This is a genomic window from Plantactinospora sp. B6F1 (assembly GCF_040120695.1).
Taxonomy (GTDB): domain Bacteria; phylum Actinomycetota; class Actinomycetes; order Mycobacteriales; family Micromonosporaceae; genus Plantactinospora.
Genome location: NZ_JBEEAC010000004.1, coordinates 171,128 through 385,351 on the forward strand (window position 1 = coordinate 171,128; position 214,224 = coordinate 385,351).

The 214,224-nt window shown below is 71.8% G+C and carries 190 protein-coding genes, 1 tRNA gene, 3 pseudogenes and 1 riboswitch (1 of these 195 running past the window's edge); of the genes and pseudogenes, 102 read left to right on the plus strand and 92 right to left on the minus strand.

What is annotated here, in order from left to right; all coding sequences use genetic code 11:
* A protein-coding gene (locus tag ABNF97_RS08230; RefSeq protein WP_130462252.1) for a hypothetical protein crosses the window boundary here: on the plus strand, positions 1-200 show its 3' end. Its footprint begins 1,063 nt before the window's first position; only the last 200 of its 1,263 coding nucleotides appear in the window; its start codon lies off the left edge, out of view; it ends in the stop codon at positions 198-200.
* Positions 193-426 (plus strand): hypothetical protein, encoded by a 234-nt coding sequence (locus tag ABNF97_RS08235; RefSeq protein WP_130462253.1) that lies wholly within the window; start codon positions 193-195, stop codon positions 424-426. Before ABNF97_RS08230 ends, ABNF97_RS08235 begins: the two co-directional genes overlap by 8 nt.
* A gap of 63 nt (positions 427-489) precedes the next feature.
* Here the strand turns inward: ABNF97_RS08235 and ABNF97_RS08240 are convergent, their stop codons facing one another.
* The 4 genes from ABNF97_RS08240 to ABNF97_RS08255 all read right to left on the minus strand — a co-directional run bounded on the left by ABNF97_RS08240 (position 490) and on the right by ABNF97_RS08255 (position 6,935).
* Positions 490-1,728, minus strand: a complete 1,239-nt coding sequence (locus ABNF97_RS08240; protein WP_502930469.1) for an AI-2E family transporter — start codon at positions 1,726-1,728, stop codon at positions 490-492.
* Between the two features lie 160 nt (positions 1,729-1,888).
* A complete protein-coding gene (locus ABNF97_RS08245; protein ID WP_349338138.1) occupies positions 1,889-4,114 on the minus strand; it encodes a coiled-coil domain-containing protein in 2,226 nt (741 codons plus the stop codon).
* 194 nt (positions 4,115-4,308) lie between these two features.
* On the minus strand, positions 4,309-5,589 hold the full coding sequence (locus ABNF97_RS08250) for a coiled-coil domain-containing protein (protein ID WP_349338139.1): 1,281 nt from the start codon (positions 5,587-5,589) through the stop codon (positions 4,309-4,311).
* A 263-nt stretch (positions 5,590-5,852) separates the two neighbouring features.
* Complete coding sequence (locus ABNF97_RS08255) at positions 5,853-6,935, minus strand: TIGR03621 family F420-dependent LLM class oxidoreductase (RefSeq protein WP_349338140.1); 1,083 nt, start codon at positions 6,933-6,935, stop codon at positions 5,853-5,855.
* 201 nt (positions 6,936-7,136) lie between these two features.
* On the opposite strand from ABNF97_RS08255, the gene ABNF97_RS08260 reads away from it, so the two are divergent.
* A complete protein-coding gene (locus ABNF97_RS08260) occupies positions 7,137-8,018 on the plus strand; it encodes a phytanoyl-CoA dioxygenase family protein (RefSeq protein WP_130462257.1) in 882 nt (293 codons plus the stop codon).
* A gap of 54 nt (positions 8,019-8,072) precedes the next feature.
* On the opposite strand, the gene mce is transcribed toward ABNF97_RS08260, so the two are convergent.
* A complete protein-coding gene (gene mce / locus ABNF97_RS08265; RefSeq protein WP_349338141.1) occupies positions 8,073-8,537 on the minus strand; it encodes a methylmalonyl-CoA epimerase in 465 nt (154 codons plus the stop codon).
* Between the two features lie 64 nt (positions 8,538-8,601).
* Between mce and ABNF97_RS08270 the strand changes: the two genes are divergently transcribed.
* The 8 genes and pseudogenes from ABNF97_RS08270 to ABNF97_RS08305 all read left to right on the plus strand — a co-directional run bounded on the left by ABNF97_RS08270 (position 8,602) and on the right by ABNF97_RS08305 (position 23,007).
* Positions 8,602-9,801 carry an acetyl-CoA C-acyltransferase gene (locus ABNF97_RS08270; protein WP_130462259.1) on the plus strand — a complete coding sequence of 400 codons (1,200 nt, stop codon included), beginning with the start codon at positions 8,602-8,604 and terminating at the stop codon, positions 9,799-9,801.
* Between the two features lie 50 nt (positions 9,802-9,851).
* On the plus strand, positions 9,852-10,796 hold the full coding sequence (gene meaB, locus ABNF97_RS08275) for a methylmalonyl Co-A mutase-associated GTPase MeaB (protein WP_130465864.1): 945 nt from the start codon (positions 9,852-9,854) through the stop codon (positions 10,794-10,796).
* Between the two features lie 167 nt (positions 10,797-10,963).
* A complete protein-coding gene (locus ABNF97_RS08280) occupies positions 10,964-11,386 on the plus strand; it encodes an Asp23/Gls24 family envelope stress response protein (protein ID WP_130462260.1) in 423 nt (140 codons plus the stop codon).
* Between the two features lie 193 nt (positions 11,387-11,579).
* Positions 11,580-13,268, plus strand: coding sequence for a coenzyme B12-dependent isobutyryl-CoA mutase large subunit (gene icmA / locus ABNF97_RS08285; protein WP_130462261.1), 1,689 nt, complete (start codon positions 11,580-11,582; stop codon positions 13,266-13,268).
* Between the two features lie 121 nt (positions 13,269-13,389).
* On the plus strand, positions 13,390-14,328 hold the full coding sequence (locus tag ABNF97_RS08290) for a tetratricopeptide repeat protein (protein ID WP_349338142.1): 939 nt from the start codon (positions 13,390-13,392) through the stop codon (positions 14,326-14,328).
* Between the two features lie 65 nt (positions 14,329-14,393).
* Positions 14,394-15,330: pseudogene (locus ABNF97_RS08295) on the plus strand (arginase family protein); the annotation flags it as partial.
* A 492-nt stretch (positions 15,331-15,822) separates the two neighbouring features.
* Entirely contained in the window at positions 15,823-18,687 is a 2,865-nt protein-coding gene (locus tag ABNF97_RS08300) for a helix-turn-helix transcriptional regulator (protein WP_349338144.1), read from the plus strand.
* A gap of 357 nt (positions 18,688-19,044) precedes the next feature.
* Positions 19,045-23,007, plus strand: a complete 3,963-nt coding sequence (locus ABNF97_RS08305) for a S8 family serine peptidase (protein WP_349338145.1) — start codon at positions 19,045-19,047, stop codon at positions 23,005-23,007.
* 57 nt (positions 23,008-23,064) lie between these two features.
* Here the strand turns inward: ABNF97_RS08305 and ABNF97_RS08310 are convergent, their stop codons facing one another.
* From ABNF97_RS08310 to ABNF97_RS08325, 4 genes are all read right to left on the minus strand, one after another.
* Positions 23,065-23,322 carry a hypothetical protein gene (locus ABNF97_RS08310; protein WP_349338146.1) on the minus strand — a complete coding sequence of 86 codons (258 nt, stop codon included), beginning with the start codon at positions 23,320-23,322 and terminating at the stop codon, positions 23,065-23,067.
* Positions 23,323-24,404: 1,082 nt separating this feature from the next.
* Positions 24,405-24,671 (minus strand): hypothetical protein, encoded by a 267-nt coding sequence (locus ABNF97_RS08315; protein WP_349338147.1) that lies wholly within the window; start codon positions 24,669-24,671, stop codon positions 24,405-24,407.
* Positions 24,668-24,931: a DivIVA domain-containing protein gene (locus tag ABNF97_RS08320; RefSeq protein WP_349338148.1), complete on the minus strand. Its 264-nt coding sequence runs from the start codon at positions 24,929-24,931 to the stop codon at positions 24,668-24,670. The genes ABNF97_RS08315 and ABNF97_RS08320 overlap by 4 nt, the downstream gene beginning before the upstream one ends.
* Positions 24,932-25,555: 624 nt before the next feature.
* Positions 25,556-26,122, minus strand: coding sequence for a Uma2 family endonuclease (locus tag ABNF97_RS08325; protein ID WP_349338149.1), 567 nt, complete (start codon positions 26,120-26,122; stop codon positions 25,556-25,558).
* Between the two features lie 152 nt (positions 26,123-26,274).
* On the opposite strand from ABNF97_RS08325, the gene ABNF97_RS08330 reads away from it, so the two are divergent.
* A complete protein-coding gene (locus ABNF97_RS08330) occupies positions 26,275-26,832 on the plus strand; it encodes a TetR/AcrR family transcriptional regulator (protein ID WP_349338150.1) in 558 nt (185 codons plus the stop codon).
* A gap of 111 nt (positions 26,833-26,943) precedes the next feature.
* Here ABNF97_RS08330 and ABNF97_RS08335 read toward each other — a convergent pair whose 3' ends face one another.
* A complete protein-coding gene (locus ABNF97_RS08335; protein ID WP_349338151.1) occupies positions 26,944-27,345 on the minus strand; it encodes a type II toxin-antitoxin system HicB family antitoxin in 402 nt (133 codons plus the stop codon).
* Positions 27,336-27,548: a hypothetical protein gene (locus ABNF97_RS08340; RefSeq protein ID WP_349338152.1), complete on the minus strand. Its 213-nt coding sequence runs from the start codon at positions 27,546-27,548 to the stop codon at positions 27,336-27,338. Before ABNF97_RS08340 ends, ABNF97_RS08335 begins: the two co-directional genes overlap by 10 nt.
* A 98-nt stretch (positions 27,549-27,646) precedes the next feature.
* Between ABNF97_RS08340 and ABNF97_RS08345 the strand changes: the two genes are divergently transcribed.
* Together ABNF97_RS08345 and ABNF97_RS08350 are read left to right on the plus strand one after the other, a co-directional pair.
* A complete protein-coding gene (locus tag ABNF97_RS08345) occupies positions 27,647-27,967 on the plus strand; it encodes a TetR-like C-terminal domain-containing protein (RefSeq protein WP_349338153.1) in 321 nt (106 codons plus the stop codon).
* A gap of 105 nt (positions 27,968-28,072) precedes the next feature.
* On the plus strand, positions 28,073-28,306 hold the full coding sequence (locus tag ABNF97_RS08350) for an NINE protein (RefSeq protein WP_130462264.1): 234 nt from the start codon (positions 28,073-28,075) through the stop codon (positions 28,304-28,306).
* A gap of 90 nt (positions 28,307-28,396) precedes the next feature.
* Here the strand turns inward: ABNF97_RS08350 and ABNF97_RS08355 are convergent, their stop codons facing one another.
* On the minus strand, positions 28,397-30,361 hold the full coding sequence (locus ABNF97_RS08355) for a penicillin-binding transpeptidase domain-containing protein (RefSeq protein WP_349338154.1): 1,965 nt from the start codon (positions 30,359-30,361) through the stop codon (positions 28,397-28,399).
* A 336-nt stretch (positions 30,362-30,697) separates the two neighbouring features.
* Between ABNF97_RS08355 and ABNF97_RS08360 the strand changes: the two genes are divergently transcribed.
* A complete protein-coding gene (locus ABNF97_RS08360; protein ID WP_349338155.1) occupies positions 30,698-35,755 on the plus strand; it encodes an NAD-glutamate dehydrogenase in 5,058 nt (1,685 codons plus the stop codon).
* A gap of 109 nt (positions 35,756-35,864) precedes the next feature.
* Here ABNF97_RS08360 and ABNF97_RS08365 read toward each other — a convergent pair whose 3' ends face one another.
* The 4 genes from ABNF97_RS08365 to ABNF97_RS08380 all read right to left on the minus strand — a co-directional run bounded on the left by ABNF97_RS08365 (position 35,865) and on the right by ABNF97_RS08380 (position 39,438).
* The gene (locus ABNF97_RS08365) at positions 35,865-36,617 is read right to left on the minus strand and encodes a class F sortase (protein ID WP_130462267.1); all 753 of its coding nucleotides are present in this window, start codon (positions 36,615-36,617) and stop codon (positions 35,865-35,867) included.
* On the minus strand, positions 36,601-37,350 hold the full coding sequence (locus ABNF97_RS08370) for a hypothetical protein (RefSeq protein WP_349338156.1): 750 nt from the start codon (positions 37,348-37,350) through the stop codon (positions 36,601-36,603). Before ABNF97_RS08370 ends, ABNF97_RS08365 begins: the two co-directional genes overlap by 17 nt.
* Positions 37,351-37,586: 236 nt before the next feature.
* A complete protein-coding gene (locus ABNF97_RS08375) occupies positions 37,587-38,348 on the minus strand; it encodes a class F sortase (RefSeq protein ID WP_349338157.1) in 762 nt (253 codons plus the stop codon).
* The gene (locus tag ABNF97_RS08380; RefSeq protein WP_349338158.1) at positions 38,332-39,438 is read right to left on the minus strand and encodes a hypothetical protein; all 1,107 of its coding nucleotides are present in this window, start codon (positions 39,436-39,438) and stop codon (positions 38,332-38,334) included. Before ABNF97_RS08380 ends, ABNF97_RS08375 begins: the two co-directional genes overlap by 17 nt.
* A 746-nt stretch (positions 39,439-40,184) precedes the next feature.
* Here ABNF97_RS08380 and ABNF97_RS08385 point away from each other — a divergent pair.
* A complete protein-coding gene (locus ABNF97_RS08385; RefSeq protein WP_349338159.1) occupies positions 40,185-41,951 on the plus strand; it encodes a glycoside hydrolase family 6 protein in 1,767 nt (588 codons plus the stop codon).
* A gap of 111 nt (positions 41,952-42,062) precedes the next feature.
* Here the strand turns inward: ABNF97_RS08385 and ABNF97_RS08390 are convergent, their stop codons facing one another.
* Both ABNF97_RS08390 and ABNF97_RS08395 read right to left on the minus strand, forming a co-directional pair.
* Positions 42,063-42,431, minus strand: a complete 369-nt coding sequence (locus ABNF97_RS08390; RefSeq protein ID WP_349338160.1) for a hypothetical protein — start codon at positions 42,429-42,431, stop codon at positions 42,063-42,065.
* Positions 42,432-43,673: 1,242 nt separating this feature from the next.
* Positions 43,674-44,264, minus strand: coding sequence for a hypothetical protein (locus tag ABNF97_RS08395; RefSeq protein ID WP_349338161.1), 591 nt, complete (start codon positions 44,262-44,264; stop codon positions 43,674-43,676).
* A 569-nt stretch (positions 44,265-44,833) separates the two neighbouring features.
* Here ABNF97_RS08395 and ABNF97_RS08400 point away from each other — a divergent pair.
* The 6 genes from ABNF97_RS08400 to ABNF97_RS08425 all read left to right on the plus strand — a co-directional run bounded on the left by ABNF97_RS08400 (position 44,834) and on the right by ABNF97_RS08425 (position 52,396).
* Positions 44,834-46,324, plus strand: a complete 1,491-nt coding sequence (locus tag ABNF97_RS08400; protein WP_349338162.1) for a catalase — start codon at positions 44,834-44,836, stop codon at positions 46,322-46,324.
* 261 nt (positions 46,325-46,585) lie between these two features.
* Entirely contained in the window at positions 46,586-47,917 is a 1,332-nt protein-coding gene (locus ABNF97_RS08405) for an MFS transporter (protein ID WP_349338163.1), read from the plus strand.
* 280 nt (positions 47,918-48,197) lie between these two features.
* Positions 48,198-51,008: a nitrate- and nitrite sensing domain-containing protein gene (locus ABNF97_RS08410; RefSeq protein ID WP_349338164.1), complete on the plus strand. Its 2,811-nt coding sequence runs from the start codon at positions 48,198-48,200 to the stop codon at positions 51,006-51,008.
* Complete coding sequence (locus ABNF97_RS08415) at positions 51,009-51,431, plus strand: roadblock/LC7 domain-containing protein (protein ID WP_130462277.1); 423 nt, start codon at positions 51,009-51,011, stop codon at positions 51,429-51,431.
* Positions 51,421-51,813, plus strand: coding sequence for a DUF742 domain-containing protein (locus ABNF97_RS08420; RefSeq protein WP_130462278.1), 393 nt, complete (start codon positions 51,421-51,423; stop codon positions 51,811-51,813). The genes ABNF97_RS08415 and ABNF97_RS08420 overlap by 11 nt, the downstream gene beginning before the upstream one ends.
* Positions 51,794-52,396 carry an ATP/GTP-binding protein gene (locus tag ABNF97_RS08425; RefSeq protein ID WP_130462279.1) on the plus strand — a complete coding sequence of 201 codons (603 nt, stop codon included), beginning with the start codon at positions 51,794-51,796 and terminating at the stop codon, positions 52,394-52,396. The genes ABNF97_RS08420 and ABNF97_RS08425 overlap by 20 nt, the downstream gene beginning before the upstream one ends.
* 49 nt (positions 52,397-52,445) lie before the next feature.
* Here ABNF97_RS08425 and ABNF97_RS08430 read toward each other — a convergent pair whose 3' ends face one another.
* Genes ABNF97_RS08430 through ABNF97_RS08445 form a run of 4 tightly spaced genes read right to left on the minus strand, consistent with a single transcriptional unit; the run spans position 52,446 to position 56,110 of the window.
* Positions 52,446-53,126: an LUD domain-containing protein gene (locus tag ABNF97_RS08430; RefSeq protein WP_130462280.1), complete on the minus strand. Its 681-nt coding sequence runs from the start codon at positions 53,124-53,126 to the stop codon at positions 52,446-52,448.
* On the minus strand, positions 53,113-54,594 hold the full coding sequence (locus ABNF97_RS08435; RefSeq protein ID WP_349338165.1) for a lactate utilization protein B: 1,482 nt from the start codon (positions 54,592-54,594) through the stop codon (positions 53,113-53,115). Before ABNF97_RS08435 ends, ABNF97_RS08430 begins: the two co-directional genes overlap by 14 nt.
* The gene (locus ABNF97_RS08440; protein ID WP_349338166.1) at positions 54,591-55,322 is read right to left on the minus strand and encodes a (Fe-S)-binding protein; all 732 of its coding nucleotides are present in this window, start codon (positions 55,320-55,322) and stop codon (positions 54,591-54,593) included. The genes ABNF97_RS08435 and ABNF97_RS08440 overlap by 4 nt, the downstream gene beginning before the upstream one ends.
* The gene (locus ABNF97_RS08445; RefSeq protein ID WP_349338167.1) at positions 55,313-56,110 is read right to left on the minus strand and encodes a GntR family transcriptional regulator; all 798 of its coding nucleotides are present in this window, start codon (positions 56,108-56,110) and stop codon (positions 55,313-55,315) included. The genes ABNF97_RS08440 and ABNF97_RS08445 overlap by 10 nt, the downstream gene beginning before the upstream one ends.
* 200 nt (positions 56,111-56,310) lie before the next feature.
* On the opposite strand from ABNF97_RS08445, the gene ABNF97_RS08450 reads away from it, so the two are divergent.
* From ABNF97_RS08450 to ABNF97_RS08460, 3 genes are all read left to right on the plus strand, one after another.
* Positions 56,311-57,363 (plus strand): lactonase family protein, encoded by a 1,053-nt coding sequence (locus ABNF97_RS08450; protein WP_349338168.1) that lies wholly within the window; start codon positions 56,311-56,313, stop codon positions 57,361-57,363.
* 198 nt (positions 57,364-57,561) lie between these two features.
* A complete protein-coding gene (locus ABNF97_RS08455; RefSeq protein ID WP_349338169.1) occupies positions 57,562-59,313 on the plus strand; it encodes a substrate-binding domain-containing protein in 1,752 nt (583 codons plus the stop codon).
* Positions 59,314-59,588: 275 nt separating this feature from the next.
* Positions 59,589-61,073 (plus strand): sugar transferase, encoded by a 1,485-nt coding sequence (locus ABNF97_RS08460; RefSeq protein ID WP_502930465.1) that lies wholly within the window; start codon positions 59,589-59,591, stop codon positions 61,071-61,073.
* 40 nt (positions 61,074-61,113) lie between these two features.
* On the opposite strand, the gene ABNF97_RS08465 is transcribed toward ABNF97_RS08460, so the two are convergent.
* Positions 61,114-62,238: a PP2C family protein-serine/threonine phosphatase gene (locus ABNF97_RS08465; protein ID WP_349338170.1), complete on the minus strand. Its 1,125-nt coding sequence runs from the start codon at positions 62,236-62,238 to the stop codon at positions 61,114-61,116.
* A 107-nt stretch (positions 62,239-62,345) separates the two neighbouring features.
* Here ABNF97_RS08465 and ABNF97_RS08470 point away from each other — a divergent pair, with 107 nt between their 5' ends.
* A complete protein-coding gene (locus tag ABNF97_RS08470; protein ID WP_130462286.1) occupies positions 62,346-62,822 on the plus strand; it encodes a MarR family transcriptional regulator in 477 nt (158 codons plus the stop codon).
* Positions 62,823-63,178: 356 nt separating this feature from the next.
* Here the strand turns inward: ABNF97_RS08470 and ABNF97_RS08475 are convergent, their stop codons facing one another.
* Positions 63,179-64,474: an ROK family protein gene (locus ABNF97_RS08475; RefSeq protein WP_349338171.1), complete on the minus strand. Its 1,296-nt coding sequence runs from the start codon at positions 64,472-64,474 to the stop codon at positions 63,179-63,181.
* 137 nt (positions 64,475-64,611) lie between these two features.
* Between ABNF97_RS08475 and xylA the strand changes: the two genes are divergently transcribed.
* The 5 genes from xylA to ABNF97_RS08500 all read left to right on the plus strand — a co-directional run bounded on the left by xylA (position 64,612) and on the right by ABNF97_RS08500 (position 71,132).
* Positions 64,612-65,799, plus strand: a complete 1,188-nt coding sequence (gene xylA, locus ABNF97_RS08480) for a xylose isomerase (protein ID WP_130462287.1) — start codon at positions 64,612-64,614, stop codon at positions 65,797-65,799.
* 106 nt (positions 65,800-65,905) lie between these two features.
* Complete coding sequence (gene xylB / locus ABNF97_RS08485) at positions 65,906-67,321, plus strand: xylulokinase (RefSeq protein WP_349338172.1); 1,416 nt, start codon at positions 65,906-65,908, stop codon at positions 67,319-67,321.
* Positions 67,322-67,455: 134 nt separating this feature from the next.
* A complete protein-coding gene (locus ABNF97_RS08490) occupies positions 67,456-68,946 on the plus strand; it encodes a hypothetical protein (protein ID WP_349338173.1) in 1,491 nt (496 codons plus the stop codon).
* Positions 68,947-69,092: 146 nt separating this feature from the next.
* Complete coding sequence (locus ABNF97_RS08495) at positions 69,093-70,151, plus strand: hypothetical protein (protein WP_130462290.1); 1,059 nt, start codon at positions 69,093-69,095, stop codon at positions 70,149-70,151.
* Positions 70,152-70,856: 705 nt separating this feature from the next.
* Entirely contained in the window at positions 70,857-71,132 is a 276-nt protein-coding gene (locus tag ABNF97_RS08500) for a DUF6458 family protein (RefSeq protein WP_130462291.1), read from the plus strand.
* A 321-nt stretch (positions 71,133-71,453) separates the two neighbouring features.
* On the opposite strand, the gene ABNF97_RS08505 is transcribed toward ABNF97_RS08500, so the two are convergent.
* The 3 genes from ABNF97_RS08505 to ABNF97_RS08515 are packed head-to-tail and all read right to left on the minus strand — an operon-like array spanning position 71,454 to position 72,681.
* Complete coding sequence (locus ABNF97_RS08505; RefSeq protein WP_130462292.1) at positions 71,454-71,747, minus strand: hypothetical protein; 294 nt, start codon at positions 71,745-71,747, stop codon at positions 71,454-71,456.
* A gap of 2 nt (positions 71,748-71,749) precedes the next feature.
* Positions 71,750-72,352, minus strand: coding sequence for a hypothetical protein (locus ABNF97_RS08510; RefSeq protein ID WP_130462293.1), 603 nt, complete (start codon positions 72,350-72,352; stop codon positions 71,750-71,752).
* Complete coding sequence (locus tag ABNF97_RS08515; protein WP_349338174.1) at positions 72,349-72,681, minus strand: PadR family transcriptional regulator; 333 nt, start codon at positions 72,679-72,681, stop codon at positions 72,349-72,351. The genes ABNF97_RS08510 and ABNF97_RS08515 overlap by 4 nt, the downstream gene beginning before the upstream one ends.
* Before the next feature lie 130 nt (positions 72,682-72,811).
* Between ABNF97_RS08515 and ABNF97_RS08520 the strand changes: the two genes are divergently transcribed.
* The gene (locus ABNF97_RS08520) at positions 72,812-74,299 is read left to right on the plus strand and encodes an MFS transporter (RefSeq protein WP_130465870.1); all 1,488 of its coding nucleotides are present in this window, start codon (positions 72,812-72,814) and stop codon (positions 74,297-74,299) included.
* A 90-nt stretch (positions 74,300-74,389) separates the two neighbouring features.
* Here ABNF97_RS08520 and ABNF97_RS08525 read toward each other — a convergent pair whose 3' ends face one another.
* The 6 genes from ABNF97_RS08525 to ABNF97_RS08550 form a co-directional block, all read right to left on the minus strand.
* Positions 74,390-76,069, minus strand: coding sequence for a glycoside hydrolase family 13 protein (locus ABNF97_RS08525; RefSeq protein ID WP_349338175.1), 1,680 nt, complete (start codon positions 76,067-76,069; stop codon positions 74,390-74,392).
* 64 nt (positions 76,070-76,133) lie between these two features.
* Positions 76,134-77,156, minus strand: coding sequence for a LacI family DNA-binding transcriptional regulator (locus tag ABNF97_RS08530; protein ID WP_349338176.1), 1,023 nt, complete (start codon positions 77,154-77,156; stop codon positions 76,134-76,136).
* 103 nt (positions 77,157-77,259) lie between these two features.
* Positions 77,260-78,228, minus strand: a complete 969-nt coding sequence (locus ABNF97_RS08535) for an ABC transporter permease subunit (protein WP_130462296.1) — start codon at positions 78,226-78,228, stop codon at positions 77,260-77,262.
* A gap of 1 nt (position 78,229) precedes the next feature.
* Positions 78,230-79,297, minus strand: coding sequence for a carbohydrate ABC transporter permease (locus ABNF97_RS08540; protein WP_349338243.1), 1,068 nt, complete (start codon positions 79,295-79,297; stop codon positions 78,230-78,232).
* A gap of 75 nt (positions 79,298-79,372) precedes the next feature.
* Positions 79,373-80,716, minus strand: coding sequence for an ABC transporter substrate-binding protein (locus tag ABNF97_RS08545; protein ID WP_349338177.1), 1,344 nt, complete (start codon positions 80,714-80,716; stop codon positions 79,373-79,375).
* 169 nt (positions 80,717-80,885) lie between these two features.
* Positions 80,886-81,641, minus strand: coding sequence for an HD domain-containing protein (locus tag ABNF97_RS08550; protein ID WP_130465872.1), 756 nt, complete (start codon positions 81,639-81,641; stop codon positions 80,886-80,888).
* A gap of 150 nt (positions 81,642-81,791) precedes the next feature.
* Between ABNF97_RS08550 and ABNF97_RS08555 the strand changes: the two genes are divergently transcribed.
* Complete coding sequence (locus ABNF97_RS08555; RefSeq protein ID WP_349338178.1) at positions 81,792-82,121, plus strand: hypothetical protein; 330 nt, start codon at positions 81,792-81,794, stop codon at positions 82,119-82,121.
* Between the two features lie 223 nt (positions 82,122-82,344).
* Here the strand turns inward: ABNF97_RS08555 and ABNF97_RS08560 are convergent, their stop codons facing one another.
* The 4 genes and pseudogenes from ABNF97_RS08560 to ABNF97_RS08575 all read right to left on the minus strand — a co-directional run.
* The gene (locus tag ABNF97_RS08560) at positions 82,345-82,488 is read right to left on the minus strand and encodes a GPGG-motif small membrane protein (RefSeq protein WP_165436674.1); all 144 of its coding nucleotides are present in this window, start codon (positions 82,486-82,488) and stop codon (positions 82,345-82,347) included.
* A gap of 3 nt (positions 82,489-82,491) precedes the next feature.
* The gene (locus ABNF97_RS08565) at positions 82,492-83,265 is read right to left on the minus strand and encodes a metallophosphoesterase family protein (protein ID WP_349338179.1); all 774 of its coding nucleotides are present in this window, start codon (positions 83,263-83,265) and stop codon (positions 82,492-82,494) included.
* A gap of 13 nt (positions 83,266-83,278) precedes the next feature.
* The gene (locus ABNF97_RS08570) at positions 83,279-83,554 is read right to left on the minus strand and encodes a hypothetical protein (protein WP_130462300.1); all 276 of its coding nucleotides are present in this window, start codon (positions 83,552-83,554) and stop codon (positions 83,279-83,281) included.
* A gap of 71 nt (positions 83,555-83,625) precedes the next feature.
* Positions 83,626-84,192, minus strand: a pseudogene (locus ABNF97_RS08575) (nucleotidyltransferase); the annotation flags it as partial.
* Positions 84,193-84,455: 263 nt separating this feature from the next.
* Between ABNF97_RS08575 and ABNF97_RS08580 the strand changes: the two are divergent.
* A pseudogene (locus ABNF97_RS08580) lies at positions 84,456-85,103 on the plus strand (dTMP kinase); the annotation flags it as partial.
* 166 nt (positions 85,104-85,269) lie between these two features.
* Here the strand turns inward: ABNF97_RS08580 and ABNF97_RS08585 are convergent.
* Positions 85,270-85,998, minus strand: a complete 729-nt coding sequence (locus ABNF97_RS08585) for an SDR family oxidoreductase (protein WP_349338180.1) — start codon at positions 85,996-85,998, stop codon at positions 85,270-85,272.
* Positions 85,999-86,433: 435 nt separating this feature from the next.
* Here ABNF97_RS08585 and ABNF97_RS08590 point away from each other — a divergent pair, with 435 nt between their 5' ends.
* The 6 genes from ABNF97_RS08590 to ABNF97_RS08615 all read left to right on the plus strand — a co-directional run bounded on the left by ABNF97_RS08590 (position 86,434) and on the right by ABNF97_RS08615 (position 91,797).
* Complete coding sequence (locus tag ABNF97_RS08590; protein WP_130462303.1) at positions 86,434-87,342, plus strand: SIS domain-containing protein; 909 nt, start codon at positions 86,434-86,436, stop codon at positions 87,340-87,342.
* Positions 87,343-87,639: 297 nt separating this feature from the next.
* Positions 87,640-88,539 (plus strand): N-acetylmuramic acid 6-phosphate etherase, encoded by a 900-nt coding sequence (locus ABNF97_RS08595; RefSeq protein WP_349338181.1) that lies wholly within the window; start codon positions 87,640-87,642, stop codon positions 88,537-88,539.
* A 508-nt stretch (positions 88,540-89,047) separates the two neighbouring features.
* Positions 89,048-90,046 carry a sigma-70 family RNA polymerase sigma factor gene (locus ABNF97_RS08600; RefSeq protein WP_349338182.1) on the plus strand — a complete coding sequence of 333 codons (999 nt, stop codon included), beginning with the start codon at positions 89,048-89,050 and terminating at the stop codon, positions 90,044-90,046.
* Between the two features lie 258 nt (positions 90,047-90,304).
* Positions 90,305-91,159, plus strand: coding sequence for a helix-turn-helix domain-containing protein (locus ABNF97_RS08605; RefSeq protein ID WP_349338183.1), 855 nt, complete (start codon positions 90,305-90,307; stop codon positions 91,157-91,159).
* Between the two features lie 34 nt (positions 91,160-91,193).
* Complete coding sequence (locus ABNF97_RS08610; RefSeq protein WP_349338184.1) at positions 91,194-91,391, plus strand: DUF397 domain-containing protein; 198 nt, start codon at positions 91,194-91,196, stop codon at positions 91,389-91,391.
* Positions 91,392-91,437: 46 nt separating this feature from the next.
* Entirely contained in the window at positions 91,438-91,797 is a 360-nt protein-coding gene (locus tag ABNF97_RS08615) for a hypothetical protein (protein ID WP_130462308.1), read from the plus strand.
* A gap of 24 nt (positions 91,798-91,821) precedes the next feature.
* On the opposite strand, the gene ABNF97_RS08620 is transcribed toward ABNF97_RS08615, so the two are convergent.
* Together ABNF97_RS08620 and ABNF97_RS08625 are read right to left on the minus strand one after the other, a co-directional pair.
* A complete protein-coding gene (locus tag ABNF97_RS08620; protein WP_349338185.1) occupies positions 91,822-92,511 on the minus strand; it encodes a hypothetical protein in 690 nt (229 codons plus the stop codon).
* A 128-nt stretch (positions 92,512-92,639) separates the two neighbouring features.
* The gene (locus ABNF97_RS08625; RefSeq protein WP_349338186.1) at positions 92,640-93,602 is read right to left on the minus strand and encodes a C40 family peptidase; all 963 of its coding nucleotides are present in this window, start codon (positions 93,600-93,602) and stop codon (positions 92,640-92,642) included.
* 727 nt (positions 93,603-94,329) lie between these two features.
* Here ABNF97_RS08625 and ABNF97_RS08630 point away from each other — a divergent pair.
* Positions 94,330-94,869 carry a DUF6232 family protein gene (locus ABNF97_RS08630; protein ID WP_486484596.1) on the plus strand — a complete coding sequence of 180 codons (540 nt, stop codon included), beginning with the start codon at positions 94,330-94,332 and terminating at the stop codon, positions 94,867-94,869.
* Between the two features lie 164 nt (positions 94,870-95,033).
* Here the strand turns inward: ABNF97_RS08630 and ABNF97_RS08635 are convergent, their stop codons facing one another.
* A complete protein-coding gene (locus tag ABNF97_RS08635) occupies positions 95,034-95,897 on the minus strand; it encodes a Scr1 family TA system antitoxin-like transcriptional regulator (protein ID WP_130462311.1) in 864 nt (287 codons plus the stop codon).
* Between the two features lie 275 nt (positions 95,898-96,172).
* Here ABNF97_RS08635 and ABNF97_RS08640 point away from each other — a divergent pair, with 275 nt between their 5' ends.
* Complete coding sequence (locus ABNF97_RS08640) at positions 96,173-96,358, plus strand: DUF397 domain-containing protein (protein WP_130462312.1); 186 nt, start codon at positions 96,173-96,175, stop codon at positions 96,356-96,358.
* A 160-nt stretch (positions 96,359-96,518) separates the two neighbouring features.
* Here the strand turns inward: ABNF97_RS08640 and ABNF97_RS08645 are convergent, their stop codons facing one another.
* Positions 96,519-96,830 carry a DUF3817 domain-containing protein gene (locus ABNF97_RS08645; RefSeq protein ID WP_130462313.1) on the minus strand — a complete coding sequence of 104 codons (312 nt, stop codon included), beginning with the start codon at positions 96,828-96,830 and terminating at the stop codon, positions 96,519-96,521.
* A gap of 3 nt (positions 96,831-96,833) precedes the next feature.
* Positions 96,834-97,259, minus strand: coding sequence for a hypothetical protein (locus ABNF97_RS08650; RefSeq protein ID WP_349338187.1), 426 nt, complete (start codon positions 97,257-97,259; stop codon positions 96,834-96,836).
* Between the two features lie 143 nt (positions 97,260-97,402).
* Here ABNF97_RS08650 and ABNF97_RS08655 point away from each other — a divergent pair, with 143 nt between their 5' ends.
* The 3 genes from ABNF97_RS08655 (at position 97,403) to ABNF97_RS08665 (ending at position 98,729) form a co-directional block, all read left to right on the plus strand.
* Complete coding sequence (locus tag ABNF97_RS08655) at positions 97,403-97,759, plus strand: DUF6158 family protein (RefSeq protein ID WP_130462315.1); 357 nt, start codon at positions 97,403-97,405, stop codon at positions 97,757-97,759.
* Positions 97,756-98,094 carry an SRPBCC family protein gene (locus tag ABNF97_RS08660; RefSeq protein WP_130465874.1) on the plus strand — a complete coding sequence of 113 codons (339 nt, stop codon included), beginning with the start codon at positions 97,756-97,758 and terminating at the stop codon, positions 98,092-98,094. The genes ABNF97_RS08655 and ABNF97_RS08660 overlap by 4 nt, the downstream gene beginning before the upstream one ends.
* A gap of 116 nt (positions 98,095-98,210) precedes the next feature.
* Positions 98,211-98,729 (plus strand): DUF1360 domain-containing protein, encoded by a 519-nt coding sequence (locus tag ABNF97_RS08665; protein WP_130462316.1) that lies wholly within the window; start codon positions 98,211-98,213, stop codon positions 98,727-98,729.
* Positions 98,730-98,837: 108 nt separating this feature from the next.
* Here the strand turns inward: ABNF97_RS08665 and ABNF97_RS08670 are convergent, their stop codons facing one another.
* The 8 genes from ABNF97_RS08670 to ABNF97_RS08705 form a co-directional block, all read right to left on the minus strand.
* Positions 98,838-99,032, minus strand: a complete 195-nt coding sequence (locus ABNF97_RS08670) for a hypothetical protein (RefSeq protein WP_349338188.1) — start codon at positions 99,030-99,032, stop codon at positions 98,838-98,840.
* Positions 99,033-99,094: 62 nt separating this feature from the next.
* On the minus strand, positions 99,095-99,316 hold the full coding sequence (locus ABNF97_RS08675) for a hypothetical protein (RefSeq protein ID WP_130462318.1): 222 nt from the start codon (positions 99,314-99,316) through the stop codon (positions 99,095-99,097).
* Between the two features lie 303 nt (positions 99,317-99,619).
* Entirely contained in the window at positions 99,620-102,082 is a 2,463-nt protein-coding gene (locus ABNF97_RS08680) for a transglycosylase domain-containing protein (RefSeq protein WP_130462319.1), read from the minus strand.
* A gap of 205 nt (positions 102,083-102,287) precedes the next feature.
* The gene (locus tag ABNF97_RS08685; protein ID WP_130462320.1) at positions 102,288-103,382 is read right to left on the minus strand and encodes a 3-deoxy-7-phosphoheptulonate synthase; all 1,095 of its coding nucleotides are present in this window, start codon (positions 103,380-103,382) and stop codon (positions 102,288-102,290) included.
* 317 nt (positions 103,383-103,699) lie between these two features.
* Positions 103,700-104,173, minus strand: a complete 474-nt coding sequence (locus ABNF97_RS08690; RefSeq protein WP_349338189.1) for a TspO/MBR family protein — start codon at positions 104,171-104,173, stop codon at positions 103,700-103,702.
* A 90-nt stretch (positions 104,174-104,263) separates the two neighbouring features.
* On the minus strand, positions 104,264-104,464 hold the full coding sequence (locus ABNF97_RS08695) for a DUF397 domain-containing protein (RefSeq protein ID WP_349338190.1): 201 nt from the start codon (positions 104,462-104,464) through the stop codon (positions 104,264-104,266).
* Complete coding sequence (locus ABNF97_RS08700; RefSeq protein WP_130462323.1) at positions 104,457-105,326, minus strand: Scr1 family TA system antitoxin-like transcriptional regulator; 870 nt, start codon at positions 105,324-105,326, stop codon at positions 104,457-104,459. The genes ABNF97_RS08695 and ABNF97_RS08700 overlap by 8 nt, the downstream gene beginning before the upstream one ends.
* A gap of 338 nt (positions 105,327-105,664) precedes the next feature.
* Positions 105,665-105,802: a hypothetical protein gene (locus tag ABNF97_RS08705; protein WP_165436677.1), complete on the minus strand. Its 138-nt coding sequence runs from the start codon at positions 105,800-105,802 to the stop codon at positions 105,665-105,667.
* A 162-nt stretch (positions 105,803-105,964) separates the two neighbouring features.
* Between ABNF97_RS08705 and ABNF97_RS08710 the strand changes: the two genes are divergently transcribed.
* Positions 105,965-106,213 carry a flavin reductase gene (locus tag ABNF97_RS08710; protein WP_130462324.1) on the plus strand — a complete coding sequence of 83 codons (249 nt, stop codon included), beginning with the start codon at positions 105,965-105,967 and terminating at the stop codon, positions 106,211-106,213.
* 131 nt (positions 106,214-106,344) lie between these two features.
* Here the strand turns inward: ABNF97_RS08710 and ABNF97_RS08715 are convergent, their stop codons facing one another.
* The 4 genes from ABNF97_RS08715 to ABNF97_RS08730 all read right to left on the minus strand — a co-directional run bounded on the left by ABNF97_RS08715 (position 106,345) and on the right by ABNF97_RS08730 (position 109,607).
* Entirely contained in the window at positions 106,345-106,881 is a 537-nt protein-coding gene (locus ABNF97_RS08715; protein WP_349338191.1) for an isochorismatase family protein, read from the minus strand.
* Between the two features lie 88 nt (positions 106,882-106,969).
* Positions 106,970-107,797: an alpha/beta fold hydrolase gene (locus ABNF97_RS08720; RefSeq protein ID WP_349338192.1), complete on the minus strand. Its 828-nt coding sequence runs from the start codon at positions 107,795-107,797 to the stop codon at positions 106,970-106,972.
* 100 nt (positions 107,798-107,897) lie between these two features.
* Positions 107,898-108,260, minus strand: a complete 363-nt coding sequence (locus ABNF97_RS08725) for a hypothetical protein (RefSeq protein ID WP_349338193.1) — start codon at positions 108,258-108,260, stop codon at positions 107,898-107,900.
* Positions 108,261-108,602: 342 nt separating this feature from the next.
* Positions 108,603-109,607 (minus strand): GNAT family N-acetyltransferase, encoded by a 1,005-nt coding sequence (locus ABNF97_RS08730; RefSeq protein WP_349338194.1) that lies wholly within the window; start codon positions 109,605-109,607, stop codon positions 108,603-108,605.
* Between the two features lie 187 nt (positions 109,608-109,794).
* Here ABNF97_RS08730 and ABNF97_RS08735 point away from each other — a divergent pair, with 187 nt between their 5' ends.
* Positions 109,795-110,382 (plus strand): GIY-YIG nuclease family protein, encoded by a 588-nt coding sequence (locus ABNF97_RS08735; protein ID WP_349338195.1) that lies wholly within the window; start codon positions 109,795-109,797, stop codon positions 110,380-110,382.
* A gap of 141 nt (positions 110,383-110,523) precedes the next feature.
* Here the strand turns inward: ABNF97_RS08735 and ABNF97_RS08740 are convergent, their stop codons facing one another.
* Positions 110,524-111,942, minus strand: a complete 1,419-nt coding sequence (locus ABNF97_RS08740; RefSeq protein ID WP_349338196.1) for a tetratricopeptide repeat protein — start codon at positions 111,940-111,942, stop codon at positions 110,524-110,526.
* 155 nt (positions 111,943-112,097) lie between these two features.
* On the opposite strand from ABNF97_RS08740, the gene ABNF97_RS08745 reads away from it, so the two are divergent.
* The 9 genes from ABNF97_RS08745 (at position 112,098) to ABNF97_RS08785 (ending at position 122,400) form a co-directional block, all read left to right on the plus strand.
* The gene (locus ABNF97_RS08745; RefSeq protein ID WP_349338197.1) at positions 112,098-112,844 is read left to right on the plus strand and encodes a phosphotransferase family protein; all 747 of its coding nucleotides are present in this window, start codon (positions 112,098-112,100) and stop codon (positions 112,842-112,844) included.
* Between the two features lie 90 nt (positions 112,845-112,934).
* Positions 112,935-114,230, plus strand: a complete 1,296-nt coding sequence (locus ABNF97_RS08750) for an insulinase family protein (protein ID WP_130462332.1) — start codon at positions 112,935-112,937, stop codon at positions 114,228-114,230.
* Positions 114,230-115,591, plus strand: coding sequence for a M16 family metallopeptidase (locus tag ABNF97_RS08755; RefSeq protein WP_349338198.1), 1,362 nt, complete (start codon positions 114,230-114,232; stop codon positions 115,589-115,591). Before ABNF97_RS08750 ends, ABNF97_RS08755 begins: the two co-directional genes overlap by 1 nt.
* Positions 115,592-115,701: 110 nt before the next feature.
* A complete protein-coding gene (locus tag ABNF97_RS08760) occupies positions 115,702-116,733 on the plus strand; it encodes an aspartate-semialdehyde dehydrogenase (protein ID WP_130462334.1) in 1,032 nt (343 codons plus the stop codon).
* A 97-nt stretch (positions 116,734-116,830) separates the two neighbouring features.
* Positions 116,831-117,247: a CBS domain-containing protein gene (locus ABNF97_RS08765; RefSeq protein WP_130462335.1), complete on the plus strand. Its 417-nt coding sequence runs from the start codon at positions 116,831-116,833 to the stop codon at positions 117,245-117,247.
* 194 nt (positions 117,248-117,441) lie between these two features.
* A complete protein-coding gene (locus ABNF97_RS08770) occupies positions 117,442-117,813 on the plus strand; it encodes an SCP2 sterol-binding domain-containing protein (protein WP_349338199.1) in 372 nt (123 codons plus the stop codon).
* On the plus strand, positions 117,810-119,864 hold the full coding sequence (locus tag ABNF97_RS08775; RefSeq protein ID WP_349338200.1) for an amylo-alpha-1,6-glucosidase: 2,055 nt from the start codon (positions 117,810-117,812) through the stop codon (positions 119,862-119,864). The genes ABNF97_RS08770 and ABNF97_RS08775 overlap by 4 nt, the downstream gene beginning before the upstream one ends.
* Positions 119,865-119,956: 92 nt before the next feature.
* Positions 119,957-120,364 carry an SCP2 sterol-binding domain-containing protein gene (locus ABNF97_RS08780; RefSeq protein WP_165436678.1) on the plus strand — a complete coding sequence of 136 codons (408 nt, stop codon included), beginning with the start codon at positions 119,957-119,959 and terminating at the stop codon, positions 120,362-120,364.
* Positions 120,361-122,400 carry an amylo-alpha-1,6-glucosidase gene (locus tag ABNF97_RS08785; RefSeq protein ID WP_349338201.1) on the plus strand — a complete coding sequence of 680 codons (2,040 nt, stop codon included), beginning with the start codon at positions 120,361-120,363 and terminating at the stop codon, positions 122,398-122,400. Before ABNF97_RS08780 ends, ABNF97_RS08785 begins: the two co-directional genes overlap by 4 nt.
* 39 nt (positions 122,401-122,439) lie before the next feature.
* Here ABNF97_RS08785 and ABNF97_RS08790 read toward each other — a convergent pair whose 3' ends face one another.
* The 4 genes from ABNF97_RS08790 to ABNF97_RS08805 form a co-directional block, all read right to left on the minus strand.
* Positions 122,440-123,123, minus strand: a complete 684-nt coding sequence (locus ABNF97_RS08790) for an ABC transporter permease (RefSeq protein WP_130462340.1) — start codon at positions 123,121-123,123, stop codon at positions 122,440-122,442.
* Positions 123,120-123,983 carry an ATP-binding cassette domain-containing protein gene (locus tag ABNF97_RS08795; RefSeq protein ID WP_349338202.1) on the minus strand — a complete coding sequence of 288 codons (864 nt, stop codon included), beginning with the start codon at positions 123,981-123,983 and terminating at the stop codon, positions 123,120-123,122. Before ABNF97_RS08795 ends, ABNF97_RS08790 begins: the two co-directional genes overlap by 4 nt.
* Positions 123,980-124,318 carry a PadR family transcriptional regulator gene (locus ABNF97_RS08800; RefSeq protein WP_349338203.1) on the minus strand — a complete coding sequence of 113 codons (339 nt, stop codon included), beginning with the start codon at positions 124,316-124,318 and terminating at the stop codon, positions 123,980-123,982. The genes ABNF97_RS08795 and ABNF97_RS08800 overlap by 4 nt, the downstream gene beginning before the upstream one ends.
* Positions 124,319-124,433: 115 nt before the next feature.
* Positions 124,434-125,084, minus strand: coding sequence for an alpha/beta hydrolase fold domain-containing protein (locus ABNF97_RS08805; RefSeq protein ID WP_349338204.1), 651 nt, complete (start codon positions 125,082-125,084; stop codon positions 124,434-124,436).
* 171 nt (positions 125,085-125,255) lie between these two features.
* On the opposite strand from ABNF97_RS08805, the gene ABNF97_RS08810 reads away from it, so the two are divergent.
* Both ABNF97_RS08810 and ABNF97_RS08815 read left to right on the plus strand, forming a co-directional pair.
* On the plus strand, positions 125,256-125,657 hold the full coding sequence (locus ABNF97_RS08810; protein ID WP_349338205.1) for a hypothetical protein: 402 nt from the start codon (positions 125,256-125,258) through the stop codon (positions 125,655-125,657).
* Between the two features lie 78 nt (positions 125,658-125,735).
* Positions 125,736-126,554: a hypothetical protein gene (locus tag ABNF97_RS08815; protein ID WP_130462345.1), complete on the plus strand. Its 819-nt coding sequence runs from the start codon at positions 125,736-125,738 to the stop codon at positions 126,552-126,554.
* A gap of 49 nt (positions 126,555-126,603) precedes the next feature.
* On the opposite strand, the gene ABNF97_RS08820 is transcribed toward ABNF97_RS08815, so the two are convergent.
* Positions 126,604-127,275, minus strand: coding sequence for a response regulator (locus ABNF97_RS08820; protein ID WP_130462346.1), 672 nt, complete (start codon positions 127,273-127,275; stop codon positions 126,604-126,606).
* Positions 127,251-128,588 carry a sensor domain-containing protein gene (locus ABNF97_RS08825; RefSeq protein ID WP_130462347.1) on the minus strand — a complete coding sequence of 446 codons (1,338 nt, stop codon included), beginning with the start codon at positions 128,586-128,588 and terminating at the stop codon, positions 127,251-127,253. Before ABNF97_RS08825 ends, ABNF97_RS08820 begins: the two co-directional genes overlap by 25 nt.
* Before the next feature lie 190 nt (positions 128,589-128,778).
* Here ABNF97_RS08825 and ABNF97_RS08830 point away from each other — a divergent pair, with 190 nt between their 5' ends.
* The 6 genes from ABNF97_RS08830 to ABNF97_RS08855 all read left to right on the plus strand — a co-directional run bounded on the left by ABNF97_RS08830 (position 128,779) and on the right by ABNF97_RS08855 (position 135,087).
* The gene (locus ABNF97_RS08830) at positions 128,779-129,672 is read left to right on the plus strand and encodes an ATP-binding cassette domain-containing protein (protein WP_130462348.1); all 894 of its coding nucleotides are present in this window, start codon (positions 128,779-128,781) and stop codon (positions 129,670-129,672) included.
* Positions 129,669-131,444, plus strand: a complete 1,776-nt coding sequence (locus tag ABNF97_RS08835; protein ID WP_349338206.1) for an ABC transporter permease — start codon at positions 129,669-129,671, stop codon at positions 131,442-131,444. The genes ABNF97_RS08830 and ABNF97_RS08835 overlap by 4 nt, the downstream gene beginning before the upstream one ends.
* Positions 131,445-131,577: 133 nt before the next feature.
* Positions 131,578-132,006 (plus strand): hypothetical protein, encoded by a 429-nt coding sequence (locus ABNF97_RS08840; protein ID WP_130462349.1) that lies wholly within the window; start codon positions 131,578-131,580, stop codon positions 132,004-132,006.
* A gap of 62 nt (positions 132,007-132,068) precedes the next feature.
* Entirely contained in the window at positions 132,069-132,845 is a 777-nt protein-coding gene (locus ABNF97_RS08845; protein ID WP_130462350.1) for a Clp protease N-terminal domain-containing protein, read from the plus strand.
* Positions 132,846-132,969: 124 nt separating this feature from the next.
* The gene (locus ABNF97_RS08850) at positions 132,970-133,974 is read left to right on the plus strand and encodes an asparaginase domain-containing protein (RefSeq protein WP_130462351.1); all 1,005 of its coding nucleotides are present in this window, start codon (positions 132,970-132,972) and stop codon (positions 133,972-133,974) included.
* A 72-nt stretch (positions 133,975-134,046) separates the two neighbouring features.
* Positions 134,047-135,087, plus strand: coding sequence for a substrate-binding domain-containing protein (locus ABNF97_RS08855; protein ID WP_130462352.1), 1,041 nt, complete (start codon positions 134,047-134,049; stop codon positions 135,085-135,087).
* A 187-nt stretch (positions 135,088-135,274) separates the two neighbouring features.
* On the opposite strand, the gene ABNF97_RS08860 is transcribed toward ABNF97_RS08855, so the two are convergent.
* The 3 genes from ABNF97_RS08860 to ABNF97_RS08870 all read right to left on the minus strand — a co-directional run bounded on the left by ABNF97_RS08860 (position 135,275) and on the right by ABNF97_RS08870 (position 137,423).
* On the minus strand, positions 135,275-136,696 hold the full coding sequence (locus ABNF97_RS08860) for a prolyl oligopeptidase family serine peptidase (protein ID WP_130462353.1): 1,422 nt from the start codon (positions 136,694-136,696) through the stop codon (positions 135,275-135,277).
* A 125-nt stretch (positions 136,697-136,821) separates the two neighbouring features.
* Complete coding sequence (locus ABNF97_RS08865; RefSeq protein WP_130462354.1) at positions 136,822-137,076, minus strand: hypothetical protein; 255 nt, start codon at positions 137,074-137,076, stop codon at positions 136,822-136,824.
* Positions 137,076-137,423 (minus strand): ArsR family transcriptional regulator, encoded by a 348-nt coding sequence (locus tag ABNF97_RS08870; RefSeq protein WP_207230742.1) that lies wholly within the window; start codon positions 137,421-137,423, stop codon positions 137,076-137,078. The genes ABNF97_RS08865 and ABNF97_RS08870 overlap by 1 nt, the downstream gene beginning before the upstream one ends.
* 249 nt (positions 137,424-137,672) lie before the next feature.
* On the opposite strand from ABNF97_RS08870, the gene ABNF97_RS08875 reads away from it, so the two are divergent.
* Positions 137,673-139,022 (plus strand): extracellular catalytic domain type 1 short-chain-length polyhydroxyalkanoate depolymerase, encoded by a 1,350-nt coding sequence (locus ABNF97_RS08875; RefSeq protein ID WP_130462356.1) that lies wholly within the window; start codon positions 137,673-137,675, stop codon positions 139,020-139,022.
* Positions 139,023-139,210: 188 nt separating this feature from the next.
* Here the strand turns inward: ABNF97_RS08875 and ABNF97_RS08880 are convergent, their stop codons facing one another.
* From ABNF97_RS08880 to ABNF97_RS08900, 5 genes are all read right to left on the minus strand, one after another.
* Positions 139,211-140,179, minus strand: coding sequence for a non-homologous end-joining DNA ligase LigD (locus ABNF97_RS08880; protein WP_130462357.1), 969 nt, complete (start codon positions 140,177-140,179; stop codon positions 139,211-139,213).
* Between the two features lie 59 nt (positions 140,180-140,238).
* Positions 140,239-140,766 (minus strand): GNAT family N-acetyltransferase, encoded by a 528-nt coding sequence (locus ABNF97_RS08885; protein WP_349338207.1) that lies wholly within the window; start codon positions 140,764-140,766, stop codon positions 140,239-140,241.
* Between the two features lie 171 nt (positions 140,767-140,937).
* Positions 140,938-144,846 (minus strand): S8 family peptidase, encoded by a 3,909-nt coding sequence (locus ABNF97_RS08890; protein ID WP_349338208.1) that lies wholly within the window; start codon positions 144,844-144,846, stop codon positions 140,938-140,940.
* A 374-nt stretch (positions 144,847-145,220) separates the two neighbouring features.
* A complete protein-coding gene (locus ABNF97_RS08895; RefSeq protein WP_349338209.1) occupies positions 145,221-148,169 on the minus strand; it encodes a helix-turn-helix transcriptional regulator in 2,949 nt (982 codons plus the stop codon).
* 242 nt (positions 148,170-148,411) lie between these two features.
* Positions 148,412-148,484, minus strand: a tRNA-Arg gene (locus tag ABNF97_RS08900).
* A 112-nt stretch (positions 148,485-148,596) separates the two neighbouring features.
* Here ABNF97_RS08900 and ABNF97_RS08905 point away from each other — a divergent pair.
* Both ABNF97_RS08905 and ssb read left to right on the plus strand, forming a co-directional pair.
* Positions 148,597-149,607 (plus strand): DUF1444 domain-containing protein, encoded by a 1,011-nt coding sequence (locus ABNF97_RS08905; RefSeq protein ID WP_349338210.1) that lies wholly within the window; start codon positions 148,597-148,599, stop codon positions 149,605-149,607.
* Between the two features lie 201 nt (positions 149,608-149,808).
* Positions 149,809-150,663: a single-stranded DNA-binding protein gene (ssb, locus tag ABNF97_RS08910; protein WP_349338211.1), complete on the plus strand. Its 855-nt coding sequence runs from the start codon at positions 149,809-149,811 to the stop codon at positions 150,661-150,663.
* A 262-nt stretch (positions 150,664-150,925) separates the two neighbouring features.
* Here the strand turns inward: ssb and ABNF97_RS08915 are convergent, their stop codons facing one another.
* A complete protein-coding gene (locus ABNF97_RS08915) occupies positions 150,926-152,254 on the minus strand; it encodes an acyltransferase family protein (protein WP_130462362.1) in 1,329 nt (442 codons plus the stop codon).
* A gap of 485 nt (positions 152,255-152,739) precedes the next feature.
* On the opposite strand from ABNF97_RS08915, the gene ABNF97_RS08920 reads away from it, so the two are divergent.
* Complete coding sequence (locus ABNF97_RS08920; RefSeq protein WP_349338244.1) at positions 152,740-153,726, plus strand: cobalamin biosynthesis protein; 987 nt, start codon at positions 152,740-152,742, stop codon at positions 153,724-153,726.
* A gap of 5 nt (positions 153,727-153,731) precedes the next feature.
* Positions 153,732-155,324 carry a cobyric acid synthase gene (locus ABNF97_RS08925; RefSeq protein ID WP_349338245.1) on the plus strand — a complete coding sequence of 531 codons (1,593 nt, stop codon included), beginning with the start codon at positions 153,732-153,734 and terminating at the stop codon, positions 155,322-155,324.
* A 118-nt stretch (positions 155,325-155,442) separates the two neighbouring features.
* On the opposite strand, the gene ABNF97_RS08930 is transcribed toward ABNF97_RS08925, so the two are convergent.
* The gene (locus tag ABNF97_RS08930; RefSeq protein WP_130462363.1) at positions 155,443-155,853 is read right to left on the minus strand and encodes a rhodanese-like domain-containing protein; all 411 of its coding nucleotides are present in this window, start codon (positions 155,851-155,853) and stop codon (positions 155,443-155,445) included.
* Between the two features lie 48 nt (positions 155,854-155,901).
* On the opposite strand from ABNF97_RS08930, the gene ABNF97_RS08935 reads away from it, so the two are divergent.
* The 3 genes from ABNF97_RS08935 (at position 155,902) to ABNF97_RS08945 (ending at position 159,238) form a co-directional block, all read left to right on the plus strand.
* Positions 155,902-156,504, plus strand: coding sequence for a hypothetical protein (locus tag ABNF97_RS08935; protein WP_130462364.1), 603 nt, complete (start codon positions 155,902-155,904; stop codon positions 156,502-156,504).
* A 91-nt stretch (positions 156,505-156,595) separates the two neighbouring features.
* The gene (locus tag ABNF97_RS08940; RefSeq protein WP_349338212.1) at positions 156,596-157,765 is read left to right on the plus strand and encodes a M48 family metallopeptidase; all 1,170 of its coding nucleotides are present in this window, start codon (positions 156,596-156,598) and stop codon (positions 157,763-157,765) included.
* 108 nt (positions 157,766-157,873) lie between these two features.
* Positions 157,874-159,238, plus strand: coding sequence for a dipeptidase (locus ABNF97_RS08945; RefSeq protein WP_349338213.1), 1,365 nt, complete (start codon positions 157,874-157,876; stop codon positions 159,236-159,238).
* 123 nt (positions 159,239-159,361) lie between these two features.
* Here the strand turns inward: ABNF97_RS08945 and ABNF97_RS08950 are convergent, their stop codons facing one another.
* Positions 159,362-161,056: a hypothetical protein gene (locus tag ABNF97_RS08950; protein ID WP_349338214.1), complete on the minus strand. Its 1,695-nt coding sequence runs from the start codon at positions 161,054-161,056 to the stop codon at positions 159,362-159,364.
* Positions 161,057-161,241: 185 nt separating this feature from the next.
* On the opposite strand from ABNF97_RS08950, the gene ABNF97_RS08955 reads away from it, so the two are divergent.
* Together ABNF97_RS08955 and ABNF97_RS08960 are read left to right on the plus strand one after the other, a co-directional pair.
* On the plus strand, positions 161,242-161,448 hold the full coding sequence (locus tag ABNF97_RS08955; protein WP_130462368.1) for a hypothetical protein: 207 nt from the start codon (positions 161,242-161,244) through the stop codon (positions 161,446-161,448).
* A gap of 78 nt (positions 161,449-161,526) precedes the next feature.
* Positions 161,527-163,434 (plus strand): ATP-dependent DNA ligase, encoded by a 1,908-nt coding sequence (locus ABNF97_RS08960; RefSeq protein ID WP_349338215.1) that lies wholly within the window; start codon positions 161,527-161,529, stop codon positions 163,432-163,434.
* A 67-nt stretch (positions 163,435-163,501) separates the two neighbouring features.
* On the opposite strand, the gene ABNF97_RS08965 is transcribed toward ABNF97_RS08960, so the two are convergent.
* Both ABNF97_RS08965 and ABNF97_RS08970 read right to left on the minus strand, forming a co-directional pair.
* Positions 163,502-163,987, minus strand: a complete 486-nt coding sequence (locus ABNF97_RS08965; protein WP_130462370.1) for a hypothetical protein — start codon at positions 163,985-163,987, stop codon at positions 163,502-163,504.
* Between the two features lie 145 nt (positions 163,988-164,132).
* Entirely contained in the window at positions 164,133-164,963 is an 831-nt protein-coding gene (locus ABNF97_RS08970) for an SURF1 family cytochrome oxidase biogenesis protein (protein ID WP_349338216.1), read from the minus strand.
* Positions 164,964-165,158: 195 nt separating this feature from the next.
* Between ABNF97_RS08970 and ABNF97_RS08975 the strand changes: the two genes are divergently transcribed.
* Positions 165,159-167,189 (plus strand): cobyrinic acid a,c-diamide synthase CobB, encoded by a 2,031-nt coding sequence (locus ABNF97_RS08975; RefSeq protein WP_349338217.1) that lies wholly within the window; start codon positions 165,159-165,161, stop codon positions 167,187-167,189.
* A gap of 105 nt (positions 167,190-167,294) precedes the next feature.
* Positions 167,295-167,876: a GNAT family N-acetyltransferase gene (locus tag ABNF97_RS08980; protein ID WP_130462373.1), complete on the plus strand. Its 582-nt coding sequence runs from the start codon at positions 167,295-167,297 to the stop codon at positions 167,874-167,876.
* Between the two features lie 109 nt (positions 167,877-167,985).
* Here ABNF97_RS08980 and ABNF97_RS08985 read toward each other — a convergent pair whose 3' ends face one another.
* Positions 167,986-170,151, minus strand: coding sequence for a transglycosylase domain-containing protein (locus ABNF97_RS08985; RefSeq protein WP_130462374.1), 2,166 nt, complete (start codon positions 170,149-170,151; stop codon positions 167,986-167,988).
* Between the two features lie 138 nt (positions 170,152-170,289).
* Between ABNF97_RS08985 and cobC the strand changes: the two genes are divergently transcribed.
* Positions 170,290-171,423, plus strand: a complete 1,134-nt coding sequence (cobC, locus tag ABNF97_RS08990) for an Rv2231c family histidinol phosphate aminotransferase CobC (RefSeq protein WP_502930466.1) — start codon at positions 170,290-170,292, stop codon at positions 171,421-171,423.
* A complete protein-coding gene (cobT, locus tag ABNF97_RS08995; protein WP_349338246.1) occupies positions 171,423-172,505 on the plus strand; it encodes a nicotinate-nucleotide--dimethylbenzimidazole phosphoribosyltransferase in 1,083 nt (360 codons plus the stop codon). The genes cobC and cobT overlap by 1 nt, the downstream gene beginning before the upstream one ends.
* Here the strand turns inward: cobT and ABNF97_RS09000 are convergent.
* Positions 172,502-173,707: an RNA-guided endonuclease InsQ/TnpB family protein gene (locus tag ABNF97_RS09000; RefSeq protein WP_349338219.1), complete on the minus strand. Its 1,206-nt coding sequence runs from the start codon at positions 173,705-173,707 to the stop codon at positions 172,502-172,504. The genes cobT and ABNF97_RS09000 overlap by 4 nt on opposite strands.
* Before the next feature lie 114 nt (positions 173,708-173,821).
* On the opposite strand from ABNF97_RS09000, the gene cobA reads away from it, so the two are divergent.
* Both cobA and ABNF97_RS09010 read left to right on the plus strand, forming a co-directional pair.
* Positions 173,822-175,162 (plus strand): uroporphyrinogen-III C-methyltransferase, encoded by a 1,341-nt coding sequence (gene cobA / locus ABNF97_RS09005; RefSeq protein ID WP_349338220.1) that lies wholly within the window; start codon positions 173,822-173,824, stop codon positions 175,160-175,162.
* A gap of 210 nt (positions 175,163-175,372) precedes the next feature.
* Entirely contained in the window at positions 175,373-177,040 is a 1,668-nt protein-coding gene (locus ABNF97_RS09010; protein WP_349338221.1) for a glycoside hydrolase family 10-like protein, read from the plus strand.
* Positions 177,041-177,144: 104 nt separating this feature from the next.
* On the opposite strand, the gene otsB is transcribed toward ABNF97_RS09010, so the two are convergent.
* Together otsB and ABNF97_RS09020 are read right to left on the minus strand one after the other, a co-directional pair.
* Positions 177,145-179,739 (minus strand): trehalose-phosphatase, encoded by a 2,595-nt coding sequence (gene otsB / locus ABNF97_RS09015; protein WP_349338247.1) that lies wholly within the window; start codon positions 179,737-179,739, stop codon positions 177,145-177,147.
* 11 nt (positions 179,740-179,750) lie between these two features.
* Positions 179,751-181,151, minus strand: a complete 1,401-nt coding sequence (locus ABNF97_RS09020) for a trehalose-6-phosphate synthase (protein ID WP_130462379.1) — start codon at positions 181,149-181,151, stop codon at positions 179,751-179,753.
* 448 nt (positions 181,152-181,599) lie between these two features.
* Between ABNF97_RS09020 and ettA the strand changes: the two genes are divergently transcribed.
* The 4 genes from ettA to ABNF97_RS09040 all read left to right on the plus strand — a co-directional run bounded on the left by ettA (position 181,600) and on the right by ABNF97_RS09040 (position 185,357).
* Positions 181,600-183,276 (plus strand): energy-dependent translational throttle protein EttA, encoded by a 1,677-nt coding sequence (gene ettA, locus ABNF97_RS09025; protein WP_130462380.1) that lies wholly within the window; start codon positions 181,600-181,602, stop codon positions 183,274-183,276.
* Between the two features lie 34 nt (positions 183,277-183,310).
* Positions 183,311-183,772 (plus strand): thioesterase family protein, encoded by a 462-nt coding sequence (locus tag ABNF97_RS09030; RefSeq protein ID WP_130465882.1) that lies wholly within the window; start codon positions 183,311-183,313, stop codon positions 183,770-183,772.
* Between the two features lie 47 nt (positions 183,773-183,819).
* Positions 183,820-184,623 carry a DUF8185 domain-containing protein gene (locus ABNF97_RS09035; RefSeq protein ID WP_130462381.1) on the plus strand — a complete coding sequence of 268 codons (804 nt, stop codon included), beginning with the start codon at positions 183,820-183,822 and terminating at the stop codon, positions 184,621-184,623.
* Between the two features lie 131 nt (positions 184,624-184,754).
* The gene (locus ABNF97_RS09040) at positions 184,755-185,357 is read left to right on the plus strand and encodes a YbjN domain-containing protein (RefSeq protein WP_130462382.1); all 603 of its coding nucleotides are present in this window, start codon (positions 184,755-184,757) and stop codon (positions 185,355-185,357) included.
* Between the two features lie 26 nt (positions 185,358-185,383).
* Here ABNF97_RS09040 and ABNF97_RS09045 read toward each other — a convergent pair whose 3' ends face one another.
* The 3 genes from ABNF97_RS09045 to ABNF97_RS09055 all read right to left on the minus strand — a co-directional run bounded on the left by ABNF97_RS09045 (position 185,384) and on the right by ABNF97_RS09055 (position 188,739).
* A complete protein-coding gene (locus ABNF97_RS09045; RefSeq protein ID WP_130462383.1) occupies positions 185,384-185,815 on the minus strand; it encodes a globin domain-containing protein in 432 nt (143 codons plus the stop codon).
* Between the two features lie 171 nt (positions 185,816-185,986).
* Positions 185,987-187,357: an MFS transporter gene (locus ABNF97_RS09050; RefSeq protein ID WP_349338222.1), complete on the minus strand. Its 1,371-nt coding sequence runs from the start codon at positions 187,355-187,357 to the stop codon at positions 185,987-185,989.
* 347 nt (positions 187,358-187,704) lie between these two features.
* Entirely contained in the window at positions 187,705-188,739 is a 1,035-nt protein-coding gene (locus tag ABNF97_RS09055; RefSeq protein ID WP_130465883.1) for a mechanosensitive ion channel domain-containing protein, read from the minus strand.
* Between the two features lie 383 nt (positions 188,740-189,122).
* Between ABNF97_RS09055 and ABNF97_RS09060 the strand changes: the two genes are divergently transcribed.
* Positions 189,123-189,656 carry an HNH endonuclease gene (locus ABNF97_RS09060; RefSeq protein ID WP_130462385.1) on the plus strand — a complete coding sequence of 178 codons (534 nt, stop codon included), beginning with the start codon at positions 189,123-189,125 and terminating at the stop codon, positions 189,654-189,656.
* 38 nt (positions 189,657-189,694) lie between these two features.
* Here the strand turns inward: ABNF97_RS09060 and ABNF97_RS09065 are convergent, their stop codons facing one another.
* The 3 genes from ABNF97_RS09065 to ABNF97_RS09075 all read right to left on the minus strand — a co-directional run bounded on the left by ABNF97_RS09065 (position 189,695) and on the right by ABNF97_RS09075 (position 191,657).
* Positions 189,695-190,522 carry a class F sortase gene (locus tag ABNF97_RS09065; protein WP_349338223.1) on the minus strand — a complete coding sequence of 276 codons (828 nt, stop codon included), beginning with the start codon at positions 190,520-190,522 and terminating at the stop codon, positions 189,695-189,697.
* A gap of 13 nt (positions 190,523-190,535) precedes the next feature.
* A complete protein-coding gene (locus tag ABNF97_RS09070) occupies positions 190,536-191,057 on the minus strand; it encodes a hypothetical protein (protein ID WP_349338224.1) in 522 nt (173 codons plus the stop codon).
* A 147-nt stretch (positions 191,058-191,204) separates the two neighbouring features.
* Entirely contained in the window at positions 191,205-191,657 is a 453-nt protein-coding gene (locus ABNF97_RS09075; protein WP_130465885.1) for an AsnC family transcriptional regulator, read from the minus strand.
* Between the two features lie 275 nt (positions 191,658-191,932).
* Here ABNF97_RS09075 and ABNF97_RS09080 point away from each other — a divergent pair, with 275 nt between their 5' ends.
* From ABNF97_RS09080 to ABNF97_RS09095, 4 genes are all read left to right on the plus strand, one after another.
* Positions 191,933-192,826 (plus strand): tryptophan 2,3-dioxygenase, encoded by an 894-nt coding sequence (locus ABNF97_RS09080; RefSeq protein WP_349338248.1) that lies wholly within the window; start codon positions 191,933-191,935, stop codon positions 192,824-192,826.
* 142 nt (positions 192,827-192,968) lie between these two features.
* Entirely contained in the window at positions 192,969-194,249 is a 1,281-nt protein-coding gene (gene kynU / locus ABNF97_RS09085) for a kynureninase (RefSeq protein WP_130462388.1), read from the plus strand.
* A 194-nt stretch (positions 194,250-194,443) separates the two neighbouring features.
* Positions 194,444-194,746, plus strand: a complete 303-nt coding sequence (gene ctaJ / locus ABNF97_RS09090) for an aa3-type cytochrome oxidase subunit CtaJ (RefSeq protein WP_502930467.1) — start codon at positions 194,444-194,446, stop codon at positions 194,744-194,746.
* A gap of 4 nt (positions 194,747-194,750) precedes the next feature.
* Positions 194,751-195,179, plus strand: a complete 429-nt coding sequence (locus ABNF97_RS09095; protein ID WP_130465887.1) for a DUF5130 family protein — start codon at positions 194,751-194,753, stop codon at positions 195,177-195,179.
* Positions 195,180-195,293: 114 nt separating this feature from the next.
* Here ABNF97_RS09095 and ABNF97_RS09100 read toward each other — a convergent pair whose 3' ends face one another.
* Positions 195,294-195,857 (minus strand): Uma2 family endonuclease, encoded by a 564-nt coding sequence (locus tag ABNF97_RS09100; protein WP_349338225.1) that lies wholly within the window; start codon positions 195,855-195,857, stop codon positions 195,294-195,296.
* A gap of 103 nt (positions 195,858-195,960) precedes the next feature.
* Positions 195,961-198,513, minus strand: coding sequence for an aminopeptidase N (pepN, locus tag ABNF97_RS09105; RefSeq protein WP_349338250.1), 2,553 nt, complete (start codon positions 198,511-198,513; stop codon positions 195,961-195,963).
* Between the two features lie 219 nt (positions 198,514-198,732).
* Here pepN and ABNF97_RS09110 point away from each other — a divergent pair, with 219 nt between their 5' ends.
* The 3 genes from ABNF97_RS09110 (at position 198,733) to ABNF97_RS09120 (ending at position 201,400) form a co-directional block, all read left to right on the plus strand.
* Entirely contained in the window at positions 198,733-199,362 is a 630-nt protein-coding gene (locus tag ABNF97_RS09110; RefSeq protein ID WP_349338226.1) for a mycothiol-dependent nitroreductase Rv2466c family protein, read from the plus strand.
* A gap of 139 nt (positions 199,363-199,501) precedes the next feature.
* Positions 199,502-200,767 (plus strand): DUF1015 family protein, encoded by a 1,266-nt coding sequence (locus tag ABNF97_RS09115; protein WP_349338227.1) that lies wholly within the window; start codon positions 199,502-199,504, stop codon positions 200,765-200,767.
* 159 nt (positions 200,768-200,926) lie between these two features.
* The gene (locus tag ABNF97_RS09120; RefSeq protein WP_130462391.1) at positions 200,927-201,400 is read left to right on the plus strand and encodes a ribose-5-phosphate isomerase; all 474 of its coding nucleotides are present in this window, start codon (positions 200,927-200,929) and stop codon (positions 201,398-201,400) included.
* Between the two features lie 16 nt (positions 201,401-201,416).
* Here the strand turns inward: ABNF97_RS09120 and ABNF97_RS09125 are convergent, their stop codons facing one another.
* Both ABNF97_RS09125 and ABNF97_RS09130 read right to left on the minus strand, forming a co-directional pair.
* Complete coding sequence (locus ABNF97_RS09125; RefSeq protein WP_130462392.1) at positions 201,417-201,740, minus strand: hypothetical protein; 324 nt, start codon at positions 201,738-201,740, stop codon at positions 201,417-201,419.
* Between the two features lie 38 nt (positions 201,741-201,778).
* Entirely contained in the window at positions 201,779-203,029 is a 1,251-nt protein-coding gene (locus tag ABNF97_RS09130; protein WP_130462393.1) for a GNAT family N-acetyltransferase, read from the minus strand.
* A gap of 107 nt (positions 203,030-203,136) precedes the next feature.
* Between ABNF97_RS09130 and ABNF97_RS09135 the strand changes: the two genes are divergently transcribed.
* Both ABNF97_RS09135 and ABNF97_RS09140 read left to right on the plus strand, forming a co-directional pair.
* Positions 203,137-203,685: a hypothetical protein gene (locus ABNF97_RS09135; protein ID WP_130462394.1), complete on the plus strand. Its 549-nt coding sequence runs from the start codon at positions 203,137-203,139 to the stop codon at positions 203,683-203,685.
* A gap of 98 nt (positions 203,686-203,783) precedes the next feature.
* Entirely contained in the window at positions 203,784-204,905 is a 1,122-nt protein-coding gene (locus ABNF97_RS09140) for a glycosyltransferase (RefSeq protein WP_165436680.1), read from the plus strand.
* 27 nt (positions 204,906-204,932) lie between these two features.
* Here ABNF97_RS09140 and ABNF97_RS09145 read toward each other — a convergent pair whose 3' ends face one another.
* On the minus strand, positions 204,933-205,643 hold the full coding sequence (locus tag ABNF97_RS09145; RefSeq protein ID WP_349338228.1) for a polysaccharide deacetylase family protein: 711 nt from the start codon (positions 205,641-205,643) through the stop codon (positions 204,933-204,935).
* Between the two features lie 589 nt (positions 205,644-206,232).
* A riboswitch (cyclic di-AMP (ydaO/yuaA leader) is annotated at positions 206,233-206,366 on the plus strand.
* Between the two features lie 3 nt (positions 206,367-206,369).
* Between ABNF97_RS09145 and ABNF97_RS09150 the strand changes: the two genes are divergently transcribed.
* Complete coding sequence (locus tag ABNF97_RS09150) at positions 206,370-207,392, plus strand: VldE C-terminal domain-containing protein (protein ID WP_130462397.1); 1,023 nt, start codon at positions 206,370-206,372, stop codon at positions 207,390-207,392.
* A gap of 116 nt (positions 207,393-207,508) precedes the next feature.
* A complete protein-coding gene (locus ABNF97_RS09155) occupies positions 207,509-208,036 on the plus strand; it encodes an O-acetyl-ADP-ribose deacetylase (RefSeq protein WP_349338229.1) in 528 nt (175 codons plus the stop codon).
* Between the two features lie 434 nt (positions 208,037-208,470).
* Here ABNF97_RS09155 and ABNF97_RS09160 read toward each other — a convergent pair whose 3' ends face one another.
* Positions 208,471-208,953 (minus strand): hypothetical protein, encoded by a 483-nt coding sequence (locus ABNF97_RS09160; protein ID WP_349338230.1) that lies wholly within the window; start codon positions 208,951-208,953, stop codon positions 208,471-208,473.
* 68 nt (positions 208,954-209,021) lie between these two features.
* Between ABNF97_RS09160 and ABNF97_RS09165 the strand changes: the two genes are divergently transcribed.
* From ABNF97_RS09165 to ABNF97_RS09175, 3 genes are read left to right on the plus strand one after another with little or no spacing between them, the layout of a single operon-like run.
* Positions 209,022-209,309, plus strand: coding sequence for a hypothetical protein (locus tag ABNF97_RS09165; RefSeq protein WP_349338231.1), 288 nt, complete (start codon positions 209,022-209,024; stop codon positions 209,307-209,309).
* On the plus strand, positions 209,306-210,580 hold the full coding sequence (locus tag ABNF97_RS09170; RefSeq protein ID WP_349338232.1) for a glycosyltransferase family protein: 1,275 nt from the start codon (positions 209,306-209,308) through the stop codon (positions 210,578-210,580). Before ABNF97_RS09165 ends, ABNF97_RS09170 begins: the two co-directional genes overlap by 4 nt.
* Positions 210,540-211,445 (plus strand): glycosyltransferase family 2 protein, encoded by a 906-nt coding sequence (locus ABNF97_RS09175; protein ID WP_349338233.1) that lies wholly within the window; start codon positions 210,540-210,542, stop codon positions 211,443-211,445. Before ABNF97_RS09170 ends, ABNF97_RS09175 begins: the two co-directional genes overlap by 41 nt.
* Here the strand turns inward: ABNF97_RS09175 and ABNF97_RS09180 are convergent.
* Positions 211,382-211,882, minus strand: a complete 501-nt coding sequence (locus tag ABNF97_RS09180) for a P-loop nucleotide/nucleoside kinase family protein (protein WP_349338234.1) — start codon at positions 211,880-211,882, stop codon at positions 211,382-211,384. The two genes, ABNF97_RS09175 and ABNF97_RS09180, sit on opposite strands and share 64 nt — an antisense overlap.
* A 76-nt stretch (positions 211,883-211,958) precedes the next feature.
* Between ABNF97_RS09180 and ABNF97_RS09185 the strand changes: the two genes are divergently transcribed.
* From ABNF97_RS09185 to ABNF97_RS09195, 3 genes are all read left to right on the plus strand, one after another.
* Positions 211,959-212,861 (plus strand): FkbM family methyltransferase, encoded by a 903-nt coding sequence (locus ABNF97_RS09185; protein ID WP_349338235.1) that lies wholly within the window; start codon positions 211,959-211,961, stop codon positions 212,859-212,861.
* A 112-nt stretch (positions 212,862-212,973) separates the two neighbouring features.
* Positions 212,974-213,486 (plus strand): hypothetical protein, encoded by a 513-nt coding sequence (locus ABNF97_RS09190; RefSeq protein ID WP_349338236.1) that lies wholly within the window; start codon positions 212,974-212,976, stop codon positions 213,484-213,486.
* A gap of 433 nt (positions 213,487-213,919) precedes the next feature.
* Complete coding sequence (locus ABNF97_RS09195; protein ID WP_349338237.1) at positions 213,920-214,084, plus strand: hypothetical protein; 165 nt, start codon at positions 213,920-213,922, stop codon at positions 214,082-214,084.
* Positions 214,085-214,224: the final 140 nt, after the last annotated feature.

Genomic DNA, 214,224 nt, shown 5'->3' on the forward strand with positions numbered 1-214,224 from the left:
AGGCGCCCCCGCCAGTGGCCGACCCGGTCCGACTGACCGTCCTCCAGACCCTGCTGCTGGTGGACCTGCTCGGCGACGAACGCCTCACCCGTTGCGGCCGGACGGCGTTCCGGGCCGAGGCGGTCGACGTCGCCCTGACCGCCGGTCCGGCCCGGCTGACGGTCGAGCCCACCGACCGGGACCGCAACTGCGATGGCTGACCATCCCGGACCGGACGACCGGCCGCCGCCGGATCCACCCCAGGACGTGTACGCGCTGCTGCGCGCCTTCGCCGCCGAACGCGACGAGCTGTATCGCGCGATCGGCGCGGCCCGGGGCGAGGCGGACCGGCTCCGGGCGACGCTACGGCGCTGGCAGGCCCAGCACCGTCACTGCTTCCGACGCGGCCCGGCCAACCGGGGCCGCTGGGACGGCGTGCCCTGGTGAGTTGGCCACGCTTCGGTCGAGTATCCCGGAGAGCCAACCCCGGATCGGGTGCGGCGGCCGGGATCAGCGGTGTTGCTGCCGGGGGAGCACCACCTCGCGGAGCAGCAGTTGGATGGCGGCCACCGCGGGGATCGCCACCAGGGCGCCGATCACCCCGAACAGGGCCACCCCGAGCAGCGCCGCGACGATCGCCGCCAGGTCGTTGACCTGCACCGAGCGGCGCATCACCCGGGGGTAGACGAGGTAGTTCTCCAGTTGCTGGTAGACCAGGAAGAAGACCACGCAGGTGATCCCGGTCGGCACGTCGGTGGCGAAGCCGACCAGGCTGGCCACCACCGCGCCGATGGTCGCGCCGATCTGCGGGATGAGGTCGCAGATCGCCACCACCACGGCAAGCGCGAACGGGTACGCCAGGCCGACGATGACGGCGAAGACAAACGTGCTCACCCCGGCCAGCAGGGCGATCGCCAGCGCACCCACCATGTACGCGCCGACCTTGGCGAGGATCTCGTCGCCGATCAGCCGTACCCGGTCCCGCCGGCTCGCCGGGACCAGGCCGTAGCCGAGGGCGCGGAGCCGATCGAAGGTGGCCATGAAATAGATGGTCAGCACGATCACGGCGACGACGTTGAAGACCGCGCCGAAGATGAACCCGGCGGCCCCGAAGACCCCGCCCAGGGCCCGGGTGAGGTTCTCGGTGGTAACCGCCGATTCGATCTTGCCTGCCAGGTCGTACTGCTCGATCAAATCGTTGACGGTGCCGTTGCGGCGCAGCTGGGTGATGTAGTCGGGCACCTGCCCGATCAGCTCGCCGGTCTGGCTGACGATCGGCGGGACCAGCGCGTACACCGCACCGGTGATGATCGCGAGCAGGGTCAGGGTCACCGCCGCCACGGCGAGGCCACGGGGCAGTCCCCAGGACCGCAGCCGGACCACCGCCGGGTGCAGGCCGATCGCCAGGAAGAGCGCGATGAAGACCAGCACCAGCACCGAGCCCGCGTTGCGGACCGCGAGGAAGATCGTGTACGCGAGCAGCACGCCCAGCCCGCCGGTGAGTCCGACCAGGAACGGGCTGAGCCGCAGGGGCTGACCGGGCCGACCGAACCGGCCACCGGCGGCCGAGGGCCCCGCCGTGCCGGAAGCGGAATCGTGGCCGCTGCCGGGATCAGGGACAGAACCGACATCCGGGCCGGGGTCGGGATTCGGGCCGGTGCCGGAATCAGGGTCGGCGCCGGCGCGGGCAGGCGCCGGGTCCTCTTCGGTTCCGGCAGAGGCGTCGACCGGCCCGGCCGGCCGAGGCACGTTCCCCTGGGCGTCGCCGTCGCGCCGCTCGTCCTGCACCGATGGCTGTTCGCTGCTCACCCCTGACCTCCCCCGACGCCTCGTCTGGGCGAAGGTTAACGGCTCCGGGCAACGCCCGTGACGCGGCCGGCCGGCCTGGGTGTCGCTACTCCGAGGGCGGCTACTCCGAGTCGACGGTGACCTTGTTCGACTTGGTGCCCTGGTCCTCGACCTTCGGCTTGCCGCTGCGCTTGCCGGAGTCGCCGGTGCTGGTGATCCGGGTCGGCATCGGCTCCCGGCCACCGGTGCCGGGCACCGCGGCGACGGTCGGCTCCCCGTCGATGCCGCTGCCGTCGGCTCCGGCGGTCACCGGCTCGCTCACCCGGTTCGCGGACTTCCCGCCGTCCGCCGATCCGGCCTGCTGGTCGGCGGCGACCTGCTCGGCGGCGGCCTCGACGATCTGCTGCATGTCCGCCTCGGCCAGCGCCAGCTGCTGCTCGGCCTGCTGGGCCGACTGCTCCGTGCCGGTCAGCCGGTCCCGCTCACCGGCGAGCTGGTCCCGGGCGGCGGCGAGCTGTCGCTGGATCCGGTCGGACTCCTGGCGGGAGGCGACGGTCTCCTGGCGGATGTCGGCGAGCGCCTGCTGTGCCTCGGCGAGCTCCTGCATCACCTCGGCCAGCTGCTGCCGGCCGGCTGCCGCCTCCTGCTGGGTACCGGCCAGGTGCTGCTGCGTGGTGGCCAGGTGCTGCTGGGCGGTCGCCATGTACTCCTCGAACTGGCGCCGGGACGTGGCGGCCTGCTCGTCGGCCTGCCGCTGCAACTCGGCGAGGCGCTCCTCGGCCTCCCGCCGGACCTCCACGGCGTGCTCGTCGGCCTCCCGGCGCACCCGTTCGGCGTACTCGTCGGCCTCCTGGCGGACCCGGTCGACGCCGCCCTCGATCTCCGCCCGGCGGGTCTCGTACGACTCCTCCAGCTCCGAGCGCCGCTGCTCCACCTGCTGCTCCAGCTCGGCCTGCCGTTCCTGGAACTGCTGTTCCAGCTCCGACCTGCGCTGCTCGAACTCGCGATCGGCCCCGGTCCGGTAGGCGGCGAGTTCCTCCTCCAGCGCGGCCCGGCCGGCGGCGAGTTCCTGCTCGGCCGCGCTCCGCAGGGCGGCGATCTCCGTCTCTGCGGTGGTGCGGCGCCGGTTCACCTCCTGCTCGACGCCCGACCGCCAGGCGCCCAGCTCCTGCTGCGTCTCCGCCCGCACCTTCTGGGCGTAGTCCTCGACGTCGGCCCGGGACTTGCGGACGTACTCGGCGGTCTCCTCGTTGATCCGGGTCGCCTCCTGCTGGGCCTTGGCGTGCGCCGCCTGCCCGGCCTCGCGGAGCTGGGTGGCCTCGTGCTTGGCCTTCGCGTGCAGCCCCTGGCCGGCCTCGCGCAGCCGGGTGGCCTCCTGCTTGGCGATCTCGATCATGCGGTCGGCCTCCTGGCTCGCCGCGTCGGTCAGCCGCTGCGCCTCCTGCTGGGCCTGGAGGTGCGCCGCCTGTCCGGCCTCGCGCAGCCGGGTCGCCTCCTGCTGCGCGGCGTCACGCAGCCGGTTGGCCTCGTGCTGGGCCGCGTGCCGCAGCCGCGCCGACTCCTGGCGGGCCCGCTCGACGACCTGCTGGCTCTCCCGCTCGGTCCGCTCGGTCAGCTCCCGGGCCTGCTGGTTGGTCAGCTCGGTGAGCCGGTTCGCCTCCTGCTCGGCGGTGTCCCGGAGCTCCTTCGCCTCCTGTACGGCCTTGGCGTGCGCCGCCTGGCTCGCCTCGCGCAGCCGGTTCGCCTCCTCGGCGGCCCGGTTGCGCAGCTCGGAACCCTCCTGCTTGGCCTTCTCGAAGGCGGCCTGCGCGGCCTCGCGGAGCCGGGTGGCCTCCTCGGCGGCGGCGGTGACGGCGGCGTCCGCCTCCGCCCGGCGGGCCGTGTTGACCTTCTCCTCCTCGGCGCGGCGGGCGGCGAGCGCGAGTTCGAAGTCGCGCAGCGCGTCGGCGGCCTGCGCTCGGGCGTCCTCGAGCACCTGTTCCGCCTCGGCCCGGCGGGCCTCGATCTCCTGGAGGGTGTCCCGGTGGATGATCTCGGCCTGCTCCTCGGCGAGCGCCAGGATCTGTTCGACCACCGGACCGAGGTGCCGGAATGACGCCCGGTCGACCATGCCGACCTGCCGGCGTACCGCCGCGAGGTCGCGTTGCAGCACCTCGACCTGGCCGGCCAGGTTGTGGATCTGGGTGTACGCGTGCTCACGCTGGGCGGCCAGGGTGGCGATGTCGTTCTCGGCGCGAGCGACGTACCGGTCCACCTGCCCCTTGTCGTAGCCCCGAAAGGCCGGCTCGAAGCTCGGCTCCGTAGCCACGTCTCCGTTCAGGGCAAACAGTTCCTCGCCGTGCGACATGCTCCCATCCTCACACGAGGTGGCCGGTTCTGCGGCGATACCCGGCGGGGCTGATGGGACGAAGCTCACCGGTCATGACATTGGCCGATCTGTCGACCCGTACGCCGCGCACCACTCGGGGCCGTACCGGAAATTCCGGTACGGCCCCGGCCGTGCTGCTGCCCCGCAGTCCGACCCGCGATCCGCCCTCGGGGTCAGCTCGTGGCTTCGGCGGGAACCCGCTCCTCCGACTCGGCCTTCTCGGCGGTGGCCGCCGCCGGCGTCGTCGGCGCCGCCTCCGGCTTGGCGGCTGCCCCACCGACGCCCGGCACGATGCCGGCCAGGCCGGAGAGCATCTGCCCGAGCTGCGAGGTGACGGCGTCCTTCTGCCGGGTGAGGTCCTCGACCTCGCGGCGGGCCGCCTGCGTGGTCAGGTCGGCCTCGGTGCGTGCCTCGGTGAGCAGGCGGTGTGCCTCGGCACGGGCCTCGTTGAGGGTCTTGTCGGCGAGCGCCTTCGCCTTGTCGATGGTCTCGGCGGCGTTCCGCTCCGACTCCACCCGGCGGGCCTCGGCACGCTGCTCGATCTCCTTGGCGCGGTCCTGCGCGGCCCGGGCCCGCTGCTCGGCCTCGGCGACCAGCTTCTGGGTCTGGGCGACCTGGGCGGCGTGCCGCTCGGACTCCTCGCGCTCGGCCTTCTCGCGGCGCTCGGCGAGCTGGAGTTCCAGCGCCTGGAGGTCCTTGTCGCGCTTGTCCCGGGCGTCGGTGAGCAGCTTGGTCGCCTCGGCGCGCTTTTCCTCGGCCTCCCGGGCCGCCTTGGCGCGCTGCTGGGTGATCTCCCGCTCGGCGGTCGCCCGGAGGGTGGCGACCTCCCGCTCGACGGTGGACTTCAGCTCGGCCACCTCGTGCGCGGTCACCGTGCGGAGCTGCTTGGTCTCCCGCTCGGCGTCGGCGCGCAGGGTGTCCGCCTCCCGGCGGGCCTGCACCCGGACCTCGGCGGCCTCCCGCTCGGCGGCGGTGCGGACGCTGCCCGCCTCCCGCTCGGCGGAGGCCTTCATCGCGGCGGCCTCGGCGCGGGCCTTGTCGGTGATCTCCCGGGCCTCCAGCCGGGCGGCCGAGAGGATGCCCTCCGACTCGCGCTTGGCCTCGCCGCGGTGGTCGTTCGCCTGCTCCTCGGCGAGGCGCAGGATCTGCTCTACCCGGGTGCCCAGGCCGGAGAGGGTGGGGCGGTTGTTCTCCTCGAGCTGCTTGTTGGTGTCGGTGAGCTTCTGCTCGACCGACGCGAGCCGCTGCTCGGCCTGGCGGAGTCGGCGCTGTGCGTCGTTCATCCGCTGCTCGGCCTCGGCACGGGCCTGCTCGGACTGGTTCAGAGCGGCGTTCAACCGGCCCAGGTGGCTGTTGACCTGCTCACGGTCGTAGCCGCGCAGGGCAACCGTGAAGTCTGGCTGCGAGTTCGCGTTGTCGAAGAACGCGAGAGGGGAGGACTGCTGCTGGGGCATTGGGACATACTTGCAGACTTACCGGGGTGCTTCGCAAGGGCCGAGCCGTACTATCGCGCCCAGTTCACAAGGTCAACTCAACCCGCCGTACGGCGATTCTCTTTGCCGGATCTACTGTGCTCGGAGGACCTCCGGACGAGTGCCGTCGATGCCGGTTCCGAAACCCCTCGGGCGGACGGGCTCCGGGGTGGTCGTCGTGCCGTCGGCCGGGGTAGCCGTCGTGCCGTCGGCCGGGGGTAGCCGTCCTGCCATCGGCCGGGTGGTCACCGTCCAGCCAGCCGGGCGACGATCGGGGCGGCGGCGTCGAGATTGCCGCCGAGGTGCAGATAACTGACCCCGTACCGGTCGCGGAGCGCGAGGAGCTTGTCGACGCACTCGTCCACGCTGCCGTGCAGCACCGACGGCGAGCCGGCCAGCGCGGCCGGGTCGACGAGCCGGGCGTGGCTGGAGGAGGCGCGGTGCTCGACACCCCGGTGCACCACCCGTACGTCGAACATCCGGGACTGGAACTCCAGACCGGCCGGATCCCGCCCGGCCGCCGTCGCCGCGTTCCTGGCCCAGGCCACCTTCCGGGCGAAGCGCTCCGGACTCATCTCGGCGACCGCGGCCAGCGGGTCGACGTCCGGGGCGAGCCGCGGGTTGATCCCGACGATGTCGGCGCACCGGCCGGCCAGTTCGAGGATTTGCCGGCTGCCGCCGCCGACCAGTAGCGGGGGATGCGGACGCTGCACCGGCTCCGGCAGCCCGAGCAGCCCGGTGATCCGGTAGTGCCGGCCGGTGAAGTCGACCGGCTCGTCGCCGAAGAGCCGGAGCAGGATCTCGACGGACTCGGCCAGCCGGGCGACCCGTACCGCCGGGGGGTCGAACGGCAGCCCGGCGGCGTCGTGGTCGTCGCGCAGCCACCCGGCGCCGAGGCCGATCTCCACCCGGCCGCCGGAGAAGACGTCGAGGTTGGCCAGCGCCTTGTGCAGGAGTACCGGATGCCGGAAGTCGTTGCAGAAGACCATGCCCAGCACCCGGAGCCGGCTGGTCGCCTCGGCGGCCACCGTCATCGTCACCAGCGGATCCATCGCCCAGCCGCCGGTGAAGTGGTCGGAGACCGAGACGGAGTGGAAGCCTAGGTCCTCGATCCGGCGGATCTCGTCGCGCCACCGCGCCGCCGGCCGGTCCAGTCCGGGCATCGCGGCGGTGAACCGGAACGGGCGTACCCCGGCGGGACCGGACCCGGCCGGGGTGGCGGACGACCCGGTGCGCGGCGCCGGGCTCGCCGGGGTGGTGGACGACCCGGTGCGCGGCGCCGGGCTCGCCGGGGTGGCGACGGGCGCGGCGGGATGCGCGGGCGGCATCGCCCGACTCTATGTGCCGGCGGGCAGCACACCCGGCGTTCCGCCCGGGTACCCGAGGTGAAGTCGGATTGTCGACACCGGTCCCGGCCCGACCGGACGGCGCATTCCGGGCCGCCGTCCGGCGGCCTACCGTGACCGCTGCGCGACCCGGCGTGACCCGCCGGGCGCCGGACCTACCGGGAGCTACCGCAGGAGGCCGCCGTGACGGTGCTGCACTTCGACTCGCCGATCTCCGACGACGAGCGCCGGGAACGGCTCTTCGCCGGGGATTTGTTCGTCTACTCGCCGACGCCGCACTCGATGGCGCTGGTCGCGTTCGCCCGGCAGATGACCGAGACCGCGTTCGCGCCGCACTTCCCGCCGGAGGCGCAGCACCACCTGGCCGCCCCGGACTACGTCTCGGTGCTGGCCGAGCTGAAACCCGGCTTCATCAACCACCCGCGCAGCGCCGACCTGGTCCGGGGACTCCTGACGGACCTCGGTGCCGACCCGGCGCGGACCTACTTCGACGTACCCCGGCTGCGCTCGATGACCAGCGAATACCTGAACGCCGGGCTGACGCTGCAGTTCGAGCCGCACCGGGACACCTGGTTCTCCGCGCCGATGTGCCAGCTCAACTTCTGGATTCCGGTGTACGAGCTGACCGAGACGAACGTGATGGCCTTCCACCCGAGATACTTCGACACCGGAGTCCGGAACAGTTCCCGGGACTACAACTACGCGCAGTGGGTGGCACACGGCAGGAGCGCCGCCGCCGCCCAGGTGCACGCCGAGACCCGCCGGCAGCCGGAGTTGGAGCAGGAGCTGGAGCGGGAGCCCGACCTGCGGGTGATCACACCGCCCGGCGGGGTGCTGGTCTTCTCCGGTGCCCAGTTGCACACGACCGTGCCGAACACCTCCGGCCGGACCAGGTTCTCCATCGACTTCCGGGCGGTCAACCTGGGTGACGTCCGGACCCGGGCCGGCGCCCGCAACGTCGACTCGGAGTGCACCGGTACCACCCTCGGCGACTTCCGTCGGGCCACCGACCTGGCGCCGATGCCGCCCGAGCTGGTCGAGTCGTACGACAGCGTGCCGGCCTGACGTGTCAGGGAGGGCCCCGGCTACAACCGGAAACGATAAGAGGTGGACCCTTCCCTACGCGGGTTCGACGAGTTCCACCAGTACGCCGCCGGCGTCGCGGGGGTGCACGAAGTTGACCCGGGAGCCGGCGGTACCGCGTTTCGGCGTCTCGTAGAGCACCCGTACACCCCGGTCGCGCAGGGCCGCGCAGGCGGCGTCGACGTCGGCAACCCGGTACGCGACCTGCTGCACGCCCGGCCCGCTGCGGTCCAGGAACTTGGCGATCGTGGAGTCCGGGGTCAGCGGCGCCAGCAGTTGCACGCAGCCGCCGTCCGGCGCCGGGCCGACCTGGAGCATCGCCTCCCGGACCCCCTGCTCGGGGTTGGTCTCGGTGTGCACGCAGCGCATCCCGAAGACCCGCTGGTAGAACTCGATCGCGGTGTCGAGGTCGGCCACCGCCACCCCGACGTGATCGATGCCGAGCAGGCCGATGCCTGTGAGATAGTCGGCAGCGGGGGTGTCCCGGTTGTCGTCGTCCACCAGGCTAGTCTGACCTAACCGACGTTAAGGCGCTCCGCCAGGTCCCCCGGAGGCGACAGTTCCCATGGCATCCGTGATCGTCAACGGCGCCCGTACCCCGATGGGTCGGCTGCTCGGCAACCTCAAGGACTTCTCGGCGACCAGGCTCGGTGGCATCGCCATCCGGGCCGCCCTGGAACGTTCCGGGGTCTCCGCCGACCAGGTGCAGTACGTGATCATGGGGCAGGTGCTCCAGGCCGGCGCCGGACAGATCCCGGCCCGGCAGGCGGCGGTGGAGGCGGGCGTGCCGATGTCCGTACCGGCGCTGACCATCAACAAGGTCTGCCTCTCCGGCCTGGACGCGATCGCCCTGGCCGACCAGCTCATCCGGGCGGGCGAGTTCGACATCGTGGTGGCCGGCGGCATGGAGTCGATGACCAACGCCCCGCACCTGCTGCTCGGTCAGCGGGCCGGCTACAAGTACGGCGACGTGACCGTGAAGGACCACATGGCGCTGGACGGGCTCACCGACCCGTGGGACTGCTGCGCGATGGGCGAGTCCACCGAGCGGCACAACGCACGGCACGGGATCAGCCGGGCCGACCAGGACGCCTTCGCCGCCGCCAGCCACCAGCGGGCCGCCGCGGCGCAGAAGAACGGCGCCTTCGCCGAGGAGATCGTTCCGGTGTCGGTGCCGCAGCGCAAGGGCGACCCGCTGGTGATCGACGAGGACGAGGGCGTACGCCCGGACACCACCGCCGAGTCGCTGGCCCGGTTGCGCCCGGCGTTCACCCCGGACGGGACGATCACCGCGGGTAGCTCCTCGCCGATCTCCGACGGTGCCTGCGCGGTGGTGGTGATGAGCAGGGCCAAGGCGGAGGAACTGGGGCTGACCTGGCTGGCCGAGATCGGCCCGCACGGCAACGTGGCCGGCCCGGACAACTCGCTGCACTCGCAGCCGGCGAACGCCATCGAGCACGCGCTGCGCAAGGCGGGGCTCGGCGTCGGCGACCTCGACCTGATCGAAATCAACGAGGCGTTCGCGCAGGTGGGCATCAAGTCGATCCGGGATCTCGGCGTCTCGGACGAGATCGTCAACGTCAACGGCGGCGCCATCGCGCTGGGCCACCCGATCGGGATGTCCGGGGCCCGGCTGGTGCTCACCCTGGCGATGGAACTGCGCCGCCGGGGTGGCGGTACCGGCGCGGCCGCGCTCTGCGGCGGCGGTGGCCAGGGCGATGCGCTGATCGTGCACGTGCCGGGACAGGCCGGCGGGCGGGAGTGACCGCGGCGTCGGCCGCCAACCGGTCCGTGCGGCGCAGCCGGGACGTGCCGATGTTGGTCGACCGGGCCCGCCGGGGCGATGCCCGGGCGGTGGCCCGGCTGATCACCCTGGTCGAGTCCGGTGACGAACTGCTGCCGCAGGTCGCGGCGGCGCTCGCGCCACACACCGGGCGGGCCCAGGTGATCGGGCTGACCGGTTCGCCCGGGGTGGGGAAGTCGACCACCACCAACGAGCTGGTCCGGGCGCTGCGGGCCCGGGACCACCGGGTCGGGGTGCTCGCGGTGGACCCGTCCAGCCCGTTCACCGGCGGGGCGATCCTCGGCGACCGGGTCCGGATGCAGGACCACGCCACCGACCCCGGCGTCTACATCCGGTCCATGTCCAGCCGGGGACACCTGGGCGGGCTGGCGGCGGCCACCCCGCAGGCGGTCCGGGTGCTGGAGGGGGCCGGCTGCGACGTCGTACTGGTGGAGACCGTCGGGGTCGGCCAGGCCGAGGTCGACGTCGCCTCGCTGGCCGACACCACCCTGGTGCTGCTGGCGCCGGGGATGGGTGACGCGATCCAGGCGGTCAAGGCCGGCATCCTGGAGATCGCCGACGTCTTCGTGGTGAACAAGGCCGACCGGGACGGTGCCGACGCCACCGTGCGGGACATCAACGGCATGATCGCGCTGGGCGAGCGTGGCCCCGGTCAGTGGCGACCGCGCGTGGTGCGCGCGGTGGCGGCCCGGGGCGAGGGGATCGACGACGTGGTCACGGCGGTGGAGAAGCACCGCGGCTGGCTGGTCGAGCACGGCGAGCTGCGCCGTCGCCGCCAGGCCCGGGCCGCCGCCGAGGTCGAGGCGATCGCGCTCGGCACCCTCCGGGACCGGATCGGCTCGCTCCGCGCGGGTACGTCGCTGGCGGCGCTCGCCGACCGGGTGGCCGACGGCGCACTCGACCCGTACGCGGCAGCCGGCGAACTGCTCGATCAGCTCGGCCGAGTCACCGGCTGAACCCCGCGGGTCCGGTACCTTCCGTGCGCCGCGCCACCCCTCCGGGCCTCCCGGCCGGACTCGACAGAGCCGAGAATGTGTCAGTTCCGTCGTCGGTTCGCCGGCGGCGGATAGGCTCCGTCAACGCCGACGGCGCCGTGCAGGCCGTCGAGACCAGGGGAGAGAGAATGACCGAGCTTCAGAACGATTCCGGCCAGGCTCCGGTGACCGCACCGGCGGCGGCGCCGAGGGGTGGCACCGAAGTGTCCGAAGAGGTCGTCGAGAAGATCGCCGGTACGGCGGCCCGCTCGGTGCCCGGTGTCGCCGATCTCGGTGGCGATGTCGCCCGGTTCTTCAACAGCGTGCTGGACAGGGTCGGTCTGGACGAGGTGGGTGACGCCGGGCGGGGCGTCTCGGCCGAGGTGAAGGGGACCAGCGCGACCATCAGGATCGTGCTGGTGATCGAGGCCGGGCACGTCGTACAGGAGGTGACCGAGGCGGTCCGGGCCAAGGTCATCGAGGCGGTGGAGAAGTACGGCCTGACGGTCGCCGAGGTGAACGTCAAGGTCGACGACATCGAACTGAACAGCCCGCCGGCCCCCGGGGCCTAATCTGGCCGGTGGACGTCCGCCCCGGCCGCGATCACCGTGATCAGGGATCTTCCGCCCGGTAGGCACCCGCCCCGGTGCCGGAAGGTCCCTTGATCGCGGGACATTCCGGCCTTGATCGCGGGCTACCTTAGCGATCGTTCAGGGTCCCCTCTACACTCGGGCTCAGTCGAGGAGCGCGAGGAGGCCCCCACCGATGAACGCCGAGGAGATCGCCGCCGGTCGAGCCCGCTGGCAGGCCCGGTACGACGCGGCACGCAAGCGGGAGGCGGACTTCACCACCCTCTCCGGGATGCCCGTCGACCCGGTCTACGGCCCGCCGGAGGGGAGCGCCGACCCCCGGTTCGCCCGGATCGGCTGGCCGGGCGAGTATCCGTACACCCGGGGGTTGTATCCGACCGGCTACCGGGGACGGACCTGGACGATCCGGCAGTTCGCCGGCTTCGGCAACGCCCGGCAGACCAACGAGCGCTACCGGATGATCCTCGGCGCGGGCGGTGGCGGGCTCTCCGTCGCCTTCGACATGCCGACCCTGATGGGCCGGGACTCCGACGACCCGCAGGCGCTCGGCGAGGTCGGGCACTGCGGCGTCGCCATCGACTCGGCCGCCGACATGGAGGTGCTCTTCGACGGCATCGACCTGGCCGCCGTCACCACCTCGATGACCATCTCCGGGCCGGCGGTGCCGGTCTTCTGCATGTACCTGGTCGCCGCCGAGCGGCAGGGCGCCGACCTCTCCACCCTGGACGGCACCCTGCAGACCGACATCTTCAAGGAGTACATCGCGCAGAAGGAGTGGCTCTTCGACCCCGAGCCGCACCTGCGACTGATCGGCGACCTGATGGAGTACTGCGCCGGGGAGATCCCCCGCTACAAGCCGCTGTCGGTCTCCGGCTACCACATCCGGGAGGCCGGCTCGACCGCCGCGCAGGAGCTGGCGTACACCCTGGCGGACGGGTTCGGCTATGTGGAGCTGGGCCTTTCCCGGGGACTGGACGTCAACCGCTTCGCGCCGGGGCTGAGCTTCTTCTTCGACTCGCACGTCGACTTCTTCGAGGAGATCGCCAAGTTCCGGGCCGCCCGCCGGATCTGGGCCCGCTGGCTGCGCGAGGTGTACGGCGCCACCGACGAGCGGGCCCTCTGGCTGCGCTTCCACACCCAGACCGCCGGTGTCTCGCTGACCGCGCAGCAGCCGGTCAACAACGTGGTGCGGACCGCCGTCGAGGCGCTGGCCGCGGTGCTCGGCGGTACCAACTCGCTGCACACCAACGCGCTGGACGAGACCCTGGCGCTGCCCAGCGACTCGTCCGCGGAGATCGCGCTGCGCACCCAGCAGGTGCTGATGGAGGAGACCGGGGTCACCAACGTGGCCGACCCGCTCGGCGGCTCCTGGTACGTCGAGGCGCTGACCGACAGGATCGAGGCGGAGGCGGAGGAGATCTTCGCCCGGATCCGGCAGCTCGGCGGTGACGGCCCGCACCAGATCGGCCCGATGACCTCCGGCATCCTGCGCGGCATCGAGGACGGCTGGTTCACCGGCCAGATCGCCGAGGCGGCCTTCGCCTACCAGCAGGCACTGGAGAAGGGCGACAAGAAGATCGTCGGAGTCAACTGCCACACCGGCACGGTCGCCAAGGAGTTGGAGATCCTGCGCGTCTCGCACGAGGTGGAGGTGGAGCAGCGGCGGGTGCTCGCCGACCGCAAGGCCGGCCGGGACGCGGCGGCGGTCACCGAGGCGCTGGCCCGGATGGTCGAGGTCGCCCGGACCGGCGAGAACCTGATCCCGCCGATGCTGGCCGCCGTACGCGCCGAGGCCACCCTCGGGGAGATCTGCGACGCGCTCCGCGCCGAGTGGGGCGTCTACCGCGAGCCGGCCCGGTTCTGATCGCGGGCCGACTTCTGATCGCGGGCCGGCTTCTGATCGCGGGCCGACTCGCGGGGCCGGCAACTGTCGGGCACCGGCGGTTGGTCGGGGTTCGCGACGTCGCGTGCGAGACTAGGGAACCATGAGCGACCCACGGATCACCTCGTCGATCTTCACCCGCGGCGCGGTCGACCTCGGCGCACTGCGCGCCGCACAGACCCCCGCGAAGCCGGCGGCGCCAGCGACCCCGTCGGCCGGTCCCGGCGTCCCCGGCGGGATGCCGCCGAGCGCACCTCCCGGGGGCGGGGGCGGAGTCGCGGTGATCGACGTCACCGAAGCCACGTTCCAGTCCGAGGTGCTGGAACGCTCCCTCACCACCCCGGTGGTGGTCGACTTCTGGGCCGAGTGGTGCGAGCCCTGCAAGCAGCTCTCCCCGGTGCTGGAACGGTTGGCCGTCGAGGGCGGCGGCGCCTGGATTCTGGCCAAGGTCGACGTCGACGCCAACCCCCGGCTCGCGCAGATGTTCCGGATCCAGAGCATCCCGATGGTCTACGCGGTGGTGGGCGGCCAGCCGGTCGACGCCTTCGCCGGAGTGGTGCCCGAGGCACAGTTGCGGCAGTGGATCGACGCCGTGCTCAAGGCCGGTGGGGTCTCGGTGGAGGCGCCGGAGGACCCCCGGCTCAGCGAGGCGGACGAGGCACTGATCAGCGGTGACCTGGACGCGGCGGAGCGGGCGTACAAGAAGATCCTTTCGGACGCGCCGGCGGACACGGCGGCCGAGGCCGGCCTGGCGCACGTCGCGCTGGCCCGCCGGGTCAGCGGGGCGGATCCGGCGGCGGCGCTGGCCGCGGCCGAGGCGAGCCCCGACGACGTACCGGCGCAGCTGCTCGCCGCCGACATCGAGGTGCTCAGCGGTCAGGCCGAGCAGGCGTACGCCCGGCTGGTCGAACTGGTCCGTCGGACGGCCGGCGATGACCGGGAGGCGGCCCGGCAGCACCTGGTGTCCCTGTTCACCATCGCCGGTCCGGACGATCCTGCGGTGGCCAGCGCCCGGAGGGCCCTTTCGCGTGCGCTCTTCTAGACAATAGGCAGTACGAGCAGCGCGCATGCCGGCCTGGCAGCCGCGATACCGGACGGGAGCACAGTATGCGCCGGATCGCCGTCCTGGACGCCCCGTCCAACCTGGGCCTGCGTCCGCCGACTCCCACCTCGGTGCCGGGCTGCACCAAGGCGCCGGGCGCGCTGCGTGACCACGACCTGATCGCCCGGCTCGCGGCCCGGGACGCCGGCTGCCTCACCCCGCCCCGGTACGACCCGGGCGACTGGCGTCCCGGGGACGGGGTGTGCCACGCCGGCTCGATCGCGCACTACTCGATGGAGCTGGCCGAGCGGATCGGCGGCATCATCGACCAGGGTGAGTTCCCGCTGGTGCTCGGCGGGGACTGCTCGATCCTGCTCGGCTCGGCGCTCGCCATGCACCGGCTCGGCGAGGCGGTCGGCGGACGGATCGGGCTGGTCTTCGTCGACGGCCACTCCGACTTCCGGCACCCCGGCAACGCCTCCTACGTCGGCGCGGCGGCCGGTGAGGACCTGGCCCTGGTCACCGGGCGGGGCCAGGCCGACCTGGCGGCGATCGAGGGTCGCCGGCCGTACTTCCGGGACATCGACGTGGTGGTGCTCGGTATCCGCGCCCACGACGAGTACCGGCTCGACCTCCAGGCGGCCGGCATCGTCACCCGGCCGGTGCCGGAGCTGCGGGTCGAGGGGGCGGCCCGGACCGCCCAGTGGGCGCACGACCAGTTGACCGACTGCGCCGGCTACTGGGTGCACATCGACGTCGACGTGCTCGACCCGGCGGTGATGCCGGCGGTGGACGCGCCCGACCCGGGCGGGATCGCCTTCGCCGAGCTGGAGCTGCTGCTGGCCGGGTTGGTCGACACCCCGCACTGCCTCGGGGTGGAGGTCACCGTCTTCGACCCGGACTACGACCCGGACGGGGTCTACGCGGCCGAGATCGTCGACACCCTGGTCGCGGGCCTGGCCCCGGTCTCCGCCCCCGAGGCGGTCCCGCCCCGGTTGCCCCCGAGCCGGCCGGTCGACCCGGAGAGCGGCCCGACGGTCCCGGGGCCTCGAACGGTCCCGCCCGCCATGCCGTCGGCACCGGCCCGGCAGCCGTCGGCACCGACTCGGCCCTCGACGGAACAGGCCCGGCAGTCGTCGGAGCCGCCGATCGGTGGGGCGGACGAGCCGGCGGCCAACGGTGCCCAGGTCCGGGTGCCCGAGCTGGCCGCCCACTGGTCGGAGCCGGTCGGCCCACCCGTCTCGGCCGGACCGGGGCGACTCCGTCGCACCCCGCCAGCGCCGGCCGAGGAACCGGTCGACGATGCTGCGCAGCCCGTCCGCGCCACCGACGGCGAGCATGGGGCGTCGACGGCGGCGCAGACCCGGAACTCCGAGCCGGGCTCGGCGGAGATCGCCTGAACCTCGTCGCACCCGAACGTCCGGTCGGAGGGTGGTCGTTCCGGCAATATCGCGGCGTTGACCAGGAGCGTTGGCTCGGGAATGATCACGGACTGTGCACTTCGATCACGGGATCGTCGGCCGGGACGCAGAGCTGACTGCGTCCGTACGGGCACTCGCGCGCCCACCGGCGGTCCTGCTGGTCGAGGGTGAGGCCGGGATCGGCAAGAGCCGGCTGGTCCGCGAACTGCTCGCCTCGCCCGAAGGCCAGCGGCACCGCTGCCTGACCCTGGTGTGTCCGCCGTTCCGGGTGCCGTTCACCCTGGGACCGGTCGTCGACGCGATCCGCCAGGCCACCGACCATGTCGCCGGGCTGCGGCTCTCCGCGCTGGCCGGGACCCTGCGGCCACTGTTCCCGGAGTGGGCCGACGACCTGCCTCCCGTTCCCGAACCGCTTGAGGACGCGCGGGCGTCCCGGCACCGGTTGTTCCGGGCGCTCGCCGAGGTGCTCGACAGGCTGGGTGTGACGGTCCTGGTGGCCGAGGACGCGCACTGGGCGGACGAGGCCACGATCGAGTTCCTGCTCTTCCTGGCCACCCAGCCGGCCCGGCCGATGAGCCTGGTGGTCACCTACCGGCCCGAGGACGTGCCCGCCGAATCGCTGCTGCCCAGGCTGGCATCCCGGGCACCGGCCGGTGCCACGTTCACCCGGCTGAGCCTGTCCCGGCTGGACGCTGCCGGGACGGGCGCACTCGTGTCGTCGATGCTCGGTGGGCAACGCGTCTCCGGAGAGTTCACCGAGCTGGTGTGTCAGCGGACCGGGGGGATCCCGTTCGTCATCGAACAACTCGTCGGCCTGCTGTACGACCGTGCCGACCTGATCGACCAGGACGGCCGGTGGATGCGCCGAGAGCTGGACCTGATCGAGGTGCCGCCCACGGTCCGCGACGCCGTGCTGGAACGGGTCAGCCGACTGCCGCCGGAGGTCGGTGAACTCCTACGGGCCGCCGCGGTGCTGGGTGACCCGGTCGACGAGACCACGTTGCTGGCCGTGGCCAACCTGCCCGACGCCGGACACCGGGTGGCGGAGGCCGTGGAGTCCGGGCTGCTCGTCGTCGAGCGTGACACGATCGGCCCACGGCACGCGCTGGCGGCGACCGCGATCTACGACACGATCCCGGCGAGCCGGCGTCGGGAGCTGCACCTGCGCGCCGGTCGGCTACTCGAAGCGCTCCCGGGCCAGTCGGTGGCCCGGCTCGCACACCACTTCCGCGCCGCCGGTGAAGTGAACGAGTGGTACCGGTACGCCGAGCTGGCCGCGCTGCGGGCGCTGGAGGCCGGCGACCACACCTCCGCGGTGGCGCCGCTGCGGGACCTGCTGGCCGCTGCCGACCGGCCGGACCGATCCGTGCTGCGGCTGGTCAACACCATCGAGGTGACCAGCCTGCGCCGACCGGGCCGATACGCGGAACTGACCGAGGCGCTGCGGTCGATGCTGGACCGTCTGGATCTTTCACCCGGTCAGCGGGCCAGGGTCCGGTTTTCGTTGGCCCGGTTGCTGATACTCGCCGGACGCAACGAGGAGGGCCGGGCCGAGATGCTGCGGGTCATCCCGGACCTGGACGATGACGCGGTGACCGCCAGCCGGGCGATGCTCGGCCTGGGCATCCCCATCGACGCTTCCGCGTCGGTTGCCGAGCACCTGCGGTGGTTGCGCCGTGCCACCGAGCTTCCCGGGCCCGCCGATCGGGCCGGCCGGGTGGCGTACCAGGCGAACCAGGTCAGCGCGCTGCTCCGGCTCGGGTTGGACGAGGGCTGGGTGGCGGCCGGTGACCTGCCCGACAGCGCGACGACCGCGGCGGAGCGGCACGCTCTGGCGTCGGCGAGGGTGAACATGGCGGACGCGGCGATGTGCTGGGGCTGGTACGACCGGGCCACCGAGTACCTGTCCACCGCCAAGGCGTTGGCCGACCGCGTCCAGGATCCGGGAATCCACGACATGATCGGCTCGACAGGCTGCCACATCGACTGGTTCACCGGGCGTTGGAAAGGGCTGGCCGAACGGGCCCGATCGATCGACGCCGACGACGACGCACTACGACCGGGTCGGGTGGAGGCGAGGCTGGTCGCCGGACTGATGGCGCGGGTCACCGGCGCGGACGCGCGGGCCGCCGAGGCGTTCGAATCGATTCTGGCTGAGCGGCACTCAGGACCCTGGCTGGCCATCGAGACCGCAGCGAATCTCGGCCGGTGCCTACTGGAACGAGGGAGCGTCGACCAGGCGATACGAATCACCGAGCAACCCGTCGCCGTGCTGCGCAGCAAGCGTCTGTGGCTGTGGGCGACCGAACTGGTCCCGATCCGGGTGGCCGCGCTGCTGAGTGCCGGCCGCGAAGCGGACGCGGCAGACCTGGTGGCCTGGTTGGATCGGGGGCTGCGCGGCCGGGACATGCCGGCGCCTCGAACGGCGCTTGGGTGGTGCCGGGCGGCTCTGGCCGAGCATCACGGGGACCTGACCGGTGCCGACCGCTGGTACGCGCGGGTCGCCGCCGCCTGGCGGGAGATGCCCCGCCCGTACGACGCCCTGTTGGCCGAGGAACGCCGAGCCGGGTGCCTGCTCGCCTCCGGCCGCGAGGCCGACGGCCTGGACCTGCTGCGACGGGTCGCCGAAGGGCTCTCCACGCTGGGTGCTTCCGGAGACGCCAACCGGGTGGTCCGGCGGTTGCGCGAGCACGGGGTGAGCATCCGACCGAACCGGCGGCGCGGCTATGGCGACCAGCTCTCCCCACGCGAGCTGGACGTCGTACGGCTGGTCGTCACCGGCAGGACAAACCGCGAGATCGGTCTCGAACTGCACCGATCACCCCGGACCGTCTCCACCCAGTTGTACTCGGCCATGCGCAAACTCCGGGTGTCGTCCCGGACCGAACTGGCGGTCCGGCTGTTCGGTGCGGACGGGGACAACGCGCCGGTCAAATGAGTAGCCGGTCGCAGCTTTACGTCATTGATTGCGTCATCCGTCGGGTCACAGCATCGTGCCGGTCGGTCCAGACTCGGGTCGTCCCCGACGCCTCGCGGAGATCGACCGATGACCGACTCACCAGGCAAGCGCCCCGATACGGACGCTTCCGAAGTGCCAACCGTATCTGAACCGCCCGCGGTTCCCCCCGATGGCGGCTCCGATCCGGCGTCCGAGGAGCCCGAGCCGGCCGACCGCGAGACAGGTGGCGGATACGTGCCCGTGTAGGCCGTGCGATCCCCCCGGTATGGAGGTTCCATGTACCACCCGAGAAGTGCATTACGAAGAGCGCCACTCGCGGCTCTCACGGTCGCCGCCGTGGCTATCGCTCTGCTGCCTGGTCCGGCCGCGTTCGCTGACCCGCCCGATGCGGCCTCGGCGGTCGGAGAGGGCGGCGGGCAGCCGGCGGTCGTCAGACTGGACGGCGTCGATCCGAGACCGAAGACGATCACCCTGATCACCGGTGACAAGGTCACGCTCACCAGCGCCGGTACGGGGCCGGGCGCGTTCTCCGTCAAGGTCGACCCGGCGCCCCGCCCGGACGGGCGCATACCGGTGTTCCACGGCACGGGCGACGAGGACGCATTCTTCCTGTTCCCGGACGACGCCCAGCCGGCGGTGCAGTCGGGGATGGTGGACCGGGATCTGTTCAACCTGACCTACCTGGCCGAGCAGGGGTACACCGACGGGGACATCGACAGCCTGCCGTTGATCGCGCAGTACCCGCAGGGCCAGGCCGCACGGTCGCTGTCGGCGTCGGCTGCGGCGCTGCCGGCCAGCGAGCCCGGGTTCGAACTGTCCAGTATCCACGCGGCCGGCCTCAAGGTGTCCAAGGGCGAGGCGTCCGGCTTCTGGACGGCGATCCGGCCGACGACGGCCGGCCCGGCTAACCGGACCAAGGGGCTGTCGACCGGGATCGGCAAGCTGTGGTTGGACCGCAAGGTGACGGTGAGCCTGGACGAGAGCGTCGGAATGATCGGCGCTCCGGAAGCCTGGGGGCTCGGTCTGGACGGCACCGGGGTCACCGTGGCGGTCCTGGACAGCGGGTACGACAAGAACCACCCGGACCTGGCCGGCAAAGTGGTCGCCGCCAAGGGGTTCGACCTGTTCGGGAACACGACCACGCACGACGGCAACGGGCACGGCACCCATGTGGCGTCCACCGTCGCCGGGTCCGGCGCCGCGTCGGGCGGCCGGTACGAGGGGGTGGCTCCCGGCACCGACCTGATGATCGGAAAGGTCCTCAACGACGCGGGTCAGGGCTTCATGTCGTCGGTGATCGAGGGCATGGAGTGGGCCGCGAACAACGGCGCGGACATCATCAGCATGAGTCTGGGCGGCACGCCGACCGCCGACGACCCGTCGGCCCAGGCAGTCGACGAGCTCACCGAGTCCACCGGCGCGCTCTTCGTGATCGCCGCAGGCAACGACGGCCCGCGCGAGGTCAAGATCGGCGCGCCAGGTATCGCGGACGCGGCGTTGACCGTGGCCGCGGTCGACAAGTCCGACCAGCTTGCCAACTTCTCCAGCCGCGGACCCCGGGCCGACGGAGCGCTCAAGCCGGACATCGCCGCGCCGGGTGTGGCGATCACCGCTGCCCGGTCGGCCGGCACCGACATGGGCGGTGGCGGCGTACCGGTGGACGATCACTACATAACCGCCAACGGTACGTCCATGGCCACCCCACACGTCGCCGGAGCTGCGGCGATCCTGGTCCAGCAACACCCCGACTGGACACCGGCCCAGCTCAAGGCCGCGTTGATGAGCACCAGCGCCGACGTCGGGCACTCGGTCTACGAGCGGGGTGCCGGGCGGGTGGACATCGCCCGCGCGGTCGAGCAGACCGTCGTCGCCACCACGGCGAGCGCGGACTTCCGGATCGTCCCCCACGAGTCCGGGCCGATCGACCGGCAGATCACCTATCGCAACACCGGTGACACCGACCTGACCCTCACCCTGACCACCAACCTGCGGCGGATCGGTGGCGACGCGGCACCGGACGGCACGCTGACCGTCGACCGTCAGCTGACCGTCCCGGCCGGTGGCGCCGCCACGGCCACGGTCACCCTGAACTCCACCGGCCTGGCCCACGGCAGGTACACCGGTGCGGTGGTAGCCACCAACCAGACGGCCGGGGTCCGCCTGAGCACGCCGGTCGGGTTCCGCCACCAGCCGCCCCTGCACAGGTTGACGGTCAAGGTCCTGGACCGCGACGGCCGACCGACGATGACGGAGTACGTCGAGGCGATCGACGTGACCAACGAACTGGGCAACTTCGGCGTCCTGGGCCGCTGGGTCTCCACCGGCGTGTTCGAGACGCTCGTGCCGGAGGGAGCGATTCACGTCGCCACGGCGACCGAGTGGATCGACGAGGCCCGTCGGCAGAACATCGGGTACCTGCTCGCTCCCGAGGTGAAGGTGACCGGCGACACCGAGGTCACCCTGGATGCCAGGGATCTGCAGAGGTTCACGTTCCGCACGTCCCGGCCGGCCGAGGTGCCCGCCAGCGGGGACACCATCACGATGGGCTGGCAACGGACGCTGGCCGGCGGGTTGCGGGTCGGCGCCTACTCGAACGCGATGTACTCGTACCAGTTCTGGGCCACACCGACCCCGCCGGTGAAGGTGGGGGAACTGCAGGTGTACGCGATGATGTCACTGGCCGCGCCCGAGGTCACCCTGCGGGTCAAGGGCGCAGCCAAGCTGAGACTGCACCCGATGATGTGGCCGCACGAGGGAACCACGTTCAACGGTGGTTTCACCGGGGAACTGTTCACCGGGACGCAGACCCTGCGGCTGGTCGACGCCGGGCTGGGGCGACCCGAGGACTTCGCCGGGCGCGACCTGACCGGCACACTCGCGCTGCTTGAGGTGAACAGCACGTGCGACGTCGGTATCGACCGCTTGCACCACCTCCGGGACGCTGGCGCGGCCGGCGTGCTGGCCTGGCCCTCCCACGAGGTCAACGGACCCACCTGCGCCGGCGGGCCGCACGTTCCGATGGGGGTCCGGCTCACGCCGGAGGACAGCGACCGCGACATCGGCATCCCCTACGTGTCGATCGCACCGGGTGAGGCACGGGCCCTGCGCGAGCGGCTCAGCCGGCACAGGGTCGAGATCGAGGTCACCGGCACACCGGAGTCCTCCTACCTCTACGAGGCAACGCCGATCGAGATCGGCCGGGTGTCCGACTCGTTGACCTACGATCTGACCGACCGGCGCGTGGCCACGGTGGACACCGAGTACCACGCCACCGGTCCCACCGCCTTCACCACGCAATGGAGGGCGTTCACGGCCAACATGTTCCTGATCCATTCGGTGTACCCGCCTCCGGTGATCGGACCGGCCACCCGCACCCGCTACGTGGGGCCGCTTTCCGACCAGGTCATCCACCAGAGTCTGGTGTACGACACCCACAACACCGATCGTTCCTTCTTCAAGGCGGACCTCCACGACAGGCCGGTCCGGACCCGCGAAGTGTGGAACGGGGCCGCCGGGGTGCCGGGATCGCTCACCTACCCTGCGGCGATCGCGCGGATGGAGCCGGAGAGTCCGCAACTGCAGCACCCGAACTTCGGCATGTGCGCGATGTGCCGGGAGGGTGACGAGTTCTACCCCGTCTTCCATCGCACCTTCGGCGGGCGGGAGTACCAGATCCAGTACTTCGCGCCCGGCCTGACCCACCTCTACCAGGGGGACCGGGAGATACCGCTGAAGACCGACCGGGACGTCCCGTCGTTCACGCTGCCAGCCGAACCCGGGAAGTACCGGCTGACCCTGCACGATCCCGCGTTGCGCACCCGGACGGAATGGACGTTCCGCTCCCAGGGCAGCGTAACCAAGGAGGAGCCGCCGAACGGCCTGTACTGCCCGTCCGCTCTCACCAGCGGGGATCCCGCCTGCCGTCCGGAGCCGTTGGTGTACGCCAGCTACGACCTGGGTGACCAGCTCGGGTTGGACAACACGGTCAAGGCTCCGGGAGCGCACCGGTTCACCGTGCACGCCTACCACGCGCCGTCCCGGGCGAAGTCGCCGGAGATCGCCGGGTTGCGGTTGTGGTACAGCCAGGACGACGGGAAGACCTGGCGATCCGCGCAGGTCAAGAAGAACCGCAACGGCGAGTTCGAGGTCAGGGCGGTGTACGCGCCCAAGGGCGGCACCGGCGCGGTGAGCCTGAAACTCAAGGCATGGGACAAGGCGGGTAACACCTTGACCCAGACCACCACCCGCGCGTTCGAACTGCGGCACCATAACCCCCGCCTGCACCGCGGGGTCGAGTAGACGACCGCAGGGGAGTGGGCGGCGGGCCACGCGCTCCGCCGCCCACTCCGGGCATCCTCAGAGTGCGGCGACCGCGTGGCGCAGGGTGGCAGCCTTGGCCAGCATCCGGGTCGCGCCGTACTCGTGCAGGTGGATCGTGCAGCCGGTTCGGTCCAGGCGTACCGTCACGGGCGTGCCCGGGTGGCGCTGGCCGAGCCGCGCGATCAGCCGGGCCGGGTCGTCGACCGGGCGTGGTCGGGGCGTCTGCGGCACCGGGGTCGGCTGGCGCGGGTCGGCCGGCACCGTCGCGGCGAGCGCGACTTCGAGGTACGTCACGCAGTCCGCGACCGCCGCCGGCAGGCTCCGGTGCAGCGGCCGGCGGGTGAGCGGGGCGGCCGGGTCGGCGGCGACGATCTCGACATGCCAGCCTTCCCCGTGTACCCGCAGCGGGTTGTCGGCGTTGCACCGGTGGTCCTGGACAGTGATCGCGATGGCCAGGTGCAGGCCGAGGGCGATCCCGATCAGCTCGGTCAGCGGCGGTGCGTCGGCGGGCCGGGCCGCCAGCCGGATCGCAGTCGGGGCAGTCGTGGAACGGGATCGGCTCGCCGAGCCAGTCCGGCGCGGGTGGTTCCCAGCCGCGTACCAGCGGGGTCGTGACCCGCCGGCGCACCTGGCCGGTCGGTTCCTCGTGCAGGGTCTCGACGGCCGGACCAGGCCGCAGCGAGGTGTGCCACCAGCGGCCGTCGCGCCAGATCGCCTGTGCGCCGGGTCGGCCCGCGCAGTCCCGGAGCATCCGCCGTTCCACCTGGTCGAGGTCGACGGGCTCGGGGAGTTCGGGTGGCGCCGCACCTGCCCGTAGGTAGTGCGCGGGGGCGGCGCGGCCGTGTGCCTCGAACCCGTCGAAGGCGTCGGCGACGGTGGCGGCGGCGACTGCGGAGGGCAGGTCGTCGCCGCGTACCCGATGGGTCGTCGGCACGGCGGCGCCGGGAGTCTCGTAGCGGATGTCCCAGTCCAGCCGGCCGTACCCGGAATCCCGCGCCTCGACCACCAGATCGAGCAGGAGTTGGTCGGCGAGGCGGCAGAGGTCGGCGAGCCGGCGGTCGAGGTCGGGCGGCGGGGCGGCGATGCTCCGGCGGTTGGTCGTGGGGCGAGCGCTCCGGCGGTGACGCTCGCCGAAGCGACCGCGCCGGTGTCGGCGTTGACAACGGTGAGCACGAGCTGTGCGCGGAGTTTCCCGCGCTGGTCACACCGGAGGCAAGGCTCGGCCACCATGCCGTCACCCCGGCAGAGCAGGCAGTCCCGGTACGCCTCGCCACCCGATCGCCGCTCGTCCACGACGAACCGGTCACCGCCCCGGGTACACCGGCAGGCGGCGACGGTGAAGGTCAACCCGGCACACTCGGGGCAGGTGAGCACGGTCATATCGACCGCCGTCGCACCCGCCGGGTGCACGGAATCTCATGGTCGGCCCGTAGCCCACAGCGCCGGCCGTCGGGCAAGAGCCGATCACAGAAGACCCGATGGTGTACGTCCGGCGTCGCCGCCTCCGACACCGTGGTCTCCTGCACGTCGACACAGAGGAAGGCCAGCGCCCGAGCGGCGGTCCGGGCCAGGACACGCGCCCGGGACAGGTCGGTCGTGACGATGGGCAGGTGGATCACGAACCGGCTCACCCGCACGGTCATCGGCGGGCCAACTCGCGCATGCTCGGCGCCTGGCTCGACTGCCAGCGACGCAGCGCGTCCTTGATCCGGGCCGTCTCCGCCCGGCTGCGGTCCAGTTCGGCGTAGACGCCGCCGAGTTCGTCGGCCACCCGGTCGAGGAACGCGGAGACCTCCGCCGGGTCCAGCCCGCGCCGGGTGACCGCGAACCGCCGGCTCCGCACCTCCGAGGGCCACATCGGCCGGTACGACGCGGAGCGGTAGACGCCGCCGGCCGGTGGCATCCGGTCGGGTGTACGTGATCGTGCCAGGATGCGCCGAAGGAGTTGCCGCACGTCGCTACGTCCCTTCTGCCTGATGGTTCTCTTCCGGAGATCTCGTGTGGAAGGGGTGGCCGGCCGTCTCGGGCCCGACCGGACCACCCCATCCCCACCACCGCAGCCCAGCTTGGCGGTACGGCAACGGAGGTGACCGCTCAATAGCGACCAGTGAGGGCGATCCATCGCCGGCCCGGTCGGACGACGTTTCGTCGTATCTCGACCGGGCATGCTCAGCACTTCCGACCGCTATTGGCAACTAGTCAACCCCTGGGTAGGCAAGCTGTCAACCCCTCCAGACGGATGGTGCGCCGAATGCACGTCATGGCGCTCGCAGAAGTGGCCGACTACCTCGGGGTCAGTCGCCAACGCGCTGCGGTCTTGGTGGACAGGCCAGACTTCCCGGCGCCTCTGGACACGCTGACCGTCGGCCGGATCTGGTCCGCCGCTGAAGTCAGGGAGTACGCAGCGCGGCGTCGTGAGCGCCTGGACAGTGGTCGGGACGAATAGCTATCGCAGTCCGGATCGAGCCACCGCTAAGGCGACGATGCCCATGCGTAGCTCCCGTCGCCACGCGGGGTGGGACAGAAGTCAGATCTGGCCGAGATCGACCTCGACGAAGAAGGGTGCGGTCAACTTCACGACGCCGGTAAAGATTTCGCCATCGCGGTAGCGTCCGGTCGCCGGGTCGAGAAGGTACGTGTAAACGAGAGGCGCCCCAGTGGCAGCCTGCTCAACGCGCCAATAGAACTGGATGCCAGCCCTCGCGTACTGATTAGCCTTGACGATCCGGTCGGTCGTCTCCGACCCGGGAGAGACCACCTCGACCACAAGAAGCACATGCTCGGGCCGTGTCGGAGTGACGTCGATGGTCTCCGCCCGGTAGACCGTCACGTCAGGACGGCGGTTGTTCAGTGGCACGTCCTGGAGCCGGACATCGAAGTCGGTGTCAGCGTTCCAATCCGGCCCCGCGGCAACATCCAGGGCGTTCGCCAGGAGCCTGGCCAGCCGGTTGTGCCGCTTGGAGGCGCTCGGACTCACGAGGACCATCCCGTCCACGATCTCGATACCCGCACATTGCTCTTCTGTCCACGTCGCGTATTGCTCGGCCGTGACCTGCTCATGCATCCAGGCCGGCGCGACCATCTCGACAGTCATGCACGCCTCCTGAATCGTGACCGGCTACCGACCTCAAGATACCGTGGCTCCGGCGACAACCAGGTTGACAGAGCGGGCTAGCGTTACTAGCTTTTTGGCTATTGTGACTAGCGAACACTCGGGTCGACGAGGAGCATCCTGCGGGCGGTGCGGTGGCTAGGGCTGGGCTCTCGACCTCGGCCGTGGTCGACGCGGCGCTCGCCGTCATCGACGAGCAGGGCGTCGAAGCCCTCACCCTGGCGGCCGTGGCCGCACGCACCGGGGTCGCCCCGCCCTCGCTCTACAAGCACGTCGCCGGCCTCGCCGAGCTGCGCACCCTGGTGGGCGTCCGGGTAATCACCGAGCTGACCGACCGGTCCGTGGCGGCCGTACTGGGCCGCAGTGGCGACGAGGCGGTGGCGGCGCTGCTGCGTACTTACCGCGACTACGTCCGGGAACACCCGGCCCGGTATGCGGCGATGCCGCCCGATCCGCTGCACGAGCCGGCGATGGCCGAGGCCGGCACCCGGATGTTGCAGGTCTTCCTCGCCACGCTGCGCGGGTACGGGCTGACCGACTCGGCGGCGATCCACGCCACCCGGTGCGGCCGGGCCATCGCGCACGGGTTCTCCTCGCTGGAGGCCAGCGGCGGCTTCGGGCTCCCGGAGGACCTGGACCAGACCTACGAGCAACTCATCGCGATGTTCGTGGCCAGTCTGCCGCGCCGGTGACTTTCGGCCGCCCGGAGTGCCCGTGAACTGGTCGATTCGTCCAGCCCTGCGGGAGATGGGCAGCCGGCCGTTCGCGGATCATCGGAGCAGGGATGTGCGGTGTACGCGGCCCTACGCAGCAGTTGACGTGGGTGCGGTGGTGTGCCGCGATGCGATCTGCGAGATGCGTTGGGGCGACAGTCCGAGAAGCGCGCCCGCATCCCGCACGGTGTAGCCGTCGCGCAAGAGGGCTCGTACGGCCGTTGCGGTCGCTTGCTCGGCCTTCTTGTCAGCGTCCCGGGCGGCTTGCCGGGCACTCAGGGCCTGCGTGACTGTACCGGGAAGCTCTGGATGTACCTCGACGTTCACAGCGGCCGGGTCGATGTCCAGCAGCAACGCAATCGCCTCTTGAGCCATCGGAGCGACTTGGTCGAGTCGGCGGGCCTGGGTGTGTAGGCCTCTTAGCTCAGGCACGCTGATGGCCCACCAGTTGCCGATCCGCTGGCAGACCACGGAGTAGGTAGTCACTTCCACCAGTCCTCCCCGAGTTGGTTGTCGAGGTCTCTCATGATGCCTCGTGCGGTGTGTTCGTTGATCTCCCTGTGCCGGGGTATGACGATATTCTGGCTACCGCATCGAAAGATCGAGTGGCTCCCACCTTCCCGAAGCAGAGCGAATTCCTTGCCTGCATGGGCTGCCGCTGCGCCGATCTTCTTGATGAGGTCAACCCGCTTCATGAGGCTAGCCTAGTGCGCTAGATAGATCAAGTAAATCATACTAGACGATGACTCTGGGTGGCCGCCTGCACTGTCGATCGGCCACTTGGACGGCGGCCGTGGTCGATGCGGCGCTGCTGCCTACTTACCGCGACTACGTCCGGGAACACCCGGCCCGGTATGCGGCGATGCCGCCCGATCCGCTGCACGAGCCGGCGATGGCCGAGGCCGGCACCCGGATGTTGCAGGTCTTCCTCGCCACGCTGCGCGGGTACGGGCTGACCGACTCGGCGGCGATCCACGCCACCCGGTGCGGCCGGGCCATCGCGCACGGGTTCTCCTCGCTGGAGGCCAGCGGCGGCTTCGGGCTCCCGGAGGACCTGGACCAGACCTACGAGCAACTCATCGCGATGTTCGTGGCCAGTCTGCCGCGCCGGTGACTTTCGGCTGATCAGACAGTAGACCGGGATAGCGGGGTGGGTCGGATTCCGGTAGCCTGCGCGGACGCTGTGCACTTCCTGAGAATGTCCTGAAAGGAACAAATCATGTCCACAACCGCCGCCGGTCCGGCCGTCGGGCAGAAGTCCTGGATCGCCGCGCTGCTGCTCTGCCTCTTCCTCGGCACCATCGGCGTGCACCGGTTCTACGTCGGCAAGGTCGGCACCGGCATCCTGATGCTCCTGACGTTCGGCGCGTTCGGCATCTGGACCCTGATCGACCTGATCATGATCGCGGTCGGCAAGTTCACCGACAAGCAGGGCCAGGCGCTCGCCCGCTGAGGCGACCCGCACCCCGGTGGCCGGGGCGGTCCGGGGAGAACTCCCCGTCGACCGCCCCGGCCGACGCGTATCCGGGCCGCCCGGCCGCACTCAGCGGAGGCCGCGGAGGAACCTCTCGGCGATCGGCACGGCGGTGGCCGTACTCGATCCGCCCTTCTCGACGAAGACCGCGAACGCGATGTCCCCCTGCCAGCCCACGAACCAGGCGTGGGTGTGCGCCGGGTTGTTGTCGTACTCGGCGGTGCCGGTCTTGCCGTACACCGGGTCGCCCGGCACGTCGGCCAGCGCGCTGCCGGTCCCCTTGGTGACCACCTCCCGCATCATCGTGCGGAGCGGCTCGACCGAGCCGGCCTTCAGTTGCGGGCCGGGTGGGGCGGCCTCACCGGGCGCCGGCTCCAGCACCAGCTTCGGCTGTTGCCACTGGCCACGGGCGACCCCGGCGGTCGCCGCCGCCATCGCCACCGGACTGACCACCGTGGTGCCCTGGCCGAACGAGGCGGCCGCCCGTTCGGCCGCCGAGCCGCCGGCCGACACCTTCCCGGTGAACGCGTCGATCCCGAGCTTCCAGTCGGCCTCCAGGCCCAGGCTCCGGCCGGCGTTGGCCAGCCCGTCCGGTCCCAGCTTCGGAGCCAGCGCGGCGAACGCAGTGTTGCAGGACTTCGCGAAGTCGGTCCGGAACGGGACCGTGCCGAGGGCGAAGTTGTCGGAGTTCTTGAACGAGCGCCCGTCCACGGTGAACGTCTTCGGACACGCGACCGGCCCGTCCAGGGTGACCGCCCCGGCGTCGAGCAGGCCGAGCGCGCTGACCATCTTGAAGGTCGAGCCCGGCGGGACCTGGGCGGTGAAGGCGAGGTTCTCGGCGCTGGCGCCGTTCGCCACGGCCAGTACCGCGCCGTCGCTGATCCGTACCGCGACCAGGGCGCTCCGCTGCCGGGACCCGCGTACCGCGTCGTCGGCGGCGTTCTGCGTCGCCACGTCGAGGGTGGTCTTCACCGCAACGCCGGCCTGCGGCTCGTGCCGGAACACCTCGGTGCCGGTCGGGGTGACCGAACCGTCCGGGCGCTTGCTGGCGATGATGACGCTCAGCCCGACCCCGCCGCGCAACTGCTTGTCGTAGCGGCCCTGGAGGCCACCGTGCCCGACCAGGTCACCTTCGGTGAAGAGGCCCGGGTTGGCCGTCATGTCGTCGGCCTGCACCGGGTCGACCGAGCCGAGTAGGGCCCGGGCGAAATCCCTGGTCGGAGCGAGATCCCGGGTGTCCTCGCGGAACTTCGTCCCCGGCAGGTGGTAGATGCGCGGTTTGATCTGGAGGTACGCATCCCGGCGCAGCGTCACGACGTCGACGAAGGCGTCCGGCTTCGCCTCCCGCATCCGGCCGGGCAGGTCGGTCAGGTCGACCGGTGGGACGATCGGCGGTCGGATCGCCCTGAACGCCGCGTCGAGCTTTCGCACCAGTCCGGGGACGTCGGTGACCTCGCCGGGCTGCACGCCGACCAGTACCACCGGCCGGGGCGCCACGATGGGCTTGCCGGCCCCGTCGGTGACCGCCGCCCGTTTCGCGGGAAGCCGGCGTACCGCCAACTCGTCCCCACGGGTGAGGCGCGGCTCGACGACCTTCGGTTCCCAGATCACCTGCCACGCGTCGTCGCCGCCACGCTTGAGATGGATCTCCGACGGGTACGTCCAGTGGGTGTCCCCGGGCAGTGTCCAGTCCACCCGTACCGTCGCGGTCGCGGTGTCTTCGGTGATCTTCGTCTCGCCCTCCCGGCGGAGCTTCGGTGGCGTCCTGGCCAGCTCACCGGAGAGCTGCTTGATCTCCTCGGTCACCTCGTTGGCCGCTACCCGCTCGCCCGCCGGGTTGCGGAATCCGACCTCGTTCAGGTCGCCACTCAGCCAACCGGCCAGGAAGGCGTCGACCGTGCGGTCGGGGCCGTCGGAGTCCGAGCAGCCGGCCAGGGCTCCCGCGGCGAGCAGCACGCTGGTCAGCGCGGCTACCGCCCCTTTGCGGGTGGTTTGCCGGAAAAGGGGGCGTTGGAGGGGTTTGCGAGAGCGCATGCCGCGGTTACCTTCCAGGTCGGCGCACCGCCGGGGGTCGGTCCGGCGGCAGCCTGACGGTAGTACGCAATGCCTACTCGGAGTTGCCCCGGTGCGGCGCGCGAGAGCCCGACCACGTCCGCTTCTGACCGCCTCGACGCGCTCCTATGCAGGTCAGAGCGGGTGGGCTGCCCGGTGTGCGGGCGGGGCGCGGCTCCGCGAGGCGGATCGGGTGAAGGCTGAGCGTGCGTGGGTACTCCCATCCGGCCGCCGGTCCACCGGCAGAGGGGCTTATCGGTAGGGCCTAGTCTGGGCGGAGAGTGACCCACGGCGTGGTGGGTCGAGGGGAGTGGCACGATGGACCGGCGTCCGGCTATCACACCGGAACCCGTTCTTCGGCCGGCGGATGCCAGCCGAGGCGACAGCTATGACGCGGCGATCGACGACGACGGGGTGGGCTCTCGACTCACCACCGGCGCGACCGGCGTACCAGGAGCCAGTATCGACACCCTCTACGATCTCGGACTGCCCCCGGAGGCCCTCGCCGACGACGTCGAGGACGCGGATCTGGACGAGTCGGTACCCAACGCCGAGCGGCTGGTGGCCCAGGCGGTGGCGCTGGCCGGTGACGACCACGACGCGGCGACGCTCGTCGACCGGTTCTGGCGGTTCGCCCCGGACGAGGAGCTGATCGGCTTCACCCCGGCGGAGATGCTCGCCGCCGCCAAGGCGCACCGGGAGCTGGCCCAGCAGCGCGTGCCGGGCGAACTCAAGCTGCGGATCCACGAGCCCGACGAGGACCAGCAGCGAACCGTCATCGAGATAGTCACCGACGACATGCCGTTCCTGGTGGATTCCACCACGGCGCTGCTGACCGGGCACCACCTCGACGTGCACATGCTGGTCCACCCGTTGGTGGTGGTCCGGCGCGAGCCGCTCGGCAGGTTGACCGAGGTCGCCGCCGACGTCGAGCCGGACGACGCGATCGACGGCGACATCGTCGAGAGCTGGATGCGGATCGAGATCGACCCGGTACGCGGCGCCGCCGACCGGGACCGGTTGCGCGCCGAGTTGCAGCGGGTCCTCACCGACGTGCGGGAGGCGGTGGAGGACTGGCCCAAGATGCGCCAGCGCGCGCTCTCGCTCGCCGACGAGCTGGCCGCCGCACGGACCTCGGAGAACCGCCCACCCGTACCGGAGAAGGACATCACCGACTCGGTGGAACTGCTCCGCTGGCTGGCGCACGATCACTTCACCTTCCTCGGCTACCGGGAGTACCGGCTGACCGAGACCGAAGACAGGCAGAGCCCGGCGCTGGAGGCGATCCTCGGCACCGGGCTGGGCATCCTGCGTCAGGACTCGACCACGCCCCGGGCACTGAGCTCGATGACCCCCGAGGCACACCAGAAGGTGCGGGAGAAACGCCTGCTGATCATCACCAAGGCGAACTCCCGGGCCACGGTGCACCGGTCGGCCTATCTGGACTACATCGGCTTCAAGGTCTTTGACGAGCGCGGCGAGGTGGTGGGGGAGCGCCGCTTCCTCGGCCTGCTCGCCACGGCCGCGTACCGGACCAGCGTCCGCGAGCTGCCGGTGATCCGGCGCAAGGTCGCCGAGGTGCTGGACCGGTCCGGGCTCAGCCCGCGCAGCCACTCCGGCAAGGACCTGTTGCAGATCCTGGAGACCTATCCCCGGGACGAGCTCTTCCAGATCAAGACCGACGACCTCTACCACGCCGTCGTCGGGGTGCTGCGGATGGCGGGCCGTCGGCAGCTGCGGGTCTTCCTGCGCCGCGACGGGTACGGCCGGTTCATCTCCTGCCTGATCTACCTGCCCCGGGACCGGTTCACCACGCAGAACCGGCTGCGGATGCAGGAGATCCTGCTTCGCGAGCTGAACGGGATCGGGGTCGACTACACCACGCGGGTCACCGAGTCGATGCTGGCCCGGGTGCACTTCATAGTCCGGACCGATCCGGCCAGCCCGCCCGGCGAGGTGGACGCGGACCTGCTCGCCGAGGAACTCGCCGACGCGACCCGGCTCTGGGACGACGACTACCGGCTGGTGCTGGAGCGCAAGCTCGGCGACGAGCAGGCCAAGTGGCTCTTCACCCGGTACGCCGACGCGTTCCCGGAGGGCTACAAGGACGGGCACACCCCGTACGAGGCGATGAAGGACCTCGCCAAGCTGGAGCTGCTGGAAGAGCCCGGCCAGCTCGAGATGCACATGTTCCGCAAGCAGCAGCCGGTCCGGCCGGGCGGGACGACCCCGGCCACCGCGGTCGAGGACGTCCGGTTCAAGGTCTACCGGTACGGCGAGCCGATGGTGCTCTCCGCCGTCCTTCCGGTGCTGCACTCCCTCGGCGTACGGGTGGTCGACGAGCACCCGTACGAGGTGGACCGGATCGACGGCCGGATATACCTGTACGACTTCGGCCTGGAGCTGCCGGACGGTGCCCGGGAGCTGGCCGAGGTACGGCCACACGTGGAGAATGCGTTCTCCGCCACCTGGCGGGGCGAGGCCGAGGTCGACGGCTTCAACGAACTGGTGCTGCGCGGCGGGCTCACCTGGCGGCAGGTGGTAGTGCTGCGGGCGTACGCGAAGTACCTGCGGCAGGCCGGCACGGTCTTCTCGCAGGACTACATGGAGGCCACCTTCATCGCGTACCCGCAGATCGCCGCGCTGCTGGTGGAGCTCTTCGAGGTGCGGTTCTCGCCGACGCTGGGGCTCGGCTCCGAGGAGCGCAGCCTGCGGAGCAAGGAGCTGCTCACCTCGATAAACCAGCAGCTCGACGAGGTGAGCAGCCTGGACCAGGACCGGATCCTGCGGTCGTACCTGACACTGATCCAGGCGACCCTGCGGACCAGCTTCTACCAGCGGCGCACCGACGGGCGGCCCAAGCCGTACGTGGCGTTCAAGCTCGACCCGCAGATGGTGCCGGACCTGCCGGAGCCCCGGCCGAAGTACGAGATCTTCGTCTACTCGCCGCGCTTCGAGGGCGTACACCTGCGGTTCGGGCCGGTGGCCCGGGGCGGTCTGCGCTGGTCGGACCGGCGGGAGGACTTCCGGACCGAGGTGCTCGGCCTGGTCAAGGCGCAGATGGTGAAGAACGCCGTGATCGTGCCGGTGGGCGCGAAGGGCGGCTTCGTGCTCAAGCAGAAGCCCGGTGACCGGGACGAGGCGGTCGCCTGCTACCAGGGGTTCATCTCGGCCATGCTGGACGTGACCGACAATCTGGTCGGCGGGCAGGTCGTGCCGCCGGCCGACGTGGTCCGGCACGACGGCGACGACCCCTACCTGGTGGTGGCGGCGGACAAGGGCACCGCCAGCTTCTCCGACATCGCCAACGAGATCTCGGTACGCAACGGCTTCTGGCTGGCCGACGCGTTCGCCTCCGGCGGCTCCGCCGGCTACGACCACAAGAAGATGGGGATTACCGCCCGGGGTGCCTGGGAGTCGGTGAAGCGGCACTTCCGGGACATGGGGATCGACACCCAGACCCAGGACTTCACCGTGGTCGGTGTCGGCGACATGTCCGGGGACGTCTTCGGCAACGGGATGCTGCTCTCCCAGCACATCAAGCTGGTGGCCGCCTTCGACCACCGGCACGTCTTCCTGGACCCGGACCCCGACCCGGCCGCCTCCTATGTGGAGCGTCGCCGGCTCTTCGACACGCCCCGCTCCTCCTGGGCGGACTACAACGCGGAGCTGATCAGCGCCGGTGGCGGGGTCTACCCGCGGACCGCGAAGTCGATTCCGATCAGCCCGCAGGTCCGCGCGGTGCTCGGCCTCGGCGACGGCGTCGAGTCGATGTCACCGCAGGAGCTGATGAAGGCGATCCTCTGCGCCCCGGTCGACCTGTTCTGGAACGGCGGGATCGGCACCTACGTCAAGGCGTCGTCGGAGTCGAACGCGCAGGTCGGGGACAAGTCCAACGACGCGATCCGGGTGGACGGCCGGGACCTGCGCACCCGGGTGGTCGGCGAGGGCGGCAACCTGGGCTTCACCCAGGTCGGCCGGATCGAGTACGCCCTGGCCGGTGGCCGGATCTTCACCGACTTCATCGACAACGCGGCCGGGGTGAACACCTCGGACCACGAGGTCAACATCAAGATCCTGCTCGGTTCGGCGGTGGCCGACGGCGAGCTGAGCGTGCCGGACCGGGACGCGCTGCTGGCCGGGATGACCGACGAGATCGCCCAGCTGGTGCTCCGGGACAACTACGACCAGGCCCGGGCGATCGGCAGCGCGCTGGCCCAGGCGCCGTCGCTGCTGCCGGTGCACCGACGGATGATCTCGGATCTGGAACGGGCCGGGCACCTCAACCGGGCGTTGGAGGCGCTGCCGCCGGACGAGGAGCTGGCCGGCCGCACCGACATCGGGCTGACGGCGCCGGAGTTCGCGGTGCTGCTGGCGTACGCCAAGATCGTGCTGGAGCGGGAGATCCTCGCCGACCGGGTGCCGGACGAGGAGTGGACCGGCGAGGTACTCACCGGCTACTTCCCGACCCCGCTGCGCGAGCGGTACGCCGACCGGATGCCGGAACACCGGCTGCACCGGGACATCGTCACCACCGTACTGGTCAACGAGGTGGTGAACCGGGGTGGCATCTCGTTCATCTACCGGGTGGTGGAGGAGACCGGCGCGACCCCGGCCGACGTGATCCGGGCGTACGTGGTGGTCCGCGAGGTGTTCGGGCTGCGGCAGGTCTGGGCCGACATCGAGGCGCTGGACAACCGGGTGCCGACCGAGGTGCAGACCTCGGTCTACCTGGACACCCGGCGGCTGCTCGACCGGGCCGTCCGGTGGCTGGTGACCAACCGCCGGTCACCTATCGACGTGCCGGCCGAGACGGCCCGGCTGCGCGACGGGGTCTCCCGGCTCCTGCCCGAACTCGGCACCCTGTTCTACGGCAGCGAGCGCGAGGCGTTGGAGGCGCACGTCGCGACGAGCGTCGAGCGCGGGCTGCCCCGGGACCTGGCCGAGCGTGCCACCCGGCTGATGTACAGCTTCGGCCTGCTCGACGTGGTGGAGACGGCGAGGGTGACCGGGCGGGACGTCGGCGAGGTGGCGGCGGTCTACTTCGTGCTCTCCGACCGGTTCCGGGTCGACTCGCTGCTGTCGAAGATCTCGCTGCTGCCTCGGGAGGACCGCTGGCAGACGCTGGCCCGGATGGCCCTGCGCTACGACCTCTACGCCGCGCTGGCCGCACTCACCGCCGAGGTGCTCGGCGGGACCTCCGCCGACCTGTCGCCGGACGAGCGGGTGCAGGAGTGGGAGCGGTCGAATTCGATCTCGATCGGTCGTACCCGCAAGGCGATGGGGGAGTTCGACGAGTCCCGGGCCGACCTGGCCGCGCTCTCCGTACTGCTGCGGCAGATCCGTACCCTCGTCCGGACCTCCGCGGCCGGCTGACCGACCTGCGCGGCCGGCCGCGAGCACCGCGCGGCGGCGGCGTGCCGGGTCCTGCTCCGCTGGCCCGGCGGGCCGCCGCACCGGCCGCCGCCGCGACCCGGGTCCCGACTCAGGGGATCCGGGTCGCGGAGACGATCACGTTGTTGCGGTAGCTGCGTTTCTTGCGGTCGAAGGTGCCACCGCAGGTCACCACCTGGAGCCGCGCCGTGTCCGCCGGCCCGTAGACCAGTTCGGACGGGAACGACGTCTTCGGGTACGACTTCACCGCGTCCACCGTGAACCGGACGACCTTGCCGTCCTTGCGGGTGACCTCGATCCGGTCGCCGCGCTTCAGAGCGCCGAGCCGGAAGAAGACCGCCGGCCCCATCGCGGCCGAGTCGACGTGCCCGACCACCACCGCGTTGCCCACCTCGCCGGGGCTGGCCCCGGCGTTGTACCAGCCGGCCAGCTGGGCCTGCTTGAGCGGCGGCACCTGCACGGTCCCGTCGTCGTTCACCCCGAGCGAGATGATCTTCGCGTTCACCTTGATCTTCGGAATGGTGATCCTGACCGGCTCCGAGCGCGGCAGCTCCACCGGCTGGGCCGGCACGTCGGCCCGGCCGCCCGGCTGGCCGTACGGGCTGCCCGGGGCCGGCGACGACGACGGCGGTGCCTCCGGTCTCCACTCCGGCTGCGGCGGTGCCTCGCCGGCCTCGGTCTCGGCCGGCTGCGGCGGCTGCGCGGGCGCCGGCCGCAGACCGGCGGTGAGCAGGGCGGTTCCGCCGAGTGCGAGCAGGACGACCAGGACGACGCCGGCGGCACGCCACGGTTGCCCGTGCCGGCCGCCGGTGCGCCTGGTCGAGCCGTCAGGCCGCTGAACCATCGGTACGACGCCGGCGGATCATCAGGAAGCCACCGAGCGCGGCCGCTCCCAGCAGGCCGGCCCCGGCTGCCGTCCGACCCTGGTCGGTGCTGGTGGCACCGCCGTCACCACCGGCTACGGGGCCCCGGGGCAGCACCACGATGTTGCCCGTGGCGTCGCACGCCCCCCAGGCCCGGTAGTGCCCAGGCTTGGTCTTGTGCGGCACCTTGGCCCAGGCCCAGTAGACGGCCTCGTCGCCGTACGCGGCCTGGCCGCCCTGGCCGCCGTCGCCCTGCTCGTCGTCGCTCTCCGCGTTCGCGTCGGCGGGCGGCGGTTGCGGCTGACCCCCGTCGGTCGGCGACGTGTCGTCCCCGGGCTGGCTGCCCTGCGGCAGTCCCGGCTGTCCGTCCTCCGGCGGGAGCGGCGGCTGGCCGTCGCCGTCCGGCTGGTCGCCGTCCGCGGGTGGGCGGGGCCGCTCCGGTACTCGGACACCGTCCTCCGCTAAGGGCTTGAGCCAGAGCTTGCCGGTGACCTTCGACGAGACCCAGGCCCGCTCCACCGGGTGGTCGCACTTCAGGATGATCTTGAATTTGTGGCCCGGCTTCACCCCCTTCGGCACGGTGTGGATGTGCCCCTCGCGCTCCCACCCGTTCGGGGCGTCGTCCGCCAGAGCGGTCCCGGGCGCGCAGATCAGCAGAGACGCCGCACCGATACCGGCGCCGGCCAACACCTTCCCCAGCAACTTCCTACTCATGACTCGTAGTCACTCCTTCCCCGTTGGTTGCTCGGCGACCAGCCGAGCCAGGACCGACGCTAACCAGTTTGTGAGCGGATGTCGTGATTACGCGTGTTCTTTCGGAAAGCTCGCTTCTGGGTGGTAGAGGGGGCCTCGCATCTGTGGTGTCCGGTTCGCCGACCGGTTCGCCCAACGCACAGAGGGGGACAGCGGTACGCCGCTGTCCCCCTGGCCCGTGCCGGGCGCCGTCGCCGCTACCCGGCGAGCCGGGCGAAGGCGATGATGTTGTCCGGATAGGAGCCGGCCAACTCGTCGAAGTCCCCGCCGCAGGTCACCAGGCGCAACCCCGGCTCGTCGGTCGGGCCGTAGACGAGGTCGGTGGGAAAGGCGGTCTTCGGGTACGACTTCACGCCGTCCACCACGAAGGTGGCCAGACTGCCGTCCCTGCGGATCACCTCGACGCGGTCCCCGGGCAGCAGGGCGCCGAGCCGGAAGAAGACGGCCGGTCCGACCTTCTGCGAGTCGACGTGGCCGACGATCACGGCATTGCCGGCCTCGCCCGGACTTGGACCAGGTGCGTACCAGCCGGCCAGCTCCGCCTTGGCCAGCGGTGGCACCTGCACCATGCCGGTCGGGGTGAGCCCCACGGGCATGACGGTCGCGTCCACGCCGATCTTCGGAATCGTGACCTTGATCGGTTCCGACCTGGTCAGCACCCGTGTGGTCACGGGCGCGGGCGAGGCGTCACCCCCGTTCTCCGGAGCCGCCGGGGATGCCGGTGCGGTCCGAAGGTCCGTCCCGGCCGCCGCGTCGCGGGCCGCCCGGTCCGGGTGGTCCGGGGCGGCACCGGCGCTCGGCTGCGGCGGCGAGGTCGGATCCGGCGTGTTCAGGGCGGCCCCGATCAGGCCGGCCCCCAGCAGGGCCAGCAGGGCGACGAGTACGGTGCCGGCGGCACGCCACGGTCTCCCGTGCCGGCCGCCGGCACCGCTCGCCGTCGTGTCAGACGGCTGACTCATCGGTACGGCGCTGCCGCATCAGCACCAGTCCGCCGAGTCCGGCCAACCCGAGCATCCCGACCCCGGCGACCGCGAGGTTGTCGCTGTTTCCGGAGGTCGGCCCGCCGTCACCCCCGTCGACCCAGCCCTTCGGCAGGATGATCAGCTTGCCCTCGCCGCAGGAGCCCTTGAGGTCGTACGACCCCGGCTTGGCGTCCCAGGGGATCGTGACGCTGGCCCGGTACTCGTGGCCGGCCTTCTTCTCCTCGGCGCCGCCGTGCCAGTCCGACTTGGCCTCTTCCTCGGCTTCCCAGCCGTCCTTGCTCTGCTCGGCTTCCCAGCCGTCCTTGCTCTGCCCGGCCCGTTCCCAGCCGTGCCTGGAGTCCTCGGCCTTCCCGCTCTCCGTCCAGCCGTGCCCACCGTCGTCCAGCGCCATCCCGCCGGTGCCGCCCGGTGGCTGCTGACCCTCGGCGGGCTGCTGCTGGGGCTGACCACTCGCCGAGGGGGCCGGTGCCGGCACCCCGTCGGCCGACGGACCGGGTGCCGCCGGTGCCTGCTCGGCGGTCGACGGAGCGGATTCGGCCCGGGGCGCCCCGTTCTCCGCCGGGGCCGCCCCGTGCTTCTTTTCCTTGTAGCGGCGGTACTCCTGGTACTCCTGGTACTCCTTGTACCGGAGGTACTCCTGGTACTCACTCTCCTTCTTGTAGTCCTCCCCGCCGCTGTAGTCCTCCCCGTCCTGGTAGGCGTCCCCGCCACCGTTCTCCTTGCCGCCGTACTCCCCGGAACCCTTCTCCGCGCCGCCGGGGTACTCGGGCTTCGTGTCGGTCCTGTGGTCGTCCCGGTGCTTCTCGTGGGCCAGGTCCACCTTCCCGGTGACCTTCGACCACAACCAGGCGTGCTTCTGCGCGTCGGGGCAGACCTCGATGAGTTCGACCTTCTGCCCGGGCTTCGCCGCGTGCGGCTTCGCGAAGACCTTCCCGGAGCTGTCGTTGTGGTACCCCTCCGGGTGGTAGCCGCCGTCCGCCAGGGCGGCCGCAGGGGAGAAAGCGAGTAGGGAGGCGCCGCCGAGGGCGGCTCCTGCGATCATCTTGCCGAGGAACTTCTTGGACATGACTTTCGTCATCCTTCCCTCTTGCCTCAGCTCGTCGGCAGACGAGCCATGACCGAGATTAGCGAATTCGCGAGCTTTCATCGGATTTTCTCGTCTTTTCCACGAACGGGTGGAGAAGGCGTCCGGCGGCCCGAACGGGCGCCGCGCGGCTGGTTGCGCCGTGATCGAGCCGATCCGGGGGATCGGGGGCGGTCGTCCGGTTCGTGCCCGCCCGGTCCGGTGAGCCCCGGACGCCCTCCGCCGAGGGCTCGCTCCAACGTGGACACATCGAGGAACCTGATCTTCGTTCGATGTCGAGCGACCGGTCCCGGACATGGGGTTTCCGTACCGCAACCGGGCCGGGTTCGCGCGGTAGGCTCCGGTCCGAGGTGGTCCACTGTGCCCGGCTCTGGCCGCGCCGCCGCAGGTCGTGGCGGTCCCTGCCGGCGGCCGGCGCGAGCAGGGAATCGTCAGCCATCAGTATCGGGGTGTTGTGGTGGAAGCGCTCCCATGCAAGAATTCATCCACTGTGCCGGGGGAGCCACACCGCGCAGCAGGCGTCGAGGGCAACCGGTTCACCGGACGGCGTCGTCGCACCACGGCCGCTGACCGCGGCCGGCACCACCACCAGTTGCGCCCGTCCGGGTCGGGCATACCGCAGTCCCCCATGGCGTACCACGGACGTAATCCACACCTGACGCGACGTCCGCGTGACCGCCGCGCCGGTTCCGCCTGACGTGACCGGCTGGCTCAAGGAGATCAGTGGCATGAATTTACGGAGTAGATTGTCCATTCGGCAGAAAGCCGTCGCGGTGGCCGGTGCGAGCGCTTTGGTCGCCGCCGGTCTGGTCACCATCCCGGCGTCGGTGGCGCAGGCGGCCCCCGGGTGCAGCGTCACCTACAGTGCCAACCAGTGGCAGGGTGGTTTCAGCGCCAACATCACCATCCGGAACGTCGGTGACGCGATCAACGGCTGGACCCTCCGCTTCACCTTCCCGGACAGCAGCCAGCGGGTGACCCAGGGCTGGTCGGCGAACTGGACCCAGTCCGGCAGCCAGGTGACGGCCACGAACATGTCCTGGAACGGCAACCTGGCCACCGGCGCGTCCACCGGCATCGGGTTCAACGGTTCCTGGAGCGGCAGCAACCCGGCACCGACGTCCTTCAGCATCAACGGGACGACCTGCAACGGCACCGCGCCGACCACGCCGCCGACCAGTGGACCGACCGGCAACCCGACCAACCCGCCGACCACCCCGCCGACCACCGGACCGACCGGCAACCCCGGCCCCGGCCGAGTGGACAACCCGTACGCCGGCGCCCAGGGCTACGTGAACCCGGAGTGGAAGGCCAAGGCGGAGAGCGTCTCCGGCGGCAGCCGGATCTCCAACAACCCGACCGGTGTCTGGCTCGACCGGATCGCCGCGATCACCGGCACCCCGGACAGCAGCTCCAACGGCCCGATGGGCCTGCGGGACCACCTGGACGAGGCGCTGGCGCAGAACGCCGGCTACATCCAGATCGTCATCTACAACCTGCCGGGCCGGGACTGCGCGGCGCTGGCCTCGAACGGTGAACTCGCGGCGGACGAGCTGCCCAAGTACAAGACCGAGTACATCGACCCGATCGCCGCGATCATGTCGGATTCGGCCTACCGGAACCTGCGGATCATCGCGATCATCGAGATCGACTCGCTGCCGAACCTGGTCACCAACGTGGCGCCGCGGGAGACCGCGACCGACAACTGCAACACGATGAAGGCCAACGGCAACTACGTCAAGGGTGTCGGCTACGCCCTGGCCAAGCTCGGTGCGATCCCGAACGTCTACAACTACATCGACGCCGGCCACCACGGCTGGATCGGGTGGGACGACAACTTCCGGCCCTCCGCGCAGATCTTCGCCGAGGCCGCCCGCGCCGAGGGCAGCACCGTGGCCAACGTGCACGGCTTCATCGCCAACACCGCCAACTACTCGGCCACCGTCGAGCCGTACCTCAACGTGACCGAGCAGAACCGGCTGTCGAAGTGGATCGACTACAACCGGTACGTGGACGAGCAGCGCTTCGCCCAGGCCCTCCGGACCGAGCTGATCTCGCAGGGCTTCTCCAGCAGCATCGGCATGCTGATCGACACCTCGCGTAACGGTTGGGGCGGCTCGGCCCGGCCCACCGGCCCGGTCACCTCGGGCACCGTCGACGAGCAGGTCGACGGCTCCCGCATCGACCGCCGGATCCACCTCGGCAACTGGTGCAACCAGAGCGGTGCCGGTCTGGGTGAGCGGCCGCGGGCCAACCCGGCGACCGGGATCGACGCGTACGTCTGGATCAAGCCCCCGGGCGAGTCGGACGGCTCCAGCACCCAGATCGACAACGACGAGGGCAAGGGCTTCGACCGGATGTGCGACCCGACCTACGGCGGCAACCCGCGGAACAACAACAACATGAGCGGCGCGCTTTCCGGTGCCCCGATCTCGGGTGCCTGGTTCCCGGCGCAGCTCACCGAGCTGATGCAGAACGCCTACCCGGCGCTCTGATCGGCTGGTAGCAACTGGCCCAGCAGGGCAGCACCACCAGGGCGGTCCCCGTCCGGCGCGGCAACGCACCGGACGGGGACCGCCCCCGGTTCCGTTCCGGTGGTACCCCGATCAGGGCACCGTCTTCTCCACCGTGGCCGCGGTGCCCTCCCGGTCCAGCTCCTCGCCGGCCCGCCGCACGTTCTCCGGCGTCGGGTCGCGGCCCTGCGCCACCGCCAGGTCCTCCGGGTCCCACGGCTGCTCGGCACCGGTACGCGTCTCACCGGCACCGCCCGCGCCCTGCCCGTACGCATCGCCGAGCAGGTTCTCGGTGGGCGGGAAGTCGCCGGGAACGTCCTCCGGGTCCACGAAGTCCGGATTCTCCGCACCCCGGCCACCGTCGGCGGCGAGCTGCGGTACGGCGACGTCGTCCTCGATCGCGGCAGCCACCTCCGGGCTTTCCTCCAACGGCCGGTTGCGGGTCGGATCGCGCTCCGTCATGCTTGCTGCCCTCCTGTCCGGATGCGACTAGTCCTCCGATTCGGCTACCCCGGACGACCCGCGCCATGCCTCTCCGCGCCCGCCCCGACCCACCGGCCCACGCCGACCGGCCCGCACCGGGTGCCGGACGGCCGAGTAGGCGGTCCAGGAAGTCCCGGTGCCGGCGGACCACCATCCGCAACCGCTCGGTGTCGGTGCCGTCCTCGTTCTGCCAGCCGCCGAGTTCGTCACTCTGCCGGGTCAGGGCGGCGGTGACCGCCTCCACGGACTCCCGTACCAGCCGGTGGGCCTGCTCGGTGGCGCCCGGCGGATCGTCGACGAACCGGAGCTGCACATCCCGCCAGCGGTCCCGGAAGCCCTGCACCGCCTCCTGGTCGAGGAGCGCGACGATCGGCTCGGCCGGCTCGGCACCGGGCGGCAGCCCACCGTCCGCCGTCCCGCCACCATCCGTCGTGGTGGTCGCGTCGTCGCTGGCGGTCGCGTCGTCCGTAGTGAACTCGTCGTCCGTTGTGGCCGGCTCGTTCCGGTCGCCGGCCGGCGTCGGCGAGCGGGTCTCCCCGGCCAGCGCGTCGGTGTCGCCCGTGCTGGCCGCGTCCCCGTTCACCGGATGCGCCACCCCGACCGCCGAGCCCTCCGGCAAGGTCCGGCCGGATGGGTCCACCGGCCGATCCGGCTCGTCGCCGTCGGCCGGTACGCCGGCCCGGGTGGCATCGCCGACCCCGTCGATCCGGTCGTCGGCCGGGCCGTCCCCGGAGCGGATCGTGTCTTCGCTGCGCGGGTCGCGGTGACTGCCGGCCAGTGCCGAGGCGGCCACCGCGCCGCCGACGGTGCTGGCACCGAAGGCGGTGGGTAGCGGCGCCGGCTCGTGGAACTCCGGTGTGTCGGAGCGCTGGCGGGCATCGCTCCGGGCCTCGTCGGCGCCGTCCGCTTCGGCGGTGGCGTAGACCGTGCCGGTGTTTCCGGCGGCCTCGCCGGTCGGCCCGTCGCTGCCGGCCCGGCCGGCGTCGGCCAGGTCACCCCGGTCACCGGTGCTTTCGGTGACGCCGTCGAGGTCACCTCGGTCGCCAGCGCTCCCGGTGGCGCCGTCGAGGTCTCCGGTGCGGTCCGTCGACGAGCGCTCGGCGAAGCGGTCGTCGTCCAGTGCCCCGTCCTCGGAGCGGGTCACGTCGGCGTCGGAGCGGGTCACGTCGGCGTCGTCGTTGTCGATCTGCTGTTCCTGTTGACGCATGGCAGGGTGCCTCCTCACCGGCTCGGTACGTCCTGCGGGGTGTCCGGACGGGTCTCGTCCGAGGACTGGCGTACGGGGTCCTCACCGAGCAGGTCGGCGAAGAGCGCGCGGTAGTGCACGACGGCCTGGCGGAGCTGCTCGGTGCTGGCCTCGCCACGCTCGTTGCGCAGTTGGATGTCGTGCGCGTCCCGGTAGTGGGTCAGGGTGCGGGCGTGCTCGACGGAGAGGCGGGCGAGCTGGTCGTCGTACTCGCCGATCGGATAGCCGCGCTCGGCGATCAGCCGGGTGACCAGTTCGTCCGCCGCACCCACCGCCTCGGCGGGGGAGTCGACGAACCGGGCCTGGATCTCCTCCCAGTCGGCCGCGTACTGCCGGCGCGAGTCGGCGGAGAGCGGAGTGAGCGTCAGCTCGGCGTGCCGGCGTTCCCGCTCCCGGAGTTCGTGCTCGGCTGCGGACCGGCTCTGCCGCTCGGCGACCACCCGGTCGTACTCCGGGCCGAACCGGCTGCGCAGGGCGCGGCGGCGGCTTACCACCCAGATGGCCGGTACGGCTGCGGCGACGACGAGGACCACAAGGACGATGAGGACGACTTCTATGGGCGACATGGTTCCTCCTTCGTCTCCTGGTATTCCCGCTGCACCCTGATCGCCAATCCAGATCTGGCACACACATTCCTGCCCGCTGACGGGAACCGGCGCGGAGCGTAAGGAACCGGTCGTAGGGTGTCCGATTGGGAAAATCGGCCGGAACAACTGGTGCGGGGAGACGCGCCGCCCCGACGAGGTGAGGCGGTCAGCTACGTCCTCAGGCCGCCGCGGCCACCTCGGGACCGGCGCGGCGAGGTCGGCGGGGCCGGAGTGGGATGTACGACATAACTTGACTCATTCCAGAAAACGCGGTTGGCTGGTCTGGTGCCGGGCGGAGCCGCACCGGCCACGACCGGCCCATGACCGGCCAGTACGGCCGGTTCCGGCGACCGGCACCCGGCAGGCCCGGCCCGAGGCGGGCACTGCTCGGCGACGAACTCCACCCGGCCGCGGTGGATCACCCGGTGATCGGGTCGCAGGTCGTCGCCCTCCGTTGGACTGGGCGGAACATCCGCTTTCCGAGCGGGATCAGGATCACGTCCCGGCACTGCCCGACTGCCAGGAAGAGCATGGACAGGAGGAGACCGATGAGCGATCCCCAGGTGAAGAAGCCGACGCTCACGACCCGACAGGGTCACCCCGTACACAACAACCAGCAGCAGCGGACGGTGGGCTCGCGCGGCCCGGCCACGCTGGAGAACTACCACTTTCTGGAGAAGATCAGCCACTTCGACCGGGAACGCATCCCGGAGCGGGTGGTGCACGCGCGCGGCTTCGTCGCGCACGGCGAGTTCGAGGCGTACGGGACGATCGGCGACGAGCCGGCGTCGACGTACACCCGGGCCAAGCTATTCCAGAGCAGGGGGAAGAAGACCCCGGTCTCGATCCGGTTCTCCACAGTGATCGGTGGCCGGGACTCCTCCGAGGCGACCCGCGACCCGCGCGGCTTCGCGGTCAAGTTCCGCACCGACGACGGCAACTGGGACCTGGTCGGCAACAACCTGCCGGTCTTCTTCATCCGGGACGCGATCAAGTTTCCGGACGTGATCCACGCCCTGAAGCCGGACCCCGTCACCTTCCGGCAGGAGCCGAACCGGATCTTCGACTTCATGTCCAACGCCCCCGAGTCGATGCACATGCTGACCTGGCTGTTCAGCCCGCGCGGCATCCCGGCCAACTACCGGACCCAGGACGGCTTCGGGGTGAACACCTACCGGATGGTCAACGCGGCCGGCGAGGGCGTACTGGTCAAGTACCACTGGAAGTCGCAGCAGGGCATCGAGTCGCTGACCGAGGAGCAGGCCGCGGCCATCCAGGCGACCGAGCTGGGGCACGCGTCCAAGGACCTCTACGAGGCGATCGAGCGCGGCGAGTACCCGAGGTGGGAGCTGAACGTCCAGATCATGAGCGACGACGAGCACCCGGAGCTGGACTTCGACCCGCTCGACGACACCAAGACCTGGCCGGAGGACGTCTTCCCGCTGCGCCCGGTCGGGATGATGACCCTGAACCGCAACGTCAGCAACTTCCACAACGAGAACGAGCAGATCGCGTTCGGCACCGGTGTGCTGGTCGACGGGCTGGACTTCAGCGACGACAAGATGCTGGTCGGTCGGACCTTCTCCTACTCCGACACCCAGCGGTACCGGGTGGGTCCGAACTACCTCCAGTTGCCGGTCAACGCGCCCCGGCAGGACGTCCAGGTCAACACCAACCAGGATGGCGGGCAGATGGCGTACGGGGTGGACAACCGGGGCGGCAACCCGCACATCAACTACGAGCCGTCCTCCGCCGCGGGGCTGGCCGAGGCCGACGGGTCGTACCGGGAGTACCGGCCGCACGTCTCCGGGCAGGTGATGCGGGCTCCGATCGAGCGGGAGAACAACTACGCCCAGGCGGGCGAGCGGTTCCGCACCATGCCGGCGTGGGAGCGGGACGACCTGGTGAAAAACATGATCAATCAGCTCGGCCAGTGCGACAAGCACATCCAGGAGCAGATGGTCCGGCACCTGCACCAGTGCGACGAGGCGTACGGGCGACGGGTCGCCGAGGGGCTGGGGCTGGCGGCGGGCGCCTGATCCGGCGTCCCCCGGAAATGAGCCCGGTTCCCGGGCAGAACGAGCCCGGCTCCCGGCAGTCGGACGGGGCGTCCCTCGGCGTGAGCGCGCCGAGGGACGCCCCGTCCCGTTCTCCGGCGAGCCCACCGACCGCTTAGACTGCCGGCATGACGCACCGACATTGATTCCCCGCCGGAGGCCGGCCCGGACCGCGCTGCCGGGGCCCGCCCGGGACGTTCGTGACCCGATTCCGAGTCCGATTCGTCCCCGTGGGAAGGCCTCATGCCCGTCACCTCGTCGTCCGCGCCGGCAGCTCGTGCGCGGCGGTTGATCACCACCTTCTACCTGTACGCATTCCTGGACGACTTCGTCCTGCTCTACCCGGTGTACGCGCTGCTGTTCACCGACACCGGGCTTTCGGTCGCGCAGATCTCCTCGCTCTTCGTCATCTGGTCGCTGACCGGGATCGTCCTTGAGGTCCCGTCGGGGGTCTGGGCCGACGCCGTCTCCCGGCGTCTGCTGCTCGCCGGTGGCCCGCTGCTCGGCGCGGTCGGCTTCGGGCTCTGGGTCGCGGCACCCTCCTACTGGGTCTTCGCGCTCGGCTTCGTGCTCTGGGGCGCGCGGGGTGCCCTCCAGTCCGGCGCCTCCGAGGCCCTGCTCTACGACGAACTCGACCGGCTCGGTCTGGCCGACCGCTACGGCCGGGTGATCGGACGGGCCAGCACCGTGAGCCTGCTCGGCGCGCTGCTGGCGATCGCGGTCGCCAGTCCGGTCTTCGCGGTCGGCGGTTACCCCGCGGTCGGGGTCGCCAGCGTGCTGGCCAGCCTGCTCTGTGCGGCGGTGGGGCTGGCACTGCCGGAACACCGGGCACCGGCACCGCCCGCCGCCCCGTCCGCCGACCCCGTCCCGGAGGGAGGGGGCGTCGTCGCGTCGGGCGGTGGGACCCGAGTGCCGTCCGGGGATCTCGTCCAGCTCGCCCCGGCGCCGGTGGTCGAGGCGGGGGCATCCGGTCCGCTCGCGATCCTGCGCGGGGCGTTGGCCGAGGCCCGGCAGAGCCGGACGGTACGCCGGGCGCTGCTGATCCTGCCGGCGATGCTCGGCATCTGGGGCGGGCTGGAGGAGTACGTGCCGTTGCTGGCCGGTGAGGTCGCCCCGGCCGCCGACGTGCCGCTGCTGGTGTTGCTGGTCTGGGCCGGGGTGATGCTCGGCGGCCTGCTCACCCCGTTCGGGCAGCGGCTGCCGGCGCGGTGGTTCGCCGTGGTGGTGGGGGCGGCCTCGATCACCCTGGCCCTGGGTGCGCTGACCGGCCGGCCGGCGGGCTTCGTACTGGTGGCGGCGGCGTTCTGCGCCCTGCAGATGGCAAGCCTGGTGGCCGACGTACGCCTCCAGGAGAGCATCGCCGGACCGGCCAGGGCCACGGTGACGTCGTTGGCCGGACTCGGCACCGAACTGGTCACCATCGCGGTGTACGGCGGGTACGCCCTCGCCTCGACGGTTGCCGGGCACGGCGTGGTCTTCGGGCTGCTCGCCCTGCCCTACCTGGTGCTGGCGATCGGGTTGGGCCGGACCACGGCGGAGCGGGACCGGCGGCGGACGGCCCGCGGACGCCGGTGACGGCCGTCGCGGAGGGGGATGCCGGCAGAAACGGTCGGTGGGGTGGGCCGGTCGGCGCTCCGGCCCACCCCGGCGAGCAGGGTCGGAGCCATTTGAGAAAGATAGTTGTCAATTTAATTGTCGGATTGGATCAACTGGAAGCCTCTCGTCCGGTAGTGCACACGGCGCCGATTACGTATCCTGCCGAAGGCACGCGCGCCCGTGACCCTCGACTCTGTCCGGAGCCGCGGGCCGCCGGTGCGGGTGTCGCCCCTGACATATCCCCTTCCGGCGAGGTCTGATGGAAACCCAGAACTGGCCGATCCGCTCGAAGATCGTCGCGCTGGTCGCCGTGCCGATCGTCGCGTTGTCGGCGCTCTGGATCTTCGCGACCACGCTCACCGTCGGGCCCGCGTCGAAGCTACTCGCCGCCCAGACCCTGCTCGACGAGGTGGGGCGGCCCGGTGCGGTGCTCGTGGTGGAGTTGCAGCAGGAGCGCCGCCTCTCGGTGCGACACCTGGTCGACCCGAGCGTCCGCGCCGCCCTCGCCGACCAGCGGACCCGGACCGACCAGGCAATTGCCGAGTTCCGCCGCCGGACCACCGACGCAGACCTGCGGGACACCACCGGTGCGCTGATCGACGCCCGGATCGACCAGCTGCTCACCGCGATCGACGCACTGCGGTCCGGACGCGTCTTCATCGACCGGCGCACCGTCGACGCCAGCGGTGCGCTCGGCCTCTACAGCGGAATCATCGACGCCACGTTCCGGACGTTCTCCGCGCTGAACACGCTGCCGGACGACGCCCTCGCCCGGGAGGCCCGGAGCCTGACCGAACTCGGCCGGGCCCGCGAGGTCGGGGCCCAGGCCGACGCGCTGCTCGCCGGTGCGTTCAGCGCCGGGCGCTTCGGGGCGGGCGAGCACGCCCAGTTCGTTCAGATCGTCGGCACCCAGCGATTCCTCTACGCGTCGACCACAGCGGAGCTGCCGGACGCCGACCGGATGGCGTACCAGCAGCTCACCGAGGGGGACGCATACGTCCGGCTGCGCCGGATGGAGGACGACCTGATCAGCCGTGGCGGCGGCAGCACGCTGCCGGTCGACGCCCGGGCGTGGCAGAACAGCTACGAGGCGGTCCAGCGGGAACTGCGCGACTTCGAGCTGAGTGGCGCGGAATCGCTCACCGAGCGGAGCCGACCGGTGGCCGTCGGCATCCTGCTCCGGTTGGGTCTCGCCGGCCTGCTCGGCTTCGTCGCCGTACTCCTCTCGGCGGTCATCGCGCTGCGGATCGGCCGGTCCCTGGTGCGGCGGCTGACCAGCCTGCGCGCCGACGCACTGAACATGGCGGACGAACGGCTGCCGGATGTCGTCGGACGGCTGCGCAGGGGCGAGGAGGTGGACGTCGAGGCCGAGGCGCCGCCGCTCGACTACGGGCAGGACGAGATCGGCCAGCTCGGCCACGCGTTCAGCGAGGTGCAGCGTACCGCCATCGCGTCGGCGATCGACGAGGCCGCGCTGCGCCGCGGTCTGCGGGACGTCTTCCTCAACATCGCCCGGCGCAGCCAGACCCTGCTGCACCGCCAGCTCGCGCTGCTTGACCGGATGGAGCGGCGGGCGTCCCAGCCGGACGAGTTGGAGGACCTCTTCCGGCTCGACCACATGGCGACCCGGATGCGGCGGCACGCCGAGGACCTGGTCGTGCTCGCCGGATCCGCGCCGGGCCGGGGCTGGCGCAACCCGGTCTCCATGGTGGACGTGATCCGGGGGGCGATCTCCGAGGTCGAGGACTACGCCCGGGTCGACCTGGCCACCGTGGCGCCGGCCGCCACCGCCGGCCGGGCGGTCGGTGACGTCATCCACCTGCTCGCCGAGCTGATCGAGAACGCCACCTCGTTCTCCCCGCCGCACACCCGGGTGCAGGTCACCGGGCAGGTGGTCGCCAACGGGTACGCGATCGAGATCGAGGATCGCGGCCTGGGCATGACCGCCGAGGCGATCGAGCAGGCCAACCGCCGGCTCGCCGACCCACCGGACTTCGACCCGGCGAACAGCGCCCGGCTCGGGCTCTTCGTGGTCGCTCTGCTCGGCGCCAGGCACGGCGTACGGGTCCAGTTGCTGTCCTCTCCGTACGGCGGAGTGACGGCGGTCACGCTGATCCCCAGTGATCTCGTGGTACCCGACACCTCCACCTCGACGCGCGACCGCGGTGCCGGATCCGGCGCGAAGTCGGACGGTACGCCCCGGAGCACCGGTCCCGGCCCGATCGCCGGTGATGCGGACGGCTCGGATCCGACTCGACCGCCGGCCCGCTCCGACCGGCCCGGGCTAGACCTCACGAACGGTGACGAGCCGGCCGCGAAGCCCGGCTCGACCGCCGGGCTCGGTCCCCGGCGCAAGGCGGGCGCCGCCCTGGCCGCCCTGGTCAGCGCCAACGACCCGGATGCACCGCAGTCGCCGCCGGCTGCGGGGAGTCACCCGGATGCACCGCAGTCACCGCCGGCTGCGGGGAGTCGCCCGGGGACAGCGCAATCGTTCCCGACCAGGTCGGCTGGCACGCCTCCGGCGACCGTGCCCCGAGTCGGCGCCGCCGGCACGCCTCCGGCGACCGCCGCCCCGGCGGAAGCCGCCAGCCCGGTTACGCCCGCCAGCCGGCCGCGACCGGCAATGGACGACGACACCGTGGTCCTCCCGGCGGTTCCGGCCGGCGCCGGCCCGGTACCTCCGACTCCCGGCCCGGTCGACGCCGGTCCGGTACGCCCGACCGCCGGCCCGGTGGGCGCGGACGGCCTGCCCCGGCGGGTCCGGCAGACGAGTCTCGCCCCGCAACTGCGCGCCGGACCGGTGACCGGCCCGGACCGGTCCGCCGGCTCCGCTGCCGCTGCCGGCTCCGCTGCCGCGGGCCCTGTTGACGCGGCGGGCGCTACCGCCGACGTCGGGTCGGACGAGCCGCAGCCGCGTACCCCGGAGCAGGTCCGGGCGGTGATGGCCGCGTTGCAGTCCGGTACGGCGCGGGGGCGGCGGGACGCCGAGGAGCTGACGCCGCCCGGCGCCGCCGATGCCACCTCCCGGGTCGCCGATCCGGGTGTAACGAATTCTGAAGGGGACGGGTGAGTGGTGCACACGACGAAGCCGGGCGCGGATCTCGGTTGGCTGCTCGACGATCTCGTGGAGCGCGTACCCTCCGCGCAGCAGGCCGTGCTGCTCTCCGCGGACGGCCTGCTGATGGCCGCGTCGCGGGACCTGGGCCGGGAGGCAGCCGAACACATGGCGGCGATGGCGGCCGGCTTCCAGAGCCTGGCGAAGGGAGCCAGCCGGCACTTCCAGGCGGGACCGGTCCGGCAGACCGTGATCGAGATGGAGTCCGCCTTCCTCTTCGTCACCGCCGCCGGTCAGGGTGCCTGCCTCGCCGTACTGGCCAGTGCCGCGTCGGACATCGGCGTCATCGCGTACGAGATGGCGATGCTGGTGACCCGGGTGGGGCAGAACCTGTCCGCGTCGAACCGATCACCGCGGGCGCCGGCAGATGCGCAGTGAGGCACCGGGCCCGCACCACGACTGGTTGGACGACGACGCCGGGCCGGTGGTCCGGCCGTACACGGTGACCGGTGGCCGGGTCCAACCGTCGGCGGGCCGGTTCGACCTGGTCGCGTTCGTGGTCGCCGGGCCACCGGAGGAGGACCGCGACGGCGTTCCTCAGCTGCAGCCGGAACAGCGGGCGATCATCGCCCGGGCGCAGCGACCGATCACCGTCGCCGATCTCGCCGCCGACCTCAACCTACCGGTGGGGGTGATCCGGGTGCTCCTCGGCGACCTGCTCAGCAGCGGCCGGATCTCGATGTACGACCCGCCCACCTCACGCCAGTTCCCCGACGACGACATCCTCAAGGCGGTGGTCGATGGACTCCGAGCTCTCTGACCAGCCGACGGCGAAGCGGCGGGTTCCGCTCGCCCTGAAGATCCTGATCGCCGGTGGCTTCGGGGTCGGCAAGACGACCCTGGTGGGCGCGGTGAGCGAGATCCGTCCCTTGCAGACCGAGGAGGTGCTCACCGACGCCGGGGCCGGCACCGACGATCTGTCCGGGGTGGAGGGGAAGCAGACCACCACCGTCGCGATGGACTTCGGCCGGATCACGATCAACTCCGATCTCCAGGTCTATCTCTTCGGTACCCCGGGGCAGGACCGGTTCTGGTTCCTCTGGGACGAGCTGGCGTTCGGCGCGCTCGGTGCGGTGGTGCTCGCCGACACCCGTCGACTCGCCGACTGCTTCCCGTCGGTCGACTACTTCGAACGCCGGGGCATCCCGTTCGTGGTCGGGGTCAACTGCTTCGACGGTGCCAAGCGGTTCGGCGCCGAGGCGGTGCGCGGCGCGCTCGACCTGGATCCGGACGTGCCGGTCGTACTCTGCGACGCGCGCAGCCGGCAGTCCGGCAAGGTCGTGCTGGTTGCCCTGGTGGAGCACGTCGCCGCCCGCCGCGCCGAGCGAGTCTCGGCGAACTGACCCGGGTCCAGGCGACTGACCGCCGGCCGATCCGTCGACCGGCCGGGGATCAGCCGGCGACCAGCAGCACGTCCAACCGGCGGGGTCCGTGCACGCCCTCCACCCGGTCGAGTTCGATGTCGCTGGTCGCCGACGGCCCGGAGATCAGGGTGAGCGGCCGGGTCGGGTCGGCGAGCCGGGCGAGCGCCTCCGGCACCCCGTCGACCACCTGCGCGGCCCGGACCACGCAGAGATGGTGGTCGGGTACCAGGCTGAGCAGCCGGCGCCCCTGGTCCGGACCGCCGTCCAGCAGCAGCGTGCCGGTCTGTGCGATCGCCACCGCGCAGCCGGTGACCACCGCCACGCCCGGCGCGTCGAGGTCGGCCACCGTCAGCGGGTCCGGGTCGCCGTCCCGGCGGATCCGGCCGAGGTACGTCGAGAGCCACCGCGCCGGCGCCTGCCCGGGTACGACCACGGTCGACACCTCGCCCAGTAACTGGGCGAGCGCCTCTGGCAGTTCCCGCGCCCCGCAGCGGCGTACCGTGGCCCGGTAGTCCACCAGCCGGTCGACCAGCAGGTCGATCAGTTCCCCGCTCGCCGGTTCGGCCGGCCCCGTGCCGGGCGGCGGTGCGGTGCGGTAGTCCCGGGACACCGGCACCGGCCCGCTGGGCCGGGCGGCCCGGATCCGGGCCAGGATCTCCGCCCGGGCCGAACCCGGCACCGTCCCCCGGGCCGGGCTAGGCACGGTCATCACCGCTCCTTCCGCCGCTCGTCCGATCCCGCCCCGCCCACCAGTCCCGGAACGTCTCCTTCGCCGGCAGCGGGGCGTCCCGGCTCGCGGTCCAGGCCGAGAGCGGCCAGGGCAGTCGGCGTACCTGTCCGCGACTCCCGGTGACCAGGCGCAGCGGGGCGGCGCCGCGTCGGGCTGCCCGCAGCGCTGCCGCGTACCGACGGCGGTCCCGCATCGCCCAGGACAGCGCCCGCATCGCCGTGCGCTCCGCCGACGGCCGGCCCCGGAGCGCGTCCACGCCACGCTGGCGCAGGTGCACCAGTACCTCGGGGATGTCGATCCGGACCGGGCAGGCGTCGAAGCAGGCGCCGCAGAGCGTCGAGGCGTACGGCAGGGTGCGGTTCGCGCCCGAGTCCGGGCCGGTCATCTGCGGCGAGAGGATCGCGCCGATCGGGCCCGGGTAGACCGACCCGTACGCGTGCCCGCCGACCCGCTCGTAGACCGGGCAGACGTTCAGGCAGGCGGAGCAGCGGATGCAGCGCAGCGCCTGCCGGCCCACCGGGTCGGCCAGGGTTCGGGTGCGCCCGTTGTCGACCAGCACGATGTGCAGCGTGGCCGGACCGTCTCCCGGGGTGACTCCGGTCCAGAGCGAGGTGTACGGGTTCATCCGCTCGCCGGTAGAGGAGCGGGGCAGCAGTTGCAGGAAGACCTCCAGGTCGCGGAAGGTCGGCAGCAGCTTCTCCACCCCCACCACGGAGATCAGCGTCTCGGGCAGGGTCAGGCACATCCGGCCGTTGCCCTCGGACTCCACCACCGCCAGGGTTCCGGTCTCGGCGACCGCGAAGTTCGCGCCGGAGATCGCCACCCGGGCGCTGAGGAACTTCGCCCGCAGGTGCCGGCGGGCCGCGTCGGCGAGCGCGGGCGGGTCGTCGGTGAGCGCGTCGAGATCGACCCCGGGCATCCGGCTGGCGAAGATGTCCCGGATCTGCCGCCGGTTGTAGTGGATCGCCGGTACCAGGATGTGTGACGGGGTGTCGTCGGCGAGCTGCACGATGAGCTCGGCCAGGTCGGTCTCGACCGCCGCGATGCCGGCCTCGGCGAGCGCCTCGTTGAGCCCGATCTCCTGGGTGACCATCGACTTGACCTTGACTACCTCTGTGCTGCCGGTCCGCCGGACCAGTTCGGTGACGACGGCGCACGCCTCGGCCGAGTTCCGGGCCCAGTGCACGGTGGCCCCGGCGGCGGTGGCGGCGGCCTCGAACTGTTCCAGTAGCTCCGGCAGGCGGGCCAGGACGTCGTCCTTGATCGCCGCGCCGGAGCGGCGCAGCGCCTCCCAGTCCGGTACCTCGTCGACGACCCGGAGCCGCTTGTCCCGGATGGTGTGGGTGGCCCGGCGCAGGTTGGCCCGGAGTTGCCCGTCGGCCAGTTCACGCCGGGCCGCCGTCGGAAACGGCAGCGGCGCGACGATGTTCCCGGTACCCGCGCTCATGTGTGCTCCAGGATTTCGGCGTAGTGGATGGCGCGGGGTGTTTCCGGCTCCGTCCCGGTGCGCCGGGACAGGCCGCCACCGATGTGCGCCAGGCAGGAGTTGTCCGCCGCCGCCACGTACGCCGCCCCGGTGTCGCGTACCGCCGCGCACTTGTCGGCCAGCATCGCGGCGGAGACGTCGGCGTTCTTCACCGCGAACGTGCCGCCGAAGCCACAGCATTCCTCGGCGCCGGGCAGCGTCACCAGGTCCAGCCCGCGTACCGCGCGCAGCAGCCGGAGCGGACGGTCACCGAGCCGCAGCATCCGCAGGCCGTGACAGGTGGGGTGGTAGGTCACCCGGTGCGGGAAGGCGGCGCCGACGTCGGTCACCCCGAGCACGTCGACCAGCAGCTCGGAGAGTTCGTGCACCCGGGGCGCGAGGTCGGCGACCGCCGCCGCCAGGCCGGGGTCCGGGGCGGCGAGCCGGGGGTACGACTCCCGCACCATCGCCACGCACGAGCCGGAGGGGGCCACCACGGCGTCGTACCGGCCGAAGGTGTCGACGAAGCCGCGCACCAGCGGCAGTGCCTCGGCCCGGTATCCGCTGTTGGCGTGCATCTGCCCGCAGCAGGACTGCTCGACCGGAAACTCGACGGTGTGGCCGAGCCGCTCCAGTATGCGTACCACGGCCCGGCCGGTGCCCGGGTACACCAGGTCGTTGACGCAGGTCACGAAGAGGGCTATCCGCATCGGGTTCCTTCGAAGAACGGCAGGTGCCGGTCGGCGGCGGCGAGCAGGTGGTCGCGGATGGCGGCGCCGGCGGCGTCCGGGTCGCCGGCGCCGACCGCGTCGACGATCCGCAGGTGCTCCCGGGTGCTGGTCCCGTGGTGCGCGGCGGGGAAGTGCAGCCGGAACAGGTGCAGGTGGGCGCGGAGCCGGACCACGGCCGAGTGCAGCATCCGGTTGCCGGAGCGTTCGGCGAGCAGGTGGTGGAAGCGGGCGTCCTGGGCGGTGAAGGCGGCGATCGCGGCGAAGCCCTCGGTCCCGGGCGTCGGGTCGGGCAGCTCGGCCTCGCGGCGGAGCTCGGCGAGTTCTCCGGCGAGCCCGGCCGGCGCCTCCGCCGGGGCAACCGTCGACGCCTGGGCATACCCCTCGGCGGCCCCCTCGGTGGATCTGGCCCGGTGCGGGTCGCGGTGGCCGTCGCAGGTGGGTTGCCCGGCGAACCGTTGCGCCACCCGCCGGGCCGAGGCGGTCTCCAGGATCAGCCGCATCTCCACCAGTTCGTCGAACTCGGTCCGGGTGAGCAGTGGCGCGGCGGTGTAGCCGGCGAGCGGCCGTTTCCGGACCAGCCCGTCGGACTCCAGCCGGGCCAGGGCCTCGCGGACCGGGGTCGGCGACACCTCAAGCCGGCGGGCCAGCCCGTCGATGTTGATCCGCTCGCCCGGGGCCACGGCGTGGTCCATCACAAGGGCCCGCACCGACTCGTACACGTCGTCGGCGAGGGTGGTCCGGCGAGCCGGCCGGAGCAGTCCGTGCACAATCGAAGATCCTATAGGGTTCGCCTCCCGGCCGGAAGATTGCCCACCCGACCTCTGCGCGGGGAGCGTCGCGCCGACGTCGGCGAGGGGAACGTGCCGCCCGGCCGGACGTGGTTTGCCGGGACGGGGCGGGGCCGGCTCTGGTTGGATCGTGCCGGAGCGGCTCGGCCGAGGGCGGTCGGCCGGGAACGGGAGCTGATATGTCGGGCGGCGCGGAAATCGTCTACATCGGCTGTTACACGGCGCAGGGCGGGGGCAGGGGCACCGGCATCGTGGCCGCCCGCCGGGACGCCGGGACCGGCCGGCTCGACCTGCTCGGCGTGGTGGCGGGTACGCCGTCGCCGTCGTTCCTGGCCCGGCATCCCCGGCTGCCCGTGCTCTACGCGGTCAACGAGCTGCCGGAGGGTACGGTCAGCGCCTGGACGATCCACCCCGACGGCGCGCTGAGCCCGCTCGGGGTCCGGTCGACAGGTGGCGCCGAGCCGTGCCACCTCGCCGCCGACCCGGCCGGGGAGTTCCTCTTCGTGGCGAACTACGGCAGCGGCAGTGTCGCCGTACTCCCGTTGGACCCGACCGGGGCGCCGGGTGACCGGACCGACCTGGTCAGGCACGACGGACACGGTCCCGTGCCGGACCGGCAGGCCGGACCACACGCGCACATGGTCTCGCCGGACCCGGCCGGCACCGGGCTGCTCGCGGTCGACCTCGGCGTCGACTCGATCTACCGGTACGACCGGGACCCGGACGGCCGCCTGCGCACCATCGCCCGGGTCGCGACCCGTCCGGGCACCGGCCCCCGGCACCTGGCCCGGCACCCGGACGGCCGTCGCTGTTTCCTCGCCGGCGAGCTGGACGCCTCCGTCACCGCGTACGCCCTCGACGGCGCCGGCCGGCTGGTCGAGCGGGGTCGGGTCCAGGCCAGCCGGCGGCCGGGGCACGTCCAGCCCTCGGAGATCGCGGTCGGGCCGGACGGCCGGTTCCTCTACCTGGCGAACCGGGGTGTCGGCACGGTCACGGTCTTCGCGCTCGACGACGAGTCGCCCCGATACCTGGCGGAGGTCTCCGGGATCGGTGACTGGCCCCGGCACCTGGCGTTGCTCGGCGGGCATCTCTACGTCGCGCAGGAGCGGGCCGACGCGGTGGCGGTCTTCCGGGTCGATCCCGGTTCGGGGATCCCGGCGGGTCCGCCCGACCGGGTAGCGGTGCCGAGTCCGACGTGCGTGCTCGGCGATCCCTCCTTAATTCTTGGATAAATCTGCATAAGATCTTTTTGGCTGCCGCTGGACCGATGGCGCCCCGTTGGGCGGTATTGTTGACGTTCCGAGGCCGAGCGGTTACCTAAGGTGAATCTTCCTCGGAAAGTCTTTGCCGCCTCGGTAACATTCGGCCTTTCGCCCCTGGCACCACCTGGCAGAAGCCCTCAAGATGGTCACGTGCCTGGCCGCCATCGCATGCGTAGACCTATCCGAGGGGCGGGCGCCATCGCCAGCGCGATGGTGCTCGTCCTCGTCGTGGTTGGAGGGTGGTTCGGCTATCAGCGGTGGGCGGGCCCCGACTGCTCGGGTGAGCTGAAGCTGACCGTCGCCGCGGCGCCGGAGATCGCTCCGGCCGTCGAGCAGGCCGCGGCCGACCTGGTCGCCGCCGAAACCGCGGTCGACGGCCTCTGCCTCGCCGTCGAGGTCACCGCCAGTCAGTCCGTGGACGTCGCCGCCGCCGTCGCCGGGCAGCACGGTGTGTCGCTCTCCGGGGTCGGGCAGGCCAGCGGCAACACCGTACTGCCCAACGTCTGGCTGCCCGACTCCTCCACCTGGCTGCTGCGGCTGCGGCAGCAGGCTCCCGCGTTCGCACCGCAGAACAACACCTCGGTGGCCCGCAGCCCGGTGGTGGTGGCCATGCCGGAGCCGCTCGCCACCACGATCGGCTGGCCGGAGAAGAAGCTGGGCTGGAAGGACCTGCTCGGCAAGATCACCACCGGTACCCAGCTCAAGACCGGTCTCGTCGAGCCGAGCCGGGACGCGGCCGGGCTGGCCGGACTGGTCTCGCTGGCCACCGCCGCCCAGTCCGCCGGTGGGGCCCGGGCCGAGCAGACGACCACGGCCGCCCTGCGGGCCCTGGCCACCGGTGTCTCGGCGGTCCGCGAGGAGTTGATCGCCCGGTTCCCCAAGGCGCCCGACCAGACGTCCCTCGCCCGCGGGCTGGGTGCCGCGGCCCTCTCCGAAGAGGACGTCATCGAGTACAACGCGACGGAGCCGCCGGTGCCGCTCGCCGCCCTCTACCTGGAACCCGCACCGATCTCGCTCGACTACCCGTACGCGGTGATGCCCGGCATCGAGCCGGCCAGGACCGGGGCGGCGGAGAAGCTCTTCGCCGCCCTCGACTCCGGGGCCTTCCGCCGCCAGCTGGCCGGGCAGGGGCTCCGGGCCCCGGACGGCACCTGGGCGGACGGCTTCGTGCCGCCCCGGGGCGCGCCCAGTCCGGCGGGCACCCAGCCGACGCCGACCACCGAGGCAGCCAACCCCGGCGGCACCGCCGGCGGCGGGGACGGTGCGACGATCGAGCGGGTGCTCTCCAGTTGGGCCGTCGCCACCCAGTCCGGCCGGATGCTGGCGATCATCGACATCTCCGGCTCGATGTTCGCGCGGGTGCCGACCGCCAACAACGCGACCCGGATGCAGGTGACCCTGGAGGCGGCCAGGCGGGGCCTGGCGCTCTTCGACGACAACTGGGCACTCGGCCTGTGGGTCTTCTCCACGGAGCTGGACGGTTCCCGTGACTACCGCTCTCTGGTGCCGATCGGCCCGATGTCCGCCCAGCGGGAGCGGCTGGAGAGCCGACTCGCCGGCATCACCCCGAAGCGGGGCGGCGACACCGGGCTCTACGACACGATCCTGGCCGGCTACAAGGCCGTGCAGGACGACTGGCAGCCCGGCCGGGTGAACTCGGTGGTCATGCTCACCGACGGCAAGAACGAGGACGCCAACGGGATCAGCCAGTCGCAACTGCTCGCCGAGCTGAAGCGGCTCAACGACCCCGACCGGCCGATCCAGGTGATCATCATCGGCATCAGTGCCGAGGTCAGCAAGGCCGAACTGGACTCCATCCCCAAGGTGACCGGCGGGGCCGCCTTCGTCACCGAGGACCCGGCGAAGATCGGCGACATCTTCCTCCAGGCGATCGCCAGCCGGCCGACCGCTCCGCGCTGACCCGCCCCGGCCGCGCCGACCCGCGACCCCGCTCGGCCACGCCCGCCGTACCGGCCATCCGTGCCGGTACGGCGGGCGCCGTACTTTCCGGTCGCCGGTCGCCCGGTCGCCGCGGTACGTGAGCAGCCTGGTCGCGGCGACGCAAACAAGTGACGGTAATCCGTCGGAAACTCTCGGTGATGCCCCCGGTAGGTGAAGATGTCGAAGTGCCTCCGGGTCGCTCCGCCAAGGCAGCGGGCGGCTGATCGGGTGCCCCCTGGAGCGAGGGAGGGCCGGTGACGTCGGCGACTTTGCTGAGCCCCATCACGATGCCTCCGGAGCCGAGCTCGGGGGCATCCGCTTCGTCGTCCCGGGCGCGCCAGCGCGGCTACATCCGCGCACTGCTCCTGCTCGACACCGTCATCCTGGTGCTGGCGGTGATCGGCGGATACTTCGCGCGGTTCGGCGGGGACGAGGCGAGCGGCTCCGACATTCCGTACGTGATCGTCGGCCCGGCCCTGGTGGTCGCCTGGCTGGTCTCGCTGAAGGCACTGCGCTGCTACGACCACCGGGTGCTCGGCTACGGCGCCGACGAGTACCGCCGGATGACCTCGGCCAGCCTGCGGCTCGCCGGTGGGGTCGCGATCGCCGGCTACCTCGCCGACGTCGGAGTCTCCCGGGGATTCCTCGGCATCTCGTTCGCGGTCGGGACGGTCGGGCTGGTGGTCGCCCGGTTCGCCGCCCGGAAACGACTGCACCGGTCCCGGTCCCGGGGGGCCGGCTGGTCCCGCCGGGTGCTGGCGGTCGGCGACACCGCGCACGTACTGGAACTGGTGCACACACTGCGCCGCGAGCCGTACGCCGGCTACCAGGTGGTCGGCGCGTGCATCCCGGACGCGCTGCTCGCGCCGGTGCCGCAGCGCCTCGGCGACGTACCCGTGCTCGGCTCGTTCCGGACGATCGTCGACGCCGCCGGGGCGATCAACGCCGACACGGTCGCGGTGACCGCCTCCAACGAGCTGACCGCGACCCGGCTGCGCCGGCTCGGCTGGCAGTTGGAGGGCACCGGGATCGACCTGGTGCTCGCCCCGGCGCTGACCGACGTCGCCGGGCCGCGGATCCACACCCAGCCGGTCGCCGGACTGCCCCTCATCCACGTCGAGGCGCCCGAGTTCCGGGGCGCCCGGAAGATCGTCAAGGCGTTCGTTGACCGGGCCCTGGCCGCCACGGCGCTCGCGTTCGCACTGCCGCTGCTCGCCCTCATCGCGCTCGCCATCAAGCTGGACAGTCGGGGGCCGGTGATCTTCCGGCAGATCCGGGTCGGCCAGGGCGGCCGAAAGTTCGGGGTGTACAAGTTCCGGACCATGGTGGTGAACGCCGACGCCCTGCTGGCCGAGCTGGCCGCGAAGAACGAGACCGACGGCCTGATGTTCAAGATGCGGGTGGACCCCCGGGTCACCCGGGTCGGCCGGATACTCCGCAAGTGGTCCCTCGACGAGCTGCCGCAGCTCGCCAACGTGCTGTTCGGGCACATGAGCCTGGTCGGGCCGCGTCCGCCGCTGCCGTCCGAGGTGGCCCGCTACGACGGTGACGTCGCCCGCCGGCTGCTGGTGAAGCCGGGCATGACCGGCCTCTGGCAGATCAGCGGCCGATCCGACCTCAGCTGGGAGGACGGCATCCGACTCGACCTCTACTACGTGGAGAACTGGTCGCTCGCCGCCGACCTCACCATCCTGTGGAAGACCTTCGGCGCGGTGGTCCGGACCCGGGGGGCGTACTGACCCCGGGTCCGAGAAGCCTGCCGCCGGGCGGCGGCACGGGTCAGCTCCCGTACCAGTCCAGGCAGACCACCACGGCGTCGTCGACCGGGTCGCTGCCGACGAACGCCCGCAGGTCGCCGAGGAGCGACCGTACCGCCTCTAGTGGCGCCATCGACCTGGTCCGCCGGACGGACCGGTAGAGCGCGGTGTCGCCGTACCGGCCGGTGGGGGAACTCGCGTCGAGGACGCCGTCGCTGACCACGAAGAGCCGGTCCCGGGGCGACAGTTGGAAGTTCTGCGACTGGTAGATGGTGCCGTCGAACATGCCGAGCGGGAACTGGTCGTCCAGCGGCTGCTCGATCACCTCACCCGCCCGCAGTACGAGCAGCCGGGGTGAGCCGGCGTCCACCGCCGTCACCACCCCGCTGTGCAGGTCCAGCTCCAGCAGCAGCGCCGAGAGGTGCTGGATGCCCTGGTGGTAGGCGTAGATCGCCTGGTCGGCCAGGGCGGCCTGGTCGGCGAGATCGAGACCGGCCCGGCGGGCGTTGCGCAGCGCGTTGGTGCCCAGGCAGGTGAGCATCGCCGCACTCACCCCCTCACCCATGCCATTGACCGTGGAGAGCCAGAGCCGCTGGCCGTCGTCGGCCCAGTCGAAGCTGTCGCCGCGCACCGCGTACGCCGGTTCGAGCTGACCGGCGAGGCTGAACGAGGGACGGATCCGGCTCCGGCCGGGGAGCAGCTCCCACTGCATCTCGGCGGCCAGTGTGAGCCGGCGGGTCCGGGCGCCGACCGTGTACCTGTCGGTGCCCGGCCGCACCGTGACCAGTTCGTGTGCCAGCGCCGTCGCCGCCTGCGCCAGCTCGTCGCGCCGGTCCGGGTCCTCGGGCGCCGGGGTGAGCCGGAGTACCCCGAGTCGCTCGCCGCGCATCGAGACCGGGAGGTGGAGGGCGCCGTCCTGGAGTACCTCGGTCTGGTGGTCGAAGCAACGCCAGGCGGGGGTGCCGGCCCCGACGACCGGGTCGCCACCGTGCAGCGGCACCAGGACGGCCAGTCGGTAGTCGACCTGGAACAGCTCGGTCCCCACCGTCCCGTAAACCCTGGTCAGCTCCGCGCCGAGCCGCTCGACGACGAGATCCGCGGGTGCCTCGGCCAGGATCCGGCGCAGCTCGACCAACCGGCCGGTCATCCGTGGCCCGCCGCTCGGACGGGCGTACCGGGGTGGCGGTCCGGACGGGCGGTGTGGCCCCGCACCGGTGCGGCCGGCGGTGTGGCGGCGGTAGGGTCAGGATCACCATGGCTGAATCCGGCGGTCCTGGCGGACCGGATCCGACCCTCGCCACCGCGGTGGACACCGCCGCGGCGGCGCTGCTGTCGGTCTGGGACGCCGCCCGGGAGCAGACGAGCGGGCGGCTGTCCAGCTCCCAGCTGCGGGCCCTGATGGTGGTCGAGCAGTTCGACGGGATCAACCTGCGGGGCCTGGCCGGGATCCTCGGCATGCTGCTCTCCTCGGCGAGCCGGCTCTGCGACCGGCTCGTCGCGGCCGGGCTGCTCGAACGTGAACCGGGCCGGGCGGATCGTCGGGAGATCTCGCTGCATCTGACCACGGTCGGGCAGAAGCTGCTCGTCGAGATCCGCGCCGATCGTCGGGCACGGCTGGCCGAGACGCTCGCCGGGATGAGCCCCGCGGGCCGGCAGGCGCTGCTGCGTGGGCTGGTCGAGTTCGACCGGGCGTTCCGGGCCAACGTCGAGCCGACCGAACGGTCGGCCTGAGCCGGCCGTCGGCCGTTCGTCGCGGCGGTCCGGACGTCGGGCGGCGGTGTCCGCCGCCCGTCCGCCGGATCGTCGAGGTGTGCGCATCGGCGCTGGCACTCCTGTCGGCACAACGTCCATTGAACCTTTTTCAACCTCCCCCCTGCGGTCCGACGGACTGCAGGGCCGGACGCGGTGCATGAGCGCCGCGCGGTTCAGGTTGAAAGAGGCCCATTGGTTGATGATCGGAATAGTTGTTCAAGGGCAACAATAGCGATCGGTCGCGCGGCCTCGCTGTCGCGGTCTTCCCGGTTGTCGCCGACGACTCCATGATGCCCGCCGGGTGACGGTCCGTAGGTCGGACCGGCACCCGGCGGCTACCGGCCGGGCCGGCCGAGCCACCGGGCGGGGTGCTCCAGCACCGTGCGGACGACCGAGCCGGCGGCGCCCAGCGCGGCGGCGTCCCCACCGAGCAGTGCGGCCCGGACGGTCACCGGCGACCAGGCGGCGGTCAGCACCCGGCGGCGGATCTCGGCCTCCACCGTCGGGGCCAGCCAGCGGGCCAGTGGCGCGTAGACGCCGCCGAGCACCACCGTGTCCACGTCCAGCAGGTTGATCACCCCGGCGACGGCGACCCCGAGCGCGGTCGCGGCGTCGACCAGTGCCCGGTGCGCGTTCGGGTCGTCCCCGGCCGCCGCCTCGACCAGCCGGGCGACCGCCGCGCCCGGGGTCGGGACCGCCGGCCGGTCCCGGTCGGTCCCGGCGGTGGTCGGGCCGGTGTCGACGGCGGGTGGCACGGCCAGGCGGGCGGCGGCCAGGATGGCTTCCTGACCGGCGTACTGCTCCAGGCAGCCGCGGCCGCCGCACCGGCAGGGCCGGCCCTCCGGGTGTACGGGCACGTGGCCGAGCTCGCCGCTCCACCCGCGGGCACCCCGGAACAGGGCACCGTGCAGCACGATCCCGGCGCCGATGCCGACCTCGCCGGAGATGTAGATGAAGTTGCCCGAGTCGGGCGGGCCGGCGTGCAGTTCGCCGAGTGCGGCGAGGTTGGCCTCGTTGTCCACCCCCAACCCGCACCCGTCGAGCACCGGATGCCCGCCGAGCAGCGCCGGCACGTCCACGTCCCGCCAGCCGAGGTTCGGCGCGAGCCGGACCAGCCCGGTGGCGGTGACCAGGCCGGGCACCGCGAGCGCCGTACCGGCCAGTGCCAGGTCCTGCCGGTCCGCCTCGGCTCCGGCCTCGGTGATCAGGTCGCCGACCAGCGCCATCGCCTCGGCGGGGGGTACCGGCCGGAGGTCGACCCGGTGCACCGCGCGGTGCCGTACCGCCCCGGTGAGGTCGACCAGGACGGCGGCCAGGTAGTCGACGTTGATCTCCAGCCCGAGTCCGACCGGGCCGTGCCCGGCGAGCGTGAGCCCGACCGCGGGCCGGCCGGCGCCGGACCGGGGAGCCGGGGCGACCTCGGTGAGCAGCCGTCCGGTGATCAGGTCGTCGACCAGTGCGGAGACGGTGGCCCGGGTCAGGCCGGTGGCGGTGGCCAGGTCGGCCCGGGACGGCGGGCGTGCGGCGGTGGCGATCTGCCGCAGCACCAGGGCCAGGTTGTGCTCGCGCAGGCTCGCCTGGCGGACGGCGGTCACCGCCGAGCCGACCGGCACCGCCGCAGGTTGCGTCACGGTATTGACAATGCCACAGCGCAGCCAAATAATTCAACCGATAAACAAATCACCCCCGGGTTGCCGGGGCGTCAACCCGGGGTCAACCACCCGCGCCCCTCACCTCAACGTCGAGTCGGTTCCACTGGAGGTCAGTCATGGCACCCCAACCAACCCCCGCCGACAAGTTCTCCTTCGGCCTCTGGACGGTGGGCTGGCAGGCCCGGGATCCGTTCGGTGACGCCACCCGGGAGGCCCTGGACCCGGTCGAGGCGGTCAACCGGCTCGCCGAGCTGGGCGCGTACGGGATCACCTTCCACGACGACGACCTGGTCCCGTTCGGCTCCGACGACGCCGCCCGGGAGCAGCACATCGCCCGGTTCCGCAAGGCGCTGGAGGCGACCGGGGTCGTGGTGCCGATGGTCACCACCAACCTCTTCACCCACCCGGTCTTCAAGGACGGCGGCTTCACCAGCAACGACCGCGACGTACGCCGGTACGCGCTGCGCAAGGTGCTGCGCAACCTCGACCTCGCGGCCGAGCTGGGCGCGCAGACCTTCGTGATGTGGGGCGGCCGGGAAGGCGCGGAGTACGACGCCGCCAAGGACATCCGGGCGGCGCTCGACCGCTACCGCGAGGCGGTCAACCTGCTCGCCCAGTACGTCATCGACCGGGGCTACGGGCTGAAGTTCGCGATCGAGCCGAAGCCGAACGAGCCGCGCGGCGACATCCTGCTGCCGACGGTCGGGCACGCGCTCGCCTTCATCAACGAGCTGGAGCACCCGGAACTGGTCGGGTTGAACCCCGAGGTCGGGCACGAACAGATGGCCGGGCTCAACTTCATGCACGGGATCGCGCAGGCACTCTGGGCCGGCAAGCTCTTCCACATCGACCTGAACGGGCAGCGGGGGATCAAGTACGACCAGGACCTGGTCTTCGGCCACGGCGACCTGCTTAACGCGTTCGCCCTGGTGGACCTGCTGGAGAACGGCGGGCCGGAGGGCGGGCCCGCCTACACCGGTCCCCGGCACTTCGACTACAAGCCGTCCCGGACCGAGGACTACACCGGGGTGTGGGCGTCGGCGGCGGCGAACATGCGGACGTACCTGCTGCTCAAGGAGCGGGCGGCGGCGTTCCGGGCCGACCCGGAGGTGCAGGAGGCGCTGGCCGCCAGCAAGGTGGGTGAGCTGTCGACGCCGACGTTGAACCCGGGGGAGACCTACTCGGACCTGCTGGCGGACCGGAGTGCGTTCGAGGACCTCGACGTGGACGCGGTCGCGGCCCGCGGGTTCGGGTTCGTGCGGTTGAACCAGCTCGCGGTGGAGCACCTGCTCGGGGCTCGCTGAGCCTCCTGGCTCGCTGGCCTGGTCGGGGCGCGCGGCCAGAGCGCGCTCCGACCTCTCCGAGCCGTCCTGTGACAACCGTCGGTGAAGCCCAGAAGGAGGGCGTGAGATGGCGCTCGTTGCCGGGGTCGACTCGTCGACCCAGTCGTGCAAGGTGGTGATCCGGGACGTCGAGACCGGTGCCCTGGTCCGCAGTGGCCGGGCGGCGCATCCGGACGGGACCGAGGTCGATCCCCGGGCCTGGTGGGACGCGTTGCAGCAGGCGATCACCGAGGCGGGTGGGCTCGACGACGTGGCGGCGGTCGCCGTCGCCGGGCAGCAGCACGGGATGGTCTGCCTCGATGAGGCGGGTGAGGTCGTCCGGCCCGCGCTGCTCTGGAACGACACCCGGTCGGCGGGGGCGGCGAACGACCTGATCGAGGAGTCGGGTGGCGGCGAGGTCGGGCGGCGGACCTGGGCCGAGGCGGTCGGCAGCGTGCCGGTGGCGAGCTTCACCATCACCAAGCTGCGCTGGCTGGCCCGGCACGAGCCGGAGAACGCGGCGCGGGTGGCGGCGGTCTGCCTGCCGCACGACTGGCTGACCTGGCGGCTCGGTGGCGCGGCCGGGCTGGACGCGCTGCGTACCGACCGCGGGGACGCGAGCGGGACCGGATACTGGTCACCGGCGACCGGCGAGTACCGGCCGGACCTGCTGGAGCAGGCGTTCGGCCGGACCCTGGAGGTGCCGACCGTGCTCGGGCCGGCGGAGGTGGCCGGGCAGTTGGCCTGCGGTGCGGCCCTGGGGCCGGGGACCGGGGACAACGCGGCCGCCGCGCTGGGGGTCGGCGCGGTCGCCGGGGATGTGGTCGTCTCGATCGGTACCTCGGGGACGGTGTTCAGCGTCGCGGACACTCCAGCGGCGGACTCGTCGGGCACGGTGGCCGGGTTCGCGGACGCGACCGGGCGGTTCCTGCCGCTGGTCTGCACCCTCAACGCGGCCCGGGTGCTGGACGCGGCGGCGGCGATGCTGGGCGTCAGCCTGGACGAGCTGGCCAAGCTGGCGTTGGGCACACCGGCCGGCGCGGACGGGCTGGTGGCGGTCCCCTACCTGGAGGGCGAGCGGACGCCGAACCGGCCGCTGGCGACCGGGGCGGTGCACGGGCTGACCCTGCGGACGTCGACGCCGGGGCACCTGGCCCGGGCGGCCGTGGAGGGCATGCTCTGTGCGCTGGCGGACGGGCTGGACGCGCTGCTCGCCGAGGGGGCGAAGGCGAACCGGATCATCCTGGTGGGCGGCGGGGCCCGCTCCGAGGCGGTACGCCGGATCGCGCCGCAGGTCTTCGGGTGCCCGGTGCTGGTGCCCGAGCCGGGCGAGTACGTCGCGGACGGCGCGGCCCGGCAGGCCGCCTGGGTCGTCCAGGGCGGCGCCGAGCCACCCGCCTGGTCGGCCGGCGAGTCCCAGGAGTACGTCACCGCCGGCGTCCCGGCCATCCGTGAGCAGTACGCCCGGGCCCGTGACCTGATCCTGGACCGGCCGGCGGGTTAGCGACCACGTCCGTCCCCGATCCACGGTCCTATGGGCATCCACGATTGCCTATAGGACCGTGGATCGATGTTTGACACACTTCCTCTGGTCGGACTTCCGGCCCGACCAGGTGTGCGAGCGTGAGGGGACCGTGGATGGACGTGCCGACGACCGGCGAGGTGCGGGCGGATTCGGGGGAGCCGGCGGACCCCGCGGAGCCCGCGGACGAGCCCCGGGAGCCGCCGGGGCGGACGGACGACCCCCGGGAGCCGCCGGGGCGGACCGAGTCGGCTGGCGTCGCGGAGAAGCGGTCGTGGCATGCGGTCGCGGCGGTGCTGGAGTGGGGCCTGCTCTGGGCCGGAATGCTGCTGTTGGCGGTCTATCCCCGCCCGCCGATGATGGGCGACGGCCTGGCCCGCTACCAGGCCTTGCTCCAGTTGCTGGAGCAACGGCAGGTACCGGAGACGCCGTACTCGATGATCGGCCCGCTGTTCGCGGCTCCGCTGTGGGTCGTCGGCCGGTGGTACGACAACCCGCAGCCGATACTGGCGCAGTACAACGTGCTGCTCTTCGGGCTCGGGCTGGTCGCCCTGCACCTGCTGCTGCGCGACCGGACCGACCGCCGGTTGCTCCGCCGCTTCCTGCTGGTGCTGGTCGCCGGGAGCATGGCCGCCGTGCACGTGCAGGACTTCTACGGCGAGATGTTCACCGCGACGACCGTCGGGGTCGGGCTGCTCGCCGCCACACTGCCCGGGACGGGACGGTCGACCCGGCTCGTCGGCTGGCTCGCGGTGGTGCTCGGGGTCGCCAACACGCCCGCCTCGGTGGCGGCGCTCGGTCTCGTCGCCGGGCTGCTCTGCTTCCGGGAACGGCGCTGGCGCTACCTGCTGGTGCCGCTGGCGGCCGGGATGCTGATCGCCGGTGAGGCGTGGCTGCGCTTCGGCGACCCGCTGCACCGGGCGTACGCGGGCACCGGCGGCGGCCGGACCGTGATGCCGTACTCGGGGGAGACGGGTTTCTCCTATCCGCTGCTGCTCGGGGTGGTGGCGATCCTCTTCTCGTTCGGCAAAGGGCTGCTCTGGTTCACGCCCGGGCTGTTCCTGCCGGCCCGGCGGTGGTTGGCGGACCGGGCCGGTCGCGGCGTGGCCGGGGTCTGGCTGCTCTGGGTGGTCTTCGTGGCCGGCCTGGTACTGGTCTATGCCCCGTGGTGGGCCTGGTACGGCGGGCTGTACTGGGGGCCGAGGTTCTTCCTGATCGCCGTCCTGCCGGCCAGCCTGGCACTCGCGGTACGGCTGGGGGCGGCCCAGGCCGGCCCCTGGGCGAACCTGGCCACCCTCGCCGCAGTGCTGCTCTCGGTCTGGGGGGCCGCGAGCAGCCTGCTCTACGGGCAGCTCTGGCCCTGGACCTGCTACGACAACAACTACTACCTGGAAGCGCTCTGCCACTTCACCCCGGAGTTCAGTCCGCTGTGGTACCCCCTGGTGGTGGAACCGGCCCTGACCGGGTTGCAGCGGATCGCCCTCACCGGCTACGCCGTCGTGCTGCTCTGGCTGACCGCGCCGCTGGTCGGCCGGATCGTCCGGCAGGCGGGTACGGCGGTCCGGGGCGGTTGGTCGCGGTGGTCGCCGTGGGGTTGGCGCTGGTAGCCGCCGGCGAGATCCGCCGCCCCCGACAGCCCGGCCCACCCCTGCCGGCGCGGCCGGACACAGGGAACAGACACGGTGGGTAGTCGGATCGCCGCGAGGTGTGTAACTTCCTTACGGGCGGGTGGAACTGTCCGAGGAGGCCACTGATGGAGGAAGCCGAACGCGTCCGGCGGGCGGCGGTGTGCCGGGACGCATTCGAGTTGTTGCTGACCGGCGAGCCGGAGTCGGCCGCCGCACAGCTCAAGGGGCTCACCGAGGCGGCACCCGGCGCCCCGTACCGGACCGAGGCGGCGTTCCTCCTCGCGCTGGCGAAGGCGGTGCCGTACACGCACCGGCAACTGGCCGGTGGCGTGGACGCGCTGCGGATCGCCGCCGAGGCCGAGCATCCGGTCTACACCCCTGCGGCGAAACTGTTGCTCGCCGGGCACGCCACCCGGGTCGAGGACCACGAGCTGGCGAACCGGCTCTGGAACCAGCTCGCCGGGCCGTACCGGCTCGGGTACAGCGGGGTGGCGTGGTTCCACATCGCACTCGACCACGAGCGGGCCGGCGAGCTCGACCGGGCCCGCGACGCCATGGCCAAGGCGCGGGCCACCAGCGATCCGCAGTACGCCCCGAAGGCGATGAGCTGGATGATCACCTACTACAACGACCGGGGCCGGCACGACCGGGTACAGGCGCTGGCCGAGATCGCGTTCGACTTCCCGGACGATCCACTGGGGCTGGACCGGTACATGCAGCGGAACCACCAGGCGGTGCTCGGCCGGCAGAAGCTGCTCGACCTGGCCAAGCCGGCCGGGGTACTGGCCGGTGCCCAGATGCTCGCCCAGGCCAACGGGATCGAACACGATCCGCTGCCGGTGGCGCTCGCCGGCGATCTCCAGTGTCAGCCCACCCCGATGGCCGGGGTCGACCTGCCGTGGTTCGAGCCGTACCTGCGGCACCAGCCCGGCACCGAGGCGCTCTACACCGCGGCGCACCAGGCGCTCGCGTACGCCGACTACGTCTGCACCCAGGCCGCCATCCAGTACCTCGAACGGAACAACGGGCCGGCGAACGCTTTCCGCAACATGGTGCAGTACCCCACCCGGTTCCCCTGGGGACAGGTGATGCACGAGAGCATCCGGCAGCGCCTGCTCAACGTGCTGCACGCGCCCGACCACTTCATCCCGACCGACTGGGCGACGGTGCACGACCAGGACTGACCGCCCCGACTCGGATCCCTGCGTGTGCTCCTACTGCCCCCAACGGGGCAGTAGGAGCACACGATCGGCGGGTGCCGACACCGCACCTCGCCGAGGGTGCGTCCCTGACAGGTCCCGAGTTCCGCCGGGCGGTCCGGGCTGCCACGATTGACGCCAGGATCGCCCGGGAAGCAATGGCCGGGCAGCACGTCCCCACGGACACCTACGCCTGCCGAGAATGCGAACACGACTGGCCCTGCGCCCCGGCCCGCCTAGCACTGCTGATCGGCTTCGACGGCGATCGGGTAGGCCTGATGATGTACCTCGCCGCACACCTCGCCCGCGCCCTGGAATCGCTGCCCGACCGACATCCCGCGCTGATCGTCGCGCAGATCATCTACTGGGTGCCCCGGCGCCGTTGGCGCCGGTTCCGCATTCCCCGAAACGTCGGCACCGGCCTCCGCTTCCCGCGCATCACCCGGGACCGGCACCGACACGGAAGCACCCCGGGGCCACCGTCCCTCCCTATGGAGTGGCCCAGGGGTGCGACCCGGGTAGGGTGCCGGAGTTGGTCGCCACCGGAGCCGCCGGGGCTCGACCGGCAGCGGCAGCTTCGCCCGGAACAGTCGTGGCGTTTCGGCAGGCCAGCCCGGTACGACGATTCGCCGGTCCCGCGAATGGGTAGCAGCACCCCGACAGCCAACATCCCCCACGAGGAGGCGTGTCATGGGTATCGGCACCAGCATCTTCCTGATCGCGCTCGGCGCGATCCTCACCTTCGCGCTGAATATCAGCGTCGGCGGCCTGGACCTGGACGTGGTCGGCTGGATCCTGATGGCGGCCGGCGTGCTGGGTCTGATCATGACCACGGTGATCTGGAACAACCGGCGCCGCTCGGTCGTGACCACCACCGAGCCGACCGAGTATCGCCAGGTCAACACCACCGAGCCGACCGAGTATCGCCGGGTCGAGGAGCGGCGCGACGTGCTGCCGCCCCGGTGACGACGGCCCGGCGCTGTCGCCGAGGACGGTGGTGGTGGCGCCCGGGTCCGCCGCGATCTGCCGGACCGCGACGTCGGCGCGGGGTCGTCACGGCGACGGAACGGCAACGGGCCGGCTGGGGCGCGGGATCGGTGGCTGGGGCGCACCCCACACCCCAGCCGGCTACTCGAATAGCGTCGCCGGCCCGGTACGCGTCACAGCGCCCGGGGCCGGTACGCGGCGCAGCCGCCCAGGGCCGGTACACGTCACAGCGTCGGGGAACAGCCTTCGTGGCCGGTCGACGGCGTCCGGCACGGCGACCTGAAGGGCCCTGCGCGCGGGTCACCGTCCGTCGACGGTCCCGGCGGCCTGCGCGTCGGTACGCGTTCTCGCGGTCGATGGCCGGCGGGCCACCGGCCGGGCACCCGGGCGCGCCAGATGCGTCGGAGCGCGCCAACTGCGGATGAGCAGCGCGAGCCGTTTCGGGCGATCCTGGTCACTCAGCACCCAGCAGGTGGCGCCCACCACCATCGCGGTGGCCGCGAGGAGCGCGAGCAGCCCCGGCCAGTCCAGCAACGACAGGGTGGTGACCAGCCCGCCGCCGGCCACGACCGCGCCCGCCCGGCGCGCTGGCACGGCTAGTCCGCCTCGGTGCGCGACTGTCGCAGCGCGCGCCGGAGCGCGAACATCGACAGCAGCAGGCGGGTGGCGTAACCGAGCTGGTGCAGTCCGGTCAGCCGGCTCAGTTCGGCCCGGAACTCCTCCTGGTAGCGAGGGCGTTCCCGGGCCGGCAGGGCCTGCACGACGAGGCCGATCAGCCGGACCGCGGTGACGCCGGTGCGGGCGGCGATCCGGCGGCGAATCCCGCCGGCCGCCGGCGGCGGAATCGGGACGGCCACGTTGGCCGCCATCGGCCGCGCGACCTTGAGGGCCGCGTTGCCGAGCCGCCATCCCCGCAGGTAGGTGCTGGTGTTCCGGGCGATCGCCGAGGCTTCCCGGACGGCCGGCACGAGGGGCCGGTCCGCCCACGGCGCGTAGGGGCCGGGGTCGAGGCCCGGCACCCGGCGCGGCAGCGGCCAGTCCGAACTCACACGCCGGGCCGGCGGCCCCGGGTCGCGCCCGCCGGCCGCGCGCAGGCCGGCCAGGACCCGCAGCACCACCTCGTCGGCGGGGTCGGCGTGGCGCGGGGCGTTACCGACCGTGACCTCGTGCGCCTCCGCGGGCTGCCCGGGCCCGGTCACGGCTGCCCTCCGGCGAGCCCCGGCCGGAGCGCACCGAACTTGGCGACGCGCGCGTCGGCCTGGGCCAGGGCCCGGCGGGCCGCAACGGCTCCGTCCGAGGTGAGCGAGTAGTAGCGGCGGCGTGGGCGACCGACCTCGTGCGGGTCCAGATCCTCCCAGCGGGATTGCAGCCAGCCGAGGCTCTCCAGCCGGGCCAGGATGGGATGGATGGTGCCGCTGGCGAGCCCGGCGGCGGCGCAGAGCTCCAGCCCGTAGAACTCGCGGGACGGGTACTCCAGCAGGGTGCGCAGCACCGCCTGGGTGGGCAGCGTCATCCGGGGAGCAGGCATGCTCGTACTCTACCAAGCCCTAGCTAGAGTTCAACCTACCCGTCGGCACCGCGATCCGGGTCGACCGGTCGGCCCGGCACCCCGCGCGACCGTCACCTCGGCGTTACCTGATCCTGGTTGAGTGCCGGACATGCCGATCGGTGACCAGCGAGCCGCCCGAGGTGGGGGCCCGGTCCACCGGTTCTACAGCGTGGCGGTCTTCGTCGTGCTCGCCTCGCTGGACAACGTGGCGATCGGGCTGGTGCCGCCGCTCTACGGCTCCATCGCCCCGGCGCTCGACGTCGGCGTCGGCGCGATCGGCGCGGTCACCGCGACGAGTTTCCTGGTCAGCGCGGTGGCCGCGGTCGGCTGGGCGTACGTCGGGGACCGGGCCAACCGCAAGCCGCTGCTCATGGTCGGCACGCTGATCTGGGCCGCCGGTACGGCCGGCAGCGCGGTCGCCCCCACCTACCTGGCGTTCTTCGGTGCGCAACTGCTGGCCGCGATCGGGCTCGGCGCGGTCGGTTCGGTCGGCTTCTCCGTGGTCACCGACCTGGTCAGCCCGCGCCGCCGGGGAGTGGTGCTCAGCTTCTGGGGACTGTCCCAGGGCATCGGTACCCTGGCCGGCACCCTGGTCGGCGGCGTGCTCGGCGCGCAGGACTGGCGTCGCCCGTTCCTGCTGCTCAGCGTCGCCGGCCTGGTGGCGACGGTGGCCTACCTGCTCACCTACGACATCCGGCGCGGCCAGAGCGAGCCGGAGCTGACCGGCGCGCTGGCGGTCGGCGGGGACTACGACTACCAGATCAGCCGGGCCGACCTGCCGGGCATCCTGCACCGCCGGACGAACCGGTGGCTGGTGTTGCAGGGCCTCACCGCGCAGGTGGCGTTCGGCTCGCTCGTCTGGCTGCCGGTGCTGTTCCGGGAGCGGGCCGAGGCACAGGGCTACTCGTCGGCGACCGCGACCGTCGTGGGCAGCATCTTCGCCGTACTGTTCCAGCTCGGCGGGGTGCTATCGATCGTCGGCGGACTGGTCGGCGACGCCGCGCAACGGCGTACTCCCCGGGGGAGGGCGCTGGTCGCGGCGATCGGTGTGCTGGCGGCGGTGCCGTTCTACGCGGTGCTCTTCTTCGTGCCGATCCGGATCGACGTGCCCGACGGCGCCGGCGCCGGCGCGGTGGCCGCGGCCGTGCTCGGCAGCGTCCTCACCGAGCCGACGGTCGGGTTCAGCCTGCTCACCGCCCTGCTCGCGCTCGGCCTCACCTCGGCCAACTCGCCGAACTGGTTCGCGCTGATCGCCGACGTCAACCCGCCGGAACACCGGGGTACGGTCTACAGCCTCGGCAACCTGGTCAACGGGGTGGGCCGGGCGGCCGGCAACGGCCTGATCGGGGTGGCCGCCTCGGCGCTGCGTGCGGCCTTCCCGCCACCGCTGAACTTCGCGGTCGGGCTCGCCGCCTTCCAACTCTTCTTCCTGCCCACCGGGCTCATGTACTGGCTCGCCTCGCGCAGCGCCCCCGGGGACATCCGCCGGGTGCACGAGCTGCTCACCGCCCGGGCCGAGGAGGTCGCTCCGGCCGGCCTGACGGTGGGGAAGGGCCCCCACACAACAGAAAGCGATAAGAAGGGGCCCTTCCATTGAACCTTTTTCAACCTCCCCTTGCGGTCCGTCGGAGCGCAAGGTCGGACGCGGTGTGTGAGCGCCGCGTGGTTCAGGTTGACAAAGGTTCGTTCACCGGAGCCAGACCGTGACGTCGGTCGGCACCCGCCCGTCGGCGTCGAGCGGACCGCTGGCGTGCACCAGCTCGGCACCCGCCGGCAACTCGACCGGGTCGGCCCCGAAGTTGGTCAACACCCGCAGCTCCCCGTTGCGGAAGTAGAGCACGTCGTCCGGGCTCGACAGCCAGTACACGGTGCCGGACCCGAGCCGCAGGTCCCGGCGCAGCCGCAGGCTGGTGCGGTACAGCTCGTACGTCGAGCCGACCACCCCGCGCTGCCGGTCCAGGGCGTACTCGGCCCAGAGCGGCGGCTGCGGCAACCAACTCGCGTCCCCCGGCCCGAAGCCGTACGACGGGGCGTCCGCCTGCCACGGGATCGGCACCCGGCAGCCGTCCCGGCCCCGCTCGGTGTGACCGCTCCGCTGGAAGGTCGGGTCCTGCCGGGCCTCGTCCGGCAGCGTGGTGTGCTCCGGCAGTCCGAGCTCCTCTCCCTGGTAGAGGTAGCCAGAGCCGGGCAGCGAGAGCATCAGCAGGGTGGCCGCCCGGGCCCGGCGCAGCCCGACGACGGCGTCCGGCTGCGGGTCGTCGACGCCGATGCCCCGGGGCCGGCGGGTGCCGACCGGCAGCCCGAGCCGGCTGGCGTGCCGCAGCACGTCGTGGTTGGAGAGCACCCAGGTGGTGGGGGCACCGACCGCCTCGCTCGCGGCGAGCGAGCGGGTGATCACCGCGTACTGGACCGGAGCGGTCCAGGCCGCCTCCAGGTACTCGAAGTTGAACGCCTGGTGCATCTCGTCCGGCCGGACGTACCGGGCCAGCCGCTCGGCCGACTGCACCCACGCCTCGGCGACCAGGATCCGCTCGCCCGGGTACCCGTCCAGCACCCGGCGCCACTCCCGGTAGATCTCGTGCACGCCGTCCTGGTCCCACATCGGCGGGCGCGGCCCCTCGGTGCCCTCACCGCTGGTCGGCTCCACCGGCGGATGCGCGTCGGCCAGCTCGAGCTGCTTGACCAGCCCGTTCGCCACGTCCACCCGGAATCCGTCCACCCCTCGGTCCAGCCAGTACCGCAGGATGTCGAGGAACTCGGCGCGCACCTCGGGGAGGTCCCAGTTGAGGTCCGGCTGGCCGGGGTCGAAGAGGTGCAGGTACCACTGCCCGGCGCTGCCGTCCGGCTCGGTGACCCGGGTCCAGGCCGGGCCGCCGAAGACGCTGCGCCAGTCGTTCGGTGGTTCGGTGCCGCCGGGGCCGAGACCGTCCCGGAAGACGTAGCGCTGCCGCTGCGGGCTGCCCGGCCCGGCGGCCAGCGCGGCGGTGAACCACGGGTGCGCCGAGGAGGTGTGGTTGGGCACGAGGTCGACGATGAACCTCAGGCCACGGGCGTGCGTTTCGGCGATCAGCCGGTCGAGGTCGGCCAGCGTGCCGAAGAGCGGGTCCACGCCACGGTAGTCGGCCACGTCGTATCCGGCGTCCGCCTGGGGGGACGGGTAGAACGGCGAGAGCCAGACCGCGTCCACGCCCAACTCGACCAGGTGGTCCAGCCGGGCGGTGATTCCGGGCAGGTCGCCGACGCCGTCGCCGTCGGAGTCGGCGAACGAGCGCGGATAGATCTGGTAGATGACCGCGTGCCGCCACCACGGTCCGACCTCGGTCGGCAGGTTGCCCGGGAGCGGCTCGACGGCGGCGGTGGAGGACATCGCCTCGGTGCTGTTCAGGGTGCTCTCCCATCGGTCGAGGTGTGGTGTCTGCCACGTATCGAAGTCACTTTTCCCCGGGCGGGCCGGTCGAATCGCGTACGACGAGCCGGGTGGGCAGGATCACCGGCTCGGGTTCCTCTCCGGTCCGGGACAGACCGGCCAGCGGACCCAGCAGCGTACCGGCGGCGAGCCGGCCCTGCTCGGTCGCGGGCTGGGCCACGGTGGTCAGGCCGAACGCGCCGGCCAGGGTGTGGTCGTCGACGCCGATCACGCTGACCTGCTGCGGCACCCGTACCCCGGCGGCCCGCAGCGTGTTCAGCACGGCCATCGCCATCTCGTCACAGCTCGCGAAGATCGCCGTCGGCAGCTCGCCCCGGGCGATCAGTTGCTCGGCGGCCGACCGGCCACCGTCGGCGTCCGCCGGAGCCGCGATGCCGAGCCGGGGGTCGGGGTCGATCCCGGCGGCACCGAGGGCCTCCCGGTAGCCGCGGTGCCGCTGTAGGTGGGCCGGGTGGACGAGTTCGTCGGGGTCCCCCCAGACGCAGGCGATCCGCCGGTGCCCGAGGCTCAGCAGGTGCTCGGTGGCGGCCCGGCCGGCCGCCTGGTCGTCGATCCGGATGCTCGGCCACCCTGGCACCGCCGCCCCGGAGCTGACCGTGACCCCGGGCAGCGCCAGGTTGGCGATCGTGACCAGGTCGGCGGTGGGCAACGGCGTCGCGACCAGCATCGCCGCGTCCACCCGGTTGGGCAGGTTGGACTTGTGCAGCAGGCGCGTCCGGGCCCGCTCCCGGCCGCCGATGGTGTAGAGCAGCAGGTCGTAGCCGGCGGTGTGCAGGACCTCGTCGGCGGCCTCCACCACGGCACCGACGAACCAGGGGGTGATCCGGGGGACGATCACGGCGACGGTGCCGGTCTTGCCGCCGGCCAGCCGGGATGCGCTGGGCGACACGGTGTAGTCGAGTTGCTCGGCGGCGAGCAGTACCCGGATCCGGGTCGCCTCGGAGACCGTCGGCAGTCCGCGCAGCGCCCGCGAGACGGTGGCGGTGGAGACCCCGGCCAGCCGGGCCACGTCGTCGATGGTGGTCACGGTGACATCCTGATCCGGCCGTGCCGCCGGCCACGGCTGCTCCGGCCCGGGACCCGGCCGCCGGGCGGTGCGCCGCCCGACGGCCGTCGGCCCGCGAGGGCGGTCAGCCCTTGACGCCGCCAGCGAGCAGGCCACGCACGAAGTAGCGCTGGAGAGACAGGAACACGATCAGGGGTACGACGATCGAGACGAACGCGCCGGAGGTGAGCCGCTGCCACTCGTTGGCCCGGGTACCGGCCAACTCGGCGAGGCGTACGGTCAGCGGTGCGGTCTCGCTGCCGCCACCGGCGAAGATCAGTGCGACCAGCAGGTCGTTCCAGACCCAGAGGAACTGGAAGATGCCGAACGCCGCCAGCGCCGGCAGGATCAGCGGCAGCACGATGGAACGGAAGATCTTCGGATGGGTGGCGCCGTCCACCCGGGCCGCCTCCATCAGGTCCTTCGGGAGCTGCGAGATGAAGTTGTGCAGCAGGAAGACGGCGATCGGCAGGGCGAAGCAGGTGTGTGCGAACCAGACCTGGAGGAACTTCTCCTCGTCGTCGAGGTTCCACGCCGGCATCAGCTCGACGCTGCCCAGGCTGACCCCCTCGGAGAAGAAGCTGAGCAGCGGGACCAGCGCCATCTGCAACGGCACGATCTGCAACGCGAAGATGCCGATGTAGATCCAGTCCCGTCCCTTGAAGTTGATCCAGGCCAGCGCGTACGCGGCCAGCGCGGCGAAGGCGAGCGGGAAGAGCACCGACGGGATCGTGATCACCAGCGAGTTGACGAAGTAGCCGGCGAGCTGCCCGGAGATCGCCGACCGGCCGAAGAGCACCTGCTGGTAGTTCTCCAGGGTGAACTGCGGGTTGGTGAAGGCGGTCCACCAGCCGGTGCTCTTGATCTCGTCCTCGGGCCGGAACGACGAGACGAACAACCCGAAGGTGGGCACCGTCCAGAGCACCGCGATCAGGATCGAGGCGGCGGTGGCGTACGGGCTGTTGAGCCGGCGGCGGATCCGGCCGACCCGGGTGGCCGGCGGTGCCGCCGCGGACTGCGTATCGGCCAGCGCGGGAGGAGTGGTGGTGGTCATCTCAAACCTCCCGCTGCTTGCGCAGGTTGCGGATCTGGTAGATCACGATCGGGATCACCAGGACGAAGAGGACGACGGCCAGCGCCGACCCCTGGCCGGTCTGACCGAACCGGAACGCCTGGTTGTACATCTCGTTGGCGATCACGCCGGTGTCGAAGTTGCCGTTGGTGGTGGTGCGGACGATGTCGAAGACCTTGAGCGTGGCGATCGAGACCGTGACCACCACGACGATCAGGGCCGACCGGATGCTCGGCAGGGTGATCTGCCAGAACATCTGCCAGGGGTTCACCCCGTCCAGCCGGGCCGCCTCGACGACGTCGTTCGGGATCGCCTTGATCGCGGCCGAGAGCACCACCATCGCGAAGCCGGCCTGGATCCAGATCATGATCACGATCAGCAGCAGGGTGTTCAGCGGTGGGTCGTTGAGCCACTGCCGGGGCTCGCCGCCGAACATCACCCAGACCTGGTTGAGCAGGCCGATCTGGTCGTACTCGGCGGAGCGGTAGGCGTAGACGAACTTCCAGATGATGCTCGCGCCGACGAACGAGATCGCCATCGGCATGAAGATCAGTGCCTTGGCCACCGCCTCGAACCGGGCCCGGTCGACCAGGACGGCGTAGACCAGCCCGACGGTGGTGGCCACCAGCGGGACCAGGACCACCCAGATCAGGGTGTTGGTGAGGATGCCGAAGATCTCGTCCTGGGCGAACATCCAACGGTAGTTGGCCAGCCCGACCCAGTTGTCGCTGCGGCCGTCCATGAAGGACAGCACGGTGGTGCGGATGGCCGGTACGACCAGGCCGATCGCGAGCAGTGCCAGGGTGGGCAGCAGGAAGAAGAGCGCGAGCCCGCCCTCCGGGCGGTTCACCACCGAGCGGCGGCGCGGTCGGGGACCGCCGGCGGTCGCCGGGCCCTGCGCCGAGGCCGCGACCAGCGCCGCCTCGCGGCGCCGGGCGAACCAGTTGGGTACGACGTCGAGCAGCACGAGCAGTCCGCCGACCACGACCGCGAAGGCGATCAGGCCGTAGAGCAGCATGAGCAGCTTTGGTGCCTCGTCGGCGAAATCCATCAGCGCCTCCAACGCCACGACGGTCGGATAGCCGACGGTCCGGCTCGCAACGCAGCGAGCCGGACCGTCGGGTTGTCACTTCGGCCAGGAGCCTTCGACGTAGTCGAGGGTGCTCTTGGTGTCCTTGCCGTTGACCCAGTCGATCATGCCCTTCCAGAGGGTGCCGGCACCGACCGCGGCGGGCATCAGGTCGGAGCCGTCGAACCGGAAGACCGCGCCCTTGTCGAGCAGGACCTCCATCGACAGCTTGTCGACCGCCTGCTCGACCTTGCTCACGTCGAGCTTGTTGTTCGGCGAGATCCAGTTGCCGAGCCCGGCCCGCGAGTTGGCGTACTCGCCGGTCATCAGGTACTGCCGGACGGCCTGTACCGCCGGGCCGTCGGTGAAGGCCACGGTGAACTCGCCACCACCGAGTACCGGCTTGCCCTTGGCCGGGTCGACCGCCGGGAAGTAGAAGGCGTAGATGTCGCCGTCCGGGCCGATCTTGGTGCCCTCGGGCAGGTAGTTGGCGTAGAAGTTCGCCTGCCGGTGCATCGAGCACTGGCCCTGGAGGATCGGCAGGCCGCCCTCCTGGAACGGGGTGGTGGTGAGGCTCTTCACGTCACCGTAGCCGCCGTTGACGTACTTGGGGTTCTTGAGGACCTGGCCGGCCTGCTCGACCGCCTGCACCACCCGCGGGTCGTTGAACGGGATGGCGTGGGTGGTCCACTGGTCGTAGACCTCCGGCGGCTGCGTACGCAGCATCAGGTCCTCGATCCAGTCGGTCGCCGGCCATCCGGTGGCGTCGCCCGACTCCAGCCCGACGCACCACGGCTTCTGGTCCGTCGCCGCGATCTTGTCGCTGAGCTCCATCAGCTGCTGCCAGGTGGTCGGCACCTGGTAGCCCTTCTCGGCGAACGCCTTGGGCGAGTACCAGACGAAGGACTTCACGTTCGCGCCGAGCGGCGTGCCGTAGAGCTGCCCGCCGACGGTGGCGTACTTGAGCCAGTCGGCTGGGTAGTTCGCCTCGGCCAGGCTCTTCTGCTCCGCCGTCATCGGCTTGAGCTTGTTCGCCTCGGCGAACCGGGCGAGCAGCCCGGGCTGCGGGATGAAGGCCAGGTCGGGCGGGTTGCCGCCGTCCACCTGGACCTGGAGCTGGGCCTCGAACTCGCCGCTGCCGTCGTACTTGATCTCGATGCCGGTGCAGTCCTCGAACTGCTTCCACGACTGCCGCAGCAGGTCGGCCTCGGTGTCCCGGATCGACGCGTAGATGGAAACGCTCTCGCCGTCGTGCCCCTGGTAGGCCGAGTACGGCGCGCACTCGGCGGAGTCGGGGTCGAGCCCGCTGTCACTGTCGCCGGAACAGGCGGTGGCGCCAAGTGCCAAGGCCAACACACTGGCGATCGCGAAGGCCTGGCGTGGTCTGGACTGGACCGCCATGCCGTCCTCCTTTCGTGCCGGCGTGCCGGTTGCCTGTGTGGGCAACCGGGCCGGCCTGTGGGCGTCACCACATGTAAGCGCTTGCAGCCATGATCGTCCAGCCCCGTGCAGCCACGAGGCCGTAACGATTCGGAAACCCGGTACCGGCCCGCCGGGCGGCGAGGGCCGGTTACTCGGCCGCCGGCACCGCCGGGACGGCCCCGGGCTCGTCGAGGATCGCGGCGAAGCGCTGCTCGGCGAGGTCGAGCTGGCCGAGGATGTGCGCCCGCGCCTCGGCGCCCAGCGGGGTGTCCGGCCGGGTGATCAGGTCACGGAAGAGCGGCACCAGGGGGCGGTACTTCCGCGCCGAGCGGTGCACCTTCTCGCCCGTGGTGTGGATGATCCCCACGCCGTTGTCGGTGAAGTCGGACACCTTGATCACCCGGGCCCACGGTTCCCGGTCCAGGCTCCTCGCCAGGTGCGCGTGGTACTGCTCGTCCCGGTCGCGGGCCGGGTCGTACTCCGGATTGGTGACCGCCGCGACCAGCCGGGCGATCCGGGGGTTGAACCGCCGGGCCACCTCCGCCAGGGCCGCCCGGGTGGCCGCCGGCCCGGCCGTGCCGGCGGGCAGGCCGGCGAGTTCCGCCGGATGGTCCTCCACCGCGTCGTGCAGCAGCGCCGCCACGATCACGTCGACGTCGGTCACGGAGTAGTAGCAGATGATCCGGATGGCCACCCGGAGCAGGTGATTGAGGTATGGCTCGCGTACCCGGCGGTCGTCCCGGTGCAGCGTGCCGGCGAGGTCCAGCGCCGCCGCCAGCCGGGCCCGCTCGGCCGGGGCGAAGTGCTCCGCCTCCAGCCGGAACCGGTCCCGCAGGCCGGCCTCGCCGTAGACCTCGGTCACGGCGTGCAGCGGCATGCTTCTCAGGTACGTCGGCGAGGCCATGTCGTCCAGGTATACCGGATCGGCCCGGCCGGTACGCCCGTCCGGCGCCGGGTTCCACTCTTCCGCTGGCTGAAGTTTTCTGCCACGCTCAATCCATAGATAGAAAACTTTCACCACCATGGACAGCGCCTCAACGGCTCCGACGTCCAGGTGCGGTTCAACGGCGCGTTGGCGCTCTACTGGGGCACCCGCACCTACACCAGCGACAACGGCTGCTCCGGCGGCGCTGGCTCCGGCACGGTGAACACCGCGGGCAGCCCGCTGACCGTCCGCTCCGGCCCGGGCACCGGCTACTCCGCGGTCGGCACGGTCGCCGACGGCGCCCGGGTCACCATCCAGTGCCAGACCACGGGTACGACGGTGACCGGCACCTACGGCACCAGCAACATCTGGGACCGGATCGGGGCCGGCCGATTCGTCTCCGACGCGTACGTCCTGACCGGCTACGACGGCTTCATCCCGGGCGTACCGCGCTGCTGAATGCCGGGCGTACCACCACGCTGCCGGGCATCGGCCGTCGGTAGCCCGGACAGACAGTTGGCCGGGGCACCGTGCCCGGGGCATCCACGGGGAGGATGAACGCCCCGGGCATGGTGGCCCCGGCTTGCCTGTTGGGGTTCTCACTTGCCTGTTGGGAATTCTTAGTAGGGACAGGGATTTTTCAGCGACCCGAAGCCGGCGCTGCGCCAACGTCGGCCACGCGTCAATTGAAGAGGCTGACGCCGCCAGGACCGACCAGCAGTCCGACGACGATGAGCACGATGCCCCAGAGGAGCTGCCGCCGGAACAGTGCCAGCACACCGGCGACCACCAGTACAACCGCGAGGATCCAGAGCAGTAGTTCCATGACTCAGGAACTACCCCCGGCAGTGAGCGCGGAAACCTTGCCCGCGGTGGCCCCGGCGTACGGCGGGTGCAGGTGGAACACACTGTACGCCTGCTTGATCACCGGGTGCGCGACGTTACGGACCCGCACCCCGCTCGGGGTGGTGCCCCGCTCGCTGCCGGCGTGCGCGTGCCCGTGCAGGGCCAGTTCGGTCGGCGCCGAGTCGATGGCCTGACCGAGCAGGTACGAGCCGAGGAACGGATAGATCTCCAGCGGCTCCCCGGCCAGCGTGTCGGGTACCGGCGCGTAGTGGGTCAGCGCCACCCGCACGTCGCAGTCCATCTCGCGCAACGCCTCGCCGAGCTGCTCGGCGATGTCGCTGGTGGTCCGGACGAAGGACTTCATCTCGGGTTCGCCGAACTCGCTTGCGCACCGGCCGGCGAAGCCGCCGCCGAAGCCCTTCGCACCGGCGATCCCGAGTCGTACCCCGGAGCACTCCAGCACCACGTTGGTGCCCTCCAGCACCAGGATGCCGGCGTCCTCCAGTACCCGGATCACCGCCGGCACCTCGTCGCAGTGGTGGTCGTGGTTGCCGAGCACCGCGACCACCGGTACGCCGAGGTTGCCGAACTCGGTCGCCACGCAGCGGGCCTCGGACTCGGTGCCGTGCCTGGTCAGGTCACCGGCCAGCAGCAGGACGTCGGCGCGCTCGGGCAACTGCTCCAGGGCCGGCCGGAACCGGCCGACCACGTCCTGGTCCAGGTGCACGTCGCCGACTGCCGCGATCCGGATCACCATGTCGTCGCCTCCCTCACCGGAGTTCCTCCACCTCGGTCGGTGCCTGGACACGGATCAGTCCGATGTCGACCGTCACCGGTACCTCGGGAAAGTGCTCCAGCACCAGCCGGAGGATCTCCTCGCGTCGCTGCGCGCTCGCCACCTCGCCGCAGAGCACCACGGCGTGGCCCCGGCGGGTCACCGTGATGCCCTGCTCGGCGATCTCGCTCCGCTCGGTGAGCAGGCGCTGGATCGCCGCTTCCAGATAGTCGTCGGGCGGTTCGGCACCACCCGGGCCGTGCTGGTTCATGTCGCCACCTCGCTGCGCTCGTCCATACCGGTCATCACCCTCTCCGCCGCGCCCGAGGAGTAGCGCGGCTGCTCACCGGTCGGCGCGTAGGGCACCACGTCCAGCCGGTCCAGCAGCACCAGGAACGCCTCCGCGTACGGGGAGTGCACCGTCTCCTTGCGTACCCGCTCCCAGTCGATCTGTTCCCGGAGCGAGCGGGCCAGCGGCAGGCCGCGGGCGAAGTCGCAGTAGTGCTGCGAGAAGCTCAGCAGCTTGTGCACCATCAGGTGGGTCGCCGACAGCACCGGCATGTGGATGGCGTCGACCGGGCGTACCACGGTGTCCCGGAAGGTCTCGTCGGTGACCGGGGTCTCGATCGGCCGGTGGATCAGGTCGACCATCCGGTCGTTGTCCCAGACCTTGACCAGCCAGTCCTCCGGCGGGCGCTCGGCGGTGAAGCCGGCCTCGACGAGCGCCTCCAGGGCGCGTTCGACGTCCTGCTCCCGGATGAGGAAGTCGACGTCGTGGTCGCTGGAGTGGCCGCCGTGCGCGTACACCGCGAAGCTGCCGCCCAGCGCGAAGGGGATCTCGGACTGCTTGAGGACGGCGGCGACCCGCTTGAGGGTGGCAAGGAGGGTCTCGTCGCCGTTGTGATCCATCGGGTCTCCCAGGTCGGTGGCGAGCGGGCATCTGGTCAATGTGGTGGAGATTTACCGGTACCCGGCACTTCGTTCCTTCACACCTGGTCGGGATCCGGCGGTGCCGGCCCGGGGCCCGGAACCGGACGCACCGGCACGGAGCGCGGGTGCCGGCCACGCCCGGGACGCGCCGGCCGGAACGGCGCGTCCCGGGCGGGTCGGGGCAGCGGCGGGTGCGTTTGGCCGGCGTGGGGGGCTGCGCGCGCCGAGTACCGTTGCTGAGCGTGGCCCGAACTCTGTTCCAGCGGCGGCACGGGGGACGACTGCGGGCCGTGGCCCTGGTCGGAATCGACGGCTCGGGCAAGACCACCCAGGCACACCGGCTGGCGGACGCGTTGACCGCAGCCGGCATCCCGGCGACGTACTGGCAGAACGCCGGCGGACGGCGGTGGTTCGGCCGACTCGCCCGCACACTTGGCCGGCGGGACGCCCAGCGCCTGCTGGGGCGGGACGGGATGCTGCTGGCCGAGTCGGCACTGCGCTGGCTGGCCATCGCGCGGGCGCTGATCCGTTCCCGGCTCCGCCGCCGGGTCGCCGTGATGGACCGCTACTCGGTCTGCCAGTACGCCAGCATCCGCGCGCACGGTGGAGGGCGCCGCTGGGAGAGCATCGCCCGGCTGCTGTACCGGGTCTTCCCGCCGCCGGACGTCACCCTGCTGCTAGCGGTGGACCCCGGTGAGGCGTACCGGCGGATCGAGGCGCGGGGCACCGACCACGAGAACATCACGTACCTGACCGCCGGGGCGACGGCGTACCGCTCGCTGCCGGAGTTCGCCGGATTCGTGGTGGTGGACGCCAACCGTTCTCCGGACGAGGTGACCCGGGCGATCCGGGCCGCTGTCCGGGGCTGGCTGCCACCGGACGCCGCGCCCGCCGATCCCGCGCCCGCCGATCCCGCGCCCGCAGACGCCGCGTCGGCTCCGGCAGCCCTGGCTCCGGCCCCGGCACCCGCCCCGGCTGCATCGAAGGTGGATGCGCCGGATCCCACCACCCGGTCGTCCGGGCCGGACGAGGCGGAGCCGGCCCTGGCCGGATCGCTCAGGCCCGGCCGTACACCGGTATCGTCGCACCGCTGGTCGGCGCCGACTCGTCGCTGGCCAGGAAACGGATCACCCCGGCGATCTCCGCCGGGTTTACCCAGCGCGAGTGGTCCGCGTTGGGTTGCGCAGCCCGGTTGGCCGGCGTGTCGATGACGCTCGGCAGCACCGTGTTGCACCGCACGCCCGACTGCCGGTATTCCACGGCGACCGCCGAGGAGAAAGCGATCACCGCCGCCTTCCCGGTGACGTAGCCGGCGGCGCCGGGAAACGGCGCGACCGCCGCACGGGAGGAGACGCAGACCACAGACCCGCCGCCGGCCGCCAGCAGGTAGGGCAGGGCGGCCCGGGTGACCAGGTGGGTCGGGCGCAGGTTGCGGACGATCATCTGGTCGAAGTCGGCTACCGGCGTCTCGTGCACCAGTCCGCCGGCCGCGAACCCGCCGGCCAGGTTCACCACCGCCCGCAGCGGCGCCCCGGCGTCACCGCCGGCCGCCTCGACCGCTGCCGCCACCTGTTCGGGGTCGGTCAGGTCCGCCGGTACCCGGAGCGGCCCGGCGCCCCTCCCGCCGGTGGCGGTGGCCGGCTCCGTCCCGCCGGTGGCCGGCTCGGTCCCGCCGTGCGGCCGGACCGGTACGACCACCCGCCACCCGGCGGCGACGAACGCGGCGGTGACCGCCCCGCCGAGCCCGCCCGCCCCGCCGCTGATGAACACAGTGCGATCTGCCATGCCCGCAACGCTATCGGCAACACCGGGCGCGTCCGGCGGCACCGCCGAGGAGCCGCGCCGGACGGTCCACTCGGGGGCGGGCGATCCGATCTGGACGTCGGCGAACCGGGGCCCGGGACCGCACCGGTTCCGGTTCGCCGTCCGGCCGGACCCGGACCCTGACGTACGCTGAATGCGGCCCGATGGTCGTCCGGCGCCGGTTTCCGCCGTTTCCGGCCTGTCGCCGGAGTGCTTCGGTAGCCTATCGATGGATGACTATTCACCCGGACGCCGTCCGGCGTTGCGGGCTCGGTGAGCCTGCCAGGACGAAGGTGTGGGGGGAATGGCACGCTCGGCTGGGCTGACCGGCCGCAGTTTCCCACCGGTTGGGCGTACTTTCGCAGGTGTAGCGCGTCACGGTTGACGCTCACGCCTTCGTGAAAGTAAGTTTCATCCGTGGTGAAGACTGCGAAGGTTTCTGCGAGTCACGAGACGGGTGGGCTGATTGTCCATATCAGCGGCCTGCTCCCGTCCCTGTCGCCCGCCGAACAACGGGTTGCCAGGCTCGTGGTCGCGGATCCCGCGGACGCCGCCCGTCGCACCATCACAGACCTGGCGACCGCCGCCGAGACCTCCGAGGCCACTGTCATCCGGTTCTGCCGGTCGGTCGGCATGGACGGTTACCCGCAACTGCGGATCCGGCTCGCCGCCGAGGCGGCCCGCCGGGTGGAGCCGCCGGACGCCCGGGTCGTCGGCGGTGACATCCCGCCCGGCGCCGACCTGGCCCAGATCATCGCGACCATCGCCTTCAGCGACGCCCGAGCGGTCGAGGAGACCGCGGAGCAGCTCGACGCGGCCGTCTGCGAGCAGGTGGTCGAGGCGATCAACGGTGCCGGTCGGGTCGACATCTACGGCGCCGCGGCGAGCGGGTTCGTCGCCTCCGACTTCCAGCAGAAACTGCACCGGATCGGCCGGACCGCGTTCTACTTCCCCGACGTGCACACCGCGCTCACCTCGGCGGCCCTGCTCGGCAAGGGGGACGTCGCGATGGGGATCTCGCACACCGGCACCACGCTGGACGCGATCGAGGTGCTGGAGCAGGCGCGGGCCCGGGGGGCGACCACGGTCGCGCTGACCAACTTCCCCCGGTCGCCGATCACCGACGTCGCGGACTACGTGCTCACCACGGCTGCCCGGGAGACGACGTACCGGTCGGGCGCGATGGCGAGCCGGCTCGCCCAGTTGACGGTGGTCGACTGCCTCTTCGTGGGGGTCGCCGCGCGTAACCGGGCCAGAGCAAAGAAGGCACTAGAGGTCACCGCCGAAGCGGTACGGCCGCACCGGGTCAAGGGGAGACGGGCATGAGAAGCGGGCGGGCCGGCCGGTCCGGCGCGACGGTGTCGCGGAGCGGCACCGTACGCGGCGAGGCGGCGGGGGTATGAGTCACGGGCTCGGCGGTGGTCGAGGTGCGGGGGGGCGGACATGACGGCCGGACGGGTCGAGCCCGGTGCGCTACCCGCCACCACCCCGCGTCAGGATCCCGACGCGGGGTCCTCTTACCCGCCGACCGAGCCGGGTCACCGGTCGGAGGACGGCGGTCGGCCCGGAGAACCCGGGCCGACGGCAGGCCTGGCCGGGGGGCGGGAACGGGAGCCGCGCGCGGTGGTCCGGGTCAGTTCCCCGACCGAGTTGCGCAATCCACGCAGTCTCGACCTGGACCTGATGTCCGTCCGGGACGTGCTGAAGGTGATCAACGAGGACGACCGGTGGGTACCGGCGGCGGTGTCGAAGGTGCTGGACGAGATCGCGGTGGCGGTCGAGTTGGCCGTGACGGCGCTGCGGGCCGGCCGGCGGGTGCACTACTTCGGCGCGGGTACCTCAGGCCGGCTCGGCGTGCTCGACGCCGCCGAACTGGCGCCCACCTTCAACGCCCCGGACCGTTGGTTCTGCGCCCACCTGGCGGGTGGGCCGGACGCGATGTGGCGGGCCGTGGAGGATGCCGAGGACGACGAGGACGGCGGGGCCGAGGAGGCGCGCGGCTGCGTACACCCCGGAGATCTCGTGGTCGGTCTGGCCGCCAGCGGGCGTACCCCGTACGTGCTCGGGGCCCTGCGCGCGGCGACCGACCTGGGTGCGGACACCGTGCTGGTCTGTGCCGATCCGGGCGCCAGGGCGGCCCGGTCGGTGACGGTGTTCATCGGGGTGGAGACCGGCCCGGAGGTGATCACCGGCTCGACGCGGATGAAGGCCGCGACCGCCCAGAAACTGGTGCTGAACGGGTTTTCCACCGCCGTGATGGTGCGGTTGGGGCGGGTCTACTCAAACCTGATGATCGACATGGTCGCCACCAACGCGAAACTGCGGGGACGAATGATCTCGATCCTCGTGGAGGCGACGGACTGTCCCGAGGAGGTTGCGCAGCGTGCGCTTACCGAGGCTGAGGGCGACCTGAAGGCCGCCCTGGTGGCACTGCTGTCCGGTGCGGCCGTCGCCGACGCCCGGGCCGCGTTGGACCGCTCGGCCAACCAGGTACGCGGCGCGATCGCCCTGCTGACCGGCTGACGCCCGGTATTCCGGTATCCCACCGTCCCATCCGTCCCGCCTCGGCCCTGTCCGGCCCGGCGGGCGGATGCGGTGCGATGTGGTGCGGGGAGCGTCGGAGACCGGACGTACCGGCGCGGGACTATCTCCGGGCTCCGGATTGTTGCGCAGACGGAGGGGTAACCCTTCGGTGGCGGATGAACCGGCCGGCCGCGCCGTGCGTATATATCGAAGCGTGACGAGGATCGCAGCAACCTGGTGACGTAGATCGCTGTGCGTCGTTGTATGACGATGATCCGATAGTCGGTGCAGAGCCGTCGCAAGGCCCCGTAGCTGCGGTATCGCCGGCTCCGACAGACCCTGATCGGGACGACTGACAGCAAACGTCGATCGGGCTTTCAGCAACTACTCAGGCGTTCGTGACACTTTCGACTCACCAGATGGAATCCCTGACGCGTCTCAACTGTTGTGTAGGTGTCAGCACCGCGGGGCACAGCGGAAGTTACGGGGAGGGCTGATGAACGTGGGGATGGCAGGAGCAGAAACCCGGGCCACCGGGAGGAACGACGAGGGGACCGTGGGGAACGTGGAGAAGAAGATCGTGATGCGAACCGACGAGGTCGCCGAGGAGCGCGACCTGGTCGGCGTGTACCTGCACGAGATCTCCCGCACACCGCTGCTCGACGCCGCCGCCGAGGTCGACCTCTCCAAGGCCATCGAGGCTGGCCTCTACGCTGAGCACCTGATCGACCAGGGGAAGCTCCCGGTCGGCGTCAGCCTCGCGGAGATGGAGCGGCTGGTGGTCGAGGGGGAGCGGGCGAAGGACCTCTTCATCCGGGCCAACCTCCGGCTGGTCGTCTCCATCGCCCGCCGGTACGTCCGCTCCGGGATGCCCATGCTGGACCTGATCCAGGAGGGCAACACCGGCCTGGTCCGGGCGGTCGAGAAGTTCGACTACGAGCGGGGCTACAAGTTCTCGACGTACGCGACCTGGTGGATCCGCCAGGCGATCAGCCGGGCGATCGCCCAGCAGGAACGCACCGTACGGCTCCCCGTGCACCTGGTCGAGGACGTCAACCGGATGCGCAACGTGGCCCGCCAGCTCACCCGTGAGCTGGGCACCGACCCGGAGCCGGAGCAGATCGCGGCGGCGCTGGGCGTGCCGGTGGAGCGGGTGCACGAGCTGGTCCGCTGGTCGCAGGACACCGTCTCGCTGGACACTCCGGTCGGCGACGACGGGGACACCAACCTCGGCGACCTCGTCGCGGACAGCGACGCTCCGTCGCCGGAGGAGATCGTGCTGACCGGCCTGGAGCGGCAGCGCATCGAGGGCCTGTTGAACCACCTCGACGACCGGTCGGCCGGGATCATGCGGGCCCGGTACGGCCTGGAGGACGGCCGCGAGCACTCGCTGACCGAGGTCGCGTCCCGCTTCTCGCTCTCCCGGGAGCGGATCCGGCAGCTGGAGATCCAGGCGTTGGGGCGGCTGCGCGAGCTGGCCCGGGCCGAGGGACTCCAGGCGGCCTGAGCGACCGGCCCGGCACGCGGCGGTCGGGGACCTCGACGAACGGTCGGAGACTTCGACGTATCGGTGAGCGGCCGGCGTCCCCACGGGGGCGCCGGCCGCTCACCGTCGTACCCGGGATGCCGGGTGTCTGCGGAGCGCCGTACCACAGACAACCACTAGGGTGATCGGTATCACGACAGTGAGTTCCGCTCGCGTCGGAAGGTGCTGTCGGCAAACGGTGGCGCCCAGAGCCGACGGGAGCAATCCGGGGAGGACTCCGTGCCGATCAGTCCGACCGCCCGGCGTCGCCGGCTCGGCATCGAGCTGCGCCGCCTGCGCGAGCGGGAACAGCTCACCCTGCTTCAGGTCGCACAGCGGATGAAGTGCTCCGACGCGAAGATCTCCCGGATCGAGGCGGGCAAGCACTCCACCCGGACCCGCGACGTCCTGGCCCTGCTCGACATCTACCGGGTGGCAGACGAGCGTACCCGCGAGGTGCTGGCGACCCTGGCCAAGCAGTCGACCCAGCGCGGCTGGTGGGTCACCTACGGCGGGGCGATCCCGGACTGGTTCGAGGTGTACGTCGGCCTGGAGTCCGAGGCGACCGAGATCCGCACCGTGGAGACCCATCTGGTGCCCGGCCTGCTGCAGACCGAGGCGTACGCCGCCGCGCTGATCCGGGCCACCCAGCCGCTCGCGCCGGCCGAGGAGCTGACCCGCCAGGTGGAGCTGCGGCTGGCCCGGCAACGTCGGCTGCACGAGCACGACCCGATGCGGCTGCGGGTGGTGCTCGGCGAGGCGGTACTGCGCTGCCGGGTCGGCGAGGCGGCGGTCATGCGTGACCAGCTCGGGCACCTGGCGGTGCTGGCCGAACGCTCCCACGTGGAGCTGCGGGTGGTCCAGTTCAGCAGTCCGGCGTACACCGCGTTCGGCCGGCCGTTCGCGATCCTCGGCTTTCCCGAGCCCACCGATCCGGGTCTGGTCTACACCGAACACCGGACCGGTGCGCTCTACATCGACGAGCCGGCCCAGATCGCCTCCTTCGCGCTTGCCTTCGACCACCTGGTTGCGGCAGCGTTGTCGCGGAAAGAATCGGCGCGGCTGCTCAGGGAGACGGCGGCCTTCTGGACGTGAGGGAGGGCCGGAGCGGATGTGGCCGGACGAAAGCATGCTGACCTGGCAAAAGAGCAGCCGATCCGGGGGCGAGGGCGGCAACTGCGTCGAGGTGGCCCGGCTCGGCACCGGCGTCGCCGTACGTGACTCGAAGGACACGGCCGGTCCGGTACTCCGGTTCCCGCCGACCGCCTGGGGGGCCTTCCTCACCGGTCTCGCCCAAACCGCGCCGGAGGACCGCAGACGTGCTTGACCGTGCCAGATAGCGTCCGTATCGTCGTGCGACTAGTGGAGGCGCAGTGTCCAATATGACCGGATGGGTTCTCACGCAGGGCGTGTTTCAGCTACCCGTCCTGCTGGTGCTGGTGGTCGGTCTCGTCCTGGTGGCAGTCCGTCGCGATCAGCTCTCCCGCCTGGCCAAAGGACTCGCCGTCGCGGGTTGCAGCGTGCTTCTGATCGGAATCGTGGCAGATACGGCGTGGCTGGCGTCGATCCCCACGTTGCTGGCCGGTGATCCCTCTCCGACGGAGTTCGACATGATCAGGGCGGGCGTCAGCATTGTGCTGACCATCTGTCATACCCTCGGGCTGGGACTCCTGATCGGCGGCGTACTGGCCGGCGGCCTCCAGCACCGGTCACGGCAGGTCAACCTCTCGTAGGTCGTTCCGGTCCCCGCAGCGGGCTCAGCCGTCGAAACGGGCGACCAGGTCGCCGATCCGCGCCGACGGCGTAGCGTCGCAGAGCTGGTCCACCGCCGTCATCACCAGCGGGCTGTCCACTCCGGAGATCCCCTTGGCCAGCCCGATCTGCCGGATCGCCGCGACCCGTTCCTCGGGCGGGGCCTGCTGGTACTCCTCGCAGGTCGAGTCGGCGGTCAGCCCGCCGGCGTCGCCGAGCCCGTCGAGCACCGCGCGGACGACCAGGCCGCCCACCACCAGCAGCACGACGACCGCCCCGAGCGCGATCCAGGGACCGTAGCGGCGCGGCCGTCGCGCACCGCCCGATCCCGGTACGGCGTCCGCCGCCACCCCGGCCGGCTCCCGGGCCGCTGCGGCGCTGGCCGTCCGATCCGCCGGTACCGGCGCGGCGGGGGCGGACGGCAGGGCTTCGATGGCGGCGATCAGCTCGGCCGCGTACCCCTGATCCTCGGTCGCGGCGGTGCTCAACAGGCGTTTGACCAGCGAGTTGTTTCGGGGTTCCCGGAGCAGGTCGGCCAGCGCATCCAACTCGTCGAGGGTGCGTAGCCGCCCCGCCACCAGGTCGTAGAGTCGGCGGACCGGTCCCGGGTCACCGGTCGAGGCGATCCCGGGCAGGTGCGGTGCGAGGCGGTCGAGCACCACAGCGGCGAGGTTCCTGGCCTCCGACGGAGTCACCCCGGCAGGTTAGCGCCCGGCCGGGACGGCACGGCCCCCGGCGTGCCCGGCCGACGGGGGCGTACGGGTCGGGAAAGGCGATCGCGCGCCGGACCGACCGGTCCGGCGCGCGATCGACCCGGGTCCGACTAGCGGACGCGACCATAGCCGTACGGGCTCATCATGTCGACGCTGGCCAGCTTGACGGTCTCGCCGACCCGTGGTGCGTGGATCACCTTGCCGCTGCCGACGAAGAGGGCGACGTGGCCGAGTCCACTGTAGAAGACGAGGTCGCCCGGTTTCAGCTCGCCACGGCTGATCTGTGCCACCTTGTCCCACTGCATCGCCGCGTTGTGCGGCAGTGACTTGCCGGCGGCCCGCCAGGCGGCCAGGGTCAGTCCGGAACAGTCGTAGCCGTTCGGGCCCTCTGCCGCCCAGACGTACGGTTTGCCGATGGCGTCGTAGGCGTACCGGACAGCCACGCCGGCCTTGCCGGAGACCGCCGGGACGCGCCCGGTGTACCTGCTGCCGGACGACGTCGCCGATCCGTACGCCTCGCGGCGCATCTCGTAGAGCTTGGCCAGCTCTCCCTCGATCCGCTTCTTGCCGGCGGCCAGTTGCTTCGCCTGCGCGGTCTGCCGGGCCAGCGTGGCGTCGAGCCGGGCCTTCTCCTCGATGTACTGGCGCTGTGTCGCGTCGAACCCGGCGATCTGCCGCTCCCGCTCCCGGGCCAACTGCTCCAGTGCACCGAGCCGGCTCACCAGGCTGCTGCCGTCGCCCCGGTTCAGCAGGGCGCTCGCCGTGCTCAAGCCACCGAGCTTGTACGCCCGGTTGGCGAGCTCGGCCACCTCGGCCCGGCTCTGGTCCGCCTGCTGCCGCAGCGGTTCGATCCGGGCGCTCAGCGTGGCCGCGGCGGCCTTGCTCTCCTTGATCTCCTCGTTGAGCTTGTTGTACGACTCGACGACCTTCTCCAGTTCGGCGGAGGCCTTGTTGATCCGCTGCGTGAGCTCGCTGACCGACGGTTCGGCCCGGGCCACCGACATCGGGGCGAGTAGCGCCGCCGACAGTCCGGCCACGACGAGGGTACGCAGCAGGATCCGCACCGAAGACAACGTGTGCAGAACCCTTCCTGGTTGCGCCACCGCGAGCGCTCTGTGTGGCGGCTTTCGCCACCGTGAGCGCCGTGTGCGGCGGCCTTACGCCACCGCGAGCGCTGTGCGGCGGCACCGGACCCGGCGCCACCCGGAGGATGACTGACGACCGGCCCAGCCGGTTCAACGTAGCCTGGCTCCGGCATTACCGACAGTGGCCGGGGCACGAGATGCGGCAGTCATGAGCGATAACCCGAATGTCGTGATCACGAACGGTACCGATCCCTGCTCCAGACGTGATAGCGGCTGGTCGGGAAGGCGTTCTCCGGCCACCCTCGGCTCGTCGCCCGATAGGTCGGTCTTGGCGGATGGCGGCTCGGCCTGAGTAGGGGCAAATCATCACTCAACCGGGCAGAGGGCTACGGGTAGCTCGGCTGCCGCCTGGAAATCTGCCAGGTGGCTGTCTGCGTACCTTCCACTTGCTGGTGTGCCCTTCGCACAATGAATACAAGGAGCCGAAGGCTCTCCGGGGTCCGGCACGGCAGGTACCCGGCGGGTCTGACACAGAGCAGGTACTCGGCGTAGTCGCCAACAGGGGGCGAGGTCGCGTGCGACGAACCAGCCGTAGGTCCGGACCGTCACGCGCGCCGCAGATCGCCCGCAGGACGATCGGCACCCGGCTGCCACCAGATGCCGATCTTCAGGAACCTTCCAGGCCAGCCCGCCTCAGGAGCCGTTGGAGGCAAGAATGGAGCCTACTCGCCCTCCCGTCCCCCTGCCAGACGCGTCATTTGAGGTATCTGGACTCTCCCGTCACCGCCCCGTCGACCTCTACCGGCAACCCGGCGTACGGATCACCAGCGAGGTGTTCATCGTCGCCGGTCGCAGGTTCTCGATCTCCGAACTCACCCACCTACAGACCGCTCGGGGGCCGCACGACCGGCTGACGCTGCGCGCGGTGATGGTCACCGCCGCGGTGCTGGTCGGCATCGGAGTCGCACTGGGCTACACCGGTGACCTCTACCGGCTCCCCGCCGCCACGTACGCCGGGCTCGGGCTCGCCGCCTTCGTGCCGGTCGGACTCGCCCTGGTGGGCCACCGGTGGCGGCCACCGGCGTACGAGCTGTGGGGGCGGTACCGGGGGGAGACGGTGCTGCTGTTCAGCTCCGACCACGAGCGGCAGTTCGGCCAGGTGACCCGGGCGCTGATCCGGGCCCGGGAGGCCGCCCGGCTGGGTGGGTTGGCGTTCCCGCCGGCCTCGGACACCCCGTACGAGCCGATGTCCTAGACGAGTGGGCCCACGGCGTGGTCCCGCCGGACCCTCGACCGGTCCGGCGGTGCCACCCGGGCGCCGGCCACCCGTCCGGCCCCGCTCAGAGGGCCGGCACGGGAGTGGTCAGCCGGCCAGGCCGGTACTTGGGTGGTCAGCCGGCCAGGCCGGCACCTGGGTGGTCAGCCGGCCAGGCCGGCGACGATCTCCGAGATCCGGCGCAGCGAGTCGGCAGGGGTCAGGGCCGCCTCGCGGAGCCCCATGAAGGTCCGCAGGTGCGCGGTCACCGCCTCGGGCTCGTCGAGTACGTCCTCGAGGCCGGTGCTCTCCAGATAGACGACGTCGGCGTCCTCCCCGGCGAAGCGCAGGATCACGAACTGCCCGAGCGGGGTGTAGACGGTGGAGGTGAACGGCAGCACCTGGACGGTGATCCGGCCCGAGTCGGCGAGGTCGACCAGATGCAGGAGCTGTTCGCGGATGACCGCCGGACCGCCGGTCTGCCGGTGCAGCGCAGCCTCGTCGAATACCACGACAATGTTCGGCGGCTCGGCGCGGGCGAGCATTTCCTGCTGGCGGCGCAACCGTAACGCGACCGAGGCCCGCGCCTCCTCGGGATCGTCCAGTTTGGGAATTGCCGTCCGGAGGACCGCCTGCGCGTACGCCTCTGTCTGGAGCAGTCCCGGCATGCCGACGGACTGGTAGAAATAGAGTTCCGAGGACTCCGCCTCCAGCCCGATATACGAGTAATAAGCGGGTGGCAGTGCGTCACGATATTGTGACCACCAGGTGCGCTGCCGGGACACCCGGGCCAGTTGCACCAGTTCGGCGACCTGTTCCGGATCGCGCACCTGATAGTAATTGAGCAACGCCTTGACGTCGTTGGTGGAAATCGAGACGTATCCGGCCTCTATGCGGATCAGCTTGGACAGCGACCAGTCCATCGCGGCGGCCACCTGCTCCTGGGTGAACCCGGCGGCTTCCCGGGCCCGCCGGATCGCCGAGCGGAGCTTGCGGCGACCCACGGTCGGGCCGTACGCCGTAGTCATCGGGAACGCTCCCTTCAAACGGCTCCCCGGCGGCCGAGCGAGGGGTTCGATGCCAGACTGAGGGGTCGGTGCCAGACTTTTGTGCAGGCTACACGGGAGCGCTGTCTTCCACCAGCGTCCCTGCTTGCCGCGACGACACCATCACGGATGGTGTCCATTGTCGACGCCGACATCATAATCGCGATATTCCGGAGTGTGCGGAATGCGGAGGCTACGGGTAGCCTCTGTCCGTTGTCGCGGTATCTGCCGCAACAGTATTAGTGCCGGGAGGGCGCATGTCACAGACTGGTTCCGCCGAGCGCGTGTGGCGGAAGAGCACTCGATGCGAATCGCAGCATTGTGTCGAGGTGGCTCAGGTCGGAGGCGGTGCCGCCGTCCGCGACTCGGTCGATCCGGGGCAGTCGCTGGTGTTCGGCGCGGGTGCCTGGCGGGCATTCCTGGACGGGCTCCGCAACGCCTGAAAGCTGACCCGGGGACGTGATTCATTCACGTTCCGGCCCGTCGGCGCCGCTGGAGCATGGTGCATGACCTCGCGTACGGCGAGACATAGAGATGAACGAACCACCAATGATCGAATAGGGGGGTGGCTCGCGAACGGCGAGCCGCCCCGGGCGCAGCCGCTCAGCCGGCCACCGGCTCCGGCTGGCTCAACTGCCGGGTGACGGCCCGCTCGGCGAAGAACGAGACGAACGGGATCGTCCCGGCGAGCATGACCAGCACCATCCGGCCCAGCGGCCAGCGCGCCCGGCGACCCAGGTCGAAGGTGACCAGCAGGTACACCATGTAGAGGAAGCCGTGCGCCGGGCCGATCGTCTCGACGACCACCGGGTCCTGCCAGAGGTACTTGAGCGGCATGCCCACCACGACGAGCGCGATCAACACGACGCCGACGACGTAAGCGACCACACGGTAGCGGGTCAGGGCTGCGCCCACGGTTCATCCTTCCTGCTGCCGGCCGAGGCCGGGATAGTCGGCGGGCCGGGCGCCCGGATTGGCGTTCAGCCACGCGAGGTAGTGGTTGTACTCGGTCAGCTCCGGGTCCTCCGGGCCGTCGGCGGCCAGCCGGGGCCGGGTGCTGGTGCGCACCGGTCGGCGTACCCCCGGGGTCGCCGGCCGGGCCGGCGGATCGGCCGGCTCGGCGGCGGCCGGCCGGCCACCGCGCAGCGTGTGGCGCGCCTCCCGCACCCACAGGAAGACGACGAAGCCGGCGAAGATCGGCCACTCGAAGGCGTACGCCCAGCTCAGGGTGTTGCCGGCCAGGGCCCGGCTGATCTGCCACCAGCCGAGGGCGAGGAAGCCGACGACCACCGCGACGGTGAGCACGTGGCGCACGATCCACGCCGGTGTGCACAGCCGCCTCATGCCCCCGAGCGTACCGGGCGGGTCGGTCCCGTCTCCGACGCGGCGTCGTAGTGTCGCCCGGGCGGTGGGGCGGTCGGGGTTTGGCGGTACCCGGTTTGGGCAACCGTCTAGTCGTCCACCCAAACGAGCTATCGGGGGCGACGATGTCCGAATCAGTACGGCACGACGAGTTCTCCCCGGCCGGGTCGCCGATCGACGCCAGCCCAGAACAGCGGATCGGCCAGTGGGACGGTGACCCGGTCCAGCGTGGCGGCACGGCAAGCGACTTCGTGGCCGCCGAGGAGGAGAACCTCGGCATCGACCCGGTCGAGCTGAGCGACGAGGACCTGTTCCGGGAGATGCACAGCCTGCACCGGACCAGGCTGGACACGCTGCGGCACGCCGCCGACACCGCGCTCGGCCACCACCTGCGGCGGACCGCCGAACTGGAGACCGAGTACCTGACCCGGCACCCGGGCCGGGAGGTCGACCCGAGCCGTCTACGGGACGGCGCGTGGTGACGGCCCGCGCCGAGCGGGGCATCTCGGCCCCACCGGAGGTGGTCTTCAACACCGCCACGGATCCGGACCGGGTCGCGGCCTGGCTTCCCGCCCCACTGCGCGAGAACGGCGCGCCGGACCCGGAACTCTCCGTCGCCGGCCTGTGGGCCCGCTGGCACAGCGCCGACCCCCCGGACTGGTCGGTCCGGTTGCGGGTGTCGCCGGTCGCCGCCGGGGGTGCCACCGTACAGCTCGAACTGGAGGCCGACCCGTCGCAGCGGCGGCTGGCGGAGCTGGCCGACGAGATGCTGGTCAGCCTCGCCCGGGAGGTCGACGACAACCTCACCCCGGGATGAGCGCAACGGCGCCCGGGGACGGACGACAGACGGCAGCGGCGGACGGCGGAATCGGCACTGGCGAACGGCGGAACCGGCAGCAGCGAACGGCGGACGGAAACGCGGAACGAGGCGGGATGAACGTGCGGGACAGGGTGGCGCGACTTCGGCAGGCGTACGCTCCCGACGAGCACCGGCCGCTCGGCGGCTATCTGGCGGCGATGGGCACCTACGCCGGGGTGGCGCTGGCGCTGGCCGCCGCGGCGAAGACGACGGGGCGGCGGGTGCCGGACCGGCCGAGCGCCTCCGACGTCGTACTGCTGTCGGTGGCAACGCACAAGCTCAGCCGGCTGCTCTCCAAGGACGCCATAACGAGTCCGCTGCGCGCGCCGTTCACCCGCTACGACCGGCCGATCGGCAGCGGCGAGGTGATGGAGCAGGTACGCGACCAGGGCAGCTCGGCCCGGCACGCCGTCGGCGAACTGCTCAGCTGCCCGTTCTGCCTGGCGGTCTGGGTCGCCACCGGGCTAACCGGCGGCCTGGTGCTCGCCCCCCGGCTGACCCGGCTGGTGGCGACGGCCCTCACCGCCGTGGCCGCCTCCGACTTCCTCCAGATGGGTTATGCCGTCGCGCAGCGGGCCGCCTCCCGTCCGTAGCGCCGCGACGGTGTCGAGGGGTCCAGGTGGTCACCGCGCCGGACCGGGTTGTGCCACCATTTCGGCTGGTCGGGGCGGTGAAGTCAGCCGATGGCGGACCTGGGCGGGTCAGCGCTGCATGCCGGACCAGCCGCGAGGGGACTCCGGCTCCCGCTCGGTGTCCGTACCGGTGATGATGTCCTCGGCCACCGCCGTCTTGTCGTGTTCGTTGCTGAAGTCCGGATCGTCCTGCGGGGTGGTTTCACCGGGTGGCTGCCCGAGTGGAGGTAGCGGCTTCCGTCCGGGCCTGTCGTCGTCGGTCATCGATATCCCTCCTCGCCGTCCGGGTCGGTGGCGTGACGGGGCGGCTCGCCGTACCCGGCGGGTCAGCCCGGTGTGCCGCCGAGCAGGTCGGCGACCTCGTCGACCGCGTACTCGCCCTCGGGCAGTGCGTTGATCCTGGTCAAGAGTTCCGCGGGCACCTCGGCGGCAACCGCCCGGCGCTGGATCTCCGACTGCGTGACCCGCTCCTGGCCCGAATAGAGGTCGTCGAGCAGGGCGTCGAGTTCCGGCGCGGTCGAGGCGGCGCGGGCGGGCTGGTCGGTCACGTCGGATCGGCTACCCCGGTTCGATCCGGCCAAACACCCCGCATCTCCCGCCCGGGCCGGTGGAGCGGGCGGTGAGGTGCGTCACGGCAGAGGACGGAACACCGGACCCGGAACCGAGGTTGACTATGACTGTCGGTGTGTCCAGTGTCCCCGGGCCTCACCCTATTGCCCTCGCGGAATACCGTCCGGCTGGAGCCGCGTCGTGCCACTCGCCGAGAGGCGACCTGCACACCGACGCCCGCGCCGCCCATGGCCCCGCCATGGGCGGCGTACTCATTCTCGGGTCTCCGTCCGGTGGCGGCGTCAGCCGCGCCGCCCGGGACGACCGGGCGGGCTGGGGACTCCGCTGCCGCCCTCGGTCGTGGACCGGCCGGCGCCGGGACCGTTCGCTCCGTCGCCGGGACCGTTCGTCGAGGGCCGGCCGTCGCTGATCCGGAGCATCACCACACCGCCGGAGACGGTACGGCCGTCCGGATCGGTGCCGGCGACGGTACCCGCGGCGCAGTTCGAGGCCACCCGGTTCGGGTCGACCTCGACCCTGAACCCGGCGCTGCGCAGCGTCGCGGTGGCGTCGTCGACGGAGCGGCAGTTGACCGAGGGCACCGACCGCTGGTCCCCGTACACCAGTTTCTCGTCCGGCCGGGGGAAGTCCTGCTTCGGCTTCCCCTTCATGGCGTCGGCGAGCGTCTCGTAGACGGCCGGGTTCACGATGTCGTGGTCCATCCTGGCGGTGGTCTCCGGCCAGTCCGGGTTGGCCATGATGCCGGCCACCGAGAGCGTGGTGGTCATGGCCACCAGCGAGGCGGTCCGGTCGCTGTCCGTGGTGCCGGTCTTGCCCGCCACCGGGTGGCCCACCACCCGGCGCGCGTCCGCCTCGGTCGCGCCACGACACCTGCCGTACGCGGACTGGTCGCCGACCGGGCACCGGGCCGCGTCGACGGCCGCTCGGGCCACCGCCGGGTCCACCGCCCGGTCGCAGCGCGGGTTGGCGATGTCGAGCGCCCTGCCGGTGCGGTCCCTGACCTCCTGTACCGGGATCGACTCGCAGTGCTTGCCGTCCGCGGCCAGCGTCGCGTACGCGTTGGCCAGATCCAGCGGGGTGGTCGCCGAGACACCGAGGGTGAACGAGCCCCAGCCGTCGGCCCGGACCGGGTCCTTGGCCATCGCCGCCTCGCCCGGCTCCCGGAACCGGATGCCGAGCCGCTGTGCCGCGTCGACGACCTCGGCCGCCCCGACCCGCTCCTCCAGCGGTACGAAGTAGGTGTTGACGGAGCGACCGAACGCGCTCCACATGTCGTGCACGCCGGCCATGCTCCGGTTGTCGTTGCTCGGGCACCACCGCTCGGTGCCGGCGCAGGCGGACTCGCTGCCGGCCTTCGCCGAGTACTTCGACGGGTAGCGGTGCGGGGCGTTGTAGGTGTGGCTCAGCGGGTAGCCCTGCTCCAGCGCGGCCACCAGGGTGAAGATCTTGAAGGTCGATCCGCCCTGGTACCCGGCGACGCCACCGCCACCGGTCAGCAGCGGGTTGGTGGTACGCGGATAGGTGGCCCGCATCCCCGCGTCCGCCTGCCTCGGGTTGCTGGATATCGGGTTCTTCGGCTTCACCGGGTCGTCCAGCCCGAATGTACGGTTGGTGGCCAGCGCCCGCACCCGGCCGGTGCCCGGCTCGACGGCCGCCACCATCAGGGCGTCCTTCCGTCCGGTGGGCAGGTACTGCTGGACGTTCTTGTACGCCGCCTTCTGCACCGTCGGGTCCAGGGTGGTGACGATCCGGTACCCGCCGCCCTTGAGCCGCCGCTCCCGGTCGTACGCGGTCTCGCCGAACGCCTCCTGATCCATCCACCAGCGGTAGAAGTAGTCGCAGAAGAAGCCCCAGTCGTTGTGCACCGAGCCGGTGCAGCCGTTGGCCGGCCGCTGCCCCTTGACCTTGAGCGGGGTGTCCAGCGCCGCCTGCTTCTCCGCCTCGGTGATCGCGCCGATCTCCGCCATCTGCCCGATCACCCAGTTGCGGCGCTGCACCGTCCGGTCGTGACCGGGGCCGTCGACGTCCAGCGCGTCGTAGTAGCTCGGCGACTTGACCAGGCCGGCGAGCATCGCCGCCTCCGGCACGGTCAGGTCCTTCGGCTCCTTGCCGAAGTAGAACCGGCTCGCCGCGGCCACCCCGTACGTGCCGTGGCCGAAGGGCGCCATGTTGAGGTAGCGCTCCAGGATCTGGTCCTTGCTCAGCCTGTTCTCCAGTGCCACCGCCAGGCGCATCTCGCGCAGCTTCCGGGCGTTGGTGTCCTCGGTCGCCGCCACCACGACGTTCGGGTCGGTAGCGCCGTAGGTGATCGACATCCGGACGAGCTGCATGGTCAGCGTCGAGGCACCCTGCCGGGAGTTGCCGGTGAAGTTCGAGACCAGGGCACGCAGGAAGCCCCGCACGTCGATCCCGTTGTGCCGGTAGAACGAGTGGTCCTCGGCGCCGATCATCGCGTTCCGCATCGCCGGGGAGATCTCGGCCAGCGCGACGTCGTGGCGGTTCTCGTCGTAGAACGTCGCCATCAGCGTCTTGTTGTCGGCGGCGAAGACCCGGGTCGCCTCCGGCACCTGTGGCACGGTCAGCTCGGTGGGCAGGTCCTGGAACGAGTCGGCGCCGGCCTTGGCCGCGAGCCCGGACATGGCCACCGCCGGGAACGCCGCCCCGGCGACCACGACTCCGGCGAGCAGGGCACAGGTGAGCAGCGTGGCGGCCTTGGTAAGGCTGCGTCGGCGGAGTTTCGGCATGATCGCGTTGAACCTCTGGGGCTGGGCGGGCAGGTCGCGGGCGGGGCGGCCGGCGCGAGCACAACCGTACGCGCGCCTTTCGCCCTATTGATCCAGACGCGGCGCCGAACCGCACGGTTGCGTAACGGTGGAAAGCCCAAGTGACTGCTACGTCACACCCGTCAGGTCGGCGGCGGCCCCGAGCGGCCGCCGCCGATCCGGACAGTCAGCCCAGGGCGGTACCCGCCGGTGCCGCCACCCGCCGTCCCCGGACCGCCGCCGCCAGATCCGCCAGCACCTCCTCGGTCTCCGGCCAGCCGAGGCAGGCGTCGGTGATCGACTGCCCGTACTCCAGCGGCCGGGTCGGGTCCAGGTCCTGCCGGCCGGGTACCAGGAACGACTCCAGCATCACCCCGACGATGCCGCGCTGGCCGTCGGCCATCTGCCGGGCCACGTCGGCGACCACCACCGGCTGCCGGCGGTGGTCCTTGCCGCTGTTGTCGTGACTCGCGTCGATCACCAGCCGCTCGGGCAGCCCGGCCGCCCGGAGCAGCGCCAGCGACGCCGCCACCGACTCGGCGTCGTAGTTGGGCTCGCCCCGGCCGCCGCGCAGCACCAGGTGGCAGTCCGCGTTCCCCCGGGTGTGCATGATCGCCGGAGCGCCGGAGACGTCGATGCCGGGGAAGACGTGTGGCACCCCGGCGGCCCGGATCGCGTCGACCGCCGTAGCCACGCTGCCGTCCGGGCGGTTCTTCATCCCGATCGGCATGGAGAGGCCGGACGAGAGCTGACGGTGCACCTGGCTCTCCACCGTACGGGCCCCGATGGCGCCCCAGGCCACCGTGTCGGCGATGTACTGCGGGGTGATCGGGTCCAGGAACTCGCAGCCGACCGGCAGCCCCAGCCGGAGTACGTCCAGCAGCAGCGCGCGGGCGGCCCGCAGCCCGGTGTTCACGTCACCGGAACCGTCCAGTCCGGGATCGTTGATCAGGCCCTTCCAGCCGACGGTCGAGCGGGGCTTCTCGAAGTAGACCCGCATCACCACCAGCAGGTCCTCGGCGTGCCGGGCCGCCGCCACCCGCAGCCGGCGCGCGTAGTCCAGGGCCGCCACCGGATCGTGCACCGAGCATGGCCCGACCACGACAAGCAGCCGATCGTCCTCGCGGTCGAGGACCTGGGCGACCGATCGTCGGCCGTCCAGCACGGCGCTGGCCAGCGGCTCGTCCAGGGGAAGTTCGTGGTGCAGCAGCGCCGGGGTGGTCAGCGGCACGATCCGGTCGATGCGCTGGTCGCTGACCCGACCCATTCCGGTGGTGGTCATCGTCGAGACTCCCTCTCTGCCGACCGCCACCCCGGGGCCGGCGCCCGGGAGCCGAGCCGGCTGGTCACATGGAAAAAGCAGGGACGATGTCCCTGCTTCAGCCGGCTCTGCTGGATCTTGGTGACGTCAGGTCATGGCTGAGTCACCGGCTCCCGAGCCGGCTGACTAAACCATCGATACGACCGCGTCACGCAGCGAACCATACCCGATCCCGGACCGGACCGGTCCCTACCGTCCATTTGCTGGTACCAAAGGGCGTACGCCGGGGCGCACCGGACCGGATGACCCAGGTCAGCGGCCCGGGGGTTGCGGGTGGGTCAGCGGCCCGGGTTGCGGACGGCGATCGCGGTGTTCAGCGCGGTGGCGAAGCCGGTCCAGGCCAGGTAGGGCAGGAGCGCCGCCCCGGCCACCCGGTCCGCCCGCCAGGCCCGGTGCAGCAGGGCGGCGTTGGCGGCGTTCAGCAGGATCAACTCGGCCAGGGCGAGCCGTGGCCGGCGAGCCCGGAAGAAGAGCGCGGTCCAGCCGGCGTTCAGGGCAAGATCGATCGCGTACGCGCGCCGGAAACCGCTGCGTTGTGCGGCGGTGGTACTGGCGTCGAGAGCGCGGGCGGCGGCGAACGCGATCGAGGCGTAGAGCGGGGTCCAGACGGCGGGGAACGCCGCCGGAGGCGGCTGCCAGGCAGGCTTGTCCAGCGACCGGTACCAGGCGGAACGGGCATCGGTGGCGAGCGAGCCGGCAGCGGCGGCGAGCGCGGTGGCCAGCCCGGTCTTGGCGAGAGTCGAACCGTTCATCCCGGTCTGGTACCCGGTCGGACGCCGGTCATCCCCCGACGGCGTGCCCGGTGTGCCGCCGGAGCGGGCCGGGAGAGTGGGCTGCGGGGGTCAGCGGGTCGGGGACTGCTTCGCGAAGTCGACGAAGGCTCGCCAGGGGGCGGGAGCGAACGTCAGCGTGCCACCCTCGCGGTCCTTGGTGTCCCGGACGAGCACGACGCCAACCAGGTTGTCGGCGACCTCCACGCAGGCGCCACCCGACCCGTTGCTCCGGCGGGACTTGCGCCACTTCGCACCGGACTGGTCACTCATCACCCATCTCCTTGGCGATCATCGCTATCAGGTCGGCCGACCGAGATATATCGAGTGCCACCTCTTCGAGCGACCTCCATGCCTTAGCGTACGCCGCAACTTCCGCCGGCTTGTCGAGGTAGAGGGCGCCGGTGAGTAGCTCGCTGTAGACCGTGGTGGGCTCGGGAGTCCTGATGCCGAGCGTGGGGAACTCGAGGACGATGAACTGCCCACCCGTCAGGGCGAAGGTCGGGGCTGCGGATCGCGGAACGACCTGAATACTCGCCACTCCGTTCGTCACCTGGTCGTGGAGGTGGGCGAGCTGTCGCACCATGCCCGGGGCCTCCCGACGCAGCACCCCCTCGTCGACGATGACCTCCAGGCGTGGCGGCTCCGGGTTCCTGCGGGTCAGGATCTTCTGGCGCTCCATCCGAACTTCGACCAGCCGGCCGACCTCGCGGGGTGAGATGTCCGGATGTGACCGCAGGAGGTGTTCGGCGTACTCCCTGGTCTGGAGCAGGCCGGGGATTGTGGCGGGTTCCCAGTGCCGGAGTCGGGAGGCTGCCGCTTCCAGGCCGACGTACAGCTCGAACCAGGCCGGCAGGGTGTCGCCGTAGGCATGCCACCACCCCTTCGCCTTGGTCTCGGCGGCGAGTTTCTTCAGTACCTCGGTCATCTCACCCGGGGTGCCGTAGAGCCGGCACATCGCCTCGACGTCCCGTGCCTTGACGGCGGTCTGCCCGCCCTCGACCCGGTACATCGTGGAGCGCGACCATTCGAGCTCGGTGCCGGCGGCCTCCAGCGTGAGCCCGGCCTGCTCGCGAGCCTGCCTCAGGATTCGGCCGAGTTGCCTGCGCGGTATCGACGACCCCGCGTCCGTCATCGCCGGACCTCCTGTCTCAATGTGACGCAATCAGTTGATCGATTCTGGGACTGTTTCCAGCGGATTGTGAAAAAGGGACGACTAGCGACGGATGCATCAGCTTAGACCGTTGCGTGTCCCTTGTGGGGGCACCGAGAGTGGCAGCAGCAGGACCGCTCGGTGACCGCCACGCGCCCGGGTGGAACTCGCCTCGGGAGCCGGTCTCGGCCTCTCCCACCGAGATCGGCTCCCACCGACCACCCGAGGAGGTATGCGATGAGGAGACTCCACCGGTTGCTGATCGACTTCCTGGTCGGCCCAGGGGCGCCGCATCGGCGGGACTGGCGTCGCCTCTGGCGCTACTGCCGGTGCGGGTTCCGCTGGCGCTGCCCGGACTCGATCGAACCGGTCCCGATGCCGTACGCGCCGAGGGTGCCGCCGCTCACCCCGGCCGCGTACCGGATGGCAGTGCGCGCCTCGGCGCCGGTGGTCGACACGGGGGACAGCCCACCGCCACCGGCTCGGCCCCGCGCCAGGAACGCGCGAGATCCACTGTGGCACTCACCCTCGGGACGACACGAGATCGGCCGGGTCGGTGCGCGCACGCCCGGTCAGGCCGCGCGGGTACGTCGAGCCGAGGAAGCCCGACCGGCGCTGCCATGATCGGCCGTGAAGAGCGTTGGCGGCGGCACGTACCGGTGCATCCCTCGTACCGGTGCCGGGCCTGCGGCCTCGACTGGCCGTGCCAGGACGCGCGGCTGGCGCTGCTTACCGGCTTCCGAGGCGATCGGGTGGGCCTGATGGTGTACCTCGGCAGCCACCTTGCCCGCGCCCTGCGAGAGCTGCCCGACGTACACCCCGCGCTGCTCGCCGGCCGGTTCCTGCACTGGGTGCCGCGCCGCCGTTGAATGACCTGCCTCATCACCCGATGCCTGCCCCGAGCTGTCGACGTCCCCGTGGTCATGGCAGCTCGGGGCAGGCACCAGCGGTACCCGCAGAGCGAGGCGAGGAATCCCCCGACCAGTAGGCGTGACAGGCGTCAATTGAGCCAGTCAAGCACCTCGTCAGTGGTGACGACCTTGCCGAACCGCGGCAGGACCACCGTCAGAGCGTGGTCATGCTCCGCGGCCGTCATACCGCTCATCGCGTCGGCCACGAAGATGACCTCGAACCCGTGATCGGACGCAGCGCGCGCAGTCGACTCCACACCCATCGTCGTGGCAAGGCCGGTCATGACCACCGAGTGCACGCCGCGCCCCCGCAGTTGGTCGGCCAAGCCTGTGCCATAGAACGCGCCAATGGTCTGCTTCACGACAATGATGTCGCCGGGCTTCGGCTCCAGTGCCGGGACGAATCCACTACCTGGTGGCTGCTCGGCAACGCCCGGCCGATCCACCCGGACCAGCACCACGGTGCCGCCTGCTCGGCGGAACGCTGTCACCAGGCGGATTGCCCGGGCCACCACGTCGGCCCCCTTGTGGGGACCCATGTCCTGCTCGACGATACGTGGCATCAGGTCCACAACGATCAACGCGGTGCGTCCGGCGGGGAATGGCTTGGTGAGGAGTGAAGGCATCCTGCGACCCTAATACTCGGTAGGCGCGTTATTACCGCCACCAACAGCAGCCTGCCACAGTAAATTGCGCACTTGTTCGGCAATTACATCAGGACATCCTTGCCTGAGCGGTCAGCCAATCGTGCAGCGTCATGGCCAGTTGCACGGGCCGGTCGAGCTGCACCAGATGACCTGCTCCGTCGATCAGCTTGAGTTGGGCGCCAGGGATGAGCTCTGCCAGCCGGTGAGCGCGGTCGACGGGGATCCACCTGTCGTTCCCGCCCCATGCCACCAGCACCGGCAGGTCGAGACGTGGATAGAGCCCTTGAATCTCGTCGGTGTACGCCTGATCCGCCTGGGCGATCTGTCGATAGAACGCGGCTTGCCCCTCGGCATCGAGCCAGGGCGACACGAGAGCCTCCATCTGCCCGGGCGTGAGGCCGACGTGACTGGCTCCTGCGATGTAGGCCCGAAGCGCCCCCTCGTGCACGGCGCTGGGAAGCGCGCGGAAAACCTCTGTCTGCTCGCGCACAAGCCGGAAGAAGTCCGACCCCCACGGCGCCAGCGCCACCACGTCGACCAGCGCCAACGACGCGAACGCAGAACCATGCAGGAGCAGCGCCCTCAGCGCGACAGCACCGCCGTAGTCATGGGCGACGACGTGTGGAGACCGCAGATCCCAATGCGCGACAAGGTCGGCCAGAAGCTCACCTTGGACGTCCAGTGACACCCGGTGATGTGCAGACTTCGAGGACTGTCCATAACCGGGCATGTCCCAGAGATGAACCCGGAACCGGTCGCTCAGCGCCTCGGCGTAGGGGGTCCACAACGCGGAGGACCATGGAGTCCCATGGCAGAAAACGACATCGGGGCCGGAACCCGTCCGGCACCACCGAACTTCGCGTCCACGCCACTCGAACTTTTCCGTCAGTTCCATCCCGCCAACACTGCCAGACAGGCCCGCCCCCGGCACATTGCACATGCCGCTGACCAGGCGCGAGAGCAACGCAAGTGCGCTCGGGCTGGTCGCCGCTCGGTCACGCACCGGTACCGATGTCGCCCTGTCTTTCCTCGCCGGAATCAAAGAACCTTGTCAGGTACGCCGGCGGCTCCAGCTCGCTCGCCCGAACCAGCGAGAAGACCTCCGCCCCGTGCCCCGGCTCATCGAACAGCTGATACGCCTGGGCAAACCACACAAAGTCCATGTCCGGCCGCTCAGCCGCGTACCCGAGCGCTTCGTCCTCCGCCAGGGCAACCGCCTGCTCGAAACTCTGGGTCCGCCACAGCGTCAGCCGCTCCTCATACAACTGGCTCGCCACGCCAGCTCTCAATCGAAAGACGCATCGAACGGCGAACCAACCGATCCCGTTTTGCATCACCTCATCGCTCGGGCTTGCCATCCACATATCCTGTCGCCCAGGCATGTCCGCCGCGAACCGATTACGATGACGAGACTACCGACGCCGACCGACGATGGGTGGCCGCACACCACCCACAGCCGGCGCCGGTGCACCGCGTCGACCCGCATCTGGGACTGACCGATACCGACCTCGTGGCAGTGCGCCAATGGCTCGCTCAGCTGAACGGGGCCGCTTGATCGACTGCGCACATCTGCCGTCGACCGCGCCCACCCACAACCAAAGCAGTCACGGCTTCGTGACCGACCTGCCGTGACAGTCGACGTCCGAAACTGCCGATGAGCGTGCGCCTGACCATGACGCCGATGTGCGATCGGTGAAGCGTCAGTTGACCTGATCCATCCACCTTGCGCGGACAAGAATCTCAGTGGCGACCTCGTCGGGGGTACGGTCATTCGTGACTGTGAAGTCGTCAACGAGGGCTTCGGTAGGTATGGACCCGTGCTCGTCCAGCGCCCTCAGGTGCTGCTCGAGCTTTGGTCCCGTGTCTCGTTGGCGCAGGCGGTTGCGGACGGTGTCGACGTCCGCGATCAACCTGACCAGACGGACGTCACAGCCCGCGAGACTCTCCGCATACCGTTCCCGCTGGGCCACGCTGTCGATGACGGCAGCGGCTATGACAAACCGTGCGCCGGCGGCCCTGAAGTTCGCCCATACTGACGCCAGGTTGACGCACTTGAGTTCGTCATAGAATCGACCGCCCGGAGGGCTCACGTTCGGAGGCGGCCCGAACTGGGCCAGCATGTCTGTGTCAACGACGGCCGTGACGTGGCCCGCTTCGGTGAGAACTCGTCCGACCGCGTCTGCCACGGTTGACTTCCCAACACCGGCGACGCCGGTGAGGAGCAAGGCTTTACACACAGAGGTCTGCACGGCTTTCGGCCCCGAGACGGGCCGGGCCGACGCCGTTGCGTCCGGATTTAACAGGAACCAGTAGTTGACCGTGGGACCTTGTGCGGCCAGACCGCCGCCCAGTGACTCGTACAGCGCCCGGGCAGGGGCATTCGCCTCGCCCGTAGCCAGGAACATCCGGGCAGCACCGGCCTGTACGCCGGCCGACATGAACGCGTGTAACAGTGCCCGACCGATTCCCAGCCGACGGCGCTCCTGCGCCACCTCCAGTCGATGAAGGTAAAGCATCGAGGAGGTGTCAGGCCGGATCAGGTGATAACCCCAGCACCACCCGACGATCTCCGCACCGTGAGAGGCCACGAAGGCCAGAGCACCTGGACTCCCTAGGAACGCCTGGCCGCCGCCAGCCGCTGCTCCGAACCTACGCGCCGCACGATCGAAGAGTTGAACGTCGGCTGCCGGTACTCGACGGATCACACGTCATTCTCACTCTTCACCCTTCAGGACGCGGGACAGGAACGCACGGATCTGCCGCAGACCACGCGCTTCCGCTGTTCAGCATGTCACTATCCGTCGTCGACGATCGCGGCTGCCGGATCTTGTGGTCACATGCAATGGCCCACCAGCACCGACACGGCCGGACGCGACGCCTAGCATCGTCCCGATGAACACTCCCGAAAGCGACCCAACGACGTCGGCACCGACGAGGCCCGGCGCTACGGAGGCCCTGCGCCTGCTGTCCGGCGCGCCAGTCGGACTCGACGTCGCCGTCAAGAGACTCAGCCGCGGCAGCGGTGTCTACGCCTGGTGGGCCGCTCCGTCGACCCTTCCCGAACTCCCCGGGCCACCGAACGGGAACGTCCCGTCGCTACGACTGCTCTACCTCGGTCGGGCGACCAGTCTGCGGGGCCGGATCCTGCGCAACCATCTTCGGCGCTCGGGCAGTTCGATGCTGCGCCGCACATTGGCCGGGCTCCTCGCGTCCGAGGGCTACCGGACGACCTGGACCGACCGCGTTGTCCTGGTCCCCGAGGACGAGGCACGGCTGACCGCGTGGATGTACAGGCACCTGTGCCTCACCTGGGCCGAGGACCCGGAGCCGGCGACCATCGAGACCGAACTCGTCCGGCGCCTGCACCCACCACTCAACGTGCACGGCGTCGACCCCGAACACGTCCAGGCGGCCGTGGTCGCCGCAAAGGACGCCTACAACACCAGCAGCCGCCCGGCCGAGGCTATGCGGATGTCGTGACCTGATCGCCCGACGCGAACAGGTACCGATGAGCACCCCATGCCGAGAACAGTACGTGTGATCATGGCGAGGTCGAGGCTGGCCACGCGCCCATGGTCTGGGTACATCCATGGTCTGGGTACGGCAGCGGCAGTCGGGCGGTCAGCCGGCGTAGCGGGGCTCGCCGAGCCGGTGGCGGAATTCCGCGTGAGCGGTCTGGAAGACGTCGTTGAGCCGCGCGAGCTCGGACTCGGTCGGCTCCCGCCGCAGCCCGACATCGATCTTGAAGTCGCCGTCCACGATCGCCACATCGAGGCGGTCGAGCAGGTCCGCGGGAAGTCTGGTGATGACGAAGTCGCGGAACGCATCGGCGATCGTGCCCGCCATGTCGCCACACCCGCAGGTGCGGCCATCCAGCACCGCACCGAGGTGACTGCGGCCGACGATCGCGTCCGGGTGTACGGGATCCAGGACGGCCAGGCCCTCCTCCAGGACCGTGCGGGCCTCCGACAGCCGCGCCTCATGCTGGAGGAACAGACCGAGCGCGACGCAGGCCCGCCCGACCATGTCGTAGTCGGTGCCGCGGCGCGCCTGCCGCACCGCCTCGGTCAGCCGTTGCTCCGCCAGGTCCACCCGGCCGGCCTCCTTCAGCGCGAGGCCCCAGTTGCGCAGGACCTGACTCAGTAGCTCCGGGCGGCCGATGCGCTCCGCCCTCGCGTGCGCCGACCCGTACGTGCGCAGCGCCGCCTCGGCATCGCCGGCGTCGTCCTGGGCCATCGCCAATCCGAGCGCTGCCATCAGCGCTTCCTCCTCGCGGCCCTGCCGGTCGTATGAGGCGAGCACGCGCTCGATCGCATCAACCCGCCCGGCCTGGTCACCGAGATCACGGCCAAGGTTCGCCAGTGCGGACAAGGCGTTGAGCGTCGCCTGGTGGTCGATGCCGAGCCGCTCCTCCAAAGCGGCGACCAGGGAGGTGAGCAGGGACTTGGATGCCGGATCGTCGTGGTCCACCATCTGGGTGACGGATCGCCCGACCTGCTCGACGAGCTCGTCCGGCAGTTGGTGCAGTCCCACGAACAGCGGATCCCGGCTCTCCTCGGCATGCACGATCGCTGCTCGCAGCGCCAACGCGGAGGCCACCCGCTCGTGCCCGTCGCGCCACAGGTTGGCCACCGCCTCCTCGACGACCTGCCGGGCCTCCGCCACCTCGCCACGCTGCCGCAGCAGGTCCGCCAGCGGTTCGAGACCGAACGCGTAGCCGGCGTGCTCGCGACCGTAGAAGGCGAGCCGCTCCTGAACGCCCTGGCGCAACTCCGCCTCGGCGTCATCGAGCCGCCCCGCCATGCGCAGCGCCAAGCCCAGATTGAGCCGGTAGGTCAACTGGTCCTTGCGGGACTCGTGATCGCGCGGAGTCGCGGAGACGGCGTGGCGGTAGCACTCGATCGCGCGGTCGAGTTGATCGGTGTTGAGCAGCACATTGCCGAGGTCGCACTGGGCCGAGGCCCACTCCGGGCTGCCGTGCCCGTGCTTGTCCGTGGCGGCCTGCAACTCGCGCGTCATGAGGTTCTCGGCGTCGCCCATTCGGCCCTCCCGCAAGAGCGCGAAGGCCACCTCGACCGGGGTGGGGGGTGTCGTCACGAGCCGCAAGCTTAGGACCCCCCACCGACACTCGCGCACTCCCGGGAACACCCCGAGCGGGCGATAAGCCCGGGCGCGTTGATGATCACGCCGGGATAATGACCGACGTGGAGGAAGTCAAGGTCGTCGTCGCCCATGACGAGCGGGCGACCCTGCGGGTCGGTGACGTGTTCCTGAAGATCGACGCTGATCAGACACGCACCGACGTCGAGGTCGAGGCGATGGCTCTGGCGCCGGTCCCGACTCCGCAGGTCCTTTGGCGTCGGCCACCCGTGCTGGCGCTGGCCGCCGTTCCGGGTACGGCACTGGGCATCCTCGGCGAGCCCTCACCCGCGTCGTCGGCGGCGTGGGCCGCGGCGGGTGCGGTCGCGCGGATGCTGCACGACGCGCCCCTGCCACCATGGCCCGGTCGGCGCCTCGACGAGCTCGCAGCGCGCCTCGACAGCGAATGCGAATGGCTCGTCACCAATGGTGTCCTTCCCGCGGACGTGGTCGCCCGTAACCGCCAGGTTGCCGAGGCCGCGCTCCGGCCGTGGAAACCCGTCTTCGTGCACGGAGACCTGCAGATCACCCACGTCTTCGTCGACGGCGACACCGTCACCGGCGTGATCGACTGGTCCGAGGCGGCCCAGGGCGACGCCCTCTACGACCTCGCCGTGCTGACGCTCGGACACGAGGAGCGCCTTGACGATGTGGTCGTTGGCTACGGCACCGATGTCGACCTCGACGTGATCCGCGGGTGGTGGTCTTGGCGAAGCCTGGTGGCGGCCCGCTGGCTGGTCGGACACGGCTTCGACCCGTCGCTGCCCGGCGGTGAGTTCGACGTGTTGAGGGCACGGATGTGAGGCTGCACGAACCCGATGGCCACCGCCGCCGGGGCCGGCTCCGGCGGGGTTGTCCGCGCCTGGGCGGGTCGATCGGATAGCGTCGTGACCATGCCCGAGACCGGTTATCCCTGGCCGATCGAAACCACCCGGCTGGACAACGGCCTGCGCGTGGTGGTCAGCGAGGATCGCAGCGCCCCCGTAGTCGCGGTCAACCTCTGGTACGACGTCGGCTCCCGGCACGAACCCGACGGCCAGACCGGTTTCGCCCACCTGTTCGAACACCTGATGTTCGAGGGTTCGGTCAACGTGGCCAAGACCGAGCACATGCAGTTGGTGCAGGGCTCCGGCGGCTCGCTGAACGCGACCACCAACCCGGACCGGACAAACTACTTCGAGACGCTGCCGTCGGAGCACCTGGCGCTCGCGCTCTGGCTGGAGGCGGACCGGATGGGCGGCCTGGTGCCGGCCCTGACCCAGGAGACCCTGGACAACCAGCGCGAGGTGGTGAAGAACGAGCGGCGGCAGCGCTACGAGAACGTCCCGTACGGGGACGCCTGGCTGCGCCTGCTGCCCCTGCTCTATCCGCCCGGGCACCCGTACCACCACGCCACGATCGGCTCGATGGCCGACCTGAACGCCGCCGACCTGGCCACCTTCCAGGCATTCCACACCACCTACTACGCGCCGAACAACGCGGTGCTCACGGTGGCCGGGGACACCTCGGCCGACGAGGTCTTCGCGCTGGCCGAGCGCTACTTCGGCAGGCTCGTCCCGCAGTTCGACATCCCGCCGGCCCCGGACGGCACGATGGTGCCGGCCACCGGGACACCGGTCCGGGAGACCGTCACCGCGGACGTGCCCGCGCCGAGGGTCTACCTGGCGCACCGGACCCACCCGTTCGGCGGCCCCGGCTACGACACGGTGACCGTGCTGGCGACGCTGCTCGGCAGTGGGCGGGGTAGTCGGCTCTACCAGCGGCTCGCCGACGGGGCCCGGCTCGCCCAGCCGGACAGCGTCGGCGCGTTCGGCGTCGACCTGGCGTACGCGCCGGCACCGCTGATCGTCACCGCCACCGCCCGGGACGGGGTGACCGGGCCCGAGTTGGAGGCGGGACTCGTCGAGGTGCTCGACGGGCTGGCCGACGGGGTGACCGAGGCCGAGCTCGACCGGGCCAAGGCACTGCTCACCACCGGCTGGTGGCGGCAGCTCGCCAGCGTGGACGGCCGGGCCGACATCCTCGGCCGGCACGCCACCCAGCTCGGCGACCCGGCCCGGGCGGCCGACCGGCTGCCGGGCTGGCTCTCGGTCACCACGGAGCAGGTCAGCGGGCTCGCCGCCGAGTTGCTCCGGCCCGAGGACCGGGCGACCCTGACCTATCTGCCGGAGACCCAGGAAGAGGCGTGATGACCGAGCCGGGCCCCATTCTGATCACGGAGCGGCCGCCGACCGGGGCGGCCCGGCCGTACACCTTCCCGACGGTGGTCCGCCAGGCGGTGGCCGGCGGCAGCGTCGTCGCCGCCCACCTGCCGGGGCACCACCTCGCCGTCGCGGTGCTGCTGCTCGACGGCGGCGCCGGGCGCGAGCCGCTGGGCCGGGAGGGGCTCTCCGGGGTACTCGCGAAGGCGCTGGAGGAGGGGACGACCCGGCGCGACTCCACGGCGTACGCGCTGGCGCTGGAGGGGCTCGGCACCGAGCTGACCATCGCCACCGACTGGGACGCCTTCCAGGTCAGCGTGCAGGTTCCGGTGCAGCGGCTGCCGGCCGCGGTGGAACTGCTGGCCGAGGCGGTCCGTAGCCCGCGCCTCGACCCTGCGGACATCACCCGGGTACGCGACGACGAGGTCACCGCGCTGCGGATGTACTGGGCGAACCCGGGACCACGGGCCGACGCCACGCTCCGGGCCGACCTGTTCGGCGCCGACCAGCGGCCCGGCCGCCCGATGGACGGCGATCCCGACTCGGTCGCCGCCGTCACCGTCGACGACGTGACGTCGTTCCACGCCGCCTGGCTGACCCGGTTCGGCACCCTGCTGGTCGTCGGTGACCTCGACCGGATCGACCTGGACGTGCTCGGCGCCGCCGCGTTCGCCGGTGCCGACGGCGCGGTGGAGCCGGCCGGACCGCCGCTGGGCGTGCCGGTCCGCGACGAGCGGCGGATCATCCTGGTCGACCGCCCCGGTTCGGTCCAGTCCACGCTGCGGCTCGGGCACGCCGCACCGCACCGGGCCCACCCCGACTACGTCCCGATGGCGCTGGCCGCCACGGTGCTCGGCGGTGCCTTCACCTCCCGGCTGAACCACCTGATCCGGGAGGTACGCGGCTACACGTACGGAATCAGGGCCGAGTTCGGCCACTCGCGGCGGTTCGGTCGGTTCGTGGTCAGCTCCGGGGTGCAGACCGCGGTGACCGCGCCGGCCCTGGTGGACGCGGTGGGCGAGATCACCCGTACCCGGGACGCCGGGGTGACCGAGCCGGAGCTGGCCGTCGCCCGGGCCTGGCGGGCCGGGCAGCTCTCGGTGGAGTTGCAGACGCCCCGGGCCATCGCCAGCGCGCTCGCCACGCTGGTCGTGCACGACCTGCCGGACGACTACCACGCGACCCTGCGCGAGCGGCTGCTGTCGACCGCCGAGCCGGCGGTGTCGGCGGCGGCCGCGACGCACCTGCACCCGCAGGGGCTGACCCTGGTGATCGAGGGCGACGCGGCGGTGATCCGGGACGAGTTGGTCGCCAGCGGGCTCGGTGAGGTGAGCGACGCCACCGGCTGACGCTCCGGCGTCCGGTCGTCCGGCACCGGAGCCCCCGAAACCGGACCGCATGCTGGGCGGTGCGCTGATCGGCCTGCCGGGCCGCCCGAGCGGCTGGGTAGCCTCCCGGTATGAGGATCGGCATTGTGGGGGCCACCGGGCAGGTCGGTGGCGTGATGCGGCGAGTGCTCGCCGAACGCCAGTTTCCGGTGGACGAGCTGCGGCTGTTCGCCTCGGCCCGGTCGGCGGGGCGGACCGTGGCCTGGCGGGACGGTGAGGTCACCGTCGAGGACGCGGAGACCGCCGACTACGCCGGACTGGACATCGTGCTCTTCTCGGCCGGAAAGGGCACGAGCAAGGCGCTCGCTGCCCGGGTCGCGGCCGCCGGCGCCGTGGTGATCGACAACTCCTCGGCCTGGCGGATGGATCCCGAGGTGCCCCTGGTGGTCGCCGAGGTCAACCCGCACGCCGCCGCCGTACGCCCCCGGGGCATCATCGCCAACCCCAACTGCACCACGATGGCGGCGATGCCGGTGCTGCGCCCGCTGCACGCCGAGGCCGGACTGGTCAGCCTGGTCGTGACGACCTACCAGGCGGTCTCCGGCTCCGGCCTGGCCGGGGTCGCCGAGCTGGACGAGCAGGTCCGCAAGGTCGCCGACGGCGCCACCGCGCTCGCCTTCGACGGCCGGGCCGTCGAGTTCCCGGCCCCCCGGCAGTACGCCGAGCCGATCGCCTTCAACGTGCTGCCGGTGGCCGGCTCGATCGTCGACGACGGGTCGGCGGAGACCGACGAGGAGCAGAAGCTCCGCAACGAGAGCCGCAAGATCCTGGAGATTCCCGAGCTGAGGGTCTCCGGCACCTGCGTCCGGGTGCCGGTGTTCACCGGGCACTCCCTGCAGGTCAACGCCAGGTTCGCTCGGCCGCTGAGCCCGGAGCGGGCCCGTGAGCTGCTGGCCGGGGCTCCCGGGGTGGCGCTGGCGGACGTACCGACCCCGCTGCTGGCGGCCGGGCAGGACCCGACGTACGTCGGCCGGTTCCGGGCCGACGAGACCGTCGCGCACGGGCTGGCGTTCTTCTGCGCCAGCGACAACCTGCGCAAGGGTGCGGCGCTGAACGCGGTACAGATCGCCGAGCTGGTGGCCGGCGAGTCGCGCCCGCGGTAGCGGTCGAGCGCGGTCGAATCTGCCGACTCCCTTCCTGCGGCGTTACGTCGAGGTCTGCCCGGGTAGACCGGATCGGCCACATGGAGAGGGGTGCAGGATGACGACCGTCGGAGAGTTCATGACGACCCGCCTGGTGACCATGGACGGCGGCGACACGCTCACCGCTGCCGCCCAGGAGATGCGGGACAGTGCCATCGGCGACGTGATCGTGACCAACGACGACAAAGTCGTAGGTATCGTCACCGACCGCGACATCACGGTACGCGGGGTTGCCGAAGGGTTGAACCCGTCGAGCGCCACGCTGAACCAGATCCTTACCCAGGACGTGGTGACCGTGACGCAGTACGACGACGCGGTCGCCGCCGCGGACCTGATGCGGACGTACGGCGTACGACGGTTGCCGGTGGTCGAGGACGGCCGGCTGATCGGACTGGTCTCCCTCGGCGACCTCGCGGTGGAGCGGGAGCCGCAGTCCGTGCTCGCCGACATCAGCGCCGACGAACCGAACAACTGAGACCTGCCCGACGGGCCCGGGCGACAACGGCGTCCCCGGGCCCGCCGGGCAGCGGCCAGGTCTCCCCGGTCGGTTGATCCCCTCAGCGTCCGCAGACGGTTGGTCCCGGGCGCCCCGGGGACGGTCCGGAGACGGTGACGCGCCCAGGGGACGGTCCGGAGGGCGGTGACGGACAGGCGAGGGAGGGCAGGGCGATGGATCCGACCACCGAGTTCTTCGAAGGACTCAACTACCGTCCGCCGGATCCGCTGCTGCGCGAGATCCGGGGAACGATCCGCTTCGAGTTCGAGTCGGATGTCGACGTCGACACCTGGTTGCTGGTGTTCAGCGCCGGCAGCGTCTCCGCCACCGAGTCGGACCGGCCGGCGGACTGCACGGTCCGGACCGACCGCGAGTTCTTCAACCGGGTCGCCGCCGGCGAGGCGAACGTGTTCGCGGCACTGCTGCGCAACCGGGTCACCGTGGAGGGAAACCTCATCCTGTACAAGTACCTGCTGCACCTGGTGCCCGGGCCGCCCGGCGCGCACGAACCTCGGGAATGGGTGCGGCGGGGGCATCGGAGATGAAACCACTGGTCAGCATCCTCGACGGCAACACCTTCGTGGTCAGCGACGACCGGGGCGACATCGACCCCTCGCCGACCTTTCCCACCGGGTTCTTCTCGTTCGACACCCGGTTCCTGTCGAAGTGGGAGCTGACCGTCGACGGAAACCGGCTCAGCGTGCTCTCCGTCGACGACCTCCAGTACTTCGAGTCGCAGTTCTTCCTGGTCCCCGGCGAGCCGACGCACTACGTGGACGCCAAGCTGTCGATCATCCGGCACCGGACGATCGGCGGCAGCTTCGTCGAGGATCTGACCGTCCTCAACCACCAGGACCAGGCGGTCGAACTGACGGTCCGGTTGAACGTGGCGAGCGACTTCGCCGACCTGTTCGAGATCAAGGATATGCAGGGGAAGGCCGGCGAGACCATCGCGCTGGTCGAGGACGATCGGCTGCGACTCTGCTACCACCGGGAGACCTACCGACGCGAGACGGTCATCACCTCGAGCGCACCCGCCGAGTTCGACCCCGACGGGCTGACCTTCGCGCTGCGGATCGAAGCGCACCAGCAATGGCATACCCGACTGTGTGTGCAGGCCAACGTCGAGGGGGCCGGCGGCCGGGACATCCGGCTCAGCATCCAGCGGCACCGCAGCCGGTCCCCCGAGGAACTGCGGCAAGACCTGCAAGGGTGGCTGGACCGGGCGCCGAAGCTCAGCAGCGACAGCGATGCGCTGACCGGGACGTACCGGCGCAGCCTGGTCGACCTGGCCGCGCTCCGGTACGTGCCGCTGACCTCCGGTGCCCCGCTGCCCGCCGCCGGCCTGCCCTGGTTCATGACGATGTTCGGCCGGGACGGCCTGATCACCTGCCTGCAGACCCTGCCGTTCACCCCGGAACTCACCCCGCCGGCGCTGCGCTACCTGGCGATGACCCAGGGGGTGAGCCTGGACGACTTCCGGGACCGGGAGCCGGGGAAGATCCTGCACGAGGTCCGGTACGGCGAGTCGACCGCGTTCGAGGAGCAGCCACACTCGCCCTACTACGGCTCGGCCGACTCGACCCCGCTCTTCGTGATCCTGCTCGACGAGTACGAACGGTGGACCGGGGACACCAAGCTGGTCGAGTCGTTGGAGTACGAGGCCCGGGCGGCGCTGAACTGGATCGACCGGTACGGGGACCTGATGGGCAACGGCTACGTCTGGTACGAACGGCGGAACCTGCGCAACGGCCTGGAGAACCAGTGCTGGAAGGACTCCTGGGACGGCATCTCGTACTCCGACGGCCGGTTGCCCGCGTTTCCCCGGGCCACCTGCGAGCTACAGGGCTACGCGTACGACGCCAAGATTCGGGGCGCCCGCCTCGCCCGGCTGGTCTGGAAGGACCTGGTCTACGCCGAGCAGCTGGAGCGGGAGGCGGCGGACCTGAAGCAGCGGTTCAACCGGGACTTCTGGGTCGCCGACGGCGAGTACTACGCGCTGGCCCTGGACATCGAGGGCAGCCAGGTGGACGCCCTCTCCTCCAACATGGGGCACCTGCTCTGGAGCGGGATCGTCGACGAGGACCGGGCCGCGAAGGTGGCCGAGCACCTGCTCGGGCCCCGGCTCTTCTCCGGTTGGGGTGTGCGCACCCTGGCCGAGGGGGAGGGCCGGTACAACCCGATCGGCTACCACGTCGGCACGGTCTGGCCGTTCGACAACTCGCTGATCGCCTGGGGGCTGCGCCGGTACGGCTTCCGGTGCGAGGCGGGCCGGATCGCCGAGGCGATGATCGACGCGGGACGGTACTTCGACGGCCGGCTTCCGGAGGCGTTCGCCGGCTACGACCGGGCGCTGACGAAGTACCCGGTGCAGTACCCGACGGCGTGTAGCCCGCAGGCCTGGTCGACCGGTACGCCGATGTTGATGATCAGAACCCTGCTGGGGCTTGACCCGCACGGCGAGCACCTGATCGTGGACCCGGCCCTGCCGGAGCGGATGGGCCGGATGGAACTGCTGGACATCCCGGGGCGGTGGGGCCTGATCGACGCCTTCGGCCGGGGCCGCCCGGAGCACACGGCGAACCTGACGGATTGACCGGGCGGCACGGCCTCCGTCGATGTGCGGGGGTGCCACGGCACCCGCAGGGGTGCGGAATGCCGGACGAATCGGGGAGGAGGCATCATCCGATGGCGGATCCGACCGTCGAGTTCTTCAACCGGATCGAGGAGAGCGGACCGGGCCTGCTGCCGACCAGGGCCCGGGGAACACTCCGGTTCGACATCGACCGGGGCGACGAGGTCGATCACTGGTTCGTCGCGATCAATCGCGGGAACGTGCTGGTGTCGCGCGAGTGGCGGGAGGCGGACTGCGTGGTCACCACCGACAAGGATCTGTTCGACAAGCTCGCCACCGGCGAGGCGCAGGTGCTCGCCGCGTACAACCGGAACGACCTGACCGTGCAGGGGAGCCTGCCGCTGCTGCTGACGTTCCGCCGCGCCTTCCCCTCGCCGCCGGGGACCCGGGATCCCCGGGAGCGGATCCGGGAGCGGTTCGCAGGCGGCCGGGCCGGAAGGAATGGGGAGAGCTGGTCGTGAACGAGCTGGTCAGCATCTTGGATGGCAACACGTTCATGGTCAGCGACTCCGCCGGTGACGTGGATTCGTCCCCGACCGTGCCGTCCGGGCTCTTCGCCTGGGACACCCGGTTCCTCTCCACGTGGGCGCTGACCGTCGACGGCGAGCGGCTGCACGAACTCTCCGTCGACGACCTCCAGTACTACGAGTGCCGGTTCTTCGTGGTGCCCGGCGAGCCGACCCACTACGTGGACGCGAAGACCTCGGTGATCCGGCACCGGACGCTCGTCGATGGGCTCGCGGAGGAGTTGACCGTGCTCAACCACCGCGACGAGTCGGTGGTGCTGACGCTGCGGATGGAGATCGACTGCGACTTCGCGGACCTGTTCGACGCCCGGGAGGCCCGGGCCCTGCCCGGTCGGTCGGAGAAGTTCGTCGAGGATGGCGCGCTTCGGCTGCGCTACGAGCGGAGGCGGCACGTTGCCGAGACGATCGTCACCAGCAGCCTGCCGGCCGCGGTCGACGCCGAGGGCATGACCTTCCAGATCGAACTCGGCGCCCACCAGGCCTGGACGACGACGCTCCGGGCGATCGGCACCATCCGCGGTGCCGGCGGCCGGGACGTCCGGGAAAACCTGAGCGGCTACGAGAAGAGGCGGCCGGAGAAGCAGCGTGAGCTGGCGGAGTGGATGGCCGGGGCCCCGAAGCTCACCTGTGACTGCGGGATGCTGGCGCACACCTACCGGCGCAGCCTGACCGACCTCGCCGCGTTGCAGTACGCCGGGCTGACCGGCCCGGCGAAGCTGCTGGCGGCCGGACTGCCCTGGTACATGTCGCTGTTCGGCCGGCACAGCCTGATCACCGGCTACCAGTCGCTGCCGTACCTACCGCAGATCGCCCGCAGCGCGCTGTCGGTGCTCGCCCTGCTCCAGGGCGGCCGGGTGGACGACTTCCGGGACGAGGAGCCGGGCAAGATCCTGCACGAGGTCCGGTACGGCGAGCCGGGCGGCTTCGAGGACAGCCCGTTCACCACCTACTACGGCGCGGCGGACTGCACACCGCTGTTCGTGGTCCTGCTCGACGAGTACGAGCGGTGGACCGGGGATGCCGAGACGGTGCGGCTGCTGGAGTACGAGGCCCGGTCGGCGCTGGACTGGGTCGACACGTATGGCAACCTGATGGACGACGGCTACATCTGGTACGAGCGCCGCAGCCCCGGCGGGCTGGAGAACCAGGGCTGGAAGGACTCCCGGAACTCGATCGTCTACGCCGACGGCCGGCTGCCTGGCAGTCCCCGGGCCACCTGCGAGCTACAGGGCTACGCCTACGACGCCAAGGTCCGGGCTGCCCGGCTGGCCCGCGTGGTCTGGAACGACCCGGCGTACGCGGACCGGTTGGAGCGGGAGGCGGCCGACCTGCGCATTCGGTTCAACCGGGACTTCTGGATCGCCGACCGGGGCTACTACGCGTTGGCGCTCGACGCCGAGGGCGGCCAGGTCGACGCGCTCGCCTCCAACATGGGGCACCTGCTCTGGAGCGGCATCGTGGACGAGTCCCGGGCCGCGCAGGTGGTCGACCACCTGCTCAGCCGGCCGCTCTTCTCCGGTTGGGGCATCCGGACGCTCGCCTGCGACCAGGCCGGATACAACCCGGTCGGCTACCACAACGGCGCGATCTGGCCGTCGGACAACTCCCTCATCGCGCTGGGGCTGCGCCGGTACGGCTTCGCCGACGAGGCGGCCCGGTTGGCGGTGACGATGATCGAGGCATCCCAGTACTTCGACGGCCGGATGCCGGAGGCGTTCGCCGGCTACGACCGGCGATTCACCCGGTATCCGGTGCAGTACCCCCGGGCGTGCAGCCCGCACAGCTCGTCGGCGGGCGCACCGCTGGCGCTGCTCCGTACCCTGCTGGGCCTGCGTCCGCACCAGGACCATCTGACGATCGACCCGGCGATCCCGGAGCGGCTCGGCCGGATCGAGCTGATCGACATTCCTGGTCGGTGGGGCCGGATCGACGCGTTCGGTCGGGGCCGGGTGCCGCTGGAACCCGACTGAGCCGCCCCGGACGGCCGTTGGAGGTCCGGCCGCCCAGGGCTATTCGAAGCTCAGGTGCCGGCGCTGGCGCAGCCGGATGCCGGAGGCGGTCGCCACCAGCGTGGTCAGCGTCAGGGTCAGCACGACGCCGTGCACCAGGCCGCGGGCCAGGTAACCGCTGTCGGTGTGGTCGATCGCGTACGTGCCGATCTCGCGGCTGAACCAGAACGGCAGCGCCCGGGCGGCGGTGTCGGCCGGGTCCAGCACCATCTGGAGCCCGACCACGATCAGCAGCACCAGGGTGCCCTCCAGCTCGCGGGGGAGAATCGCGCTCAGCGCCAGCCCGAACGGGACGGCGGTGGCCACCGTCAACGCCATGATCAGCGCGATGGCGCCATACCGGACGTCGTCCTGGTCGAAGCGGACCAGCAGGAAGTACGGCACCGACAGCGCGGCGCCGACCGTCCAGAGCGCGAGCAGCCGGCCGAGATGCAGGTGGTGCGCCCGGTAGCCGGAGAGTCGTAGCCGGGGCTCGATGCCCCGGGCGGCACTGCCGGCGAAGAGCGCGGCGGTGCTGAGCGCCCAGCTCAGTCCGAGACAGACGAACCGGATCGACTGGCCGGCGTGGTCGTCCCGGCGACTGGCGTAGAAGGCCAGCGGAAACACCAGCAGGATCAGCAGTACGCCCCGGCGGCGCACCACCTCGCGCAGCGCCAGCTCCGCCACCGTCCAGATCTTGGTCATGCCGACATCTCCCGGGCCGGGGTCAGGTCGAGCACGGTGTCGACCCGGTCGAGTTGGTTGAGCAGGTGGGTCACCACGACGATCGCCCGGCCGTCCCCGCGCCACCGCCAGAGCTGCTGCCAGAAGTCCAGATAGGTGCCCCGGTCGAAGCCCTGGTACGGCTCGTCGAGCAGCAGCACGTCCGGTTCGCCGAGCGCGGCCATCACCAGGTTGAGCTTCTGCCGGGTACCCCCGGAGAGGTGCCGGGCCTGGGTCCGGCCGGCGGGCTCCCAGTCCAGTGCGGCGGCATGCGCCCGACCGGCGGCCCGGGCCTGCGTCCGGTTCAGCCCGCGTCCGGCCCCGACCAGCACGAAGTGCTCCTCGGGATGGAGGAAGTCGGCGGTACCGCCGGACTGCGGGCAGTAGCCGAGGGTGCCGTGCACCCGGACCCGGCCGGAGTCCGGGCTGAGCAGGCCGGCGCAGATCCGCAGGAAGGTGCTCTTGCCGGCACCGTTCGCCCCCACCACGGCGGCGATCTCACCGGCCCGCACCGTCAGGTCGACGCCGGCCAGCACCGGGCGCCGGCGGTAGCGCTTGGTGATGCCGCGCACCTCCAGCCGGACCGGGCCGGCGGTCTGCGGCGCCCGCGCCGGCGCGTCCACCCGGGCCGTCCCGACGCCGGCGGTGTGCCGCGGTGCGCCGACGCTTTCGGCGACCGCCGACGCGTACGTCGACGGCGGGCCGAAGACCTGCAACGGCGACTCGCCGCTGTCCCGCAGGTGCGTGGCGGACTCGGCGACCACGTGCCGGGCGAGGTCCGGATCGAGGCCGTGCCGGTGCAGCTCAGCGGCGAGCGCCCGGAGCCATCCGTCGGAGTTCACCGTGTCTGCACCTCCCGCAGGACCGTCTCCACCCCTCGGGCGAAGGCGTCCCAGTCGACGGCGGTCCGGCGTAGTGTGTCGGCGCCGGCCGGAGTGATCCGGTAGTACTTGCGGGCCGGGCCGGAGGCGCCCTCCCGCCACTGCGCGCTCACCAGGCCGGTCCGTTGCAGCCGGAGCAGCACCGGATAGAGGGTGCCACCCTGGATCGGGCCGATGCCGCTCGCGTCGAGCGACTGGGCCAACTCGTATCCGTAGGACTCCCGACGGTGCAGCAGGGCGAGAACGCACAGGTCGAGCACCCCGCGTAACCACTGGCCACGGCGCTCCTGATCCACGGCGAAGAAGGTAGCACAGCCAGCTAGCTGGCGCAGCAACCTAGTGTCCCGACGGTGTGCGCCCGAGGTTCGAGGCCGGGTGAACGGGGAGGATGATCATGCATACCGAGTACGGTCAGCCGGGCAGGTGGGCGTCGAGGAAGGCCGCGACGACGGCACGGACGTCGGGCCGGTGCAGCGGCAGGCCGTGACAGCCGTGCGTGACCAGGGAGTGCACCGGATGACCGGCCCGGAGCAGCGCCGAGGTCAACGCGATCGTCTGGCCGACCGGTACGGCGTCGTCCGCTACACCGTGCGCCAGCAGCACCGGTACCCGGTTGCCGACGTGGTGCAGCGGAACCGCGTCCCGCGTCGCCGGGTCCCCGGCCGTGGGCTGGTGGCCCAGCAGCGCAGCCCACGGGTTGTCGCCACGGCGTGCCTGCGGCCACTCCTCGTCCAGCGGATCGACCGGCGGCCATAACGCGAGTACGCCGTCCACGTCGTCCGGCTCGGCGACGCCGCGCAGCCCGAGGTGCAGCGCCAGGTGGCCGCCGGCCGAGTCGCCGGCCACCAGGAACGGAAGCCCGGCCGCGCGGGCCCGGGCCAGTGGCTCTCGCGCCGCCGCCCGTACGTCGGCGAGCTGCGCCGGCCACCTGGCTTCCGAGCTCAGCCGGTAGCGGCCCTGCACCACCGCCAGCCCGTGCCCGGCCAGCGCCGCGCCGTCCTCGTCCGACCAGCCGCGCCAGCCGCCACCCGGCAGCCACAGCACGATTCCCCGCTCCGTCATGGGCCAAGCATGGTCGCTGGCGTCCCCGTCGGGCCAGCCGGGAATGCCGACTCCGCTGACGGCGTAACCGCGCGGATCCGCGCACGACGGTGAGCGGGACCCCCTCCGGCGTGACCGGCACCGCTCCGGCTCGCCGAGCGGTTTCGGATGACCCGAGGTAATTTGGGTTCCGTGCTCTCCGTCGCGTTGGTCCGCCCCGTGTGGTGGATCGCGTGCCGGTCGCTGCGGTTCGTGACCGCCCTGGTGTTGATGGGCCTGCTGCTCGGCGCCCCCGGAGCCCGGTCCGGCCTTACCGATCCGGCCTTTGCGGCCACCGGGTCGTCCAGCGTCGGACAGTCGCCCAGCGTCGGGCACTCGACTGTGGAGGATGAGCGACCCTCGACGTCGGTCGAGGGCGCCGCCGCGACCGACGAGCGACCGGTGCCGACCGGCTCGGTGCCGACGGTGCTGGTCCGGGCCGGCCTGTTGGGCAGAGAGCCGGTTCGGCCGGCGCTCGGATCGGCGGCCGGGGTGTGGCCGGCCGGTGACGCGTACGCCCGGGTGGTCGGGCCGCGCGCACCCCCGCTGGGCTGAGGACCGCTCGCGCCCGACCGCGTCCGGTCCGGTCCCGCCGACTCCTCGTCCGCATCGTCCACCCCGTGAGGTGCCGTCATGGAAAATGTTCTGTTCGACTTCCTGATCGAGGTGACCCAGGCCAGTACCCTCTGGCTCGTCCTGCTCGGGCTCGTGCTGGCCGCGGGCATCTGGCTCGTCGTGCGTCCACAGGGCGACCCGACCGACCGCCGGGCCGACGACGCCGGCTACGACGTGGCGGTCAAGGACGCCGAGGGACGCCGGGAACGGCTGGCGGCCCGGGCGGCGGAGCTGCACCGGTACGCCGAGGAGGTGGCGGTCGCCGCCGAGCGGTCGGCCGTGACCGCCCAGCGGCGTCGGGACGAGTGGCTGGCGGCGCAGGAGGCGGTCGAGGCGGCCTGGCAGGCGTACGAGGTGGCGGACGCGGCAGCCCGGCGGGTCGGTGCCGCCGCCGTACTGCCCGAGCCCCGCACCCCGCGTACCCCGGCCGAGTACGCCGACCGCGAGCGCTTCCTGCACCGCGCCGTGATGGCGGCCTGCACCCGGAAGGAGCTGACGGTGCTGCAACTGAGCGACGCGCTGGCCAACCGGAACGGCTGGGACCCGCGACGGCATCCGGCCGAGCAGGAGATCGTGTTGCGTCGGGTGGCCCGGGACAGCCTGCGGGCCGCCTATCTGGCGGCGGAGGAGCGGGAGCGGACCGCGTGGCGGGACGCCGAGGTCGCCGCCGCGGCGGCCCGCAGCCTCCGCGACGAGGCGTTCGCCGCCGCCGGCCGGACGGCTGCGCTCCGGCGCTGGTTGCCGTCCCCGGTCGCCGCCGCACCGCGCGGGTCGGCGAGCGAGCAGCCCCGGCCGCAGGGTACGGCCCGACGGTGGCGCGCGGCCCGGGCCGGCTGACCCCGGCGGCCCGACGGCGGGCGAGGTCTGACCGATCGCCGTCGACGGGTCAACTTCGGCCGGTCAGATAGGCCAGCACCGCGAGTACCCGGCGGTTGGTGTCCTCGGTCGGCGGCAGGTCGAGCTTGGCCAGGATGTTGCCGACGTGCTTGCCGACGGCCGCCTCCGAGACCACCAGCAGCCGGGCGATCGCCACGTTCGAGCGTCCCTCGGCGACCAGCGCCAGCACCTCCCGCTCCCGGGCGGAGAGCCGGGCCAGCGGGTCGCGCCGCCGGCGCAGCAGCTGGCGGACCACCTCCGGGTCGACGACCGTGCCACCGGCCACCACCTGGCGGAGTGCCCCGACGAACTCCGCCACGTCGACCACCCGGTCCTTGAGCAGGTAGCCGACGCCGCGACCGCCGTCGGAGTCGAGCAGGTCGGCGGCGTAGCTCTGTTCGACGTACTGGCTCAGCGCCACCACCGTCAGTCCCGGGTGGGCGCGGCGCAGCCGTACCGCCGCCCGCAGCCCTTCGTCGGTGAAGTCCGGCGGCATCCTGATGTCGGTCAGCACCAGATCCGGGGCGTACGCCTCGACCGCCGAGGCGAGCGCCTCCGCGTCACCGACCGCGGCGACCACGTCGAAGCCGAACCGGCCGAGCAGCCCGGCCAGCCCCTCCCGGAGCAGTACGCCGTCCTCGGCGAGGACCACCCGGATCAGGTCTCGTTGTTCGGGCCGCACGGCAACTCCACACGCAACAGGGTCGGCCCGCCGGGCGGGCTGGACAGCAGCATTCTTCCGTCGACTCCGGCCACCCGGTCGGCCAACCCGGTCAACCCGCTGCCCAGCCCCGGATCGGCGCCGCCCCGGCCGTCGTCAGCGACCTCGACCGTCAGCCGGTCGTCCCGCAGCCGCAGTGAGACGGTCGCCGCCGTCGCTCCGCTGTGCTTGGCGACGTTGGTCAGCGCCTCGGCGACGACGAAGTACGCCGTCCCCTCCACCGGGTTCGGCAGCCGGCCCGGCAGCTCCACCTCGACGGTCACCCGGACCGCCGAGGAATCGGCGAGGTCGCGTATCGCCGCCGGCAGGCCGCGATCGGTGAGCACCTTGGGGTGGATGTTCCGGATCAGTTCCCGCAACTCGGTCATGAAGAGCTTGGCCTGCTCGTGCGCGTCGGCGACCGCCGCCGCCCCGGGGGTTCCGGGCGGGATCTCCAGCCGGGCCAACCCGAGTTGCAGGGTGAGGCTGACCAGCCGCTGCTGGGCCCCGTCGTGCAGGTCGCGTTCGATCCGGCGCCGCTCGGCCTCGAAGGCGTCCACCAACCGGGCCCGGGACCGGGCCACCTCGACCAGTTCGGTACGCAGCCGTTCCTGCGTACCGGCGCCGAGCAGTGCCCGGGTCAGCGCGCCCTGCCCGGCGGCCAGCAGCGCCAGCGGGTACGGCGACACGGCCAGCAGCACCACCCCGAGCAGCGCGTGCGGCGCCGCCTGCCCGGCGGTCTCGACCTCGGCCCACCCGATCGTGACCGGGCCGTCGTCGATCCGCACCAGCAGCGGGCTGGCGATCAGCGTCCCGACCAGGAGCAGCAGCGCCGAAGCGGTCGCCGAGAGCAGCAGCCCGACCGTACCGAGCAGGACGGCGTGCAGCAGGGCCAGCCAGGTGGCCGGCTCGGCGTACCGGGTTCGCAGCCAGGACCACGGATCGGGTACCGGGGGAGGGCGGTGTCCGGAGCGGACCGGCCGGGGGTCGACCAGGCGCAGCCGAAGTCGCTCGACCTCGGCCAGCGGCAGCGCGACCAGCGGCCCGAGCCCGGCGACCAGGACCGCGCCGAGCGAGAGCAGCAGCGCCACGGTGCCGAGCGGAAGTTCGGTGATCCCGGCGCCCCGGCTCAGCAGGTAGAGCCAGGGCAGGCCGAGCAGCCCGAGTGGGACGGCGGCGGCGAGCGCCACCGGCGGGGTGCTGAGCAGGTACGCCAGCGCCCGCCACGGCCAGCGGGTCACCGGGAATCGGCGCCGGGTCACCGATTCCAGCAGCGTACGAGGGCTCGACGACACGTCACCACGCTAGTGCGCAGACCGGGGCCGGCCCAGGCGGCTGGCAGTAGTCACCGGGTATGCCCAGCCCCACCCCGAATCCGGTGCCTGCTGCCCGTGCCGGCGAGCCCGTCCCGGTGGTCTGCTCGACGGGTCGATGCGACGGACCCGTGCCGGGTCCGGGTCCGGACGGGGAAGTGGGGACGAGGACGTGTTCGAACTGTGCGACATCGTGAAGGTCTACCGGGGCGGTCACCGGGCGGTCGACGGCGTGACGCTGCGGCTCGGCGCCGGGGTGCTGGGCCTGCTCGGACCGAACGGGGCCGGCAAGTCCTCGCTGATCCGGATCGCCGCCACGGTCACCCGGCCGACCAGCGGGCAGCTCCGCTTCGGCGGCGCCGACGTGCTGGCCCGGCCGGACGTGCTGCGCCGGGTGCTCGGCTATCTTCCGCAGGATTTCGGGGTCTATCCGCACCTGACCGCCCGGGAGTTCCTGGGGTGCCTCGCCGCGGCCAAGGGGCTGCCGGCGCGGACCGCGCGGGTCCGGATCGACGAGCTGCTGGAGCTGGTCAATCTGACCGGTGCCGGCAAGCGCCCGCTGGGCGGGTTCTCCGGCGGGATGCTGCGCCGGGTCGGTATCGCGCAGACCCTGCTGGCGGATCCTCGGGTACTGGTGGTGGACGAGCCGACCGCCGGGCTGGACCCCGAGGAGCGGCTCCGGTTCCGCAACCTGCTCGGCGAGCTGGCGGCCGACCGGGTGGTGGTGCTCTCCACGCACATCGTCTCGGACGTCGAGTCGGTGGCCGGGGAGATCGCCATCGTCGCGCAGGGGCGGATCCGCCGCCGGGGTACCCCGGCAGAGCTGCTCCGGTCTGCCGAGGGCCGGGTGTGGGAACTGCTGGCCGACCCGGCCGACGTACCCCGGCTCCAGGCCGGACATCTGGTCAGCCGGCTCGTCCGGACTCCGGCCGGGGTCCGGGTCCGGCTGATCTCGACGCGGCAGCCCGGCCCGGCTGCCAGCAGGGTCCCACCCGACCTGGAGGACGTCTATCTGGACGCGATCCACCAGCCGGCCCGGTCGGTCCCGTGGTCGGTGCCGCGATGACCGCCAGCGGGACCAGGGCACCGCGCACCGCACCGACTCCACTTCGCGCTGGCGCCGCGGCCCTGCGCGCGCCGGTCGCGATCGCCGTCGCGGACTTCCGGGAGCGGGCACGCCGCCCGGCGTACGCGGTGGTGCTGGCCGCGGCGGTCGGCCTGGGCTACCTGGCGGTGCCGGACCTGGACGGCCGCTGGGTGGTCGTCAACGCCGGGATGTACCGAGGGGTCTACAACAGCGCCTATGTGGGCACCGTGACCGCGCTCGCCGGAGCACTCTGGCTGACCGTCGCCGGCTTCTACGTGATCCGTGGGGCGCTCGTCCGGGACCAGCGCACCGGAGTGGGGGAGCTGCTCGCCACCACCCCGCTGTCCCGGCCCGGCTACCTCCTCGGCAAGTTCCTCAGCAACCTGCTGGTGCTGGGGTCGATGCTCGGCGTTCTGGCCGGTACGGCCGTGCTGATGCAGATCGCCCGGGGCGAGGACGGGGCGGTTGATCCGGTCGCGTTGCTGCTGCCGTTCGGCCTGTTGGCCCTGCCGGTGCTGGCGGTGACCGCCGCGGTCGCGGTGCTCTTCGAAACCGTCCGGCCGCTGCGGGCCGGATTCGGCAACATCGTCTGGTTCTTCCTGGCGCTGGTCGGGGCGATCGTGGGACAGGGGCCGGACGCTCCACTGGGTGGACTCGGCGTGCCCGAGGTGGCCCTTTCGGTCCGGGACGGACTGGTCGACGCAGGGCTGCGACCGGATGGCGAGTTCAGCCTGGGCCTGATGTACCTCGACTCTCCACTGCGGACCTTCGAGTGGTCCGGGCTCGCCCCGGATGCCGGCTTCGTCGGTCAGCGGATGCTGCTCGCCCTGGTCGCGGTCGGGATCGCGGTACTGCCGGCGCTCTGGTTCAACCGGTTCGATCCGGCCCGTACCGGCCGGCGCCGGCCCTCCGCCCCGCCCGCCCCCGGGCCGTCCCCGTCCGCCCCTGGGCCGTCCCCGTCCGCCCCTGGGCCGTCCCCGTTCGGCTCTGGGCCGTCCCCGTCCGCCCCCGGGCCGTTCCCGTCCGGCTCCGCGGGCGCGTCGACGCCGGCAGGTCCGCGGTTCGTCGACGCCGCGCCCTCCTGGTTACGGTCCGTCGACCGGTCGGGCATTCCATCGGTACGTCCCGCCGGGCGCCGCCCGGTTGACGGACTGGGCCGGTTGCTCAGGGGCGAGTTGCGGGTACTGGCGCGTTCCGCGTCCCGCTGGTGGTGGCTGGGGGTGGGACTGCTCGCGGTGGGCGGTGCCGTGGTGCCGGTTTCGGCCGTACCGGCGGCGGTCCTGCCGCTGGCCTGGATCTGGCCGGTGTTGCTCTGGTCCCGGTTGGGCACCCAGAGCCACGAGTACGGCCTGACCGGGCTGCTCGGCGCCTATCCGGGGCCGCGGCGTCGGATGCTGGCCGAGTGGATCGCCGGGGTGGCCCTCGCCGGGATGACCGGACTGGTCCCGTTGCTCCGGATGCTGCTGGCGCAGGACGTGCCGGGCGTGGCCGCCGGTGTCGCCGGTGCGCTCTTCGTCCCGTCGCTCGCGCTCGCAGCGGGGGTGGTGAGCCGGACCCACCGGCTCTTCCAGGTCGGCTACCTCGCACTCTGGTATTCGGCGTGCAACGGCATCGCCGCGCTGGACTTCATGGGCGCGGTACGTCTCGACGGCCGTCCGGCCGGACCGGGCCCGCTGCTGGTGGCCGGCTGCGCACTCGCGCTGCTCGCCCTCGCCTTCCTGGTCGGCGCCCTCCGACACGCCCGCCGGTAGCGGACCGTCGGCACAGCCGGCGGTGGGGTCGGTAGCAGAGGCGTCAGCTCAGCCGGTGCAGCCCGGGGGCAACGTCACCCGATACGTCAAGACAGGCTTGACGACAATCGTGTGTCAAGGATACCTTGACGGTATGGATCAATTCGTGGAAGCCGCGCTGACCGTCGATGTCGCTCCCGCCGCCGTGGCCGCCGCCAATGCCGCCGTCAACGAGGCGAGCCGGCAGGCCGATCTACTGATCGGTGGCCGGCCGGTGCCGGGCAGCCCGGAGTGGGCGGCCGAGCAGGAGGGGACGGCCGGGCGACAGCGCGAGATCGCGTCGCAGTTGCTGCACTTCCGGATCGTCCTCGCCTCGGGTGTCGACCCGTTCGCCAGCGTCGTCGGCCTGCGTCGCTGGGGGGTGACCTGGGAGCTGATCGCCCGGGCGGCGGGGGTCACCCGACAGGCGGCGCACGAGCGCTGGGGTCGGCGGGTGCTGGAGGTGCTGGACCCGTACCGGACCGGGCAGCTGGGCGGGCCGGTCGCCGACGACGAGGCCGACCTGCGAGAGCAACGGGGGTAGCAGATAACCCCATAGGGGTTATAGTCGGGTCAGTTCGCCACGCCGACCCGAGGAGCCCCGCGATGCCGAAGATCAACGTCTACCTCCCGGACGAGCTGGCCGAGGCGGTGCGGGTCGCCGGGATTCCGGTCTCGGCGGTCTGCCAGCGGGCGCTCGAACAGGCGGTGCGCCGGGTGACCGCGATCCGGGAGGCCGCCCTCGGCGACCTCGACGACGCCGATCTGGCCACCCGGCTGCCGAACTTCACCCCCCGGGCCCGCGCCGCGGTGCTGCTCGCGGTCGACAGGTCCCGGGAGGACGGCTCCGCAGCGGTCGGCAGCGGGCACCTGCTCGCCGGGATCCTGGCCGAAGGAACAAACCTGGCCCTGCACGTGCTGCGGGCGGAGGAGATCGATCCGGACCGGGTGTTCCAGGGCCTCGCCGGTCGGCCGGCGACCGAGCCGGGCGGCGATCCGGACGACAGCCTGCACTTCAGCGGCCCGGCGGCGAACGCCCTGGAGCTGGCCGTCACCGAGGCGACCGCGTTCGGCCACAACTACGTCGGCTGCGAGCACCTGCTGCTGGGCCTGATCGCCGAGCCCGACGGGGAGGGCGGGCAGCTGCTCCGGTCACTCGGTGCCGAACTGCGGCTGACCCGCCGGGCGGTGGCGGCGGCCCTGGCCGGCTACGTCCACCTGCGGGCCCAGACCCCGCCGCCGGACCGGGCAGGCGCCGTCGGACCGTCACCCGAGGTCGCCGCGCTGCTGGCCGCCGCGGTACGCCGGGAACTCCAGCCGATCGTCGCCCGGCTCGAACGGCTGGAGAAGCGGGTCGGCGGAACCGATGCCGACGCCGAGTGATCCGGTGGCCGAGATGCGCAGGATGGTGCCGGCGCTCGTCGCGATGCTGACGTTCCTGCTGGTGCTGGCGCTTCCGTTGCTGACCGACCTGCCGTAGCACCTGCCCGGACCGAAGGGATCAGACGTGGCCAGCCGGATACTGCTGCTCGCGACGAAGGACACCATCGCCTACTCGACCAGCCGGGGACGGGAGGGCGTCGCGTCCGGTGCGGAGCTGCTCGGCACGATTCCGCCGGAGCTGCTCGCCGCCGAGGTGGTGGTCGAGGACGTCCTTGCCGAGCCGGGCTGGGACACCACGCCGGGCACGATGCTCGGTCTGGCCCGCCGGGCCCGGGCCGCCATCCTGGCCGACGGGTTCGACGGGGTCGTGGTCAGCCACGGCACCGACACCCTGGAGGAGACCGCCTACCTCGCCGACCTGCTGGCCGGCCCGGCCGCCCGACGCGGCGCGATCGTCTTCACCGGCGCGCAGCGGCAGCTCGACGAGCTCTCCACCGACGGCCCACGCAACCTGGCGTCGTCCATCGCCGCCGCGGCGGATCCGCTGCTGCGCGGGGTCGGCGCCGTGGTCTGCGTCGACGACGAACTGCACGCCGCCCGCTGGGTGAGCATGGTCGACGCCACCACCGTGCGGGCCTTCTCCTCGGCACCCTTCGCGCCGCTCGGGCGGGTCGTCGGGAAGCGGGTCGAGCTGGTCGGCCCGGCGCCACACCGGCCGCCCGGGGCGCACGGCGAACCGGAGACGGACGTGGCGCTGCTGAGGACGTACCCGGGAATGGAATCCGGGCTGCTCACCACCGTGGTGGACGCGGGTGCCCGGGGCGTCGTACTGGAGGGGACCGGGCCGGGCAACGTCCCGGCGAGCCTGTTCGCGGCGATCGCCGAGCTGACCGACTGGGACGTCCCGGTGGTGGTCGCTTCCCGGTGCCGTACCCGGACGGTCGACCTGGCCGACCTGCCGCCGCCGGCCGGGCTGGCCGCCCGGGTCGGCGTGATCGGGGCTCGGGGCCTGCCCGCCGGCAAGGCGCGGGTCGCGCTGATGGTGGCCCTCGGCGGCGACGGCGACGGCGGCGGGGTGGCGGCGGCCCGGGACTGGTTCGACCGGCTGGGCTCGGCGCCCGACCGCTGACGCGCTGGCGGGACGGGCCGAGCCGCCGAACCGGGACGGTGTCGATCGTCGATGTTCGCGTAGGCTGCGGCGGTGACCGGCACCGATCCGCAGGCGGCCCGCAGCGGGCGTGGCAGGGTGCTCACCGTTGCCAAGATCGCCCGGTTGGCCGGGGTCTCCGCACCGACGGTGTCCCGGGTCATCAACGGGCAGACGGGGGTGGCGCTGGAGACCCGGAAGCGGGTCGAGGCGATCCTGCGGGAGCACGGTTACCGCAGGCCGGGCGGGTCGGCGTCGGTGGCGATCGTGGAGTTGGTCTTCCACGCCCTGGAGAGCCTGTGGGCACTGGAGATCATCCGAGGGGTCGAGAAGGTGGCCCGGGAGCACGACCTCGCCGTCGTACTCACCGAGATGCAGGGCCGGCTGACTCCGGGCCGGGCCTGGACCGAGCAGGTCCTGACCCGGCGGCCGATCGGCGTGATCGCGGTCTTCTCCGAGCTGACCGTCGCGCAGCAGTCGCAGTTGGCCACCCGGTCGATTCCGCTCGTCGTGCTGGATCCGACCGGGGAGCCGCTGCACCAGACCCCGTCGGTCGGGGCGACGAACTGGAACGGCGGGCTGGCCGCCACCCGGCACCTGCTGGATCTCGGGCACCGCCGAATCGCGATGTTGAGCGGGCCGCCGGAGTGGCCGTGCTGCCGGGCCCGGCTCGACGGCTACCGGGCGGCGATGGACGCGGCCGGGGTACCGGTGGATCCCGACCTGGTGCGGATCAGCACCCTGTACGTCGAGGGTGGCCTGACCGACGGCCGGGAGTTGCTGTCGCTGCCCGACCCGCCCACCGCGATCTTCACCGCCAACGACCTCCAGGCGCTCGGGGTCTACGAGGCGGCCCGGCGGGTCGGAGTGCGCATCCCGGACGAGCTGAGCGTCATCGGCTTCGACGACCTCCCCTTCACCCGCTGGTCCGGGCCGCCGATGACGACGATCCGCCAGCCGCTGGAGCAGATGGGAATGACCGCCGCCCGGATGATCATCGATCTCGCGGCGGGCCAGTCCCTGGACCAGCACCGGATCGAGCTGGCCACCGATCTCGTCGTACGGGAGAGCACCGCCCCGCCGGCCCGCCGCTGAGCGGCACCGGCCGCGATATCGGCGTCCTCCGGCACGACCACCGCGTGCGGCCAGGCGCGGGTGCGGAAGCCCGCGCCTGGCCGGAGATACCGCCTACCGGTTGGCTGTCCAGCGCGCCTGTTCAGCGTCTGCCAGTTGGCTGTCCAGCGCGCATATCGGCTGGCTGTCCAGGGTGCCTACCGGCGGGCTATACGGCGAACAGTCCCCAGTAGGCGCCCCACGGTACGAAGATCGCCGCCCCGGTCAGTGCCAGGCCGATGGCCTTCCTGCTGGTTGCCTGCTGGCGGTCACGCCACCAGGCGACCGCTGTCAGGACGGCGGCGGTGACGACCGCGACGGCGAGCAGTTGGAGGAGGAGAAAGGGCGCTGGCCGGCCGGCCACGACCGGTCCGATCGTGAGCGCGCCGGTGGCGGTCAGGTAACCGAGATACAGCACGGACCCGACGACCGTAACCGGGCCAAGGACCGCCAGGACCCTTGCCGGCTTCCGCACTGGCGAACTGTCCCTGCGTCCGCGGATCCGACGCACGATCCCGGCCACCGGATAGGCGACGAAAGCACCGAGCATCGCGAGCAGCGCGCCGAGTTGCACGGGGAGCGACTCGTACCAGGCAAGCGTGGGCAGCACGGCGCTGCGGAAGCGTTGCGGCGGGGCCGGGTCGGCGCTTGCCGCGGGTGGTTTCGGCGAGAGGCCGGTTATCCAGGACGCGACGAGTTCGACATAGCCCGGGGCGAAGTCGTCGGCCTGGCCGAAACCGGTCGTCGAGTGCCGGAGTTCGTGGTCGGCGTTCGCCACGACCCGGATGGTGTAGGAGCGGTTACCGCCACGCTCCAGCGCCGTACGGAAGATGTCTACGCTCTCGCCGGGCGCCGTTGACCGGTCGTGCTCGCCGAAGACCGCGAGAACGGGCTGGCGTACCCGGATCAGCATCGGCACCGGGTCGTAGTCGGCGGCGCCGAACATCCCCGCCGCGACCAGTACCCGGGTGAACCGAACCCCGAGTGGACGCAGCAGCGATGGCCTGACACCGGCGTGGTCCAGTTGGGTGATGTTGCTCCATGCCTGGGTGCGTGCCGGTGGCAGTCCGCTGGCGCCAACGGTGACCACGAATGCGACCTCCGGCGACCGGCTCGCGGCGAGCGGCGCGACCCATCCACCCTCGCTGCGGCCGAGCAGACCCACCCGGTGTGGATCGATGCCGGGCCAGGATCGCAGCGCCCGCACCGCGGCGAGTGCGTCGTCGGCCAGTGCCGGAAAGGAACGGTCGGTCAGCGAGTACCCGTCGGTCCGCTTGTCGTAGACGAGGGTGGTGATGCCGGCGGCGGCGAGGGCACGTGCCTCTGGCTCGTAGTGGCTGCGTTCGCGCGGCCCCGCGTCATGGACGATGACCACGGCGGGGGTCGGGCCGCTGGCGACCGCCGGTGTGAACACCGTGCCGGGCAGTTCGCGCGGTCCGCTCCGGATGGTGACCGGGGCGGCGGTGACGCCGCCCGAACGGGTCGGTGCCGCGGGCGTTGCCGCCGGCAGGGTGACTGGTAGAAGCATCAGGGCTGCGGTGACCGCCCAGACCCGGTTGCGGAATGCGGGCAGCCGGCTTGCTGTGGACATGGGGATGGTGTTCTCCTGTTCCCGGAGAGAGTGCGTGCTGGTGGAAGCACGCCGCCACGCGGCGTGCGCGGTGCGCCTTTCCCTTCCTGGGCTGTCGACTGCACTCGACAGCCCAGGACTCTCCGTCAGTCGACGACGGTAAGAACGCGTTCGATCTTGTCGAGGCGGGCGCGTAGTTCGACGATCTCGCGGGTGATCTCGTCGAGGCGACGGCCGCTGTCCTCCTGAACGGCGATGGCGCGGGCGCTGAGCCCGCGGTACTCGTCCTCCCGGGCCAGCTTGGCGCGGGCGCGCGCGGTCGCGAACGCCTGCCAGATGAGCACCACGCCAAGGAGCGTGAGCAGGCCCAGGATTCCGAGGAGCACGATTTCCTGGTCCATTACCGGCCCGCCTCCGGCGACCGGTCGTCCGCATCACCCTCGTCACCCATCGTCAGCGTCTGCACCGCGGTTGCGATGGTCTCCGGTGTCAGCCGCACCAGAAATGGCTCGACCTCATAGAACTTCATCGCCTTTCCCTCCTTGGATAGCTCGAGAGACGCCGAGACCAGCCCGGCGGCCTCCAACCGCCGCAGGTGAACTTGCAGCAGCGCTCGGCTGATGTTGAGTTCGCGAGCGAGTTGGCTGACGTAGTTGCGGTGACGGCTCAGCGCCGCCACGACCCGTAGCCGATGTGGATTGGCCAGCGTGGCCAGCACTCGGACCAACTCATCCCCGGGATGTTCCATCACGCGCCACATCCTTCTTTCACCTGCCAACAAAGTCTTGCACGTGCCAGCGGTGAGCGTCAACAGGAAAGCCGGACGGACCGGGGTGGTAGGTGTGGACGGTGCGCGACCTCGTTCGTTGCGAAATCATGTGTCTCAATGTCTTGTGCGGTGAAACATTCCCATCGATACTTTGGGATGTTTCAGGTGGCAGGACGTCCCGGATCGCCCGTCCGTGACCGCGCCTCGCCGGGTCGAGAGGGGACCAGGATGCGACGACTCGTACGCGCGCTCGCCGTCGCGACCGGCGCGATGCTGTTGACCGCGGGACTGGTGAGCCTGACCGTGGCCACACCGGCCTCGGCGGCGGCGCTGACCGAGGTGACCAACTTCGGGACCAACCCCAGCAACCTGCGGATGCACCTCTACGTCCCGGACCGGCTGGCGGCGCGTCCCGCGATCGTGGTCGCCGTGCACTACTGCACCGGGACCGGCCCCGCGTTCTACTCCGGAACCCAGTTCGCCTCGCTGGCCGACCGGTACGGCTACATCGTCATCTACCCCTCGGCGACCCGCAGCGGCCAGTGTTTCGACGTCTACTCCCCGCAGGCGCTGCGCCGCGACGGCGGCAGCGATCCCGTCTCGATCGTGTCGATGGTCCGGTACGTGCAACAGCGCTACAACACCGGCCAGGTCTTCGCCACCGGCACCTCCTCCGGCGCCATGATGACCAACGTGCTGCTCGGCAACTATCCGGACGTCTTCAGCGCCGGAGCGGCGTTCGCCGGTGTACCGCACAGCTGCTTCGCCACCACCGGCGGCTCGACCTGGAACAGCGAGTGCGCCAACGGCCAGATCATCCGTACCGCACAACAGTGGGGCGACCTGGTCCGGGCCGCGTACCCCGGCTACACCGGCGCCCGACCCCGGATGCAGTTGTGGCACGGCACCAACGACGAGACGCTGCGCTACCCGAACTTCGGTGAAGAGATCAAGCAGTGGACCAACGTGCACGGGCTGAGCCAGACCCCGACCTTCACCGACACGCCGCAGTCAGGCCACACCCGTACCCGGTACGGCGGCAGCGGTCCGATGGCGCCGGTCGAGGCGATCAGCATGCAGGGCGTCTCGCACAACCTGCCGGTGAACGCGGCCGAGGCGATTCGGTTCTTCGGGCTGGACAGCACCAGCACGCCGACCGCGACGCCGACCGCGACGCCGACCGTCACGCCGACCGTCACGCCGACCGCCACGCCGACCGTCACGCCGACGGCCGTCCCGACCACCACGCCGCCACCGTCCGGCGGGTGCGCGGTCAGCTACGTGGTGAACGCCTGGAACTCCGGGCTGACCGCGCAGATCACCATCACCAACCGGGGCAGCTCCGCGATCAACGGCTGGACGCTCTCCTTCACCCTGCCGGCCGGCCAGACCATTACCTCGGGCTGGAACGCGTCCTACAGTCCGACCAGTGGTGCGGTGACCGCCCGCAACGTCAGCTACAACGGCACCATCGCGCCGAACGCGTCGGTCGGGATCGGCTTCCAGGCCACCCACACCGGCAACAACGGTAGGCCGGCCTCGATCAGCCTCAACGGGACGGCCTGCACGCTGAGCTGACCGGGTTCGTACCCGATCCGCCACCAGTCGTTATCGAAGCGCGACGGGCCGCGCGAGGGAGGGGCGGGGTGCCGGCCGGGATCAAACGCCGCCCCCCCCCCGGCCCGGCTCCGGGGCACGGTCGGGCGCGCGGCGGCGCCGGACCGGAAGCCGCGCGGTGGCGCCGGACCGGATGGTCGGCGCCGCACCTACTCGGACTCGGCGGCGCGGCGGGCGCGGGCCCGGCGCCTGCCCTCGTGCATCGCCTGCACCCGGGCGATCGGGATGGTGTGCCCCTCGGCGACCAAGTCGGCGGGGAGCCGCTGCGGCCCGGGCATCCGCTCGGTCCACGGATCGCCCCCGGCGAGCAGGCCGGGCACGGTACGCAGGGTGAAGTCCGCCGGGGTGACCCGGTCCAGGTCCTCCCACGGCACCGGAAACGACACCGGCACCCCCGGACGGAGCCGGGGACTGTACGCCGAGACCACGGTCGCGCCACCGGACCGGGTCGAGTCGACGAAGACCCGGCCGCCCCGGTCCTCCCGGATGAAGGCGGTGGTCGCCAGCGCGGAATCCAGCCGTTCCGCCCGGGCGGCCAGCGCCCGGGTCGCGGCGGCCACGTCCTCGATCGGCGCTTCCGGGTCGACAGGTACGAAGACGTGCAGCCCCTTCGCCCCGCTGGTCTTCACCACGCCGGACAGCCCCGCCTCGGCGAGTGCCTGCCGGACCAGGTGAGCGGCGTTCACGACCAGCGCGAACGTGTCGGGGCCCGGTGGGTCGAGGTCCAGCACCAGGTGGGTGGCGCGGTCCCGCCGCCCGGCCGTGACCAGGGTGGGGTGGTACTCCACGGCCCGCTGGTTGCCGAACCAGAGCAGGGTGCGCCGGTCGTTGCAGAGGGCGTACGACACCTCGCGGCGGGACGCCTCCGCCCAGAGCGTCACCGTCGAGATCCACGCCGGGGTGTAGCGCGGCACGTTCTTCTGCATGAACGGCGGCTGGCCCCGGAGCACCCGGATCACCGAGAGCGGCCGGTCCCGCAACTGGCCGATCAGCGGGTCCCGCACCTCGTCGAGGTAGTCCACCAGGTCCCGCTTGGTCGCGTCCGCCCCGTCGAACAGGGGCTGGTCGAGGTTGGTCAGGGAGACCCCGTCGCGCACCTCGTCTGCTTTGCCCGTCATCGACCCACTCTCCCGGGATGCCACCGCACGGTCAACGCTGCCGGGCCGGCCCGGTCGCGTCATGCCGGGAGCGTAGCCGGGCCCTCCGACGAGGGCCGGTCCGCGAACTCGTGGTACATGATGTGCAGTCCGACCCGACCCAGGACCGGGTGGGCGAAGGCGCCCGGCACCGTGCCCACCACGTCGAACCCGTGCCGCCGGTAGAGCGCGACGGCCCGCTCGTTGGACTCGGCGACGGCGTTGAACTGCATCCCGGCGTACCCGTGCCGCCTCGCCCAGTCCAGGGCGTACCGGAACAGCGCCGTCCCCACGCCCCGCCCCCGGGCGTCGGCGGCGACCATGAAGCTGGCGGTCGAGACGTGTCCGCCCGGGCCGGCCCGGTTCGGCCCCATCTTGGCCGTACCGAGCAGCCGGTTGTCCTCGACGGCCACCACGGTCAGCCCCGGCGGCGACTCGATCCAGGTGTCGTACGCCTGCTCCGCGGTCATCCGAGGGTCGTAGGTGAACGTCTCCCCGGCCCGCACGACGTCCCGGACGATCGCCCACACCGGGGGCCAGTCGGACTCGGTGAACTCGCGGATCTGCACGCCGCGACGCTAGTGCGCCGGCCACCGGTGGACAACCGGGATACCACCGGGGCGGTGCGCGGCCCGCGGCCGGCAGGACCGCTCCTCGGCGGCCCGGCCGGTGCCGCTGACCAACCGGCAGGTGCCGTGTGGCGAGAACAGAGTCTCGCCACACGGCACTCCTGTGGGTTGTTAACGGAGATCGAAGGCGCGTTTGGTGGTCTGCTCGATGCGGTTACCGTCGGCATCCCACGCTTCGACCTTCAGGCTGACCGCTCCGCTGGTCGCCGAAAGCGCCGGGTAGACGGCGGTGGCCAGGTAGTCACCGTCGCCGTGGCGGCGCAGCGCGGCGGGTGCCCAGTGTGCGCCGTCGTCGGTGCTGTACCACAGTTTCAGCCCGGCGATCCGCGGCATCCGGACCGCCGCCGCCGGATGGTAGGCCGTCACCCGGAAGGTGTGCCTGCCCGCGGCGACCGTGTTGTCGGCCGCCAGGCTCCCGCCCAGGTCGTACCCGACCAGTACGAAGGGCTCCTGCCGGCACGTTCCAGTCTGGAATGTGCTGCGCAGGCGACAACCATGGCCCTGCGGTATGGTGTCGCGGGTCGGCCGCTGCGAGGTGAAGGTCCACGTGACGTCGGTGCGCGCGGAGCGCCCGGTGAGCCGGTAGGTGTTCTTCTCCGGTGGCAGTGTGTACGTCATGCTCGGAATCCCCGGGTTCCGCGGGATCTCCTCATCACCGTTGTACAGGTGGAACTCCCATTTCAGGATGTGTTCTTCGGCCGTTGACGGATAGCTCGCCCGCTGCCCTTCCGTCCACATCGAGAAGAGGGTGTCGAGACGATCGTCGGTGCGGCAGAAGGTACACGACACATCGATGCCACGCGACGCGACTGGGTCGGACGTGAAGAACCGCTCGGTGGCACGGGACAGGCGCCGGGCCCCCGGCGTGACCGGTGTGGTGAACCACTGCTCGGTCCGCCGTACGGGCCGGTCGAACACCTCGATCTTCTCGTGGCTGCCCAGATTGCGCGTTCCGGCTTGGCTTGCGTCGTACTGAATGAGGTTGCGTTTGTGCACGATGCGGTCGGACACCGGGCCGGCGTACACCCGGAGGTTGGTCGCGGCGTCCTCGGGAAGCCTGACTATGTCAGTCCCGCCTATTCCCTCGGTGCTGTCGCGCAGCGCCGTGCTGTCCACGAAACCGTAGCTCCGGGATTCGGTCGAATGCGGCACCATGTCGATCCGGGCGAGCTGTCCATCGGTGTAACGATAACGCAGGGACGACGGGATCCGCCCCTCCTCATACGGCGCGAGCGTGTAGATGTAGGAGGTCTGCGGGGTGCCGGACAGCCGCAGCGTGACCGCGCCGCGGGTGAGCTGCTTGCGCAGCCATGCGCCTTCGGCGGTGGAGACTGCCACATGGGCGATGTTGACCGGCTTGGGTGGTTCGAACCATGGCTGCGCGATCTCCATCGGGATACGGCAGCCCATGCCGGTGGGCGGGAAGGCGACGATCGCGGCGGCTCCCGCCTCGCGGACGGCGATGATGTCGTCGATCGGCAGTCCGCACCCCCGTGACTCCATCAGGGCAAGCTTGCCGTGCAGGTCCATTCCGGCCACCTCCTCGGGCAGGCCGTGCCGGACGTCGACCAACGGAAGGTCGCGGGTTCCGGTGACCGGGACGTAGCCCGGGCTCTGGTTTCCCTGGATGTCACCGAAGCTCGCCAGAGTTGTGGGGTGCAGCGTTCGTTGCCGATCTCCCACGACCTTCAACTCGACCTTGGCCGTGCCGAGGACCCAGTGGGTACCGAAGTGGAACCGACCCTTGGTGACCCGCGCCGTGGGCGTCGCGCCGAGCCGCACCCAGGCATCCCTGAACATGTCCAGAGGCATGCTCAGCGAGTATCTGGCACCGTCCTCCGTGGTCCGTTGCAGCACCAGGTCAGGTGCGCTGTCCAGCGGCTTGCTCTCCCGCGGCGTGCGGAACTCGACCCGCTTCACCTTTCGGGCGTCGAGGGTGATCGTGGTGTCGCCCCGGACGGTGAACTGCGGGTTTGTCAGGTAGGCGTAGTTCTGCAGCGAGTCACCGTCGACCCAGCCGACGATCTCCGAGACGCTGTAGGTCCCCTCCGGCACCACCGCATTGATCACGCCGACCTCCGGCGTGTAGGCCTGGGCGATGCCGCCCTTACCGCCCTTCGTCACATCGATGATGTCGATCGCGAGCGGATAGGCGAGGTTGCCGTTGCGGTCGAGGGTCCGGACGCTGAGCGTTGCCATCGGCGGCGAGCGGACCAGCCCGACCGGGGTGGTCACCCGGGTCCCGGACGCCTCGTCGGTGGCCACGACCGTTCCGCTGTAGTTCCCGCGTGCCAGATCGTTCGCGTCCAGGGTGACCGTCGCGGACGCGGTGCCGCCCGCCGGGACGGTGACGGTCGTGTCCCCCCTCAGCGCGCCGGAGACCGTCTCACCACCGGGGGCGTGCAGCGTCGTGGCGACGGTGAGCGTGACCGGCTTGTCGGAGCCGTTGGCGTAGGTGACCTGCTTGTCGATCGGTAGGGTCTGCCCAGTGATCGGCACCAGGCCGAAGTCGAGGTTCGGCGTGGTGGCGACGACCTGCTGTCGGTCGGCGCGGGCCACGTCCAACCGCCCCGCGCCCTGCTGGTAGACGGTCAGGCCGACGTCCTTGGCGGTGCTCATCAACGCCGACTTGAGCCGCGCGGCCGTCCAGTCCGGGTGGGTCTGGGCGAGGATCGCCGCCGCGCCCGCCACGTGCGGAGTGGCCATCGAGGTGCCGTTCAGCTGGGTATAGACGCCATCGACGATCGGACCCGGCACAGTGCCGGCCGCACGGGCCGCGACGATGCCCGCACCAGGGGCAGCGATGTCCGGCTTGAGCATCCCGTCCAGCCGGGGACCCTGGCTGGAGAACCAGGCGAGCTGGTCGCTCTTGTCGGTCGCCCCGACGGTCAGCGCCGCCTCCGCCGTTCCGGGCGTCGCGATGGTCTCCGGCTGTCCGCTGTTGCCGGCGGCGATGACGAACAGGGCGCCGGTCTCGGCGGTGAGCTGGTTCACCGACTGGGTCACGATGTCGCTGCCGTCGGTGACCGGCCCGCCGAGGCTCATGGACACGATCCTGGCGTGGTGTGCGGCCCACTCCATCCCGGCCATGATCCAGGAGAAGTCGCCGTAGCCGGTGTCGTCGAGCACCTTGCCGACCAGCAGGCGTGCCCCCGGAGCCACCCCCTTACGGCGACCGTCCGAGGCGGCGCCGGAACCGACGATGGTGGAGGCCACATGGGTGCCGTGGCCGTGTCCGTCCTTGACGGAGGTCACCCCGGGCACGAACGACTTCGAGGCGGCGACCTTGTCCTTCAGGTCGGGATGGGTGTCGTCGATGCCGGTGTCCAGCACCGCGACATCCACGCCACGGCCGTCGTGACCGGCCGCCCAGGCCTGCGGCGCACCGACCAGCGGCACGCTCTCATCGAGGTTGACCTTGACCTTGCGGTCCAGCCACACCTTCGCCAGCCCGGCGTCGAGCGTGGCCCTGGACCCCCGAACGCTGCTCCAGAACGTGCCCGCCTGGGCCTTCGACACCTTCAACGCCGCGCCGTGCACGCTGGGCAGGTCGACGGACGGGGTGCTGGCCGGAAGCGCGTCCGCCGCCTTCGCTGCCGCCGCGAACCCGCGGACCTGCGGGTACTGGACGATCACCGGCACCTGACCGGACTGGTTGTCCGCGTAGCCGTTCGCGGCCAGATACTCCACGTTGAACAGTTCGCGGTCCAGGCGCCCGGTCAACACGTCCAGCGCCGCGTCGGACGGGATCACGTACACCCCGTCGGGCCCTCGCTTGACCGCCAGCACCGGCCGCACACCATCCTGGCGTACCGACGGCTCGGTGGTGATGTCGAAGTCGCCGCTGTCGTTGGCGGTGAGTGTGACCTTGTCACCGGTCACCAAGGTGATCGTGTGCGACCCGTTCACGCTCGGCAACGCCACGGACTGCGCGGAGGCGGACTGCGCGGAGGCGGTCTGTGCGGAGGCGGGGGTCGCCGCGTTGGCGTTCGGTACCGACGCGAAGGACGCCAGGATCACGGCCAGGGACGTGACCAGGCTGGCAGTGAAACGCAGCCGAACTGACGTACCGGTGGGGGTGGCGACCGATCGCCGTAGGCGCGGTCTTGGTTTGCGATACAAGGTGTCTCCTATCCATCGCACGTACCGAGGAGGCGGTTCTGCCTACAGGGGTTGGTACTCGTCGTCCGGGTCGGTCCCGGGTGACGTCTCGGGAGATGGCCGCAGATCCGCAGCCGGAGACTCCGCCGCGGGTGGCGGGGCGCCTTCCGGGAAGCCGTCGGTAGACTCTTGGGTCGTTGGAGTCGGCTCGCGATCTTCCATCGCCGCAGTCTCCGCCCGTCCCGGTGGTACGCACGATTGGTCGGATGAGGGATTAATCTCGACGCGGCGATTTACTCGTCGGCGCCGGTTGCCGTGTCTCCGGAGAGCAGGCCCAGTTCCACGGCCTGTACGGCCACCGCCGTGCGGGACGAGACCCGCAGCTTCCGCATGACTGACTTGAGATGGCTCGCCACGGTCTGCACGGAAATCACGAGATCGTCGGCGATCTGCCGGTTGGTCCTACCCGCGAGCAGCAGCCGCACCACGTCCAACTCGCGCGGCGAAAGCCGATCTCCGTAGCTGGGCCGGCCGCCGCGCGCGGATCGGGGCACGGACACGCCGAGATCGCGTAGCCGGCGCCGAACCCGGTCGGCGTCGCGACGGGCATCCAGCGCGGAGAACCCGTCCAGCACCTCGGCGAGGTCCGCCCGCCCGCGGTCGCCCGCGTCAATCGCCGCGCCACGCTCGGACGTGCGAAGCGCGTCGTACGGTTGCGGCAGCGACCGCCAGATGCCGGCGGCCCGCCGGTAGAGGGCCGCGGCCCGCTGCCGGTCGCCACGCCCCTCGGCGACCGCCGCGCGGGCTTGGGCTATGGCCGCCCGCGCCGTCGGGATGTCGCGCCCGCGCATGCCGGTGGCGAAGTCGCGGACCAGATCCGCCGCCGCGTCGACCCGTCCCGCAGAAACCAGGGCGTCGACGTGAACCGGCACCACGGACGCGCCCCACAGCCAGATCCCGGTGGCGGCGACGACCCGTACCGGATCCTCGGTGACGGACAGCGCCCCGTCGACGTCGCCGTCGGCCAACCGCATCGTGGCGATCACCGCGGCGGTCTCCACGTAGAGTTCCGCCGTCCCGTGCCGACGGCACTGGTCGAGTACCCCGGTGAGATCAGGCGAGCCCGGGGCTGCGGTTGCCGCGCGGACCATATTGAGGACCAGGTGCGCCTCGGCCCACGTGCCTCGGGTGGGATCGTCGCCGCGGGCCACCGCCTTGGCCCGGCCGGCCAGGCCGGTCCATTCGCCGACGAACCAGTCCAGGTGCACCTGGGTGGCGAGCACCGCGTCCCGTACTGCCAGCAGGTCGTGTCGCTCGGCGAGCATGAGGGCGATGGCCAGATGGCGGCGGGCCAGGCCGTAGCGGCCCCAGCGCATGGCGGAATCGCCGACGTTCAGGTGGCCGAGAGTCACGTGGCGGCGCATCGTCGAATCGGGAACGTCCTGCGGAATCGCCGCGGCCTCGACCCACCCCGACTCCTCACCCATTCTCAGCAGCGCGGTCGCCCGGTTGACGACGAGGTTGAGCCGGTCTGCCGGGGACCACCCGGAGTCGCACGCGGCGGCCGAGCGCCGCAGCCAGTCCAGGTTCGCGGCCCTGGTCCCGGCGACCAGCTCCGGCCGGCCCAGCAAACCCATCGCCCGTGCCGCCTCGACCGATCCGGGTGGTAGCTCGGCAAGTGACCGTTCGGCCTCGTCCCGGGCAGGGACGATCTCACCCGCCATCCACAGGACCCGGGCGAGGTGCAGCCGGGTCGCACCGCGTTCGCGGATGGGCAGGCGACCATCGTCCATGGCCCGCCGCAGCGCCCGTACCAGGATGTCCATCCGAGCGGGACCGGCGAACCACGTGAACGGCATCTTGGCCACCAGCCGCGCCACGGCGTTCGCGGGCAGATCAGGACTGTCGAGCAGTTGGTACAGCAGGGTCGTCGCCCCGGCCTCGTCGGCGGAGCCGAGCGCCAGGTCTGCGGCCAGCTCGGCATACCGGAGCCAGAAGGCGATGTCGCCGGCCGCCCGGTAGTGGTGGGCGAGGCGGGCCAGCGGTGCCGCCCTGCCCTGCTGGAGGAGCGCGGCCGCGCGGTGGTGCAGCGTACGTCGCTCGGAGGGCGGGATCCTGTCGTACACCGCCTGCGCCGCAAGCGGGTGCCGTACCGAGAAGTTGCCGCGCTCGTCCTGCTGGAGCAGGCCGCTCTGGTTCGCCTCGGATATGCCCTGGTCCGCGTCGTCCGTTCCCAGACCGCTGACCGCGGCGAGCATCGCCCCGTCCGACGCGTCGACGAGTACGGCTGCGGCGTGCAACACCGCCTGGGCTGGGGCGCCGAGCCGCGCGGCCCGTTCGAGCACGGCGTCGCGCACCGTCGCGGGTATGTCGATCCGGTCCAGCCGGCGCCGCGCCCAGCCCTCATCGCGATGAATCAGGTCGGCGCGGGCGTGCAGTAGTCGCATCACCTCTTCGACAGCGAGTGGGATCCCTGCGGTGTGCCGGTGCAGGAACTCCGCGAACTCGGTGGAGACGGTCTCGCCCGCCAGCATGGACGACATCAGCCGGGCGGTGTGTGCGACGTCGAGGCCACGGAGCGGGATACGCAGCCGGGTGGTCCCGGCCGGCCGCCGCGAGGAGATCTGTACCACCGGCGTGTTCGCGGGTAGGTCCTCCGGCCGGTAGGTGACGAGCAGCCCCGGGCGGGAGCCGGACCAGGCATCCGGACGCGCGGCGAGGAACAGCAGGAACTCCGCGGTGGCCTCGTCCGCCCAGTGCACGTCCTCCACGACCAGTACCGAGATGCGCAGCCGGTCCAGCAGCTCCACCAGCGCCCGGAACATCCGGTGTCGCGCTGCCCGGGCGTCATCGAGCGGCTCCGGCGGTGGTGGCAGCTGCGCTGCCCATTCCGGAAAGAAGGGGCGCAGCGTCCCGGCCAGCGGACTCAGCCCGAGACCCGCCACCGTCTTCGTCACGTGCCGCACCCCGTCCAGCACCGGACCGAGCGTGTGCGGCTCGCGGAACGGCGGACAGACCGCGACCAGAACCAGGCGCGCCCGCATCGCCGGCAGGGCCAGAAACTCCAGTACCAGCCGGCTCTTACCGATCCCGGCCTCTCCCTCGACCAGGACCAGGGCCGCTGGTTGCGCCATCGCCTCCGCCAGCGCGCTCAGCTCCCCGGCGCGACCCACGAGGGCCGGCGGGGTCAACTGGGGGAATCCATCGGTCAGGTGGCCGCGTATACCGGCCGCACCCGGCATGGCAGGCTCCTCGGTGCAGTCAGACAGATGATCTTATTCTCTATGCCGGGGCCCTGTTGTCTACCGGCGCGAGCCGTCCGATCCCCGGCCAGCAGCGCAATCTCTCTCGCCGCGTCCTGGCCAGTCTCTCGTCGCGTCCTGGCCGGCCGGAACAGAATCCCGCCGTACGTCCGAATCCCCACAGATGGAGCATCCCGGACCTGGGGGTCCGGGATTCAGGGTTCGTACTCTGTCTGGATCGGCGCGCCCGGCAGGATTCGAACCTGCGACCAACTGCTTAGAAGGCAGCTGCTCTATCCGCTGAGCTACGGGCGCGGGACGTGGTCGTGTGCCCCAGCAGGCTACCGCTGCCGGGACGAGCCTCGGCGAGGACGTGACGATCTGGCCTGCACATACTAGGTTTCGAAGCGTGCAGTTGACGAGCACAATGTTTTTGCCGCTGCTGGTGTCGACCGAAGACGCCAGGTACGGCGAGAACCACCTGCTCGAAGACTTCACCCAGGACCTCGACGTCGGCTACTCGTTCGGGCCGCCGTACGGCGGCCGCCTCGTCACCTGGGACGACCTGGACGAGCTTGAGATCAGCCAGGCCGAGCTGCGGCAGGTGGCCGTCGACAATCTCTACCGGCTGCTGCCCCGGTTGCGGATCGACGGCCAGCCGCCCGCGCCGATGCTCTCGTTCGGCGGGTTGGAATCCACCGTGCTGCTCGCCGCCGAGGTCTGGGAGGATCTGGAGCGGTCCGTGCCGGGCGAGCTGGTCGTCGGCGTCCCGGCCCGGGACGTGGTGATTGTCACCGGTACGGCTTCCCGGCCGGGCATCGAGAAGGTGCGGCGGGCCGTGGACCGGGTCTTCTTCGCCGGCGACCAGAATCTGCTCAGCCGTGAGCTGCTGGTGTGGCGCGAGGGCGGGTGGTCGACGTATCGGACGACGCCGGAGCCCGAGCCGCGGGCGGATCGGTGGGAGGAGCCGGGGCGCCGGCGAGGCGCGGCTCCGAAACCGGAGCCCGAGCCGGAGCGGTGGCGGGGTGCCCCGGAGCCGGAGCCTGAGCCGGAGCGCTGGCGGAGCGCGCCCCCGGAGCCGGAGCGCTGGCAGGGAACTCCCCGAGTTGAGGAGCCCGACCGCTCGGGTCCCCGGCGGTGGCGTGGCGACGCGCGGCCGGAACCGGAGCCGGCGCCCGAGCCGGAGCGCCGGCGGGACGACCCCCGGCCGGCGTCAGGGGCAGGCCGGGCCCGCTGGCATGACAGCCCCCGTCCCGAGCCTGAGCCGGAAGCCGAGCCTGAGCCGGGTCGGTGGCGGGGCGCGTCGGGCTCGGAACCGGGTCCGTACCGCCTGCCTCGACAGCGGTCGGGTGACGGGGGGACGACGGACTGGCCGGAGCGGCCGCCGGTGCGGGGATCGAAGCGACGTAAGCCGAGGCCCAGCGGGCCAACTCGGTGAACACCTGCTGCGATACGGCTGGCCCGGAGAGGGCGCGGTCGCGCAGGGCAATACCAGATCACTTCTTGATCAGGGCTTTTTCCACAGGGCACCCGGTTGTCCACAGGCGAGCCGACAGCGGTGGCTGCCTGACGGGTACGGCGGCGACGCTATCGGTCGAGTCGGCTCGGACGGGAACAACCGGAGCCCTGTGGAGGGACGATGTTCGATACCTATGTAACGATTGTCGGTAATGTGCTGACCGCACCGGAATGGCGGCGTACCACGCAGACCGGCACCCTGGTGGCCAACTTCAAGGTGGCCTCGACCGCTCGTCGCCTGGACCGGGAGAGCGGGCGCTGGGTCGACGGCAACAGCCTGCGCGTCAGGGTGAACTGTTGGCGGAAGTTGGCGGAGGGCGTCGCCTCCTCGGTGATGGTCGGCGACCCGGTTGTCGTGGTCGGCCGGCTCTACACGCGGGACTGGACCGACGACGCGGGCAACCACCGGACCATGTACGAGTTGGAGGCGGTGGCGGTCGGCCACGACCTCTCCCGGGGGAGGGGACGGTTCGCCCGCAACCGGCCGTCGACGGCGACATCCTCGATGGAGGAGGCCGAGGCCGAGGCCCGGGTACACGGCGAGACCACCGAGTCGGTGCCGTCCGACGAGGCACCGGTACTGCCCGACGAGCGCCCGTTCGACGACGACGGCGAATACCGGGGTCTGCCGGTACCGCCGGGTCAGGGCTTCGATCCGGTGCACCCGCCGGCCGACACCTTCGACGGCCGGATCGAGCTTGACGGGCTGCCCGACGGTGACGTGACCGGCCCGGACGAGACGACCACTTCGTTGACCGGCAGCTCCTACGGCCCGCCGGGCGGTGGTGGAGGAGAGCAGAACGACATCGACGGGGTCGACGTCGGGGAGGACGAGATCGAGCCCGACGGCAACGGTGGGGACGCGCAGAGCCAGGAGTTCCGCGACGAGAACGACGCCGGTACCGCAGACCTCGGCAAGATCGGCGGCGCCGGGCGAAACCGCCGTGGTCGTGGCCGGCTGCCGGTGTCCGTCTGAACGCTTCCGGCCGCTAAGCCTGTTGGCCGGAAGGGGTGCAACCCGGACCTGCCCGGTCCGACTGTCCGGCTCGGCTAGGTGGTCGGACAGTCGGTCGCCCGGATCGACGCGGTGGTCGCCTCCGCACCGCCCATCCGAGGCGGCCGGGGTGGGGAGGTCGGTCGCGGCACTGGCCGATCTCCCCACCCGAGCCGTCGGGCCGGGTTGCACCGTGCGGGCAGCCACGGGCGCAGATCGGGTACGTCCCCTCCTGGTCTTCGGGCTATGCCCCGGCCGGCGCGCGGCTGTCAAAGTCCTCCGATTGCTGGCCGTTCCGGGGTGCCGGCACCGTCCCGGTCGCCTGGTCCGGCGCCTCCGGGGCAGGGTCATCATCCGCCTGCTCGGGCTGCCGCTGACGTACGACCGTCCGCGCTTGTATGCGGCGTACGCCAGCGGGTGGCGGTGTGGTTCGAGGCCGGCGTCGAGGATTGAGGAGCCGCATCATCGGTGTCTCGACGAAGCGGAAGAGCAGCCAGGCGGCAGCCAAGCTCACCAGCAGCATGGCGATGGCGACGGCCGGGCCCTGCCAGCCGGGGAACCCGCCGCTGTGCCCGGCGAAACGGAAGATGGCTTTGATCAGGAAGACATGGACCAGATAGAACGCGAACGACACCTCGCCGAGCCAGACCAGTGGCCGGGACCGCCACGGCGACCAGCGGCCGGTGGTGTCCGCCCGGGCCGCGCTCGCGATCACCAGTACGTAGCCGAAGGCCAGCACGGTGGTCCAGAGTTCGGCGCGGATCCACTCCATCGACGCGACCCAGATCACGACGAAGAGGCCGGTGGAGACGAACAGACCCGGTCCTCGCCACTTTCCCCGCAGCATGAGTTCGGCGGCGGCCACACCCATCCAGAACTCGAAGGAGCGCACGACCGGGAAGATCTGGGTGAACCACCAGCGGACGGTCTCCGGCAGCAGTTGCTGGCCCGGCCACATCGCCATGATGAGCAGCGGCATGGCGATGACGACGGCGTAGAGCTGCCACGCGCGCATCCGGCGGATCAGCGGGAGGGCGAACGGCAGCGAGAGATAGAAGAACATCTCGCAGGCGAGCGACCAACTGACGTTGTTGATGCTGTAGAAGTAGCCGTCTACCGGAATCCACGCCTGGACCAGGAACAGGTTGGCCACTGCCGCCTTCAGGTTGACGGCGTCGGACCAGTACCAGGCGAGTGCGAGGACCACGGCCCAGGTGACGAGGTGGTTCGGGTAGATCTTCGCCGCTCGGCGTCGCCAGAAGGCGCGCTTGGTGTCACCGGGCCGGGCGGACCAGACCAGTACGAAGCCGCTGAGGATGAAGAAGAACTGCACGCCGGAGAGACCGAGCGTGAAGACCCAGTCGACGACCTGGCGATATCCGGGTTCAGCGACGATCTGCATCGTGCCGACGTGAAAACCGAAAACCAGCATCGCGGCGACCCACCGCAGTCCGGTCAGGGACGGCAGCCGGTGCAGCGCACCTCCGGTCCCACCGCCGGATCCGTTCGCTGCTCTGCCGGCGGCGGTCGACGGGTCGGGTGCATCCTCGGTGACGGTCGTCACACTGACCATCGCGCCTCCTCGATGCGCACATCGATGGCCAGCACTTACGCCTCCCGTTGGCCGGATCGTGCCGAGATGTTCGGACCTGTGGTCGCTCCCGGCTGGATACCCCCGCTGCCGCGGGTCCGTCCGTGACCCTATCCGGTGCCGAGGCGGCCCGCGGTCGGCGCGTGCCCAACGAAAGCGACGTGGGACAGCCCTCCACCGCCCGGATGCTGGGCGGCGATGCCGGATCGAGGGAGCTGTGGGCCGTCGTGCGCTGGCCGTGAGGTGTCGACCGGACCTGGTGACGACCCGGACTAGGCTCCGCACCGGGGGAGGTGGTGGCCGTGCGCCCAGTAGGCCGGTCCTCGGGAGAGCCAGATAGCCGGTTGTCCGGAGAGCCAGATAGCCGGTTGTCCGGAGGGCCAGACAGCGGATTGTCCGGGAGGCGCGGCGGACTGCGTCCCGGCTGGACGCGCCGGACCGGCAGTCGGAGCGGAGCGCCGGGGTGGCTGGGCAGCGGCACGGCGAACGCGGCGGGGCTGGCCGCCGGCTACGCGCTCGACGCGCTCCTCGGGGATCCCCGGCGAGGCCATCCGGTCGCCGGGTTCGGGCAGTTCGCGAGCGCGCTCGAACGGCGGATGTACCAGCCTCGACGTGCCTCGGGTGCCGGGTTCGCGGCGCTGGCCGTCGGCGTACCTGTGGCTCTCGGTGGGGCGGCGGCGGTCGCCACGCGGCATCGGCCGCTGGCCCGCGCGGCGCTGGTCGCGGCCGCCACCTGGACGGTGCTCGGGGGACGGACGCTACGGCGGGAAGCCACGCTCATGAGCCAGGCCCTTCGCCGGGCGGACCTGCCGGCGGCACGGCAACGCCTCGGCCACCTCTGCGGGCGGGACCCGGCCGCGCTGGACGAGTCCGAACTCGCCCGCGCCACCGTCGAGTCGGTGGCGGAGAACACCTCCGACGCGGTGGTCGCCCCGCTGGTCTGGGGCGCGGTGGCAGGGTTGCCCGGACTCCTGGGCTATCGGGCGGCGAACACCCTGGACGCGATGGTCGGTCACCGCGCGGAGCGGTACGCCCGGTTCGGCACCGCCGCCGCCCGCCTCGACGACCTGCTCAACCTGGTGCCCTCCCGGCTGACCGGGCTGCTCACCATCGCCGCCGCCCCGCTGGTCCGGGGCGACCGGACGCGTGCCTGGCAGGTGTGGCGGCGGGACCGGGCGGACCATCCCAGTCCGAACGCCGGACAGTGTGAGGCGGCGATGGCCGGCGCGCTCGGCGTCCGGCTGGGCGGCCGTAACGTCTACTTCGGGCGTTCCGAGGTCCGGCCGTTCCTCGGCGACGGCCCCCGGCCGGAGCGGCGGCACATCGAACGGGCCGCCCGGCTCTCCGGAGCGGTCGGGCTCGCCGCGCTGGGCGTGGCCGTGGCGTACGCGGCCACGAGCCGGCCGCGTCGCGGCGCGGGCGGTTGGCTCGCCCGCCGGTGGGCAGCCGGATGAGCCCGGTGAGCGGCGGGCTGCTGGTCGCCGGTACCACCTCGGACGCCGGCAAGAGCGTGCTCACCGCCGGCATCTGCCGCTGGCTGCACCGCCAGGGGGTGAGCGTGGCGCCCTTCAAGGCGCAGAACATGTCGAACAACTCGGCGGTGGTGGTCGGGCCGGACGGGCGGGGCGGCGAGATCGGTCGGGCCCAGGCCATGCAGGCCGCCGCCTGCGGGGTGCCGCCGGACCTGCGGTTCAACCCGGTACTGCTGAAACCCGGAAGCGACCGGTCGAGCCAGGTCGTGCTGCTCGGCCGTGCGGTCGACACCATCACGGCCGGCAACTTCCGCGCCCTGCGTCCCCGACTGGCCACGGCCGCCTTCGAAGCCCTCGCCGAACTGCGCGCCGAATACGACGTCGTGGTCTGCGAGGGGGCGGGCAGCCCGACCGAGATCAACCTGCGGGACGCCGACTACGCCAACATGGGGCTGGCCCGGCACGCCCGGCTGCCGACAATCGTGGTCGGCGACATCGACCGGGGCGGTGTCTTCGCGTCGATGTTCGGCACGCTGGCCCTGTTGGACGCCGCCGACCAGGAGCTCGTGGCCGGTTTCGTGGTCAACAAGTTCCGCGGTGACCTGGACCTGCTCCGTCCCGGGCTCGACATGCTGACCGAACTCACCGGGCGATCGACGTACGGGGTGCTGCCCTGGCACGTCGACCTGTGGCTCGACGCCGAGGACTCGCTCGCCTACGGGCGGGTGCTCGGCCGGCCGGCACCGCCGAAGGGTGGCGAGTGGCTGGACGTGGCGGTGATCCGGCTGCCCCGGGTCTCCAACGCCACCGACGTGGAGGCCCTGGCCACCGAGCCGGGAGTACGGGTCCGGCTGACCGTCGAGCCGGCCGAGGTGGCCGCCGCCGATCTCGTCGTACTGCCCGGTACGAAGTCGACGGTGGACGACCTGGACTGGCTGCGCCGTACCGGCCTGGCTGACGTGGTGCAGGCGCACGCGGCAGCCGGGCGGCCCCTGCTCGGCATCTGCGGCGGCTACCAGATGCTCGCCCGGCACATAGACGACGAGGTGGAGAGCGGGCGAGGGCGGGTCGCCGGCCTCGGCCTGCTACCGGTCGAGATCACCTTCGGCGCCGCCAAGACCGTGACCCGTTCGATGGGGACGGCGTTCGGGTCGGTCCCGGTCCAGGGCTACGAAATCCACCACGGGTACGTCTCCGGTGCCGACCCGGCACCGCCACCACTGATCCACCACCCGGATGGCCGGCCGGAGGGCGCGGCGGTCGGTCACCTGTTCGGCACCCACTGGCACGGCGCCTTCACCTCGGACCCGTTCCGGCGCCGCTTCCTCACCGAGGTGGCCAGACTTGCTGGCCGGCACCGCTTCCAGGTCGCCCCGGACACGTCGTTCGCCGCCGCCCGGGAACGCACCCTGGACCTCCTCGGCGACCTGGTGCAGGAGCACCTCGACACCACCGCGCTGTGGCGGCTCGTCGAACAGGGACCGCCGGCCGGGCTGCCGTTCGTCCCGCCGGGCGCACCTCCGGCACACCCGACGACCACCCAGCGCGTCGCGGCGGAACAGGCCCCTGCGCCGACGTGAACGGGGTGACCCTTCGGGCGTCGACCCGGCCGGGTCACCTCCGCACAGTCGGCCGGGCGGGGTGACCCTTCGGGCGTCCGCCGGGCGGGGTCACCTCCGCGCGCGTCACCTCCGCGCGTCACCTCCGCACGTCAGCCGGGTGGTCGGCACAGGGCAGTCCCGCCCGCCGCCAGGCATCGAAGCCGCCGATCAGGTCCGTCGCCCGCCACAGTCCCAGGGCTCGGAGACTGGCCGCCGCCAGGCTGGAACTGTAGCCCTGCCGGCAGACGACCACGATCTCGATGTCATAGCCGACCGCCTCCGGGATCCGGGACCCGCTGGCCGGATCGAGCCGCCACTCCAGCACGGTCCGGTCGATCACCAATGCCCCCGGCAACTCGCCCTGCTCCGCCCGCTGCGGATCGGTACGGGTGTCCACCAGCAGCGCCCCGCGCCGCACCGCCGCGAGAGTTTCCAGCGGTGTCAGACGGCGTACTCCGGCGCGGGCGCGCGCCAGCAGCACCGCCACACCCCGATCCTGGTCCGACACCGGATCATTGTCCGCCTGCCCAGGTCACCGACGGGTAGGGTCGGCCGGATGTCACCCGTCGTGGAGCCGTACGCCGACCTGGCGGAGCGGATCCTGGGGCGGCCGGCCCGGCTGGGGCGTACCCGACTGGTCGCGGTCGACGGGCCGAGCGGAGCCGGCAAGACGGTCTTCGCCGGCCGGCTGGCGGCCGCGTTCGAGGTCGCCACGCCGGTGGTGCACACCGACGACCTGCTCGACGGCTGGGCGGACCAGTTCACCTTCTGGCCCCGGCTGGAGGAGTGGATCCTCGCCCCGCTGCGCAGCGGTCGGTCAGCGCGGTACCGCCGGTACGACTGGACCCGGGACCGCTTCGGGCCGGACTGGACGGCGGTGCCGCCCGCCCCGGTGGTGATCGTCGAAGGAGTCTCCAGCGCCCGTGCCGCCATCGCCGCCGAACTCAGCCTCGCCGTCTTCGTGACCGCACCGGTGGACCTGTGCCGGGACCGTACCCTCGCCCGGGACGGCGCTGCGCTGGCATCCCGGCTGGCGGTCTGGCGTCGCGGCGAGCGTGCGCACTTCGCCGCCGACCGCACCGTCGAGCGAGCCGACCTGGTGGTGGACGGCGCCACCGGCTCGGTGCGGGACGGCACCGCCTTCGTCCGGGTCCGGTGACGGACTGACCCTGGTCCGCTTATGGACGTATCCGCATCGCTGGGGCACGATCGGCAGGACAGGGCCGACGCGCGGCGGGCGGGGGGACACCATGACGGCAGACGGTGCGGGTGGCACTCCGGCCCGGCGACGGGTGGTACTGCGCGGAATCAGCTCCCGGGCCTGGGAGCATCCGGCCGACCGTGGTGCGCTGACCGCACTGCGCGAACTACGCGGCTTCGACGACGTGGTCAAGGCCTTCTTCGGGATGTGGAACGAGCGCGGCTTCCGGCTCTCCTACCTGGCCTCCGCGATCCGGGTCGACCACCGGCAGTACTCCCGGGTGTACCGGCTCTACGCCGAGGCGGGTGCCGCGCTGGACGTGGCCGAGCTGCCCGAACTCTTCGTGACCCAGTCGCCCTGGCTGTCCGGTGAGGCGATCGGTCTCGACCGGCCGTTCATCGTGATCACCTCTGCCGCCGTCAACCAACTCGACGACGACGAGCTCCGCTTCCTGCTCGGCCACGAACTGGGCCACGTGGGCAGCGGGCACGCCGTCTACAAGACAATCCTCACCATCCTGACCCGGTGGGCGGCAAACCTGAGCTGGCTGCCGGTCGGTGCGCTCGCCCTCCGGGCGATCATCGCCGCGATGCTGGAGTGGTGGCGCAAGGCGGAGCTGTCGGGCGACCGGGCCGGACTGCTCGCCGGCCAGGACCCGGCGGCGGCGCTGCGGGTACTGATGAAGCTGGCCGGCGGTGGCGACCTGAGCCAGATCGACACGGCCGCATTCCTGGAGCAGGCCGCCGAGTACGAGGGTGGCGGTGACCTCCGGGACAGCCTGCACAAGATCCGGATGACCGCCTGGAGTACCCATCCGGTGCCGGTGGCCCGGGCGGCGGACCTGCGCAGGTGGGTCGACTCCGGCGCGTACGCCCGGTTGCTCGGCGGCGACTATCCGCGCCGGGACGATGACGGTCTGACCTCGGTGTCCGCCGAGATCAAGGCTGCGGCGGAGGCGTACCGGGAGGCCTTCGGACGATCCCAGGATCCGCTTGTCGGCCTGCTGCGCCGGCTCGGCGACGGCGCCAGTGACCTTGGCGAGTGGGCCGGCGGCAGCGCGGGTCGGGCCCGTTCCTGGGCGAACGCGGCGGGTGAGGCCGCCGCTCGGGCGGCCGGTCGTACCCGCCGGAACGACAAGCCGGGCACGACCGGCTCCACCGGCCCGGCACCCGGGACCGACGGAGAGGCACCGGAACCGCCGACCGGGCAACCCCGGTAGCACTCCGCCCGCCGACAGCCTGGACGAGCGTCCACCGGGGTTCGGATGATCACGCGTCGTCCGGGGTTCGGATGATCACGCGGCGCGGCGCGGCATACGATCTTCGGCATGACCACGACTATCCGCACCGAGTCCGAACTTCGTGCCGCGATCGATCGCGAGCTGCCGGGCGTACGGGCCGACCTGGAGCGGCTGGTCCGGATCCCCGGGATCGCCTTCGACGGCTTCGACCACTCCCAGCTCGAGCGTTCCGCCGAGGCGGTCGCCGAACTGCTGCGCGGCTGCTCTCTCGACGTGCGGGTGGTCCGGTCCGGCGGCCAGCCGGCGGTGATCGGCCGGCGTCCCGCGCCGCCCGGCGCACCGACCGTGATGCTGTACGCGCATCACGACGTGCAGCCGGTCGGCGACCTGAGCCTCTGGCAGAGTGACCCGTTCGAGCCGGTGGAGCGGGACGGCCGGCTCTACGGACGGGGCGCCGCCGACGACAAGGCCGGCGTGCTGGCCCACGTCGCCGCGTTGCGGGCCTTCGGTGACGCGCTCCCGGTCGGCGTGGTGCTCTTCGTCGAGGGTGAGGAGGAGTACGGCTCCGACTCGCTGGAGCGGCTTCTCACCGAGCACCGGGACGAGATCGCCGCCGACGTGATCGTGATCGCGGACTCCGGCAACTGGGACATCGGCGTACCGGCGTTGACGACATCGCTGCGCGGCATCGTCAACTGCTTCGTGGAGGTCCGCACCCTCTCCCAGGCGGTGCACAGCGGCATGTTCGGCGGGGCGGTACCGGACGCGCTGACCACGCTCTGCCAACTCCTCGCCACCCTGCACGACCCAGCCGGAGACGTGGCGGTCCAGGGGCTGGTCAGCACGGCGGGTGCCACCGTCGACTATCCGGAGGATCGGCTGCGTGCCGAGGCCGGGATGCTCGACGGGGTCTCGTTCATCGGCACCGGCCGGCTGACCGACCGGTTCTGGAACAAGCCGGCGATCTCGGTGATCGGGCTGGACGCCCCGCCGACCGCGGAGGCGCCGAACGCCCTGGTCCCGTCGGCGAAGGCCAAGTTGAGCGTCCGGCTCGCCCCGGGTGACCAGGCCGCGAAGGCGTACGCGGCGTTGACCGAGCACCTGCGCCGGCACGCCCCGCACGGGGCGAGCGTCACCGTGACCCTGGAACACGACGGCGAGCCGTGCGTGATCGACGCCTCCGGCCCGATGTACGACGCGGCCCGCGCCGCCTTCCGGACCGCCTGGGACGGCGTCGAGCCGGTGGACATGGGGATCGGGGGCTCCATCCCGTTCATCGAGACGTTCCGCCGGATCTTCCCGGAGGCCGCGATCCTGGTGACCGGTGTCGAGGACCCGTACGCGCGGGCACACGGGCCGAACGAGAGCCTGCACCTGGGGGAGTTCGCCAGGGTCTGCCTGGCCGAGGCGCTGCTGCTGGCCAAGGTCGCCGAGGCGGCCGGCGCCCGCTGAGCCATCCGCGGCCGCCCACCGGACCCGGCGGTTCACGGATCGAGCGGGTCCATCCGGGGGATCGGCCGACGAGTCGTTCCGATCCCCCGGACGGGCCCGGCGGCTTTCCGGCGCCCGGACCGGTTACTCGGCGGGCGGGGGTGCCGTCGACCGGCGCCGCCGGCCCACCAGCAGCAGCACCGCGCCGAGCAGCAGGGCAGCGGCGCCGACGGCGGCGATGGGGCCGGTCCGGACCCCGGTGATCGGGAGCCCGTCGTCGCCACCGTCCGCGCCGCCACCGCCGCCCGGCTTGTTGATCAGGAGCTGGGCGGTGTTGCTCTTCGGTCCCGTCTCCGTCGACGGTCCGAGGGCCCGGATCGTGATCGTGCCGTCGGTACCCGGTGTCGACTTGATCTTCAGGCGTATCGCCGACGACACGACGCCCTCGCCGGAGGCGGTCGCCAGCCACTGGCTCTCGGTGCCGCAGTCGACCTCGGTCAGCTCGGCGACCGGCTCACCCTGCTCGTCCCGGAACGCGCACCACTGGCTCGGCAACAGGACGGTGCCGCTCGGCGCGACGATCCGCCACGCGGCACCGCCGTCCGACGGACCGTGGTTGGTGATGCGGTACGGCACCTCCACGGTGTCGCCGACGGAGCCGGTGACCGGCGTTGCGCGTACCTCGAGGTCGTGACTGTTGGGCCTGGTCCAGATGCCGAACTCGGCGACGTGCGGCTCGGCCGCGGGGGTCAGCTGGGCAGGGTCGCTGCCACCGGTCGGGGCCTGCCGGCCCGGTGTGGTCAGCTGTCCGGTGTCGCCGGGCTGTTCCGGCGTTCCGGGCTCGACCCGGGACCGCTGCTCCGCCCCGGCCGCCCTGGCCCGCAGCTCGGCGACCTTGGCGGCCAGCGACCGGCCGTCCGGCGTCGCTGCCCGGCGCCGGGTCTGCGGGAGCGGCTGATCCGGTACGCCGGCCTCGAACCGGCCGCTCGCCTCGGCGGGCCCCGGGAGGTTCTTGCCGAAGACGACGTTGAACGCCGCGTCCCCGGAGACCGGATCGGAGAAGGCGACTCCGCTGCCGGGTTCCAGGATCAGGTGCATCTGGCAGGTCACCCGCCGGGGGCCGTAGACGTAGCCCGCCGGTGGCTCGCCGGGGAGGTCGTCATCGTAGACGCACTCGGTGTACCGCTCGACGAATGTTGCCCCGAGCGGGAGGGTGATCGTCAGGCGGAAGCCGGGCAGGGTGCTCTTCCCGAGGTTGAACACCCTGGCGTCCAGGCCTCGGCGGTCGCCGCCGCCGACCCGCTGCTCGGCGCTACCGAGGTCGCCGACCTCGGCGACCAGGCCCGAGCCGGTGGCCCGGATGCTCACCGGAAGCTCGTACGTCGCCGAGACCGCACCGTCGGGCCCCTGGCCCGAGACGCTGACCTGGACGAACCCCGCCGGACCCGGCCGGGCGTCCGGGGCACTGCGCAGCCTGATCGGCTCGATCAGCCGGCGCTGTCCCGGCGCCAGGTCGTCGTGCCGGCACGTCGCCGTCTTGTGGGACTGTTGGCAGTCCTCGCCGCCGGGCGGGACCGAGAGGATGACGTCGTCGCTGGTGTGCTCGGCGTCGTAGACCGCGCCCACCTCGGTGGCCGGCGCGTCCCCGGTGTTGTGCAGGTGGAAGCCGAGGGTGCTGCCGGTGGTGTCGATCGTCGCCTCGGTGGCGCTGGAGATCTGCAACCGTGGCTGCGCCGCGGCGTACGCCGGGGTGGGGGCGGCGGTGAGGGCGAGCGCCGCGAACACCGCGGCGGCGGCCGCGCCGACCCGCTTGCCTGGGCGGAGGATGCCGTTCGTCATGACTCTCCGGGGGGTCTCGCCGGAGCCCGGGTCCGGGAGACCGGACCGCGTCTGGCTGGAGGGGAATGTGGACAGAGGACGGGTGTCCGTAGTCGAAGATAGTCCACCTGTCCACGAGGGGATGTTCGCGGGAAGAAAACGGAGAAAGCGCCCGGCGGGAGTTTCGAGGCGGTAAGGTTTCGAACATGAGTACGAACGAGGCGATCGCGCGGCTCGACGCCGCGGTCAGTGCGCTGCGGGACGTCGACGTCTCCGCGTGGTCCGAGGATGCGCTCCGGGACCAGCTCGGCGAGCTTTCCACAGTTCTCTGTGCGCTCGACGCCGCTCTCGCCCGGGTGGCCGACAGCGTGCGTGCCCGTGGCCTACGCATCGAGGAACCTGCCTCGGTCTGACCGTCCCTGCCCAGCTCAGCCGGGGGACGATGGCGGGCCGGCCGGAATGATGTCGGTGCTGGCTGCCAGGATGGAGCCGTGCGCTTCGTTGATCTGGCAGCCACCTCCGCGGCCGTCGCCGCCACCTCCGGCCGGCGGGCCAAGGTCGAGCTGCTCGCCGAGGCGCTGCGCAACCTCGCGCCGGAGGAACTCGTCGCCGGTTCGGGTTACCTGGCCGGCGAGCTGCGTCAGCGGCAGACCGGGGTCGGCTACGCCAGCCTGCGTGAGCTGCCGCCGCCGGCCGAGCATCCGACCCTGACGGTGGCCGGCGTCGACGCGGCGATAGCCGAGCTGGCCGAGGTGCGGGGACCGGGCTCGCAGCAGCGTCGGCGTCAGCTGTTGGCAGCCCTCTTCGGCGCCGCCACCGTCGACGAGCGGCGGCTGCTGCTCGGCCTGTTCAGCGGGGAGCTGCGGCAGGGCGCCCAGGCGGGCCTGCTGGCCGAGGCGATCGCCCGGGCGGCCGAGGTGCCGCTACCGACGGTGCGCCGGGCACTGCTGCTCGCCGGTGACCTGAAGGCGGTCGCGGCGGCCGCGCTCACCGGCGGCTCGGGCGCACTGACCGGGTTCGCGTTGCAGGTCGGCCGCCCGCTCGCACCGATGCTGGCGCAGAGCGCGGGGTCGGTCGAGGAGGCGCTGACCGCCGTCGGGCTGCCGGCGGTGGTCGACGTGAAGCTCGACGGCATCCGCATCCAGGTGCACCGCTCCGGCGACGACATCTCGGTCTTCACCCGCAGCCTCGACGAGATCACCTCGCGGGTCCCCGAGGTGGTGGCGGCGGTGCGCTCCCTGCCGGCTCGCGAGCTGGTGCTGGACGGCGAGGCGATCGCCCTCGATGCCTCCGGCCGGCCCCGGCCCTTCCAGGAGACCGCCAGCCGGGCGGCGACCAGGGGAGCCCGCCGGGCAGTCCGCGACGAGGCCCGCCGCGAGCCGGGCGACCTGGCAGCGGTCGGCGGCGGGCCGGGCGACCTGGCAGCCGTCGGCGGCGGGCCGGGCGAGGTGGCAGCGGTCGGCGGCGGGCCGGGCGAGGTGGCAGCGGTCGGCGGCGGGCCGGACGAGGTGGCAGCGGTCGGCGTGGACGACGCCGACCCGGCGGGCGGGACACGGAGCTTCGGCGCGGCGCCGGTCGCACCGTCGACGGCAGGGTCGGCGTGGTCGGTGGGGTCGGTGGACATCTCCGAGGTGCCCCGGATCGGCACCTCCGGCACGGCACCCGCCGAGATCCCCGGCCCGGACCGTCCGGCGACCGTCGCCCCTGCGGTGATCGCGGCGGCGAACACCAGCGGTGGGGTCGTGCTGACGCCGTACTTCTTCGACATCCTCCACCTGGACGGCGTCGACCTGCTCGACGCGCCGGGACACGAGCGCTGGGCCGCGCTGTCCCGCACCGTCTCGCCGGCACAACTCGTCGAGCGGATCACCGTCGACACCGTCGAGCAGGCGTCGACGGCCTTCGCCGCCGCTGTCGACGCCGGGCACGAAGGCATCGTGGTCAAGGCGCCGCAGGCGGCGTACGACGCGGGTCGCCGTGGTGCCGCCTGGGTCAAGGTCAAGCCGAGGCACACCCTCGACCTCGTGGTGCTTGCCGTCGAGTGGGGCAGTGGCCGGCGCAAGGGTTGGCTGTCGAACCTGCACCTCGGCGCCCGTGATCCCGAGACCGGCGGCTTCGTGATGCTCGGCAAGACCTTCAAGGGGTTGACCGACGAGTTGCTGCGCTGGCAGACCGAGCGGTTCCAGGAGTTGGCGGTGGAGCGCGGCGACTGGGTGGTCCGGGTGCGTCCCGAACAGGTCGTGGAGATCGCCTTCGACGGGGTGCAGAGCAGCCCGCGCTATCCGGGCGGCGTGGCGCTGCGCTTCGCCCGCGTACTGCGGTACCGCGACGACAAGAGCGCGGCGGAAGCGGACACCATCGACACCGTACGAGCCATCCACGAGGGTCGGCGTCCCTGACCGGCCGCCGTCGCGGTCACCCCCCCGGCTGGGCACGGGGGCCTGACCGTCCGGCATCGACCGGAAGTCAGATCGCGGCCAGCGACCGCGCGTAGTTGACCTGCTGGTGGATCTGCTGGACCTGGAACTGTTCGGTGACCGGGATCCGGGCGACGTATTGCCGGAGGCCGTTGGTCACCGTCACCTGCACGGTTCCACGGTGGACGGTCTCCTTGACGAGCAGGAACAGCAGGCTGAACACGGTCAGTACGCAGAAGCCGACCACCGCAACCACGATCGCCCAGGTCGGCGTCTTCTGTTCGCTCTGCCAGTAGTCCGCGACGTGCCACTGCGAACCGGCGAGTGGAAGGTCGCCACTCGGGGTGCGTACCGTCGACGGGGTGACCGCGATCTCGCCGATCTGCGCGACCACCGGCTCCGGCGAGCCCGGGGCGGTGGGTGGTGGATAGCCGGGCGAGACCGAGGCGTCGGTCGGCCACGGGCGGTTGGTCGGCCATGGATCGGTTGGTGGTGGCGGAGGTACGTCCGGCGCTCCGCTCGGGTCCACACTCATTGCGGCTCCTCCCCAATGCCACACCGCCGGTTTCGCAGACCCTAACCCGGATCGTGGCCGCCGCCACCGTGAGGTGCAGGCGGTGCGTCGATGACCGCAGCCCGACCGGGGTCGGACGGGCAGGCGGTGGCGAGCGCGACCGGGCTCAGCCGCCCGGGGTGGCCGGAGCCGGCTGATCCAGCCGATCCTGGCCGAGCCGGTCCCGGTCGCCGTCCTTCAGGTCACCGCGCGCCTCCCGGCGGGCCGCCCAGCAGAAGCCGACCAGGGCCATCGCCGCGAACAGCCACCACTGCACGACGTAGCCGCCGTTCTGCCAGTCGTTCTCGTGCCGGATCGGTATCGCCGAGAAGGCCGGGTCGGCGGCCGGAGTCTGCTCGTCCAACAGCAGATAAGCCGAGTAGACCGGATACGGCAGCTCCCGGGCCAGCGCCGGTACGGCGATCCGCCGGGTCTCGATCCGGCCGTCCCGCCGGGTGACGGCGTCCGGCTTGCTCTCCGACAGGTGAACCCGGCCCACCACCGTCACCTCGCCGGACGGGACCGCCGGGACCTCGGGCCGGGCCAGCGCGCCGCCGCCCTCGGCCGGCGGAATCCAGCCCCGGTCCACCAGGACGGCGCTGCCGTCAGCCAGCCGCAGCGGGGTGAGCACCTCGAAGCCGACCCTGCTCGCCACGGTACGGCTGCGGATCATGATTACGTTCGTGCTGTCGTACCGCCCGGTCACGGTGACCCGGGTCCACGCCGCGCCGGCCGGCGTCGCCGGACCGACCGTGCCCGCCGGGCCGTCCGGCCGGGGCAGCACGTGATCCACCGGCACCGGTGCCAGCGTCGCGGTCTCGTCGATTCGCTCGTTGATCGCGGCCCGCTCCTGGTAGCGGCTCAGCTGCCAGTTGCCGAGCAGCACCATCACGGCGGCCGCGGCCAGGGTCAGCGCGAGGATGCCCAGCCAGCGGGGCGTGAGCAGGAACCGGTACACAGCACGAGGCTACCCGGGCGGCTGCCCCGGTTTGCCAGGTGGCCGGCTCGGCGGGCCGGCGCGGCGCCCGGTGCCGGGTATCCTCACGCGCGTCGGTTCGATCGACGGGTCGGGCCGGGCCGTCCCTCGCACCACCACCGTCCGTACCAGAACCGCCCGCACCGGGGGCGGTGACCGCGCCCCGAGGAGCCGACCATGATCGACGCGCCGCGCGTAGTGGTGAGCGCACCGTCGTCCGGACACGGCAAGACCGCGATCGCGGTCGGCCTGCTCGCCGCGCTCGCCGCCCGAGGACTGGACGCCGCCGGGTTCAAGGTTGGTCCCGATCACACCGACGCCGCCTACCTCGGGCTCGCCGCCGGACACCCCGGCCGCAACCTCGACCCCCGGCTGGTCGGCCCGCAGCGGATCGCCCCGCTCTTCGCGCACGGCTCCGCCGATGCCGAGATCGCGGTGGTGGAGGGCACGATGGGGCTCTTCGACAGCCTGGCCGGCCGGCCCGAGATCGACTCGACCGCCGCGATCGCCACCAGCCTGCGGGCCCCGGTGGTGCTGGTCGTCGACGTGGGCTCGATGGGCCAGTCGGTCGCCGCGCTGGCGCACGGCTTCCGGGCGTACGACGAGATGCTCTGGCTCGGCGGCGTGATCCTGAACCGGGTCGCCTCGGACCGGCACGAGCAACTGCTGCGCGACGCGCTGGACGACATCGGCGTACCCGTCTTCGGGGCGTTGCGCCGACGGGACCTGCCCGCCGTCCTGCCGTCCCGGCAGCACGGCGTGGTGCCGGTGATGCAGCGCGCCGTGGAGGCGTACCGGGGGGTGCGCCGGCTCGGAGAGGCGATCGCCGGAGTCGTCGACCTCGACCGGCTGCTGACGCTGGCCCGCTCGGCGCCCCGGGTGCCGGTGACCGCCTGGTCGGCCGCGGATGCGCTCGCCGAGCTGGGACCGGTCGGCGACCCGCCGACCACGGGTACGGGTACCGTGGTGGCGCTGGCCGGCGGGCCGACCCTGTCGTACTCGTACGCCGAGACCGCCGAACTGCTGGCGGCGGCCGGCGCCGAGGTGGTCGCCTTCGATCCGCTCCGCGACGAGACCCTGCCGGCGCAGACCGGTGCGCTGGTGATCGGCGGCGCGCTTCCCGAGACGTACGCCGAGGAGCTGTCGGCGAACCGCCGGCTCTGCATCGCGGTCGCGGAACTTGCCCGTACCGGCCGCCCGGTGATCGCCGAGGGGGCCGGGCTGCTCTGGCTGTCCCGGGAGTTCGACGGGCGCCCGATGTGTGGAGTGCTGGACGCCACCGGGGTGAGCCTGGACCGGACCGTGGTCGGGTACCGCGAGGCGACGGCCCGGGCGGACACCCCGGTCGCCCGGCTCGGCGCCCGGCTGGTCGGCTACAAGCAGCATCGCGGGGTACTGACCCCACGGGCCGGGCAGACCCCGGCGTGGAGCTGGGGCGGTGGCCCGCCGGAGGGCTTCGTCTGGCGTCGGGTGCACGCCTCCCAGTTGACGCTGCACTGGGCGAGCAGTCCGGTGATCGCCAGTCGCCTGGTCGCCGCTGCCACGTCGGCCGGTACCCCGTCCGGCCCGGCGCCCGCGTCGCCGACGGTTCCGGTCGCGCCGGCTGGCGCCGCGCCCTCGGCGGGGGCGGTGGGCCCGGCCGCGCCGGTGTCGCCAGGATCGGTCGGATCGTCGGCTCCGGTCTCCCCGTCGGCTCCGGTCTCCCCGTCGGCTCCGGTGCCACCGGCGGCCCCGGGTTCGCCGTCGGCTCCGGTTTCGCCGCCGGCTCCGGTCGGGCCGGCTGTTTCGGTCTCGCCACCGGCTCCGGTCTCGCCCTCGGGCGCTGGCCAGTCTGCCGTTCCGGTCTCGCCCTCGGGTGCTGGTCGGCCTGCCGTTCCGGTCGGCCCGGACGCAACCGGTCCACGGCAGCCAACTGCCGGCCCCGCGTCCGGTCGCCCTGCCCCGTCTGGTGGTGCTGCCCCGTCTGGTGGTGCTGCGTCACGTGGTGGTGCTGCGTCCTCCGGTGGCGGTGTGCTCCCTGGTGGCGCTGGGCCGACTGACGGCGGTCCGATCCGGCCGGGTGCCGGCTCGCGGGCCGTCCCCGCGCCGAGGGCCGCCGGCTCCGACACCGAGTCGCCGGTGGAGGCTGCCGGACCGGGCGGAACGGTCGGGTCCGAGCCGGCGACCGGCGCCGTGCCGAACAGTCCGGCGGCTGGACCGGTGGCGTGATCTGGATCGGTGGCGCATGATCCGGATCGGTGGCGAGCGGCCTGGGTCTGGCCGATGGGACACCGTCGAGAGGCGGTCGGGCGACGAGTGGGGTGAGCCGGCGGTATGAGCGGAGAGGTGGCAGTGCGCCGCTTTCCGACCCTGACCGTGTCGACGCCTCGGGTGTACGTACGCCCGCTGAGAGGGTCGGACGCGAAGGCGGTCTCGGCGATCTTCGCCGACAAGCAGACTCAACGCTGGCTGCCGTTCCAGCGGGAACTCGGGGAGATCGACGCCGACGCCTGGTGCACCGAGATGGCCCAGGAGCGGCGGGACAGTGGTAATGGCGACCACTACGGCGTGATCCGGCGCGAGGACGAGCGGCTGGTGGGCTGCCTGTGGACCAAGCGCACCGACTGGGGCGGCCGGGTCACCGAGGTGTCGTACGCGATCGCGCCGGAGGCGCGGGGCTTCGGCATGGCGGCGGAGGCGGTCGACGCGATAGCCGTCGCGTTGATCCTGGAGCACGGCTTCCAGCGGCTCGAACTGCGGGTGGCGCCCGGCAACACCGCGTCTCGGCGGGTCGCGGAGAAGGCCGGTTTCACCTACGAGGGGCTGCTGCGCAACGCCGGGTACGTGCACAGCGGCCGGGTCGACCTGGAGGTCTGGTCCCTGGTCGCCGCCGACCTGCACTCACCCGGAACCTGACGGCGACCCGGTCGGTTCCCAGCACGAGGATCCCGCGCCGTCGCAGCCACCCCCCGGGGCACCCGGCCGGCGGGACCGCCTGTGGCGGGCTCGGCGAGGACCGGCCCGGTCAGCCGGTGAGTTCGTCCGAGGGCGGGTTGAACTGGCGTACCGGCTGGTCCTTCAGTGCGTCTTTCAGGAATCCGGCGACGGTGTCGATGGGTTTGTTCGCCGGGCCCGAGCCGACCGGGTTCATCGGGCTGTCCGGGTCGGAGAGGAAGCTCGCGGCGGCCAGTTCAGGGGTGTAACCCACGAACCAGGCGGCCCGGTCGCTGTCGGTGGTACCGGTCTTGCCGGCAACCGGCCGACCGACGATGCCCCGGACCCGGTCGGCGGTCGACCAGCCGCCGCAGGACCCCCGGGCCGGGGTGTCCCCGGTCGGGCACCGGGCGGCGTCGGTGGCGGCGCGGGCCGCGTCGGCGCTGACCTCCTGGCTACACCTCGGCAGCGCGATCTCCAGATCCATCCCGGCGCCGGTCCGGTACGTCGCCGGCATGCCGTCCGGCCCGACGATCGAGGTGACCGGCAGCGCCTCGCAGAACCGTCCCTCGGCGGCGACCGTGGCGTACGCGTTGGCCATCTCCAGCGGGGTGACGTCGGAAACCCCGAGGGTGAACGAGCCCCACTTGTTCGCCTGGATCGGCGACGCCTGCCGCTTGTCGATGTCGGTACGCCACTGCAGGCCCAACCGTTCGGCGAGCCGGACCACGTTCTCGGCACCAACCTTCTGCTCCAACCAGACGAAATACGTGTTGACCGACTTGCCGAAGCCGGACCACATGGTCTGGTGCCCGCTCATCGCGCCGCTGGCGTTCGACGGGCACCAGTAGCCGCCGCAGTCCGTCGGGCCACCGCTGCCGTCCGGGTAGATCGACACGAACCGGTGCGGTGAGTTGAACGCTGTACTGAGCGGAAGTCCGGCGTCCAGCGCGGCGAGCATGGTGAACATCTTGAACGTCGATCCCGCCTGGTAGCCGGGGAGATCTCCGCCGCCGAGCAGCGGGACCACGGTGTTCGGGTAGTTGCCCTTCATCCGGTTGCGCCGGCTCGGGTCGGAGTGTGGGCCGTTCTCGCTCTGGTCCAGCGAATAGTTCCGGTTCACCGCCATCGACCTGACGTACCCGGTGCCGGGTTCGACCGCGACCAGGCCGTGACCGAACGGGCTGTTGTTGGAGATCGCGGACTGCACCTGGTCGTCGGCGATCTCCTGCATCTTCGGGTCCAGGCTGGTGATGATGGTGTAACCGCCCCGGCGCAGCTTGTCCAGGCGTTCGAGCGAGTTGCTGCCGAACGCTGGCTGCGCCGCCCACCAGGCCTTCAGGTAGTCGCAGAAGAATCCCCAGCCGTTGTGCTCCTCCGGCACCGAGATGCAGTCGTTCGGCGGGTTGCTGAGGCGCAGCTGGATCGGTTCGGCCTTCGCCGCCGCCGTGTCCTGTGGAGACAGGTAGCCCATCGCCTGCATCCGGTCGAGTACGTAGTTGCGCCGGTCCGTGGCGGCCTTTCGGTCCGAGCTGGCCGGGTCGTACGTGGTCGGCGCCTTGACCAGCCCGGCTAGGGTGGCCGCCTCGACCGGAGTGAGGTCCTTCGGGAGCTTCGAGAAGAAGATCTCCGATGCCGAGTAGATGCCGTATGCCCGATGGCCGAAGTAGGCCGCGTTGAGGTAGCGCTCCAGGATCTGCGACTTCGAGACCTCCTTCTCCAGGTCGAGGGCGAGTCGCATCTCCCGGAGCTTGCGCAGCGGCGTCTGCTCCGTGGCCTGCCGGGCCTCCATCGGGGTTGTCGCGCTGTCCCGCAGGGCCATCCGGACGTACTGCATGGTCAGCGTCGAGGCGCCCTGGGACACCCCACCGGCCTGCTGGTTGGCGACGAAGGCCCGGAGCACGCCCTTGGGGTCGACTCCGTTGTGCTCGTAGAACCGGGAGTCCTCCGAGGCCACGATCGCCTGCTGGATGTACGGCGACATCTGGGAGAGCGGCACGTACCGCCGGTGTTCCTCGTAGAAGGTGGTGATCAGGGTCGTCCCGTCGGCGGCGTAGACGTAGCTGGTCTGTGCGGGCGCCGCGGCGAGCAGGTCGGCGGGGGTCTTCTCCACCAGGTCGGCACCGGCCTTGGCGGCCAGGCCGCCGACCGCGACGAACGGGAACAACGCCGCCGCGACGACCACACCGGCGATGAGTCCGGCACGGAGCAGGGGTACGAGTCGACCAGGGGCAGGGCGGGTGGTGGGGTCCGTCACGCCTCCAAGCTATGATGAATCCCGGTAAAACATGATAAAGATTCGCGGATATCCGAGCCTTCTGCCCGGTCGCTTCGGTTACCCCCGATCCGCTCCGCGACGCCCGCTGGCCGCCGCGACCGGCCGCCCGGCAGGATCATGCCCATGCACCGGCCAGCACCCGCACCGAAACCCGCCGAGCCCGATCTCGGTCACCACGGCGACGTCGAGCTGGCTCCGGGGCTGGTGGATCTCGCGGTCAACGTCCAGCGGCATCCGATGCCGGCCTGGTTGCGGGAGCCGATCGTCGCCTCGCTGGAGGCGCTGACCGCCTACCCCGATCCAGCCCCGGCCCGGGCCGCCGTCGCCGCCCGGCATCGCCGGCCGGTCGACGAGGTGCTGCTGACCGCCGGGGCGGCAGAGGCGTTCGTGCTGCTCGCCCAGGCACTCCGGGCCGCGCGTCGGCCGGTCGTCGTGCATCCCCAGTTCACCGAGCCCGAGGCGGCGCTGCGGGCGGCCGGGCACCGGGTCGAGCGGGTACTGCTGCCGGCGGAGAGCGGCTTCCGGCTGGACCCCGGACGGGTACCGGCCGACGCCGACCTGGTCTTCGTCGGCAACCCGACCAACCCCACCTCGGTACTCCACCCGGCGGGCGTACTGGCCGGACTGGCCCGCCCCGGCCGGGTGCTGGTCGTCGACGAGGCCTTCGCCGACTCCACCATCCGCGCCGATGCCGATGCCGATGCTGGCACCGGGGCGGGCGGTGGAGCCGGGGCCGCCGGGGACGTCGCCGAACCCGAGTCGCTGGCGGCCCGGCGTGACCTACCGGGGCTGGTCGTGGTGCGGAGCCTCACCAAGACCTGGGGACTGGCCGGACTCCGCATCGGCTACCTGCTCGCTCCGGCCGAGCTGGTCGAGCGGCTGGCGGCGGTGCAACCGCTCTGGGCGGTCTCCACCCCGGCGCTCGCCGCGGCGGCGGCCTGCGCCACGCCCGCTGCGGTGGAGGCGGAGCGCCGGATCGCCGCCCGGCTCGCCGCCCGGCGGGCGTACCTGGTCCGGCGCCTCGGCGAGCTGCCCCTGGTACGCGTCGCGGGCACCCCGGCCAGCGCGTTCGTCCTGGTGCACCTGCCCGGGGCGGCGCGGGTACGGCTGGCCCTGCGTGACCGGGGCTTCGCGGTACGGCGCGGGGACACCTTCCCGGGGCTCGGCCCCGACTGGCTCCGGCTCGCGGTACGGGACACTGCCACCACCGACCTCTTCGTGGCCGCGCTGGCCGGAATCCTGGAGGCATGATGTTGGACGCCACCCTGGCCGAGATCGGTCCACTCGACGAGCCGGCCATGGCCGCGGCTCGGGACCTGAACGCCAGACTGACCAAGCCGGCCGGTTCGCTGGGCGCCCTGGAGGAACTCTCGGTACGCCTGGCCGGGCTCGCCGGTGCCTGTCCACCACCGCTGCCCGAGCCTGCCGCGGTGGCGATCTTCGCCGCCGACCACGGCGTGCACGCCCAGGGGGTGACCCCGTGGCCGCAGGAGGTCACCGCACAGATGGTGGCCAACTTTCTCGCCGGCGGTGCGGTGGTGAACGCCTTCGCCGGGCAGTCCGGCGCCGCGGTCACCGTGGTCGATGTCGGGGTGGCCACCCCGGTGGCGCAGGTACGGGTGCCGGCGCAGCGGCCGGGCCGCTCGACTCCCCGGCTGGTCGACGCGAAGGTGCGGGCCGGCAGCCGGGACATGAGTGTCCAGCCCGCCCTGACCCGGGACGAGGCACGCAGTGCGGTCGAGACCGGCATCCGGGTGGCGTACGACCTGGTCGACACCGGTGCGGGGATCCTGGTCACCGGTGACATGGGGATCGGCAACACCACGGCTGCCGCCGCGCTGATCGCCGCCTTCGCCGGGATGGACCCGGCCGAGGCCACCGGACGGGGCACCGGGGTCGACGATCCGACGTACGCCCGCAAGGTGGCCGTGGTGCGGGCGGCGCTGGCCCGGCACGTACCCGATCCGGCCGATCCGCTCGGGGCGCTGGCCTCGGTCGGCGGGCTGGAGCACGCGGCGCTGGCGGGCTTTGTCCTGGGCGGCGCCGCGCGGCGTGTCCCGGTGCTGCTGGACGGGGTGAGCGCGGTCGCCGCCGCGCTCGCGGCGGCCGCCTTCGCCCCGGACGCGGTCGGCGCGATGGTCGCCGGGCACCGCTCGGCCGAGCCGGGCGCGAGCGCCGGTTTGGACCGGCTGGGCCTGCTGCCGATAATCGATCTGGGCCTACGGCTCGGCGAGGGCACCGGCGCCCTGCTTGCCTATCCGGTGGTCGCCAGTGCGGTGCGGGTTCTGCACGAGGTGGCCACGTTCGACGCGGCGGGAGTGTCGGAAAATTAACGCTTCCCTATGGCTGGAAGCCGGGGGATTTCTGGCTCAGACCGCACGAGACCACCGCCCTGGAAGGAGGTGATCGCATGTCTCACGTCGTCGGCGCCAGCACGGTCGCGCTCTGCCGTGGCGAGGATCGTCCTCGCGGCGTTCCGGTCGCGGCAGGCGGTGTGCCCGCAGGTGTCGCACCGGAAGACTCTGACATCCAGCCCGAGGCGGTGCTTGGCTCTCGTACCGCACTGCGAGCAGGTCATCGTGGTGTAGGCGGGCGGTACCAGCACCACCTTCCGGCCCGCCCGCATGCCACGCTCGACCAGTTCCCGCTTCGCCGCCCCGATCGCCGCGTCGGCGGCCTTGCGGGCCATCTGGGATCTGGTGAGGAATGTGGGTGTGAAGTCCTCGACGGCGATCGTGGCGTGGTTGTCGATGACCTTCTTGGCCCAGATGCGGGCGTCGTGGCTGTTCTGCCGGGCCGCCTTCTTCGCCAGCTTCGCCGCCTGCCGTTTGGCGCGCAGGTAGCCGTTCCACGGCGGAGCGCCCTTCGGCCTGCGACGCCGGGCCATCCGGCGCTGCGCCTTGGCCAGTTCGGCGGCGCAGCGTTTGCGGTGGCCGAGGTACGGCAGGTCGTAGGCGGCATCTGTCGTGGTTGCGGTCGTCGTGACACCCCAGTCCACACCGATCCCACCCGCAACGTCAGGCGCCGATGCGGCCTCGCGGCGGACAACGAAGGACGCGTACCAGTGCCCGAGGCAGTCCTGGTAGACCCGGACACTGGTCGGAGCGGACGGCAACTCGCGGGACCAGACGACCGGAATTCTGACGCCGCCGGGCAGCCGCAGTCGACGGTCGCGGATCGAGAACCCGCGCACCGTGTATTCGAGGCTGGGCAGCGTGTCCTTCAACCGCTTGACTGTCGGGCGACCTCGCCCCTTCACCGTGAAGGAGGGTTGAAGGGCAAGAGCGTAGGTACGCAACGTCTGCTGCTGGGCGACTTGAGAGCCTTCCCGCAGCCACGACGAGCCGGCCCGCGCCTCGGTCAGCAGTTTAGACAGCTTGCCGAACGTGGGTTTACGGCCGGTCTTGTACTGGTGGACGGCCTCGTTCCACAACCAGCGACACCGCCCCCACTCCGCCAACAGCACGGCCTCTGCGGTCACGCCGGGGCGCAACCGGTAGGTGTACCGCACCGTCTCCTCCACAACTGGAAGCATCCCAGCCGCATCCGACAGTTTCGCCCAGCCGCCAGGAGCCGATGCCATGCCGACCACGCCTGACCACCCTCTCCTCCCCATGGCTGAAGCCAGGGCTTGCTCGGGCGGCTTCCGATGATCATGTATCCACTTGCGCTGCGGCTCGCCGGCCGGCGTGTGCTGGTGGTCGGTGGCGGGGCGGTGGCGACCCGGCGGGTGCCGGCGCTGCTGGACGCGGAGGCCCGGGTGGTGGTGGTCGCCCCCGCGCTGACCCCGGCGCTGCGGGCACACGTCGACGCGGGCCGGTTGGAGTGGGTCGCTCGGGAGTTCGCACCGGCCGACCTCGACGGGGCCTGGCTGGTACAGGTGGCGATCGACGATCCGGCTGCCGCCGAGGCGGTCAGCGCGGCCGCGCTCGACCGGCGGATCTTCTGCGTACGCGCCGACGACCGGGACGCCGCGACCGCCTGGACCCCGGCGGTCACCCGGTACGGCCCGGTCACCGTCGCGGTGCTCGGCGGGGGCAACCCACGCCGGGCGGTGGCGGTCCGGGACGCGATCCGAGAAAAACTGGTCAGCGGAACCCTCAGCGTCGGCGGCGAGCCGGACGAGGCCGTTGCCGGCGGCAGCGGCGTGCCGGCGGGGCGGGCCGGCGGCGACGGGTCGGAGCCGACCACCACCGCCCCTCCGGCAGTGGCCGGCCCGGTCGGCCGGGTCGCACTGGTCGGCGCTGGCCCCGGCGACCCCGAACTGATCACGGTTCGTGGCCGGCGGCTGCTCGCCGAGGCCGACGTCGTGGTCGCCGACCGCCTGGTCCCCGGATTGCTCCTCGACGAGCTGCGGCCCGATGTCGAGCTGGTGGACGCCACCAAGATCCCGCACGGTCCGGCCGCCACCCAGGAGGAGATCAACCGGGTACTGGTGCAGCGGGCCCTGGCCGGTGCCCGGGTGGTACGCCTCAAGGGCGGTGACCCGTACGTCTTCGGCCGGGGCGGCGAGGAGGTGCTGGCGTGTGCCGCGGCCGGGGTACCGGTGACGGTGGTTCCCGGGGTGACGAGTTCGGTCGCCGCTCCGGCGGCGGCGGGTGTCCCGGTGACCCACCGAGGTGTGGCGCACGAGTTCACCGTCGTCTCCGGGCACCTCCCGCCGGGACATCCCGACTCCCTCGTCGACTGGTCGGCGCTGGCCCGGCTCCGGGGCACCCTGGTCGTGCTGATGGGGCTGAGGAACCTGCCGGCGATCGCCGCCGCTCTGCAAGCGCACGGCCGGCCGCCGGAAACTCCGGCCGCCGTGGTGCAGGAGGGCACGACCGACGGTCAGCGGGTGCTCCGGTCGACGCTGGACGCGGTCGCGGCCGAGACGCAGGCGGCTGGCTTCCGCGCCCCGGCGGTGGTGGTCTTCGGCGAGGTGGCGACGACACTGGCCGGAGTTCCGGCCGGAACCGGAACCGGAACCTCCGCAGCCCCGGTCGCCTGACGCGTCCCGGTCGCCCTCAGGCACTGGTTGAAGTATCTTTACATATCGATTCCGCTGGGCGAAACTTATCGCCATCACTGGATGCCGGGCGCGACCTGCGTGCGGCCGGGGCGGTGCGCCGACGTGAGGCGGGTCGCCCCGGCCGATCGGCGCTGGGTGCGTGCCACCATCAGCACTCCGCCGGGCCGGCCGACGATAGGAGTGCTGGCGATGGCACGAGGTGGGACGGGCGCGCGGCGACTGCTGCTGACGGGCCTGCTGGCCCTGCTCACGACCGTCGGCTCGGGCGCGGTGGCCGGTGCGGCGCAGTCGCCGACCGCCGAGCCGGCCAGGGTGACCGGTGCGGCGCGGCCGCCGGCCGTCGGTGTGTCGACGGCGGCTGCCCGATCTGCGGCCGGCGGAGCGAACGGCGTCCGGAGCGCCGCCGCCGACTGCCCGGTGGGGGAGAACCCGAAGCGACAGCTCCGAGGAGCCTGGATCGCCTCCGTCTCCAACATCAACTGGCCGTCCCGAGCCGGGCTCACCGCCGCCGCGCAGCAGGCCGAGCTGCGCAACCTGCTCGACCAGGCCGCCGCCCTGCGGCTCAACGCGGTGTTCCTGCAGATCCGACCGGCCGCTGACGCGTTCTGGCCGTCGCCGTACGAGCCGTGGTCGCAGTATCTGACCGGGAGCCAGGGCGGGAATCCCGGCTACGACCCGCTGGCCTTCGCGGTCGCCGAGGCACACGCCCGCAACCTGGAACTGCACGGCTGGTTCAACCCGTACCGGGTGAGCACCCAGGGCGATCCGACGAGGCTGGCCGCCGGACATCCGGCCCGAACCAACCCGAGTTGGGTGGAGCGTTACGACGGCAAGCTCTACTACAACCCTGGCGTGCCGGCCGCCCGGCGGCACACCGTCAACGCGATCATGGACGCGGTGACCCGGTACGACCTGGACGGGGTGCACTTCGACGACTACTTCTACCCGTACCCGGTGAGCGGGCAGACCTTCCCCGACGCCGCCGAGTACGCCGCGTACGGGGCGGGCCGGTCGCTCGCCGACTGGCGGCGGTCCAACGTCGACACCCTGGTGCAGGAGGTGGGTACCCGGATCCGGCAGGTCAAGCCGCACGTCAGGTACGGCATCTCGCCGTTCGGTATCTGGCGCAACGCCGGGACCGATCCGCTCGGCTCGGCCACCACCGGCCTGCAGTCCTACGACGCCATCTACGCCGACAGTCGCAGGTGGGTGAAGCAGGGCTGGATCGACTACGTGGCACCGCAGCTCTACTGGACGATCGGCTTCGCCGCCGCCGACTACGACGTTCTGGTGCCCTGGTGGTCCGAGGTCGTCGCCGGCACCGACGTGCAGCTCTACGTCGGGCAGGCGGCGTACCGGATCGGGGAGTGGGGTGATCCGGAGGAGATGCCGGACCATCTGGTACGCAACCGGAGCCACCGGGTCTCCGGCGACATCTACTATTCGATCGAGCAACTGCTGGCGAACCCGCTGGGCTTCACCGACCGGCTGCGGACCGACTTCTACCGCTATCCGGCGCTGGTGCCGGTGAACACCCGGCTCGGTGGGACGGCGCCCGGCCCGGTCCGGTCACCGGCCGCCCGTCGGGTCGGCACCGGGGTGGAGCTGACCTGGTCGGCCCCGTCCGGCGGCACGGCGCCGGCCTACTACGCGATCTACCGCGCCGACGCCGCCGGCTGCGGAATCGACGCTCCGCGTAACCTGCTCCGGCTCCAGCGAGCCGGTTCCGGCACCCAGCGCTTCACCGACAACGCCCCGCCCCCGGTCGGCGACCCGGCCTACCTGATCACCGCCGTCTCCCGCCTGCACCACGAGAGCCAGCCCGCCGCCGCCGGAACCTCCGCGCCGGTCGGCTGACGCTGGTCGCCTGCTGTAGTGGCCTCAGGGAGGCCGTGAGGCCACTACAGCACTCAAGCGGCGGTGTCACCGAAGAAGCACGGTGTCACCCGGCCGCGCGATCGTCACGCCTTGACCATGTCGTCCAGCAGGAGGGCGCAGCGGATCAGGCCGAGGTGGCTGTAGGCCTGCGGGTGGTTGCCCAGGCCGCGCTCGGAGATCGGGTCGTACTGCTCGGGGAGCAGCCCGGTCGGACCCGCCGTGTCCACCATCTGGCTGAACAGCTCCTCGGCGTCGGAGCGTCGACCGGTACGCAGGTACGCCTCGATCAGCCAGGCGGTGCAGATGTGGAAACCGCCCTCCCGGCCCGGCAGCCCGTCGTCCCACCGGTAGCGGTAGACGACCGGGCCGCTGCGCAGGTCTGCCTCGACCTTGAGCACGGTGGCCAGGAACCGGGGGTCGTCGTCGGGGAGCAGGCCGGACAGGCCGATCCAGAGTGAGGAGGCGTCCATCTCCTCGTCCCCGTACGCCACCGTGTAGGCACCTGCCCCGGCGTGCCAACCGAACTCCAGCACGTTGTGCCCGATCCGGTCGCGCAGTTCGACCCACTCCTGCCGGTCGCCGTCGCCGTGCCGCCGCACCACGTGCAGCGCCCGGTCCACCGTCATCCAGCACATCACCTTGGAGTAGACGTGGTGCCGGGGAGGCAGCCGGGCCTCCCAGAGCCCGTGGTCGGGTTCGTGCCAGCGCCGGGCGACCGCCTCGACCATGTTCTCCAGCACCCGCCACTCGGTGTCGTGCACCGCGCCGCGCAGGTCGGCGACGGCGGCCAGCAGGTCGGCGATCGGCCCGAAGACGTCGAGCTGGAGCTGGTGGTTGGCGAGGTTGCCGACCCGGACCGGCCGGGAGCCGGCGTACCCGGGCAGGGTGTCGATGACCGCCTCGGCGCCCAGCTCGTAGCCGTCCACCGTGTAGAGCGGGTGCAGCCGCTCCGGGTGCCCGCCGGTGCGCTCGACGCAGCCGTCGACCCAGCGTAGGAAGCCCTCGGCCTCGTTCAGCGAGCCGAGGTCGACAAGCGCCCGGGCGGTCATCGCGGCGTCCCGGAGCCAGCAGTACCGGTAGTCCCAGTTGCGTACCCCGCCCAGTTCCTCGGGGAGCGAGGTGGTCGCGGCGGCCAGGATGGAGCCGCTGGCCTCGTGCACCAGGCCGCGCAGGGTCAGCGCGCTGCGCCCGACCAGGTCCCGGGCCGAGGTGGGGAGCCGCAGTCCGGCGACCCAGTCCCGCCATGGCTGCTCGGCCATCGCCTGCCGCTCGTGCACCGGCACCCGGTGGTGGTCCAGGTTGTGCGAGCCGAACCGCAGCTCGCAGCTGATCGAGCCGCCGGCGGCGGCCAGATCGACCACGGCCCGGGCGGTCTCGTAGCCGCCGTCGCTCGCGATCTCCCACTCGACCCCGGGGGAGTAGAGCGCGATCGGCTCGTTGGAGCCGAGCACCAGGAGTCCGTCGCCGAGCGGCTGGAGCTGGACGGCGACCTGGCCGAACTCGGGGCGGGGGGCGAACTCCAACCGGGCCCGGCCGGCGCCGGTGAGCACCCGGACCAGGGTCGAGTCGCCACTGATCACGGCCGATCCGGCCGGCACGCCGCCGGTGGACGGCCGGTCCAGCCAGTCGGTGACGGTCAGCCCGGACCAGCGGGTCTCCACCGTCATGGTGCCCGTCCGGTAGCGCTGGCCGAGCGGCAGGCCGCCGCGTTCCGGCGCGACGCTGAAGTAGCCGGCCGGGTTGCCGCCGACCAGGTCGGCGAAGATCGCCGGGGAGTCGGGCTTGGGGTGGCAGAGCCAGGTCAGGCTCGCCTCCGGGGTGACGAGTGCGACGGTACGCCCGTTGGCCAGCATCGAGTGCCGCTCGATCGGTACGGCGCGCTCGCCGAAGAGCCAGTTGCGGCGTACCTCCAGCAGCAGCCCGAGCACCCGGGCGGCGTCGACCGGCTCGTCGATCCGGTACGCGGCCCGGGTCTCGCCCGGACCGATCTTGATGCCGACGTCCGGCCCCTGCAGCTTGGCGAAGGCGTTCTCGTCGGTGACGTCGTCGCCGAGGAACAGCGCCGCGCTCGCCGAGAGCTGGGTACGGAGCTGTTCGAGCGCGGTGCCCTTGTCGGTGGGAATCACCGACAGCTCGATCACCTCCTTGCCCCGGGTCACGGTGACGTCGGCCCAGATGGCGGGGCCGGCGTCCACCGCCGCGACGACCTCGGCGGCCACCTCGGGGTCGGCGCCCCGGGTGTGTACCGCGATGCTGGCCGGCTTGGTCTCCAGGCGTACCCGGGCCCTGCCGGCGACGATCTGGCGCAGCTCGTTGCGGAGCCGGGTGCGTACCTCGATCAGCTCGGGGGAGAGCCGCTCGACGAAACCGATATCGAACTCGGAGCCGTGGCTCCCGACCAGATGCACCTCGCTGGGTAGCCGGGAGAGGGTGGCCAGGTCACGCAGGGCCCGCCCGGAGACCACGGCGACGGTGGTCTGCGGCAGCGCGGCCAGCGCGCGTACGGCGGCGACCGACTCGGGCAGCGGCACGGCCTTGGTCGGGTCCTCCACGATCGGCGCGAGCGTGCCGTCGTAGTCGCAGGCGACCAGGAGCTGTGGTACCCGGGCGATCCGGCCGATCGCGGACCGCAGTTCGGGGTCGATCACGTCGAGGGTGCGGGGACCCCCGTCGAGCAGGGAGCCGGACTTCACTCGTCCTCCGTCTCGGGTACGCCCAACTCGTTGAGGAAGGAACGGGCCCAGTGCCCGACGTCGTGGGTACGCAGGTGGCGCTGCATGATGCGCATGCGGCGCCGGGCCTCGACCTTGTCGACGTGGACCGCGCGCAGCAGCGCGTCCTTGACACCGTCCGGGTCGTGCGGGTTACAGAGGAATGCCTGGCGCAGCTCGGTGGCGGCGCCGGCAAACTCACTGAGCACGAGGGCGCCGCCCGAGTCGGCGCGCGTTGCTACGTACTCCTTGGCCACCAGATTCATTCCGTCTCGCAGCGGGGTCACCATCATCACGTCGGCCGCGCAGTAGAGCGCGGCCAGTTCACTGCGACTGTACGACTGATGGAGGTAATGGACTGCCGGTACACCGACACGGCCGAATTCGCCATTAATTCGACCAACTTCACGTTCCACCTTGACCCGGAGTGCCTGGTAGTGCTCCACCCGTTCCCGACTTGGCGTAGCAACTTGCACCATAACCGCGTCGGGAACTGTCAACTTTCCGTCAGACAGCAACTCGCGGAACGCCTTGAGCCGAAGTTCGATCCCCTTGGTGTAGTCGAGCCGGTCCACCCCGAGGATCACCGTCTTCGGGTCGCCCAGCTCGGTACGGATCTGCTTCGCCCGGGCCTGCACCGTCGGGTCGACGGCCATCCGCTCCATCTCGGCGACGTCGATCGAGATGGGGAAGGCGCCCGCCTTGACCTGCCGGCCGTCCACCTGGATCATCTGGCCCTGGTAGCGGAGGCCGAGCAGGTGCCGGGCCAGCCGGACGAAGTTCTGCGCCGCCAGCCGCTGCTGGAAGCCGACCAGGTCGGCGCCGAGCAGCCCGCGCAGCACCTCGGCGCGCAGCGGCATCTGCATGAAGAGTTCGATGGGCGGGAACGGAATGTGCAGGAAGAAGCCGATCCGCAGGTCGGGCCGGAGTTCGCGGAGCATCGCCGGCACCAGTTGGAGCTGGTAGTCCTGCACCCAGACCGTCGCGCCCTCGGCGGCCACCTCGGCGGCGGCCTCGGCGAACCGGGCGTTCACCAGCCGGTACGCCTCGCGCCAGCGCCGCTTGTAGGCCGGAGTCTCCACCGCGTCGTGGTAGAGCGGCCAGATCGTGGCGTTGGACTGGCCCTCGTAGTAGCGTTCGAGCTCCTCCGCGCTCAGCGGCACCGGGTGCAGCCGGATCCCCTCCAGGTCGAACGGCTCCGGCGCGGCGCCGACCCCGCCGGCCCAGCCGACCCAGGTGCCCTGGTGCTGGGCGAGCACCGGATGCAGGGCGGTGACCAGTCCTCCCGGGCTGCGACGCCACTGGCGTCCCTCGGGTGTGGTCACCTCGTCGACCGGCAGGCGATTCGCAACGACCACGAACGAGCTACGTACGGTCACAATCAGTGCACCTCCGGTGATGACGGCTGGTCCACCGCTGAGCGTACTGAGCGTAGCTGCGGTGCCTAACCCCCAGTGCCACAGTTACTGCCCAACGAGACGGGGTGGAGAAACACAAGGTGATCATGGCCACCCGCTCCGCCGGCCCGGCGCAGCCGCCAACGGCGGCTCCGGCGGCGGCTCGGGCGCAGCCTTGACGGCGGCTCCGGCGGCTGCGCCGGGGCAGCCTTCGGCGGCTGCGGTGAGGGCTGCGGTGGGGCTGCGGTCGGGCCCGGCGGAGGGTGATGTGGGCGGGCCGGGCCGGACCTGTCAGGATTGAGGATGGCGCTCTCCGCCGCACCGCGTGGCCGGCGTGACCCGACACCGCGGTCCACAGCAAGCCCGACGTCGTGCTCGGTCGAAAACACGGCAGCCGGGGACATCACATCCGTGGGAGGTAGGCCGCACCGTGGCCCAGTACATCTACGTCCTGGAGAAGGCGCGCAAGGCGCACGGCGACAAGGTCGTGCTGGACAACGTGACGCTGAGCTTCCTGCCGGGGGCCAAGATCGGTGTGGTCGGTCCCAACGGCGCCGGCAAGTCCAGCCTGCTCAAGATCATGGCGGGCCTGGACCGGCCGAGCAACGGCGAGGCCCGGCTGATGCCCGGCTACACCGTCGGGCTGCTCGCCCAGGAGCCGCCGCTGAACGACGCGAAGACCGTGCTCGGCAACATCGAGGAGGCGGTGGCGGAGACCAAGGCCAAGCTGGAGCGGTTCAACAAGATCGCCGAGCAGATGGCCACCGACTACTCCGACGAGCTGATGGCCGAGATGGGGCAGCTCCAGGAGGAGCTGGACCACGCCGACGCCTGGGACATCGACTCCAAGCTCGAACTGGCGATGGACGCGCTGCGCTGTCCGCCGCCGGACGCCGAGGTCACCCAGCTCTCCGGTGGCGAGCGGCGCCGGGTCGCGCTCTGCAAGCTGCTGCTGGAGGCGCCCGACCTGCTGCTGCTGGACGAGCCGACCAACCACCTGGACGCGGAGAGCGTGCAGTGGTTGGAGCAGCACCTCGCCAAGTACGCCGGCACGGTCATGGCGATCACGCACGACCGGTACTTCCTCGACAACGTCGCCGGCTGGATCCTCGAACTCGACCGGGGCCGGGCCGTCGGCTACGAGGGCAACTACTCCACCTACCTGGAGAAGAAGGCGGCCCGGCTGGCCGTCGAGGGCCGCCGCGACGCCAAGATGAAGAAGCGGCTGAGCGAGGAACTGGAGTGGGTCCGGTCCAACGCCAAGGCCCGGCAGACCAAGTCCAGGGCCCGGCTGGACCGCTACGAGGAGATGGCGAACGAGGCCGAGAAGACCCGGAAGCTGGACTTCGAGGAGATCCAGATCCCGCCGGGCCCTCGGCTGGGCAACACCGTGATCGAGGTGCAGGGGCTGCGCAAGGCGTTCGGCGAGCGGGTGCTGATCGACGATCTGAGCTTCTCGCTGCCCCGCAACGGCATCGTCGGCATCATCGGCCCGAACGGCGTCGGCAAGACCACCCTGTTCAAGACGATCGTCGGGCTGGAACAGCCGACGGCCGGCTCGGTCAAGATCGGTGACACGGTCAAGCTGTCGTACGTCGACCAGAACCGGGAGGGGCTGGCCGGCGACAAGACCGTCTGGGAGGTCGTCTCGGACGGGCTGGACCACCTGATGGTGGGCAAGGTCGAGATGCCGTCCCGGGCGTACGTGGCGGCCTTCGGGTTCAAGGGTCCGGACCAGCAGAAGCCGACCAAGGTGCTCTCCGGCGGCGAGCGCAACCGGCTCAACCTGGCACTGACCCTCAAGATCGGTGGCAACGTCATCCTGCTCGACGAGCCCACCAACGACCTCGACGTGGAGACCCTCTCCTCGCTGGAGAACGCGCTGCTGGAGTTCCCCGGCTGCGCCGTGGTCATCTCGCACGACCGGATGTTCCTGGACCGGGTGGCGACGCACATCCTGGCCTGGGAGGGCGACGACGAGGACCCGTCGAAGTGGTTCTGGTTCGAGGGCAACTTCGAGGCGTACGAGAAGAACAAGATCGACCGGCTCGGCGCGGAGGCGGCCCGACCGCACCGGGTCACCTACCGCAAGCTCACCCGTGACTAGTCCGGTGCGGGCCCGGCCGGAACAGGCGGCGCAGGTGGACGGGCGGCGGTTCGGCTACGACTGCGCACTGCGCTGGTCCGACCTTGACGCGTACGGGCACGTCAACAACGCCCGCTTCCTCACCCTGTACGAGGAGGCCCGGGTGGCGCTGATGTTCGCCGGCGGTCGCGCCTGGGGCGTGGGCTCGTTCGCCGACGGCGTGGTGATCTACCGGCACGAGATCGACTACCTGCGTCCGGTCGGGTACACGCTCGACCGGGCCGCCGCCGAGTGCGCCCCGACGGTACACATCGAGATGTGGGTCGAGGATCTGCGGCAGTCCCGGTTCACCATCGCCTACGAGCTGTTCGACGGTCCGGTGCTGGCCAGCCGGGCCCGGTCGGTGCTGGTGCCGTTCGACCTCGACCAGCAGCGGCCGCGCCGGCTGACCGACTCCGAACAGGAGTTCCTGCGGCGGTACCTGATCGAGCCGGAGACCCGGGACAAGCCAGCGTAGGGAGCGAGTCGGTGCCGGCGGTGGAGAACGCTTCGGATGGTGCGGCAGTGGCGGCCGGGAACGGACACGGGCTCTCCGGCCTGCCGGACGCCGGTGCCTTTCTGGCCCGGTTGACCCGGCTCGACCCGGGTGCGGTGGTCCGGCTCCGGTCCGGGTCGCCCGGCGGGGCGGCCGGTGGTCCGGACCGGACAGTGCTCTGGGCACGGCTGCCCTGGGACGTGCTGGTCGGCCGGGTGGTCGCCGGGGCCGGTCCCGGCGACGCCACGGTCTCCGCCGCCGAGCTGCTGGCCGAACTCGGCCGCGGTGGTGCGGCGCTGCCCCGACGCCGGGACGCCGACTGGCGCTGGCCGGTGCCGGGTGGGCCCGGAACGGTGGTGGAGACGATCGCCGGTGCCGAACTGCGCCGGATCGCGGTCGCGGCCGCGCAGACCCTGCGCGGGGCCGCCGCCGAGGGCGTCGCCGGGCGGGCGGTGGGTCAGCGCGCGGTCCGGGACGCCCTGCTCGACCATGTCGCGGTGGTGGTGACCGGACCGCCGTCGACCACCGATCCGATGCCCGCCCCCGGCGCCGTTCCGGCTTCCGGCCCAACCGGCGCCGATCCGGTGCCGGTACCCGGCACCGTCGGTGCCGGTCCGGCTTCCGGCGGCGGCCGGATCGAGATCTCTCAACGGCTCGTCCAGGCCATCGTCCGGATGGGCTTTCTCGGCTCCTCCGGCTCCGCCGGGCAGGACGCCGTACAGGTCCGGATCATGGGACGTTGGGTTGGCTTGGCCGCACCATTCGGAGTGGCATGGTCACAGAAAGTCAGTCAGCTTGCGATAAAACCGGCGCGTGATCACCCGAACGGCTGATGAGGCATGGTCCATCCGTCCTGGGGCTGTAGTTGGGGGGGTGCTTCAAGCCGGCTGTACGGGTACCGTCGGGCCTCGGATCCAACGCAACGTAGGCACGTGGATCCGCTGGGGAGTGAGGTGCGCAAGCGATGCCGTGGTGGTCATGGCGCCCCGGCCACGCCGGTGGCGGCGAGCCGGAAACTCGAAGCAGGATCCCGTCGGACGGCGCAGTCCGAGTCGGGCCGCCAGCCCCCCGGGAGCCGGAACACGACTCCCGACCGGAACCCGATGCCCGGCCGGGGGACCGGGCTTCGATCAGGGAGATCCCCCCGGTGATCGCGCCGGTGACGCTACGCCGGGTCGGTGACGCGCTGGACCTGCTCGACGTGCGCTACCTCGCCGACGGCGACGGCAGCCTGCTGGCCATGTGGGAGCGGCACGCCGTGCTGTTCGCCCTGGAGGGGCCGGACGACGAGATCCTCGTGATGCGGGCCCGTCCACACTCCACCGTGCCGCCGGACTGGGCCGACCGGGCCTACCGGGTGGTCAACGAGTGGAACCACACCCGCCGGTTCTGTAAGGCGTACGTCGGTGACCCCACCGAGCGCGGCCAACTGCCGATCTACGCCGAGTTGCAGGTGCCGTTGAGCGCCGGCGCGCACGATGCCCTGCTCGTCGAGATGCTGGACTGCGGCGCCGCGGTGGCGACCACCTTCGTCGACTGGCTGCACGACGAGGGCGCGCTGCTCTAGGCGCGACCGGCTGCCGGGGCCGACGCTCAGTGCGCAGCCCCCGGCGTCTCGTCCATTGTGTTGACCATGAAGTAGGCGGCCCGTTCGAGGTACTGCCACAGGGTCGCGTCCTGCTCCGGCGACAACTCCAGCCGGTCCATCGCCCGCCGCATGTGTCGCAGCCAGGCGTCCCGCTCGACCGGCCCGACCCGGTACGGCGCGTGCCGCATCCGCAGCCGGGGGTGCCCCCGCTGCGCGGAGTAGGTGTTCGGGCCACCCCAGTACTGGATCAGGAAGAGCCTCAGTCGATCCGCCGCCGGGCCGAGGTCCTCCTCCGGGTACATCGGCCGGAGCACCGGGTCGGTGGCGACACCCGCGTAGAACTCGTCGACCAGTCGCCGGAAGGCGGGCTCGCCACCGATCTCCTCGTAGAAGGTCGGTGACGGGCGGGTCTGCTCTCGCTCACCTGCGGGATTCACCGCTCCATCCTGCCATCCGGTTCGGCGATCGACCGCAGCCGGAGCCGTCCCCCGGGTGCGGGGTGCCTCACACCGTGCCGACCGCCGCCCTGGCGCGGGGCACAGACGGCCCCGAGCTGCCCGCCTCCGCCTCGGACGGCCCCGAGAGGCCCAGAAGATGCCCGCTGCGCCTCAGACAGCCCCGATGCCCGCCTCCGAGGAGGGCGGCCGGGGATTGGGCGGGGACGTACGCCCCGGCCGGGCCGGGGCCGACTCGGCCGCGGCCTCCCGCTCGGCGGAACGGCGCTGGGCCGCCGCGATCGCCGCGTCGAACCGCTCGGACCGCGGCCAGTGCAGTGCCAGCAGCAGCATCAGCAGCACTCCGGCGGCGCTCCACAGCCCCACCACCCCGGGAATGGTGAACCGCTCGGCCAGCAGGCCGGTGGCGAGCACCGCGACGCCCTGCACCACCTGTACGCCGGTGTTCATCACGCCGTTGGCCCGGGCCCGGTAGCCGTGCGGCAGAGCGAGCACGAACAGTCCGTTCGTCACCGGCAGCAGCCCGGCGACCGCGAAGCCCGAGACCGCGGCCAGCAGCGCGACCACCGCCGGCGGTGGGTTGAGGAGCGCGGGCACCAGGGCCAGCGGGGCGAGTACCGCGAACGGTCGCACCAGGGCGCGGCGCAGGTCCGGCCGGACGGCCCGGCCGACCAGCAGGCCACCGACGATGAAACCGGCCGGTGCGGCGACCATGATCAGCGCCTGGGTGGCGCTCCGCTCGGCGCCCGTGCCCGCGAACTCGGTGGCCCAGGCCGCGGCCAACCCCTCCGGGACGATCGCGAAGAGCATCGCGCAGAACACCATGATCGCGATGGCCCGCAGCACCGGGGTGCCGAATACCAGGGCGAACCCGGCGCCGGTCTCCCGGAGCAGGTGTCGCCGGCCGTGCTCGGGCGGCACGGCGGGCCGGTGCCGGACGCCGAACCAGAGGATCGACGCGGAGACCCCGAACGCGGCGGCGTTGAGGAGCAGGGCCAGGGCCGGACTGTAGAGCGCGATGCCGGCCCCGACGGCATAGCCGAGGACCTGTGCCGCCTGGCTCGCGCTGCCGTGCAGGGAGAGCGCGACGACCAGCCGGTCTCCGGTGAGCAGGAGCGGGAGCATCGCGGACCGGGCCGCCTGGCTGGGCGGATTTGCCAGGGTCGCCGCGAAGAGCAGGGCCAGGATCACCGGCGTGTCCAGCCCGTCGATCGCGATGGCCGCGTACAGCGGCAGCCGGATCAGGTCGCAGATCACCATGACGGTCCGGTACGGGTACCGGTCGGCGAGGGTGGTCAGCAGTGGGCCACCGACCAGCCACGGCAGGTAACTGGTGGCGAAGGCGGCCGCGGAGAGGGCGACGGACTGGCTCTGCTGGTAGACCAGCAGCGTGACGGCGGCCTTGGCGAGATAGTCCCCGGTCCAGGTCAGTACGGTGGCCGCGAAGACCGCCCGGTATTCACGCTGGGCGAACACTTCCCGAAAGGTTGCCTGCCGCTCAGGAGTGTGTGTCTCTTCGGACACCGGTGGGCCTCCATCGTTCTCGACCGCTGACCAAATGTGATGGGGCTGCCGGGAACGTTAGACGTTCGGATCAGCAAGGTCTTCATTACGCTCCGGGAGGGAGCTAGTTCTGGATTCTGCCCGATCGTATGACGACTGGCTAGGGTAAACGGATAGATCGTCGCATCTCCGACTGGTCGAACGGACGATACCGGACCGCCCACACGGTACGCGACCCCTGACAGCCGGCTCTCTGGCCGGACCATCCGGTACGCCCACGGCACCGTCCGGCGTAGGTGGCCCAGCACCGTTCCGGGTAGCCGGCCCGGCTGTGCCGGCCTAGCCGGCCGGGTTGTGCCGCTGGCGGGTCAGGTCGCTCCACCCTGGCCGGTCTCGCCGTCGCCCGGCGGGGTCGACGGCCGGGGGAACATCCTGGTCGCCGCGATGCCGGCGGTGATGCCCGAGTTCTCCAACGCCTCGGCCAGCCGGCGGCGCAGTTCCCGGGCGATTGCGAACTGCCCCTCGGCGGTCGTCTTGGCGACCGTCCGGATCACCGAGCCGTCCACGGTGATCTGCTCGACCCCGACGACCTCGGGCGGCTCCACCAGCTCCGGTGCGAAGTCCGGGTCGACCGCGACCGAGGCGGCGGCGGTCCGCAGTACCGCCGTGGCCTCCTCGGTACGGGCGAAGCCGATCGGCATGTCCACCACGACCATCGCCCAGCCCTGGCTCTTGTTGCCGACCCGGATGATCTCGCCGTTGCGGATGTACCAGACGACTCCTCGGGCGTCCCGGACGGTGGTGATCCGCAGACCGACCGCCTCGACCACCCCGGTCGCCTCGCCGAGGTCCACCGTGTCCCCGACCCCGTACTGGTCCTCCAGCAGCATGAAGAGCCCGCTCAGCAGATCCTTGACCAGCGTCTGGGCGCCGAAGCCGAGGGCCAGGCCGGCGATGCCGGCACTGGCCAGCAACGGGGCCAGGTCGAAGCTGAGTTCGCTGAGGATCTGTAGCGCGGCGATCGCGAAGACCACCGCGGTGGTCGCGCTGCGCAGTACCGAGCCGATCGCCTCGGCCCGCTGCCGGCGCCGTTCGGGTACGACGGCCTGTGGGTCCCCCGCGGCACTGGGCGTACGCTCCCGCAGCGGCCGGAGCACCGTCGGGATCCGGCTCTCCGAGGTGCTTCGTACCAGCCGGTTGATGGTCCGGTGCAGCAGGAACCGCAGCAGGACCGCCACCAGCAGGATCAGCAGGATCGTGGCCGGCTTGATCAGGAAGAGGTTGCTCCCCTCGGCGAACCACGCCGACCTGGTCACCCGGTAGACCTGATCGCAGAGCGGGTTGTCCAGGCAGCTCGGCGTGGGGTCCGGCGTCCCGGGGGCCGGCGTCTCGGCCAGCGGCATTCCGAGCACGGCGGCGGTGATCAGCGTCGCGGGGTTCACGAGTGCCTTCGTACCGTACCGGCGTCCGCCCGTCTCGGCCGACCCGCCGGCCGGTGGCCGACGGCGCTCGCGTCGTGGGGCGCGCCCGCGCCGACATCCGGCGGGGTGGGGGACGGAACCGGTCATCCTGCCACGGGACGTGAAAGCTTTCTGCGGGACCCCGGATTAGTGCGTGCAATCGCGCCAGCTATCGGGGACTATTGGCGCACGGACGCCGGTGATCTGCCGGCGTCGGCCGTGGTCATGGCGGCCGGTCGTCGCGTACTGCTCGGCCGGTCACCGGGGCGGGGCCGGCACCGGGCGGGCGAGGGAGCGGACCGGAAACAACCGAGAGGGTGAGCGCGATGCCTGACATACGACCCACGGCGGGCTCCGGAGCGTTGGTGCTCAATGCGACCTATGAGCCGCTGTGTGTCGTTTCAGTGCGTCGAGCCGCCATTCTGGTTCTCTCCGCCAAAGCCGTCTGCGTGGCAGACGGGGACGGGATCCTGCACAGTGCCCGCAACTCCCTGCCGGTGCCGTCGGTCGTCCGGCTGACCCGGTTCGTCCGGGTGCCGTACCGGACCCACGTCGGGCTCTCCCGCCGGGCGATCTTCGCCCGTGACAACTGGCGCTGTGTCTACTGCCGAGGCCCGGCCGAGACCATCGACCACGTCTTCCCGCGCAGCCGGGGCGGCCGGCACGCCTGGGAGAACGTCGTCGCGGCCTGCGCCCGGTGCAACCACACCAAGGGTGACAAGACCCCGGCCGAGCTGGGCTGGCGGCTACACTCGCTGCCGACCGCGCCGAAGGGCATCGCGTGGCGGGTGCTGGGGCACCGGGCACCGGACCCACGCTGGGCGGACTGGCTGGACCTGTGCGAGGCCGAGGCGGCCTGAGAGCGCCCGTCCCCGGTCACGCCCCGGCGGGCGGAGACTCAGGTGTGCCGGGCCGAGACCAGGGACGCGAACACGACGACATTGTCGGAGTATCCGGTGGAGCCGCCGACCCAGCGACCGCCGCAGGTGATCAGCCGGAGTGACGGCCGGCTGAAGTCGCCGTAGACCTGGTCCACCGGCAGATCGGACTTGTTGAACCGCCTGACGGAGTTGACCTCGAAGACCGCCACCGACCGGTCCTCCCGATCGATCTCGATCTTGGCGCCGGGGCGCAGCCCGGCCAGGTCGTGGAAGACGGCCGGTCCGGTCCGGGTGTCGACGTGGCCGACGATCACCGACGGCCCGTACTGACCCGGGGTCGGGCTCTGGCGGTACCAGCCGGCCTCCTCCCGGCGGTCCGACGCCGGCACCTCGATGGTGCCGTCCGGTGCCACCCCGACCGGGTGCACCGGCGCGGTCAGATCGAGCGACCGGATGCCGATCTCCACCGGCGGGCTCGACTCCAGCACCGGAAACTTGCGGGGCGGTGCCGGGGCGCCGAACGGCAGCCCGCTGGGCAGCAGGACCATCCCGGTGACGCTCTGCACCCCGAAGAGGGTGACAAGCAGGCCCAGCAGCAGGGTGATCACGGGTACCGGGCCGGGCCGGCGGGCCCAGCGGCGTCGGCCCACCCACCGGGGCGACCGGGGCGGCGCGGTGTCCAGGGTGCCGGGCGGGGTGCCGTCGACCGGATCCGGGCTGGTGATGCTCGCCGCGGTGGCCTGCCGGGCGAGCCGGGCCGTGCGGTGTCGCCACCGCGCGGTACGCGCCCACCAACGGCCGGTCCGGCCCCGCCACGTGCCGTCGCCCGTGGAGAAGCGGAACATGCCGGCCCGCGGGTCAACTACCCGGTTCGGTACGCCGCCGCCGGCCGGCCACCCCGAACCCGAGCGCCAGCACGACGATGCCGAGACCACCGGCGATCATCAGCGTCCCGCCCGGTCCGCCCGCCGTACCGCCACCGCCGGTGGCCGGTCCCTGGCTGCCCTGACTCATGTTCACCACGGTCAGCGTGGTGGTGGCGTTGTTGCCGTTCTGCTCGCAGGCCAGGTTTACCGCGTACGCCCCGGGGGCCTTGCTGCCCGGGATCGTCACCGACCCGGTCAGGAAGCCGTTGTCGGGGCGCACGATCACCCGGCCGAACGCGTCCGAGTGCACCGTGGCCTGCTGGTTGTTCGCGCCGTCGCAACTCGCCCGGATGTTGACCCGGGTACCCGCCTGGGCGGTGTTCGGGGTGACCTCGACGAACGTGTTCGGTCCGGCCCGTACCGCGCTCACGTTTCCGAACAGTGGCCCGGGAACCAGGGTGGCGACGGTGACGCCGGCGGCGATCGTACGGCCGACGACCTTGGCAGTGAGCATGACTTCCCTCCCCGGCGGTGCAACCCCTCGGCCGGGCACCCGTCGCGTCGGGCGCGGGTCGGGTGCGCGGCCACCGTCCCGGGACGTCTTCCCACCGACCGGGCGCACACACGCTCCCGGGCGGCTGAGAACAGACGGTCGCCCTGGTCAACCTCCTGACGCGGGCGGAACCGGGAGTACCGGGTGCCAGTCCAGCGGACTGGAGAGCACCATCGTGCTCGACGGCTGGCCGTACGGGGCGAGACGGTCGATCACCCGCTCGAACGTCTCGATCGACTCGGCCGCCACCTTGAGCATCGAGCAGGCGTCCCCGGTGATCCGGTGTATCTCCAGGATCTCCGGCCAGTCCGGCACCTCCGGGTCCCGGAGGATGCATCGGGCTCCGTAACAGGACATCCGGATCATCGCGACCACGTTCCGGCCGGCCCGGGCCAGGTCGACGTGTGCGTGGTACCCGGTCACCACACCGGATTCCTCCAGCCGGCGGACCCGTTCGGCGACGGCCGGTGGCGAGAGGTGGACCCGGCGGGAGAGTTCGCTGAAGGAGAGCCGGGCATCCGCCTGGAGTTCCCGCAGCAGTGCCCAGTCCATCTCGTCCATCATCGTCTGCTCACTCTCGCCTGACCTGACCCCGTACTCCGGATCGACCTTTCAAACGTTAAGCCAATCCGCCGGCCAACCACACAAGCGCTGGACTTGAGCCCCTACCGCCGTTGGTCCGGCATTCCGTCCGCGGCGTCGGCGGCGAGATCATGACGGTAGCGGGCCACGGAACGCAGTGCGGGCCAACTCGAACCCGGCAGCGGGCCACGAAGAATCCGGCAGCGGGCCACGAACCCGGCAGCGGGCACGGAACGGAGGCGACGGTGGAGAGCATCCAGCGGCAGCGGCGACCTGGTCGACCCCGGGTACGTCCGGTGAACGCGGCGCAGCGGGCGGCCCGGGCGGCGGCGAACGGCGGCGAGCCGACCCTGGAACCGGTCGGACGTACGCCGTACGACGAGTACGTGCACGCCAGTACGCTGCATCGCCTCCAGCAGCCGCTGAGCCGGGATCCCGGCGAGATGTCGTTCCTGATGGTCAGCCAGATCATGGAGCTGTACTTCGGGCTGACCTGCTTCGAGTTGCGCGAGGCGCGGCAGCGGCTGCGCGCCGACGACCTGTGGGGCGCGCTCGCCCCGCTGCACCGGGCCGCCCTGCACCTGGAGGGGCTGAACGCGGCCTGGCGGGGACTGCGCTGGATGACCCCCGCCGACTTCAACCGGTTCCGCAACCTGCTCGGCGAGGGCTCCGGGTTCCAGTCCGCGATGTACCGGCAGCTGGAGTTCCTGCTCGGGTTGAAGTCCGCCAGCATGGTCCGGCCGTTCCATCGGCAGCCGAAGGTCCACGCGGAACTTGTCGAGACGCTCCGAGCGCCGAGTGTCTGGGACGAGGTGGCCGCCCTGCTGGCCCGCCGGGGCTTCGACCTGCCGGCCGCGCTGTCGCATCGGGACTTCTCCGCCGAGGCCGAGCCGAGCGCCGAGCTGACCGCCGCCTGGGTGGAGATCTACGCCGACACCGGCCCGGACAACCACCTGCGGCAGCTGGGCGAGACGCTGGTGGAGATCGCCGAACAGTTCGACGACTGGCGGCACCAGCACCTGAAGGCGGTACGCCGAACCATGGGTGCCAAGGTCGGTACCGGCGGGTCGGCGGGCGCGGCCTGGCTGCGCCGGAGCATGGCCCGGGAGGTCTTCCCCGAGCTGTGGGCTGCCCGGACGGAGATGTAGTGCCGGCGGCTACCGTTCCGTTCCGAGGGCGAGCGAACGAGGACCCGAGGGCGAGTGAACGAGGTCTGAGGGCGAGCGAACGAGGACCCGAGGGCGGGCGACAGAGGCCCCGAGGGCGGGCGACAGAGGAGTTGACGAGCGGATGACCACCCCGGAGCAGGAGGAGGCGGCCCGGCGCCGCGACGAGGCCGACCCGGGTCACCGGCACCTCTTCCACGTCCCTCCGGCCGAGGGCGGCCGGTACGCCGAGGCCGCCTACCTGGTCGGCAACTCGCTCGGGCTGCAACCCCGGGCCGCCCGCGCCGACCTGGAGGCCGAGCTGGAGACCTGGGCCCGGCTCGGCGTCTCCGGCCACTTCGCCGGCGACCGGCCCTGGGTGCCGTCGTACCGCGCGCTCACCGGGCCGAGCGCGTCGCTGGTCGGCGCGCTGCCGGCCGAGACCGTGGTGATGAACTCGCTCACGGTCAACCTGCACCTGCTGATGGTCTCCTTCTACCGGCCGGAGGCCGGCCGGGACCGGATCCTGATCGAGGACGGCGCCTTCCCGTCCGACAGCTACGCGGTGCGCAGCCAGGCCCGGCACCACGGGCTGGACCCGGACGAGACCGTCGTCCGGCTGCGCCCCCGCCCCGGCGAGGAGAACCTGCGTACCGAGGACGTGGTCGACCACCTCGACCGCGAGGGGCACCGGGTCGCGCTGGTGCTGCTCGGCGGGGTCAACTACCTGACCGGGGAGCTGATGGACATCCCGGAGATCACCCGGGCCGGGCACCGGGCCGGCGCCCTGGTCGGCTGGGACCTCGCGCACGCGGTCGGCAACGTGCCGCTGGCGCTGCACGACTGGGACGTGGACTTCGCCGCCTGGTGCACCTACAAGTACCTGAACTCGGGGCCGGGGGCGCTGGCCGGGGCATTCGTGCATGAGCGGCACCTCGGCGACCCGGCGATGGACCGGTTCGAGGGCTGGTGGGGCACTGACGAGGCGACCCGGTTCGAGATGGCCCCGGTCTCCAGGCCGCCGGCCACCGTGGAGGCGTGGCTGATCTCCAATCCGCCGGTGCTGGCGATGGCGCCGATGCGCAGCGCCCTGGCCATCTTCGAACAGGTCGGGATGCCCGCGCTGCGGGCCCGCAGCGAGCGGTTGACCGGCTACCTCGAAGGACTGCTCGACCAGATCACTCCCGGGCGGCCGCTTGCCGTGCTCACCCCGCGCGAGCCGGCCCGGCGCGGCTGCCAGCTCTCCGTCCGGATCGGCCGGGGCGGGGCCGCCGCGCTGACCGGGCGGCTGTCCCGGGAGTACGGGGTGCTCGTCGACGACCGGGAGCCGGACGTGATCCGGCTGGCCCCGGTCCCGCTGTACTCGACGTACCACGACTGCTGGCGGGCGGCCGAGGCGCTGGCCCGGCTCGTCGACGAGGCATGATCCGGACCGCCGACCGGGCGTCCCCGCCAGGGCCTCGGGGCGGGCGGGCGCCGGCCGGTTACGGCCGGGATCGGCACCCCGAGATCTGCTGGGTGGCGGTTTCCGATACCGTGAACGACGACCGGATCGGTCAGGTGGACGCTTTCGTCACCCACTCCGACCGGGCACGATGATCCCGTTTTCGCCTGGGGGCGTTGAGGTTGTCTGTTTCCGACACGTTGCTGGTCTTCGTTGGCATCCCGGCCGCCGCGATACTTCTGATCACGGTGTTGGCCGGGGCCGGCCGGAGCGGCCGGCACGCCCGGCGTTACCGCCCGGGGCGGCCCTTCGAGTTCACGCCGGTCTGGTTCCTCTCCTCGCCCGAGCACCTGACCGAGTCCGCCCGGGCCGCGCTGCCGGCCGGTGTGGAGACCCGGGCGTTGACCAGCGGGGAGATCGAGACCATCGGCGCGCCGAAGCGCGCCGGCGTGACAGGGGGCGCAAGTGACCGCTGGTAAGAGCGTGTCGACGGCCGAGCGGCCCGGGGCCGGGGACGGGCCGGCGGGCAGCACCGCCCGGCCGAACGTGCTCGACGGGCCGTTCACCACCCGCCAGCTCCTCCGGATCGACGAGGCGCTGCGGATCGCCGACGAGTCCACCGGGCTGGTCTTCACCGTCTACGTCGGTCCGCTGACCGAGCCGGTACGCGAGGATGCGCAGCGGCTGCACCTGGAGCTGGTAGAGCCGGCCCGCGCCGTACTGCTCGCGCTCTCGCCGAACCAGCGGGTGCTGGAGATCGTCACCGGGGCCGAGGCACGCAAGCGGATCCCGGACCGGGACGCCAAGCTCGCCGCGCTCTCCATGGTGGCCGCCTTCGGCGGCGGCGACCTCGCCGGCGGCATTGTCAGCGGCCTGGACCAGCTCGCCAGCCGGGCCCGCAGCTCCGCCTGACGCCGCAGCCGTCCGGCCCGCCCTTCGCCCGCCCCCGGGGCGTCCGCCGGGGGTCGGCATCGACGCGCGGGCCCGGCTGGACGCCGACGACGTCCGGGCCGGCTCGGCGGCCGGTCAGGCCAACCAGGTGCCGGGCGCGACCCGTACCGGGAACGGCAGCTCGACCAGTTCGGTGCCGGTCGGCGGGACGGAGCGGTGCAGCTCGTAATGGCCGGCGGGCGCGCGCAGGTAGAGGTGGGCGACCGGGCCCCGCTCGGTCCGTTCGATCCGCCAGTACGACTCGATGCCGGCCTCGGCGTACAGGCCCAGCTTGGTGAACCGGTCGTGCCGGCGGCTGCTCGGCGACTCCACCTCGACCACCAGCGCCACGTCCTCCGGATCAGCCCACATCGCGTCCTGCGGGGCGTTCGGCCGCAGCACCGTGATGTCCGGAATCGCGTTGCCCCCCGGTACCCGTAGACCGATCTCCCGGATCACCCGCCACTTCGGTGGGATGGCGGCGCGTAGGGCAGCGCGGATTTCGTCGGCCAGCTCGTGATGCTGGAAGTCGGCCGGAGGGGTCACGTGGAGGCTCCCGTCGATGATCTCGTAGCGGTGCCCGTCCGCGGGCAGGGTGCGCAGATCGTCCTCGGTCCACCCCTGCTCGGGCGGATGCCACTCGTAGCGCGGTTGGGCCATCGAATCCACCTCCATCGGGAAGCCTAACGGCCCGGACCGGCCGGCCACCGCCCCGCACCGCCTGGTGCGGTCGGTTCGGCGGGCGGCCCGTCCGGCGGTGAGGTCAGGCCGGTGACGCCGCGTCCCTGGCCCGGGCCCCCAGCGCCCGCACCACGCCGTCCCGCCCCTCGGCGACCAGCCGGCGCAGCGGCGCCGGATGGCCCGGCTCGGCCAGCCAGGCATCGGTCAGCCGGACGGTCTCGTCGGTGATCTGGTACGCCGGATAGGCGAGCATGACGAACTCCTGCGCCGGCTCGCTGTCCCGGCTCTTCCATACCTGGCCGACGACCTGGAAGAACCGCTCGGCGTACGGGGCGGTCAGCTCGACCTGCGCCGGGTGCTGGAAGCCCTGCAGCAGCGCCCGGTGCCGCCAGTTCGGCAGTGCCTCGTCCCCGGTCAGGGTGCGCCACACCGCCTGCTTGTTCTCGGCGGTGGGCAGCAGCGCGTGGGCGAGCGCTGCCTCCCGCTCGCCGCTCGACGTCCGGTCCGCGGCCAGCTCGGCGTCGATGTCGGCCGGTCCCGCCGCGCCACCCGCGACCAGGGCACGCAGCACCGACCAGCGCAGTTCGGTGTCGACGGTCAGCCCGTCCGGCACCTCCGCACCGTCCAGCCAACCCCGGAGCACGGCCAACTCCTCGTCGCTGCGGGCCGCCGAGGTGTAGGTCCGGGCCCAGGTCAGTTGCAGGCCGCTACCCGGCTCGGCGGCGCGCACCGCGGTCGCCGCGGTACGGGCGAACCGCGCCCAGCCGGTCGGCGCCCACTCCGGCGTGGCGTACGAGGTGAGCGTGGCGGAGACCTGCCGCAGTGTCGCGGTGACCAGGTTGATGTCGGTCTCGGCGGGCAGCCCGGCCAGGGCCAGCGCCACGTAGTCCCGGGCGGCCAGTTCGGCGTCCCGGACCATGTCCCAGGCGGCGGCCCAGCACAGGCCACGGGCCAGCGAGGACTCGAACGCGGCGATGTGCCGCACCACCGTCGCCATCGACCGCTCGTCCAGCCGCAGCTTGGCATAGGTCAGGTCGTCGTCGTTGAGCAGCAGCACGTCCGGTGCCGCCACTCCGGTGAGCTGGGGCAGCTCGGTACGCTCGCCAGCGACGTCGACCTCGATCCGGTCCCGCCGGACCAGTCGGTCGCCCCGCAGGTCGTAGAGGCCGATCCCGATCCGGTGGGTACGCAGCGTCGGGTGCTCGTTCGCCGCCTCCTGCCGGACCACCACCGACTCGTACCTGCCGTCCGGGCCGATCGACACCTCCGGGCGGAGCGTGTTGACCTGCGAGGTCTCCAGCCACTCCGCGGCGAACTTGCGCAGTTCCCGCCCGGAGGCCGCCTCCAACTCGGTCAGCAGGTCGTCGAAGGTGGCGTTGCTCCAGGCGTACCTGCCGAAGTAGCTGCGCAGGCCCTCCAGGAACGGCGCCTCGCCGACGTACGCCACCAGCTGCTTGAGCACGCTGGCGCCCTTGGCGTACGTGATGCCGTCGAAGTTGACCTCGACGGCCTCCAGGTCCGGCATCTCGCAGTAGACCGGGTGGGTGGAGGAGAGCTGGTCCTGCCGGTAGCCCCAGTTCTTCCGGACGGAGAGGAAGGTCGTCCAGGCGTCGCCGAACCGGGTGGCGTTGGTGTTGGCCCAGTGGCTGGCCCACTCGGCGAACGACTCGTTCAGCCACAGGTCGTTCCACCAGCGCATGGTGACCAGGTTGCCGAACCACATGTGGGCCAGCTCGTGCAGGATCGTGTTGGCCCGCTGCTCGTACTCGAAGTCGGTCTCCTGGGAGCGGAACAGGTAGTGCGCCTCGGCGTGCGTGACACAGCCGAAGTTCTCCATCGCGCCGGCGTTGAAGTCCGGCACCCACACCTGGTCGTACTTGGGCAGCGGGTAACGGACGCCGAACTGCCGCTGGAAGAAGTCGAAGCCCTGGGTGGTGATCAGGTGCAGGTCCGTCGCGTCGAGGTACCGCGCCATGCTGGTCCGGCAGAAGTATCCGAGGTCGACGCCGTCGTGGGTGAACCGCACCTCGTGGTAGGGGCCGGCGCAGAGCGCGGTGATGTAGGTGCTCATCCGGACCGACTCGGCGAACCGGACCGTCTTGGTCTCCGCGTCCGCCGGCTCCTCGCCGCTCACCGGCATGTTGGAGACGACCCGCCAGTGTGCCGGCACGGTCGCGTGCCAGGTGAAGACGCTCTTCAGGTCCGGCTGGTCGAAGCAGGCGAAGACCCGCTGGGCGTCGGCGGTCTCGAACTGGCTGTAGAGATAGGTCTCGCCGTCCACCGGATCGACGCTGCGGTGCATCCCCTGCCCGCTGGAGGAGTAGAGGAAGTCGGCGTCGACGACCAGGGTGTTCTCGGCGGACAGGCCGGTCAGGATGAGCCCGTCCTCGGCCGACCACCCGGAGAGGTCGACCGGGGAGCCGTTCAGCGTCGCGGACCGTACCGAATCCGCCGCCACCTCGATGAAGGTGCTGGCGCCCGGCTCGGCGCACCGGAACCGGACCTCCGTCGTCGAGCGGAAGGTGCGGGCCTGGGCGCCCCGCCCCGCAGACGACAGGTCCAGGCGGATGTCATAGCCGGTGACGTCCAGTAGACGACCCCGCTCCGTCGCCTCGACCTGGGTCAGGTTGCGCACTCCTGGCACGTGAATCTCCATCCGGTCTGCCCGCTGACTGTCCCCGTCGACAGCGTCGAGCCATCCCCACGGCTCGACGTTGAGTGTTTCATGCCGGCGGAAACGCCACCGGTGCTCCAGGTCACGGTCTCATCCCGCTGTCGGCGGGGGGTCTGCGGGGTGAAGATCTGTAACGGTGTCGCCGATTCCGGCCTCCCAGACGACGAAGGGAGTCGCGCCGTGTCCGAGCGCGCGTCCGTTGACATGTTCTTCGACCCGATCTGCCCCTGGGCCTGGATCACCTCCCGCTGGCTGCTGGAGGTGGAGAAGGTCAGGCCGGTCGACATCCGGTTCCGGGTGATGAGCCTTTCGGCGCTCAACGAGGGCCGGGACGACCTTCCCGAGGAGTACCGGGAAGGGCTGAAGACCGCCTGGGGCCCGGTGCGGATCTGCATCGCGGTCGAGCAGCGGCACGGTGCCGAGGCGGTCGGCAGGCTCTACACCGCGCTCGGCAACCGGATCCACCTCGGTCGGGAGGACCGGGGACCGGAGCTGTACCGGGCGGCGCTGGCCGAGGTCGGGCTGGACCCGGCGCTGGCCGAGGCTGCCGACTCGACCGGGTACGACGAGGCGCTGCGGGCCAGCCACGACGCCGGGATGATGCCGGTCGGCCAGGACGTCGGCACACCGGTGATCCACGCTCCCGGCCCGGTGCCGGGCCAGACCGTCGCGTTCTTCGGTCCGGTGATCACGCCCGCCCCTCGGGGGGAGGCGGCCGGCCGGCTCTGGGACGGCGTACTCCTGGTCGCCGGCACCCCCGGTTTCTACGAGCTGAAGCGGACCCGTACCGAGGCGCCGAGCTTCGACTGAATCCTCTGCAACCCGGTGCACTGATCGCCCGGGGCGGGCGACCCGGCCGGTACGCCACCGGCCGGGTCGCCGCCCACGGGGTGGAAACCGCCGGGGTGTCCGTACGCCGGGTCCGGCACCGCCGGTAGCGTTCCCGCACATGACGGTCGTGCATCCGATCCGCCGCGCCTGGGTCACCACCGGCGGCACCGGCGCCCAGAACTACGACGAGTTCGCCGACGACGCCGAGATCACGGCGATCATCCGGGACAACCCCGCCAGCGCACTCGCGATCGAGATGCCGCACCGGGCGCCGGAGAGCCTCGGGCGGTCCTTCACCGACGCGCTGCCCGCCGCGGTGGCCCGGTTGGCGCAGGCCCGGGCCGACGGCAGCTACACCCCGGCCGAGCAGGTCGTGGTGCTCTACCGGATCACCGCGCCCGGTGAGGCGCCCGGTTACGGGATGTTCGCCATGGTCGACACCGACCAGATCTCCACCAGCGCGGACGAGCCCGGACTGGTGATCCGGAACGAGGACGTCTTCATCGCCAAGGTGCGCGAGCGGGTGGCGCTGGCCGAGGCGACCGGTCATCTCCTCTCGCCGGTACTGCTGCTCCAGACCGGTAACCGGGCCGCCGGCGAGGGTGCCGGCGGGCCGGGGCGGGAGACCGGCGAGGCGCTGCACCGGGCGTTGGCCGAGGCCACCGACGAGGCCGGTCCGCCCGCCGCGACCGACACCGACCAGGCCGGGCGTACCCACGCCATCTGGCTGCTCGGGCCGGGGGCCGGCCAGGACGAGCTGCTGGCGCTGGCCGGCGCCGGTGAGCTGGTCGTCGCGGACGGAAACCACCGCAGCCTGGCCGCGCAGATCGGTGAGCTGCCCCGGTTCCTCGCGGTGATCACCACACCCGCCTCGGTGGCGATCCAGCCGTACAACCGGCTGGTCAGCGAGCTGACCAGTACCCCGGACGAGCTGCTCGACCGGCTGCGCGCCGCCGGCGCCGGGGTCGAGCCGGTGGCCGGTCCGGCGGCGGTGCCGGACTCCGGCGGCACGATCCAGCTCTACACTGCCGGCGCGACCTACGCGGTCACGCTCCCCACCGGTCAGGGCGGTGGGGTGGAGAACCTGGACCATGCGCTCGTCGAGCGGGTGCTGCTGCGGGAGGCGCTCGGGCTGGACCCGGGTGACAAGCGGATCACGTACGTCGGTGGGGACTACCCGGCGCGGTGGCTGGTCGGCGAGGTCGACGCGGGCCGGGCGGAGTTGGCGATCCTGATCGCTCCGGTGACCGTGCGGGACTTCGTCGCGGTCAACCTGGCCCGGCAGAAGATGCCCCGGAAGAGCACCTGGTTCACCCCGAAGGCCCGCGCCGGCCTGGTGCTGGCCGAACTCGGCCGGGACACGACGGAGGCGCACCGGGGCTGACGGCGCGGCCGGTCCGCCGGCCGATGTCTCCAACCGGCGTCTCCAACCGGTGTCTCCGGCCAATCGGACGGGTCTCGGGCCGCGACCACTCCTGTGATCTGTTCGGCTGTCGCCGTGCCTGCCGGCGGGTGGCCGCGTCGGGCTGACAGACTGCGCGGTATGCGCGTCTATCTGGGATCCGACCATGCCGGCTACGAACTCAAGGTGCACCTGGCCAACCATCTGGCCAAGCAGGACTACGAACTGGTGGACGTCGGGCCGTTCCTCTTCGACCCGGACGACGACTATCCGGCGTTCTGCCTGCACGCCGGGGCCCGGGTGGTGGCCGACGCGGGCAGCCTGGGCGTGGTGATCGGTGGCTCGGGCAACGGCGAGCAGATCGCCGCCAACAAGGTGGCCGGAATACGGGCGGCGCTCGCCTGGAGCGTCGAGATCGCCCAGCTCGCCAGGGAGCACAACGACGCGAACGTGGTCGCGATCGGTGCCCGCCAGCACACCCTGGACGAGGCGACCGCGATCGTGGAGGCGTTCCTCACCACGCCGTTCTCCGGCAACGAGCGGCACGCGCGGCGGATCAGGCAGGTCGCCGAGTACGAGCGCTCCGGTGCGCTGCCGGCGCTGCCGGCGTCGTAGCCGCCGACCCCGCCGGTCAGCGGCCGCCGCGCGGCAGCTCCTCCCGAGGTACCCAGTTGCGCCGGACCAGCACCAGCCGTTCGGCCGCCTCGGCCAGATCGGCCTCGGTGGGCCGGGCCGCGTCCCGGGCCCGCATCGCCGCCCCGACGCTCACCTGGGAGGCGCCCGAGCCGATCAGCCCGCGCAGGCCGCGTTCCGCGTCCCGGTCGTCTCCGCCGCCCGGCGCGGCTCCCGGCCCGGTGCCCGGGTCGCCGCCGCGCTGGCTCTCCCCGGGTGGACCGCCGCTGCCGCTCGCCGGGTCATGGCGCAGTCTCCGCCGTCGGCGCTCCGGGTCGGTCATGCCTCGACACTACCGGTCGATGGCCTGCCGGTCCTGACTCAGAAGATTCCGAGGCCGGCGGGCGCTCGGTGCCAGCCGAACGCGGCGGAGGTCCGGGCCAGGGCGCCGGGACGGATCTCCCGGACCCGCCCGGCGGCGGCCAGCGCGGCGAGGGAGGGGCCGCCGAGGTAGGCGGTGGCGAGATCGCGTACGTCGCAGGCGAGATCGGCCGGGTCGTCGGTCCGGCCACACCGGGCGGTGCCGGCCGCGGCGGTCAACCGCCACCGTCCCGCGTTCTCCGGCAGCAGCGGGTCGGTGACCTCCAGTACGACGTCGACGTCGGTGGCGTATCCGCGGGCCGTCAGCGCCGCCGGCAGGTCCACGATCCGGACCCAGAGCCCGTGGTCGAGCCGGGCACCGAGCTGGCGTACCTCGTCGGCCAGGTGCTGCACCGGCTCGTCGGTGGCGGCGAAGTCGTACCGCACGTTCCGGGTCAGGTCGATGCCGACCAGGAACCGCCACAGCGCCGCGTAGGCCGCTGGGTCGGCGGCCACCAGCTCGTCGAGAAGTACGCTGCACCGTGGTCCTCGGTCGTCCTGTCCGGGCCGGACCCGCCACAGGGCGTAGCCGACCGGCCCGTCCGCCGTCTCGGCGAGTATGACCTGCCGGGCCGTCGCGCCGGACCGCTGGGCGGGGTTGTCGATCAACAGGTACCGCCACCACGGGTCGGTCCGGCTGGACCAGCCCGGCCGGTCCCGGCGGAGCCGGTCCCAGAGGGCGGCGAGCGCGGGTCGCAGCGCGACCGGGTCGCCGGTGCGCAGCGTTGTCCTCGGTCCGGTCCCGTCCGGCTCGGCCAGGCGCAGCCCGGCGGTCTGCACGTCCAGGCGCCACCGTTGCGCCGCCTGGCCGTAGCCGAACCGGGGATAGATCTGCCCCTCGCTGGCCCAGAGCACCGCGATCGGCTCCCGGCCGGCAGCCCGGACGTCCCGCAGCTGTCGGCGCATCAGCCGGCTGAGCAGACCCTGCCGGCGATGGGTGGCCGCCACCGCGACCCTGGTCACGTGCGCGGCAGGTACGACCGCACCCGGCACGGTCAGCTCCCGGGTGAACGCCGCCGCGTGCGCCACCACGGCGTCCCCGGAGCGGATCAGCAGCGACCGTTCCGGTTCGGTGAGAGCCTGGCCCGCCTCCGCCTCGTCCTCGTCCGGCAGTGCGTGGTAGGCGGCGTACAGCAGGGTGGCGATGGCGGCCCAGTCGGCCGGGGCGCCGACCTCGATCGGTGGCTCTGATCCGAGCGTCGTGGCGGTCATCGATCCTGTCTAACCGATCCACGCCGGCTCGGCGAGGTGTTTACCGGCTGGTTACCCTCGGAACTGGGGACGGGTTCGGGCCCGACCCGATGGGGAGGACAGGACAGATGGCAGACCAGACGCAGCCGTGGGCCGAGCGGACCGTCGAGATGCCGCCCGGTGCGGAGGGACCGGGGATGCCGCCGGGGACCGAGGGATTCCGGCGGGGTGTGGCGCAGGTCGGGGTGCCGCGGCCGCGTACCGAGCCGGAGGCGCCGCACGAGCCGACCGGCACCGGGTGGCCGGTGATGGAGCAGGAGCGGCAGCAGCTTCCGCCCGGCTACCACTGGCGCCAGCTGCGCATCGGACGGCACTGGAGCATGATGGGCGGCCTCTTCGCCTTCGTCTGCTGGGGAATCTGGGCGATCTCGTCGCGGGGCGACCTGACCAGTCCGGTGGTCACCTTCGTGCTGACCCTCTTCGTCGCGGTCGGCCTCTTCGCGCTGGCCCGGCTGGTCGGCCGGGTGGTCTGGGAGCGTCAGCTCGGCCGGATCCGCCGCAGTGCCCGGGGCGCGCACCTGGTCACCGGGATCTTCCTGGCCGGGGTCGGGGTGGCGTACCTGCGCCAGACCGGGTGGGTGGTCGACCTGTGGAACTGGGTGGCCGGGCTCGGGTGACAAATCACAATTTGGTCACTCGATAGTTACTGAGCGCGTGGCGTCCGATTACTCGGCGCTACTATTCGGTCTCCGTCCTCCACTGGAGGTTGTGCACGGTGACCCTGCTCAGCGTGATAGTCCCGGTCTACCAGGTGCGGGCGTACCTGGCGGACTGCCTGGACTCCATTCTCGACCCGTCCTTTCCCGACCTCGAACTGGTGGCGGTGGACGACGGCTCCAGCGACGGCAGCGCGGCGATCCTGGCCCGGTACGCCGAACGCGACCCCCGGCTGGTGGTGGTCACCCTGGACCGCAACCAGGGGCTCGGGACGGCCCGCAACACCGGCCTGTCCCGGGCCACCGGCGAGTACGTGTGGTTCGTCGACGGCGACGACTGGCTGCCGGAGGGGAGCCTGCGGGCCGTCGCCGAGCGGCTGACCCGGACCCGGCCGGACCTGCTGATCACCGCCTACACCCGGTACTACCCGAACGGCGGGACCCGGCACCTGTCGCTCTCCCAGGTCGGTGCCGGGAAGCCGGTGCCGGAGACGTTCACCCTCCGGGAGCGCCCCGGGCTGCTGTCGGTGCTGCACATCACCTGCAACAAGGTGATCCGGCGCCGGTTCCTCCTCGACCTGGGCCTTGGGTTCGAGCCCGGCTGGTACGAGGACGTCTCGTTCAGCTTCCCGCTGATGCTCGCCGCGCGGCGGATCACCCTGCTGGACCGCTGCTGTTACGCCTACCGGCAGCGCCCGGAGGGCGCGATCACCGCGACGGTCAGCGAACGGCACTTCGAGGTCTTCGCGCACTGGGACCGGGTGCTGGCCGGCCTGGACGCCGACCCGGCGGTGTCGGCCGAACTGCGTCACCTGATCTTCCAGCGGATGATCTGGCACCTGTTGCAGGTGCTCGGCCATCCCCGGCGGGTGCCGCCGGGCCGCCGCCGCGAGTTCTTCGCCGAGATCGTCACCCGGTACCGGGCCCACCTGCCACCGGCGGGCTACCAGCCGCCGGGCGGTGCCGCCGGACTCAAGCACCGGCTGGTCGGTCGCGGTGCGTACGGGCTGTTCACCGCGCTCCAGGCCGCGCGGCGGGCGCACGTCGGCGTGGTGACCCGGGTCCGGCACCCGCGCTCCGGAGCGCGGCCGGCGGTCGGCACCGCCGCCTCGGCCCCGCCGCCGGTGCCCGGCAGTCGTGCCGAGGCGGTACCCGGCGAGGTGACCGATCGGGTGGGCTGACTGTGGGCTGAGCACGGCGGCGCCGGATCAGCCGTGCTCGCCGAGCGGGCCGACCCGCCAGCCCCGGCGGAGGCACTCCTCAAGCAGGTACGGCAGCGCGGCGAGGCTGGCCTGCCAGGAGCCCGGCGCCGAGGTGCAGTCGGAGTCGTGCAGCAGTACGGTGCCGCCGCCGGACAGCCCGGCGCGCAGCGTGTCGAGTACCGAGGTGCGGGTCGCCGACCGGGTCCAGTCCCGCCCCCAGCAGGTCCAGAGCACCGGGGTCAGGCCCAGCCGGCGGGCGGCCATCAGGGCGGCGGTGCTGAGCACCCCGTACGGCGGGCGGAAGTACCGGGGCGTCCGCCCGGTCACCGCGCCGATCAGCTCCCGGGTGCGGGCCAGGTCGCGGTAGGTCGCGTGCGGGCCGCGGAGCAGCAGGTTCCGGTGCGCCCAGCCGTGCACCGCCACCTCGTGCCCGGCGGCGGCGAGGTCCAGGCCGAGTTCGGGTGCGCGGGCCAGCATCGACCCGAGCAGGAAGAACGTCGCCCGGGTCCGGTGCGCGGCCAGGGTCTCGACGAAGAGCGGGGTGGAGGCCGGGTCCGGGCCGTCGTCGAAGGTCAGCGCGACGTGGCCCGGAGAGCCACGTCCGCTCAGCCGGGGAAAGAACCTCAGCCGTACCCCGGGCAGCACGGTCAGCGCCGGTACCACCTGGGCGGCCAGCGCGGCACCGACGGTCGTCGCCGGTACCGCGCGTCCGCGCACTCGTTCCTCCACCCGCCGCACCATCGCGGACGCGGATACCCGCGCGGCCGGTCTTCATCCTCATCCGCCACGGGTGGCCCGGCCAGTCCGGCCCGGGTCTTCCGGGGGCCGACCGAGTTTGCGGGGGCGCCGATCGGGTAGCCGGCGCGCGGCGCTCCGGGGAGATGCGGCGCTCCGGGGAGGTCCGGGGGTGCAGGCGAGTTCGACACGCCGTGCCGGACACGTAGTCCGCCGTGCCGCGTGTCGCGGCACCGGGTTGTGGTGACCGTGGGTCTGCTCTCGGCCGGCACCGTGGCCGGTGGCCGTGCGGCACAACACCCTGGCGCCCATGGTGACCGGAGAATCACCGACTGACCAACCTGGACACGTTTCCGCACGTCGAGCGGGTGGGAACGCGCTTGGTAAATAGCCGACAGCAGCAAGTCGATAATGGCGGACAAAGCATGCTCTTCGATGCGTCCGAAGCGCAGTGATTACTGATAGTCGTTGCCCGACAACGCCTTTGGCCATGATTGGGTCTTGCCATTCGAGAAGCGAAACCGGGTATGCTGTCTGCCGTTCATAGCCGCCGGATGCCGCGTGGCGCCGGCGCTGATCGCCGCCTAATCGCCACACGGCGAGCCGGGGACCCACGCACCCCTGGGGTGAATCCGCGACAGCGGTAGGGACCACTTCCATCCCGAACCCGTCAGCTAACCCGGTCGGCGGCCGACGGAAGGGATACATGTGAGGGCACCCCTACGCCGAACACTGGCGACTGCCCTGGCACTGCTCACCGCCGCAGCACTGGTCATGGTCCCCTCGGAGGCGTCGGCGGCGCCAGCGCCGAAGCCGGCTCCTGAGGAGGAGGCCGACTCACCGGTACTCGGAGAGGTGCTCGCCAGCGCAGGCAAGCGGCTCGCCGAGGCGAAGGCCGAGCGCGTCAAGTCCCAGCGGCGGCAGCAGCAACTCGGCACCCAGTTGAAGCAGGCGGAAGCCCGCCTCGCGGCACTCACGCCGGAGGCGAGCGAGATCGCGGCCGAGTCGTACCGCAGCGGCAAGCTCAGCGCGATATCGATGCTGCTGACCAACAACTCGTCCGACCCCTCGGCCAGCTCGTTCATGGAGCGGGCGTCCGCGCTCAACGAGTTGAACATGTTCAACAACAGCAAGATCCGCGCGCTCAACCAGGCGCGGGACGAGGTCGGTGCGGCCAAGAAGGCGATCGACGAGGAGGTCGCCAAGCAGGCCGCGCAAGAGAAGATCATCAAGAAGCAGCAGTCGGACGCGGCGAAGGCGCTCGCCCTGGTGGGTGGCAACTCGCGCCCCGACAAGGGGCTGGTGGCGGCCACCTCGCCGGTGGCCAGGCCGGGGCCCGGGATGGCGGACGGCTTCCCGGGGCTGCCCTGCAACAAGAACGACCCGACCACCAGCGGCTGCGTCACCGCCCGGACTTTGCACATGTACAACGAGGTGCGCCGGGCGGGCTTCAAGAGGTTCGTCGGCTGCTACCGGCCCGGCGGGCCGTTCGAGCACCCGAAGGGCCGCGCCTGCGACTGGTCGCTGCGCAACTCCGGCTTCAGCCGGGCCGCCAACGACGACCAGATGAAGTACGGCAACGACCTGGCCGCGTTCCTGATCCGCAACGCGGACCGGCTCGGCATCCTCTACGTGATCTGGTACAAGGAAATCTGGTTCCCGGACCGGGGCTGGAGTTCCTACAGCGGTCCGAGCGACCACACCGACCACGTGCACGTCTCGATGCTGTAGCCCGAGCAGCACAACAGCCCGCGCAGCACAACGCCACCGCCCCGCCACCTGGCCGCCAGGTCGCGGGGCGGTCGCGTTGTGCGGACAGGTGCCGCGCCGACTGGCATCATCGGCGGATGGTCACCATCGAAGTCGTCCGTGGCGACATCACCCGGGAACGCGTGGACGCGATCGTCACCGCCGCCAACGAGTCGCTGCTGGGTGGTGGCGGTGTGGACGGTGCCATCCACCGCGCGGCCGGTCCCCGGCTCGCCGAGGCGGGCGGGGCGCTCGCACCCTGCCCACCCGGCGAGGCGGTGGCGACCCCGGCGTTCGACCTCGACCCGCCGGTCCGCAACGTCATCCACACCGTCGGTCCGGTCTGGGCGGGCGGCGGATTCGGCGAGGCCGAGGTGCTGGCCTCCTGCTATCGCCGCTGCTTGGCGGTCGCCGACGAGGTGGGTGCGCGCAGCGTGGCCTTTCCGGCGATCGCCACCGGGGTCTACGGCTTTCCTGCCGACCAGGCGGCCCGGATCGCGGTCGATACGCTCCGGTCCACGCCGTCGGCGGTCGAGTCGATCCGACTGGTCGCCTTCGACGAGCAGACCCGCACGCTGCTGCGGGCGGCCCTCGACGGGACCGGCCCGGCCGGGCCGGCAGCCTGACCGTCCGAGCCCGGGCCGGAACTCCAGACACCGGACGACCGGTTCGCCGGTGGGCGGCACACCGCCCCGGCGGCTCAGCCCGCTCCAGTTCCCCGGCCACGTACGACTCAGCCTTGACCATCGCCGGTGCCGCGTGGCAGCGGCCGCGCGGCACGTCCAGCCGCTCCACGTGCCGGCGTAGCCGCCCCTCGTCGACGCAGGCCCGTACCGTGGTCAACCGCTCGGCCGTCGCGGAGGGCAGCGGACGTAGTCGGGGGTGGGCGGTGAGGAGCATCCTTTGTCTCCGTGCGCGAGGTCGCCGGGTTCCGTCCACCGCGATCCTGGCCGCCCCCGCAACCGGCGTCGGTGCCGGCACCGGCCCTACGAGCCGGCGGCTTCGCCGCGGTGGCTCCCGGCCGGCACGGCGCCGGACTCCGGAATGGAGCCCGGTCCGGTCACCGGCAGCGCCAGACGACGGCCTGGACCGTGCCCGTCGCGTCGTTCGACTGTCCGGCGACGGTGCGTCCGTCGTCGCTCAACGTCGTCGGGATCGACGGGTCGCCCGGGTCGTGGCCGGCCAGGTCCGGCAGGACCACCGGAGCGGCGCCGGTGACCAGCACGGCCCGGCCCTGCGGGTCGGTGCCGACCTGCCAGCCGTGCGCGTTCACCGTGCTCGCACCGTGCTCCAGCTCCCCGAAGACCCGCGTTTCACCGGTCCGGACGTTCCACCGGACCGACCCGACCCGGCTGCCCTCGCCCCGCTCGCCGCTGCCGCCGCGCAACCGGGCGGCGCGATCCTGGCGTACCCCCGCCGAGGAAGTCACCGCCGGGTCGCCTGCCGACCGGCCGAGGCCGTTGCTGGCCACCCCGGTTGCCCAGCCGTTGCGGATGGCGAAGACCCGTGCGGCCGCGGCCGGCGCACCGTCGAGGCTCGGCATCGGCAACTCGAGACGACGTTGTTGATGTCCTCGCCGGCCTGCCGGGCAGGATCGAGTTCACCCCGGCCGTGGCGGGTCGGACCCGGTTCAACCAGTCGGCGTGGCACGCCTGGCGGGCCGGGTTCCGGGAGTGCGCGATGCTCGCCCGAGGCTGCGAGTACGGCAGCACCGATGCCGAGGCGCAAGCCCGCCTGGAGGTGTGGACTCTCACCGGTACCGGCCCGTACGCCGAGGACGCGATGAGGGGCGCGCGGGCCGGGGTGGCGTTCGCCGTCGACACCCCGCCGGACGACGGCATGTGGCAGAACCTCAACGACCCTGCGTGGCTCGCCCGGCGCTACGCCGCGAGCCGATGACCACCCCTGCGGCGCCGTTGGTGCTCATCGAACCGGCGGCCGGGTCGGTCGGCGGTCACTGGTTCCAGGCGGCTATCCGCCTGGCTCGGCAGTGCGCCGCCGAGGGACGTGCCTGCACGGTCGTCGCCCTCGGGGGTATCGAGCCGACCGCCCGCGCCGCTCTGCACCGGGCGGGAGCCCGCGTCGTCGGACGTGTCGGCCGCGAGCCGGCCGAGCGTTCGTTATGGGCGGCTAGTCGGCTGCTCGGTCGCGTCAGCCGGTTCACGGGCCGGCTGCCGCACCGCCGGCTGCCGCACCAGATCGGCGCTCTCGCCCGGTGTTTGGCCGAAGCGGCGGCGCTGCGGACCGGTACCCGTGGCATCCGGACCGGCAGGCCGGTTGTGGTCGTGCTGTCGGCCAGCGGCGCGTTGCACGGTCTCGCCGCCGGACTGTCCGGCAGAGCCCATATCCGGGTGGTGCACGAGGTTCCTACGACCGAGGACCGCGCGCTACGCCTCATCGGCCGGCTCGCGTCCGCCCACCTCACCCGGGTCCGCGTGGTGTGTCCCACCGAGGCGGTCCGGGCACGGCTGGCGCACCTGTTCCCCGGGCTGCCGGTCGGAGTCTGGCCGTTCGCGCTGGCGGATGCCGAACCGCGCCTCAGCGACGCCGAGCGCACCGCTGCCAGGGCCGATTTCGGTCTCCAGCCCGACGACACGGCGCTTGCCCTGGTCGGCGGGTGGTGGCCCCACAAGGACATCGCCACCGTCGCGGCGGCCCTGGCCCGGCTGACCCGTCCGGTCTGCGTACTCGTCGCCGGGCATCCCGTCGACCCGGTGTTGCTGCGCGGCCTTGCCGCCGCCGTGGATGGCCGGGTGCACGCGCTTCCCGGCGCGGCACCTCGCTGGCACGTCCGCCGCGTCTACGCCGCCGCCGATGCCGCGATCGTGGCCCGGCGAGCCGGTGTCGGCAAGGAGAGCGGCCTGATCGCTGACAGCGTGGTCCTCGGCGTGCCGCTGCTGGTCTCCGACCACGACCCCGCCACCACCGGCCTGCTCGGCAACCGGCCGTGCGTGCGCCTGTTCCGCACCGCCGACCCCACCGATCTCGCCTCAGCGATCACCGACCTGGCCCGCCGGCCGCTGCCTCGCCCGGAACCGGGCGAGGCAGCCCATCTCGGACTGCCCACCGCAGCGGCCACGCTCGCGTTCTGGACCAACCTGGCCACCGACCTCGGAAGGACTCAATACCATGCCGATCCCGCCTCTGATCGCCGTCATCGGGCCGGTTGAACCCGACCTGCTCACCGCGTTCGTCGGGCACTATCGCGCCCACGGTGTGCACCGGTTCCTGCTCGCCTTCCACTTTCCCGACCAGACCACTGACGGCGAGCGCGTCCGGCTCCTCGACGCCTGCCGCGCTCTCGACATCAGTCCCGCCCTAGTGAACGTCGGCCCCTGGCACGAGCACACCAACACCCGCCTCCGCGACGAACTGCGCAACGTCGCCGGCCCCGGCTGGCACCTGCTCGCAGACGCCGACGAGTTCCACACCTACCCGAACGGTCTGGTCGACACCCTGCACGAAGCAGCCAGCGCCGGCATCGGCACGGTCGGTGGACTGATGCTCGACCGGATCGCCGGAGACGGCTGCCTCCGGCCGTGGACCCCGCGGCAGGGCCTCGACCGCGCCTACCCGCTCGGCGGGTTCCTCACCCACTACCTCCTGCGCGGTGACCCGCGAAAGATCGTCCTGGCGCACTCCAACGTCCCGGTCGCCAGCGGGAACCACCGCGCTCCCGGCCACCGACCCGTCAACCGGCCCCCGGTCGTGGTTCACCACTTCAAGTGGCGTCGCGGGGTTGAGAGCTATCTCCAGCAGCGCGTCAACCACATCGCGGACGGCAGTTGGCGCAGCAGCAGCCCCGCCCTGCTGCGGGAATCCCGACGCCTGCTCGATCACCTCGCCCGCCACGACGGGCACATCGCCGTCGACTCACCCACCCTGCCGCTGCGCCCGGTGACCCTCGACGCGCTACCGGCCTGGTGGACGCAAGAAGCCGCCCACATCATCGACACCTGGCGGCCACCGCCTCAGAACGACCCGACCGGCACGATCTCCTCACCCTCACCGTCCGGCACGTCGAACCGGGCGTAGAAGTCATCAAGCGCGCTCTCGGTCACTGTCAACGCGTTGGCGTGCTCCTCCTCGTTGCGGGCCGTCAGGCGGCGAAGCAACTCCTCCCGGGGAACCGGGAAGTACAGCAGCCGCCACCGGCCGCCGGCCGTCTCCACCAGCTTCTTCCACGCGTCCCGATCCGCCCGACGCCACAACCCGTGATCGAGCACCACATCACGCCCCTCGGACACCAACCCCACCAGCCGATCCCGCACCTCGGCCACGACCGGCGCCTCCCGCTCGAAGTACTCGTACTCCGGATAGTCGACCCCGTACCGGCCATGCCGGGCAAAGACCTCCTCGTCCACCGACAGCCGCACCGCCCCCGCCGGCTCCAACACCCGCCTCGCGTACGTGGTCTTACCCGAACCGGTCAACCCCAGCAGGAAGAACACCACCGGCACCCGCTCGCTCACCGGGCCTCCTTCACCGTCACTCGCCCCGACCACCGTGACAGTCTGCCACCTACCCGATACCCCAGGAGCCACGTCGATGTTGCAGCCTCTTGTTGTCAACACCCTCCGGACCTACCTCCGACACGGACCCGGCGGTGCCCAGCTCGCCGCCCGCCTCGATGACCACCTGACCCGCCACCCGGTCACCGCCACCGGCCGTACCCTCGACGGCATCACCTTCCCGAACCTCACCACCACCGACATCATCCAGCGCTACCTCTACCTGTTCGGCACCTGGGAACCCCACCTCACCGCCTGGATCCGCCGACGCCTCAACCCCGGCGACACCTTCATCGACATCGGCGCGAACATCGGCTACTACAGCCTCCTCGCCGCCCACCTCGTCGGCCCGACCGGCCGCGTCGTCGCCGTCGACCCCTCCCCACACTTCACCCAAGCCCTCGCCGCCGCCGCACACGCCAACCGGCTCGACAACATCCGGATCGTCCGCGCCGCCGCCTCCGACACCACCGACCGGATCACCTTCTACACACCGAGCACGGCCAACCTCGGCAACACCACACAGGTACGGCCACGCGGCCCGGCCGCCGCCACGTTCCAAGCCGAGGCCAGACCCCTGCCCAACCTCACCACCACAAGCGAACTCGCCCAGGCCCGCATCATCAAGATCGACGCCGAAGGAGCCGAAGCCGCCGTCATCCGAGGACTCACCCCCGCGATCAACCAACTCCACCCCTCGGCCGAACTCGTCATCGAGGTCACCCCACGACTGCTCGCCAAGCAAGGGCTAACCCCCGCAGATGTCACCAACCCACTCACCGCAGCCGGCTACCATGCCTACCACCTCGACAACGACTACGCCGCTGCCCGCTACCCCCGCGCCCGACGCCGCCCCATCGCTCCCCGACGGTTGACCGCCCCGATCACCGACATGAGCGACATCATCTTCTCCCGAACGGACGCCGCGATCCTGCCGTGACCCCTGGCGCCCGCCCTGCCCATTGGCGCGACGAACCCATCGTCGGGCTGCGCCCTCGCCGGTGACTCGCGCCGTCAACGGCGAGGGTGTCAAGCTGTGGAGGTGTTGCCTGTTGCTGCCGGAGGATGCACCGGAGCCGGTCGTGGTTGATGACGATCGGTGGCGGGCTGCCGAGCAGCGTCGGCGGAAGCTGGCCGAGCGGTTGGCGTGGGAGCTGGCGCATCCCGACCCTGACGCCCCGCCTGGCGCGCTCAGTGACTTCGTTGCGGCGACCGCGCTGCGGGTCCGCTGGGCCTCATCCATCGAAGCCCGGACCGCCTTTGACCAAGCGCCGCACCTCATCGCCTTCGGTGAAAAGTTCGGTCGTCTCCAGGGACGCGGTGGCGTGATCTTGTACGTGCACTGCCTGGAAGACAGTCTGGACGAGTGGAGTCTGGTCGTTCCGTACGAGCCGTTCACCGGGCCGGTCCTGGTCTGCGTGGACGACCTGGAAGACCACTGCATGTGGATCTCCGAGGACGACCCGCAGACACAAAAAGCCCTCTCAGACTTACGCACCGGGATCGAGTTGGCCCTCACCACCCGCGCGGAACTGATCGTCAAGGGCAGCCTGCCCCCGGACTGATCCAGTAACGAGGGCCCCGTGCCGGCTGCCTTAGCCAGTGTCGGCCGACAGACCTCGTCATGGACAAACAACCAGGGCGGCGGCCTGCTCGGCTGTTCTGGATCCGACTGGGCGCACTCGGCAACGGTGCCGGCGCGCTGCAAGGCCACACCGCCACCCGAAAGAGGCCGCACCCCGTCGGACACACCGCCCGTGCCCCAACAAAACACCTTCTTGCGCTTCGTTCCGGATAATTGCCATATCAACGTTTGCGACTCTGATGCTTGACGGAATGCGACACGAATGGTTGTCGGGTATTGGGTGAGGTGTTAGCCTAAATTGCAGATAGACTCTCGCCGGTTGATCAGATCGAGCAATAGGTGTTACCGAATCGCGGATCTTCAAAAATCCGCGACAAGCGGGGGTCGATTACCGATCAAAGGGGGAGGCGATCTTGTTCAAACGAATCGTGCGGGCGGTAGCGGTGGTTGTACTGGCGGCCGGCGGAGCGGTGGTGGCGAGCATGGTTCCCGCGATGGCGTACCCGAACTGCGAGCGGCATGTTGGCCTCCCGGTATTCGACGGCAACAACATCAGCGGGCCCTACAGCGTCGACTGAGTTGATCTCAGCAAAACATAAGGGTTGATTGGTGCGACACGGGCGAAAGTGTCGAGTCGGACGACCGTGGAAACAGGCGTGGAGCCATCGATAGACACGTCCTTGCGACAGAAACACGTCTTCGAGAGGGCTCCACTTCG

Bases quoted from the DNA above. Each gene is read 5' to 3' on its own strand.
- ABNF97_RS08235 (WP_130462253.1), top strand. From the start codon at position 193: ATGGCTGACCATCCCGGACCGGACGACCGGCCGCCGCCGGATCCACCC.
- ABNF97_RS08245 (WP_349338138.1), bottom strand. From the start codon at position 4,114: ATGTCGCACGGCGAGGAACTGTTTGCCCTGAACGGAGACGTGGCTACG.
- ABNF97_RS08250 (WP_349338139.1), bottom strand. From the start codon at position 5,589: ATGCCCCAGCAGCAGTCCTCCCCTCTCGCGTTCTTCGACAACGCGAAC.
- ABNF97_RS08255 (WP_349338140.1), bottom strand. From the start codon at position 6,935: ATGCCGCCCGCGCATCCCGCCGCGCCCGTCGCCACCCCGGCGAGCCCG.
- ABNF97_RS08270 (WP_130462259.1), top strand. From the start codon at position 8,602: ATGGCATCCGTGATCGTCAACGGCGCCCGTACCCCGATGGGTCGGCTG.
- meaB (WP_130465864.1), top strand. From the start codon at position 9,852: ATGTTGGTCGACCGGGCCCGCCGGGGCGATGCCCGGGCGGTGGCCCGG.
- ABNF97_RS08280 (WP_130462260.1), top strand. From the start codon at position 10,964: ATGACCGAGCTTCAGAACGATTCCGGCCAGGCTCCGGTGACCGCACCG.
- icmA (WP_130462261.1), top strand. From the start codon at position 11,580: ATGAACGCCGAGGAGATCGCCGCCGGTCGAGCCCGCTGGCAGGCCCGG.
- ABNF97_RS08290 (WP_349338142.1), top strand. From the start codon at position 13,390: ATGAGCGACCCACGGATCACCTCGTCGATCTTCACCCGCGGCGCGGTC.
- ABNF97_RS08315 (WP_349338147.1), bottom strand. From the start codon at position 24,671: ATGACCGTGCGGGTGAGCCGGTTCGTGATCCACCTGCCCATCGTCACG.
- ABNF97_RS08320 (WP_349338148.1), bottom strand. From the start codon at position 24,931: ATGCCACCGGCCGGCGGCGTCTACCGCTCCGCGTCGTACCGGCCGATG.
- ABNF97_RS08325 (WP_349338149.1), bottom strand. From the start codon at position 26,122: ATGACTGTCGAGATGGTCGCGCCGGCCTGGATGCATGAGCAGGTCACG.
- ABNF97_RS08340 (WP_349338152.1), bottom strand. From the start codon at position 27,548: ATGAAGCGGGTTGACCTCATCAAGAAGATCGGCGCAGCGGCAGCCCAT.
- ABNF97_RS08350 (WP_130462264.1), top strand. From the start codon at position 28,073: ATGTCCACAACCGCCGCCGGTCCGGCCGTCGGGCAGAAGTCCTGGATC.
- ABNF97_RS08355 (WP_349338154.1), bottom strand. From the start codon at position 30,361: ATGCGCTCTCGCAAACCCCTCCAACGCCCCCTTTTCCGGCAAACCACC.
- ABNF97_RS08360 (WP_349338155.1), top strand. From the start codon at position 30,698: ATGGACCGGCGTCCGGCTATCACACCGGAACCCGTTCTTCGGCCGGCG.
- ABNF97_RS08365 (WP_130462267.1), bottom strand. From the start codon at position 36,617: ATGGTTCAGCGGCCTGACGGCTCGACCAGGCGCACCGGCGGCCGGCAC.
- ABNF97_RS08370 (WP_349338156.1), bottom strand. From the start codon at position 37,350: ATGAGTAGGAAGTTGCTGGGGAAGGTGTTGGCCGGCGCCGGTATCGGT.
- ABNF97_RS08375 (WP_349338157.1), bottom strand. From the start codon at position 38,348: ATGAGTCAGCCGTCTGACACGACGGCGAGCGGTGCCGGCGGCCGGCAC.
- ABNF97_RS08380 (WP_349338158.1), bottom strand. From the start codon at position 39,438: ATGTCCAAGAAGTTCCTCGGCAAGATGATCGCAGGAGCCGCCCTCGGC.
- ABNF97_RS08385 (WP_349338159.1), top strand. From the start codon at position 40,185: ATGAATTTACGGAGTAGATTGTCCATTCGGCAGAAAGCCGTCGCGGTG.
- ABNF97_RS08390 (WP_349338160.1), bottom strand. From the start codon at position 42,431: ATGACGGAGCGCGATCCGACCCGCAACCGGCCGTTGGAGGAAAGCCCG.
- ABNF97_RS08395 (WP_349338161.1), bottom strand. From the start codon at position 44,264: ATGTCGCCCATAGAAGTCGTCCTCATCGTCCTTGTGGTCCTCGTCGTC.
- ABNF97_RS08400 (WP_349338162.1), top strand. From the start codon at position 44,834: ATGAGCGATCCCCAGGTGAAGAAGCCGACGCTCACGACCCGACAGGGT.
- ABNF97_RS08405 (WP_349338163.1), top strand. From the start codon at position 46,586: ATGCCCGTCACCTCGTCGTCCGCGCCGGCAGCTCGTGCGCGGCGGTTG.
- ABNF97_RS08410 (WP_349338164.1), top strand. From the start codon at position 48,198: ATGGAAACCCAGAACTGGCCGATCCGCTCGAAGATCGTCGCGCTGGTC.
- ABNF97_RS08420 (WP_130462278.1), top strand. From the start codon at position 51,421: ATGCGCAGTGAGGCACCGGGCCCGCACCACGACTGGTTGGACGACGAC.
- ABNF97_RS08425 (WP_130462279.1), top strand. From the start codon at position 51,794: ATGGACTCCGAGCTCTCTGACCAGCCGACGGCGAAGCGGCGGGTTCCG.
- ABNF97_RS08430 (WP_130462280.1), bottom strand. From the start codon at position 53,126: ATGACCGTGCCTAGCCCGGCCCGGGGGACGGTGCCGGGTTCGGCCCGG.
- ABNF97_RS08435 (WP_349338165.1), bottom strand. From the start codon at position 54,594: ATGAGCGCGGGTACCGGGAACATCGTCGCGCCGCTGCCGTTTCCGACG.
- ABNF97_RS08440 (WP_349338166.1), bottom strand. From the start codon at position 55,322: ATGCGGATAGCCCTCTTCGTGACCTGCGTCAACGACCTGGTGTACCCG.
- ABNF97_RS08450 (WP_349338168.1), top strand. From the start codon at position 56,311: ATGTCGGGCGGCGCGGAAATCGTCTACATCGGCTGTTACACGGCGCAG.
- ABNF97_RS08455 (WP_349338169.1), top strand. From the start codon at position 57,562: ATGCGTAGACCTATCCGAGGGGCGGGCGCCATCGCCAGCGCGATGGTG.
- ABNF97_RS08465 (WP_349338170.1), bottom strand. From the start codon at position 62,238: ATGACCGGCCGGTTGGTCGAGCTGCGCCGGATCCTGGCCGAGGCACCC.
- ABNF97_RS08470 (WP_130462286.1), top strand. From the start codon at position 62,346: ATGGCTGAATCCGGCGGTCCTGGCGGACCGGATCCGACCCTCGCCACC.
- xylA (WP_130462287.1), top strand. From the start codon at position 64,612: ATGGCACCCCAACCAACCCCCGCCGACAAGTTCTCCTTCGGCCTCTGG.
- xylB (WP_349338172.1), top strand. From the start codon at position 65,906: ATGGCGCTCGTTGCCGGGGTCGACTCGTCGACCCAGTCGTGCAAGGTG.
- ABNF97_RS08490 (WP_349338173.1), top strand. From the start codon at position 67,456: ATGGACGTGCCGACGACCGGCGAGGTGCGGGCGGATTCGGGGGAGCCG.
- ABNF97_RS08495 (WP_130462290.1), top strand. From the start codon at position 69,093: ATGGAGGAAGCCGAACGCGTCCGGCGGGCGGCGGTGTGCCGGGACGCA.
- ABNF97_RS08500 (WP_130462291.1), top strand. From the start codon at position 70,857: ATGGGTATCGGCACCAGCATCTTCCTGATCGCGCTCGGCGCGATCCTC.
- ABNF97_RS08515 (WP_349338174.1), bottom strand. From the start codon at position 72,681: ATGCCTGCTCCCCGGATGACGCTGCCCACCCAGGCGGTGCTGCGCACC.
- ABNF97_RS08520 (WP_130465870.1), top strand. From the start codon at position 72,812: ATGCCGATCGGTGACCAGCGAGCCGCCCGAGGTGGGGGCCCGGTCCAC.
- ABNF97_RS08525 (WP_349338175.1), bottom strand. From the start codon at position 76,069: ATGTCCTCCACCGCCGCCGTCGAGCCGCTCCCGGGCAACCTGCCGACC.
- ABNF97_RS08535 (WP_130462296.1), bottom strand. From the start codon at position 78,228: ATGACCACCACCACTCCTCCCGCGCTGGCCGATACGCAGTCCGCGGCG.
- ABNF97_RS08540 (WP_349338243.1), bottom strand. From the start codon at position 79,297: ATGGATTTCGCCGACGAGGCACCAAAGCTGCTCATGCTGCTCTACGGC.
- ABNF97_RS08545 (WP_349338177.1), bottom strand. From the start codon at position 80,716: ATGGCGGTCCAGTCCAGACCACGCCAGGCCTTCGCGATCGCCAGTGTG.
- ABNF97_RS08550 (WP_130465872.1), bottom strand. From the start codon at position 81,641: ATGGCCTCGCCGACGTACCTGAGAAGCATGCCGCTGCACGCCGTGACC.
- ABNF97_RS08560 (WP_165436674.1), bottom strand. From the start codon at position 82,488: ATGGAACTACTGCTCTGGATCCTCGCGGTTGTACTGGTGGTCGCCGGT.
- ABNF97_RS08565 (WP_349338179.1), bottom strand. From the start codon at position 83,265: ATGGTGATCCGGATCGCGGCAGTCGGCGACGTGCACCTGGACCAGGAC.
- ABNF97_RS08570 (WP_130462300.1), bottom strand. From the start codon at position 83,554: ATGAACCAGCACGGCCCGGGTGGTGCCGAACCGCCCGACGACTATCTG.
- ABNF97_RS08585 (WP_349338180.1), bottom strand. From the start codon at position 85,998: ATGGCAGATCGCACTGTGTTCATCAGCGGCGGGGCGGGCGGGCTCGGC.
- ABNF97_RS08600 (WP_349338182.1), top strand. From the start codon at position 89,048: ATGGCAGGAGCAGAAACCCGGGCCACCGGGAGGAACGACGAGGGGACC.
- ABNF97_RS08610 (WP_349338184.1), top strand. From the start codon at position 91,194: ATGCTGACCTGGCAAAAGAGCAGCCGATCCGGGGGCGAGGGCGGCAAC.
- ABNF97_RS08630 (WP_486484596.1), top strand. From the start codon at position 94,330: ATGGAGCCTACTCGCCCTCCCGTCCCCCTGCCAGACGCGTCATTTGAG.
- ABNF97_RS08635 (WP_130462311.1), bottom strand. From the start codon at position 95,897: ATGACTACGGCGTACGGCCCGACCGTGGGTCGCCGCAAGCTCCGCTCG.
- ABNF97_RS08640 (WP_130462312.1), top strand. From the start codon at position 96,173: ATGTCACAGACTGGTTCCGCCGAGCGCGTGTGGCGGAAGAGCACTCGA.
- ABNF97_RS08650 (WP_349338187.1), bottom strand. From the start codon at position 97,259: ATGAGGCGGCTGTGCACACCGGCGTGGATCGTGCGCCACGTGCTCACC.
- ABNF97_RS08655 (WP_130462315.1), top strand. From the start codon at position 97,403: ATGTCCGAATCAGTACGGCACGACGAGTTCTCCCCGGCCGGGTCGCCG.
- ABNF97_RS08665 (WP_130462316.1), top strand. From the start codon at position 98,211: ATGAACGTGCGGGACAGGGTGGCGCGACTTCGGCAGGCGTACGCTCCC.
- ABNF97_RS08670 (WP_349338188.1), bottom strand. From the start codon at position 99,032: ATGACCGACGACGACAGGCCCGGACGGAAGCCGCTACCTCCACTCGGG.
- ABNF97_RS08680 (WP_130462319.1), bottom strand. From the start codon at position 102,082: ATGCCGAAACTCCGCCGACGCAGCCTTACCAAGGCCGCCACGCTGCTC.
- ABNF97_RS08685 (WP_130462320.1), bottom strand. From the start codon at position 103,382: ATGACCACCACCGGAATGGGTCGGGTCAGCGACCAGCGCATCGACCGG.
- ABNF97_RS08690 (WP_349338189.1), bottom strand. From the start codon at position 104,173: ATGAACGGTTCGACTCTCGCCAAGACCGGGCTGGCCACCGCGCTCGCC.
- ABNF97_RS08695 (WP_349338190.1), bottom strand. From the start codon at position 104,464: ATGAGTGACCAGTCCGGTGCGAAGTGGCGCAAGTCCCGCCGGAGCAAC.
- ABNF97_RS08700 (WP_130462323.1), bottom strand. From the start codon at position 105,326: ATGACGGACGCGGGGTCGTCGATACCGCGCAGGCAACTCGGCCGAATC.
- ABNF97_RS08710 (WP_130462324.1), top strand. From the start codon at position 105,965: ATGATCGGCCGTGAAGAGCGTTGGCGGCGGCACGTACCGGTGCATCCC.
- ABNF97_RS08715 (WP_349338191.1), bottom strand. From the start codon at position 106,881: ATGCCTTCACTCCTCACCAAGCCATTCCCCGCCGGACGCACCGCGTTG.
- ABNF97_RS08720 (WP_349338192.1), bottom strand. From the start codon at position 107,797: ATGGAACTGACGGAAAAGTTCGAGTGGCGTGGACGCGAAGTTCGGTGG.
- ABNF97_RS08725 (WP_349338193.1), bottom strand. From the start codon at position 108,260: ATGGCAAGCCCGAGCGATGAGGTGATGCAAAACGGGATCGGTTGGTTC.
- ABNF97_RS08735 (WP_349338195.1), top strand. From the start codon at position 109,795: ATGAACACTCCCGAAAGCGACCCAACGACGTCGGCACCGACGAGGCCC.
- ABNF97_RS08740 (WP_349338196.1), bottom strand. From the start codon at position 111,942: ATGGGCGACGCCGAGAACCTCATGACGCGCGAGTTGCAGGCCGCCACG.
- ABNF97_RS08745 (WP_349338197.1), top strand. From the start codon at position 112,098: ATGACCGACGTGGAGGAAGTCAAGGTCGTCGTCGCCCATGACGAGCGG.
- ABNF97_RS08750 (WP_130462332.1), top strand. From the start codon at position 112,935: ATGCCCGAGACCGGTTATCCCTGGCCGATCGAAACCACCCGGCTGGAC.
- ABNF97_RS08755 (WP_349338198.1), top strand. From the start codon at position 114,230: ATGACCGAGCCGGGCCCCATTCTGATCACGGAGCGGCCGCCGACCGGG.
- ABNF97_RS08760 (WP_130462334.1), top strand. From the start codon at position 115,702: ATGAGGATCGGCATTGTGGGGGCCACCGGGCAGGTCGGTGGCGTGATG.
- ABNF97_RS08765 (WP_130462335.1), top strand. From the start codon at position 116,831: ATGACGACCGTCGGAGAGTTCATGACGACCCGCCTGGTGACCATGGAC.
- ABNF97_RS08770 (WP_349338199.1), top strand. From the start codon at position 117,442: ATGGATCCGACCACCGAGTTCTTCGAAGGACTCAACTACCGTCCGCCG.
- ABNF97_RS08775 (WP_349338200.1), top strand. From the start codon at position 117,810: ATGAAACCACTGGTCAGCATCCTCGACGGCAACACCTTCGTGGTCAGC.
- ABNF97_RS08780 (WP_165436678.1), top strand. From the start codon at position 119,957: ATGGCGGATCCGACCGTCGAGTTCTTCAACCGGATCGAGGAGAGCGGA.
- ABNF97_RS08790 (WP_130462340.1), bottom strand. From the start codon at position 123,123: ATGACCAAGATCTGGACGGTGGCGGAGCTGGCGCTGCGCGAGGTGGTG.
- ABNF97_RS08805 (WP_349338204.1), bottom strand. From the start codon at position 125,084: ATGACGGAGCGGGGAATCGTGCTGTGGCTGCCGGGTGGCGGCTGGCGC.
- ABNF97_RS08815 (WP_130462345.1), top strand. From the start codon at position 125,736: ATGGAAAATGTTCTGTTCGACTTCCTGATCGAGGTGACCCAGGCCAGT.
- ABNF97_RS08835 (WP_349338206.1), top strand. From the start codon at position 129,669: ATGACCGCCAGCGGGACCAGGGCACCGCGCACCGCACCGACTCCACTT.
- ABNF97_RS08840 (WP_130462349.1), top strand. From the start codon at position 131,578: ATGGATCAATTCGTGGAAGCCGCGCTGACCGTCGATGTCGCTCCCGCC.
- ABNF97_RS08845 (WP_130462350.1), top strand. From the start codon at position 132,069: ATGCCGAAGATCAACGTCTACCTCCCGGACGAGCTGGCCGAGGCGGTG.
- ABNF97_RS08860 (WP_130462353.1), bottom strand. From the start codon at position 136,696: ATGTCCACAGCAAGCCGGCTGCCCGCATTCCGCAACCGGGTCTGGGCG.
- ABNF97_RS08865 (WP_130462354.1), bottom strand. From the start codon at position 137,076: ATGGACCAGGAAATCGTGCTCCTCGGAATCCTGGGCCTGCTCACGCTC.
- ABNF97_RS08870 (WP_207230742.1), bottom strand. From the start codon at position 137,423: ATGGAACATCCCGGGGATGAGTTGGTCCGAGTGCTGGCCACGCTGGCC.
- ABNF97_RS08875 (WP_130462356.1), top strand. From the start codon at position 137,673: ATGCGACGACTCGTACGCGCGCTCGCCGTCGCGACCGGCGCGATGCTG.
- ABNF97_RS08880 (WP_130462357.1), bottom strand. From the start codon at position 140,179: ATGACGGGCAAAGCAGACGAGGTGCGCGACGGGGTCTCCCTGACCAAC.
- ABNF97_RS08895 (WP_349338209.1), bottom strand. From the start codon at position 148,169: ATGCCGGGTGCGGCCGGTATACGCGGCCACCTGACCGATGGATTCCCC.
- ABNF97_RS08905 (WP_349338210.1), top strand. From the start codon at position 148,597: ATGTTTTTGCCGCTGCTGGTGTCGACCGAAGACGCCAGGTACGGCGAG.
- ssb (WP_349338211.1), top strand. From the start codon at position 149,809: ATGTTCGATACCTATGTAACGATTGTCGGTAATGTGCTGACCGCACCG.
- ABNF97_RS08915 (WP_130462362.1), bottom strand. From the start codon at position 152,254: ATGGTCAGTGTGACGACCGTCACCGAGGATGCACCCGACCCGTCGACC.
- ABNF97_RS08935 (WP_130462364.1), top strand. From the start codon at position 155,902: ATGTCACCCGTCGTGGAGCCGTACGCCGACCTGGCGGAGCGGATCCTG.
- ABNF97_RS08940 (WP_349338212.1), top strand. From the start codon at position 156,596: ATGACGGCAGACGGTGCGGGTGGCACTCCGGCCCGGCGACGGGTGGTA.
- ABNF97_RS08945 (WP_349338213.1), top strand. From the start codon at position 157,874: ATGACCACGACTATCCGCACCGAGTCCGAACTTCGTGCCGCGATCGAT.
- ABNF97_RS08950 (WP_349338214.1), bottom strand. From the start codon at position 161,056: ATGACGAACGGCATCCTCCGCCCAGGCAAGCGGGTCGGCGCGGCCGCC.
- ABNF97_RS08955 (WP_130462368.1), top strand. From the start codon at position 161,242: ATGAGTACGAACGAGGCGATCGCGCGGCTCGACGCCGCGGTCAGTGCG.
- ABNF97_RS08965 (WP_130462370.1), bottom strand. From the start codon at position 163,987: ATGAGTGTGGACCCGAGCGGAGCGCCGGACGTACCTCCGCCACCACCA.
- ABNF97_RS08975 (WP_349338217.1), top strand. From the start codon at position 165,159: ATGATCGACGCGCCGCGCGTAGTGGTGAGCGCACCGTCGTCCGGACAC.
- ABNF97_RS08980 (WP_130462373.1), top strand. From the start codon at position 167,295: ATGAGCGGAGAGGTGGCAGTGCGCCGCTTTCCGACCCTGACCGTGTCG.
- cobC (WP_502930466.1), top strand. From the start codon at position 170,290: ATGCCCATGCACCGGCCAGCACCCGCACCGAAACCCGCCGAGCCCGAT.
- cobT (WP_349338246.1), top strand. From the start codon at position 171,423: ATGTTGGACGCCACCCTGGCCGAGATCGGTCCACTCGACGAGCCGGCC.
- ABNF97_RS09000 (WP_349338219.1), bottom strand. From the start codon at position 173,707: ATGCTTCCAGTTGTGGAGGAGACGGTGCGGTACACCTACCGGTTGCGC.
- cobA (WP_349338220.1), top strand. From the start codon at position 173,822: ATGATCATGTATCCACTTGCGCTGCGGCTCGCCGGCCGGCGTGTGCTG.
- ABNF97_RS09010 (WP_349338221.1), top strand. From the start codon at position 175,373: ATGGCACGAGGTGGGACGGGCGCGCGGCGACTGCTGCTGACGGGCCTG.
- ABNF97_RS09040 (WP_130462382.1), top strand. From the start codon at position 184,755: ATGCCGTGGTGGTCATGGCGCCCCGGCCACGCCGGTGGCGGCGAGCCG.
- ABNF97_RS09055 (WP_130465883.1), bottom strand. From the start codon at position 188,739: ATGCCGCTGGCCGAGACGCCGGCCCCCGGGACGCCGGACCCCACGCCG.
- ABNF97_RS09060 (WP_130462385.1), top strand. From the start codon at position 189,123: ATGCCTGACATACGACCCACGGCGGGCTCCGGAGCGTTGGTGCTCAAT.
- ABNF97_RS09065 (WP_349338223.1), bottom strand. From the start codon at position 190,522: ATGTTCCGCTTCTCCACGGGCGACGGCACGTGGCGGGGCCGGACCGGC.
- ABNF97_RS09070 (WP_349338224.1), bottom strand. From the start codon at position 191,057: ATGCTCACTGCCAAGGTCGTCGGCCGTACGATCGCCGCCGGCGTCACC.
- ABNF97_RS09075 (WP_130465885.1), bottom strand. From the start codon at position 191,657: ATGGACGAGATGGACTGGGCACTGCTGCGGGAACTCCAGGCGGATGCC.
- kynU (WP_130462388.1), top strand. From the start codon at position 192,969: ATGACCACCCCGGAGCAGGAGGAGGCGGCCCGGCGCCGCGACGAGGCC.
- ABNF97_RS09100 (WP_349338225.1), bottom strand. From the start codon at position 195,857: ATGGCCCAACCGCGCTACGAGTGGCATCCGCCCGAGCAGGGGTGGACC.
- ABNF97_RS09115 (WP_349338227.1), top strand. From the start codon at position 199,502: ATGACGGTCGTGCATCCGATCCGCCGCGCCTGGGTCACCACCGGCGGC.
- ABNF97_RS09120 (WP_130462391.1), top strand. From the start codon at position 200,927: ATGCGCGTCTATCTGGGATCCGACCATGCCGGCTACGAACTCAAGGTG.
- ABNF97_RS09125 (WP_130462392.1), bottom strand. From the start codon at position 201,740: ATGACCGACCCGGAGCGCCGACGGCGGAGACTGCGCCATGACCCGGCG.
- ABNF97_RS09130 (WP_130462393.1), bottom strand. From the start codon at position 203,029: ATGACCGCCACGACGCTCGGATCAGAGCCACCGATCGAGGTCGGCGCC.
- ABNF97_RS09135 (WP_130462394.1), top strand. From the start codon at position 203,137: ATGGCAGACCAGACGCAGCCGTGGGCCGAGCGGACCGTCGAGATGCCG.
- ABNF97_RS09155 (WP_349338229.1), top strand. From the start codon at position 207,509: ATGGTCACCATCGAAGTCGTCCGTGGCGACATCACCCGGGAACGCGTG.
- ABNF97_RS09160 (WP_349338230.1), bottom strand. From the start codon at position 208,953: ATGCCGAGCCTCGACGGTGCGCCGGCCGCGGCCGCACGGGTCTTCGCC.
- ABNF97_RS09170 (WP_349338232.1), top strand. From the start codon at position 209,306: ATGACCACCCCTGCGGCGCCGTTGGTGCTCATCGAACCGGCGGCCGGG.
- ABNF97_RS09175 (WP_349338233.1), top strand. From the start codon at position 210,540: ATGCCGATCCCGCCTCTGATCGCCGTCATCGGGCCGGTTGAACCCGAC.
- ABNF97_RS09185 (WP_349338235.1), top strand. From the start codon at position 211,959: ATGTTGCAGCCTCTTGTTGTCAACACCCTCCGGACCTACCTCCGACAC.